This is a genomic window from Acutalibacter sp. LFL-21, assembly GCF_025630755.1.
GTDB lineage: Bacteria > Bacillota > Clostridia > Oscillospirales > Acutalibacteraceae > Acutalibacter > Acutalibacter stercoravium.
Window position 1 is genome coordinate 168,151 of record NZ_JAOTNT010000004.1, and the last position, 165,900, is coordinate 334,050.

145 protein-coding genes, 2 tRNA genes, 1 pseudogene and 1 other annotated feature (1 of these 149 only partly in view) are annotated in these 165,900 nt (G+C 59.2%); of the genes and pseudogenes, 45 read left to right on the forward strand and 103 right to left on the reverse strand.

Features of this window, described 5'->3' with window-relative positions; all coding sequences use genetic code 11:
• The 30 genes from fusA to ODJ80_RS06550 all read right to left on the reverse strand — a co-directional run.
• A protein-coding gene (gene fusA, locus ODJ80_RS06400) for an elongation factor G (protein ID WP_263041403.1) crosses the window boundary here: on the reverse strand, nt 1–31 show its 5' portion. 2,066 nt of this gene lie to the left of the window's left edge; 31 of the gene's 2,097 nt are visible here — the first part of the coding sequence; its start codon is at nt 29–31; its stop codon lies off the left edge, out of view.
• Between the two features lie 27 nt (nt 32–58).
• Nucleotides 59–529, reverse strand: a complete 471-nt coding sequence (rpsG, locus tag ODJ80_RS06405) for a 30S ribosomal protein S7 (RefSeq protein WP_178862518.1) — start codon at nt 527–529, stop codon at nt 59–61.
• A gap of 177 nt (nt 530–706) precedes the next feature.
• On the reverse strand, nt 707–1,129 hold the full coding sequence (rpsL, locus tag ODJ80_RS06410) for a 30S ribosomal protein S12 (RefSeq protein ID WP_178862516.1): 423 nt from the start codon (nt 1,127–1,129) through the stop codon (nt 707–709).
• A 251-nt stretch (nt 1,130–1,380) separates the two neighbouring features.
• Complete coding sequence (gene rpoC / locus ODJ80_RS06415) at nt 1,381–5,064, reverse strand: DNA-directed RNA polymerase subunit beta' (RefSeq protein ID WP_263041404.1); 3,684 nt, start codon at nt 5,062–5,064, stop codon at nt 1,381–1,383.
• Nucleotides 5,065–5,082: 18 nt separating this feature from the next.
• Complete coding sequence (gene rpoB, locus ODJ80_RS06420) at nt 5,083–8,772, reverse strand: DNA-directed RNA polymerase subunit beta (RefSeq protein ID WP_263041405.1); 3,690 nt, start codon at nt 8,770–8,772, stop codon at nt 5,083–5,085.
• A gap of 345 nt (nt 8,773–9,117) precedes the next feature.
• Nucleotides 9,118–9,579: an RrF2 family transcriptional regulator gene (locus ODJ80_RS06425; RefSeq protein WP_263041406.1), complete on the reverse strand. Its 462-nt coding sequence runs from the start codon at nt 9,577–9,579 to the stop codon at nt 9,118–9,120.
• 43 nt (nt 9,580–9,622) lie between these two features.
• Entirely contained in the window at nt 9,623–10,717 is a 1,095-nt protein-coding gene (rpoD, locus tag ODJ80_RS06430; protein WP_178862508.1) for an RNA polymerase sigma factor RpoD, read from the reverse strand.
• A 43-nt stretch (nt 10,718–10,760) separates the two neighbouring features.
• A complete protein-coding gene (gene dnaG / locus ODJ80_RS06435; RefSeq protein WP_263041407.1) occupies nt 10,761–12,521 on the reverse strand; it encodes a DNA primase in 1,761 nt (586 codons plus the stop codon).
• Between the two features lie 40 nt (nt 12,522–12,561).
• A complete protein-coding gene (locus ODJ80_RS06440) occupies nt 12,562–13,563 on the reverse strand; it encodes a deoxyguanosinetriphosphate triphosphohydrolase (RefSeq protein WP_263041408.1) in 1,002 nt (333 codons plus the stop codon).
• A gap of 149 nt (nt 13,564–13,712) precedes the next feature.
• The gene (locus ODJ80_RS06445) at nt 13,713–14,339 is read right to left on the reverse strand and encodes an IMPACT family protein (protein ID WP_263041409.1); all 627 of its coding nucleotides are present in this window, start codon (nt 14,337–14,339) and stop codon (nt 13,713–13,715) included.
• A gap of 111 nt (nt 14,340–14,450) precedes the next feature.
• On the reverse strand, nt 14,451–14,657 hold the full coding sequence (gene rpmE / locus ODJ80_RS06450; protein ID WP_177896127.1) for a 50S ribosomal protein L31: 207 nt from the start codon (nt 14,655–14,657) through the stop codon (nt 14,451–14,453).
• 123 nt (nt 14,658–14,780) lie between these two features.
• Complete coding sequence (locus ODJ80_RS06455; protein WP_263041410.1) at nt 14,781–15,659, reverse strand: M15 family metallopeptidase; 879 nt, start codon at nt 15,657–15,659, stop codon at nt 14,781–14,783.
• Nucleotides 15,660–15,811: 152 nt separating this feature from the next.
• Complete coding sequence (locus ODJ80_RS06460) at nt 15,812–17,629, reverse strand: serine hydrolase domain-containing protein (protein WP_263041411.1); 1,818 nt, start codon at nt 17,627–17,629, stop codon at nt 15,812–15,814.
• A 95-nt stretch (nt 17,630–17,724) separates the two neighbouring features.
• Nucleotides 17,725–19,137 carry an aminopeptidase gene (locus ODJ80_RS06465; RefSeq protein ID WP_263041412.1) on the reverse strand — a complete coding sequence of 471 codons (1,413 nt, stop codon included), beginning with the start codon at nt 19,135–19,137 and terminating at the stop codon, nt 17,725–17,727.
• 88 nt (nt 19,138–19,225) lie between these two features.
• On the reverse strand, nt 19,226–19,774 hold the full coding sequence (locus tag ODJ80_RS06470) for a hypothetical protein (protein WP_263041413.1): 549 nt from the start codon (nt 19,772–19,774) through the stop codon (nt 19,226–19,228).
• A gap of 15 nt (nt 19,775–19,789) precedes the next feature.
• Entirely contained in the window at nt 19,790–20,179 is a 390-nt protein-coding gene (locus ODJ80_RS06475) for a hypothetical protein (protein ID WP_263041414.1), read from the reverse strand.
• A 53-nt stretch (nt 20,180–20,232) separates the two neighbouring features.
• The gene (locus tag ODJ80_RS06480) at nt 20,233–20,772 is read right to left on the reverse strand and encodes a lytic transglycosylase domain-containing protein (protein WP_263041415.1); all 540 of its coding nucleotides are present in this window, start codon (nt 20,770–20,772) and stop codon (nt 20,233–20,235) included.
• A gap of 14 nt (nt 20,773–20,786) precedes the next feature.
• Entirely contained in the window at nt 20,787–22,412 is a 1,626-nt protein-coding gene (locus ODJ80_RS14085) for an L-threonylcarbamoyladenylate synthase (protein WP_317619875.1), read from the reverse strand.
• A 12-nt stretch (nt 22,413–22,424) separates the two neighbouring features.
• On the reverse strand, nt 22,425–23,498 hold the full coding sequence (gene prfA, locus ODJ80_RS06495) for a peptide chain release factor 1 (protein ID WP_263041416.1): 1,074 nt from the start codon (nt 23,496–23,498) through the stop codon (nt 22,425–22,427).
• A 51-nt stretch (nt 23,499–23,549) separates the two neighbouring features.
• Nucleotides 23,550–23,741, reverse strand: coding sequence for a DUF951 domain-containing protein (locus tag ODJ80_RS06500; RefSeq protein ID WP_263041417.1), 192 nt, complete (start codon nt 23,739–23,741; stop codon nt 23,550–23,552).
• Nucleotides 23,742–23,879: 138 nt separating this feature from the next.
• Nucleotides 23,880–25,313, reverse strand: coding sequence for a CdaR family protein (locus ODJ80_RS06505; protein ID WP_263041418.1), 1,434 nt, complete (start codon nt 25,311–25,313; stop codon nt 23,880–23,882).
• A 3-nt stretch (nt 25,314–25,316) separates the two neighbouring features.
• Nucleotides 25,317–26,222, reverse strand: a complete 906-nt coding sequence (gene cdaA, locus ODJ80_RS06510) for a diadenylate cyclase CdaA (RefSeq protein WP_263041419.1) — start codon at nt 26,220–26,222, stop codon at nt 25,317–25,319.
• A gap of 151 nt (nt 26,223–26,373) precedes the next feature.
• A complete protein-coding gene (locus ODJ80_RS06515; protein WP_263041420.1) occupies nt 26,374–27,558 on the reverse strand; it encodes an aminotransferase class V-fold PLP-dependent enzyme in 1,185 nt (394 codons plus the stop codon).
• Nucleotides 27,555–27,785 (reverse strand): DUF3343 domain-containing protein, encoded by a 231-nt coding sequence (locus tag ODJ80_RS06520; RefSeq protein WP_263041421.1) that lies wholly within the window; start codon nt 27,783–27,785, stop codon nt 27,555–27,557. Before ODJ80_RS06520 ends, ODJ80_RS06515 begins: the two co-directional genes overlap by 4 nt.
• 120 nt (nt 27,786–27,905) lie before the next feature.
• Nucleotides 27,906–29,069: a 2-C-methyl-D-erythritol 2,4-cyclodiphosphate synthase gene (gene ispF / locus ODJ80_RS06525; RefSeq protein ID WP_263041422.1), complete on the reverse strand. Its 1,164-nt coding sequence runs from the start codon at nt 29,067–29,069 to the stop codon at nt 27,906–27,908.
• A gap of 55 nt (nt 29,070–29,124) precedes the next feature.
• Nucleotides 29,125–30,030: an exonuclease domain-containing protein gene (locus ODJ80_RS06530; RefSeq protein WP_263041423.1), complete on the reverse strand. Its 906-nt coding sequence runs from the start codon at nt 30,028–30,030 to the stop codon at nt 29,125–29,127.
• Between the two features lie 268 nt (nt 30,031–30,298).
• Nucleotides 30,299–30,676: a heavy-metal-associated domain-containing protein gene (locus ODJ80_RS06535; protein WP_263041424.1), complete on the reverse strand. Its 378-nt coding sequence runs from the start codon at nt 30,674–30,676 to the stop codon at nt 30,299–30,301.
• A 206-nt stretch (nt 30,677–30,882) separates the two neighbouring features.
• Nucleotides 30,883–31,305, reverse strand: a complete 423-nt coding sequence (locus ODJ80_RS06540) for a flavodoxin (protein WP_263041425.1) — start codon at nt 31,303–31,305, stop codon at nt 30,883–30,885.
• A gap of 32 nt (nt 31,306–31,337) precedes the next feature.
• Nucleotides 31,338–31,910 carry a DUF3793 family protein gene (locus ODJ80_RS06545; protein ID WP_263041426.1) on the reverse strand — a complete coding sequence of 191 codons (573 nt, stop codon included), beginning with the start codon at nt 31,908–31,910 and terminating at the stop codon, nt 31,338–31,340.
• Nucleotides 31,892–32,179 carry a DUF2325 domain-containing protein gene (locus ODJ80_RS06550; protein WP_178862465.1) on the reverse strand — a complete coding sequence of 96 codons (288 nt, stop codon included), beginning with the start codon at nt 32,177–32,179 and terminating at the stop codon, nt 31,892–31,894. Before ODJ80_RS06550 ends, ODJ80_RS06545 begins: the two co-directional genes overlap by 19 nt.
• 386 nt (nt 32,180–32,565) lie before the next feature.
• Here ODJ80_RS06550 and ODJ80_RS06555 point away from each other — a divergent pair, with 386 nt between their 5' ends.
• Both ODJ80_RS06555 and ODJ80_RS06560 read left to right on the forward strand, forming a co-directional pair.
• The gene (locus ODJ80_RS06555) at nt 32,566–32,820 is read left to right on the forward strand and encodes a hypothetical protein (RefSeq protein ID WP_178862463.1); all 255 of its coding nucleotides are present in this window, start codon (nt 32,566–32,568) and stop codon (nt 32,818–32,820) included.
• 80 nt (nt 32,821–32,900) lie between these two features.
• Entirely contained in the window at nt 32,901–33,617 is a 717-nt protein-coding gene (locus tag ODJ80_RS06560; RefSeq protein ID WP_263041427.1) for a DUF2461 domain-containing protein, read from the forward strand.
• Nucleotides 33,618–33,914: 297 nt separating this feature from the next.
• Here ODJ80_RS06560 and ODJ80_RS06565 read toward each other — a convergent pair whose 3' ends face one another.
• The 16 genes from ODJ80_RS06565 to ODJ80_RS06640 all read right to left on the reverse strand — a co-directional run bounded on the left by ODJ80_RS06565 (nt 33,915) and on the right by ODJ80_RS06640 (nt 50,391).
• A complete protein-coding gene (locus ODJ80_RS06565; protein ID WP_263041428.1) occupies nt 33,915–35,201 on the reverse strand; it encodes a Gfo/Idh/MocA family protein in 1,287 nt (428 codons plus the stop codon).
• Nucleotides 35,202–35,358: 157 nt separating this feature from the next.
• Complete coding sequence (locus ODJ80_RS06570) at nt 35,359–37,890, reverse strand: AMP-binding protein (protein WP_263041429.1); 2,532 nt, start codon at nt 37,888–37,890, stop codon at nt 35,359–35,361.
• A gap of 121 nt (nt 37,891–38,011) precedes the next feature.
• Nucleotides 38,012–39,283 (reverse strand): phosphoribosylamine--glycine ligase, encoded by a 1,272-nt coding sequence (gene purD, locus ODJ80_RS06575; protein ID WP_263041430.1) that lies wholly within the window; start codon nt 39,281–39,283, stop codon nt 38,012–38,014.
• A 20-nt stretch (nt 39,284–39,303) separates the two neighbouring features.
• Nucleotides 39,304–39,753 carry an HAD family hydrolase gene (locus ODJ80_RS06580; RefSeq protein WP_178862451.1) on the reverse strand — a complete coding sequence of 150 codons (450 nt, stop codon included), beginning with the start codon at nt 39,751–39,753 and terminating at the stop codon, nt 39,304–39,306.
• 27 nt (nt 39,754–39,780) lie between these two features.
• Entirely contained in the window at nt 39,781–40,959 is a 1,179-nt protein-coding gene (locus ODJ80_RS06585) for a phosphoribosylaminoimidazolecarboxamide formyltransferase (protein ID WP_263041431.1), read from the reverse strand.
• A 24-nt stretch (nt 40,960–40,983) separates the two neighbouring features.
• On the reverse strand, nt 40,984–41,685 hold the full coding sequence (locus tag ODJ80_RS06590) for an IMP cyclohydrolase (RefSeq protein WP_263041432.1): 702 nt from the start codon (nt 41,683–41,685) through the stop codon (nt 40,984–40,986).
• Nucleotides 41,686–42,326: 641 nt separating this feature from the next.
• Complete coding sequence (gene purN / locus ODJ80_RS06595; RefSeq protein ID WP_263041433.1) at nt 42,327–42,953, reverse strand: phosphoribosylglycinamide formyltransferase; 627 nt, start codon at nt 42,951–42,953, stop codon at nt 42,327–42,329.
• On the reverse strand, nt 42,947–44,113 hold the full coding sequence (purM, locus tag ODJ80_RS06600) for a phosphoribosylformylglycinamidine cyclo-ligase (RefSeq protein ID WP_263041434.1): 1,167 nt from the start codon (nt 44,111–44,113) through the stop codon (nt 42,947–42,949). The genes purN and purM overlap by 7 nt, the downstream gene beginning before the upstream one ends.
• Nucleotides 44,114–44,150: 37 nt before the next feature.
• On the reverse strand, nt 44,151–45,380 hold the full coding sequence (locus ODJ80_RS06605) for an aminopeptidase (RefSeq protein WP_263041435.1): 1,230 nt from the start codon (nt 45,378–45,380) through the stop codon (nt 44,151–44,153).
• A 63-nt stretch (nt 45,381–45,443) separates the two neighbouring features.
• Nucleotides 45,444–45,944, reverse strand: coding sequence for a 5-(carboxyamino)imidazole ribonucleotide mutase (gene purE / locus ODJ80_RS06610; RefSeq protein WP_263041436.1), 501 nt, complete (start codon nt 45,942–45,944; stop codon nt 45,444–45,446).
• A 159-nt stretch (nt 45,945–46,103) separates the two neighbouring features.
• Complete coding sequence (locus ODJ80_RS06615) at nt 46,104–46,361, reverse strand: hypothetical protein (protein WP_263041437.1); 258 nt, start codon at nt 46,359–46,361, stop codon at nt 46,104–46,106.
• 162 nt (nt 46,362–46,523) lie between these two features.
• A complete protein-coding gene (locus tag ODJ80_RS06620; protein WP_263041438.1) occupies nt 46,524–47,453 on the reverse strand; it encodes an SPFH domain-containing protein in 930 nt (309 codons plus the stop codon).
• A gap of 3 nt (nt 47,454–47,456) precedes the next feature.
• Nucleotides 47,457–47,921 (reverse strand): NfeD family protein, encoded by a 465-nt coding sequence (locus ODJ80_RS06625; RefSeq protein ID WP_263041439.1) that lies wholly within the window; start codon nt 47,919–47,921, stop codon nt 47,457–47,459.
• A 185-nt stretch (nt 47,922–48,106) separates the two neighbouring features.
• Nucleotides 48,107–48,826, reverse strand: a complete 720-nt coding sequence (locus tag ODJ80_RS14090; RefSeq protein WP_317619876.1) for a hypothetical protein — start codon at nt 48,824–48,826, stop codon at nt 48,107–48,109.
• 105 nt (nt 48,827–48,931) lie between these two features.
• Complete coding sequence (gene prfB / locus ODJ80_RS06635; RefSeq protein ID WP_263041440.1) at nt 48,932–50,059, reverse strand: peptide chain release factor 2; 1,128 nt, start codon at nt 50,057–50,059, stop codon at nt 48,932–48,934.
• 140 nt (nt 50,060–50,199) lie between these two features.
• Nucleotides 50,200–50,391 carry a YlcI/YnfO family protein gene (locus ODJ80_RS06640; protein ID WP_263041441.1) on the reverse strand — a complete coding sequence of 64 codons (192 nt, stop codon included), beginning with the start codon at nt 50,389–50,391 and terminating at the stop codon, nt 50,200–50,202.
• A gap of 173 nt (nt 50,392–50,564) precedes the next feature.
• Here ODJ80_RS06640 and ODJ80_RS06645 point away from each other — a divergent pair, with 173 nt between their 5' ends.
• The 9 genes from ODJ80_RS06645 (at nt 50,565) to ODJ80_RS06685 (ending at nt 56,822) form a co-directional block, all read left to right on the forward strand.
• Nucleotides 50,565–50,786, forward strand: coding sequence for a helix-turn-helix transcriptional regulator (locus ODJ80_RS06645; protein ID WP_263041442.1), 222 nt, complete (start codon nt 50,565–50,567; stop codon nt 50,784–50,786).
• Nucleotides 50,787–51,004: 218 nt separating this feature from the next.
• Nucleotides 51,005–52,057 (forward strand): RING finger protein, encoded by a 1,053-nt coding sequence (locus ODJ80_RS06650; protein ID WP_263041443.1) that lies wholly within the window; start codon nt 51,005–51,007, stop codon nt 52,055–52,057.
• A 36-nt stretch (nt 52,058–52,093) separates the two neighbouring features.
• Nucleotides 52,094–52,969: a UTP--glucose-1-phosphate uridylyltransferase gene (locus ODJ80_RS06655; protein WP_263041444.1), complete on the forward strand. Its 876-nt coding sequence runs from the start codon at nt 52,094–52,096 to the stop codon at nt 52,967–52,969.
• 63 nt (nt 52,970–53,032) lie between these two features.
• Nucleotides 53,033–53,677, forward strand: coding sequence for a hypothetical protein (locus ODJ80_RS06660; protein ID WP_263041445.1), 645 nt, complete (start codon nt 53,033–53,035; stop codon nt 53,675–53,677).
• Between the two features lie 132 nt (nt 53,678–53,809).
• A complete protein-coding gene (gene rpsF / locus ODJ80_RS06665; RefSeq protein WP_317619877.1) occupies nt 53,810–54,199 on the forward strand; it encodes a 30S ribosomal protein S6 in 390 nt (129 codons plus the stop codon).
• A 27-nt stretch (nt 54,200–54,226) separates the two neighbouring features.
• Entirely contained in the window at nt 54,227–54,697 is a 471-nt protein-coding gene (locus ODJ80_RS06670; RefSeq protein WP_263041446.1) for a single-stranded DNA-binding protein, read from the forward strand.
• Between the two features lie 52 nt (nt 54,698–54,749).
• Complete coding sequence (rpsR, locus tag ODJ80_RS06675; RefSeq protein WP_263041447.1) at nt 54,750–54,998, forward strand: 30S ribosomal protein S18; 249 nt, start codon at nt 54,750–54,752, stop codon at nt 54,996–54,998.
• A gap of 559 nt (nt 54,999–55,557) precedes the next feature.
• On the forward strand, nt 55,558–56,358 hold the full coding sequence (locus ODJ80_RS06680; protein WP_263041448.1) for an amidohydrolase family protein: 801 nt from the start codon (nt 55,558–55,560) through the stop codon (nt 56,356–56,358).
• Between the two features lie 56 nt (nt 56,359–56,414).
• Nucleotides 56,415–56,822: a hypothetical protein gene (locus tag ODJ80_RS06685; RefSeq protein ID WP_263041449.1), complete on the forward strand. Its 408-nt coding sequence runs from the start codon at nt 56,415–56,417 to the stop codon at nt 56,820–56,822.
• 82 nt (nt 56,823–56,904) lie between these two features.
• Here the strand turns inward: ODJ80_RS06685 and ODJ80_RS06690 are convergent, their stop codons facing one another.
• The 9 genes from ODJ80_RS06690 to ODJ80_RS06730 all read right to left on the reverse strand — a co-directional run bounded on the left by ODJ80_RS06690 (nt 56,905) and on the right by ODJ80_RS06730 (nt 65,828).
• Entirely contained in the window at nt 56,905–57,393 is a 489-nt protein-coding gene (locus ODJ80_RS06690; protein WP_263041450.1) for a SprT-like domain-containing protein, read from the reverse strand.
• Between the two features lie 28 nt (nt 57,394–57,421).
• Nucleotides 57,422–58,456 carry a glucuronyl esterase domain-containing protein gene (locus tag ODJ80_RS06695; protein ID WP_263041451.1) on the reverse strand — a complete coding sequence of 345 codons (1,035 nt, stop codon included), beginning with the start codon at nt 58,454–58,456 and terminating at the stop codon, nt 57,422–57,424.
• Between the two features lie 262 nt (nt 58,457–58,718).
• Nucleotides 58,719–58,795 (reverse strand) — tRNA-Ile (locus ODJ80_RS06700).
• A 129-nt stretch (nt 58,796–58,924) separates the two neighbouring features.
• Nucleotides 58,925–59,557 carry a hypothetical protein gene (locus ODJ80_RS06705; protein ID WP_263041452.1) on the reverse strand — a complete coding sequence of 211 codons (633 nt, stop codon included), beginning with the start codon at nt 59,555–59,557 and terminating at the stop codon, nt 58,925–58,927.
• A gap of 45 nt (nt 59,558–59,602) precedes the next feature.
• A complete protein-coding gene (gene glf / locus ODJ80_RS06710) occupies nt 59,603–60,703 on the reverse strand; it encodes a UDP-galactopyranose mutase (RefSeq protein WP_263041453.1) in 1,101 nt (366 codons plus the stop codon).
• A gap of 780 nt (nt 60,704–61,483) precedes the next feature.
• On the reverse strand, nt 61,484–62,500 hold the full coding sequence (locus tag ODJ80_RS06715) for a glycosyltransferase family 2 protein (protein ID WP_263041454.1): 1,017 nt from the start codon (nt 62,498–62,500) through the stop codon (nt 61,484–61,486).
• Between the two features lie 45 nt (nt 62,501–62,545).
• Entirely contained in the window at nt 62,546–64,363 is a 1,818-nt protein-coding gene (locus tag ODJ80_RS06720) for an aryl-sulfate sulfotransferase (RefSeq protein ID WP_263041455.1), read from the reverse strand.
• Between the two features lie 320 nt (nt 64,364–64,683).
• Nucleotides 64,684–65,313, reverse strand: a complete 630-nt coding sequence (locus ODJ80_RS06725; protein ID WP_178864346.1) for a CpXC domain-containing protein — start codon at nt 65,311–65,313, stop codon at nt 64,684–64,686.
• A gap of 20 nt (nt 65,314–65,333) precedes the next feature.
• Nucleotides 65,334–65,828, reverse strand: a complete 495-nt coding sequence (locus ODJ80_RS06730; RefSeq protein ID WP_263041456.1) for a hypothetical protein — start codon at nt 65,826–65,828, stop codon at nt 65,334–65,336.
• A gap of 352 nt (nt 65,829–66,180) precedes the next feature.
• Here ODJ80_RS06730 and ODJ80_RS06735 point away from each other — a divergent pair, with 352 nt between their 5' ends.
• From ODJ80_RS06735 to spoVAE, 5 genes are all read left to right on the forward strand, one after another.
• Complete coding sequence (locus ODJ80_RS06735; RefSeq protein WP_263041457.1) at nt 66,181–66,399, forward strand: hypothetical protein; 219 nt, start codon at nt 66,181–66,183, stop codon at nt 66,397–66,399.
• Between the two features lie 17 nt (nt 66,400–66,416).
• Entirely contained in the window at nt 66,417–66,704 is a 288-nt protein-coding gene (locus ODJ80_RS06740) for a sigma factor-like helix-turn-helix DNA-binding protein (protein WP_263041458.1), read from the forward strand.
• A gap of 60 nt (nt 66,705–66,764) precedes the next feature.
• The gene (locus ODJ80_RS06745; protein ID WP_263041459.1) at nt 66,765–67,565 is read left to right on the forward strand and encodes an HAD-IIA family hydrolase; all 801 of its coding nucleotides are present in this window, start codon (nt 66,765–66,767) and stop codon (nt 67,563–67,565) included.
• 49 nt (nt 67,566–67,614) lie between these two features.
• Nucleotides 67,615–68,004: a DUF5301 domain-containing protein gene (locus ODJ80_RS06750; RefSeq protein ID WP_263041460.1), complete on the forward strand. Its 390-nt coding sequence runs from the start codon at nt 67,615–67,617 to the stop codon at nt 68,002–68,004.
• A gap of 116 nt (nt 68,005–68,120) precedes the next feature.
• Nucleotides 68,121–68,477, forward strand: a complete 357-nt coding sequence (spoVAE, locus tag ODJ80_RS06755; RefSeq protein ID WP_263041461.1) for a stage V sporulation protein AE — start codon at nt 68,121–68,123, stop codon at nt 68,475–68,477.
• Between the two features lie 651 nt (nt 68,478–69,128).
• On the opposite strand, the gene ODJ80_RS06760 is transcribed toward spoVAE, so the two are convergent.
• From ODJ80_RS06760 to ODJ80_RS06770, 3 genes are all read right to left on the reverse strand, one after another.
• Nucleotides 69,129–69,836: a YoaK family protein gene (locus ODJ80_RS06760; protein ID WP_178864349.1), complete on the reverse strand. Its 708-nt coding sequence runs from the start codon at nt 69,834–69,836 to the stop codon at nt 69,129–69,131.
• A 117-nt stretch (nt 69,837–69,953) separates the two neighbouring features.
• A complete protein-coding gene (locus ODJ80_RS06765) occupies nt 69,954–77,480 on the reverse strand; it encodes a phosphodiester glycosidase family protein (RefSeq protein ID WP_263041462.1) in 7,527 nt (2,508 codons plus the stop codon).
• A gap of 89 nt (nt 77,481–77,569) precedes the next feature.
• On the reverse strand, nt 77,570–78,769 hold the full coding sequence (locus ODJ80_RS06770; protein WP_263041463.1) for an S-layer homology domain-containing protein: 1,200 nt from the start codon (nt 78,767–78,769) through the stop codon (nt 77,570–77,572).
• A 343-nt stretch (nt 78,770–79,112) separates the two neighbouring features.
• On the opposite strand from ODJ80_RS06770, the gene ODJ80_RS06775 reads away from it, so the two are divergent.
• Nucleotides 79,113–80,186, forward strand: coding sequence for a M24 family metallopeptidase (locus ODJ80_RS06775; protein WP_263041464.1), 1,074 nt, complete (start codon nt 79,113–79,115; stop codon nt 80,184–80,186).
• Nucleotides 80,187–80,319: 133 nt separating this feature from the next.
• Here the strand turns inward: ODJ80_RS06775 and ODJ80_RS06780 are convergent, their stop codons facing one another.
• A complete protein-coding gene (locus tag ODJ80_RS06780) occupies nt 80,320–81,699 on the reverse strand; it encodes a radical SAM protein (protein ID WP_263041465.1) in 1,380 nt (459 codons plus the stop codon).
• A gap of 280 nt (nt 81,700–81,979) precedes the next feature.
• Between ODJ80_RS06780 and ODJ80_RS06785 the strand changes: the two genes are divergently transcribed.
• Nucleotides 81,980–82,570, forward strand: a complete 591-nt coding sequence (locus ODJ80_RS06785; protein WP_263041466.1) for a TetR/AcrR family transcriptional regulator — start codon at nt 81,980–81,982, stop codon at nt 82,568–82,570.
• 14 nt (nt 82,571–82,584) lie between these two features.
• On the opposite strand, the gene sigK is transcribed toward ODJ80_RS06785, so the two are convergent.
• Nucleotides 82,585–83,298 carry an RNA polymerase sporulation sigma factor SigK gene (gene sigK / locus ODJ80_RS06790; protein WP_263041467.1) on the reverse strand — a complete coding sequence of 238 codons (714 nt, stop codon included), beginning with the start codon at nt 83,296–83,298 and terminating at the stop codon, nt 82,585–82,587.
• A gap of 181 nt (nt 83,299–83,479) precedes the next feature.
• On the opposite strand from sigK, the gene pepF reads away from it, so the two are divergent.
• From pepF to ODJ80_RS06825, 7 genes are all read left to right on the forward strand, one after another.
• Complete coding sequence (pepF, locus tag ODJ80_RS06795; protein ID WP_263041468.1) at nt 83,480–85,279, forward strand: oligoendopeptidase F; 1,800 nt, start codon at nt 83,480–83,482, stop codon at nt 85,277–85,279.
• A gap of 211 nt (nt 85,280–85,490) precedes the next feature.
• On the forward strand, nt 85,491–87,407 hold the full coding sequence (locus ODJ80_RS06800; protein ID WP_263041469.1) for an ABC transporter substrate-binding protein: 1,917 nt from the start codon (nt 85,491–85,493) through the stop codon (nt 87,405–87,407).
• 113 nt (nt 87,408–87,520) lie between these two features.
• The gene (locus ODJ80_RS06805) at nt 87,521–88,513 is read left to right on the forward strand and encodes an ABC transporter permease (protein ID WP_178864714.1); all 993 of its coding nucleotides are present in this window, start codon (nt 87,521–87,523) and stop codon (nt 88,511–88,513) included.
• Nucleotides 88,514–88,529: 16 nt separating this feature from the next.
• Complete coding sequence (locus tag ODJ80_RS06810) at nt 88,530–90,344, forward strand: ABC transporter permease subunit (RefSeq protein ID WP_263041470.1); 1,815 nt, start codon at nt 88,530–88,532, stop codon at nt 90,342–90,344.
• A gap of 5 nt (nt 90,345–90,349) precedes the next feature.
• Complete coding sequence (locus ODJ80_RS06815; protein WP_263041471.1) at nt 90,350–91,345, forward strand: ABC transporter ATP-binding protein; 996 nt, start codon at nt 90,350–90,352, stop codon at nt 91,343–91,345.
• Entirely contained in the window at nt 91,335–92,402 is a 1,068-nt protein-coding gene (locus ODJ80_RS06820) for an ABC transporter ATP-binding protein (protein WP_442863901.1), read from the forward strand. The genes ODJ80_RS06815 and ODJ80_RS06820 overlap by 11 nt, the downstream gene beginning before the upstream one ends.
• 5 nt (nt 92,403–92,407) lie before the next feature.
• Entirely contained in the window at nt 92,408–92,614 is a 207-nt protein-coding gene (locus ODJ80_RS06825; RefSeq protein WP_263041472.1) for a hypothetical protein, read from the forward strand.
• A 144-nt stretch (nt 92,615–92,758) separates the two neighbouring features.
• Here ODJ80_RS06825 and ODJ80_RS06830 read toward each other — a convergent pair whose 3' ends face one another.
• The 7 genes from ODJ80_RS06830 to ODJ80_RS06860 all read right to left on the reverse strand — a co-directional run bounded on the left by ODJ80_RS06830 (nt 92,759) and on the right by ODJ80_RS06860 (nt 101,876).
• A complete protein-coding gene (locus ODJ80_RS06830; RefSeq protein ID WP_178864717.1) occupies nt 92,759–93,190 on the reverse strand; it encodes an ACT domain-containing protein in 432 nt (143 codons plus the stop codon).
• A gap of 221 nt (nt 93,191–93,411) precedes the next feature.
• Nucleotides 93,412–94,746 carry an MATE family efflux transporter gene (locus tag ODJ80_RS06835; protein WP_263041473.1) on the reverse strand — a complete coding sequence of 445 codons (1,335 nt, stop codon included), beginning with the start codon at nt 94,744–94,746 and terminating at the stop codon, nt 93,412–93,414.
• A 104-nt stretch (nt 94,747–94,850) separates the two neighbouring features.
• Nucleotides 94,851–96,152 (reverse strand): phenylacetate--CoA ligase family protein, encoded by a 1,302-nt coding sequence (locus tag ODJ80_RS06840; protein ID WP_263041474.1) that lies wholly within the window; start codon nt 96,150–96,152, stop codon nt 94,851–94,853.
• A gap of 92 nt (nt 96,153–96,244) precedes the next feature.
• Nucleotides 96,245–96,814: an indolepyruvate oxidoreductase subunit beta gene (locus tag ODJ80_RS06845; protein WP_263041475.1), complete on the reverse strand. Its 570-nt coding sequence runs from the start codon at nt 96,812–96,814 to the stop codon at nt 96,245–96,247.
• A gap of 465 nt (nt 96,815–97,279) precedes the next feature.
• A complete protein-coding gene (iorA, locus tag ODJ80_RS06850) occupies nt 97,280–99,004 on the reverse strand; it encodes an indolepyruvate ferredoxin oxidoreductase subunit alpha (RefSeq protein ID WP_263041476.1) in 1,725 nt (574 codons plus the stop codon).
• Between the two features lie 561 nt (nt 99,005–99,565).
• Nucleotides 99,566–100,888: a phenylacetate--CoA ligase family protein gene (locus ODJ80_RS06855; RefSeq protein WP_263041477.1), complete on the reverse strand. Its 1,323-nt coding sequence runs from the start codon at nt 100,886–100,888 to the stop codon at nt 99,566–99,568.
• 100 nt (nt 100,889–100,988) lie between these two features.
• Nucleotides 100,989–101,876, reverse strand: coding sequence for a pyridoxamine kinase (locus ODJ80_RS06860; RefSeq protein WP_263041478.1), 888 nt, complete (start codon nt 101,874–101,876; stop codon nt 100,989–100,991).
• A 288-nt stretch (nt 101,877–102,164) separates the two neighbouring features.
• Between ODJ80_RS06860 and ODJ80_RS06865 the strand changes: the two genes are divergently transcribed.
• From ODJ80_RS06865 to ODJ80_RS06880, 4 genes are all read left to right on the forward strand, one after another.
• Nucleotides 102,165–103,505: an S-layer homology domain-containing protein gene (locus tag ODJ80_RS06865; protein WP_263041479.1), complete on the forward strand. Its 1,341-nt coding sequence runs from the start codon at nt 102,165–102,167 to the stop codon at nt 103,503–103,505.
• A 367-nt stretch (nt 103,506–103,872) separates the two neighbouring features.
• Nucleotides 103,873–105,837 (forward strand): methionine--tRNA ligase, encoded by a 1,965-nt coding sequence (gene metG, locus ODJ80_RS06870; RefSeq protein WP_263041480.1) that lies wholly within the window; start codon nt 103,873–103,875, stop codon nt 105,835–105,837.
• A 567-nt stretch (nt 105,838–106,404) separates the two neighbouring features.
• Entirely contained in the window at nt 106,405–107,175 is a 771-nt protein-coding gene (locus ODJ80_RS06875; RefSeq protein WP_263041481.1) for a TatD family hydrolase, read from the forward strand.
• A gap of 35 nt (nt 107,176–107,210) precedes the next feature.
• A complete protein-coding gene (locus ODJ80_RS06880) occupies nt 107,211–107,837 on the forward strand; it encodes a TatD family nuclease-associated radical SAM protein (protein WP_263041482.1) in 627 nt (208 codons plus the stop codon).
• Between the two features lie 87 nt (nt 107,838–107,924).
• Here ODJ80_RS06880 and trpS read toward each other — a convergent pair whose 3' ends face one another.
• Entirely contained in the window at nt 107,925–108,929 is a 1,005-nt protein-coding gene (gene trpS / locus ODJ80_RS06885; protein WP_263041483.1) for a tryptophan--tRNA ligase, read from the reverse strand.
• 13 nt (nt 108,930–108,942) lie between these two features.
• Nucleotides 108,943–110,136, reverse strand: a complete 1,194-nt coding sequence (locus tag ODJ80_RS06890; RefSeq protein ID WP_263041484.1) for an aminotransferase-like domain-containing protein — start codon at nt 110,134–110,136, stop codon at nt 108,943–108,945.
• 73 nt (nt 110,137–110,209) lie between these two features.
• Nucleotides 110,210–110,440, reverse strand: a binding site (T-box leader).
• Between the two features lie 290 nt (nt 110,441–110,730).
• Here ODJ80_RS06890 and ODJ80_RS06895 point away from each other — a divergent pair.
• Complete coding sequence (locus ODJ80_RS06895) at nt 110,731–113,076, forward strand: PP2C family protein-serine/threonine phosphatase (RefSeq protein WP_263041485.1); 2,346 nt, start codon at nt 110,731–110,733, stop codon at nt 113,074–113,076.
• Nucleotides 113,077–113,138: 62 nt separating this feature from the next.
• On the opposite strand, the gene ODJ80_RS06900 is transcribed toward ODJ80_RS06895, so the two are convergent.
• The 7 genes from ODJ80_RS06900 to ODJ80_RS06930 are packed head-to-tail and all read right to left on the reverse strand — an operon-like array spanning nt 113,139 to nt 116,261.
• The gene (locus ODJ80_RS06900; protein ID WP_263041486.1) at nt 113,139–113,414 is read right to left on the reverse strand and encodes a phage holin; all 276 of its coding nucleotides are present in this window, start codon (nt 113,412–113,414) and stop codon (nt 113,139–113,141) included.
• Nucleotides 113,411–113,698, reverse strand: a complete 288-nt coding sequence (locus ODJ80_RS06905; RefSeq protein WP_263041487.1) for a hypothetical protein — start codon at nt 113,696–113,698, stop codon at nt 113,411–113,413. The genes ODJ80_RS06900 and ODJ80_RS06905 overlap by 4 nt, the downstream gene beginning before the upstream one ends.
• A complete protein-coding gene (locus ODJ80_RS06910; protein ID WP_263041488.1) occupies nt 113,695–115,134 on the reverse strand; it encodes a PBSX family phage terminase large subunit in 1,440 nt (479 codons plus the stop codon). Before ODJ80_RS06910 ends, ODJ80_RS06905 begins: the two co-directional genes overlap by 4 nt.
• Nucleotide 115,135: 1 nt before the next feature.
• Nucleotides 115,136–115,492, reverse strand: a complete 357-nt coding sequence (locus ODJ80_RS06915) for a DNA-packaging protein (protein WP_263041489.1) — start codon at nt 115,490–115,492, stop codon at nt 115,136–115,138.
• Complete coding sequence (locus ODJ80_RS06920) at nt 115,419–115,757, reverse strand: hypothetical protein (RefSeq protein ID WP_263041490.1); 339 nt, start codon at nt 115,755–115,757, stop codon at nt 115,419–115,421. The genes ODJ80_RS06915 and ODJ80_RS06920 overlap by 74 nt, the downstream gene beginning before the upstream one ends.
• Entirely contained in the window at nt 115,747–116,067 is a 321-nt protein-coding gene (locus ODJ80_RS06925; protein ID WP_263041491.1) for a hypothetical protein, read from the reverse strand. The genes ODJ80_RS06920 and ODJ80_RS06925 overlap by 11 nt, the downstream gene beginning before the upstream one ends.
• Nucleotides 116,064–116,261 (reverse strand): hypothetical protein, encoded by a 198-nt coding sequence (locus ODJ80_RS06930; RefSeq protein ID WP_263041492.1) that lies wholly within the window; start codon nt 116,259–116,261, stop codon nt 116,064–116,066. The genes ODJ80_RS06925 and ODJ80_RS06930 overlap by 4 nt, the downstream gene beginning before the upstream one ends.
• A 176-nt stretch (nt 116,262–116,437) precedes the next feature.
• Between ODJ80_RS06930 and ODJ80_RS06935 the strand changes: the two genes are divergently transcribed.
• The 3 genes from ODJ80_RS06935 (at nt 116,438) to gltA (ending at nt 119,600) form a co-directional block, all read left to right on the forward strand.
• Nucleotides 116,438–117,178: a S24 family peptidase gene (locus ODJ80_RS06935; protein WP_263041493.1), complete on the forward strand. Its 741-nt coding sequence runs from the start codon at nt 116,438–116,440 to the stop codon at nt 117,176–117,178.
• A 186-nt stretch (nt 117,179–117,364) separates the two neighbouring features.
• Entirely contained in the window at nt 117,365–118,207 is an 843-nt protein-coding gene (locus tag ODJ80_RS06940) for a sulfide/dihydroorotate dehydrogenase-like FAD/NAD-binding protein (RefSeq protein WP_263041494.1), read from the forward strand.
• A gap of 1 nt (nt 118,208) precedes the next feature.
• Nucleotides 118,209–119,600: an NADPH-dependent glutamate synthase gene (gene gltA, locus ODJ80_RS06945; protein WP_263041495.1), complete on the forward strand. Its 1,392-nt coding sequence runs from the start codon at nt 118,209–118,211 to the stop codon at nt 119,598–119,600.
• A 60-nt stretch (nt 119,601–119,660) separates the two neighbouring features.
• On the opposite strand, the gene ODJ80_RS06950 is transcribed toward gltA, so the two are convergent.
• Together ODJ80_RS06950 and ODJ80_RS06955 are read right to left on the reverse strand one after the other, a co-directional pair.
• Entirely contained in the window at nt 119,661–120,491 is an 831-nt protein-coding gene (locus tag ODJ80_RS06950) for a Cof-type HAD-IIB family hydrolase (protein WP_263041496.1), read from the reverse strand.
• Between the two features lie 116 nt (nt 120,492–120,607).
• Nucleotides 120,608–120,931: a DUF1540 domain-containing protein gene (locus tag ODJ80_RS06955; protein WP_263041497.1), complete on the reverse strand. Its 324-nt coding sequence runs from the start codon at nt 120,929–120,931 to the stop codon at nt 120,608–120,610.
• A 179-nt stretch (nt 120,932–121,110) separates the two neighbouring features.
• Here ODJ80_RS06955 and ODJ80_RS06960 point away from each other — a divergent pair, with 179 nt between their 5' ends.
• Complete coding sequence (locus ODJ80_RS06960) at nt 121,111–121,983, forward strand: serine hydrolase domain-containing protein (RefSeq protein WP_263041498.1); 873 nt, start codon at nt 121,111–121,113, stop codon at nt 121,981–121,983.
• A 71-nt stretch (nt 121,984–122,054) separates the two neighbouring features.
• Here ODJ80_RS06960 and ODJ80_RS06965 read toward each other — a convergent pair whose 3' ends face one another.
• From ODJ80_RS06965 to ODJ80_RS07005, 9 genes are all read right to left on the reverse strand, one after another.
• Nucleotides 122,055–122,693, reverse strand: a complete 639-nt coding sequence (locus ODJ80_RS06965; RefSeq protein ID WP_263041499.1) for an energy-coupled thiamine transporter ThiT — start codon at nt 122,691–122,693, stop codon at nt 122,055–122,057.
• A 374-nt stretch (nt 122,694–123,067) separates the two neighbouring features.
• Nucleotides 123,068–124,666, reverse strand: a complete 1,599-nt coding sequence (locus ODJ80_RS06970) for an O-antigen ligase family protein (protein ID WP_263041500.1) — start codon at nt 124,664–124,666, stop codon at nt 123,068–123,070.
• Complete coding sequence (locus ODJ80_RS06975; RefSeq protein ID WP_263041501.1) at nt 124,663–126,225, reverse strand: O-antigen ligase family protein; 1,563 nt, start codon at nt 126,223–126,225, stop codon at nt 124,663–124,665. The genes ODJ80_RS06970 and ODJ80_RS06975 overlap by 4 nt, the downstream gene beginning before the upstream one ends.
• A 235-nt stretch (nt 126,226–126,460) precedes the next feature.
• Nucleotides 126,461–127,888 (reverse strand): glycogen synthase GlgA, encoded by a 1,428-nt coding sequence (gene glgA / locus ODJ80_RS06980; protein ID WP_263041502.1) that lies wholly within the window; start codon nt 127,886–127,888, stop codon nt 126,461–126,463.
• Between the two features lie 102 nt (nt 127,889–127,990).
• Entirely contained in the window at nt 127,991–129,103 is a 1,113-nt protein-coding gene (gene glgD, locus ODJ80_RS06985) for a glucose-1-phosphate adenylyltransferase subunit GlgD (RefSeq protein WP_263041503.1), read from the reverse strand.
• Nucleotides 129,103–130,314: a glucose-1-phosphate adenylyltransferase gene (locus ODJ80_RS06990; RefSeq protein ID WP_263041504.1), complete on the reverse strand. Its 1,212-nt coding sequence runs from the start codon at nt 130,312–130,314 to the stop codon at nt 129,103–129,105. Before ODJ80_RS06990 ends, glgD begins: the two co-directional genes overlap by 1 nt.
• 102 nt (nt 130,315–130,416) lie before the next feature.
• Nucleotides 130,417–132,450, reverse strand: coding sequence for a 1,4-alpha-glucan branching protein GlgB (glgB, locus tag ODJ80_RS06995; protein WP_263041505.1), 2,034 nt, complete (start codon nt 132,448–132,450; stop codon nt 130,417–130,419).
• A gap of 436 nt (nt 132,451–132,886) precedes the next feature.
• The gene (ileS, locus tag ODJ80_RS07000) at nt 132,887–136,000 is read right to left on the reverse strand and encodes an isoleucine--tRNA ligase (protein ID WP_263041532.1); all 3,114 of its coding nucleotides are present in this window, start codon (nt 135,998–136,000) and stop codon (nt 132,887–132,889) included.
• A gap of 444 nt (nt 136,001–136,444) precedes the next feature.
• Nucleotides 136,445–136,690, reverse strand: a complete 246-nt coding sequence (locus ODJ80_RS07005; protein WP_263041535.1) for a hypothetical protein — start codon at nt 136,688–136,690, stop codon at nt 136,445–136,447.
• On the opposite strand from ODJ80_RS07005, the gene ODJ80_RS07010 reads away from it, so the two are divergent.
• The gene (locus ODJ80_RS07010; protein ID WP_263041533.1) at nt 136,578–137,126 is read left to right on the forward strand and encodes an MATE family efflux transporter; all 549 of its coding nucleotides are present in this window, start codon (nt 136,578–136,580) and stop codon (nt 137,124–137,126) included. The genes ODJ80_RS07005 and ODJ80_RS07010 overlap by 113 nt on opposite strands.
• On the opposite strand, the gene ODJ80_RS07015 is transcribed toward ODJ80_RS07010, so the two are convergent.
• Nucleotides 137,099–139,003 (reverse strand): glutaminase domain-containing protein, encoded by a 1,905-nt coding sequence (locus tag ODJ80_RS07015; protein WP_263041506.1) that lies wholly within the window; start codon nt 139,001–139,003, stop codon nt 137,099–137,101. The two genes, ODJ80_RS07010 and ODJ80_RS07015, sit on opposite strands and share 28 nt — an antisense overlap.
• Nucleotides 139,004–139,172: 169 nt before the next feature.
• Here ODJ80_RS07015 and ODJ80_RS07020 point away from each other — a divergent pair.
• A tRNA-Leu gene (locus ODJ80_RS07020) sits at nt 139,173–139,259 on the forward strand.
• A gap of 404 nt (nt 139,260–139,663) precedes the next feature.
• On the forward strand, nt 139,664–140,257 hold the full coding sequence (locus ODJ80_RS07025) for a hypothetical protein (protein WP_263041507.1): 594 nt from the start codon (nt 139,664–139,666) through the stop codon (nt 140,255–140,257).
• A 563-nt stretch (nt 140,258–140,820) separates the two neighbouring features.
• Here ODJ80_RS07025 and ODJ80_RS07030 read toward each other — a convergent pair.
• Both ODJ80_RS07030 and ODJ80_RS07035 read right to left on the reverse strand, forming a co-directional pair.
• Nucleotides 140,821–141,273, reverse strand: a complete 453-nt coding sequence (locus ODJ80_RS07030) for a flavodoxin family protein (protein WP_263041508.1) — start codon at nt 141,271–141,273, stop codon at nt 140,821–140,823.
• Nucleotides 141,274–141,288: 15 nt separating this feature from the next.
• The gene (locus ODJ80_RS07035) at nt 141,289–142,434 is read right to left on the reverse strand and encodes an iron-containing alcohol dehydrogenase (RefSeq protein ID WP_263041509.1); all 1,146 of its coding nucleotides are present in this window, start codon (nt 142,432–142,434) and stop codon (nt 141,289–141,291) included.
• A gap of 165 nt (nt 142,435–142,599) precedes the next feature.
• Here ODJ80_RS07035 and ODJ80_RS07040 point away from each other — a divergent pair, with 165 nt between their 5' ends.
• The gene (locus tag ODJ80_RS07040) at nt 142,600–142,998 is read left to right on the forward strand and encodes a MerR family transcriptional regulator (protein ID WP_263041534.1); all 399 of its coding nucleotides are present in this window, start codon (nt 142,600–142,602) and stop codon (nt 142,996–142,998) included.
• A 170-nt stretch (nt 142,999–143,168) separates the two neighbouring features.
• Here ODJ80_RS07040 and ODJ80_RS07045 read toward each other — a convergent pair whose 3' ends face one another.
• The 4 genes from ODJ80_RS07045 to ODJ80_RS07060 form a co-directional block, all read right to left on the reverse strand.
• Nucleotides 143,169–143,558 (reverse strand): DUF5071 domain-containing protein, encoded by a 390-nt coding sequence (locus ODJ80_RS07045; RefSeq protein ID WP_263041510.1) that lies wholly within the window; start codon nt 143,556–143,558, stop codon nt 143,169–143,171.
• 147 nt (nt 143,559–143,705) lie between these two features.
• A complete protein-coding gene (locus ODJ80_RS07050; RefSeq protein WP_263041511.1) occupies nt 143,706–144,164 on the reverse strand; it encodes a DUF5071 domain-containing protein in 459 nt (152 codons plus the stop codon).
• Nucleotides 144,161–144,922: an RHS repeat-associated core domain-containing protein gene (locus ODJ80_RS07055; RefSeq protein ID WP_263041512.1), complete on the reverse strand. Its 762-nt coding sequence runs from the start codon at nt 144,920–144,922 to the stop codon at nt 144,161–144,163. Before ODJ80_RS07055 ends, ODJ80_RS07050 begins: the two co-directional genes overlap by 4 nt.
• 293 nt (nt 144,923–145,215) lie before the next feature.
• A complete protein-coding gene (locus ODJ80_RS07060; RefSeq protein WP_263041513.1) occupies nt 145,216–148,056 on the reverse strand; it encodes an S-layer homology domain-containing protein in 2,841 nt (946 codons plus the stop codon).
• Nucleotides 148,057–148,450: 394 nt separating this feature from the next.
• Between ODJ80_RS07060 and ODJ80_RS07065 the strand changes: the two genes are divergently transcribed.
• A complete protein-coding gene (locus ODJ80_RS07065; protein WP_263041514.1) occupies nt 148,451–149,935 on the forward strand; it encodes an S-layer homology domain-containing protein in 1,485 nt (494 codons plus the stop codon).
• A gap of 234 nt (nt 149,936–150,169) precedes the next feature.
• Here ODJ80_RS07065 and ODJ80_RS07070 read toward each other — a convergent pair whose 3' ends face one another.
• Entirely contained in the window at nt 150,170–150,823 is a 654-nt protein-coding gene (locus ODJ80_RS07070; RefSeq protein WP_263041515.1) for a YitT family protein, read from the reverse strand.
• 76 nt (nt 150,824–150,899) lie between these two features.
• Between ODJ80_RS07070 and ODJ80_RS07075 the strand changes: the two genes are divergently transcribed.
• Nucleotides 150,900–151,721: a MerR family transcriptional regulator gene (locus ODJ80_RS07075; protein ID WP_178864043.1), complete on the forward strand. Its 822-nt coding sequence runs from the start codon at nt 150,900–150,902 to the stop codon at nt 151,719–151,721.
• A gap of 78 nt (nt 151,722–151,799) precedes the next feature.
• Here ODJ80_RS07075 and ODJ80_RS07080 read toward each other — a convergent pair whose 3' ends face one another.
• The 8 genes from ODJ80_RS07080 to ODJ80_RS07115 form a co-directional block, all read right to left on the reverse strand.
• The gene (locus ODJ80_RS07080) at nt 151,800–152,942 is read right to left on the reverse strand and encodes a glycerate kinase family protein (RefSeq protein ID WP_263041516.1); all 1,143 of its coding nucleotides are present in this window, start codon (nt 152,940–152,942) and stop codon (nt 151,800–151,802) included.
• A gap of 28 nt (nt 152,943–152,970) precedes the next feature.
• Nucleotides 152,971–154,323, reverse strand: a complete 1,353-nt coding sequence (locus tag ODJ80_RS07085; RefSeq protein WP_263041517.1) for an MATE family efflux transporter — start codon at nt 154,321–154,323, stop codon at nt 152,971–152,973.
• 185 nt (nt 154,324–154,508) lie between these two features.
• On the reverse strand, nt 154,509–155,654 hold the full coding sequence (gene dnaJ, locus ODJ80_RS07090; protein ID WP_263041518.1) for a molecular chaperone DnaJ: 1,146 nt from the start codon (nt 155,652–155,654) through the stop codon (nt 154,509–154,511).
• 153 nt (nt 155,655–155,807) lie between these two features.
• Nucleotides 155,808–157,649 carry a molecular chaperone DnaK gene (gene dnaK / locus ODJ80_RS07095; RefSeq protein WP_263041519.1) on the reverse strand — a complete coding sequence of 614 codons (1,842 nt, stop codon included), beginning with the start codon at nt 157,647–157,649 and terminating at the stop codon, nt 155,808–155,810.
• Nucleotides 157,650–157,724: 75 nt separating this feature from the next.
• The gene (gene grpE / locus ODJ80_RS07100; protein ID WP_263041520.1) at nt 157,725–158,276 is read right to left on the reverse strand and encodes a nucleotide exchange factor GrpE; all 552 of its coding nucleotides are present in this window, start codon (nt 158,274–158,276) and stop codon (nt 157,725–157,727) included.
• A gap of 50 nt (nt 158,277–158,326) precedes the next feature.
• Complete coding sequence (gene hrcA / locus ODJ80_RS07105) at nt 158,327–159,352, reverse strand: heat-inducible transcriptional repressor HrcA (protein ID WP_178864037.1); 1,026 nt, start codon at nt 159,350–159,352, stop codon at nt 158,327–158,329.
• Between the two features lie 176 nt (nt 159,353–159,528).
• Nucleotides 159,529–160,122 (reverse strand): pentapeptide repeat-containing protein, encoded by a 594-nt coding sequence (locus ODJ80_RS07110; RefSeq protein ID WP_263041521.1) that lies wholly within the window; start codon nt 160,120–160,122, stop codon nt 159,529–159,531.
• A 269-nt stretch (nt 160,123–160,391) separates the two neighbouring features.
• Nucleotides 160,392–161,945 (reverse strand): recombinase family protein, encoded by a 1,554-nt coding sequence (locus ODJ80_RS07115; protein ID WP_317619878.1) that lies wholly within the window; start codon nt 161,943–161,945, stop codon nt 160,392–160,394.
• Between the two features lie 77 nt (nt 161,946–162,022).
• Here ODJ80_RS07115 and ODJ80_RS07120 point away from each other — a divergent pair, with 77 nt between their 5' ends.
• From ODJ80_RS07120 to ODJ80_RS07140, 5 genes and pseudogenes are all read left to right on the forward strand, one after another.
• The gene (locus ODJ80_RS07120) at nt 162,023–162,241 is read left to right on the forward strand and encodes a hypothetical protein (RefSeq protein WP_002604486.1); all 219 of its coding nucleotides are present in this window, start codon (nt 162,023–162,025) and stop codon (nt 162,239–162,241) included.
• Nucleotides 162,242–162,369: 128 nt separating this feature from the next.
• Nucleotides 162,370–163,314 (forward strand): DUF6017 domain-containing protein, encoded by a 945-nt coding sequence (locus ODJ80_RS07125; RefSeq protein ID WP_002604485.1) that lies wholly within the window; start codon nt 162,370–162,372, stop codon nt 163,312–163,314.
• A 36-nt stretch (nt 163,315–163,350) separates the two neighbouring features.
• Nucleotides 163,351–163,824: a PcfB family protein gene (locus tag ODJ80_RS07130; protein ID WP_263041523.1), complete on the forward strand. Its 474-nt coding sequence runs from the start codon at nt 163,351–163,353 to the stop codon at nt 163,822–163,824.
• Nucleotides 163,821–164,120, forward strand: a pseudogene (locus ODJ80_RS07135) (hypothetical protein); the annotation flags it as partial. The gene ODJ80_RS07130 and the pseudogene ODJ80_RS07135, both read left to right, overlap by 4 nt.
• Before the next feature lie 32 nt (nt 164,121–164,152).
• A partial coding sequence (locus ODJ80_RS07140; RefSeq protein WP_263041524.1) for a recombinase family protein occupies nt 164,153–165,900 on the forward strand: 1,748 nt, incomplete at its 3' end.

A 165,900-nucleotide genomic window follows, 5' to 3' on the forward strand; every position in this document is an offset into this window, starting at 1 on the left:
TAGTAAGTTCCAGTGGTACCTGCCTGGCCATAGTTTCCTCCTTAAATACCTGCTTGCGTTACCATCTATAATGAGCAAAGGCCCGGTTGGCCTCGGCCATCTTGTGTGTATCCTCGCGCTTCTTGGCGGCGCCGCCGGCGCCGTTGCAGGCGTCCAGGATCTCGCCGGCCAGTCTTTCCTTCATGGTACGCTCGGAACGGTTTCTGGAGTAAGCGGTAAGCCAGCGCAGGCCCAGGGTCTGGCGGCGCTCAGGGCGCACCTCCATGGGCACCTGATAGGTGGAGCCGCCCACACGGCGGGCCTTGACCTCCAGGCTGGGCATCACGTTCTCCATGGCCTGCTCGAACACCTCCAGGGGCTCCTTGCCGGTCTTCTCCTGCACGATTTCAAAGGCACCGTACACAATCTTCTGGGCAACGCCCTTCTTGCCATCCAGCATGATGCTGTTGATCAGGCGGGTGACGAGCTTGGAATTATACATAGGATCGGGCAAAACATCGCGCTTTGCCACATTGCCTCTTCTTGGCATGATCTTCCCTCCTTCATAAAATGATATCATCGGTACTCGAAAGCACAAAAACTCCCGTTGGCCAATCCGGCAAATTACGGTCCCATGGGGATCAAAGTGTAATATGCCAATATTCCGCGGTTTTACGCGGTTCAGCCATACGATATTTTGCGATCAAGCGTGAAAGCAAGCGGATGCTTACTTCTTGCCGGCCTTGGGCCGCTTGGCGCCGTACTTGGAGCGGGCCTGCATGCGCTTGGCAACGCCCTGGGCGTCCAGGGTGCCGCGGATGATGTGATACCGCACACCGGGCAGGTCACGCACACGGCCGCCGCGGATCATAACCACGCTGTGCTCCTGCAGGTTGTGACCCACACCGGGGATGTAGGCCGTGACCTCAATGCCGTTGGACAACCGCACACGGGCAATCTTCCGCAGGGCGGAGTTGGGCTTCTTGGGGGTCTGGGTCTTCACAGTTGTGCACACACCGCGCTTCTGGGGGGAATCCTGGTCGATAGCGATTCGCTTCTTGGAGTTCCAGCCCTTGAGCAGGGCAGGCGCTTTGCTCTTCTTCTCAGCAACGGAACGGCCGTTGTTGATCAGCTGATTAAAGGTTGGCATATTGCACCTCCTCTTAAAAATATTTATGTGCTGGCGTTTTCGCCTTGGCACCAATCGTTTCGAGCGGGCGAAAAGGAAAGCGCCCCGGCTAAGCCGGAGCGCGGTTTTCCTAAACTTTTCACAGAAATTCCCGCCTCTCCCCCGCCTGTTTTGGCAAGGAAAAAGCCGGTTTCACCTGAAAACCGCTCGGTTTATTATTATAACACCAGGGTTTTAGGTCTGTCAAGTTTTTTCTCGATTTATGGGGCTTTTCAGGCGCCGGCCTGCTGGGGCTCTTCCAGCTCCGGCTCTTCCTCCGCGTCCTCCGTGGAGAGGTTCTCATCCTCCAGGTCCTCCTGGAAGAGGTCTTCCTCCTCGGGCTGGAAATCCTCTTCCCTCTCCTCCTCGTGGGTAGCGGGGGCAGGGCCTTCGTCATCCGGCCCATTCACAGACTGGATTTCCACATCGCTGTAGCACTTCATGCCCGTGCCGGCGGGAACCAGCTTGCCGATGATGACGTTCTCCTTCAGGCCGATCAGGTGGTCCACCTTGCCCTTGATGGCGGCATCCGTGAGAACACGGGTGGTCTCCTGGAAGGAGGCGGCGGACAGGAAGGAATCGGTGGCCAGAGAGGCCTTGGTGATGCCCAGCAGGATGGGGGTATAAGTGGCCTCGCGCAGCTCGGTCTCGCCGTTGGCGATGCGCTCCCGGATCTTCTCGTTGGCGGAAAGCACCTCGTTCTTGTCAGCCAGGGCGCTGACCAGCAGGCCCGTATCGCCGGCGTCATCCACCCGCACCTTGCGGAGCATCTGGCGGACGATGATCTCAATGTGCTTGTCATTGGTATCCACGCCCTGCATGCGGTACACACGCTGCACTTCTTGGATGAGGTAATCCTGGACCTCCTGGGTGCCGCTGATAGCCAGCACGTCATGGGGATTGACAGAGCCCTCTGTAATGCGCTTGCCGCGCTTGATATACTCGCCTTCCTTCACCGTCAGGCGGCTGCCGAAGGGGATGAGGTAAGAGCGGGAATCGCCGGTCTCCTCGTTGGTGACCACCACATGGCGGTTTTTCTTGATCTCCTGGAAGGAGACCTTGCCGTCGATCTCATTGATGATTGCCACATGCTTGGGACGGCGCGCCTCAAACAGCTCTTCCACGCGGGGAAGACCTTGGGTGATATCCTCCTCACTGGCAACGCCGCCTGTGTGGAAGGTACGCATGGTCAGCTGGGTGCCAGGCTCGCCGATAGACTGGGCGGCGATGATGCCCACGGCCTCGCCCACAGTGACGGGCTTGCCGTTGGCCAGGGACGCGCCATAGCACTTGCGGCACACGCCGTTCTTGGCGCGGCAGTTGAGCACCGAACGGATCTTGATGCGCTCTGTACCGCGGGAGACGATCAGGTCCGCGTCCTCATCACTCATCAGCTTATCTTTGGAGACGAGCACATTGCCGTTCTCGTCGCAGTAATCCTCCACCAGGTAACGGCCCACCAGGCGCTCCTTCAGGGACTCGATGGACTCGGGGCCGCTGGTGATCTCGAAGACCTCCAGGCCCTCGGTGGTGCCGCAGTCATCCTCCAAGATGATGACCTCCTGGGAGACATCCACCAGACGCCGGGTCAGGTAACCGGAGTCAGCGGTCCGCAGGGCGGTGTCGGCCAGGCCCTTCCGGGCGCCTCGGGAGGAGATGAAGTATTCCAGAATGTTCAGGCCCTCACGGTAGTTAGCCCGAATGGGGATTTCGATGGTCTTACCAGAGGTGTTGGCGATCAGGCCGCGCATACCGGCCAGCTGCCGGATCTGGGACATGGAGCCTCGGGCGCCGGAGTCGGCCATCATGTAGATGGGGTTGTACCGGTCCAGCCCTTTCTGCAGGGCGTCGGTCACGTCGCTGGTGGCCTTTTCCCAGGTGCGCAGCACCGCGTTGTAGCGCTCGGAATCGGACAGGAAGCCCTCGGCGTACTCGGCGCGGATCTCGTCGATCTCCTTGTCGGCAGCGGCCAGGATATCCTTTTTGGACTCAGGGATGGTGGCGTCGCACACGGCCACCGTGATGCCGCTGATGGTGGAGTACTTGTAGCCCTGGGCTTTAATCTCATCCAGCACCTCAGCGGTGTGCTCCGTGCCGTGGACCTTGATGCAGCGGTCGATGATCTGGCCCAGCTGCTTCTTGCCCACCAGGAAGTCCACTTCAAACTTCAGGGCGTCCTCGGGGGTGGAGCGGTCCACATAGCCCAGGTCCTGGGGGATGGGCCGGTTGAAGATCATGCGGCCCATGGTGGTCTCTACCAGGCCGCTGACCGGCGTGCCGTTGAAGTCCACCGTGCGGCGGACCTTGATCTTAGAGTGAAGTGTGATATCCTTAGCATCGTAGGCCATCATGGCCTCGTCCATGTTGCGGAACACCTTGCCCTCGCCCTTCTCCCCGTCCTTGTCCAGGGTCAGGTAGTAGGAACCCAGCACCATGTCCTGGGTGGGCACGGTGACGGGGCTGCCGTCGGCAGGCTTCAACAGGTTGTTGGCGGCCAGCATCAGGAAGCGGGCCTCGGCCTGGGCCTCGGCGCTCAGGGGCACATGCACGGCCATCTGGTCGCCGTCAAAGTCCGCGTTGTAGGCGGTGCACACCAGGGGGTGCAGCTTCAGGGCGCGGCCCTCCACCAGCACGGGCTCGAAGGCCTGAATGCCCAAACGGTGCAGGGTGGGCGCGCGGTTCAAGAGCACGGGGTGGTTTTTGATAACCACTTCCAGAGCGTCCCACACCTCGGGCTTGGCGCGCTCCACAGACTTGCGGGCGGCCTTGATGTTGCCCACGGCGCCGGTCTCCACCAGGCGCTTCATCACGAAGGGCTTGAACAGCTCCAGGGCCATCTCTTTGGGCAGGCCGCACTGATACATCTTCAGCTCGGGGCCCACCACGATAACGGAACGGCCGGAGTAGTCCACACGCTTGCCCAGCAGGTTCTGGCGGAAGCGGCCCTGCTTGCCCTTGAGCATGTCGCTCAAAGACTTCAAAGGCCGGTTGTTGGGGCCGGTGACAGGGCGGCCGCGGCGCCCGTTGTCGATCAAGGCGTCCACCGCCTCTTGGAGCATGCGCTTCTCATTGCGGACGATGATATCCGGGGCGCCCAGCTCCAGCAGGCGCTTTAAGCGGTTGTTCCGGTTGATGACCCGGCGGTACAGGTCGTTCAGGTCGCTGGTGGCAAAGCGGCCGCCGTCCAGCTGGACCATGGGGCGGATATCGGGGGGGCAAACGGGCACCGCGTCCAGGATCATCCACTCCGGGCGGTTGCCGGAGACCCGGAAAGCCTCTACCACTTCCAGGCGCTTGAGGATGCGCACCCGCTTTTGGCCGGAGGCGGTCTCCAGCTCTTCCTTCAGCTCCTGGCTGGTCTTTTCCACGTCGATGTCTTCCAGCAGCTTCTTGATGGCCTCGGCGCCCATGCCGGCCTCGAAATCGTCCTCGTATTTCTCCTTCAGGTCCCGGTACTCTTTCTCAGTGAGGGTCTGCATCTTTGACAGCTCGCGCACACTGCCGGGATCGGTGACGATATACATGGAGAAGTACAGAACCCGCTCCAACACCCGGGGAGAAAGGTCCAGGATCAGGCCCATGCGGGAGGGAATCCCCTTGAAGTACCAAATGTGGGACACGGGGGCCGCCAGTTCAATGTGGCCCATGCGCTCCCGGCGCACCTTGCTGCGGGTGACCTCCACGCCGCAGCGGTCACAGATCTTGCCCTTATAGCGGATGCGCTTATACTTGCCGCAATGGCACTCCCAATCCTTAATGGGCCCAAAGATGCGCTCGCAGAACAGGCCGTCCCGCTCGGGCTTCAGAGTGCGGTAGTTAATGGTCTCGGGCTTTTTTACCTCGCCATGGGACCATTCACGGATCTGGTCGGGAGAAGCAAGTCCGATCTTGATTGATTCAAACGTGTTAAACTCCATAAACTCTGTTCTCCCTTCTTAGAACTCGTCATCAGCGCTGTCTTCAAAGCTGTAATCGTCGTCGGTATAGCTGTCCTCCTCCAGCAGGGGCTCTCCATTCTCATCCTCCATGGAGTAGCCCTCCAGATCGTCGGCCACGTTCTGCTCGTCGAAATGCTGGAAGCCCATATCGTCATCTTCATCAAAGTTCTGCTTCAGGTCAATCTCCTGGTTGTCCTTATCCAGCACCTTCACATCCAGGCCCAGGGACTGCAGCTCCTTGATGAGCACCTTGAAGGACTCGGGGATGCCGGGCTTGGGGATGTTCTGGCCCTTGACGATGGCCTCATAGGTCTTGACACGGCCCACCACGTCATCGGACTTGACAGTGAGGATTTCCTGCAGGGTGTAGGCAGCGCCGTAGGCCTCCAGGGCCCACACTTCCATTTCGCCAAAGCGCTGGCCGCCGAACTGGGCCTTGCCGCCCAGGGGCTGCTGTGTGACCAAGGAGTAGGGACCGGTGGAGCGGGCATGGATCTTATCGTCCACCAGGTGGTGCAGCTTCAGGTAATACATGTAGCCCACGGTGACCGGGTTGTCGAAATACTCGCCGGTGCGGCCGTCGCGCAGCCAGAACTTTCCGTCCTCCGGCAGGCCGCCCATGCGGAAGCACTCCCGGATATCGGCCTCATGGGCGCCGTCAAAGACGGGGGTCATAATTTTCCAGCCAAGGGCCTTGGCTGCCATGCCCAGATGGACCTCCAGCACCTGCCCGATATTCATACGGGAGGGCACGCCCAGGGGGTTAAGCACGATATCCAAGGGGGTGCCGTCGGGCAGGAAGGGCATTTCCTCCTCCGGCAGGATGCGGGACACCACGCCCTTGTTGCCGTGGCGGCCGGCCATCTTGTCGCCCACGCTGATCTTCCGGCGCTGGGCAATGTAGCAGCGCACCACCTTATTGACGCCGGGGGACAGCTCATCGTGGCTGTTTTCCCGGGTAAAGACCTTCACATCCACCACCACGCCGTACTCGCCGTGGGGCACCCGCAGGGAGGTATCCCGGACCTCCCGGGCCTTTTCGCCGAAGATGGCCCGCAGCAGGCGCTCCTCAGCAGTCAGCTCGGTCTCGCCCTTGGGCGTGACCTTGCCCACCAGGATGTCGCCGGCACGGACATCGGCACCCACACGGATGATGCCCCGGTCATCCAGGTCCTTCAGAAGCTCTTCGTTCACATTGGGGATATCCCGGGTGATCTCCTCGGGCCCCAGCTTGGTGTCACGGGCCTCCATCTCGTACTCCTCAATGTGGATAGAGGTGTACATATCGTTGCGCACGATCTTCTCATTCAAGAGGACGGCGTCCTCATAGTTGTAGCCTTCCCAGGTCATAAAGCCGATAAGGGCGTTTTTGCCCAGGCTGATCTCGCCGTTCTTAATGGCGGGGCCGTCGGCAATGACGTCGCCCTCTTCCACCCGGTCGCCCACGCTGACCACAGGCACCTGGTTGATGCAGGTGCTCTGGTTGGAGCGCATGAACTTGATAATCTGGTAGTCATCAATATCGCCGTTATCCGAGGTAACCCGCACCAGGTCCGCGCTGACAGACTTTACCACGCCGCCCCGCTTGGCCAGCACGCACACGCCGGAGTCCACGCCCGCCTTGTACTCCATGCCGGTGCCCACAATGGGGCTTTCGGTGCGCAGCAGAGGCACAGCCTGTTTCTGCATGTTAGAGCCCATCAGGGCGCGGTTGGCGTCATCGTTTTCCAGGAAGGGGATCATAGCCGTGGCAACAGAGACCACCATGCGGGGACTGATATCCATGTAATCAGCCTGGGAGGCATTCACCTCCACGAACTCGTCACGATGGCGGCTCATCACCTTGCTGTGGACAAAACGGCCTTCCTCATCCAAGGGCTCGTTGGCCTGGGCCACAATGAACTGGTCCTCCATATCGGCGGTCATATAGACCACGTCCTTGGTGACAATGCCGGTCTCTTTGTCCACCCGGCGGTAGGGCGTCTCAATGAAGCCGTACTCGTTGATACGGGCAAAGGTGGCCAAGTAGGAGATCAGGCCGATGTTGGGGCCTTCCGGGGTCTCGATGGGGCACATGCGGCCATAGTGGGTATAATGTACGTCGCGGACCTCAAAACTGGCGCGGTCGCGGGACAGGCCGCCGGGACCCAGGGCGGAAAGGCGCCGCTTGTGGGTCAGCTCGGACAGGGGATTGTTCTGGTCCATGAACTGGGACAGGGGCGAAGAACCGAAGAACTCCTTCACCGCCGCCACCACCGGACGAATGTTGATCAGGCTGTGGGGGGTCAGGGTCTCCAGGTCCTGGGCCTGCAGGGTCATGCGTTCCCGGATGACACGCTCCAGGCGGGAGAAGCCGATGCGGAACTGGTTCTGCAGCAGCTCGCCCACAGAGCGGATGCGCCGGTTGCCCAGGTGGTCGATGTCATCCGTGGTGCCCAGGCCCACGGCCAGGCAGTTCATATAGTTGATGGAGGCAAAAATGTCATCCACCGTGATGTGGTTGGGGATCAGGTCGGCCTTGCGGGCGCGCAGGGCGTCCTTCAGCTCCTCCTCATCCTGGGCGGATTCCAGAATCTCAGAGAGCACACGATAGCACACGCGCTCGTTGATGCCGCACTCGGCCTTGGCGTCAAACCCCACATATTTCTGGATATCCACCATGCCGTTGGAGATGATCTTCACCTCTTTGTCGTTCACGGTGACCACGGCCACCATGACGCCGGCGTCATCCATGGCGTCCGCCATTTCCTTGGTGACAGTCTGGCCGGGCTCGCCCATCACTTCCCCCGTGGAGGGGTTGGCCACAGGCTGGGCCAGCACCTGGCCCACCAGGCGGCCCTCCAGGCGCAGTTTTTTGTTGTATTTATAGCGGCCCACGCGGGAGAGGTCGTACCGGCGGGGGTCGAAGAACAGGCCGTGGATATGGGCCTGCGCGCTCTCGATGGTGGGGGGCTCGCTGGGGCGCAGCTTGCGGTAAATCTCAAACAAGCCCTCTTCCATCGTCTTACAGGTGTCCTTTTCAATGGTGGCGCGCATGCGGTCATCGTCGCCAAAGAAGTCCAGAATTTCCTGGTCCGTGCCAAGGCCGAGGCAACGAATGAACACCGTGATGGGGATTTTGCGGTTCTTGTCGATGCGCACATAGAACACATCGTTTACGTCGTTTTCATATTCCAGCCAGGCGCCCCGGTTGGGGATGATGGTGGAGGAGAACAGCTCCTTGCCGGAGCGGTCATAATCCATTTTGTAGTACACGCCGGGAGAACGAACCAGCTGGGAGACAATGACGCGCTCGGCGCCATTGATGACAAAGGTGCCGCTTTCGGTCATCAGGGGGAAATCGCCCATAAAGACCTCGGACTCCTTGATCTCGCCGGTCTCCTTGTTCAGCAGGCGCGCGGTCACCCGAAGAGCGGCCGCATAGGTGGCGTCCCGCTCCTTGCACTCGGACACGCTGTAATTGGGCTTGTCATCAAGCTTGTAGTCCACAAAATCGAGAACAAGGTTGTTGTTGAAATCCGTGATGCCCGAGACATCCTGGAACACCTCTTTCAGCCCCTCGTGCAGGAACCACTCGTAAGAGTTCTTCTGGATCTCGATTAAGTTCGGCATTTTCAGGACTTCCTCGATCTTGCCGAAGCTCATTCGAGTATTCTTGCCCAATTGAACCGGTTTCACATTCACCATTTGGTTCAGCCACTCCAATCCTTTTAGTTTTGTATCACCCGCACACACAGGGCATCCGCCTTGTACCCCGGGGCGCGGCCCGACCTAGAGCAGAAGCATTTTCCACAAAAAAACACATTTTTCCCATTACACACTTGATTCTTACGAAACCTTGTGCTATACTTTACAAAAATGAGTTTGGGGTACTCCTACCCATGATGATGCAGTATATTAGTATAATGCAACCAAAATCTTTTGTCAAGTGGTTTTGGCGTTTTTTCCGCCCTTGCGGCGGATTTTTTCCTTTTTTGCCCCTCTTTCCTACCGGCACATAAAAAAAACACACCCGCGCCAGGGTGTGTTTTTTTATGTTGTTCCGGCTTGTGGCCCGCCGCCGCAGCCATCCTGCCTCTCCCCTTCCCCGCAGGCACAAGGGGACGCTTCACAGATCTGCGCGAAGGTGTAGGAGCCCAGCTCCCGCCGGACGTCCTCGGAAATCTTTTCGTATATCGTGTGCAGGCGGCAGTGTTCCCGCCCGCAGCTGTATTCCTCCTTTTGGCAGCGGCTGAGCATGTAGGGGCCTTCCACCAGCTCGATGACCTGCCGCAGGGTAATGTCCTCGGGGGATTTGGCAAGGGTATATCCGCCCTTTGCTCCCTTAAAGGAGCAAACCATCCCCTCCCGCACCAGTTCCCGCAGGATTTTCAGGGCGAACCGCAGGGGAATCTGGGTCTCCTCTGAAATACTGCGGGCATCCCGGCGCTCCCTGTGCTTGGTCAAGTACTCTACGATGCGGACCGCGTAATCCGCCTCTAATGTCATTACCATAGAATCGCTTGCTCCTGTCCGTTCCCAATAGGGCCTGGGACACTCAATCCAAAAAGTCCTTCAGCTTCTTGCTGCGGCTGGGGTGGCGCAGCTTCCGCAGGGCCTTGGCCTCGATCTGGCGGATGCGCTCCCGGGTGACGTTGAACTCCTTGCCCACCTCTTCCAGGGTGCGGGAACGGCCGTCTTCCAGGCCAAAGCGCAGGCGCAGCACCTTCTCCTCCCGGGGGGTGAGGGAATCCAGCACGCTGCCCAGGGTCTCCTTCAGCAGGGTATGGGAGGCGGCGTCCGCCGGGGCGGGGGCGTCGTCATCGGGGATAAAGTCCCCCAGGTGGCTGTCCTCCTCCTCGCCGATGGGGGTCTCCAGGGAGACAGGCTCCTGGGCCACCCGCATGATCTCCCGCACCTTGTCCACGGGCATATCCAGCTCCTCGGCAATCTCCTCGGCGCTGGGCTCCCGGCCATTGGCGTGGAGCAGCTGAGAGGAAACCTTCTTCACCTTATTGATGGTCTCCACCATGTGGACAGGGATGCGGATGGTGCGGGCCTGGTCGGCAATGGCGCGGGTGATGGCCTGGCGGATCCACCAGGTGGCATAGGTGGAGAATTTGAAGCCCTTGGTATAATCGAATTTCTCCACAGCCTTGATCAGGCCCAGGTTGCCCTCCTGGATCAGGTCCAGGAACTGCATGCCGCGGCCCAGATAGCGCTTGGCAATGCTGACCACCAGCCGCAGGTTGGCCTCAGAAAGGCGCTTTTTAGCGGCCTCATCCCCATTGGTGATGCGCACCGCCAGGTCCACCTCCTCGTCGGGGGTCAGCAGCGGCACCCGGCCAATTTCCTTCAAATAGACCTTTACCGGGTCGTCAATGGAAACGCCGTCAGCGCCCACGCTGGGGTCCAGGTTGTCCAGGCCCTCTGCCTTGGCCAGCTCTTCGTCGTCGATGGTGATATCATCAAAGTCCTCTACGATCTCTACGCCCTGGGTCTCTAAGGTGTCATAGAATTTCTCAATCTGCTCCGGGTCGAAATCCAGTTCCCCCAAAGCGTCCAGGATCTCCTTGGTAGAGAGCTGGCCCTTGCTCTTCCCCAGCTCTAAAAGGTCCTTGATGACTGTTTTCTTATCCGGTTGTGCCGCCATGTCTCTAACCATTCCTTTCCTATTTCCAAACAAATGGGTTCCCTTATTTTCTGCGTTTCAGTTCTTCCAAATAGCGCCTCAGGTCCTCCTCTGAGGCATTTCGGATTGCGGCGGGATCGGCAAAGCCCCCCTCGTTCTCCAAGATGGAGCAGTAGCCCTCCACATCCTCCCAAGAGGGAGGCACCTCCCGGCGCTGGGCGAGGATCCGCGCCAGCTCGGAAAGCTCCTCCTGGGTCAGCTCTCCGGAGAGGTCGGAGAGGGTGGTTTCGCCCTGTTTAGTCTTGCCCAGCAAAAGAGCGTATACTCTGCGGTTCCACTGGGTGACGAATTTTTCCGGAGGAAGGCGTTCTTCCAGCTGCCGCGCCTTCTCCTGGTGGGCGAAAAGGTAGGCCAAGATACCTTCTTCCGCCAGGGCCGCCCGCATGTGCCGCTGCTTTTCCGGGTTGCCCACAGTGCGGGCTGCCGCCACCTGCTGCTGGGCCTTCAGCTGCTCCCTGCGGCGCTGCCGGTTGACCCCGGCAGCCGCCCGCTTGGCCGACGCCATAACGCTCTCCTTCCCCACGCCGGTCTCCTCCGCCAGCCTGCCGGCATAGAGGTCCAGCTCGATGGGGTCCCGCAGGGGCGCCAACACCTGGCTGACAGCCTCCTGGAGGTACTGCTTTTTCCCGTCCGCGGAGGAGAGGTCGTACTTTTCCTGCACTTTGGAGAGCCGGTACTCCGTGTCGTTGCCGCTTTGCTCAATCAGACGCTTGAAGCGCAGGGGGCCGTCCTGGGGGTCTGAGCGGAAGAACTCATCCGGGTCCTTATTCCCCGGCACCGTGACCACCCGCACCAACAGGCCCGCGTTTTTCAAGATGGGGATACCCCTCTGGGTAGCCCGCTGGCCCGCCTCGTCAGAATCATAGCAGATGACAGCCTCATCGGCGTAGCGGCGGATGATACGCGCCTGCTCCTCCGTGAGGGCAGTGCCCAGGGAGGCAATGGCATTGGTGAAGCCCGCCCGGTGCAGGGCGATGACATCCATGTAGCCCTCGGCCAGGATCAGCTGCCGGGAGCCGGAGTCCTTGGCGAAGTTCATAGCGAACAGGCCGCTGCTCTTGTGGTACACCGGGGTGTCGGATGTATTGATATACTTGGGCTTTTCATCGGTAAGGATGCGTCCGCCGAAGGCCACCACATTGCCCCGCAGGTCAAAAATGGGAAACATGACGCGGCCCCGGTAGCGGTCGTAAAGATAGCCTTTTTTGGAGAGCCGCACCATATCCGACTGCAAAAGCTCCTCCTGGGTGTAGCCCTTGGCCTTCAAGTGGTCTGTCAGGGCATAGCCGCCCTCCGGGGCGTAGCCCAGGCCAAAATGGCGGATCGTTTTCCCATCCAGCCCCCGGGCCTTGAAATAGTCCAGGCCGGGCTTTCCCTCTGGGGTGGAGAGGATGCCAAAGTAGAAGCGGCCGGCCTCCCGGTTGATCTCCAATATACGGGTGCGCAGCCGGGACATGGACAGGTCCGCCCCCTCTTCGGGCAGGGACAGGCCCGCCCGCTGGGCCAGAAACCGCACCGCCTCGGTAAAGTCCAGGTTCTCCACGCCCATGATAAACGCGATCACGTCCCCGCCCTTATTGCAGCCAAAGCAGAAAAAGGAGTTGTTCTCTGGATAAACACAGAAGGAGGGGGTTTTCTCGTTGTGGAAGGGGCACAGCCCCACCAGGTTCTTGCCCCGGCGCCGCAGGTTTACATAGGAGGCCGCTATATCCTCAATGCGGTTGCGGTCATTCAGCTCCCGGAGAAATTCCGGTGGAAACGGCATGGGCTGGCTCCCTCCTTTTCTGCAATGGTGTTTTTGGGGCTTACAGGCCCAAGTTCCAGGCCTTGGGGATGAACAGGTCCTGATAGCAGGCCACGGCGTAGTGGTCGGTCATGCCGGCCACATAGTCGCAGGATGCGGTCTCCACGCCCTCCTCCTCGGCGATGTGCTTCATGTAATCCGGCAGGTAATCCGGGTTCCGGAAGTGGTTGAACAGGCTGTGGATAATATGGGGCACCTTGCGCTCCTCCCGCTTGGCGTACTCGTTTAAGTACACCGCCTGGTACATGAAGTCGCTGAGTTCCTCATAGGCCCGGTACGTGACCTCATCCATAGCGATCTTCCCCTCGTGGCTGTTTTCCACCACCGAGCGGATGAGGGAGGTGATGCGCTGCGTTTTGGAGCTGCCCAGCACATCGGTGATGGACTGGGGGATATCCTCCTCCCGCAGGACGCCCGCCCGGATGGCATCGTCGATATCGTGGTTCATGTAGGCGATCTTGTCCGCCCAGCGGATGATGCGCCCCTCGGCAGTGTCGGCCTCCAGGCCGGTGGTGTGGCACAAAATGCCGTTGCGCACCTCGTAGGTGAGATTGAGCCCGCGGCCGTCTTTTTCCAGGCGCTCCACCACCCGCAGGCTTTGTTCGTAGTGGCGGAAGCCGTGGGGCAGCAAGGCGTTGAGCGCCCGCTCTCCCGCATGGCCAAAGGGAGTGTGCCCCAGGTCATGGGCCAGCGCCACCGCCTCTGTCAGGTCTTCATTCAGGCGCAGCGCCCGGGCAATGGTGCGGGCGATCTGAGAGACCTCTAAGGTGTGGGTCAGCCGGGTGCGGTAGTGGTCCCCTTCCGGGGAGAGAAACACCTGGGTCTTGTGCTTGAGACGGCGGAACGACTTACAGTGGATAATCCGGTCCCGGTCCCGCTGGTAGGGGGTGCGCATCTCACACTCTTCCTCAGGGCGCTGGCGGCCCCGCGTGTTGGACGAAAGCGCCGCCCAGGGCGCCAGCATCTCTCGTTCCATGGCTTGGGTCTGCTCACGAATGGTCATAGCCTGTCCCATCCTTTCACCAATTCCAATTCGGTTAGCTCACGTCCTTCTTTGCAAGGCTTCCCCTTCCTTGTATAGGGGTTCCTTACTGTCTTATACGCACTTTTCTGGGAAAATGCTTGCCCCTTTTGAAAAAATTTGAAAAACCTTCACTCCACCGCGAAGGGGAAGAACCGCCTGCCCGCCTCTTGAACGGAGCAGCGGCCGCTGGTGGCGTCGGCCAGCTTTCGCTCCAGAGCGGGCAGCTGTTCCGGCGCCAGGTGGAAGGACAGGCTCACCCGCTCTAAAAACTGGGTGTCATCCACCACACCGCCGCATTCGGGAACCAAGGCCGCCACCTTGCCGTACAGCGAGTAATCACAGGAGGCGGAAAGCAGCAGACACTCCCGCATCTGGATTTTCCCTGCGGCCGCCAAGGCGATGGAGGCGGTGTGGGAGTAAGCCCGGATAAGCCCGCCGCCCCCCAGAAGGATGCCGCCGAAGTAGCGGGTGGCCACCACAACAGCGTCCACCACGCCAGCCTTCCTCATGGTGTCCATCACCGGAAGGCCCGCGGTGCCCTGGGGCTCCCCGTCATCAGAGAAGCGGGCGGTGTTCCCCTCCCGCAGAATGTAGGCGAACACATTGTGGGAGGCGTCCCAATAGCGGGACTTTTTTTCCTGGATGAAACGAAGGGCCTCCTCCTCGGTCTTCACCGGACGGCAGGCGCCGATGAACCGGGACTTCTTTTCAATGAACTCATCCGAGGCCTCCCGTTCTACGGTGATGTATTCCACGGCGCTTCTCCCCCTTTCTCTAAAAATAAAGACAGGCGGCGCGAAACCGCACCGCCCATCCCCCGGGCACAAGGCCCGCTATTCCGTCCATGCCGCTTGGCACAGGAACACTTACTTGTCCTGCAGGCCGTAGCGCTTCTTGAACATATCCACGCGGCCGCTGGTATCCACCAGCTTCTGCTTGCCCGTAAAGAACGGGTGGCACTTGGAACATATTTCGACTTTGATGTCCTTCTTGGTAGACCGGGTGTGGATCACATTGCCGCAGGCGCAGGTGATGGTGGTCTCCTGGTAGTCGGGATGTATATTCTGCTTCATCTTCAGTTTCACCTCTTTACGGATGGGATATTTCAAATCAATCGCAAGATATTGTAGCACACATTCCCGGAAAATGCAAGAGGAAGTTTTTTCTTTGTGAAATTCCTGGGGCAGGGGCCTTTCTCACTGGCGGGCCAGGTAGGTGATGTACTCCTCCAGGCACAGGGAGCGCTGGGCCATGGCAGTGGCGTTCTCGCTGCCCACATAGCGCAGCACGGTCAAATTTCCCGTGCAGCCGGTGTAGTCCTCTTTATCCTCGGGATAACGGAACACAAAGCCATACTTCCCCATATTGCTCCGCAGCCAGGAGCAGGTGCGGGAATCGGGAAAGGTCTCCGGGTCCCCTTCCAGCTGGACGCACAGGCCGGTTTGCTGGTCGCACTCCCCGGCCATGGGCACAGTGAGGCGTGCCTGGGTGTTGGCCATAACGGTGGTCAGGCCCTCCTCTGTCATCAAGCGCTCTACCTCCGCTTGAAAGCGCTGCTCCTGTTCCCCATAGGAAACATACCCTTCCGTGAAAGTGAGGGCCAGTCCGTCGGCTTTCGCGGCCTCCACCAGCATCTGCAGGGCATTGGCCATGTGGGCCTCCACCTGCACCCCCTCCACCTCCACCGTGTCAGGGACATAAGAGGCATCTGCCGGGTTATCCCGGTTGATGACAAACAGGCTGATCTCATTGGAGTACACCGGCAAGCCCATTTCATCATAGGTTGTCAAATCCACCTGGCTGGCGGAAGACTCCGCCTGGGAAGAGGAGCTCTCTAAAAGCATTTCAGACTGGAAGTAAGGCACTATATAGAATGCCGCGAAAATTCCCAGGCCCACTGCGCCCACAAAGACGCCCAAAGCGAGCACCACACGCATTCCCCATTTGATACGGCGGACCTGCCGGGATTGGAGCTGCTTGTCCCGGGAAATAAAAAGGTTGCGCCCCGCAGGGCCTAAATCGACGCGGCGGTCCGTGCGGTGCAGAACCTGCCGCTTTCTGCTGTGCTTTGGCAAAAGGCTTCCCTCGCGATCTATACAAAACGGCTGCGCCCTTACGGGCGGCCGGATCACTTCATAATCCTGTAGGTTTCATTATATCACAGCCCCGCAAGAAAAAGAATGGGGCCGCGAAAAAAACCTGTTTTTTCTGTCACTCCTTCACCCCTTCACCCCTCTTCCCCAGGGGGCATCTCCCGGCGGCTTCCCCTGGCCCGGGGCTCCACGGCACGGCGGACTGTGTACTCCGCCAAGGTGGGGTCATGGCGCAGGGCCATCCGGCTCAGCCAACCCGCCGCGGCCTTGTTTTCCAGCAGGCCGGTATCCTGCAGAATGGCCTCAAAGCTGGGCACCTCGGAAAGGCGCAGCTCCACCTTTCCACCCGGGAAGAAAAACAGCTTCATCACCCGCGCGCTGGACTGCTCCAAAAACGGCAACAGCACCTTTAAAACCGTGTTGCCATCCTCATCCCGGGCAAAGCAGGCGCTGGCCGCCGCCAGATACCGCTCGCCGTTGGCCGCCACTTCGCAGGGCTGGCCCGTCCCCGCGAAATCCAGCAGGAGCTGGCTTTTCTCCTCCCCCTCCCCCACGGTCATGGTGAACTGGCCGTCCTCCAAGCCGAAGCGCAGGGAGCGGATGCCGGGGGTGAAATTGTTTTGCAGCAGCTGGGTGAACAGGGGCAGCAGCCGGGCGCCCTCTGGCTCCAGGCAGTACTCCTTGCCGTCCAGCAGGCGGCATTCCAGAGGGAGCCGACGCTCCGGGGAGCGAAAGGGGAACCGCTGCCTCTGCCGGCCGGGGGCCTCTTGGGGAGACGGGAAGGTGCTCTGAAGATTGCGGGCCTTGGCGCAGAAAGCCTTCAGCTCCCCATAGGCTTTCCGGTTGGGGGGAAGGGCGCCGCCGGGCTGGAACTCTTTGCCCTCGAAGAACTCCTCCACCAGGGAGATGGTGGTGGAAGTCTTGAACAGGCAGTCATTCCCGCCGGTGGTGACCACCACCATGTCCACGTCCGGCAGGACGATGATATTCTGCCCTAAAATGCCGTTGCACAGGTAGGAGCCGGGCCGCTTGCCCATCCACAGCTGGAAGCCGTAGCCCTGCTCCCCCATCTCGGGGGGAGTGGCCATCTGCGGGGAGCACATCTCCTCCAAGAATTCCCGGGGCACCAGGCGGCGGCCGTCCCATACGCCCTCCTGCAGAAAGAGCTGGCCCAGTTTGGCCATGTCCTCGGGGAACAGATAAAGCCCCCATCCCCCTTTCTCAACGCCTTGAGGGCTCTTTTCCCAGTGGAGCCGCCCCATGGAAAGGGGGGCAAAGAGCCGGGGCCGCAGAAATTCCGTCAAGCCCATGCCGGAGCGCTCCCGGACAATGCAGGAGAGCACATAGCTGTTCATGCTGTTGTAAGCGAACTTGGCGCCGGGCTCGAACCCCACGCCAGAGGAGAAGAAATCCCCCAGCCAGTCCTCGCTGGTGACGGCCCCGGCCTCGTTGAAGTTGACGCCGCTGCTCATGGTCAGCAGGTGCCGCACTGTGACAGCCTTCATCCGCCGGAAGGCCAAGGGGTTTGCCAAAGGAGAGAGCCTGCCAGGAAAGATATCGCAGATGTGCTCCTCCAAAGAGAGCTTCCCCTCCCCCACCAACATGCCAACTGCCAGGGCGGTAAGGCTTTTGCACATGGAGTGGGTTACATGCCACACATCCTCCCGGTAAGGGGCAAAGGAGCAGGAGCACACCACCTTTCCATGGCGGAGCACCATCAGGGTATGGGGGTTGATGGTGGGATGGACCTGGGCCCGGCGGAGAAATTCTAAAAGCTGGCGGGAGGAAAGCCCCTCCCGCTCTGGGCTGCTGCGGGGCAAGGGCATCCCTGTGTAACCCACCCCCCTGCCCCCAGCCCTCTGCGGCCGGAAGCGCACCCGCCCCACCTGTGGTTTGCGCTGAAACAGATCCGAGAGCACCTCTAGGGTGCGGCGCTGTGTGCGAAAGTCCATGTACCTTCCCCCTTTTTAAATAAAGAAATCAAACAGAATCTCAAAAAAGCAGAAAATGGGAAGCTGCCACCGCTTCCCATTCCCCTAAAACCAGCTTATTCCGCCAGGAAATAAGCCTTGAAAGCCTTGTAGGCCATATACACGTCCAGCTTGGAGACCACCTCGAAGGGGGAGTGCATGGACAGCACGGGCACACCCACGTCGATGACATCGGCGTTCAGGCGGGAGATATCCAGCGCCACGGTGCCGCCGCCGCCCTGGTCCACCTTGCCCAGCTCGCCAATCTGCCAGATAACACCGTTGTCGTCAAAGATCTTGCGCACCTGGGCCACAAACTCGGCGTTGGCATCGTTAGAGCCGCTCTTGCCCCGGGACCCGGTGTATTTGGCCACGCCCACGCCCCGGTTCAAATAGCAGGAATTGCCCGCCTCAAAGGCAGAGGCATAGGTGGGGTCATACGCGGCCGTCACGTCCGCGGAGAGACAGGTGGACTGGGAGAACACATGGTGTGCCATCCAGCCCTCGCCGCCGGCCAAATCCGTGACAAAGTAGTTTAAGAATTCGGAGCACAGGCCTGTGTTGCCCACGCTGCCGATCTCCTCCTTGTCCGCCAGCACGGTGACGGCGGTGTACTCCGGCACGCCGCAGTCGAAGATGGCCTCCAGGGCGGGGTAAGCGCACACCCGGTCATCGTGGCCGTAGGCGCCGATCATAGAGCGGTCGAAGCCGATATCCACAGCCTTGAAGGCAGGCACGAACTCGATCTCCGCGGAGATCAGGTCGCTCTCCACAATGCCATACTGCTGGTGCAGGATGTTCATAATGTTCAGCTTGAACTGCTGCTCCCCTTCCCCATCGGTAAGGGGCAGGCTGCCCACCAAAATGTTCAGGTCCTCGCCGTTGATGGCTTCCCCCAGGGTCTTGCCCATCTGGTCCTTGCCCAGGTGGGGCAGGATGTCGGTGATGGTGAACTGGGGATCGCCCTCTTTCTCGCCCACGTTGACGGTGATCTCGGTGCCGTCCTTGCGGACGATCTTGCCGTGCATGGACAGGGGGATGGCGGTCCACTGATATTTCTTGATGCCGCCGTAGTAGTGGGTCTTCAGCAGGGCCATCTCGCTGGATTCATACAGAGGGATGGGCTTCAGGTCGATGCGGGGGCTGTCGATGTGGGCCGCGGCAATGCGCACACCCCTCTTCACGCCCTTTTTGCCAATAACCGCCAGGCACAATGCCTTGCCCCGGTTGTTGTAGTACACCTTGTCCCCGGGCTGGTACATCTTCATGGGGCGCAGGGGCTCGAAGCCGGCGGCTTCGGCGGCCTGCACGGCCCAGGTGACGGTCTCCCGCTCGGTCTTGGCGGCGTTCATAAAGGCCTTGTAGCCCTCGGCGAACGCGTCCGCCTTCTCCAGCTCCCCGGCCCCCGCCTTGGCAGCGCCGTGGGTGCGGTCGTTGAGAAGCTCCTTGGCCAAAGCCTTGGGGTCCAGATTTTCAGTCTCACGAATCATTGTGATTACCTCCTGTTTTTCTTTATACTCAATATACTCGATCATTTGTTATCTACCTGTATGTTTTCGCTTCTTCCAGAGAGCGCTTTCACTCTGCTTGGGGAGAAGCAGCCCGTTTGAGCACTTCCACTCGGACGGCTTCCACTCCAATGTCTACAAGGGGCACAAGCCCTCTGTTCAAATAAACCACCTTTACCCGGTCGCCAGGCCGCAGGTCGTTCCAAGAGATGGCCTCTCCCTCATACAGCACGGGGGGTCTCTCCCAATCCGAGGGCTCCACCTCATAGTCTCCTTGAAAGGGGTCGTACTCTCCCGCCGCGTCCAGGCATTTTACAGAAAAGGCATCCCCCAGGGTGCCCAGGCCCGTCTCCTCGATCTCCCCGATTATTGTGCTCACATCGAACCAGAACAGGTTTTCATAGAGAGGAGGCTCTCCCTGCTCCAACCGGGAGTAATACTGAGAATAGTACTGCTCCATCAACTGAATGCGCTCGGAGCCGAACTCCTCCGTTTCCAAAGGAACAGAAGAGGGATTCTCAATGCGGCCCGCCTGGCGGCCCCATAAAAAGCCGCCCGTTCCCGCTCCCACCAGAAGCAGGAGAAACAGACACAGACCCAGCGCCCGTTTTTTCCTCACAGCGACCCCCTCCCCTCACAGCTCATGGTCCATTCCTCCCACATACAACACGTGGGAAAGCACTGTGGAACCTGGCTCTTGGGCCGTCTTGTCATAGACGATCTTCAGGGTGTGGCCCGGTTTCAGATCCGCAAAGGAGAGAGAAACTCCATGCCACCACAAGGGCACCCCCTCGGTAGAAAAGGAAAACTGCCCCTGGTGAGCCCCATCGTTGATAGGCGCGCCCTGCACCAGGAGGAAATCCCCCTGATAATCCACCACTGTGGCAACAAAGGCATCTGTCTTTGTCCAGGAAAGGGGTTTGGGAACGGTGGCTTTTCCCAGAAAAAATCCCCCTAAACTCACCCCAGCCAGCAGGATCAGACAGGCAAGACACTTTAAAAGGACTTTAACCGTCTTTTTCACGTCCATCCCCCCACCGTTACTCTACCATGAAATGGGAGAGAAAGCAATGGGGTTCAGGGGTAGAGCTTCTGATAAATTTGATAGGCCCGCTGGACCTTCTCCACATAGGCGTCTGTCTCCGGGTAGGGGATGGTGTGCAGGGTCTCCCCATCGTGGGAGTAATCCCCGCTCTCCAGCCACTGGCTCACATTGCCCATACCCGCGTTGTAAGCGGCCAAGGCCACCTCCAAGCTGCCGTACTGGTCCAGCAGCAGCCGCAGCAGGGCACACCCGCAGTGGATGTTGTCCTCCGGCTGGAACACGTCGGCTCCTCCATCTTCAGTGGGGTAGAGGGAGGCAATCCAGTCAAAGGTCTCCTGGGTCAGCTGCATCAGCCCCTTGGCACCGGCAGAGGAGACCGCCTGGGAATCAAAACCGCTCTCCGTCTTAATGATGGCGTAGACCAGGTCCGGGTCCAGCTCGAACTGGGCAGCCTCCCGCTCCACCAGGCCGGCATAGCGCTGGGGGTACAGGAATTTCATACCCGCCTCTACCAGCCGGGGACCGAAAAGCACTGCCCCCGCCGCCAGGAAAATGGCAAGCACGAGGGCCACGAGGCAACCTTTCTTCATAGGCTCGGGTTCTCCAATTCTTGTTCCAATTCCTCCAAGAAGGGGGCCAAGGCCGCCTTCATGTCCGTGCCGGGGCCGTTCTCCACCAGGAAGTCCGCCCGGCTGGCGTAAAATTCCGGAGAGGGCTGCGCTTCCAACCGGCGCAGGGCCGCCTCTGGGGTCAGACCATCCCGCCGCAGGATGCGGGCCAGCCGATCCTCCTTGGGGGCGTTCACGACCAACACGCGGGAACAGATGGAATCCAGCCCCGCTTCCAGCAGGGTGGGGGCGTCCAGGGCCAACTGCCTATAACCCTGGGCCTCCCCCTCCTCCAACAGCTTGCGCACATAGCGGAGAATCCGCGGGAAGGTGATCTCTCCCAGACGGGTGCGGGCCTCCTCTGAAGAAAAAGCGCGGCGGGCAAGCTCGGCCCGGTCCAGCATCCCATCCCGAAGCACCTGGGGCCCAAAGGCAGTGGAGAGCTCTGCCAAACAGGGGCCATCATAGACCAGGGGGCTGCGGGTGGCCTGGTCGCAGTCCACCACAAGCCAGCCCCTGTCCCGCAGCACCTGGGCCGCTGTGGACTTGCCGGCCCCTGTGGGGCCCGTCAGGCCCAGGATGTGCCGCCCCTTGGGGTTGATCACTTGAAAGGCCGCCGCCCGGATGAGCCGGTTATACACAGCCAGGCCCACCCCGCGCTTTCGCGGCATGGCGGCGTAAGCCTTCACAACCCCCGCCTCGTCCAAGCCGTGGAGGGCTTCAAAAAGCCGGTGGGCCTGGCTGGCGCTGTCATAGCGGCTTCCATAGGCCAGAGCGGGCACTTGCAGAAAGGGGGCATCCTCCTCAAAGCACAGGGCCCAGCCGTCCCCCCGCTGGTTGACGTACTCCACATACTCCTGTGGGGCGGCATCCACAATGACCACCTCCGCTTTGGGGGAGTAGTGCTTATACTTCATGCCAGGGGAAGCGGCCCTCTGCCCCGCCTTCATGCGGTGCAGTACCGCCGGGTCCACCTCCACCTCTCCCAGCACATTCCGCAGCTGGGAGAGCGTGACGCCGCCAGGCCGCAGGAGGCGGGGCACCGGAGTGGCCAAAGTCAGCACGGTGGACTCCACCCCCACGTCGCAGTCGCCGCCGTCTAAAAGGGCGTCCACCCGGCCGGTCAGGTCCTCCTGCACATGGTGGAAGGTGGTGGGGCTGGGCCGGCCGGACAGGTTGGCGGAAGGGGCCGCCAGGGGCACCTCCGCCGCGTCGATGACCGCCCGGGCCGTGGGATGGGAGGGGCAGCGCACCGCCACCGTATCCAGGCCGCCGCTGGTCTCCCGGGGGATGCGGTCCGACTTGGGCAGGATGATGGTAAGCGGGCCGGGCCAGAAGGCGGCGGCCAATTTTTTGGCGCTTTCCGGCACCTCTTGTACCAGGGGCGGCAGTTGGGCCGGGTCGCTGATGTGGACAATCAGAGGGTTATCCGAGGGGCGGCCCTTGGCCCGGTAAATCTTTTTCACGGCTTCTCCGTCCAGAGCGTTGGCAGCCAGGCCGTACACCGTCTCTGTGGGGATGGCTACCAGGCCGCCCCGCCGCAGGATGGCACCGGCTGCCTGGATATCGCCGGGGCAGCGGTCGCTTAAAACTAAGGTCTCCATTTTCATCCCTCCTTATGCCTGCTGGGCCTCTTCCAGCTGGGCGGCCCGGTCCGCTGCGACGAGGCTGTCGATGATCTCATCCAGGGAACCGCCCAGGATTTCCTCCAGCTTATAGAGCGTCAGGCCGATGCGGTGGTCTGTCACCCGGCCCTGGGGAAAGTTATAGGTGCGGATCCGCTCGGAGCGGTCGCCGGAGCCCACCTGGCTGCGGCGCTCCTGGGCCACCTGGGCGTCCGCTTTCTTTCGCTCCTGGTCCAGCAGGCGGGCCCGCAGCACTTTCAGGGCCTTGTCCTTGTTCTTGTACTGGCTGCGCTCATCCTGGCATTCCACCACCATGCCTGTGGGCAGGTGGGTAATCCGAATGGCAGAGGAGGTCTTGTTGATGTGCTGTCCTCCCGCACCGCTGGAGCGAAAGGTGTCAATCTGCAGGTCCTTGGGGTCGATATCCACCTCTACCTCTTCCGCCTCGGGCAAAACGGCCACCGTGGCGGCAGAGGTGTGAATGCGCCCCTGGGTCTCCGTCTCGGGGACTCTTTGTACCCGGTGGACGCCGCTTTCATACTTTAAACGAGAGTAGGCCCCCTCCCCATCAATGAGGAAGCTGACCTCTTTAAAGCCCCCCAGCTCCGTCTCGCTGAGGGAGACAATTTCTGTTTTCCATCCCTTCCCCTCCGCATAGGCCAAGTACATGCGGTACAGGTCATAGGCGAAAAGGGCTGCCTCTTCACCGCCCGTGCCGCCCCGGATCTCCACAATAACATTCTTCTCATCGTTGGGGTCCTTTGGCAGGAGCAAAAGCTTCAGCTCTTCTTCCAAGCGGGAGAGCTCTGCCCCCTTCTCCTTCAACTCCTGCTGGGCCATTTCCCGCAGCTCCCGGTCGGAGGACTCTTCCAGCAGCTCCTTGGCGCCATCGAAATCACGCTGGCACTGCCGCCAAGCCTGATAGGCCTCCACAATAGGGGCAAGTTCCTTGTGCTCCTTCATCAGGGCCGTATAAAGCTTCCGGTCCGCCGCGGTTTGGGGATCGTAGAGTTTCAGATTCAGTTCCTCGAAACGGTTTTCAAACACTTTCAGGTTCTCAAACATATACAACACAGCCTTTCCAATCGTAGTGGGGTTCTAAGCAGGGAAAGGCTGCTACTGCTCCTCTTGGGGACGCAGCACCTTTTTGATATTTTTCTCACATTTCAGGCGGGGAAGCATCACTTCCCGGCCGCAGCCGTTGCAGCGGATCTTAAAATCCATGCCCACCCGCAGCACGGTGAATTCCTGGCTGCCGCAAGGATGGGGCTTTTTCATGCGCAGCACGTCGCCCACACGGACGTCCATGGCACTCACCCTTTCTCCGAAAACAAGTCTGGAAACAAACTGGTTTATTATTATACACCCTCTGGCGGAAATTTGCAAAGAAAACAGCGCCCCAGGAAAAAAGTCCCGAAGCGCTGTTTATTCCTTTTCAGCGGGCTGTCAATCCTGCGGAGTGGCGGCTACCGCGTCCTCCTTGCTGCTCTGGCGGGCACCCGCATTGGCCACGCGCGCCGTGGCAGAAGTGGTGGCCTCTGAGATGGTGACTGAGATGGTGTAATCCCCCGTCACCCAGCAGGAATCCGCCTGCGTGCCTGTCACCGCCACAGTGGCTGGCACCTCCACCGTGCCGGTCTGATCCTGGAAGTTGGTCAAATCCACCAACACGGAGACATTGTCCCCCGTCAGGCGGGCCACCTGGGCCTCTGGCCCCAGCACCGTGACGGAAAGGGCCGTGGTGGCCTGCTCCACTTCCATGTCCGAGGTGGCGTTGACAATCTGCACATTGGCGTTGCTGACCGTGACGGTTTTTTCCGTATAGCCATTCAGGTTCACCGTCACTGTGGCGCTGGCCTGGGCGGAGATCTCGCCCGAGGACCCGATATTCCGCACCCCAGAGGGCAGGGTTATATTGGAAGTAAAGGTGTTGGTCCCGTTCACATCCAGCTGGGCAAAGTCGATGACCGTATCCAGCTGAATCTTATTGATGGAGGAGAGGGTCTCGCTGGACCCCGCTATGGTGATCTGCGACGGCTCAATCTGGATGCGGTCGCTGGAGAAGCCCGTAGGCTGGTGCACCGTGGCGGCCACCAGATCCACCGTCTTCACGGGAATGACGGGAATACTCACATCCACGGACTCCACATTCATAGTCAGGTACATGCCGGAAATGTCCAACAGCTCCTGGCCATTTTCATCGTAGAACGTCAGAGGGCAGGTAAAGCTGGCCTCTTCCCGCAGGGGGTCTTCCACCTGATAGTTCACCGCCACCCGGCTGATGCGGCTGACCGAGGACTCCGGCCCGGAAATGGTCACGTTGTCCGCAGAAAGGATGGGCGTGCCGGCGTAAAAGCCGCTGTCCGAACTGTACTGGATGTTGCTCTCAATCGGCAGGTTCACCTCAAGGGAACGGTCATATTCCACGGTGATCTCCTGAGGGGAGACCCCTGTGATCTCATAGCTTGCCAAGGAGTTGGACTTGACCGCTTGGACCTCCACTGTCATCTTCTGCAGGGTATTGCCCGTTACGGTGGTGGAGGAAGGGTTCAGGGTCACGCTGACCTCAAAATCGCTGGCGGTGAGGGAGGTGGTCAACAGGTTGTTGCCCAGCACCTGCAGGTCCACAGTCTCATCGGACATGTGAAACACCTGCAGGCCCTCCTCTTGGGCCGCGGCGGAATAGCGCACCTCTACGGGAACATTGGAAATGGTGACGCCCCGGTCGGAGCTGCTGGCAGACACCATAAACCAGGAAATCACCGCCACCACAAAGGAAAAAGCCAGCACAAACGTGTTGTGAAAGAAAATTTTGCCGATGGAAAAGCGATGCCGCTTCTCTCCGCCGGGCTCTGCCGGGCGTTTCTTTTGCTCACTCACCCGTCATTCCCCCCTTCTGGCCGTGCCGGACCCAAAGCCCAGCTTGCCCAAAATGCGCTTGCTGCCAGAGGCATCCTCGGGGGATCCGATCAACTCCCGCTCCAGAACCTCCCGCAGGGTGACCCGGTTGTAATTGCGCGTCAGCTTGCCCGCCATGGCAATGGAGATCTGGCCTGTCTCCTCTGAGACCACCACCACCACCGCGTCAGAGTTCTCGCTCATGCCCAGGGCAGCCCGGTGGCGGGTGCCCAGTTCGGCGCTGACATTCTCGTTGCTGGTCAGGGGCAAAATGCAGCCCGCAGCGTAAACCTGCCCCTCCCGGATAATCATGCCGCCATCATGGAGGGGGGCCTTGTTAAAGAAGATATTGGCGATGAGCTGGGCAGAGGGCGCGGCCTCCACCACAGTGCCGGTGGAGACGATCTCCCCCAGCTTGGTCTGGCGCTCAAAGACAATCAGCGCCCCCATGCGCAGCTGCTGCAGGATTTGCGTGGCGTCCACCACGCCCTCGATGGCCTTGCGCGTGGCAGCCTTGCCCTCTTCCTTGTCCTTCACGCCCACCGCGCTGGCCAGGGATTTTGCCACCTTGCTGTGGCCCACCTGCTCCAGGGCCTTGCGGATTTCCGGCTGGAACAGGATAACCACGATGACAATGCCCGAAGAGAGAAACGCCCGCAGGATGGCGTTGAGCATGAGCAAATCAAACTGGCTGGAGATGAGGAACAGCACCACCAGCAGGATGATGCCCTTGATGAGCTGGCCGGCGCGGGTCTCCCGCACCAGCTTGATGGCGCTGTACAGCAGCAATGTAACAATGGCTACATCCAAGGCGTCCTTCAACGTGAAATGGCGGGCCAGGTCCATAATCGTTCCCCAGGCCTGCGAAATATATTCCATGGCGGAAGCCACTGCCGTCACCCCTTTCTTCACAACTTCCATATTACGCGAAAAAGCCGCGGGCCTCTGTTCCCCGCGGCTTTTGCCAGGTACCAACAGTTTACCTTAGTCATTTTAGCATAAAAAAACGGCAAATAAAAGCCTTTTCTCAGATTCTCCAAAATTATTCCCCAGTCCCGTGGGCCCCGTGGGCCCCGTGGGACGCCTTCCGGCCCATGCGGGCCACTTGGACAGCCAGGGCGTCCAAATCCTCCCTTCTGGTAAACGCCGAAAGGGAAACCCGCACCGTGCCCGTCTCCAGGGTGCCGAACTTCTCGTGGGCCAGGGGCGCGCAGTGCAGCCCGCACCGCACGGCGATGCCTGCCTTGGCCAGGCGCTCTCCCACCGCCTCGCTGGATTGACCCCGCACATTGAAGGACAGCACAGGCACAAACCAGGGCGCTTCTGGGGAGGGAGTGTACAGCTCCACATGTTCCATGCGGGCCAGACGGCTGTGCAGGTAGCGCAGCTTTTCCAGCTCCTCCCGGCACAGGCGCTTCGCCCCCCGGCGGCGGACAAACTCCATCCCCGCGGCAAGCCCCAGGATGCCCGGCACATTTAAGGTGCCGGGCTCGTAGCGCTCGGGGGGATCAGCAGGCATCTCCAGGCTGCGGGACTGGGTGCCCGTCCCCCCCTCCACCAGGGTGGCTAGGGGCTCTTCCGGCCGGCGGAGCACCAGCAGGCCCGTGCCCATGGGGCCGTACAGTCCCTTGTGCCCGGCGCAGCACAGGTAGTCGATGCCGCTCTCCTCCAGGCTGATGGGAACCAGCCCCGCCCCCTGGGCGGCGTCCACGCAGACCTTGGCCCCGTACTGGTGGGCCAAAGCGGCAATGCGCTCCACCGGCAGGCGGACGCCGAACACATTGGAGGCCATGGTACACACCACCAGCTTGGTCTTGGGGCCCAGGGCCTTGCGGAAGGCGTCCAGGGTGGCGTCGTTGTCTCCGGGGACGGTCCGGGCCAGGGTGCAGGTAATTCCCCGGGCCTTCAGGGCCTCTAAGGGCCGCATGACGGCGTTGTGCTCCAGGTCCGAGGCCACCACATGGTCCCCCGGCTTCAAGCACCCCTTGAGCACTACGTTCAGCGCCTGGGTGCAGCTGGGCTGGAAGGCCACACACTCCGGCCCCGCCGCCCCAAAAAAGTCCGCCGTCTGCTGCCGCACCCCATACAAAGCCTGCGTGGTGCGAAAGCACATGCCATAGCTGCTGCGGCCCGGGTTGGCGCCCTCCTCCACCATGGCCCGCTGCACCGCCTGGCGGACCCCCTGGGGTTTGGGATAGCTGGTGGCGCTGTTGTCCAAATAGATCATACCAGGTCCTCCTCATGTTCCATGCGCCGCAGGACCCGGACATGGTTTTCCAGCAGAATGCGCTCTGCCGCGTCCGCGCCCTGGGGGACGTAGATGCCGTAACCGCAGCCGGTTTCCTGCGTTTTGGGGATGCGCTCCACATAGCCCCGAATGCCGTGGCGGAACAGCAGCTCCCGGCCCTTCATGGCGTAGGTTACGGAGCTGACCACAAGCAAAGGCTTGCCCATTCGATCACCTCATTTGTCTTGCACGGATTTTTTCACTTATCCCATTCTATGCGGGGGCCCTCTGGCGGTGCACAGCAAAAAGGGCCTCCCCTTTTGGGAAGCCCTTTCCACAGCAGTGGTTCAGTTTTCCAGCAGGCACACGGCAGAAGCGGCCATGCCCTCTCCGCTGCCGGTGAAGCCCAGGCCCTCTTCCGTGGTGGCCTTCACGCTCACCTGGGAGAGGGACACCCCGCAGGCCTTGGCCAGGTTTTCCCGCATCTGGGAGATGAAGGGAGCTAGCTTGGGCCGCTGGGCAATGAGGGTGGCGTCTATGTTGCCGATGGAGAATCCCTTCTCCCCCAGCAGGGCGCAGACCCGCTCCAGCAGCACCAGGCTGTCCGCCCCCTCATAGGCAGGGTCCGTGTCCGGGAACAGCTTGCCGATGTCCCCCAGGGCCGCGGCCCCCAGCAGGGCGTCGGCAATGGCGTGGGCCAGCACGTCCGCGTCGGAGTGGCCCAGCAGCCCCTTCTCAAAGGGCACCTCCACCCCGCCCAGGATGAGCTTGCGCCCCTCCACCAGCTTATGCACATCGTAGCCGCTTCCCACACGCATGGCTTTTTCCCCCTTTCCAAGATAGGCCCGGGCGGCCTGGCGGTCCTCCGGGGTGGTGAGCTTGATGTTTCGATAGTCCCCGGGGGTGAGGCGCACCTGCCCCCCCGCCGCCTCGATGAGCTGGCAGTCATCCGTATAAGAGAGGCCCGCGGCCTGGGCCCTTCGGGCGGCGTAAAGGTACATCTCCCGCTCGAAGGCCTGGGGGGTCTGGATGGCCATGAGCCGCTCCCGGGGCGGGGTGGACTCCACAAAGCCTTCCCCGTCGGACAGCTTGCAGGTGTCCTTGCTGGGCACCGCCGCCGTGGCGGCCCCATAGGCGACGGCGTCCCGGCAGACGGCGCCGGCCAGCTCCGGGGTGACGAAGGGCCGTGCCCCATCGTGGATGAGCAGGTAATTGCGCTCTGGGGAAAGGGCGCTGACGCCGTTTAAGACGGAATCCTGACGCTCCCGGCCCCCGGCTACCACGGTGAAGGGCTTGTCCGTCATGTCCCGCAGCAGGCCTTCCACCCGGGGCCTGTCCTCCTCCCGGCAGACCACGCACAGCTCCCCCACCTCCGGGCAGGCGGCCAGGGCCAGAAAGGAGTACAGCAGCACCGGCCGGCCATTGAGATTCTCCAGCACCTTGGGGATGGCGCCCCCCATGCGGGTGGAATTCCCCGCCGCCACAATCACCGCGCCAAACTGGCCATCCATAGGCTCCAGCCTCCTTTTTCATTTGCTCCCATTATACACGGCCCCCGGCGGGCCGTCAATGGGCGGAGGGCTCCCCCTCCCCCAGCAGCCGGAGGAAGGCCCCTTGGGGCAGGATGGCGGGCCCGCCGTTTTTGCCCGGCAGGGGCTTGTCCCCAGGGGCGGGCACGGCCAGGAAATCTGTTTTTGCCGTGACCTCCTTCTCCACCCGGCCCCCGGCCCGGGCCACCCGGTCCGCGTTTTCCGGGGTGGCCAGACTGCCGGTGAGCACCACCCGCTTTTTGTAGAAGGGATGGCCGGGCACACCGGGATACCGGGGCTTTGGGGGCTTCTTTTTCTCGAACAGGCGCTGGAAGTCCTCCTCTGTGCCCCGGGAAAGGGCCAGGGCCCGCAGCTTCTCATAGCAACCGTAGGTGATGAGACAGTCCGCCAGGGCCCGGTGAGCCCCCTCGTAGGGCACCCCCAGGGCCGCCGCCACGTCCCCCAGCCGGTGGTGGGGCAAATCCGGCAGCAGCTTGCGGGAGATGGCCAGGTGGTCCAGAGTGTCGTTTTTCAGGGGGCAATTCAGGTACTTTTGGAAGGAGTCGTACAGAAACGCCGCGTCAAAGCCCACGTTGTGGCCCAACAGCAGGTCCTCCCCCAAAAAATCCCGCACCAGGGGCAGGGCTTCTATGGGCAGAGGCGCGCCCTCCAGCATCTCGTCGGTGATGCCCGTAAGGCCCTGGATAAAATCGTCCACATAGCCCTCGCGCCACTCCCCATCCCGCAGCACCTGGCGCCAAGGGGGCCGAATCAAAGTGGAGAACTCCCCCACCACCTGCCCGCCCCGCACCCGCAGGGCCGACACCTCGATCAGCCCGCAGCTCTCCGTGGACAGGCCGGTGGTCTCCGTATCCACCACAGTGTAGTCCCGGGGCAGGCAGATACGCCGCTCCCCCTGGCCGGGACGGCTTGGTTTTGCCATCTTCCCCCTCCTTCCGGCAGTTTTCTCTTATTGTACTCCCGACGCCTGTGGAAAGCAAGCGGGCAGGAAAAAGCGCCCCAGGCAAAGCCCAAGGGCGCTATTCATCCCCACCCCCCGCTATCCGGCTGAGGAGTCCATCCGTAGCCCACAGGCTCCCCTGGAAAGCTGAAAGGTTTCCTTCTCCGCAAAACGATGGCGATATTGCGCAACAGTTTCAAACGGGATGAGAAACGGCCCCGCTCTCCCCTGCGCCCAACAGGCAAGGGCCTTAGGCGGGCTCCACCGCCACAGGGCTGTATCCCAGCCTCCGCACCACCTGCTTCAGCTGCTGGTCGCTTACCGGAACCTTGGTGCGCACCAGGGCCGTCTTTTTTGCCAGGTCCACCTTGGCGTAAAATCCCTCTTGGCTGTTAAAGGCATTTTCGACGCGGCGGGCGCAGTTCTGGCAATGCATGCCCTCAATCCGCACCAGCCTGGCATAGCTGTAGTGGGAAGCGTCCCGGTCGGCGGGGCGAACCCGCTTTACCTCGTCGCCCCCCGCCCCACAGCATCCGCTTTTCAGCTTTTTTAAATAGCTGCGCACAGAAAAAACCACAATCATCAGCAACACAAGGCAGATGACCGCCGTTGGAAGGAACCCCTCCATAAAACCCCTCTTTCCCTTTTCAGGATTCAGCCCTCTAGTAGCTTTATCTAATTAGGATACACTAACGAAAGGACAATAAAAAGCGGTTAGAATTTCCTAACCGCTTTCTATTTTAACACACACCACCGGAAATGTCAATCATTGGGAACAGGAAAGAGCGCAACCTGTTTTGCAGGCGGCCCTCCCCTTCTCATATAGCCTGGAAATCAGGCGAGGGCCTTGCCCAAAGCTTGGCAGGCGGCTTCCGCCTCGTCATCTGGGGCCTCGTTGCAGATGACCCCTTCGCTGACCAAGTTGGCGCCATCGCCCCGGCAGGTCTCCTCCCAGGTACGCATCCATTCGCCGTCGCCCCAGCCGTAGGAACCGAACAGGCCGATCTTCTTCCCCGGCAGTTTGGCCTCGCAGGCGGAGAACATGGGCTCGAACTCCGACTCCTCCAACTGCTCTGCCCCCATGGAGGGGCAGCCGAACGCGATGGCGTCGTAGCCGTCCATCTGGTCCGGGCCGAACTCGGCCGCCGTCAGCAGGACAGCCTCTGCCCCAGCCTCCTTGGCTCCGGCGGCCACCATGGCTGCCATGCTCTCCGTGTTGCCTGTACCACTCCAATAGACTACCGCGATTTTGCTCATGGGAATAACTTCCTTTCCATATTTTTCTATTTTCAGGCGGCCACTGTCAGCTGCCACACAGAGCGCCCCTGGGCCCACAACCGGGCATAGACCTTCCGGCACTTCTGGATGCGGGCAAAGCGCTTTTGAGCTTCCAGCTCGTTGCAATAGACCTTCCAGCATCCCGCGCACTTACAGTTTTGGCCCCGGTTCCGGATGAAACCCTCCACATCGCCCAGTGGATAGCCTAGAAACAGGCCGATCTCATGGGGGAAGCCCCCCTGTTCTTCCAACCGCTGGCACAGCCGGGAAAGGGCATCTTCTGCCCGGGTGCTCCCATAGCCGTAGCGGGCCAGAAGCTTCCCCACCCCGGGGCAATCCAGGTCGGCCTGCAGCTGGGAGGGCCTGTAAAGATAGAGCAGCGCCCGGCCCGCCTGACATCGCAAAGGCAGCAGCCGCAGGCCCTTTTGCGCCAGGGAGCGGTCCCACCCAGCGGTTTGAGCCCGCCAATCCGGGTCCTCCAAGGGGAGGCAGAATAAACTGGCAGTTTTTAGGCCCGCCAGGGTGGCGGCGCCCTGCTCGATGAGATACCGCTCCAACACGGCGCTCAGGAGGCGGCGGCCCACTGGCTCAGGGCCGCCCGCAGGGCTGTGGCGCTGCTGGTGTGCACCCGGGCCACAGGGACCTGGTTCCTGCGGGCCTCTTGGGTGACACTGATGACCATTTTGTGGGAAACCGTGCTGATGAACAGGATCAACAAATCGGGACTTCCCAGCTTCCTCTTCAGGGACCCGCTCTCCTTGGTAAAAACCTTGGCCTTGCAGCCGTGCTGGCGGCAGATGTCTTCATACTGGCCGGCCATGCGTTCGTTTCCTCCTACGATGACAACACTCATGGGTTCCTCCTTCTATAAAAACAGGGATGCTCCTCTACTCCGCCCGCTCTGCCGGGGCGCCCCGGGCAGGGCTGCCGCCTTTGCCCCGGCCCCCGCCGCAGGCAGGTCCTCATTTAGGTTAGTTTAAACTAACACACTGGGGAGAAAAAAGCGCTTTTCAGCGCAAGTGGGGTGAACTCTCCTTGAGATTAGTCTTAACTAACTAATCCTATTTTACAGGATTGCCCTCCCCCCGTCAAGAGTTTTTTTCAAATTTTTCCGGCACAGCCCGTTTTTTCAAAAAAACACCCTGCTGGCCGGCCGCTTTCTTGTGTTTAAGGGCGAAAGGTGGTATACTAAAGACAATCCCTTTTGGGGAAATCCGGCAAAGAAACGAGGTCGTTTCCATGAACTGCTATTATATCATCGGCCTGCGGGTGGACCACCGCCACGCCAACGCCCTGAACCTGCAAAAGACCCTCACTGAGTACGGCTGCAACATCAAGCTGCGGGTGGGCCTGCATGAGACCGGCGAGGACTTCTGCTCTGACGACGGGGTCATCATGCTCCAGGCCTGCGGGGACCAGGCCACCATCGACAAGATGGCAGCGGCCTTCAACGCCCTGGAGGGCGTCAGCGCCAAGGTGATGGATTTGAACTGAGGCACCGCACAAAAGCACATCCAGAAGGCCCGCGCCAGAGAGAACGCGCGGGCCTTCTTTGGCACAGGAAAGGAAACTGTATGGACACGCCATTTTCCCAAAAGACCCTGGACTTTCTCTTTGAGAACCGCCTGCACGACAGCAAGGAGTGGTTCTCCCAGCACAAGCCCGACTATCAGGCCCTGGTGCGGGACCCCCTGCGCCAGCTGGTGGTGGACCTGACCCCCACCATGCTGGAGCTGGACCCGGAGTTCATCACCGAGCCAAAGCCCAACAAGACCATCTGCCGCATCCGGCGGGACACCCGCTTTACCAAGGACCCCTCCCTCTTCCGGGACCACATGTGGATCATCTTCAAGCGGGGCGGGCGAATGCACGGCACCGACCATCCTGGGATGTACTTTGAGATCAACCAGGAGGGCTTCTCCTATGGGTGCGGGTTCTACCACGCCTCCACCGCCTACATGAACAATCTGCGCAGCCGCATCCTGGCCGGGGACCCGGCTTTTGACGCGGCCCAGCAGGCCTATTTGGGGCAAACCATCTTCCACATGGAGGGGGATTGCTTCAAGCGGCCCCGGTATGGGGCCCGGGCCCCCGAAGAACAGCTTTGGCTGGAGCGGCGGAACATCAGCTTTGAGGCGGACAGCCACGACTTTCCCCTGCTGTTCTCCCAAGAGCTGCCCCACCGGCTGGCCCAGGACCTGCGGCTGCTGTTCCCCGTGTACCGCTTTCTGGAGAGCGTGGCGGAGGAGACCTTGCGCCAGGAGACGGAACGGGAACTGAGGCAGAGGTAAAACGAAAAAGGACACCGAAGCCCGAGCGCTCAGGTGTCCTTTTTTAGTAGGGGCCGTCCATTCGACGCACCGCCTTTCGCTTTACTTTTGAAGAAAGCCGCTCAGCACAGGGGTATCATCCCTTCACATCACAAAGGAAAAACCGGTTTTTATTATCTAAATTATACCATTTTGAAAAGAATTCGTAAACATTTCTCCATGAAATTACAAAGTTTTCCGTGTTAAATTTTGTTTACAAATGGTAACAAAAGTGCCCCCCGGCTGCTGCCGGAGGGCACGAAACTTTATTGTGTGAGATCAGGTGCGGGCGCGGAACTCTTCCAGGTCCACCACTTGGCCCCCGTGCAGACGGCTCTCCTCCGCCGCCAGGGCGATGAAGTGGCTCTCCATGCTGTGCTCTAGGGTGGTGGTGCGGTCGTTGGGCTGAGAGCCTGTGAGGAGCATCTCCAAAAAGTCCTTCACGATGCCGCTGTCGCCGCCGCCGTGGCCCTTCAAATCGCTGGAGAGCTTTCCCACGTCGATGGTTTCCTCCCCCTTGCCGAACTCCCGCACCCGGATGAGGTTGGACTTCATGTCCGCCTCGATCTCCCCCTTGGTGCCCATGGCCTTGAAAGTCCGGTAGCAGTCCTCAGTGAAGGCGCACATGGTGAAGCTGATGGTGGAGCCATCCTCCATGAGCAGATTGGTCTGCTGGTGGTCCACCACGTCGTTGTCGCAATGGTAGACGCACCGGCCGTAGGGGCCCTCCCGCAGGGCCTGATAGGTGCTCTCCTGGGTGGCCTCTAAGCTGAGCACCCCGGCCAGCCAGCTGGTGCCCTGCAAACAGCCCGTTTTGGGGCTGGTGACGTAGATCTTCTCCGCGTCGAAGGGGCAGGTCTCCTTGGCCTTGCAGCCGTCCAGGCAGCGCAGGGACGCCCCCTCCGGGGCGCGTTCCGGCCGGAACAGGGTGTTGCTGCCGATGGAGGACACGGACTTGCACGGCTTGCCCACCAGCCAGGTGAGGATGTCCATATCGTGGCAGGACTTTTGCAGAATCATGGGGCTGGTCTGCTGGGAGTTGCGCCAGTTGCCCCGCACGAAGGAGTGGGCCTGGTGCCAATAGCCCACGTTCTCGTTGGCGCAGATGGAGACCACGTCCCCGATGCGGCCGCTGGCGATCAGGTCCTTCAGGGTGTTGTAGAACACGGTGTACCGCAGCACATGACAGACCACCACCTTGCCCGGGCACTCCTCAGAGACCTCTAAGATCTCCTTGCACTTGGCAAGCTCCGGGGAGATGGGCTTTTCCAGCAGGACGTTGTAGCCCTTTCGCAGGGCGGGGATAGCGTGGCCCACATGCTGCCGGTCCATGGTGGAGACCACCATCACGTCGGCCAGTTTGGGATTTTCCAGCATCTCTTCAGCGCTGGAAAAGCAGTTCTCCTCCGGGATATCGTAGAGCCTGCGGGCCTTTTCCACCTTGCGGGGGTCCAGGTCTGCCACGGCCACCACTTTCATCTGGCCGGGGAACAGCTGTTGCATGGAGGCGTAGGTGCTGCCCCGGTCGCCGAACCCGGCGATAGCGAAGGTTATGGGTGCGTTCATAGGAGACTTCCTCTCTTCATTCGATTTTCTTCTGTCCATTCTATTCCAAGGAAATGAGCGGGAAAGCGCGTGGCCGCGCAGGACAAGCCGCCTTCTTGCGTTCCGCAAGGGCGGAAGTTCTGCGCGGCCACGCGCCTTTAAACCACTACGCAGGGCATTACGCTGTCTCGATGGAGGCGGCCTTCTGCAGCTTCAGCATCTCTACGGCGTCTTCCCGCATTTTGTATTTCAAAATCTTGCCCGCGGCGTTCATGGGGAACTCTTTGACAAAGGTGACGTACCGGGGCACCTTGTGCTTGGCCATGTGGTCCCGCACATAGGTCTTGATCTCCTCTTCCGAAGAGGTCTCCCCCTCCTTCAGGATGACCACGGCCATGATCTCCTCGCCGTACTGCTCGTCGGGCACGCCGATGACCTGCACGTCCCGGACCTTGGGATGGGTGTAGATGAAGTCCTCGATCTCCTTGGGGTAGATGTTCTCGCCGCCCCGGATAATCATGTCCTTGATGCGGCCGGTGATCTTGAAGTTACCCTCGGGGGTGCGGCGGGCCAAGTCGCCGGTGTGGAGCCAGCCGTCCTGGTCGATGGCGGCGGCGGTGGCCTCAGGCATCTTGTAGTAGCCCTTCATGATGTTGTAGCCCCGGGCACAGAACTCGCCGTCCACCTCGTCGGGCAGGTCCTCGCCGGTCTCCGGGTCCACGATCTTGCACTCCACGCCGAACATGGCGCCGCCCACGGTGTTGACCCGCACATCCAAAGAGTCAGTGGTCTTGGACATGGTGCAGCCAGGGGAGGCTTCCGTCTGGCCATAGGTAATGCAGATCTCCGGCATGTGCATCTTCTCCACCACGTCCTGCATCACCTTCACCGGGCAGGGAGACCCAGCCATGATGCCCGTGCGCATGTGGGAGAAGTCGGTCTTTTCAAAATCCGGGTGTTCCAGCATGGCGATGAACATGGTGGGCACCCCGTGGAAAGCGGTGATCTTTTCCTGGTTGATGCAGTGCAGGCCCTTCCGGGGGGAGAACGCGGTGATGGGACACATGGTGGTGCCGTGGGTCATGGCGGCGGTCATGGCCAGCACCATGCCGAAGCAGTGGAACATGGGCACCTGGATCATCAGCTTGTCGGCGGTGGAGAGGTCCATGCAGTCGCCGATGGCCTTGCCGTTGTTCACCACGTTGTAGTGGGTGAGCATGACCCCCTTGGGGAAGCCCGTGGTGCCGGAGGTGTACTGCATGTTGCACACGTCGTCCCGGCGGATCTGGCGGCGGCGGTTCTCCACCTCTGTGGGGGGCACGGAGTCGCCCAGGCCCATGGCGTGCTCCCAGGTGTAGCAGCCCTTCTGGCGGCTGTCGATGGTGATGACATTGCGCAGCACCGGCAGCCGCTTGGAGTGGAGCTTGCCGGGCAGGCTGTCCTGGAGCTCGGGGCACAGCTCTTGGATGATGCCCACATAGTCCGAATCCTTGAAGCCGTCGATCATCACCAGGGTGTGGGTGTCGGACTGGCGCAGCAGGTACTCGGCCTCGTGGATCTTATAGGCGGTGTTCACCGTCACCAGCACCGCGCCGATTTTGGTGGTGGCCCAGAAGGTGATGTACCACTGGGGCACGTTGGTGGCCCAAATAGCCACATGGTCCCCCTTCTTCACCCCCATGGCGATGAGGGCCCGGGCAAACTGGTCCACGTCGTCCCGGAACTCCGAATAGGTGCGGGTGTAATCCAGCTCGGTGTACTTAAAGCAGGGCTGGTCGGGGAACTCCTTGACCATGCGGTCCAGCACATCGGGGAAGGTGGCGTCGATGAGGGTCTCCTTGGGCCAGACATACTTGCCTGTATGGCTGTGATTGTCCTGCAGCTCCCCTTCCTTCATGGAGAGGGTGGCGAAATAGTCGTGCATATAGTTGGCAAACTGGGGGAACACCACGCCGGCGTCGGAGAGCTCCTGGGCCCAGCGCTTCACCCATTCCAGGGAGATGTACCCGTCATAGCCGATATCCACCAGGGCGTCCAGCATCTGGGGGATGGGCAGGTCGCCCTCGCCCATCATGCGGTACTGGGGACGGCCTTCCACCATAACGCTGTCCTTGACATGGACATATTTGATAAGGCTGCCCAAATGGGCCACGGTCTCTTTGGGGGACTCCCCGGCGTAGCGGTAGGGGTGGTGCATGTCCCACAGGGCCGCCACAGAGGGCATGTTCACCTTATCCAGCAGGGCGCGCAGGCGCTTGGTGTCGGCGTACACGCCGTTGGTCTCCACCAGCAGGCACACGCCGAAGCCCTGGGCGATGGTGCCCAGCAGCTTTAGCGCCTCTGCCACAAAGGCGTCATCCACCTCTCCCTCGGGCTGGGGGTAGCGGTCGCCCAGCACCCGGATGTAGGGGGTGCCCAGCTTCTTGGCCAGCACGATGTACTGGGTGATCTCGGAGATATTCTTATCAAAGTCCTCTTTATATTTCAGGCCGCAGCCAGAGGCCAGGCAGGGGATCTCCAGTCCTAGGGACCGCAGCTTTTCTAAAGTCTTAGGCAGTCGCTCGTCCGTAAAGGGGCGGGCGTTAACAGCGAAAATGTCCTCTCCCAGGCCGCGGATCTCAATGCCGCCAAAGCCCAGGTCTTTCGCCATGGAGTAGATGTCCACCCAGGAGTAATCTGGGCAGGCCAGAGTTGAAAAACTGATCTTCATGGAGAATCCACCTCTTCTTTTTTAGTGTATACCTGCCTATTATAGTACGAACCCCCTGCGCTAGGCAAGGGGTCCGGTGCAATTTTCTTCGCTTATTCCTGCATTTTTCTGCAAAAAGGCCTTATTTCCGGTGGGTGCGTCCGATGTCCTTACGGTACATAGCGCCCTCGAAGGAGATGGCCTCCACCCCGGCGTAAGCCCGGGAAAGGGCCTGTTCCAGGGTGTCTCCCAGGGCGGTGACGCCCAGCACCCGGCCGCCGTTTGTCAGGAACTTGCCGTCCTCCAGCTTGGTGCCGGCGTGGTACACGGTGACGCCTTCGGCCTGGCCGTTTGCATCCAGCCCGTGGATCTCAATGCCCTTGGGGTAGCTGCCGGGGTAGCCGCCGCTGGCCATCACCACGCAGGCGCAGGCCCGCTCATCCCACTGAATATCCACTTCCGCCAGGCGCTCCTGGGCCACGGCCTGGACAATCTGGGCGAAATCCGTCTTCAAGCGGGGCAGCACCACCTGGGTTTCCGGGTCGCCGAAACGGGAGTTGTACTCGATGACCTTGGGGCCTTCCGGGGTGAGCATCAGGCCAAAGTACAGGCAGCCCTTAAAGGGGCGTCCCTCGGCGCTCATGGCCTGCACGGTGGGCAGGAAGATGGTCTCCATGCACTGCTGGGCCACTTCATCGGTGTAGAAGGGGTTGGGGCTGATGGTACCCATGCCGCCGGTATTGGGGCCCTTGTCCCCGTCGTAGGCGCGCTTGTGGTCCATGGAGGACACCATGGGCTTGAGGGTCTTGCCGTCGGTGAAGGCCAGCACGGACACCTCCGGGCCGGTGAGGAATTCCTCCACCACTACATGGGCGCCGCTTTCCCCGAAAATCTTGTCCTCCATGATGGAGTGCAGGGCAGCCTTGGCCTCCTCCTCATTCTGGGCGATGATGACCCCCTTGCCCAGGGCCAGGCCGTCGGCCTTGATAACAGCAGGGTACTTTCCCTGAGCTCTGATGTACTCCAGGGCGGCGGCGGGGTCGGCAAAGACCTCATACCCCGCGGTGGGGATGCGGTACTTCTTCATCAGGTTTTTGGAAAACACCTTGCTGGCCTCGATCTGGGCGGCGGCGGCGTTGGGCCCAAAGCAGGGGATGCCCGCGGCCTCGATAAAGTCCACCATGCCCGCGGCCAGAGGGTCGTCCGGGGCCACGAACACCAAATCCACCTGTTTCTCCTTAGCCAGGGCCAGCATGCCCTCCTTGTCCATGGCGTTCACGGGAAGGCACTCCGCATCCCGGCTGATGCCCCCGTTGCCCGGGGCGCAGTACAGGGCCTCTACCAGGGGGCTCTCCTTCAGCTTGCGGACGATAGCGTGCTCCCGCCCGCCGCTGCCGATCACTAATATCTTCATTGGGTCTCATCCTTTCTCCATTACAACAGATGCCACACAGCCGTCAAGGTGGGGCAGGCAAAGTCCGCGCCCCCGTCCTTCCCGTGAACCTGAATGGTGCGCCAGCCAGCGGCCTTGGCGCCGGCCAGCTCCTGGGAATCGCCGCTGACCAGCCAAATCATGCCGGGAAAATGGGCGGCAAGCTCCGCCCGGCGGTACAAGCCCTCCCCGTGGTTTCCTGCCAGCTCCACCCGGCCGGAAACCACCCGGCCAGGGAAGAAGCGCTCCAGGTGCAGCTTGGGCAGCAGCTCTGTCAGGCGGGGGAAGCTCTCCGCCAGCATGTAGTTCTGATAGCCCTTATAGGCGCACAGGGCCAAGGTGGCGGCAGCGTCGGGATAGACACGGTACTGGCCGGGGTCCAACGGGTTGGGAGACGGGGCGCCGGGCTCCGCCAAGGTGCCCAGGAACCCCCAAAAAATCGCCTTGCGCATGGGCTTCGCCCCCTTCCTCCTGTAGGCTCAGTGGTGGAACAGCCGGATGCCCGTGAAGGCCATAGCGATGCCGTACTTATCGCAGGTCTCGATGACGTTGTCGTCCCGGATGGAGCCGCCGGGCTGGGCGATGAACTCCACGCCGGACTTGTGGGCCCGCTCGATGTTGTCCCCAAAGGGGAAGAAGGCATCACTGCCCAGGGCCACGCCGGTCATGCCGGAGAGCCACTCCCGGCGCTCCTCCCGGGTGAACTCCTCGGGTTTCTGGGTGAAGAACTGCTGCCAGGCGCCGTCCCGGAGCACATCCATGCACTCGTCGCCGATGTAGACGTCGATCGTGTTGTCCCGGTCAGCCCGGCGGATGCCCGGCTTAAAGGGCAGGTTCAGCACTTTGGGGCACTGGCGCAGGTACCAGTTGTCGGCCTTGTTGCCCGCCAGGCGGGTGCAGTGGACGCGGCTCTGCTGGCCGGCCCCCACGCCGATGGCTTGGCCGTTTTTCACATAGCACACAGAGTTGGACTGGGTGTACTTCAGGGTGATGAGAGAGACAATCAAATCCCGCTTGGCCTCGGGGGTGAGAGTCTTGTTCTGGGTGGGCAGGTTTTGCAGCAGGCTTTCGTCGATTTTCAGCTCATTGCGGCCCTGCTCGAAGGTGACGCCGAACACGTCCTTGTGCTCGATGGGGGCGGGCTTGTACTCGGGGTCAATCTGCACCACATTGTAGCCGCCCTTGCGCTTCTCCTTCAGGATGGCCAGGGCCTCGTCGGTGTAGCCGGGGGCGATGACGCCGTCGGACACCTCCCGCTTTAAGAGCAGGGCAGTCTCCTTGTCGCACACGTCGGAGAGGGCGGCCCAGTCCCCGTAGGAGGACATGCGGTCGGCGCCCCGGGCGGCGGCGTAGGCGGAAGCTAAGGGGGAGAGCTCCAGATCGTCCACAAAGTAGATTCTCTTTAAGGTATCGGACAGGGGCACATACACCGCCGCCCCCGCGGGACTGACGTGCTTAAAGCTGGCGGCGGCGGGCAGGCCGGTGGCCTCTTTCAGCTCCTTCACCAGCTGCCAGCTGTTCAACGCGTCCAGAAAGTTGATATACCCGGGCTTGCCGTTCAAAACGGTGACGGGCAGCTCCGCGCCATCCTTCATAAAGATGCGGGAGGGCTTTTGATTGGGGTTGCAGCCGTACTTCAGGGCCAATTCGTTTGCCATGTTCCTCTCATCCTTTCCGAAAAATCACTGGTTCTTATTGACGATGCGGGTCTCCGCTTTACCGGTCTCCAGGTTGATAAAGCGGGTGAACAGAGAGACCTTGTTGTCTTCGTTTAAGTTCTCCCACAGGCTGGCGGTGAAGGCGTCGATATCCCCTTCGATGGAGACAGGGGTGGGCTCCCCTTCGTAGGAGGGGATGGGGTCGCCGTCCTGCTTATAGGTGTGGATAAAGTGGCCCAGGCCCGGCTGGCCCGGGTACTCGAAGGTCTGGCGCAGGCAGCCGGTACCGGCCTCGTCGGCGGCCTTGAGGATAGACAGCTTATAGCTGCCGTCGGGGCTTAAAAGCCCGGAGATGCGGGGGGTCCAGTTGGGGCCGTCGGGCTCGAATTCCCGGGTGCGCAGGGCCTGCTCGAAGGGGAGGCCCTTTTCCAGAAAGTCCCGGATGGTGTCGGTCTGGTCGCCGTTGGTGATGATAAGCCCCCGGCCCATCTGCCGCACCGGGTGGTAGATGATGAGGCTGGGGTCCTCCATTTTGGCGGGGTCGGCGGCTTCGGTGCGGATGCCGTCGGGCTCCTCCACAAAGACGCGGTTGCGGCTGTTGACGCTGCGGCCCATGATGAAGTAGGCGATGACGGCGTTTTTCCCATCGGCGCTCTGGCCGATGACGATGCCCCGGCCGGGGTAGCTGTTGCCCGCCAGGTCCTGCTTGATATCCACTGGTTTCATGGTGATGCTCCTCTCTAAAAATGAGCTGTTTCTTCCGAAATGTGCAACGCTGAAGGCGCGCGGGTGGTCCCGCAGAACAGGCCTCCTTCTTGCCTGCGGCAAGGGCGGGTCCCTCCACACAAGTTGGGTAGAGACAAGTAAAAGTTTTGCCAGCTTTTTCAAAAGCTGTGGGGGTGCGGGGGCAAAGCCCCTGCGGCCTTTTTCGCATCAGCAAGCGCAGGAAAGATACGAAAAACATCCCAGTGGGATGTTTTTCTAAGAGTCTCCGCTTCCGCTCCGGTCGGTCCTGGACGCGTGCCACTGGCACGCAGGACCCCTCGCCGGGGGCGCTGGTGCCCAGTGGGCACCGTTCAGCGCCGACCGAGCCGGCAGGCGAGACTTCTTAACGCCGTCCTCGACGGCGGGAGACTATCTCCTATCCTGCCTGAGATCTCCCCAAAGCGTGTGAAACGAGCGGCGGGGGATCTCAACCGCCTGCCTCCGCAACCGGGCCTCGCCCTATCGCCCGTTGGGCGCATGCGGGCGCCGCCCTGCCTTTCTTTTTACGGCTGCGCCGGTTTAAGGACAAGGTCGTGGGATTTCATCCCACACCCTGACAAACTTTTTGAAAAAAGTTTGATCAAAAACTTTACTTGTCTCTCTTATTCCGCGATGTGCACCACGCCGTCCTCCACGGACAGCTTGCCCTGGCAGAACAGGGACACCGCCTGGGGCAGCAAAATCCACTCGGCTTCCTCCATCACCCGGCGCTGGAGGATCTCCGGGGTGTCCCCCTCCTTTACCTCCACCGCCTTTTGCAGGATGATGGGCCCGCCGTCGCAGACCTCGTTGACAAAGTGGACCGTGGCCCCGGTGACCTTGACCCCGCGGGCCAAGGCTGCCTCGTGGACATGGAGCCCATAATAGCCCTTGCCCCCAAAGGCGGGCAGCAGGGCCGGATGCACGTTGATAATGCGGTTGCGGAAGGCCTCCACAAAGTTGTCCCCGGTGATGGTGAGAAAGCCCGCCAGCACCACCAAATCCACCTGGCGCTCCTTCAGGGCGTCGATGAGGGCCTGGCTGTAGGCGTCCACGTCCGGGTAATCCTTCCGCCGCAGGGTGACGGCCTCGATGCCGGCCTTTTTCGCCCGCTCCAGGGCGTAGGCGTCCGGGCGGCTGGCGATGACCACCCGCAGCCGGCCGTTTTTGATCTGTCCGGCAGCTTGGGCGTCGATGAGCTTCTGCAGGTTGGTGCCCCCGCCGGACACCAGCACGCCGATGTTCAGCACAGCACGACCCCCTCGTCCCCTTCCACCACTTCGCCCAGGAGGACGGCTTCCTCCCCGGCGGCGGCAAAGGCGTCCAGGGCGGACTGGGCGGTCTCTTTGGAGACGGCCACGCACAGCCCAATGCCCATGTTGAAGGTGTTGAACATGTCCCGCTCCGGGATATCCCCGGCCTTCTGGATGAGCTGGAAGATGGGCAGCACCGGCACCTTAGCCTTTTCCACTTTGGCGGTGAGGCCCGGCTTCATCATGCGGGGGATGTTCTCGTAGAACCCGCCGCCGGTGATGTGGGAGACCGCCTTGATATCCGCAGCTTCCATGGCCGCCAGCAGGGGCTTGACGTAAATGCGGGTAGGGGTGAGCAGGGTCTCCCCCAGGGTGGCGCCCAACTCGTCGTAGTAGGTGTTTACAATGGCCTGGTCCTGGGCGAACATTTTGGCCACAGAGGCGGTCAAGTTCATGGCGGCTCCCACCAGGCCGTCACCGCCCACGTTAGGCATATCCATGGCGCCGATGCCAAAGACCTTGCGCACCAAGGAGAACCCGTTGGAGTGCACGCCGGAGGACTTCACACCCAACAGCACGTCCCCGGCCTGCAGGTGGGAGCCGTCCACAATCTTCTTCTTGTCCACAATGCCCACGGTGAAGCCCGCCAGATCGTAATCGTCGGGAGCCATCATGCCGGGGTGTTCGGCGGTCTCCCCGCCGATGAGGGCGCAGCCGGACTGAACGCAGCCTTCCGCCACGCCGGCTACGATCTGGGCGATCTTCTCCGGAAAGTTCTTCCCACAGGCGATGTAGTCCAAAAAGAACAGGGGCTTAGCGCCGCAGCACACCACGTCGTTGACGCACATGGCCACGGCGTCGATACCGATGGTGTCGTGCTTATCCAGCAGCATGGCGATTTTCAGCTTGGTGCCCACACCGTCGGTGCCGGAGACCAGCACCGGCTCCTCCATGCCGGAAAGGTCCGGAGCGAACAGGCCGCCGAACCCGCCGATGCCGGAGACCACGCCGGGAATGACCGTGCGCTTGACGTGCTGCTTCATCAGCTCTACCGATTGATACCCGGCGGTCACGTCCACGCCCGCGGCTTTATAGCTGTCGCTGTAACTGTTCAGATGGCCGGTTTCCGATGCGGCCAGCTTGTTTTCCTCGGTCATAGGGAAAATCCTCCTTCTCTTTTGTCGGAAAGGCGCCTTACAGGGCCCAGTTCCCGTTGGTGAATACCGGCACGGCGCGGCCGTCCCGGGTGTAGCCGGTGATGTTCAGTGTCTCACAGCCGATCATAAAATCCACATGGATGATAGAATCGTTGATGCCCTTGGCTTTCAGCTCCTCACCGCTCATGGTGTCAAAACCGGGGATAACCTCATTAAAGCCGCGGCCCAGGGCCACATGGCAGGCGGCGTTTTCATCAAACAGGGTGTTGTAATACAGAATGCCCTGCTGGGAGATGGGGGACTCCACCGGCACCAAAGCCAGCTCGCCCAGCATGGCGGCGCCTTCGTCCATGGCCACCATGCGCTCTAACAGGGCCTGGCCCTGCTCCGCCTGGCAGGAGACCACCCGCCCGTTTGCAAAAGTGATGGAGAACTTGTCGATCAGGTTGCCCTGGTAGGACAGGGGCAAAGTGGACACCAGCGTCCCCTCGCAGCGGCCCCGCATGGGGGAGGTGAACACCTCTTCCGTGGGCATGTTGGGGTCAAAGAAGGTGCCGTCGGGCAGCGTGTCCCCGCCGCCGTGCCACTGCGCCCCTGGGATGAGCCAGCACGTAAAGTCCGTGCCGTTGGGCGCCTGGTAGTGGAGGTAGTCCAAATCCAGGGCGTTGAGCTTCTCGCAGTGAGATTTCAGCTTGGCGTCGTGGGCTTCCCACTCTGCCATGGGGTCGTTGTCCTCGGTGACGCGCACGGTCTCCAAAATGGCCTGCCACAGCTTCTCCACCGCGGCGCTGGTGCGCTCCCCGGGGAAGACCTTCTTGGCCCATTTTTTGGAGGGCACCGCGATGATGCACCACTGGTACTTGTTATCCAGGGCGTCGTGATAGGACTTGAGGGCCATGCCCCGGGCGGCGCCGGACTTCTGCATTTTCTCCACGTTGACGCCCTTGAGGCCGTCCGGGTCCGCGGAGGAAATGTGGATCATAGCGGGCAGGGTGTCCACATAATGCTGCATGCGGGCCTTTTCCCACTCTGCCACCTGGGAGAGCTGGGAAAGGCTCTCATGGCGGTACTTCAGCTTGGTGCAGGCCTGGTCCTCCCAGCGCAGCTCCACCCACTTGGCGCCGGCCCGGTAGGCCTCCTCAGCCACCATCTGGGCGAACTCGTGCTGTTCTACCTGGGCGTAGATGACACAGCCCTGGCCCTTCTTTACATTGGCCCCCCGGCGCACAGCCAGCTGGGCGTATTTGCGCAGGACCGTTTTTTTCATAAGCGTTCCCCTTTCCCGCCCCGCAGAGAAAGGGGGCGAATCCAAAGCATGTGCAGTGCCGCTTTACAGGGCGGCCACTTTCTCCTGCAGGGCGGCGTTTTTCTTGGCCACGCCCTGGGCCATTTCCTCTTTCATCTGGGCCAGCTGGGCCGCCAGCCCCTCGTCGGAGAGGGCCAGCATCTGGCAGGCCAGGATGGCGGCGTTGTCGGCCCCGTCGATGGCCACGGTGGCCACGGGAATGCCCGAGGGCATCTGCACGGTGGCAAGCAAAGCGTCCAGGCCATCCAGCGTGGAGGACTTCACCGGAATGCCGATTACCGGCAAGGTGGTATGGGCCGCCAGCACACCGGCCAGGTGGGCCGCTTTCCCCGCCGCGGCAATGATGACGCCAAAGCCGTTATCCCTGGCGGTTTTAGAGAACTCCGCCGCCGCGTCCGGCGTCCGGTGGGCAGACATGACCCGCACTTCCACCGGGATGCCAAAGCCCTTCAGCCGCTTGACGGCCGGGGCCACGGTGGGGAAGTCGCTGTCGCTGCCCATAATGACTGCTACCTTTTTGCTCATTCGTGAACTCATCCTTTCCAAAAACAAACGGGCCCCACTGCTCCGTGGTGCCATTCAGGAAAAGTATACACTGAATTTACAAAAAGCGCAAGGTTTCCACCCCCATCCCCTGAAAAAAGAAAAGGGCAGGCCCATGGCCTGTCCTCTCTTTTTGGCCCCTTATCCCAGGGGCAGCAGGGGCGCTTCCTCCTCCGGGGCGGGTTTTTCCTCTCCAAACCCCGGCAGCGGGGTGATTGGAAGGGGCTCTGGCGTGGGGGCATCCGGCCCCGGCAGCATAATGCCGGGATCTATTCTGATCTCCCCCTCCCCCACCGGGCCCTTCTGCCCCGCCGCCGGGCCGGCGCCCAGGCACAGGGGCAGGGCAAAGGCGGCGGCGCACAGCAGGACTCCCTTCCAGGCGGCACCTTTCTTTTTCACTGCACTCCCCTCCTAATTCCCGGCGCAAAGCGCGCCCATTCTCTTACAGTTTTTAGTATAGCACTAAAACTGAGCGCGATGTTTCTCTTTGAGAACGCCGGTCCAAAAAAAGAAAAGGGGAGGCGCCCGAGCGCTCTCCCCCTTCTGACAGGATTCCTCTTTTTACCCTTTTTCTGCTGGGGGGACATCGGTCATCAGCTCCTTGACAGAGGTGGCAAGGCCCGCCAGGCTCTGGATATTGGAGGGAATGATGATCTTTGTGGCTTTGCCATCGGCGGCCTTCTCAAAGGCCTCCAGGCTCTTGATGGCAATGACCCCATCCGAGGGGTTGGCTTCGTTCATCAGCTTGATGGCGTCGGCCACAGCCTTCTGCACGGTGAGCACCGCCTCAGCCTCGCCCTGAGCCTCTCGGATCTTGGTCTCCTTGATGGCCTCCGCCTTCAGCACGGCGGACTCCTTCTGGCCCTCGGCGATGAGGATGGCGCTGCGCTTTTCACCCTCGGCGTCCAGGATTTTGGCCCGGCGCTCCCGCTCGGCCTTCATCTGCTTCTCCATGGAGTCCTGGATCTCCTTGGGAGGCACAATATTCTTCAGCTCCACCCGGTTGACCTTGATGCCCCAGGCGTCGGTGGCCTCGTCCAGCACCACCCGGATTTTGGAGTTGATTACGTCCCGGGAGGTAAGGGTGTGGTCCAGCTCCATCTCGCCGATGATGTTCCGCAGGGTGGTGGCGGTCAAATTCTCAATGGCGGAAATGGGGTTCTCCACGCCGTAGGCATAGAGCTTGGGGTCTGTGATCTGGAAATAGACCACTGTGTCGATCTGCATGGTGACATTGTCCTTGGTGATGACCGGCTGGGGCGGGAAGTCGATGACCTGCTCCTTCAGGCTGACCTTTTTGGCGATCCGGTCCAAAAACGGGATCTTCACATGCAGGCCGGTGCCCCAGCTGGCATGGAAGGCGCCCAGGCGCTCCACCACAAAGGCGTGAGCCTGGGGGACGATCTTAATGTTGGCCACGATGACGGCCAGCACGAACACGATGAGCACCACCACAATAAACAGGGTGCCAAACACAGCGGGATCAAACATGTTTTACCTCTCCTTCTCCTCTTGGGCGGGGGCGGCCTCCGGCGTGACCAGCAGCTTGACCCCCTCGATGGCGTGGACCCGTACCCGGGTGCCGGCGGGGATTTTCCCCTCGGGCTGCACGGAACGGGCGGACCAGCTGTTCCCCATCACAGAGACGCGGCCCGTAGCCCGCACATTGTCAACATCTTGGGTAACCAGGCCCGCGGCCCCCACCACCCGGTCTGCGTTGGTGCGCTCCCGGCGGCGGTTCAGCAGCCGCTTAGAAAGGGGCCGGGTCAGGGCCAGGGCGATGGCGGACACCGCCAGGAACACCGCCGCCTGCAGCCACAGCTGGCCGCCCAGCAGGCTGACGATGAGGGCAGCCAGGCCCCCCGGCACAAACCACACCGAGACAAGGCTTGGCACAGCAGCCTCCACCACAGCGGCCAGGATCATAACGCCCAGCCAAAAAATGCCCATCGTGTTCATCCAAGAGCCCCCTTTCCCGGCCCCGCCCACTCCCTCGGCCATACATGCGGGGCTTTGGCTTTACTATACACGAACTCGGGCAAAAAAGCAAGGGATGGCCCGGGGGATTTCGAGGAATTTTACCAATTTTTGCCAAAAGTTTTTCCCTCCAGTCCCCGGTGCCCTGCCCGCAGTGGGAAAACCGCTTAGACCCGCAGGCCCAGGAAAGTGAGGTTTACCTCGCCATTGGAAGCGGACAGTGAGCCGGAGTAGGTCAGGGAGAAAGTGGTGGCGCTGGGCGCCTGAATGATGAAATGGGCCGACCCCACCGCGCTGGACCCGTTGGCTGTGGTGGCGAAGTAAATCCCTTCATTTAGGTGGGGAGTCCCATTGTAGCTGGGGGTTATTTGGATATAGCCCGGTTGCACCAGGGTGGCGGAGACCTTGCAGCTGACCAAGTACCGGCCCGCTGCCAGGGCGACAGCCTGGCTGCCCGCCTGGGCGATGGCCCCTGTGGGGTCTGTTGCGCCGGGGAAAAGGTCCACAGGCTGCCCCGGTGTGAACTGGGCCTGATAATTAAAAAAAGAGGCGGCGCTGTCCGCCGGGACCGTTCCCGTGGCCCCTGTGGGGCCTACGGGTCCGGCGGCCCCCGGCGCTCCCGTTGCCCCCGTAGGACCAACAGGGCCGGGTACCCCAGTGGGGCCTGTGGGCCCGCGCTCTCCTGCGGGGCCAGGCTCCCCAGCGGGCCCCGTAGCCCCGGAAGGGCCCTGCGGGCCGGTGATGCCGGTGGGGCCTTGCGGGCCTGTGGACCCGGTGGGGCCCGCAGGGCCTCGCTCTCCCGCGGGGCCGGGGGGACCTTGGGCTCCCGTGGGGCCGGGGGGACCAGGGCAACAGCACCGCCCATAGTAATAGATGTGGTCGCTCATAGGCACACTCCCCTTTCCCCCTCAGTATATGGGCGGCAGGGCTGGGAAGTGACAAAAAAACAGCCCTCCCAAGGGAAGGCTGCTTCTGTCTGAACTTTTCCGGGCTTATTCGATATTCTCCCCCAGGGTGCCCTGGCTCTGGGCGGTGAGGTAGGCGTTGATAAAGCCGTCCAGGTCGCCGTCCATCACAGCGTTGACATTGCCCGTCTCATACCCGGTGCGGTGGTCCTTGACCATGGTGTAGGGCATGAACACATAGGAGCGAATCTGGCTGCCCCAAGTGATCTCCTTCTGCTCGCCCTTGATGTCGGAGATCTTCTCCAGGTTTTCCCGCTCTTTGATCTCCACCAGCTTGGCCACCAGCATTTTCATGGCCACTTCCCGGTTCTGGTACTGACTGCGCTCCACCTGGCAGGAGACGGTGATGCCCGTGGGAATGTGGATCAGGCGCACGGCGGAAGAGGTCTTATTGACCTTCTGGCCACCCGCGCCGCTGGCCCGGTAGACCTCCATTTTGATGTCCTCCGGGGGGATCTCCACGGTGTTGTCCAACTCCATTTCAGGCATGACCTCCAGGGAGCTGAAGGAGGTGTGGCGGCGGCCCGCGGCGTCAAAGGGAGAGACACGCACCAAGCGGTGTACGCCCGCCTCGCTCTTCAAATAGCCATAGGCATTCTCGCCTTCCACCATGATGGAGGCGCTCTTCAGGCCGGCCTCGTCCCCATCCAGGTAATCCAGGGTGGTGACTTTAAAGCCGTGGCGCTCCGCCCAGCGGTTGTACATGCGGAACAGCATCTCGGCCCAGTCCTGGGCCTCGGTGCCGCCGGAACCCGCGTGGAAGGTCAAAATGGCGTTGTTCTTATCGTACTCGCCGGTGAGCAGGGTGGACAGCTTCATAGAGGCGATCTCGCCGGTGATGGCCTCGATCTCCTCCTTGGCCTCATCCACCAGGGAGAGGTCCTCGGCCTCGTCCCCCATTTCGATGAGGGCCATGCAGTCCCCGGCACGGTCCACCAGCTTTTGATAGGCCTGGTCCTTATCCTTTAAGGAGGCCATGCGCTGGGTGACCTTCTGGGCCTGCTCCATATTGTCCCAGAAGCCGGGCTCGGCGGACTTATGCTCCAGCATTTCCACCTCTTCCCGCAGCTTTTCCAGGCCCAGGGCCTGGCCCAGGTCCTCCAGGGCTTTTTCCTGCTCTTCCAGCTGACGTTTCAGTTCTTCAAATTGCAGCATAGATGACGGACAACCTTTCCAAAAATCCATAGTTACAGATATTATACCCGGGAAGCCCCCTCCCTGTCAAGCGCAGCTCCTGTGCCGCCGCGCTGGGAATATCCGGCCAGAAAAACAGCCGCTCCTTGGGGCGGCTGATCTCATTCTTCCTGCTGTTCCTCCAAATTTTCTAAAGCCACGCGGACGGCTTCCACCACAAAGGCGGAAAAGGTGCAATCTGTGTCTCGAATGGCTGTTTCCACCTGCTCGATCACTTCATTGGGAAAACGGACGGATTTATTGGTGCTGGTGGGGGCTTTTGGAATACGGTTGGGGATACGAAATTCTCTCACGCCCTCATACACCAGCCTTTCCAGATTCTTCCCAATTATTGTAACGCAGGATGCATGAAAAGTCTGCATTACATTGTGCATGACATGGATGTAATGCAAATAAGAAACGCAAAACCGTGGGATTGCATTGCTGGACGGGGTGTGCTAATCTGGCAATAAAGGGAGGGAACAAAATGACACCTGCAACCAAAGAGGAGCTGCGCCAGCGGCTGCGGGAAAACCTGCGGAAATTCCGGGGCGAAGAGGGGTACTCTCAAGAGGAGGTGGCCCAGCTTTTGGGCGTCAGCCGCCCCACCTACACCTACTACGAAACCGGCCACACCACCCCCAGCATTGAGGATCTGTACCTGCTCTCCCAGCTGTATGGCCGCGCGATGAAGGATTTCCTTCAATAATCCCTCTCAACCCCTCTCGAAAACGCCCGGGCGGCCCCGGGCGCTTTTTCTTTTCCCCTTTTGGGCGTCCGGCGCCCGCACCCCGGCGCGCTTTTGAAGAATCCGTAAAACTTGTTAACAGAGTGAAAATTCCGCCAGTTCTCGTTGCGCTTTTCAGAAGAATCGTGTAAAATAAGAAAAAACACTGAAATTCTCATTTATGGAAAGGACCACTCAAGATGGACTATACAGGGATAAAGTGCCCCGTGTGCGGGGTACCCTTCCGCTCTGGGGACGACATCGTCGTCTGCCCAGAGTGCGGGGCTCCGTACCATCGGGCGTGTTATCAGGAAAAGGGCCAGTGCATTTTTGAGGAGCTGCACAAGGCGGGCAAGGCCTGGGAGCCGCCCGCCCCACCCAAAGCCCCCGACCCCAGCGCGGAGATCAAGGACCGGGAGTGCCCTGTGTGCGGCACCCTGAACGCTCACAGCGCCCTATTCTGCAGTGTGTGCGGGGCCTCTCTCACGGGGGAACCGCGGCAGTACAACAACACCAACCCCGGCCGGGGCCAGGGCGCAGCCCCTTATGGCCAGGCCTATCAGAACCAGGGCACGCCCCCTCCTTTTACGGGTTACGGCGGCACAGTGCCCCCCTTCTCGTTTGACCCCATGGGCGGCGTCTCCCCTGCGGAGGTGCTGGACACCGGCGTCACCTTTGGGGACGCCTCTAAGCTGGTGAAGCAGAACACCGCCTATTATATGCCCGTGTTCCGCCACATAAAGCACACGGGCAAAAACAAGTTCAACTTTACGGCGTTTCTCTTCTCCGGCCCCTGGATGCTCTTCCGCAAGCAGTACAAATATGGAACACTGGTCACGGTGCTGATGTTTGCCCTGTACACGGCGTTTCAATGCTCCCTTTACCTGGGGGCCTATCCAGTCTTAGTGGATCTGATGGGGCAGATCGGGATGGATTCCACCCAGATGATGTACCCCACCAACGCCCAATACATGGCTATGGCGCAGCTTGCCTCTCCCACCCAGATGCTGCTGATGTGCCTGCCTCTGCTGCTTGCCGGCGCCATGCTGATTGTCATGGTCATTGTGGGCTTTCGGGCCAACAAAATGTATATGCGCCACTGCATCCGTACGGCACAGGCGGTGAAGGCCGCCGGGAACGACGGGGACCCAAACAACACCCTGGACGCCAAGGGCGGTGTAAACGCCCCCCTTGCCATTTGCCTGGGGGTGTGCTACCTGATTATTTTAAACCTTCCCCTGTGGCTGCTTTAACCCCCAGAGGAAGCCTGAAAGAAGGAGGAGAGCGATATGAAAAAGGTACGCAAGGCGGTGATCCCCGCGGCGGGGCTGGGCACCCGGGTGCTGCCCGCCACCAAAGTGATGCCCAAGGAAATGCTCCCCATTGTGGACAAGCCCGCCATCCAATACATTGTGGAAGAGGCTGCCGCGGCTGGGATTGAGGACATCCTCATCATCACCAACCGGGGCAAGGGCCTATTGGAGGACCACTTTGACCGCGCCCCCGAGCTGGAGCGCCGCCTGGCGGGGGACCCCGCCAAAGAGGCCATTTTAGACCAGGTTGTAAGCATCTCCAAGCTGGCCAACATCTTCTATGTGCGGCAGAAGGAGACCAAGGGCCTGGGCCATGCCATCGGCTGCGCCCGGGAGTTTGTAGGGGATGAGCCCTTTGCCGTGCTCTACGGGGACGACGTCATCCTGGGGGAGGACCCGGCCTGCGGCCAGCTCATCCGGGCGTGGGAGGAATTCGGCCTGGGCGTGGTAGGGGTAAAAGAAGTCTCCCCAGAGGCCATTCGCAAGTACTCCTCCCTGAAAGTGGAGCCTATCCGGGAGAACTATTTTCGCTGCACCGATATGGTGGAGAAGCCCCAACCGGGGCAGGAATTCTCCCTTTACTCCATTTTGGGGCGGTGCGTGCTGCCCCCGGAGATCTTTGACATTCTGGACAGGACTCCTCCCGGGGCGGGAGGCGAGATCCAGCTGACCGACGCCATGAAAGCCCTGGCCCGCCGTGACGGCATGGTAGCCGTAGACTTCACCGGTACCCGCTATGACATGGGCAACAAGCTGGGCATTATGCAGGCCAGCGTGGAGGTGGCCCTGCAGCATCCGGAGATCGGCGAGGACTTCCGGGCCTATTTGAAAGAGCTGTGCAAGACCCTGTAACCCTTTGCCCCCCAGAGAAGGCAAGCCCCTCTGGGGGCAATTGTTTTGGAAGGAGCGTTTGCCATGGGCGCCATTTACTTTCCCAGCTGCAACTTTACCAAGGCCAGCCCCAAGGCGGCCCGGCGGCTGCGGTCCTATTTAAAAGAAAAGATGCCGGTGGCGGGCTGCTGCCGGGTGGACAACACCCCCTATCCCGCCGGGGACAAAGCCCTGTACTTCTGCCAGGCCTGCCGGGAGACTTTGGAACAAAAGCCAGGCAACCAGCTCATCCCGGAGAACCTGTTTGTATGGCTGCTGGAGCAGGCGGATTTCCCCTGGCCCGACTACCGCGGGCTGACGGTAAACGTGCAGGACTGCTGGCGGGACCGCCGCCATCCGGAGGTTTTCGACGCGGCACGGGGATGCCTTGCCAAGATGGGCGTGAAGGTGCTGGAGCTGGAGGAGAACCGGGAAAAGTCTGTGTTCTGCGGGAATCTCCATTTCGAACCCCAAACCCCGGAGAACGCGGCCCTGGCGGCCAGCCGCCCCGGCGTGCCCTTGTATGAATTCCCGCAGGAGGAACAAAAGCGGCTGATGGCGGAGCAGGCCGCCAAACTGACCGCCCCGCTCGCGGCAACTTACTGCAACCGGTGCACCTCTGGCCTGCTGCTGGGCGGTGCGCGCGCTGTGCACCTGATGGAGCTGTGCATGGGCGCGTATGAGGGGTAAAAAAAAGCCGGTATTCGCAGAATTTCCTTGACTTTTCAAAGATCTATGATATAATATTTCCCGTTGACTTTCAATCCTTGCTCCGGGACAAAACAGCCCGGGGCCAAAAGACCAAAAGGAGGTGCAATACAAATGGCAGAGGGAATGAACTTGTACGAGACCGTTATCGTCACTTCCGCCAAGCTGGGGGAAGAGGGCAGCGCGGAGCTCGTAAACCGGTTCAAGGCTCTCATCGAAGAGCACGGTACTGTTGAAGGTGTTGACGATTGGGGGAAGCGCCGCTTCGCCTATCCCATCCAGAAGCAGACCGAGGGCTACTACACTCTGATTAATTTCCAGAGCAGCCCGGAGTTTACCGCCGAGCTGGACCGCCGCTATCAGATTACTGACGGCATTCTGCGGACCATCATCATCAAGCGGGACCCCCGGCATGTGAATGCCCAGAAGGCCCAGAAGACCGAAGAGAAGAACATCGACGTGGAAGCCATCGCCGCCGAGGCAGTGGAAAGCTCCGCAGAGTAATCTAGTGAAAGCGAGTACCTTGAGATCATGCTGAATGTTGCTGTTGTGATGGGCCGGCTTACGGCCGACCCGGAATTGAGACATACCGCCAGCGGCCTTTCTGTTACCTCTTTTACCCTTGCGGTGGACAGGAACTACTCTAAGGCCGGCACCGAGCGCCAAACCGATTGGATCGACGTGGTAGCATGGCGCCAGACGGCGGAATTTGTGTGCAAGTATTTCACAAAGGGCCAGATGATGGCGGTGAACGGCACCATCCAGACCCGGAGCTATGAGGACAAAAACGGCAACAAGCGCAAGGCTGTGGAGATTGTGGCAAACGATGTGAGCTTTACCGGCTCTAAACGGGACACGGCCTCCAGCGGGGAATATGGCCAAAGCTTTGACCGCCCCGCGCCCAGCCAGCCTGCTGCTTTTAACGAGCCTGCTCCCGCCTATTCCAGCGGCAGCACCGAGGATTTCGAGGAGATTTTGGGAGACGACGACCTGCCCTTTTAAGGAAATGTCCCCTCTCCCCCTTATTTGAAAAAGCAAAGGAGGCTTTTTGGCTATGGCAGATAGACCCGAAAGAGAAGTCCGCCGCGGACGCAAGGGCCGCAAGAAGGTCTGCAGCTTCTGCGTGGATCATATGGAGTATATCGACTATAAGGATGTGGCCAAGCTCCGCCGTTTCATCTCCGAGAGAGGCAAGATCCTCCCCCGGCGTGTCACCGGCACCTGCGCCCATCATCAGCGCGCCCTGACGGTCGCCATCAAGCGTGCCCGTCACCTGGCCCTGCTGCCCTATACTTCCGACTGATTTTGTGTCTCACCAAGAGACTTTCTGCTTTGGCGGAAAGTCTCTTTTCATTTGCCCAGTGCCTGGGCACTCAAGACGCGGTCCGTGACCGGACTGGACGAGCCGCGGCGCGTGGCCGCGCAGGACATGACGCGCACGGCGCTTAAAGGCGCCGGGGCTTTCTGAGGGCCGCTAACTGGAAAGCCCGCGCTTTGGCCGGGTGGAGACAAGTAAAGTTTTCGCTCAAGCCTTTTTCAAAAGGCTTGTGGGGTTTGGGGTGAAACCCCAAGACCTTCCGGGGTTGCAAGGGGCGCAAGCCCCTGCCTTCCCCTACTTCAAAAAAGGGGGACATACGTCCCCCCATTTTTGCTGACGCTTGGGAAGGCAGGACCTACGGTCCCGCACCCCCCTTAGGGCCGTGGAGCTCTGCTCCACACCTCGCAAGTTTTTTGAAAAAAAACTTGACTAAAAACTTTTACTTGTCTCCACCCAACTTTTGCGGAAGGACTCGCCCTTGGGTCACGCAAGAAGGCGGCTTGTCCCGCGCGGCCACGCGCCAGAAAGGAGATAACTTGATCGCATGAAATATTTTGATACGCACATCCACTTTTTCCCGGACAAGCTGGCGGGCAAAGCCCTGCCCAAGCTGCGGGAGATCAGCAAATGCGAAACCTATAGCGACGGCACCCGCTCTGGGACCGTACAAAACCTGGAGGACTGGGGCTGCGCCGGAGGAATGGCCCTGCACATCGCCACCACCGCCCACCAGCAGACCTCAGTGAACAACTTTGCCCAGGAATCCCAGCACGGCAATATCTACTGCTTTGGCAGCGTATACCCCTTCGCGGAGAACGCCCTGGAGGAGATGCGCCGCGTTAAGGGGATGGGCCTGTACGGCATTAAGCTGCACCCCGACTACCAGGAGTTCTTCATCGGGGATGAGGCCGCTCTGCCCATCTATGAGGAGGCGGAAAAGCTGGGGCTTCCCATTGCCTTCCACACCGGGCGGGACCCCCTCTCCCCCAACCTGGTCCACTGCCCCCCGGACGTGCTGGGGAAGATTGCGGATTTGTTCCCCCGGCTGACTATCATTGCCGCCCACATGGGGGGCATGGATATGCCCCAGGAAGCCGCCAAACACCTGGCGGGGAAGAAAAACGTGTACTTTGACACGGCCTTTGCCTCTCACTTTTTAAACGCCCAGGAGCTCTCTGAGCTGATCCACCTGCATGGGGTGGACAAAGTGCTCTTCGCCACTGACTGCCCCTGGAGCACCGTGCCCGCAGAAAAGGCCCTGCTGGAGGCGGCGGACCTGACGCCGGCCCAGCGGGAGCGCATCGCCTGCCGGAACGCGGAAGAGCTATTCGGCATCACAGTTTGACAATTCCGCGGAAACTGGGTACAATAAGGGAAAACGGCCCGGGAAAGGAGATTCCTATGAAAAAAGTCCTATGTGCCCTGCTGGCGGCGGCCAGTTTGGCTTTGTGCGCAGGCTGCTCCCGTCCGGACGCCCAGACGTTGGACCTGCTGCAGGGCTATGGCAACCAAACCAAGCTGCTCCACCTGAACGCCAGTTCCTCCCAGAAGGCGCAGCGCATTGAAGGCTTTTGCCAGGTGCTGGAGGACGCCGAGCCCCTGGATAAGGATTTCTCCCTGTTTGCCTACTACCCGGATTATTTCCTGCAGATCAATCAGGCCGGAAGCGGCACCGTGGGCGCGGTAGTGGATGTAAACGGGGATTACATCGACTTCTACTATCTGGGAGAGGATGTAGCAGAAGAGCCACAGCTGTACCGCTCCCACACCACCGCGGCGGACTTTAAAAAACTGGTTCACCAAAATTGAAGCATAAAAGATAACAGCGGAAAGCGTGAAAAAGGATTGCCGGTCAAAAAGCCAGCAATCCTTTTTTGCGCTTCGCAGTATTTCACTGTACCCGCTCCAACTTCCCGCCACAGGCACAGCGGTAACGCTCTGGGTGCTCCACGGCCTTAGACCTCCGGCGCCGGGGGATAACCCTCCCACAGCTTTGGCACCGCAGCAGGTATTTCACTTCCTCCCGCCGCAGGGGCACCCAAGATTCCTCCACCAGCGCCGTCCGCCGGATATCCACGCCCAAAGCCTGCCCCACCTTCTGGGCATAGGCTTTCCACCGTTTTCCGTGGTTTTGGCAGCCGTAACAGGTGTGGAGCAGCTCGTGGAGAAGGGTATTTCGCAGCAATTCCGGCTGGCCCAGCAGCCGGGCCGACACCTGGATGGTGAAGGCGCCCTTTTTTTGAATACAGCACCCAAGCCGCCGCTGGGCCCGGGAGTTGACCTCTACTTGAGGAGATATTTCCCGGGAAATGGGGACGCCCATCCCCCGCAGCTCCTCTGCCAGGGCGGCAAGCTGGGCATTCAATTCCTCCTGTGTCATAGCGGCGCTCCTCTCTCTGCGCAGGTCTTTAGGGCACGCTTTTTTGGGCCCGCAGGTAGGCCGCGAACAGCCGCCAATCTTCCCGGCTGAGGAAGTGCCCGCCCGGGCGAAGGTGGTACCCGATGCGCCCCTGATGATAGGCCTGCCCCACCTGGGGCGCCCCCTCCGGACAGACCAGCCCCGGCAGGCCCAGGGCCTCATAGGCGGAGGAGGCCGCTACGCAGGCCCGGAATTCAGCGGTGGGGTCCGCCCACAAGTCCTCCACGGCACTAGCCACATACAGCCGCCGGGGGACCATGAGGGACAGCAGGAAGTGCTGGTCAAAGGGAAGGTCCTCCGGCGCTGGGACTTTCTGGGAGAAGGGTGGGCAGAACCAGAAGGGGAACACCCGGCCGATATCCGCCCAGGTCTCCCCAGTCTTGCCCCGGTACAGGGCCGCCCCGGCGCAGCCGGAATCATTGGAGAACACCACCTGGAACTGGGGGTCCAGGGCGCCGGCCAGCAGGGCCGCTTTTCCCAGGCGGGAGTGCCCCGCCACCGCCAGCCAGTGCGGGTCCACCTCCGGCAGGGAGCCCAGGTACTGTCCCACCAGCCGGGCCGCCCAGGCCCACAGCATCAGCTTGCCGGGAGCGTCCAGACGGCTCCGGTCGATGGAGAGGGCCGCCCCCAGCTTGGACTGGAAGTCCCCATCGTCCGGGGACACGTCCTCGTAGCAGAAGGAGGCCACCGCCAGCCCCAGGTCGCACAGCTCCTCGGAGGGCAGGTAAAAATCCGGCACAGCGGGGGTGAAGTTCAGCAACACCACCCCCGGTACCGGCGCCTGGGCTTTGGGGCACATCACATGGAAGGGGAAGGTAAAGGAACCCTCCTTCCAGCGGGCCTCCGCCTCCATCCACCGGTGAACGGCCTTTCCTGCCAGGGCCCCCTCTTCCTGGCGCACCTCTCGAAACTCCAGCTGGTCCGGCAGGGGCAGCGGGCAGCCGTACTCCCATTTCCACAGCAGCTCCATGGCCTCTTCCCTGGAGGCGCCGGCGAAACAGGGCAAATTCTTGGGCACACTCACGCTTTTCAACTCTCCTTCCCAAAGATGACAGTTCGGCTTCATTATAGGAGCTTACAGCGAATTTGTAAAGCCGTTCATCCGTTTTGAAGCGGGCTTTTCCCTTTTTCTACCGGCAAAAATGATTCCCCTCTCGGGCTCGAGTCCCCGGCGCTCATTCATAAAACAAGCCAGCCCTCCCCGCAAGGAGTTCTCCTTCCACCGACATTTTTTGCTGTTTTCACAGCAAAAAAAGAACCACCGCACGCTGGGTGCGGTGGTTTGCTGGTGGACCATCAGGGACTCGAACCCCGGGCCGATCGGTTATGAGCCGACTGCTCTGACCAACTGAGCTAATGGTCCGCAGGGCCGTCCTTGTGGGACGGCGCTCATGCTTTTCTATGATAGCACATTTCCCAGCCATTTGCAAGAGGGAGAGCCTGTTGCTATCTATCTTACAGTATCATTTGCCAGCGAAAAAATTCCAACTCGTCAGTTCAACGGAATTTCCAAATCCACTCTCAAATCAGAAGTTCCCCAGGAAAGCTCTTTAGAGGGAACATATGTAATGCTAATACCATTAAAGTCATAATCCTCTACAAGATAACCGGTCTCATGGATTGCTTCCCAGGCTGATTGAATATCCTCGTTTGCTAGATTTTCCCTCATAGCCTTTATGGAATCCCGAAAAACAGCAAACAGTTTTGTTTCTTCATTCTCAACAGAAGCACTCATTGAAACAGAAAGGAAATCTTTCGCATTGGCAATCTCCAAACACAAATCATCAATATAGGCCAATGCTTTGGTTTGAATATTCCCTTTCTCAATTTTCTCTGCGGGGATGGTCACTTCTGCAATCGCATTGTAGGCAACAAAAAACTGGTCTACAACTTCATCCGATTCAAAATATTTAGGTTCAGAATCACTAGCTGGTATTTCCTCAGTTTGTGACAGATTTTCTTCAACCTCAGATTCTTCCTCCATGTATGTTTGCGTTTCTTTCCCTGCTTCCTCAGCAACGTTAGAAGAAGATATATCTAAAGAAGGTTGAATATTGCCCTTTCCACTGCATGCGGAAAGGGTAAAACATAATGATAGAATCAAAAGGAAACAAATTTTTTTCATATAATCTCCTCCATTTAGACCATTTCCACCGCTATCAAAATAGAATCAAGCCAGCTCTTGGGCGGCGGCGTCCAGGGCGGCGCGGAGGACCTGGTCCATGTTGTAGTAACGGTAGCTGCCCAGGCGGCCGCCGAAGAGCACCTCCGGCCGGGAGCGGGCCAACTCCTGATACCGGGCCAGCAAAGCCTGGTTCTTTTCGTCGTTGACGGGATAATAGGGCTCCTCCCCCGGCTGCCAGGGGGAGGGGTACTCCCAGGTGAGGACGGTTTTCTCCTGGGCGCCAAACTGGAAGTGCTTGTGCTCGATAACACGGGTGTAGGGCACCTCCCGGGCGGTGTAGTTCACCACGGCGCTGCCCTGGTAATTGGGGCAATCCCGCACCTGAGTCTCAAAACGGAGGGAACGGTATTCCAGGGGGCCGTAGCAATAGTGGAAGAACCCGTCGATGGTGCCGGTATACACAGTTTTCCAGGCGGCGTCCGGGTGGGCGGCGATAAATTCCTCATAGGGGGTGGAGAGGAGCACATCGCTGCCCGTAAGCAGCCGCTCCACCAAGGCGTCGTACCCCTCCAGGGGGATGCCCTGATGGGGGTCGGTGAAATAGTTGTTGTCAAAGGTAAAGCGCAGGGGCACCCGCTTTAGGATGAAGGGGGGCAGCTCTTTGCAGTCCCTTCCCCACTGCTTCTCTGTGTAGCCCTTGATGAGCTTTTGATAGATGTCGTCCCCCACCAGCTTCAGGGCCTGCTCCTCCAGGTTTTGGGGCTCATCAATGGCGTGGCGGGCCGCCTGGCGCTGGATTTCCGCCTGGGCCTGGGCGGGGGTTTGGATGTTCCACAGTTTGGAGAAGGTGTTCATGTTGAAGGGAAGGTTATACAGCTCATCGCGGTAGATGGCCACGGGGGAGTTGACAAAATGGTTGAACCGGACAAACCGGTTCACATACTCCCACACGCCCTCATCGGAGGTGTGGAAGATGTGAGCCCCGTACCGGTGCACCTGGATGCCCTCCACCACCTCACAGTGGGCATTGCCCGCGATGTGGGGCCGCCGGTCAATGACCAGGCACCGCTTTCCCGCGGCGGTCATCTGCTGGGCAAAAGCCGCGCCGTAGAGGCCCGCCCCCACAATCAAATAATCGTATTTCATTCTAGCACTTCCTTTCCCCCGGTACCTGGGTCCGTGGCCGTCTTCCTGCCCGCTCTTCGCAAGGAGCGCCCCCTCTACTTGAGATGAAAAAATGGACGAATCATCAAAAAAGTCAGGTTTTATGCGGGTTCTATGATTTGACCATGTGGACGAATCATACAGGTGTCTTGACCATTTCCCGTAGTGATTCGCCCATGTGGGCAAGTCATAAAAATGGCTTATTTCCTGGGTTTTCGGGGTGATTCGTCCATTTCCCTCTCTCAAGCCGTCCGTGGCCGGACTGGACAAGCCGCCTTCTTGCGTTCCGCAAGGGCGGGTCCCTCCGCTCAAGTTGGGTGGAGACAAGTAAAAGTTTCGTCCACCTTTTCAAAGGTGGCAGGGTGTGGGACAGCGTCCCACGGCCCTAAGGGGGTGCGGGACCGTAGGTCCTGCCTTCCCATACTCCCAAAAAAGGGGGGACGGATGTCTCCCTCTGGGGGTGCCACCGCGACCGGGCCTCGCCCTATGCGCTGCGCGGTCTCGCCTGCCGGCTCGGTCAGCGCTGAACGGTGCCCACCGGGCACCAGCGCCGTGCGGGCGCTGCCCTGCTTTTCTTCCACCGGCTGCGCCGGTTAAGGCCGTGGAGCGCTGCTCCACACCTCGCAAGTTTTTTGAAAAAAACTTGACTAAAAACTTTTACTTGTCCCTACTTTTCCCAAGCGCGGGCTTTTGGGCTAGCGTCTCTCAGCCAGCTCCGGCGCCTTTAAGCGCCGTTCGCGTCTTGTCCCGCGCGGCCACGCGCTAGTTGAAGCCGAATATTTTTTGGCTTAGGCGGTAAACGGCCAAGGTGAAACGCTGGGCCGCCGCGTTCTGGGCCCCCAGCACCCGTCCGAACATCCGGCGGGAAAGCAGGGCATAGTGGCGGGGATAGTCCCGCTCCATGTCCTGCCAAAAGCGGCGCTCCATCTCTAAATGCTCCGGCGTGCCAGAGCGGTATAACAGCACACAGGAAACGGTGGTGACAATCTCCAAATAATTCAGCAAATACCGGCGTAGGCGCTGGTTCTCCACCTGGTCCAGGTCCACCTGCTGGAACATGAGCCAGTTCACCTTCAACTGCTGGTTGATCCGGCGGATCATCACCGCCTCCTGCACAGACTGGTCCTCCCGGCCGATGAAGTAGTGGTAGAACACCCGGTCCACATAGTACAGGGTTTTCACCCGGGTCATGGGCACATAGACGAACAGGTTGTCCACATAAAAGGTGTGAAGGGGCAGGTCCAAGCCGCAGTCCCGCAGCACCTGGGTGCGGTAGATCACCGAATGCATCAGCAGGTAATGCCCCTTGGGGAAATTGCCCACATCCTCCCAATGCAGAACCCGGTCTTTCGGGATAGCGCGGGGATAGCGCATCACCTTTTTGTGCCTGGCTCCCACCTTGTCGTACACAAAATCGCTGACCACCATATCCACCAGTTGGTTGGTCTGCTTGAAGCGGCGCAGCAGCTTCAACAGGTCCTTTAGGACCTGGGGGTCCACCCAGTCGTCGCTGTCCACCACTTTGAAATAGAGGCCTGTGGCATTCTCCAAGCCCTTCATCACGGCTCCGCCGTGGCCGGCGTTCTCCTGATGGATGGCCCGGACGATGGCGGGGTATCTCTCCTGGTACTCATCCGCGATGGCGGCGGTGTTGTCCTTAGAGCCGTCATCCACGATCAAGATCTCGATTTCCTCCCCGCCGGGGAGCAGGGTTTCGATGCAGTGGCGCATATACTCTTGGGAATTGTAACAGGGCACCGTTACAGAAAGCAGTTTCACAGTGGTTCGCTCCTTTCTGGATTGTGACATACAAGATCAAAACTGTTACTGCTGGAGAAACCAGTAGCCCTCAAAGTCATCCTTCATCACCCGGTAACCGTTGGCGGTACAAGTATACTTGTATTGACGGATAAGGCTGCCCTGCTGGTCGTACTCCTCGAAGCACTGGTGTACGCCGTTGTTAACCGTGTAACTGTCCCCCCGCCATTGGGCATTAGAGACCAGGCTGGAGTAGGGCAGGTCGAAGGAATCCACCAGGGTGAAGGTCCCGGCGTTCTCATCCACCAGGTAGTAATAGACGTGGGAGTCCACCCCGTCCTCCATGTTGGCGGTGCCCACATCCTCCGGCACTTCCACTTGGAAGTCATCCCGGCTGGACATGGCGTAGTAGTTGTTGTCGTAGACCCGCAGGTAGAGCTGGCCCTCCTCCGGGGCTTCAAAGCCCAGGGCCTCAACCTCTTCGCTGGACATAAGCTCCACGTCGTGCTGGCCGTACTGGTAGGAGAAATCCCCCTGGGCCTCCAGGCTGTACTGGGCAAAGTCCGTGCCCTCCCAGAAATCGGGGTTGCCGGCCATCCACACGATCTGGGGCTCCTCCCCCAGGGCGCACTTGATGATGGTGGAGGTCTCTCGGGAGCTGACGATGATGGAGTTGTCGCTCTCGTCATACTGGAGGGAGTTCAAATGGAGCCAGTCCCATTCCCCCTCGCTCCACAGGCCGAAGGGGTCGGTGGCCTGCACCGGGCGGGTGTTCTCAAAATAGCTTTGGAACACCTGGGTGAAGTCCACAATGTGGGCGACCTCGCCGCTCTCCAGGTCGATTTGGAGCACCTGGTCCTCCACGGTTTCCCCCTCTAAATCGGTGGCCAAGGCCAGGATGGTGCCCTCGGGGCCCCAGTTGATGTCGTGGTGAAGCTCGTATGTACCCAGGTCGTAAACCTGGGTGACCTGGCCAAAGCGGTTGAGCCGGGCCACTTTGGTGCTTCCCACACAGGTGATGAGGCTGCCGTCATCATCCCACAGGAAGCGGTCAGAGTGATAGCCCTCCAGCACCATCTCATAGCGCATGACGCCGTCGTTGTCATAGAAGAAGGTGTAGCCGTACTGGCCGCCGATGCCCATGGCGTAGTACAGGCCGTTGGAGAGCTCTTGCGCACTGTCGCCGTCCACGGTTTCCAGGGTTACATCGTAGCCAGAGGTGGGTTCGGGCATGTCGATGGTGAAGGAAGCGGACTGGGTTTGGGCGCCCTGGCGGTTATAGGCGGTGAGGGTGACGGTGTTCTCCTGCCCGGGCACCAGGCCAATAAGCAGGAACTCCTGCACCCGGCTGAAGCCATCCTCCCCGGCGTTGTTGGCCCAGGCGGTGTAATCGGCGATAGATTCATCCTCTACCGAGACGGTGTACTGAACCTTGGTGGGGTTGTTGGTGCCAAAGTACAGGTACAGTCCGTTGGAGCCGGTGCCAAAGGGGTTCAGGATTGCCAGGGGAGATTCCAGGGTGTAATTTTCCTCCTGGGTAAGCTGTAACAGCGTGTAGGCCAGGCGGTCCTGGACTTCCTCATCGTAGTAAGTAAAGCCTTCCTCCTCGTACTCATCCGGGACAATCTGGGTGATCTCAATGCTGGCTTCCACAGGGCCGGTGTAAACCGTGACCTGCTGCGAGGCCTCCCGGTCGGCTACATCGCCTGTGGAGATGCTCCAATCCTCCCGGGTGGAAATCTCCGACTGGATAAAGGAGCTGGCCACGCCCCTGGCGATAAAATAGGCTGCCAGCGCCAGCACGGCCAGGCCCGCGATCACGCAGGAGAGGATAATTACCTTTTTCTTGGTACTGTGAGATTTGGAAGAACTGTGAGACTTCAAGCGGGACCAATCCTTTCATAAATGAAGTGGCACCAAAGGGAACCCGGCACAGCGGGACGCCCATTGGCCTTTGGCTAGGCCAGGGATCGCCTATCCTCTTTATTATAGTATTTTCACAGCGCTTGTCCAGAAAAAATTTGTAAATTTCCCCACGGGGGAAACCTTATTTTTTATGGCGCGGCTGTCCGCTTTAGTATATCCGGTCTGGCTTTCCCCAGGCTAAAGGAAACCGATTCCCCTGGGAATTGGGACGAAATTTGCCGAAGTCTTCCGCCGCAGAAGAGGGAGGGCCCACGCGGACCCTCCCTCTGCAGTTTCCATCAAATATTCTGGTACTCCTCCAACAGCTGGCGGGCCAGCTTGGCATTGACCGTGACAAAGCCTTGGGGGTCCACAAAATCCAGAGAGCGCAGCACCTCTTGGGACTGGCGGTATACCTCCAGCTTAGTGGAATGGTACACAGGCTCTGGCTTGCGGGGCAGGAAAATGGCAAACTCCATCTCCTCCCCATTGATTCGGCTGAAATAGGCGTGCAGCCGCTCCACCCGGTATGTGCGCTGGATGATTGTGCACAGGGCGTTCTTCACCAGCTCCACAGCCACGTCATCAAAGCCCGCGTCGAGAATGAGGATCTTCTCCTTCAGCTCTGCCAAATTTTTTACCCGGCGCTTGGTAAAGGACTGCACCTCTGGGGTGGGTTCCATAGAGGCGGCTTCCCCCCCGGGAGCTACACACACCACATACCCTGCCTCGGGGTCGGTATACAAAAAGGAATGGGCCATTGCCGCAAAATAGTTGCAGCGGTTGCAGCGCCAATCAAACAGCGTTTCATCCAAAATGCGGCGCTTGAGCTCTGGGTTTTCCTTGGCGTTGATGCTGGCGTAAAGCCGGTACTTTTGCGGCTCTCCGCACTGGGGGCAGATAATATCCTTGACGATCTCTGTTGACATTCCCTTGCTCCCTCCCGCGCTCAGCCTTCAAAGGGCAGGTCCGTGCCCTCCTCTGCGGGAGCCTGGGAAGCCTGCTGGGGGGCAGGTCCTTCCGCAGGGGCGCCAGCGTCCGTGGAAGGCGCGGGCTGCTGGGCAGGGGAAGCCGTCTCACCAGGTGCGGGGGCCTCCGCAGGGGCAGTGGGGTCCTCGTCAAAGACCTGCACATCCTCCAAGGTCACCTCTTCCCTGGCCTCCTCCTGGCTGCCATAAAACTTTTCCAGCTGGTCCAGGGCACTGTCCAAGGCGCGCTCGATCTGGTCCAAAGAAGCGCAGTGCCCTTCCGTGACAGGGTTCTCCTTGTCGCGCAGGCTGTGATAGTAATAGCGGCCCAAGGCCAGATACTCCTTTTCCGCCGCTTTCTCCTGGCAGCGGATTACCGCACGGATGCGGTTGAGCTGGGCTGCCCTGCGGTTCTTTTCTCCCAAATAGCTGGCCGCTTCTCCCACGGCCCTGCCAATGCTCTTCAAAAATTCCATAACGATGCCACCTTTCCGCCTGCGGAGCGCGATTCACGCAAAGGGCCAACCGCCCCCTGCGCAGCCCGCAGCGCTGGTTTGCCGGGGAGGCCCCGCCGCGCCCGCAGCACAAGCCAAACCCCGCCTGTTGTGCATATTATACCCCATCTCTGGGAAAATGACCAGACCTTTCCCAAAATTCTATGGAGGGGCCAGAAAAAAGTTCTGGAAAACGCTTGCGCTTTTCCCCTGTTTCTGATACAGTATGGGGCACGATAGAACAAATGTTCTATTTCGATTAAAAAACACAGCGCCTGCCCCTTTGCCGCAAGGAAGGGAGGCCTGCTGCAGGAGAGGAAAGGAGCGGGATAAGATGGACTTTATGAAGTGGAGCCAGTCCTATTGGGAGGAGGCTGCCCGCGTGCAGGAACGGATGGACCTGCTGCGTCAGGAGCCAGAGACGCAGGACCGCCAGGCTGCCCGCAGCCGCAGAAGGCGGTTGGCCCTGTTGTATGAGATGTACCTGGAATGCCGCCAAACCGCCCGGCTTTTAGAGCACCGGGCCAAGCAGGAACGGAGGGGGCAGCGGTGAAAAGGAGAATTCTAAACTTGGACGAGCTCCGGCACGAGCTGGCCGCGGCCCAGACCGGGGGCGCCACCAACCGGAGGATGCTGGACGCGGCGGGCCGGGTGCTGTGGGAGGTGATCCGGCACGAGCTGACCTCCCGGCAGTATGAATGCGTCACATTGTGCATGGTCTATGGGCTGACCCTGAAACAGGCCGGAGAGAAGCTGGGTATCAACCCAACCACGGTTTGGCGGCACCTGCAGCGGGCCCGCAAGCGCCTGGAAATGGCCGTGCGCTACGCCGGGTTGGCCAGCCTGCTGGAAGAGTAAGAGAGGACGTTGCAGCGGGGCGGAAAAGCTGGTATAATCGGCTGGAAAGGAAGTGGCGCCATGGCCCTTACAAGAGAACAGCGGGAAAGGCTCTCTCGGGTGCGGATGTTCGTGCTGGATATGGACGGCACCATCTACTTGGGGGAACGGCTTTTTCCTTTTACAGTGGGATTTTTGCAGAAGGTGCGGAACACTGGCCGGGACTTCTGCTTTTTCACCAACAACAGCTCGAAAAACCGGGAGGCCTATTTGGAAAAGCTCTCCCGCATGGGCATTCCGGTCCCGCCGGAAAAAATGCTCATCTCCAACGGGGTGATCTTGGAGTGGCTGAAGGAGCGCCATCCAGGGGCCCGATGCTGGGTGGTGGGCACCCCCTTCCTGCAGGAGGATTTCCGCAAAGCCGGGTTTACCCCCGATGACCCGGAGGCGGACCTGGTCATCCTGGGGTTCGACACCACCCTCACCTATGAAAAGCTGCGGGTGGCCTGCGACCTGATCCGGGCGGGACGGCCGGTGTACGGGGTCAACCCGGACTGGAACTGCCCGGTGGAAGGGGGCTTCATCCCGGACTGCGGCTCCATCGCCGCTCTTGTAAAGGCCTCCACCGGGGTACAGTGCGAGTTTTTCGGCAAGCCCTCCCCTCACACTTTGGGATACATGCTGGCGCAGACCGGCTGCCAGCCCCAAGAGCTGGCGGTGGTGGGAGACCGGCTGTACACGGACATTGCCGTGGCTACGGGGACAGAGGTTACCTCCATCTTGGTGATGAGCGGCGAGACCACCCCGGAGCTGCTGGCCCAGAGCGAGATACAGCCCACCCTGGTGGTGCGGGACTTGGAAGAACTGGGAGAGCTGCTGTAACCCCTCTCCCCTAAGCGCGCCGGGTCCCCGGCGGGAAAGGAGCACATTTATGAAAAAGAGCATTGCAGGCCTTCTGCTGGCAGCGGGCCTGTGCCTGATGCTGACAGGCTGCCAGGGGGAGGCCATCGCCCTGCCCCTGGCGGGAGAGGTGGAGGCTATCCAAGGGGAAAATCTGGCGGGAGAGCCTGTGGCCCTGACGGAGGCGGAGGATATCGCCGCGGTGATGGAGGTCCTCTCCACCGGGCGGAGCACCGGCCGGGAGTCCGTGCAGGACGCCCCTTTGACAGAGCCCTACGGCAGCCTTACGCTGGAAAACCAAGGGGGCGAGACGCTGCTCTACTACTACGAAGAGCGGGGCGCCACCTTAGTGGAACAGCCCTACACCGGCATTTTCCGGCTGGAAGGCAGCCTGGAGGACCTGCTGGCACAGCTGGCATGAGACACACGAGCAAGGCGGGCCATCTCTTGAGGGAGCGGCCCGCCCTTTTCTTTTCCTTACACAGGGCATAATCTGTGCTGGGGACGGGCACACTGGGGAGAGAAGGGGGAAACAGTATGGAGTATCTCAACGCCTTTTGGGTGGGCGGGCTGATCTGCGTTATTGGACAGCTGCTCATCGACTTGACCAAGCTGACCCCGGCCCGCATTATGGTGCTGTTTGTCACTAGCGGCGTGGCCTTGGGCGCTTTGGGGCTGTACGCCCCTTTGGTGGAGTTCGCGGGCTGCGGGGCCACCGTGCCCTTGACCGGCTTTGGCTGGGCTCTGTCCGAGGGGGTGCGCAGGGCAGTGGCGGAGGAGGGTTTTCTGGGGGTGTTCACTGGCGGCCTCACCGCCGGGGCCGCCGGGACAGCTGCCGCCACTTTCTTCGGCCTGCTGGCCGCCCTGGTGGCCAAGCCCCGCGACAAATCCTAGGCGCAGTGCCTGCGCTCTCAAGCCGCCTTCTTGCGTTCCGCAAGGGCGGGTCCCTCCGCGTAAGTTGGGTGGAAACAAGTAAAACTTTATCCATGACCGGACGGGACAAGCCGCGGTCCTGGTCCCCGGTGGGGACCGTTTAGGACTGACCGAGGCGGCAGCCGAGACCGCCGCTTTAAGGCGGCGGGGCTTGTTGAGAGCAGCTAGCTCACAAGCCCGCGCTTAGATCAGGTGGAGACAAGAAAAAATTTGTCCGTGGCCGGACCAGCGCAGTGCCTGCGCTCTCAAGCCGCCTTCTTGCGTGACCCAAGGGCGGGTCCCTCCGCGTAAGTTGAGTGGAAACAAGTAAAACTTTATCCATGACCGGACGGGACAAGCCGCGGTCCTGGTCCCCGGTGGGACGTAGCGACCCCGCGCTTGGGTTTGGGAGAGACAAGTAAAGTCTTCGCTGTACGTCCGCCCTTTGGCGGAAGCGACGGCGGTGTTTCACAGCTCAGTGTCTCCGCGCCCTTGCCTCGCCCAAAGCATGTGCAACGAGCGGCGGGGGATCTCAACCATAAAGACCGGCAAAAGCCCATCCCTTTCAAAAATCCAGCCACGAAAAAAGACGTCGGGACAGCGGCCCGGCGTCTTTTTTGCGCGTTATCCCCTTCAATGGCCCGCGGGCTTGCGGGAAAGCTGGTCCTTTTCGTCGGTCAGGTCCGCGTGGACCAGGCGCACCAGCACCACCCCCAGGGGGATCAGGTTGAGCCAAATGGCCTTGGCGGAGAGCAGTGTGCCCGCAAAGGCGGAAGCCGCGCCCCCCAAAAAGAAGCACCCAAGCATCCCCAGGAAGAACAGGGCCCGGCGCAGGCCCTCCCGGTCGCCTTTGCGCACCGCCTTGGCAAAACCAATGCCCACCTGCCGCAGCTGGTTGGTACAGAAGGTGGTGGCCATAGGGATGCCCTCCGCCTGGCGGAAGGTGTTGTACTGCATAGAGGCGATGAAATTCACCAGCACCTGCACCAAGTGGTGGGGCCAAGACAAGGGGATGAACCCAACCGCAAACAGCACCAGGCATTCAAAGGCCACCAAGTAGGTATCCCACCGGAGGAAGCCCAAACGCCGCACCGGCGAGGGCAGGATCTCCGATAGGAAAGCCCCGGCCAGGTAAGCCGAAATCGGGATGAGGTAATAGGCCCCCTCTCCCCAGCGGCCTTGGCCAAAGGCAATCGCCATCAGCACCACATTGGCGGTTTGGGCGTTGCAAAACACCCCGCCCCGCAAGGTGAAGGTGTAGGCCCCCATCATCCCGGCGCTGAGGGTAAGCAGGGCGAACACGCTGCGGCGCTCGCAAACCAAATATTTCTTTTCTGCCATAGTCATCCCCCATTTCATTCTATAGAGGGATGATACCATGTTTTTTAACGGGATGCAACCAATCCCAAAGGGAAAGGCTCCCTTGCGGGAGCCTTTCCTGTGTGCGCTATGTTCTTTTTATTTGGCCACGTTCTGGTCGAAGTTTGCCATGATGCTGGCCGCCTGGGCACGGATGGTGCTGCCCTTGGGGTCGATGGTGCCATTCTCATGGCCGTTGATCAGGCCCTTGCCACTGGCCCAGCTCAGGGCGGTTTCCGCCCAGCTGCTGATGGAACCAGCGTCCGGGAACCGGGTCAGGTCCCCAGTAGCCGTCAAGTCATACCCCTTGAAGCGGGCGTACTTGTACAGCATCACAGCGAACTGCTCACGGGTCACGTTACTGTCGGGGTCGTACAAATTGCCGCCGATGCCCGCCACGATGTCGTTCTGGGCGGCCCAGGTGATAGCGTCCACAGCCCAGTGGCCAGAGGTCACATCGGTAAAGGTGGAGTCGCCGGTCACAGCGGGCTTGCCTTCCAGATTGTAGAACAACTGGGCAGCCATAGCCCGGTCCAGCAGCATGCCAGGCTCAAAGGTGGTCTCGCTGGTGCCTGCCATGATGCCATTCTCGTACACATAGGCCACGGCGTCATAGAACCAGTCGTCCCCTTCCGTCACGTCCGTGAAGGGCCAGGTGGGCTCTTCCGGCTCGGAGGGTGTGCCGCCGGGAGTTACCGGCGGGTCGGCGGGCTCGGCTTGCAGGGCGCCTTCCACATCGAACAGCTCTTCCTCAAAGGTGGTGTACCGTTTGCCGTGGATGGTCCAGCCGTACTCCGATTTGGGCAGCGGGGTCTTGTTGATATCCGCCGGGGTGTAGATGCAGGTGACGGTGCCCTCCTCGGAGGTAAAGGCAATCTCCGCCTGTCTGGAATCGTTCACCACGGTGAACTGGGAGAAATGGGGCGTGGTGAAGGTGAGAACCTGTCCCTCGATCTTGTCCGGCTTGATGTAGGTCCCGTCCTCATGGAGGATGTAGGTGTGATTATCCAGCGTAATCCCCGCGGGCACTACCAGGGAGACTTGGACGGGGGCTTTTTCCTGGAACTGCTCATTATCCAGCGCATTCCCCAGAATGGGTTTCGCCCCGTCAGCGGGCTTCATTTGGCCTTCCTCCAAAACATAGATGTCGTAATAGGGCGTGATATCCACCTTATAAATGGGATTCTCGGCGCCCGGATCGTATTCCACCACATCCAGTTTCTGGTAGATCTCTACATACAGGCTCTCCCCTACTTCCTCCACTTTTTCTTGGAATTCCTGCGCTTCCCGGATCACCTTGTCAAGGAAAGAACCGGCGATAGAGCCCCAAATGTCAACAAACCGGTTGTTTTCCGATTTCGCAGCATCCTGAACGGCTGCTTTTTCCTCCTCTGTCAGCTCCGCCGAGATGGAAGCCTGTGTTGCGCCGTCCTCCCGCTTAACTGACGTAGCTGTTACATTGACATCCACAGTGTAGGTCACACCGGACAGCGTGATAGTAGACACAGCTTCTTCCCCGTAGATTTTCGCGGAAGTTGACTGGCCGTTACCGGTCAACTCTAGGGTAACCGGCTGACTCTTTGTTGGCACAAAGCCGCTTACAAGAATCGTCATCCCATCAAAGCTGTAAGTGAGGTCGGCACCCTCCCCGCCATCCAGGTATACCTGGGGATAGGCAATGGTAAAGGTGCAGGTTTTGGCAGAATCCGCCACCACATAGTTTGGATTCTTACTGGCAGCGGCAACTTCGTACGTCCCAGGCTCGGTAACCGTGGGCACGGAAAACTCCACTGTATCCCCCTCTACCACTTCCTTACTGGAAGCTGTGGGGGCCAAGGGCCGGCCGGTGTAGGTCAATTCCGTATCCGACCAGTTCAAAGCTGTGATGGGCTTAGGGATGATTGTGTAGCTGGCAGAAGCCCCCTCCGGCAGGGCGTAATTCCTGTTATCCAAGGAGACCGCCGCTGCTGTATAGGTGCCTGCGTCCTTTTCACTGCCACCGCTGACAGTCACCTGAACCGCATCATCTCCCAGCAAGCCGGTGGCAGTAGCCGTCACGTTCGAGGGCTGCCCATCGTAGACACGATCCTCCATACCGTTCCATTCCAGGCCCACCGGAATGGGAGAGACCGTGAGCCGGTACTGGCCGGTTACGTCCTCTTTCTTCGCTGTGATGACCGCGGAACCCGCGCCCACAATGGTGACTTCTCCTGTGGAGGGGTTGACCGTTGCCACTGTCTTATCGCTGGAAGAGTAGGTAAAGCCCTCGGTGCTGTCATCCATGCGGGCGGCATTGGTGAATGGCTCATCCCCATAAGCACAGGTGATTGCTCCGCCCTGCTCAAAGCTGAGGGGGCCTCCCTCCACCTCGACAGTGACAATGTCTGAATTCTTGGTGGAATAATAGTCCTGGCCGTCCACCGTGGCAAAGGGCCGGATGCGGAACTGATACGTTCCCTGGGCCAGCCCGGTCACTGTGTATTCCCGCTTGTCCACAATGCCCAGCCGGGTCCATGTGCCGCCAATGTTCTGGTAGACAATGTAGTGGGTGGCCCCCAGGGAGGGCTCCCAGGAAAGGTGGACGCTGTTGGTAGTGGTGGTGTAGGAGAAGTCCTCCTCAGTCACATTGGTCGGGACGATCTGGAAGGTCAAGGTGGCGGTGCCGTAGATGGGGCCATCTGAATAGCCTCTCACCTCTACGGTGGCAGTGCCAACATCTACGTTGTTGCGCCAGTAGGGCATGAAGTCCCCGTAGGTGGACTGGCCGAAATATTTCTTGCCGGTCTCCGGGTCCTTCACCGTGACGGCGGGCTTTTTCGCCTCGCCGGTGTAGAAGCCGTACTTGTATGCCAGGGAGATGTCCATGTCCTCAATGCTCTTGGCTTGGAACCCGCAAGTATGATAGGAATAGGTCTTCATATCAAAGACCTGGCGGGTGCAGACATGGTTCTCGTCGTACTCGTGGCCCTGGCGCTTTGTCTCGGAAGAGAGGAAGATTGTGTTGCAGTCGTGGCACCAGCAGGCCAACCTGCCGTCCTCCCAGCACTGGGCGGTATCAATGGTCTCGGATTCGTGAATCAGGCCGTCCTCGCCGGGATGATAGAGTTCGTCGCCCACAGCGAACACGCCGCTGGGCGTGGGGTCCGAGTCGCTCTCTGGCTTATGGCCCACCATCAGTTTGCCGGTGTTGAGATAGATTTGGCCTTCATCCCCCGCTGGGGTGGTGTAGTTGGCAAATCCCGTATAGTTCGCGCTGCTGATTGTATAGCCGCACGCGTCACACACCAGGCGGGAGGCGCCATCCCAGGTATAGGCGTGGGCATGGCCGCCGTTGTCCTTTGTTTTGGTAAAGCTGTCGATCTGCTCCGGGCTGCCACTGTTATAGTCATACACTTGGATGGTCAAGGTATCTGCCGTGGTGGACAGGGTCGTGTACAAAGCCTGATAGTCATTGGTCGCCTTGGCAAAATGGAACTCAGGCGTGTTGGTCACACCATAGCTCTTCTCCCCCAGGCTGCCGCAGATGAAGTATGTGATGCCCTTTTCCTCGTCCACCGCGCCGTTGTACAGGGGCTGTGTGCGGGCATAGGAATGGTCGTGGCCAGAGAGCACCACGTCGATGCCGGCCTCTTGCGCGGCCTGGGCAATGGCCTGCTGGGTGGAGGCGTCCATCCCGGCAACCGTGTTGGTGTAATAGGCAGGCTGATGGGTGACTAAAATCTTCCAGCTGGCATGGGAGGCCTGGGCATCGGCAACAAGCCACTCCAACGCCTTCTCATAGCCCGCTGTCCCGCCGTTGATGGCGATGGAGGCGAAATAGACATTTCCATATTCCGCAGAAGTATAGTCCGGATTCTCCTGGTGGTACAGGAGAGTCCCAATGGGCAGGCCGCCCTCCAGCTCGTGGTTTCCCAAGCTGAAGAACCGGTCCGTATCCAGCTTTTCCAACATGGAAAGGGTGCTGTCCCAATAGGCGTAGTTGCCGCCTGAGTCCACAAGGTCCCCGGTTTGGACGGTCAGGTCCAAGCCCTCTACACCCACTTGTTCCAAGATCCCGCTCAGGTTCTGGTTGTTGCTTTCCTGCAGGTCTCCCAGTACCAAGGCTTGGATGCCAGTGTTTTCATAGCCGGTGGTAAAGCTCCTTACGGCGGACCAATGGGTCCCGTCGCCCACCCGGTAATAGTAGGTCGTGCCGGGGGCCAGGCCCTCGGCCGTCACGCCGCAGGCGTTGGCTGCGGCGTTGTCGCTGAAGCCGGTAAGCTGGCAGGTACCGGGAATGGGCTCTGCCCCTTCCACCGCTTCCTCCTCTTCCGCCAGCTGCAGCAGCGCCTTGCCATCCGCATACAACGGGTTTGACAGCCAGCTCACATTCAGGCTGTCCGCATCGTCCGAGGCATTGCGCCACACATGGGTGGGGGCGCCATCCTCCCTCCCCTGGGGCGTGTACACGGTGGCCTGGTAGCTTCCGGAAACATGGTTTTCCCCATCCTGGGCATAGACGGTCAGGGAGACCACACCGCTGCCAGGAATATACCGCACCTGGCCATTGCTGTCTGAGGTGCCGATCCTCGTACCATCAGCCAGGTAAAGATCCACGCCGGGGGCCGGGCTGCCTGTAGAGGAATCGGTGATGGTAAAGACAAAGGAATCCTCCAGCCCCGCCACCAAGGTCCCGGAAGACACCGTATAGGGCGCGGAGACGGGAATCTCTACCACCGGGCCGCCGAAGGTTGGGAGAAGCCCTTCCTGGGCAGAGGCAAATGTGACCACACCCTTGGTCAGGCGGCCGCTGAACGTGGTGCCAGGCACCACACTGGAGGGCACCGTAAAGGCCAGGGTGGCCATGGGGCCGCTGGAAACGCTGCCTTCCACCTTAAAGGAAACCGTACTGGTAACACTATCGTAGCGGGCCTCTTCCGCGATAGTACAGCCCGCAGGGACCGACAGCTCGAAGCTGTCCTTATAGGCCTTGTTGATGAAGACAGACGCTTCCAGGGAAGTGACATCCGCGCTGGCAGGGGTGAAGTCCAGGTGGATATCCTGCCCCAGCACAGCGGTCCCTTCCCGGGCGGTTACGGACACTGGGGCCGCTGGGGCCTGGGGGTCCGTGATATTGATATTGTAGCTCTGGCTGGCCTGGTTGCCCGCAATATCTGTGACCAGCAGGCGGATGGTGTGCTGGCCCTGGCTCAACACCAGTTTATCCGCCCGGATAATTCCCGAATGATCGACAAAAGCCCCCTCTGCCCCCTCTTCGATTCGCAATCCATCCACATACAGCAGGACATTGTCGAAATTGATGCCTGTGTTGAACAGGCTTGTCTCGGTGCTGTCCTGGAAATCCGCACTGAAAGCCAAGGTGTTGGTATCGAAAGTTTGCCCGTCTGTCAAAGGGCTTTCATTCACAGTAACATTGGTAATTTCAGGGGGCACCACATCCTGGTTGGTGCTGCCGTAGATAAAGGTCAGATCATCGAAATAGAGCGAGCCGTAACACTCGGACTTGTCTATCTTGGTGCCGTCGGCGGAGGTCCATCCCACGCCGCTGGTCGCGTAACTGAGCACCATCAGCCGGATACTCATGCCGGCGGGGATCTTCACAGGTGTAATCAGATTTTCAAGGTTAGCTTCATAGTAATGCCAGGCGTTGTCCGCCTGTTTATGCAGCCCTGTCTCGTCATTGAGATCCTCTTTCGTGAAATCAATTTGAGAGGAAGCGCCAGCTCCATCCGTGTACCGAAGGCGCAGCCACAAACTGGGCGTCCCCTCTGGAATATACACCCACAGGCCAATCTTATTGGGGTTCCCCTCCAGCACAAGGTCTTCCGAAAGGCCAAAACACACGCCGTCGGTCTGGTTGTTGTTCTGGGTGAAGTCGTAATCCATACGCATGGAATAGCTGCCTGAGTGGACAGGCGCCCCCTCTGCCAGGCTGACGATCTCTGCGTTGCCCACTTTGGGCTGGGTGGGCCCGTTGCGGTTGGTGTAGGAAAGGCAGTAAGCATCCGCGCCCTGGGTGGCGGCACTCACGGCAGCCGCATCGGTGGTATAATTCCCGTTCTCATCAAAAACGCCCACCACGTCGCCCAAGCCATGCTGGGTGGTGCCGGTGACGATCTTCCAATTCGGTTTCTCGAAATCCATGGCAATGATGGGCTCTTTGCCTACTTCCAGCTGCACTGTGGCGGTCACAGCTTGGTCGTGCACGGAGGTCACCGTTGCCGTACCTGTGATAGACTCTGTCTCGGAAGCCTGGAACAGGTTTCCTGAAAAAGAGCCCATCTCTTCATCGGAAAGGGTCCATTGGAAATCCCCGTCCTTATAGTTCACGTTCCGGCCCTGGTAACGCACCTGCAGGCCCAGGTCGGAGGTATCCCCAAAGCCCACATTGACCTTTTCCGAAGAGAAGAGAAGCTGGTCCGGGGCAGCGATGGTGATAGTGGCCTCCCCCACGGTCTCACCGGCGCTCTGCAGGGACACCGTGACTTCCCCCAGGGAGCCGTTGGAGGTGAACACGCCCGTGCTGCCGCCGATGGAGCCGTAGGCGGAATCCACTGACCAGCTGGCATTTTCCGGCAAAGGCGCCGGCGCGCCGGAGGGGTCGGCGCCCACCGCTGTAAACTGCACGGTGGAGCCGGGGGTGTAGACCTCGTTGACCGGGGTGATGACCGCGTGGTCAAACTCTCCGGTTGCCTTTACATCGGAGACGATGAAAATGGAGGAGCTGACCTGGCGCTCCTGGCCGTCGGAGGGGTTGTTCCGGGTGATGACCTGGCTGTCGCCCTCCCGCCGGGAGACAAAGGTGGAGGAGCCGCTGCCATCCAAGAGCAGCGCCGTTTGGCAGCCCCGGGCCTTCATCATCTGTGCCACCTCATACTGGGTGTACCCGCAGGAGACAGGGTACCGCTGGCCATAGCACACCATGGAGACCACTGTCCCATCCGCTTTGATACCGATGGCGGTATAGGTCACATTCCGTCCCCCTTTTGAGACGTTGACCTCCCCCTCCTTCACCAGCAGGGTCCCGCCGCCCACGGCATAGGCCAGTCCCTGGGTATCGGCGCTGTTGGAGATAACGGCTTTACCCTCCTCCGTAATGCCGAAATAGTACCGGCCATTGACCGGGTTATAGGATTTCCCGTCGATAATCAGGGCGCCTGTCGGCTGCCCGGTGGCCATATTATAGTAGTCCGCGTTAAGGGCCGCCACAATGGTGGAATCGGCGTACTGTTCCGCGCGGGTGAAATAGGCCTGGGCGTCCTTCACCTGGTCGGAGACGGTCTGCATCCGCCAGTTGATGGTCTGGTTCTCCAGGATGTTCTCCATGCCGGAATAGCCCGCCATGATCTTGGCCTGACTCAGGTCCACCTCGCAGAAATAGTCGATGTTCTGGTTGGTGCCGTCCTTGACGTTGGTGTAGGTCACATACTCCGTCACGCCGGGGGCCAGGTCATAGGCGGTCTCAGAGACGTACTGGCGCGTCTGGCCCTCTTCCCCCACAAAAAGCTCTTTGCCCGGGGAGAAGCCCTGGGAGGTCTGGGCGGCAAAGGCTGTTAAGGGCAGCCCCTGTACAAGGAGCGCCGCCGCCAGCAAAAAGGCTGCCGCTTTTTTCAATGGGTGCTTCATATTCGTTCCTCCTGGATAGAAAGAAAGGGCGGCGGCATACTGCCGCCGCCCTCGGGTATTTTAGGGGTTAGTGGTTAAATAAGTCTTTGTCAAATAACTTCTTCGCTGGTTAAAGCGCCACCAACAATTTCTTCACTGCTAACAGGATTCTGCTCTTCAGTATCTCCCACACTATACCACTCGTCGCTATCCGCGTCGTAAACGTATTCCTTATCATCAATCGTGATGTATTCTTGTTCCTCGAGCTCATCGAGAGTCAAATACTCATCCGGGTCGGTGACAGAAACATACTCTTCCTTTTCATCATCCCATTTATACTCGGTACCGTTTACCGTAATAGTAGGACGAACAATTTCGGGATCGGGATCGGGATCAGGAGAGCCGCCGCCAGTGGTAGGAGCGGTAATGGTGATCTCAGAATCGGGGGCCACAGCCTGGCCGTTGGCAGTGGTGCCGGTAACGCCTTCCTTGGCGGCAATGGTGGTGCCCACAGGGGCGTCTGTGACAGCCACGTTGTTCTCCAGGGCGATGACTTCCGCACCACCGGTGGCGCCCGCCAGGGACACGGTGGCGCCCTCTTTGGCGACGACCACGGTGATGGGCTCGTCCGCGGTGATGGACACGTTGTCCGCCAGCACCAGCACAATCCCGGTGCCGTCCACGTTCTGGGCGCCCTCTTCCACGGCGTACGTGACAATGGCCTGGTTCAGCCGAGCCATAACGCTGGCGCGGTTGATGTCGCTCAAAGGCTCCACAGAGCCATCACCCATGCCGGAGATAAAGCCGCGGTTGGCCAGGGCGTTGATGTAGCCCACAGCCCAGGAAGAAGCCTCGGCGGAATCGTTGAACTTCACATCGGAAGTTTCCTCCCGCTCGATGCCCATGGCCTGGGCGAACATGGTGAAGAACATCTCACGGGAGAGGGTGGTCTCGGGCTCCATGATGGTGTCGCTCATACCGGCCATGATGCCGGCGCCCACGCACTTGGCGATGTGGCCGGCGTACCAGGCGTCCTCGGGGATATCGGTGAAGCCGCTGATATCCGCCTCATCGGTAATCTGGAGCAGCTGGGAGAACACGGCAGCCGCCTGAGCGCGATTCATCTCCCCCTCGGGGTCGAAATCGTTGTTGCCCACGCCGGAAACCACGCCGGCATCGCTCCACCGGTCGATCGCTGCTTCCGCCCAATGGCCCTGAGCGTCATCGAACTCCACCGCCATTGCGGAGACGGGGATGAACGCCAGAATCAAGCACAGGCTCAACAGAACTGCGACAAATCTTCGTTTCATCGTTCATTTCCTCCTTTTTGCATACAGGGCGTTTGTTCCGTTGTCCTCACAACGGAACAAAGGGGTATACCCCTTTGTAGCCCAAATTATTTGTATGGCTTTATCATAGCACAGTCTTTTGGCTTTGTCCACTGAGTTGCCGCCGTTTTTACAAAAAATTTTCAAAGATTAAAGATATTTAAAACTTTTTTCTGAATTTTTCTTTGCCATGGCTGTACCCCTCAGCTGCTGGCCGCTTTCACAACGCGCGGCGCCTTGATCCGGCCTCCGGGCCACAAACCGCTTGCAAAGCGCCGGGTAACCGTGCTAGAATTTAAAAAAGCCTATCGGGAGGGAAACGGAAATGGAAACGGAACGCATTGACCGGGTGCGGCGCGCCATGGAGGCCCGGGGACTGGCGCAGATGATCGTCTGCGACCCCCAAAGCATTGACTATTTGACTGGGGTGTATGTGGAGCCCTTTGAGCGGCTGTTCGCCCTCTGCCTGCGGGCTGACGGCAGCCACGTTTTCTTTTTAAACAAGCTCTTCTCTGTGCCAGAGACGCCCATCGAGAAGGTCTGGTTCACCGACACCGATGATTCCATCGGCATGCTCGCTCAACGGATTCAGGCCGGAGAGCCCTTGGGCATTGACAAGGAGTGGCCTGCCCGGTTCCTGCTGCCCCTGATGGAGCGGCTGCCCGGCACCCCCTGCCAGCTTGCCAGCGACTGTGTGGACAGCGTGCGGGCCCGGAAGGACGCAGCCGAGCAGGAGCTGATGCGGATGAATTCCCGCCTAAACGACGAAGCTATGACCCGGGCCGCGGCCTACATCCGGGAGGGGATGACCGAGGCGCAGGTAGCGGACTTCCTGCTGGCCCAGTACAAGGAACTGGGCTGCCAGGACGTGTCCTTCCCGCCCATTGTATCCTTCGGCGCCAACGCCGCCGACCCCCACCACATGCCGGACGGTACCATCTTGCGGGAGGGCGACTGCATTGTGCTGGATATCGGCGGCAAAAAGGATGGGTACTGCTCAGACATGACCCGCACCTATTTCTGTAAGCGGGTTTCGGACAAGCACGCGGCAATCCACGACTTAGTGCGCAGGGCCAACGAAGCCGCCGAGGCCCTGGTGCGCCCCGGCGTACCTCTGTGCCAGCTGGATAAGGCTGCCCGGGATGTGATTGCCCAGGCGGGTTACGGGGAGTACTTCACCCACCGGCTAGGCCATTTCATCGGCCGCACGGACCATGAACAGGGGGACGTGAGCAGCGCCAACACTGCCCTGGCCCAGGAGGGCATGGTCTTTTCCATCGAGCCGGGTGTCTACCTGCCTGGCGAGATGGGCGTTCGGGTGGAGGACCTGGTGCTGGTCACTGCCAATGGCTGTGAAGTGCTCAACCGGGTGGATAAGCGTTGCCAGCTGATTGGCTGAAGGCAGCCGGGCACATAATAAGGAGAGAGCAGCGTCAACCGCGTCAACCGCTGTCCTCTCCTTTTTCTTTTTGCCGGCTTTCCGCTCTCTGGGGTTCTTCCAGGCTCGGGGGAGCTTCTAAATCACGGGGGCGTCACTGTTCCTTTTGATGCACGCACCCCTTGCACTTGGGGGAGCAGCTCCACAGCCTGCCGGCGGTGGGAATCCAGTTCTCCGCGTAGGGCTGGCACTTCTTCGTCAGGTTTTCCACGGGCTCGGGGGACTGCATGTCCGTGGACCTGGCCCCGCTCTTTTCCACCATCTCCTGGAGCTTGCCCGGGTTCTCCAGCATGGGGCAGGGGCGGAACATGTTCTCGTTAAAGGGCTGGCCGTCGTGATAGGCCATGAACAGCGGGGACTTGAGAGCCTCCAGCAGCGTCTTGTCATAGACGCTGGAATCGGAGTAGTGGATAAAAGCACAGGGCTCCATGTCCCCGTTGGCGTTGATGTGGATGTACCGCCGTCCCCCGGCGATGCACCCGCCCACATACTCCCCGTCGTTTTGGAAGTCGATGGTGAAGATGGGCTTAGTGCCCCGATAGGCGCGGATGCGGCTGTACATCTTCTCCCGCTGCTCCGGAGAGGGCAGCAGCTGGGTGACGGCGTCGTTGCCCACGGGCATGTAGTGGAAGAACCAGGCGAACTTGGCCCCGTCCGCGATGAGGGAATCGAAAAATTCCTCGGAGCTCAGGGAGTCGATATTCTGGCTGGTATAGCAGCAGGAGACGCCAAAGGGCAGCTTCTTGCTTTGCAGCAGCCGCATGGTTTTCACCACCGCCTGATAGGTTCCGTGGCCCCGGCGGCCGTCCGTGGCCTCTTCAAAGCCCTCGATGCTGATGGCGGGGACGAAATTTTTCACCCGCAGCATGCCGTCGGCAAGGTCCCCGTCAATGAGGGTGCCGTTGGTAAAGGCCAGAAACATGCAGTCGGGATGGGCCTGGCACAGCTTCAGGATATCGGCCTTGCGGACCATGGGCTCGCCGCCGGAAAAGATGTAGAGGAAGGTTCCCAGCTCCGTACCTTGGCGGACAATGTTATCCAGGGTTTCGTAGCTCATGTTCAGCTTGTTGCCGTAGTCCGCCGCCCAGCAGCCGGTGCAGTGGAGGTTGCAGGCGGAGGTGGGGTCCATCAAAATGGCCCAGGGAATGTTGCAGCCGTGTTCTGCCATGGCCTTTTCCTGGCGGGCAAAGCCGATCAGGTTTACGTTGACAATGAAATTTTGGAAAAAGGTTTTCCGCACCCCAGCGTCCAGGTCGGTCCACAGGCTTTTAATCAGCCGGTACCAGTTGTTGTCCGGGTTGTCGATGACCTTGTGAAACGCCGCCCGCTGGCTGGGGAACAGGTTGTCCTTGTCGAATTTGTCCGCCCAGCTGAGCAGGTTGGGCAAGGCCTTGTCCGGGTCCTCGTCCAGATAGTGGAGGATCTGCTTGGCTACAAAGGATTTCATGTTTTCCGGGAGGGTTTTTTCGCTCATATCCAGCAATTTCTTCCTTTCTTTCATGGGTTTCAGAGACCAGAGCGGAGGACCCGCAGCACCTTCGGGGAGAGGCCAGGCAAACCGCAATACAATCTCTAAAGATGTAGAATAATCGCATTATTTGACTTTTACCACACCTGTATACTATAATACTCCATGCTCTCTTCGCAAGGGGCAGTTTTCTATTGGAATGTGGAATATACCACACCGCCGCGCAAGCCACGCCAAAAAGCCGCACTTTTTAAAAAGGTTGTTTCCAACCTGGGAGGGAAAGACTATGGAAGAAAAAGAAAAAAAGCCGGACCGCCGGGTGCTAAAGACAAAAAAGGCCATTCGCAACGCCCTGGCACAGCTGCTGGCAGAAAAGGAACTGGAGGAAATCACCGTAAAGGAGGTAGCGGACACGGCGGACATCAACCGCAAAACATTTTACAATTACTATGCCGGCGTCCACCAGGTCATTGATGAAATCGAAAACGAGATCATCTCCACATTCGATCAGGCTATTCGGGAGGTTGACGCCCGCAGGGACATAAAAAACCCCTACACATTTTTTGAGAAGATCACTGCCATTCTCAATCAGGACTTGGATTTTTACAGCCATTTGTTCCGCATGCGCGGGAATTTGAGCCTATCCTACAAGATCACCACGCTGCTGAAAACGAAAATACTGAAGTCCTTCCTCCAGGAACATTCCTGCGACCCGCAGGAGGCGGAGATCTTTGTGGAGTACGCTGTGTGGGGAATGATGGCCGTGTATGAAAGCTGGTTCAACTCCCAGCGGAGCACGCCTTTGGAAGAGATCTCTCAAAAGCTGAGCGTGGTGTGCGTATATGGCCTGGCCGGGCTGCTGCGGGAGGACTCCTGACACGCCGGGGCGGATTACGTACTGTCCCGGCCCCCGAGGGGGGCGGCGGCCTCAAAAGCGCGGCGCAGCTTTTGCAGGGCCCGCTTCTCAATGCGGGAAACATAGCTGCGCGAGATGCCAAGGCGCTGGGCCACCACCCTCTGCGGCTGCGGGCGGCATCCCTCTAGGCCATAGCGCAGGCAGATGATCGTTCTTTCCCGCGGGGTGAGCACGGAGCGCACCAAGCCGTAAAGCCGTTCGCTTTTCATCCGTGTGTCAATTTCCTCGATAATGGTGTCATCCACCGCCATAGTGTCCAGAATTGTGAGGGTGTTTCCGTCCTGGTCCGTGTCGATGGGTTCATTGAGAGAGAGATCCTGGGCGGACTTTTTCCCGCTGCGGAAGAACATGAGGATCTCGTTCTCGATACACCGGGAGGCGTAACTGGAAAGCCGTATCCCTTTACTGCTGTCGAAACTGTCAATGGCCTTGATGAGGCCAATCGTGCCAATAGAGATCAGGTCCTCCTGGTCATCCTGCCGCGCATAATATTTTTTGATGATGTGGGCAACCAGGCGCAGGTTGTGCTCGATGAGCTTCTGCCGGGCCGCCTGGCTGCCCTGGGCCATCTCCTCCAGACAGCGCTTTTCCTGGGCGGCGGACAGGGCCCGGGGAAAAGTGCCGCCGCCTGTGACATGGAGGAATAAATAGAGGATCTGGGAGAAAAAATCGAAAAGCTGGAGGAGCATAAAACCACTTCCCTTCTGGAATCTCTGCTGCATTTTTATGTGGGAATGCACCGCAGCGTGCCAGTACACCCAGAAAAAAGCGCTCCTCCCCCTTCTGTTTTTCCCCGCATTGTGCTATACTGGTTGCCGCTGCTATATGACAGCTGGAAATGCAGAACACATTGAAAAGGAGTGTTTTATTATGAGTGAGACTAAGATTCCTGCCCGCAGCGAACTGGACCCCCAGTTCACTTGGGCCACCACCGACCTGTTCCCCAGTGACGGGGCCTGGGAGGCTGTGATCCCGGAAATCCAAAAACTGATTGAACAGCTGAAAGCCTGCCAGGGCACCCTGGGCCGCAGCGCCCAGGATCTGCTGGCCTATTTGAAGCTGGGGGACCAGTTCACCTTGAAGGCCGAGCCCTTCGCATGCTACGCCATGTACCAGAGGGACCAGGACACCCGGGATCCCCGGGCCCAGAAGATGAACGGCCAGATGATGAACCTGCTCATCCAGGCTGAGGAGGCCACCGCCTTTGCCACCCCGGAGATTTTGGAGATCCCCCAGGAGGCCATGGACCGGTTTTATCAGGAGGAGCCCGGGCTGGAGCACTACCGCCTGGCCCTCACCCGCATCCGCCGGCAGAAGGACCACACCCTCTCCCCCCGGGAGGAGGCCTTGCTTGCCTCGGCAGGGAAGATCGGCCAGTCCCCCAGCACCATCTACAACCTGCTCAACGACGCCGACCTGTCCTTCCCCGACGCAGTGGACCAAGAGGGCAACAAGCACCCTGTCACCCAGGGCACCTATATCCCCCTGGTGCAATCCGCTGACCGTACCCTGCGGGAATCTGCTTTCCGCAATTTCTACAGCTCCTTCGGCCAGTTCCGCAACACCTTTGCCGCAGCCCTGGAGGGCCAGATGAAGCAGCTGCAGTTCTTTGCCGACGCGCGAAACTACCCCTCTGCCCTGCACGCCGCTTTGGACAAGACCGAGGTTCCGGTAGAGATTTATCACAATCTGATCGCTGCCGTGCGGGAAAGCTTCCCCACTATGCACCGGTATATCCGCCTGCGCAAGAAGATGCTGGGCGTGGAGAAGCTGCACTATTACGATATCTACACCCCCATTGTGGCGGACCAGGACGAAACCATCCCCTTTGAAGAGGCCAAGAAGATGGCCTTGGAGTCCCTGGCACCTCTGGGGGAGGACTACCTCTCCATGCTGAAAGAGGGCTTTGCGAACCGGTGGATCGACGTGTACGAGAACCAGGGCAAGCGCTCTGGCGCCTACTCCTCTGGGGTGTACAGCTGCCATCCCTTCGTGCTGCTCAACTACACCGACACCCTGAACGACGTGTTTACCCTGGTGCATGAGATGGGCCACGCCCTGCACTCCTACCTCTCTGCTAAGAACCAATCTGTCACCTACGCGGACTACGTCATCTTTGTGGCAGAGGTGGCCTCCACCTGCAATGAGTCCCTGCTGATGCAGCACCTGCTGGCCTCTACCCAGGACAAGAAGCGCCGGGCCTATCTCATCAATTACTTCTTGGAACAGTTCCGCACCACCCTGTACCGCCAGACCATGTTTGCTGAGTTCGAGCTGTGGTGCAGCCAGCAGGTGCAGCAGGGCAACCCTCTCACCGCGGAGGCCCTGTGCCAGAAGTATGGCGACCTGAACCGGGAGTACTATGGAGAGGACATCGAGCCCGACCCGGAGATTGCCCTGGAATGGGCACGCATCCCCCACTTCTATATGAACTTCTATGTGTATCAGTACGCCACTGGATTCTCCGCGGCCATCGCCCTGTCCCAGCGCATCTTGAAGGAAGGCCAGCCCGCCGTGCAGGATTACCTGCGCTTTCTTTCCGGCGGCTGCTCTACCGACCCGGTCTCTCTGCTGAAAAACGCGGGGGTGGACATGGCCTCTCCCCAGCCGGTGCGCGACGCTTTAAAGCTCTTTGGCAGCCTGGTGGAAGAAATGGAAGAGATGGCCTGAAAATTGAGACAGATTTTTCTATTTTGCAATTTTCTTTAACAGAAATCGCAAAAGCACTTGACCTTTGCTACAGGATTTGATAGGATAAATAGGCTTTCGTATTTGTCTATCATGGAACGACATTTCACGGCTTTAACCCTTTAAAGCGACTGGTTTTGTCCTTCATGGTGAGACAGAAAATCTATCACATCGAGGAAGGAAGGAAAGCGCAGTGAAAACCAAAAAGTTCTTGTCCCTGCTGCTGGCAGGGGCCCTGGCTTTGTCTGTGGCAGCCTGCGGACAGCAGCAGGCTGTCACCAACCAGGAGACCTCTTCAGACGTTTCTACAACGTCTGAAGCGAGCTCAGATCTGAGCTCCTCCGCCGAGACCGGCGAGCGGCCCACCGAGCCCAGCGGCCAGCTGGTTATCGGCTCTGTCACCCAGGTCATCAACGAGTTCTACGACACTGGGTTCTCTACCAGCGAGACCAACTACAACATGTACGATCTGATCCACGGCACCATGGACTCCGTGGTGTACACCAAAGAAGGCGAGTTCCAGTACAACGACACCGTTGTGGCCTCTCACGAGGAAACTGAGAACGAGGACGGCACCAAGACCTACACCGTGACCATCAACGACGGCCTGGTGTGGAGCGACGGCACCCCCCTCACCGCCAAGGACTACGTCTTCGCAGTGCTGCTGGAGAACAGCGACGAGATGGCCGGCGTGGACGGCTACCCCTGCAACGGCGGCTACTCCTATGTAGGCTATGATGAGTGGCTGGCCGGCACCGCCGACACCTTCGCCGGCGTGCATCTGGTGGACGACATGACCTACTCCCTGACCGTGAAGGCCGAGGAGCTGCCCTACCACTATGACATCATGTACGCCAGCCTCCGTCCCCGGCCCCTGCATGTGATCGCCCCTGAGTGCGACGTGGAGGACACCGAGAACGGCGCCACCATCACTGGCGAATTCACCACCGAGCTGCTTCAGGAAACCATCAACAACCCCGAAACCGGCTACCGGTACAATCCCAAGGTCACCTGCGGCCCCTACCTGTTCGAGAGCTTCGATGAGGCCAGCCAGCAGGCAACCCTGAAGGTGAACCCCGAGTTCGCCGGCGACTACCGCGGCGTGAAGCCCATGATCGAGACCCTGATCATCAAGACTGTGGTTTCCGACACCATGATGAACGAGCTGGAAAGCGGTTCTGTGGACCTGCTGTACAGCTGCTCCGGCGGCGAGACCATCAACGCCGGCCTGGACCTGGTGGAAGAGGGCACTGCCGCCGACTCCACCTACATGCGCAACGGTTACGGCCAGCTGCAGTTTGACTGCAGCGTGTTCCCCACCAACTCTGAGAAGGTGCGCCAGGCCATTGCTTACTGCCTGGACCGCAACGAGTTCGCCCGCCAGTACACCGGCGGTTACGGCTCTGTGGTGCACTCCTTCTACGGCCTGGCCCAGTGGGAGTACGCCGAGTCTGTGGACTGGATCAACGAGAACCTGAACACCTATGACATGAATGTGGACGCCGCAATTACGCTGCTGGAAGAGGATGGCTGGACCCTGAACGCGGACGGCACCCCCTACTCTGGCACTGGCACCCGCTACAAGGACGTGGACGGCGAGCTGAAGCCCCTGACCATCACCTGGTGCAACTCTGAGGGCAACCCTGTTTCCGAGCTGCTGGCCACCATGCTGCCCGAGAACATGGCTGCCGCTGGCATGGAGCTGCAGCCCACCACCACCGACTTCGCCACCCTGCAGAACGCCATTCTGCACTCTGCTGACACGCAGTACAACATGTACAACCTGGCCACCGGCTTTGCCACTGCCAACTCTCCCTGGTACTACTTCTCCAGCGACGAGGCTTGGATGGGCAACTACAATAAAAACTGGATTGCCGACCAGGAGCTGAACGACGCTGTGGTGCCCATGAAGAGCATCCCCTATGATGACCATGACGGCTGGCTGGAAGCCTGGCAGAACTTCATCAAGGTCTGGAACGAGAAGCTGCCCAACATCCCGCTGTACTCTGACGAGTACTACGACTTCTACTCCCCCCGCGTGCAGGGCTGGGAGAACACTGCCACCTGGGGCTGGCAGAACGCGGTTCTGGATGCTTGGGTCACCGAGTAAGTGAAAAGCGAACGCGCATAAGCAAATAGTCCTGTAGAGAGCCCGGCGGGCCCCTTTGCTGGGGTTCGCCGGCTCTTTTAAAACAGAAATTATCGAGAAATGGGGGGATTCAAGTGGGAAAAGGCAGATATCTGCTGAAGAGATTTATCTATATTGTGTTCGTTTTCTTCATCATTTCCATCTTGATGTTCTTTATCTATAAAATTATGCCCGGCGACCCCGTGACCATGATGCTGGGCGACGCAAAGGCCAACATGAAGCCTGACGCCTATCAACGGCTGTACGATCAAACTCGGGAAAACCTGGGCCTGAACGGCCCCCTGATCGTCCAGTACATCCGGTGGATCGGCAATATGCTCACCGGGAACTTTGGCTATTCCACCCAGTATAAGAAGGATGTCATCGACATGATCGGCACCCCGATGCTGAACACTGTGATGCTCAACCTGGTCTCTATGCTGGTCACCTTCCTCATTGCTGTACCCCTTGGCATTGCCACCGCAGTGCGCAAGAACGGCGTCTTCGACAAGACCATCCAGGTGGTCACCATTATTGGCTACAGCCTGCCCAGCTTCATCATTGCCCTGCTGGCCATTTTCGCCTTCGCGGTGAAGATCCCAATTTTCCCCATCAGCGGCGTGCGCACAGCTGGATTTGAAGGCAACGCCCTGCAAACGGCCCTGGATACCCTGTGGCACATGTCCCTGCCGGTGATCGTCATGTCCATTTCGGGCATTGGCAGCATCACCCGGTATGTGCGGGCCGCCATGATCGACGTGCTGCGCATGGATTACATCAAGACTGCCCGGGCCAAGGGCCTGCGGGAAAAAGTGGTTATCTATGTCCACGCTTTCCGCAACGCCCTGATCCCCGTGGTGACCATTGCCACCGCCTGGGTGGTATCCCTGTTTGGCGGCTCCATCGTCATTGAGAACGTGTTCCTGTGGCCCGGCCTTGGCCAAACGCTGATCAACGGTCTGATGCAGCGGGACTTCTCTGTGGTGCTGACCATGCAGATGTTCTATGTGGTGCTTTCCCTGACGGGCAACGTGATTATGGACATTGCTTACACCATTGCGGACCCCAGAGTCCGGCTGGAAAACTGAGAAAGGAGGGAACCCAATGGCAAAGAAAAAACTTTTCGGCAGCCGCAAATCCACGGCTGCGGCAGCTGCGCAGCGCATGGTGCTGGGCGGCCTTCCCCAGGAGGAAGAAGAGTTGATGCAAAGCCCTGTGCGCATGGTGGTACAGAGCTTTCTGCACGACAAGGTGGCCATGACGGGCCTTGTCCTGTTCCTGGTAATTTTCCTGTGCTGTATCGTCCTTCCCTTCTTTTACCCCATTGAACTGCACTATCAGGATGTGACCCAGTCCAATGTGGCGCCGGGCTTCGGCATGCTGAAGGTGCCCAGCCAGCTGCAGGGCAACGCCAAGATGATTTCCGCTGGCAGCACCTTCTCCGTAGCTATCGACGAGAACGGAAATGTGTACGAGTGGGGCACCTTCCCCACAGAGAAGCTGAAGAACATCCCCTCCTCTTCGGAGATGGGCAAGCTGACCCAGATCTCCGCCGGCCTGGACCATGTGCTGGCCGTAAACGAAGAGGGCAAGATCTTCACTTGGGGCAACGACCGCATGGGCCTGGCCAATGTGCCCGTGGAGCTGGAAGCGGCCCCCCAGCCCATCAAGCAGATTTCCGCCGGTTACCAGATCTCTCTGGTCCTGACGGAAAGCGGGCGCCTGTATAACTGGGGCAGCGCCTATCTGATGAACATTTCCGTCCCCAGCGAGGTACAGGGCAACATTGCCAAATTTGATGACAACACCAACATTGTCATGGCCTTGACCAACGACGGCGAAGTGGTGCCCCTTTCCAACAAGGCCTCTTCCTTCACCAATGTGCCTGAAGACATTCAGGGGGACGTGGTGGACATTGCCCTGACCGACGAGAGCGCCGCCGCCCTCACCAGCGACGGGCGGGTGCACACCTGGGGCAACAACGTAAACCACTCCATGGACGTGCCCGAGGACATCCAGGGCCGGGTGACAGCCCTCTCTGCGGGGCGCTACCACTACACCGCCATTTTGGATGACGGCACGGTGGCCTCTTGGGGGGACAACACCTTTGGCCAGGACCAGGCCCCCCATCTGAACGGCAAAGCCGCCTCTGTTTCCGCTGGATACTACAGCAGCTACGCGATTATGGAGGACGGCAGCGCCAAGGGCTGGGGCCTGGACGGCTACCTGATGGGCACCGACAATCTGGGCCGCGATGTGTTCCGCCGCCTGATTGTGGGCGGGCGCATGACCATGACCGTGGGCGCCATCGCCGTGATTATCTCCACCTTTATCGGCGTGATTGTGGGCGGCGTCTCTGGATATAAAGGCGGCAAGCTGGACAACCTGCTGATGCGCTTGACGGAGATCGTCTCCTCTGTCCCCTTCCTTCCCTTCTGTATCATTCTTTCCAGCATTTTGGGGAATTCCATCTCTGAGATGCAGCGGATTATCCTCATCATGTTCATTCTGGGCCTGCTCTCCTGGCCGGGCATTGCCCGGCTGGTGCGCGGCAGCGTGCTGGCAGAGCGGGAGCAGGAGTTTGTCACTGCAGCCAAAGCCCTGGGCGTGAAGGAATTTGGCATCATTTTCCGGCACATCCTGCCCAACATCATCACAGTCATCATTGTCAACGCCACCCTGGACTTTGCCACCTGCATGCTGACAGAGTCTTCCCTGTCCTTTATTGGGTTTGGCGTGGCAGAGCCCAACGCCACCTGGGGCAACATGCTCAACGGCGCCCAGAACGGGCAGGTCATTGAGAACTACTGGTGGCGGTGGGTGTTCCCGTCCATCGCGCTGGGCATCTGCACCATCAGCATCAACTGCGTGGGCGACGGCCTGCGTGATGCCATCGACCCCAAATCGAAAGAGAGGTGAGCGCTGTGAGCTTATTGGAAGTGAAGAACCTACACACCTATTTTAAGACCAAGAAGGGCATCGTCAAGGCTGTTAACGACGTGACCTATTCCCTGGACGCCGGAAAAACCCTGGGCATTGTGGGGGAATCCGGCTCTGGCAAAAGCGTTTCCGCCATGAGCATCATCAAGCTGCTGGACGGAAACGGCTATATTGAAAGCGGAAGCATCACCTTTGACGGCAAGGACATTTTGCAGTGCACGGACAAAGAGATGTACCACATCCGGGGCAATGAGATCTCTGTAATTTTCCAGGAGCCCATGACCTCTCTGAACCCGGTGTTCACCGTGGAGCGGCAGATTGGCGAGACCCTGCAGATCCACCAGAACATGACCAAAAAGGAAGCCAGGAAGAAGGCTGTGGACCTGCTGGCCGATGTGAAGATCCCCAACCCAGAGCGGGTTGCCAAGCAGTATCCGTTCCAGCTCTCCGGCGGCATGCGCCAGCGTGTGATGATCGCCATGGCGCTGGCCTGCAAGCCCAAGCTGCTGATCGCGGACGAACCCACCACCGCCCTGGATGTGACCATCCAGGCTCAGATTCTGAAGCTGATGAACGACTTGAAGGCCCAGATGGGCACCTCGATCCTGTTCATCACCCACGACCTGGGGGTCATCCACGAGATGGCCGACGAGGTGGCCGTGATGTACTGCGGGCAAATTGTGGAAAAGGCGCCGGCGCGGACCATCTTCCACGACGGCACCTACTCCCACCCCTACACCGAGGGCCTGATGACCTCGATTCCCCAGCTGAACACCCCAAAGGGGGAAAAGCTGGACGCGATTCCCGGCTCTGTACCCAACCCCCTGTACCTGCCCCAGGGCTGCAAATTCGGCCCCCGGTGCAAGTACTGCACCAAGCGCTGCGAGGAGGCGGAGCCTCCCCTGCAGGAGGTGGAGCCCGGCCATGTGGTACGTTGTTTCTATGCGGAAAAGGCGGTGAGAAAAGAACATGGCGAATGAGATGAAAACACAGGCAACCGTGGAACGGGACGCCGCCCAGCCCGTGGTGGATGGGAAGAAGGTGCTTCTGCGCCTGCGGGATGTAAAGCAGTACTTTCCTGTAAAGAAAACCAAGCTGCGGGAAAAACAGCGCTATGTGCGGGCCAACGACGGCATCTCCCTGGATATCTTCGAGGGAGAGACCCTGGGCCTGGTGGGCGAGTCCGGCTGCGGCAAGTCCACCCTGGGACGGACCATTTTACAGCTGTACCCCCAAAGCCACGGGGACATTCTGTTTTACAAGGACGGGAAGGCCATCGACTTAAAGAAGCTCTCCTATGAGGAGATGCGGGTGCTGCGCAAGGACCTGCAGCTGATTTTCCAGGACCCCTACTCCTCCCTGAACCCTCGGATGACCGTGGGGCAGATTATTGGAGAGGGGCTGACCTCCCATGGGATCTTCAAGCGGGGAGACCCGGCCATGAAGGAGTACATCATGAAGGTGATGGAGGACTGCGGGCTTGCCAGCTACATGTTCAACCGGTATCCCCACCAGTTCTCCGGCGGCCAGCGCCAGCGCATTGGCATTGCCCGCAGCCTTGCCCTCTCCCCCAAGTTTGTGGTGTGTGACGAGGCCGTCTCCGCTCTGGATGTTTCCATCCAGTCCCAGATCTTAAACCTGCTCTCTGAGCTGCGCGAAAAGGCGGGTTTGACCTATCTGTTCATCACCCACGACTTAAGCGTGGTAAAGTACATCAGCGACCGCATCTGTGTGATGTACCTGGGCAACATGGTGGAGTTGGCGGAATCGGAAGATCTGTTTGCCCACACCTATCATCCCTATACCGAGGCTTTGCTCTCTGCCATTCCCACCACGGAAGAGGACAATGGCGGGCGGGAGCGCATCCTGCTGGAGGGGGATATCCCCAGCCCTGTAAACCCGCCCAGCGGCTGCAAATTCCACACCCGGTGCCGCTATTGCCAAGAAAAGTGCAAGAATGAGGTCCCCGAGTGGAGAGACATGGGCAACCACCACTATGTGGCCTGCCACTTCCCGCTGGATTCAAAGAAGGGTTGACGCCTATGTTCTTTCGCAAAAAGGTCAACCGGCTGGTGGATATTAAGAAAGCGGAGGAACGCTTTCAAAAAGACGTGGAGAAAACGCCCTTGGAAAAGAAGGACCGGCTTGCCATGATTCTGGCGGCGCTGATCGTCTTTGTGCCAGCGTTCCTGCTGGTGCTGGCAGTTTTCGGCCTGATCTTGTATTTCTTCTTCTTCCGGTTTCTGTAATATTGACACACGCTTTCCTTTTGTAGAAAGGCCCCCAGCAGTTTTGCTGGGGGCCTTTCTTGCGCCTGTCGGGGCTTTCCTCCGAAAAAGGGGAGGTGCTGCGTATGCGCAGCACCTCCCCTCCCCAAATAGAGCTATGGGCAATTACATTTTATAGATGGCCTCGGGAGACAGAATCTCAAAGCCGTTGGCGTGCAGGGCCTCGGCGGCCTTCTGGCCGTTGTCCAGCCGGATGATGACGAAGGCCTTGCCCTTATCCCGGCTGATGAAAGCGTACATGTACTCCACATCAAAGCCCTCGTTGGAGAGCAGCCGCACCGCCTTGGAGAAGGCGCCGGGCTTGTCGTCAATGCCCACCGCGATCACCTTGGTGAGGGTGACGGTCATGCCGTGGGCCTTCAGGGCCTCCACGGCCTCCTTGGGCTTGTCCACGATGACACGCAGGATGCCGAAGTCCCGGGTGTCCGCCACGGAAATGGCGCGGATGTCGATGTTGGCCTCTGCCAGCACCTCGGTGACCTCCGCCATGCGGCCGGGCTTGTTCTCGATAAACACAGAAAGCTGTTGGATCTGCATACAGTCACGTCCTCTCCTGAAGATAGCCCCCTGGCGGGGCAATTATTTCTAGTTCTATTATAGCAGAGGAAACCACGTTTGTCGATACGGGTTTTCCGCGCAGGCCCCAGGTTTTTCCCCCGCGCCGCTTACAACTCCCCTGCCCCCAGGCTGGAAGAACCCTTACGGGGACAGGCCCGGAAGCAGGAAGTTCTCTTTTCCAACACACAGCGTTCCCCGCTTTACTTCGCCCTCCTCCAGCGGCCGGTGCGGTACTCGAAAAAGCTGATGAGGTAGTTCACCAGCCAGCCTACGGGCACAGCCATCCACACGAACTGGATGCCGAACCGGGGGGCCAGGGTCACTGCCAGCACCACCCGCAGGCCCAGGTTCACCAGATTCGCCACGGTAAAGAGGGGCATGTCCCCGGCGCCCCGCAGCACGCCGTCGGAGATCATCTTCAAGCCGATGAGCACATAGAACCAGCCCATGAACCGGGTGCAGGCCATACCCGTCTCAAAGGCCACCGCAGAGCCCCCGTCCTCCATGAACAGGGAGATCAGCGGCCGGGCCAGCAGCTGCACCACCAGGCAGAGCGCCGCCGCGATGGCGAACACGATGCCGTAGCTGGCCCGGTAGCCGGCCTTGACCCGCTCTGGCTGGCCCGCGCCCAGATTTTGGGCCGTGTAAGAGGAGATGGCGTTGCCCATGGCGCTCATGGGCACGATGCACACGCTCTCGATGCGCATGGCCGCCGAGTAGCCCGCCAGCATTTGAGAGCCGAAGCTGTTCACCACGGACTGGACCAGCATCATGCCGATGGACACGGTGGACTGCTGCAAAATGGAGGGCAGGGCCACCTTCGCCATGTTTTTCAGCTCTGCCACATCGAAAAGGCGGCCGGAAAGGCTGCCCGGATAGGCTCTCAGCTCCTTCAAAAAAATGCAGAAGGACAGCACCGCGGAAATGCCCTGGGCGATGAGGGTAGCCCAGGCCGCCCCCGCCACGCCCATTTGCAGAGGGCCCACCATGTAGATATCCAGGGCCACGTTGAGCACGGAGGAGAAAATGAGCAGGTACAGGGGGATGCGGGACCGCCCCAGGGCGTTGAACATGGAGGACAGCACGTTGTACATGAACAGGAAGGGCAGGCCCAAGAAGTAGATGTTCAAGTAAGTGGTGGCGTCGTCCAAAATGTTTTCCGGGGTGCGCAGCAGCACCATGATCTGGCGGCTGAGAGAGAGCCCCACCCCGCCCAGCAGGAGGCTGATGCCGAGGAAGGAAAGCAGCGCCGTAGAGACCGAACGCTTCATGCGGGCATACTCCCGGCTTCCAAAGGTCCGGCTGGTGATAACCGAAGCCCCCACTCCCCCGCCGATGGCGATAGAGATGAACACGTTGGTCAGGGAGTAAGAGGCGCCCACTGCCGCCAGAGCGTCCTCTCCCACCAGGCGGCCCACAATGGCGGAGTCCCCCATGGTGTACACCTGCTGGAAGAAGTTGCCCAGCATCATGGGCAGCGCAAAAACCAACAGCGCCGCGGCGGGACGTTTGCGTATCAGGTATTCTTTTTCCATTCCTTGCGTTCCTTCCCAGCCCCTGCACGGCGCAGGGTCTTATTGATTCTTTGAGAGCAACCGTATCATTATACCTGAGAAGAAGGCTTCCGTCAAACAGGGGCTCACAGCTTGCGCCGGTCGATAACGCGCTTGGCCTTGCCCTCGCTGCGCTCGATGGACTTGGGCTCTAAGAGGGTGATCTTAGCGGCGATGTTCAAGGTGGAGTGGAGGGCATCCGCAATGGTGCGCTCCACCCGCTCCAGGCTGCGGACCGTGTCGGAGAACATGCTTTCGTTCATCTCCACCTGCACTTCCAGGGTGTCCAGGTTGTTCTTTCGGTCCACGATCATGCGGTAGTTGGGGTCCATGCCCAAATCCAGCAGCACGCTCTCGATCTGGGAGGGGAACACATTGATGCCCCGGATGATGAGCATGTCATCGGTGCGGCCCTTGGGCTTGGTCATCCGCACGGTGGTGCGGCCGCAGGCGCATCTCTCATGGGTGAGGGAGCAGATATCCCGGGTGCGGTAGCGGATGAGGGGCAGGGCCTCTTTGCCGATGCAGGTGAACACCAGCTCCCCTTCTTCCCCATCGGGCAGCTGTTCGCCGGTGACGGGGTCGATGATCTCCGGGTAGAAGAAGTCCTCTTGGACGTGCATGCCCGCCTGTTCCTCGCACTCGCAGGAGACGCCGGGGCCCGCGATCTCCGAAAGGCCGTAGATGTCGAAAGCCCGGATGGCCAGGGCCTTTTCAATCTCCCGGCGCATCTCCTCGGTCCAGGGCTCCGCACCGAAGATGCCAATGCGCAGCCGCAGGCTCTTGGGGTCGATGCCCTTTTCCCGCACTGTCTCGCCGATGTACATGGCATAGCTGGGGGTGCAGGCCAGGATGTCGGAGCCGTAATCCTGCAGAATCTGCACCTGGCGGCTGGTGTTGCCGGAGGAGACGGGGATGACGGTGGCGCCCATCTTCTCGGCGCCGTCGTGCAGCCCCAGGCCGCCGGTGAACAGGCCGTAGCCATAAGAGACGTGGATAAAGTCCTCGTGGGTGCCGCCGCAGCCCACAATGGCCCGTGCCGCGCTGCGGGCCCAGATATCCAGGTCGTTCTGGGTGTAGGCCACCACGGTCTGCTTGCCCGTGGTGCCCGAAGAGGCGTGAACCCGGGCCAGGTCATCCCGGGGGACGGCGATCAGGCCGAAGGGATAGGTGTCCCGCAGGTCCTGCTTGGTGGTGAAGGGCAGCTTGGTAAGGTCATCGATGGAGCGGATATCCTCGGGCTTCAGGCCCATCTCGTCGAACCGCTTTTTGTACAGGGGCACATGGTCATAGCAGCGCTTAACCATCTCCGCCAGCCGCTGGGACTGGATCTCCCGCAGGGTCTCCCGGGAGGCGCACTCAATTTCGGGCTCATAATAGTTTGGCATAGGTGAACTGTTCCTTTCTCTGCTGTATTTCACTCCGGGGAAAGCCCCGGCGGCTTTTACAAAAAAGGCAGGCTTGCGCCTGCCCGGCAGCTTTAGGCCTGCCAGCCCAATTCAAAAGCCTTCCTGTTCATTTCCAAGAACTTGGGCGGAACGCAGCGCTCCACAGCGGAGAGCCACGCCTCCTTTTCCCCGCCCAGGCGCTGTGCCATGGCGCCGATGAGCACCACGTTGACCGCCTTCTGGGAGCCAGCCTCTTCCGCCAGTTTCAGGGCGTCCACCGCCAGGACGTTGACGCCCTTTTCCTCCATTTCAGAGAGCAGGCCCTGGGGATACTCTTTTTCCCCGGTAACCACGGGCATGGGGTCGATCTTCTGGGTGCTGGTGACCACAGTGCCCCCCTCTTTCAGATAGGGAAGGAACCGGGCGGCTTCCAGCTGCTCGAAGGCCAGGACGATATCAGCCTCGCCTGTTTCGATGATGGGGGAATAGACCTTGTCCCCATAGCGGACATAGGTGACGACGGAGCCGCCCCGCTGGCTCATGCCGTGGACCTCGCTGACCTTTACGTCATAGCCCTGGTCCATCATGGCGTCGCCCAAAATGCGGCTGGCAAGCAGGGTGCCCTGCCCGCCCACGCCGACGATCATAACGCTTTTGTTCATAAATATCACCTTCGGTGTTGAAATGGTAGTTTGAAAAAGAGTGACCGCGAAGCGGCGTGAAAGTTCTTTAGGCGGGTTTCTTTCAAGAAAACCGCGACCTTATCAAAGCAAAGCGAAGCTTTGCAAAAAGAGCGCAGGGCCACCTGCCGCATGGCACGAAGTGCATAGACCAAGGCCCGGACGACCTGCACAAGTTCGGCCCCGGGCAACAGGGGACATCCGGGAATTTTCTGTGCCAATGAGAGGGTCTTCTGCAAACCATCCGCTTCCGGGGCTATCTGCTGCGCAGCGTGCGCCCCGTTCGCTGGTTTTCTTTCTCCGGCTGCGCCGGGTAAGACCTTGGGGTTTCACCCCTTCTCACTTGCCAGTTCGGTCAGCGCAGGACGTTTGCCACTGGCAAACTGCGCCCCTGAAAAACTTTTTGAAAAAAGTTTTATCAAAAACTTTTACGCGCCTTCGGCGTTTTTAGCCGATGGCCCCCTTGGGGCACAGGCCCTTACACACGCCGCAGCCCACGCATTGGGTGCCGTCGATGACAGCCTTGCCCTCCCGGTAGCTGATGGCCGGGCAGCCGATGCCCAAGCAGGCCTTGCAGCCGATGCACTTGTCCTGGTCCACAGAAAGGGGCGGGTTGTACTTGACGTATTTCAGCAGGGCGCAGGGGCGGCGGCTGATGATCACCGAGGGCTCCTCGGCGGCCAGCTCCTCCTTCAGCACCCGGGTGACTTCCTTCAGATCATAGGGGTCCACCACGGCGACGCGGTGGATGCCGATGGCGTGGCACAGGGCTTCCAGGTCCACGGCGGTGGCGGGCTCGCCCTTGATGTTGTAGCCGGTGGTGGGGTTTTGCTGGTGGCCGGTCATGCCGGTGATGGAGTTGTCCAGCACGATGACCACGGAGTTGGAACGGTTATAGGCGATGTCGATGAGGCTGGTGATGCCGGAGTGGGCAAAGGTGGAGTCGCCGATAACCGCCACGCTCTTTTTCTCCCCTTCCGCTCCCCGGGCTTTGTTGTAGCCGTGGAGGGCGGACACGGAGGCGCCCATACAGATACAGGAATCCATGGCGCCCAGGGGAGCGCTGGCCCCCAGAGTATAGCAGCCGATGTCTCCGCTGACGTAGACCTTCTCCCGCTTTAAGGCGTAGAACACGCCCCGGTGGGGACATCCGCAGCACATGACCGGCGGCCGCACAGGAATCTCCGCCTCCAGGGAGAGGGACCTCTCCTCCTCCCCTGTGAGGAGCTTCTTGATGAGCTTCTGAGAGAACTCTCCGCAGCGGGGGAACAGCGCCTTGCCGGTGACTTCCACCCCCAGGGCCTTGCAATGGGTCTCGATGAAGTCGTCCAACTCCTCCACCACATAGACCTTCTCGCACTTGGCGGCAAAGTCCCGGATGAGCTGTTCGGGAAGGGGCCACACCAGGCCCAGCTTCAAGTAGTTGACTGTGTCCCCCATGGCCTCTTTCACATACTGGTAGGGGGTGCCCGCGGCGATGACGCCGATCTTCGCGCCGTTGTCCTCGATTTTATTCAAAGAAGTGGTCTCCGCATAGGCCACCAGCGTGCGGGTGCGGGCCTCCACCTTCTCGTGCTTGGGCCGGGCAAAGGCGGGCAGCATGACGTTTTTGGCGGGGTCCTTTTTATACTCCTTCAAGGGCAGCTCTTTCCGCTCCCCATCCTCCACGATGGAGCGGGAATGGGCGATGCGGGTGGTCAGCCGCAGGATGACCGGGGTGTCGAACTGCTCGGAGAGCTCGTAGGCCAGCTTGGTAAAGTCCCGGCATTCCTTGGAGTCGGCGGGCTCCACCATGGGGACCTTGGCGGCCCGGGCATAGTTGCGGGAGTCCTGCTCGTTCTGGGAGGAGTGCATGCCGGGGTCGTCGGCCACGGCCAGCACCATGCCGCCGTTTACGCCGATATAGCTCATGGTGAACAGGGGGTCGGCCGCCACGTTCAGGCCCACATGCTTCATGGCGCAGAAGGACCGGGCCCCGCCGATGGAGGCGCCGCAGGCGGTCTCGGTGGCCACCTTTTCATTGGGGGCCCACTCGCAGTAGATTTCGGGGTATTTCACAGCGGCCTCGGTGATCTCGGTGCTGGGGGTGCCGGGATAGGCGGACACCACCCGCACACCGGCCTCATACAGGCCGCGGGCAACGGCTTCGTTGCCCAGGTAGAGATGTTTCATGAAAGATCTTCCTCTCCAGTAGATACTATAAAAATGGAATACATCCGCGAAGCGGCATGAAAGTTTCGTCCACCTTTTCAAAGGTGGTGGGGGTGCGGGGGCAAAGCCCCTGCGGCCTTTTTAGCGTAAGCAAGCGCAGGAAAGGGAGCAAAAACAATCCGGTGGATTGTTTTTGCTGGGAGGTCTCGGCTGCCGCCTCGGTCAGCGCTGAACGGTGCCCACTGGGCACCAGCGCCCCTCGCCGGGCAGTTCTCCCGGGCGAATCTCCGATTCGCAGAGGCCTTCCACAAGCCAGCCTGAAACCCGCTCCAAGCGCCCGCTGCCCTTTGGCGGAAGCGACAGCGGTGTTTCAACCGCAGGGCTGGGCGGTGTTTCAAAGCGCAGTGCCTCCGCTCCCGCTCCCGGGGCTACCGCCCGTTGGGCGTATGCGCCCCGCTCGCTGCACTTTTCCATCGGCTGCGCCGGGTAAGGTCAAGGTCGTGGAGCGCTGCTCCACACCTCGCAAACTTTTGAAAAAGTTTGATCAAAACTTTTACGCCGCTTCGCGGTTTGGCTCTGCTTTTATTCTTCCGGCTGATTGCGCAGGTCCAGCACCCGCTTGGCCTTGCCCTGGAAGCGCTCCAGGCTCTTGGGGGACACCAGGGTCACCTTGGTCTCCAGCCCCAGCACGCTCTTCAACCGGTCGTGGATCTTATGCTGCAGGGACTGCAGTTCTCCAAAACTTTCCAATAGGGAGCCGTCGATAAGTTCCACCTTGACCTCCAGGGTATCCAGGTAGTTCTTCTTGCGCACCACCAGCTGGTAGTGGGGCCCCACGTTCTCCATGCCCACCAGCACGCTCTCGATCTGGCTGGGGAACACGTTGACCCCCTTGATGATGAGCATATCGTCGGTGCGGCCCATCACCTTTTCCATGCGCACATGGGTGCGGCCGCAGGCGCAGGGCTCGTAATTCAGGCGGGTGATGTCCTTGGTGCGGTAGCGCAGCACCGGCATGCCCTGGCGGGTCAGGGTGGTGACCACCAGCTCGCCGGCCTCGCCGGGGGCCTTCTGCTCCAGGGTGTCCTGGTCGATAATCTCCGGCAGGAAGGCGTCCTCGGCAAAGTGGAGGCCGCAGCGGAGATGGCACTCTCCAGAGACGCCCGGGCCGGTGAGCTCCGTCATGCCGTAGTTATCCGTGACGGTGACGCCCAGGTTCTCCTCGATGCGCTGGCGCATTTCCTCGGTGCAGCCCTCGCTTCCCAAAATGCCGTACTTCAAGCTGGAATAGGCCTCCTTGGGATAGGGACTCTCCCGGACCAGCTCCCCCAGGTACAAGGCATAGCTGGGAGTGGCCACCAGGCCGGTGACGCCGAAATCCCGCAGCATCATCAGCTGCTTCTGGGAATTGCCCGAGGAGGCCGGAATGACCGTGGCGCCCACCTTCTCCAGGCCAAAGTGCAGGCCCAGAGCGCCGGTGAACAGGCCGTAGCCAAAGGAGATCTGGATGATATCCTCGTCTGTGACGCCTGAGGCCGTGACAATGCGGGCCACGAAATCCGACCAGTTCTCAATGTCCTCTTTGGTATAAGCCCCCACCGTGGGCTTGCCCGTGGTGCCCGAAGAGGCGTGGATGCGGACGATGTCCTTCATGGGAACAGCCAGCATGCCGAAGGGGTAGTTGTCCCGGATGTCATCCTTGGTGGTGAAGGGGATGTACTGCACATCCGACAGGACCTTGATCTTGTCCCCGCTGGTGATGCCCGCCGCCCCCAGGCGCTCGTGGTAAAAGGGCACGTTATTGTAGCAGTAATCCACCATGCGGCGCAGGCGCTCCAGCTGGAGCGCTTCGATATCCGGGCGCCTCATGGTCTCGATGTCTTTTTGGAAAAACCTTGCTTCCATGGCCTTGCAAACCTTCTTTCCAGGCTGCAGCCCCTTGCTGAAAGGAGTTTTCTTCCCGCAGCTTCAAGCTGGTAAATCGAGAAAGCAGCCTTAGCTCATTTTACCGTAAATCCGCAGGATTTGCAATAGTTTTTCGACACGCTTCCATTTTTTCCCCCAGCCAGGGCAGGTGGCACTCGAATTTAGGGCCAAAGCGGTGATCCGCGCACTTTTCGTGAGTGGTTTCGATGGTGCGCCAGGTAAACTCGGTGGCGGTTTCGCAAGCGGCGTTCAGGGACATGCCGTTCAAAAGCCCGCCCAGCAAAGCGGAGGCGAACAGATCCCCGGTGCCGTGGTAGAACCCCTCGATGCGGTCGGTGAGATACAGCTCTGCCTCGCCGGTGGCGGCGTCGTAACAGGCGGTGCCCAGACTGCCCTCCTTCAGCCACACCCCTGTAAGGACAGCCATACGGGGCCCCAGGGCGCACAGCCCTTTCAGGATGCCCTCGATCTGCTGCCGGGTGTAAGGGCCCGGGTCGTACTCCCGCTCCAGCAGGTGATGGGCCTCTGTCATGTTGGGCACCACAATATCCGCCCTGCCGCACAAGCGGGCCATGCCGCTGGCCATTTCAGGGGTGTAAGTTTTGTAGAGCTTTCCCCCGTCCCCCATCACCGGGTCCACCATGATGAGGGTGTTTTCCTCCCGGAACCAGTCGAAGATCTGCTCCACCAGGCCGATCTGCCCGGCGCTGCCCAAAAAGCCGCTGTAAAGGGACTGGAACCGGCAGCCAATCCCCTTCCAGTGCTCCGCCATGGGCAGCAGGTCATCGGTCAGGTCCCGGTAGGTGAAGCCGGTAAAGCCGCCGGTATGGGTGGACAGCACCGCTGTGGGCAGCACGCTGGTCTCCACCCCGCAGCAGGAGAGCACCGGCAGGGCCACGGTTAAGGAACACTTGCCCACCCCGGAGATATCGTGGATGGCAAGGCAGCTCATCTCTTTATATTCCATTGGATATCACGCTTTCTAAAAGGATTGTTGGCTGGGATTAGTGTAGTACAGTTGGCGGGGAATGTCAAACCCGCCAAAGCATTGAACAGCGGGGCCTCCGGCGGCTCTTCCCTCTGACAAGCCGACTCGGCAAACAAAACAAAAAAACGTTTTATTTTCTCCAAAAAATATTTGAAACCATGCGCAACCAAAGAGAGTTTTATGGTATTCTTATAGGTGAAAGGACAGGGAGAAGCCCTGTTCCCCCTGGGGCGGAAGGACCCCGTTTGCAAAGGAGGTAAGAAACGTATGAAAAAGAAAGCCTTGAAACAAATCGTCAGCCTGCTGCTGGGTGTGCTGCTTCTGCTGGGGTGCGCCCTGCCCGCGGGGGCCTTGACCCTGGACCTGGAAAAAACCTACACCGACGTGAAACGGACGGACTGGTTTTACAACGACGTGTACTGGGCCACCATCACGGGAACTATGAGCGGCACGGGCGCCGCCTTTGAGCCAAACGCCCCCATGACCCGGGCCATGCTGGTGACCACCCTGTACAACCGGGCGTCCCCCACGGAGCTGGATTTCAAGAGCAGCCGCTTCCAGGACGTAGAGGCGGATGTATGGTACACCGCTCCCATTGAGTGGGCGGCAAGCCGGGGCATTGTCAGCGGCACGGGCCAGGGAGGCTTCACCTTTGACACCCCCACCCTGGAGACCTTCTCCCCTGCCGCCCCTGTCACCCGGCAGGACGCGGCGGTGATCCTGTACCAATACGCCCAGCTGCTGGGCGCGGACACGGAAACCACCACCTATCCGCTGAACAGCTTCCCGGACGGGTGGGACACCTCCCTTTACGCCCGTGACGCTATGGCATGGGCCGTTGCCCAGGGAATTTTCAAGGGCAGCGATGGGAAGCTCCTGCCGGGGGAGCCATTGACCCGTGCCCAGGCGGCTGCGGTACTCCACAAATTTGCCAATGAGCTCTATTCGCAGGACATGGATGAGACCGCGCTGGGAGAGGCCCCTGTCCACCCGGTGCCGGACGCGGGATACCTGTTGGGAGACATCATCTACCGCTACCGCATCCCAGAGGTGGAGCTGCCCGGTGTGGACACCGCCCAGATGAACCAGGAGATTCAAAATGCCTACGGGCAGCTGTACGAGGACGCCATTGCCAGCATGGAGCAGGGGATTGCCCCCATGGTGGACGAGATCGGCTACTTCTGGAACGTGCGGAAATACGGGGACAAGATCCTCTCCCTGGTGACCTGGGAGCGCTCTAACGAGACGAATTACCGCTTCCGAGTGTGGAACATCAGCATGGAGACAGGCCAGCAGTGGAACACCGGCGAAGCGGTGCTGGAGCTTTCTGAGGACTCTTTAGAGGGCTACGAGTTGGCCGCCCAAGAAGCCTTGGACGCCGCCTTTGACAAGTGGTTGGAGTTCCGAGGCCTGACGGACGAGGGGCTGGTGGAAGAGCTGCGCCAACAGACCCTCTCCCCGGAGAATCTCTCCCTGGAGGGCGTGCCGCTGTTCTTCGGCACGGACGGCCAGCTGTGGATGGCCGGGTGCGTCTGGCACGACCTGGACTCCCAGCGGCGGTTTGTGTGCCTGCCCCTGGGGGACCTCGCCCGGTTTTGGGACCGCTAAGCGCGCCGGGCATCCGCGCGGCGAAAATAAAGGGGAACATAGATTTTTAAGTAGAGAGAAGGCAGAGAGGGCCGCTGGGAAACCGGCGGCCCTTTTTCTGCCAAAACAAGGGATTTACAAACCCCGCAGAAAATGGTAAACTAATTAGTAATTATCGGCTTTTGGATGAAACCGGCCGGAAAGGATGGCGCATCACGATGAAGGGCTATAATGACAAGCGGCGCAAGCTGTTCATCCGCATCACGGCAACAGTGCTGGCCGTGCTGATGGTGGCCACGGTGTTCTCTGTGCTGCTGTTCCGGTAAGAGAGCGTTCGTTTTGGTTCAATGAATTTTCGCCGCCCCGGCGGCATGGAGGGTAATTTAGAATGAGCAACAAGGGAAAGTATTATCTCACAACAGCCATTGCCTACACGTCCGGCAAGCCCCACATCGGCAACGTGTACGAGATTGTGCTGGCGGACGCCATCGCCCGCTTTAAGCGCATGGAGGGCTATGACGTGTTCTTTCAGACCGGCACCGACGAGCACGGCCAGAAAAACGAGCTGAAGGCCGAAGCCGAGGGCGTGACCCCCAAGGAGTTCGTGGACAAAGTGGCGGCCATCATCAAGGAGCAGTTCGATTTGATGAACGTGTCCTACGACCACTTCATCCGCACCACCGACGATTACCACGAGAAAGAGGTGCAGAAGATCTTCAAGTACCTCTACGACAAGGGGGATATCTACAAGGGCGCTTACGAAGGCCTGTACTGCACCCCCTGCGAGAGCTTCTGGACTGAGAGCCAGCTCATCGACGGCAAGTGCCCCGACTGCGGCCGGGAGGTCCACCCCGCCAAGGAGGAGGCCTATTTCTTCAAGATGAGCAAGTACGCCCCCCGGCTGATTGAGTATATCAACCAGCACCCGGAGTTCATCCAGCCCGTGGCCCGGAAGAACGAGATGATGAACAACTTCCTGCTGCCCGGTTTGCAGGATTTGTGCGTCTCCCGCACCAGCTTTAAATGGGGCATCCCGGTGGAGTTCGACCCCAAGCACGTGGTGTACGTCTGGCTGGACGCGCTGACCAACTACATCACCGGCATCGGCTACCACTGCGGCGGGGAGTCAACCGAGCAATTTGGGAAACTGTGGCCCGCAGACCTGCACCTAATCGGCAAGGACATCATCCGGTTCCACACCATCTACTGGCCCATCTTCCTGATGGCCCTGGATCTGCCCCTGCCCAAGCAGGTGTTCGGCCACCCCTGGCTGCTGATGAACGGGGGCAAGATGAGCAAATCTAAGGGGAATATCATTTACGCCGACGACCTGGTGAACATGTTCGGCGTGGACGCGGTGCGGTACTTCCTCTTGCACGAGATGCCCTATGACAACGACGGCAACCTGACCTGGGAGCTGGTGTGCGAGCGGACCAACTCTGACCTGGCCAACGTGCTGGGCAACCTGGTGAACCGCACTGTCTCCATGAGCAACAAGTACTTTGGCGGCGTTGTGACCGGCACCGGCGTCACCGAGGCCGTGGACCAGGACCTGAAGGCTGTGGCCGCCGCCTGCCGGGACAAGGTGGCGGAAAAGATGGCCAGCCTGCGGGTGGCCGACGCCATCACGGAGATCTTCGCCCTGTTTAAGCGCTGCAACAAGTATATCGACGAGACCATGCCCTGGGCCCTGGCCAAGGACGAGGAAAAGAAACCCCGGCTGGCCCAGGTGCTCTACAACCTGGTGGACTGCATCACTTTGGGGGCCAGCCTGCTGAAGGCCTTTATGCCGGAGACGGCAGAGAAGATCCTGGCCCAGCTCAACGCCCAAGCACGGGATTGGGAGGATTTGGATAAGACCGGCCTGTACCCCAGCGGCGGCAAAGTGACGGACAAGCCGGAAATCCTCTTTGCCCGGCTGGACGTGGACGAGGTGATGGAAAAGGTCACCGCCATGGAGGAGGCTGCCGCCAAAGCCCAGCTGCCCGCCATCGAGGTGGAGCCCCAGCTGGAGGAAAAGGTGGACTTTGACACCTTCTGCAAGTGCGATTTCCGGGCCGTGAAGGTGAAGGCCTGCGAGGCGGTAAAGAAGAGCCAGAAGCTGCTGCGGTTCACCCTGGACGACGGCACCGGCGTGGACCGGCAGATCCTCTCGGGCATCCACAAGTGGTACGAGCCGGAGGACCTGATCGGCAAGACGCTGGTGGCCATTGTGAACCTGCCCCCCCGGAAGATGATGGGCCTGGAGAGCTGCGGCATGCTGATCTCCGCGGTTCACACGGAAAGGGGCGAGGAGGCCCTGCACCTGCTGATGGTGGACGACTCCATCCCTGCCGGGGCCAAGCTGTGCTAAGTCCGTGACCGGACGGGACAAGACGCGGGACGGACGCTTAGGCGTCCGGGAACAGTGGGCGCCGTCAGCTTCCGGACGCGGAATATAGCCCGCGTGTTCTGCGGGAAAACGTTTCCGGCACGGGCGGGTGGAACGAGCCGCCGCGCGGCATGGCGGCTTCAAGTCCGTGACCGGACGGGACAGGACGCGGGACGGACGCTTGGGCGTCCGGGAATGGCGGGCACTGTCAGCTTCCGGACGCGGAATATAGCCCGCGTGTTCTGCGGGAAAAGTTTTCCGGCACAGGCGGGCAGAGCGAGCCGCCGCACGGCATGGTGGCTTCAAGTCCGTGACCGGACGGGACAAGACGCGGGACGGGCGCTTGGGCGCCCGGGAACAGCGGGCACCGTCAGCTTCCGGACGCGGAATATAGCCCGCGTGTTCTGCGGGAAAACTTTTCCGGCACAGGTGGGCAAAGCGAGCCGCCGCGACTTGCTCTCCGCAGAAGCGCGGAACATTTGCCACGGGTAAACTGTACCCCTAAAACCTTTCCGCCGCGCGGTATGGCGGCTTCAACGAGGTGATTTTTTGCGCAATATTTTCGATTCTCACGCCCACTATAACAGCCGCCAGTTCGACAGCGACCGGGAACAGCTGCTGGGCTGGACCCTGCAGGAAAAAGGAGTGGTGGGCATTGTGAACATGGGCTCGGATTTGGAGAGCTGCTACGCCACCCTGGAGCTGACCCGCCGGTACGACTATATCTGGGGCGGGGTGGGCATCCATCCGGAGGACGCCCTGGACCTGCCGGAGGACTGGCTGGGGCAAATCCAGGAGATGCTGAAAGAGCCCAAGATTGTGGCGGTGGGCGAAATCGGCCTGGACTATCACTGGCTGGACGCCTGCCCCAAGGACCGGCAGCAGGAGGTGTTCGCCACCCAGCTGGAGCTGGCCCGAGAGCTGGCTTTGCCCGTGGCCGTCCATGACCGGGAGGCCCACGCCGACACGTTGGAATTCCTCAAAAAGTACAAGCCTGCCGGGGTGGTGCACTGCTTCTCTGGCAGCTGGGAGACCGCCCGGGAGATTTTAGACCTGGGTATGTACATCGGCCTAGGTGGCGTGGTCACCTTTAAAAATGCCAGGCACGCGGTGGAAGTGGCTAGAAACATCCCCCTGGAGCGGCTTGTGCTGGAGACCGACGCCCCTTACATGGCGCCTGTCCCCTATCGGGGCAAGCGGAACGACTCCTCCCTCATTGCCTTTGTGGCGGAAAAAATTGGGGAGCTGCGGGGTATGGAGGCCCAGGCGGTGCTGGACGTCACCGCGGAAAACACCCGGCGGCTGTTCAACCTGGGGTAACGGACGGGGCTTCTCCCCGGAAAGGAAGTAATGACATGGAACAGAACAAGTACGGCGCTCCGGTGGCCTACGAGTACGGCAGGAACCTGTATATCAATGTGACAAACCAGTGCTGCAATGCCTGTGACTTCTGCCTGCGGCAGAACAGCCCCGGCAGCCTGTACGCGGACAACCTCTGGTATCAGGGGGGCGAACCCACTAAGGAGGAAATGTGGGAGGACTTGGAGCGCCGGGACCTGAACCGCTATAACGAGGTGGTGTTCTGCGGCTACGGCGAACCCGCCTGCCGGTGGGATGACATGATGTGGCTGTGCCGGAAGATCAAAGAGAAGGGCTCTCACTTTATCCGCATCAATACCAACGGCCTGGCCAACCTTATCACGGGCCGGAATGTGGCCGAGGAGATGGACGGCCTGGTGGACGCGGTCTCCGTCAGCCTGAACGCCAGCGACGCGGAAAAGTATGAGGCCATCTGCCACAGCCAATTTGGGCTGGATGCTTTCCCCGCTATTTTGAAATTTACGGCGGGGGCGGTGTTCAACGTGCCCCATGTGCGCATGACGGTGGTGAGCACCATGCCCAAGGAGGAGATCGACGCCTGCAAACAGGTGTGCGAGCGCCTGGGGGCGGATTTCTTCGTGCGGGAATACATCGAAAAGTGAAAGGAGCCCCGCAGGGCCCCTTTCCGGGAGACAAAAAGGGAGACGCCGGCTGGCGCCTCCCTTTTCTATGCTGTGGGGAGCCGCTGGTTACAGCGGCAGATACCCCACTTTTTTCATCACTTTCTGAAGGGTCTTGCGGGCGATGCGCTCCGCTTTGGGGGCGTTGTCCCGGTAACACTGCTCCAGGTAAGCCTTGTCCCCCGCCAGCTGGCGGAACCGTTCTTGGATGGGGCGCAGCTCTTCAATGACGGCCTCGGCCACGGCGGGCTTGAAATCCCCATAGCCCTTGCCGGAAAACTCCGCCTCGATCTCCTCCATGCTCTTGCCGGTGATGGTGGAGTAAATGGCCATCAGGTTGCTGACGCCGGGCTTGTTCTCCAGGTCGTAGCGGACCAGGGCCTCCGAGTCGGTGACGGCCCGCTTGAACTTGCGCAGGACGGTGTCTGGGTCGTCCAGCACGGTAATGAAAGAGTTGACGTTCTCATCGGACTTGGACATCTTCTTGGTGGGGTCTTGCAGGGACATGACGCGGGCGCCGTGCTTGGGGATGATGGGTTCCGGCACGGTAAAGGTGGGGCTGTACAGGCCATTGAAGCGCTCGGCGATGTTGCGGGTCAGCTCCAGGTGCTGTTTCTGGTCCGCGCCCACGGGGACGTAGTCCGCCTGGTACAGCAGGATGTCCGCGGCCATCAGGCAGGGATAGGTGAACAGGCCGGCGTTGATGTTGTCCGCGTGTTTTTGGGATTTATCCTTGAACTGGGTCATGCGGGAGAGCTCCCCAAACTGGGTGTAGCAGTTCAAAATCCAGGCCAGCTGGGAGTGCTCCGGCACCTGGCTCTGGATGAAAAAGATGCTCTTCTCCAGGTCGATGCCCATGGCCAGCAGCATGGCGTAGCCATCCAGCACGTTTTTCCGCAGGGCTGCGGGCTCCTGCCGGACGGTGATGGCGTGCAGGTCCGCCAGGCCGTAAACGCACTCGTACGCATCCTGCAGGCCCACGAAATTCTTCAGGGCCCCCAGGTAGTTGCCCAGGGTGAAGGTGCCCGTGGGCTGGATTAGGCTGAGGACCCGTTTTTTCTGCTGTGTTTCCATTGTGATTCTCTCCTTACTTGGTCATTTCTTCATAGGTCTCCGCCAAGAGCCGGATCCCCTCTGTCAGCTGCTCGTCCGTGGGGGTGGAGAAGTTGACGCGGAAGGACTGGCAGGGCTCGCTCTCGTCGGTGAGGAACGCGGTGCCCGGCACCACGCACACCTTGTGCTCTGTGGCCTTCTTGACAAACTCCAGCATATCCACCCCATCGGGCAGGGTGCACCAGGCGAACAAGCCGCCCTCAAAGTGGCTCCAGGTGATGCCCAGGGGCTGGAAGTACCGCTCCATGGCCTCCAGCAGGATGGAGCTCTTCCGGCGGTAGATAGCCCGCAGGTTTTCCAGGTGGGCCTCATAGTCATACTCGGTCATAATGCGGTGGCAGACGATCTGGGCCCACATGTTGGAGTGGACGTCCTCGCCCTGCTTGCACACCACCATCTTTTGCAGGACCTCCTTGGGGCCGATGGCATAGCCCACCCGCATGCCGGGGGAGATCACCTTGGAGAAGGAACCGGCGTAGACCACCACGCCCTCGGTATCTAAGGACTTGATGGAGGGCACGTCCTCCCCGGCAAAGCGCAAATCCCCGTAGGGGTTGTCCTCCAAGATGATGACGTTGTGCTCCCGGCACAGCTCATAGACTTTCTTGCGTTTCTCCAGGCTCATGGTGATGCCGGAGGGGTTTTGGAAGTTGGGGATGGTGTACAGGTATTTCACATTCTTTTCCCTGTTCAGGGCCTCTTCCAGCTTCTGGGTGTCGATGCCGTCTTCCTCCATAGGGATGCCCACCAGCTTGGCCCGGTAGGAGCGGAAGGTATTCAAAGAACCGATGAAGCTGGGGGCCTCGCACAGGACGGTGTCCCCTTCGTTCAACAGGGTCTTGGTCAGCAGGTCCATCACCTGCTGGGCGCCGCTGGTGATGAGGATATCGTCATTCTGGGTGCCCACATGGTGCTTCTGCTCCATATAGGAGAGCAGGTGCTGGCGCAGGGGGGTATACCCCTCTGTGACGCCGTACTGCAGGGCGTCGATGGGGGTGTTCTGCAGCAGCTCCTGGGAAATCTTCTGCACAGCCTCATAGGGGAAGGCGTCCGGGGCGGGGTTGCCCGCGGACAGGGGGATGACGCTGGGGTCGGAGGAGTTTTTCAAAATCTCCCGGATGGCGGAGGGTTTAAGGCTCTTCACACGCTCTGAAAACTGATATTCCATGCTTGCTCCACTCACTTTCTTCATTTTTGGGATTGCGGCAACAAAAAAAGCCCCCTCCCGCCTTGCTTCCAAGGATTGGGACAGGACTTTGCCTGCGGTGCCACCCACATTTGGCAAAGGGGGTTCCCCCTTGCCCACTCTTTTCCTTAACGCGGAACACGTCGGGCCATACAGGGGCACAAAGCCCGTTCCAGCCCGCCCTCACGGGGTCCATTGGCGCCGGGCCGCCTGCCGCTTTCCACCAAACGCGGCTCTCTGAACAAGGCGGTTCCCTGCGTTACTTGTTCCCGCTCTGCGGTTTCTCCACAAATTTTCTCTATTATACTCCCCTTGGGAGCAAAAGTCAAACGGAAGATCCCTTTGCCGAAACAGGAACTAAATTTACATAAGACGTTGCCATAATCTTTTTTGCACAAAACTTCGCCACCAGCCTCCCCCAAGGGCCCGCAAGCTCTGAAAACCCGCCGTCTCTTTAGAAAAGTGACAGAAACGCCCTTCCTGGAAGCGACAGGAAAATTTCCTGAGAAAGGGTATAATCCTTTCACAAGCCGCATAGTCGGTTTCCATAATTTTATCAATGAGGCGGTGTTTTTGGTGGAAGAGACGAGAGTACGGAAAATTTGGCTGCGGGCCCAGGAGGTGCTGGATTCGCCCTATACCCGCAAGGCCCTGATCCTTGCTGGCAGCTTTGCAGGCAGCCTGCTTTGCTCCCGTGGGCTGGTATTTGGAAAATATGCCCCCTTTGGCGTGGCGGCGGCAGCCAGCGTTCCCCGGGGCGGTATGTGGGCCGCGGTGCTGGGCGCGTTTTTGGGGTATCTCATGCCCTCTCCGGCGTATATTCCCATACGCTACGCGGCAGCGCTGCTGGCTGCAGCTGCCATCCGCTGGGCCCTGTCCGAGCTGAAAGGCGTAACCGCCCACCCACTGTTCGCTCCGGCTGTGACCCTGCTGCCCTTGCTCCTCACAGGGATGACAATGGTGCTTTTAAACGGCTCTCTCTCCTACACAGCCGCGCTGTATGTGGCAGAGTCCTTCTTAGGAGCGGGATGCGCCTACTTTTTGCGGCGGACAAGCAACCTTCTTTTAGGGCTTACGGGCGATGGCCGGGGACGTTCCAGCGGCCTCTATGAAAGCGGTGATGTGGCAGCGGCGACGGTTACTGCCGGGGTGGTGGCCCTTTCCTTTTCCAGCGTCACCTTTGGGGGCGTGTCCCTGGGGCGTATTCTGATGGTGCTGATGGTGCTCACCTGCGCCCGCTTGGGGGGCATTGGCGGAGGGGCGGTGGCTGGCATCACCGCCGGGGCCATTCAGGGCCTCTCCACAGCGGGGCTCTCTTACCTCTCCGGGGCCTACGGCCTGGGCGGCCTGATGGCCGGGGTGTTCTCCCCCATGGGGAAGGTAGCCGGCGCTGTGGCGTTCATCCTCTCTCACGGCATCGCCTCCATGCAGGTGGGGGCGGAGTCTCAGGAGACCATCCTGCGAGGAGCCATTGAGGTGGGGGCCGCCACCATTCTCTACATGGCCCTGCCTCGCAGCCAGCGGCTCTCTCAGCTGTTCGGCGTGCGGAAGGACACCCTCAGCGGCGGGGCCCTGCGGGGGAACATTGTCATGCGGCTGCGCCATACGGCGGAAGCCCTTTCCCAAGTGCACACCTCTGTGGAGGAGATCTCCCAAAAACTTTCGGCTGTTTGTGCCCCCAGCCTGCAGGGCGTCTACGACCGCGCAGTGGAAGCGGTGTGCGCGGGTTGCAGCGCCAGAGGGGCCTGCTGGCGCAAGCACCGGGAGGAGACACTGGAGAACTTCTCCCAGCTCACCTCTTGCTTAAAGGAGAAAGGCCGGGTTGACACCCTGGACTTTACCAAGGAGTTCTCTGACCGGTGCGGCCGGATGGGCGAAATGCGGGATGAGATCAACAAAAGCTATGGGAGGTATCTGCTGAAGGAGGCCGCCCAGCTGCGGGCCGCCCAGGTGCGTGAGGTGGTGGAGGACCACTTCCAGACCACTGCCGATATTTTGGAGGAGATGGCCGGGGAGTTCTCCCAATACCAGAGCTTTGACGAGGAGGCCGCTGCCCGGGTGGCGGACATTCTGCGGGAGAACGGCATCGAGCCACTGGAAGTGTGCTGCCGCCTGGACCGCTTCGGCCGGATGACCATTGAAGCAGAGGTGGGCCGGGAGCACCAGCGGCGGATGAACCGCGCTCAGTTCACCCGGGAGATCAGCGCCGCCTGCGGCCGGGTGTTCTCGCCCCCCTGCATCAGCAATGGGGAGGAGTCCTGCCGGCTGCAGATGTGCCAGCGCCCAGCCTATGAGGTGGCCCGGGGCTTCTCTCAGTACAGCGCCAAAAACGGGGCCTTCTGCGGGGACTGCGCCAGCGTTTTTGCGGATGGCTGCGGGCGGCTCGTCGCAGTGCTCAGCGACGGCATGGGCACCGGGGGCCGGGCTGCGGTGGACGGGGCCATGACCTGTGCTATGGCGGAGAGCCTGCTGAAAGCGGGCATCGGGTTCGACCCCATGCTGCAAACCGTGAATTCCGCCTTGATCGCCAAAAGCGGCGATGAGTCCCTGGCCACCCTGGACATCGCCTGCATTGACCTATTCACCGGCAAAGGAGAGTTTCGCAAGGCAGGGGCAGCCTGCAGCCTGCTGCGCAGGGGCCGCCGGGTAGAGGTGGTAGAGGCCTCCAGCGTGCCGGTGGGCATCATGCCGCAGGTGGAATTTGCCGCCTACAGCCGGGAGCTCGCCCCGGGGGACGTGGTGGTGCTGCTCTCTGACGGAGTGACCGCCTGCGGCCAGGAATGGCTGGAGGACCTGGTGCTCCACTGGGACGAGGAGGAAAACCCCAACCTGCTGGCCCAGCGCATCACCGGCGAAGCCCGTAAGCGCCGCAGCGACGGCCACGAGGATGACATCACCGCCCTGGTGCTGGTGCTGAAATGACCGCACAAAAAAGGACATCCAAGCCAAGGCTGGATGTCCTTTTCTGCTGGCGCCCTTAGGGCTTATCCCCTTTTGGGGTCCTCATAGGTCAGAGCCTGGCCGCTGTCCCCCAGCCCGGCGGTGGTGGGGTCGGTTACGGCGGTCCACACGCTCACAAGGATGGACACCACAATAACCGGGTTGAGGACTGCCCGGTACAGGGCGCCCCCCAGTGCGGCCCAGGAGGTCATGTCCTCCCACTGCAGGCCCAGGCCCACCAAAATGGGGCTGAGCACCGCCGCCGCTGCCTGGGCCCAGAACACCGGGTTTTTCAAACGCACCCTCCAGTTGATTTTCATACCCTTCCTCCTTGTCTTTGTTCCAATAAGGAGAGGCGGTTCTCGCACCGGCACAGCCGTTGGTCCTGGCCATCCATGCGCTGGGAGAGCCGCCTCTCCGTCTTTTCCTCCCGGCTGCGGGCCCGTTCATCCTCCTGCTCCAGTTTGTCCAACCGTACCAGGACGTGCTCTAAAATGGCGGAGAGCCGGGAAATGGTGTCGTTGAGCTTGACGATGGGCCCGGCCACCGCTGCCACCAGCCCCGCCACCACAGAGAGGGCTGTTACTACAGTCCACTCGTTCACAGGGCCGCCCTCCTTCCCACAGACACAAAGGGAGAGGCTCCCCCATCCCCCTGGGCGGGGGCGGAGCGGCCGCGGGTGTAGTAGGCGATGCCCAAGCTCATCACACAGTCATCATGAGCCCCCTCCTGGGCCTCTGGGCGGCCGTTCTCGTTGCGCACAAAGGTGAGCATCTCGTTCAAGGTGTCCCGGTCATTGAGCCACTCCAGGTGCTCCCGCACCACCTCCACCAGCCCGGCGATGACCAGCGGACGGGTGACGCTGCTGGTCTTGAAGCCGTAGCTCTGGCGGATGCGGTGGGTGAAGCTGTCCTCTGCCTGGCGCACATACTGGCGGGGATAGCGCAGCCGCTCCAGCTCCCGGATGGGATAGCTGGAGAAATTGGCCTCAATGGAGACCAGCGCCGTGTGGTAGTGCTTCCCCAGGCAATAGAGCTGCTTGGCGAAGAGATCCTCGTCCATCTGCCCCCGGATGGTGCACACCTGCTGGCCGGTGATGTGGTCGATGACCTGTCCCACGTTGAAGTCCGAGCCCTCCCCGGCGGTGTCCGCGCCAATGACGTAAGCGCCCCCTGGGGCGGGCTCTTGGTAGATCTGGATGGGGCCCGTGTCCATCTCCACCCAGCGGATAGTGCTGTCATCAATTAAAACCTCGTTGGCCTCGGGGCTGTACCAGGTGGCAAAGGTGAATTCCCCCCGCTTCACCGGCCCGGTGAGCTGGGAAAACCGCTCCGACACCTTTTGGGCGTCGAAGATGGTCTGGCCCAGCACGCCCCACTCTCCCAGGCAGTACACAGAGTAGTAATAGGGGTCCGTGTCCTTATAGCCCTCCAGGGTGCGCTTGTAGTCCTCGTCCAGGAACTGGTTGTCCTTATAGGTGGATTTCAGTACCAGCGCCCGGGGATCTTTCCTGTCGAAAAACCGCAGTTTTAACCAGTGGAGCACCGACACCGGGTTGAAGGTGAGCACCATCTGCTTGTGGGCGCCCTTGCCCCGCAGGCGCACGTCCAGCTGGTTGAAGTCCTCCTCCAGGATCTCGGAGGCCTCCTCGATCCAGATGTCCGTCAGTTCCCCTTTGGGGAAGGTGATGGACTTGAGCTTCTCCGTGTCATCCAGCCCCTTGAAGATGACACTGTTTCCGTTGGCGCAGCTGATGCGCAGGTCGGAGTCCTTGCAGGAGAACAGCTCCGACAGCCCCCATTTGGAGATCACCTGGCGGAACAGGGCGTAGGTGGAGTCCCGGTTGGTGGCCGCCACCGCCCGCACCACCAGGATGTTGCACAGGGGCAGCGTCAGCAGCCGGTACAAAAACCGCTGCACCGCGAACACGCTTTTCCCACTGCCCGCCCCGCCGTATAGGATTAGGTAGCGGTGGGTGTTGTCCGTCAAATAGGGGCGGAACAGGGGGTTAAAGGCCCCCCGCGGAATGGTCACTTGCATATCAAGCCTCCTCTCCTTCCACCCGCACGGTGATAGGGCCCAGGTCCCGGCCGGCTTTTTCCCCGTAGCCAAAGGCAGTTTGCAGCAGAAACCGGGCTCCTGAAGCCGTCTCCTTCCGGTAAGCAGCCTGCAGGGTCTCCTCCTCCACCAGGGAGCAGGCCCGGCGCAGAGCCTCCCCCAAGGGGGCTTCCTGCTGCTGGGAGACGAATTTTTCGAACGCTTCCCTGCTGGAAAAGCCCAGCGCCAAAGCTAAACCTGTCAACGTGGGGCAGCGCTCCCGTCCCTCACACTCCCGCAGGTATTCCTCTGTAATCCGTTCTACCCCTCGCGGGCTTTTGAGGCGGCGTTGGCTCCCCATGGGCCTCACCCCCCTTCCGCAGGCAGTCCGTCCCTCCCCTGGGGCCCAGCAGGCGGGCATACTCCCGCTTTAGCGCCTGAAGTTCCCGCTGCTGGCCGGGGGTGGGGTTCTGCTCCTGGATGAGGCGGTGCATCTCTCCCGCCACAAGCCGCCGCAGGTGGATCCGAAAGGGACATTCCTCCCGCTGGCAGCCCGCCTCTCTCCCCCTTCTCCCGAAGTCCGGGCAAGTTCCAGGGTAGGGGCATTGTTTTACATTACAATCCATGGCATTCTCCTTTCCTCTTCCGGGGGGCAAAGCAGAGGGCGCATACCCGGCTGTAAGCGTAGCGGGCCTTTCCCACCGTCCACCGGTTTCCCAGCTCCGCTACAATCCGCTTCCAAGGGATGGGGGCGCCATACTCCATCACCTTACGGGCGATGAGCCGCGCTTTTGGGTCGGGCAGGCGGCGGGCCAGCTCCTCCGCCTCCCGCAGCAGGCCGCACAGCCTTTGGGCCTCTTCCCTCTCTCCCCGGCGCTCCAGCTGGAACCGCTCCTGCCGCAGGGCGGGAAGCTGCTCAAACTCTTCCCGTGTCATGGAAGGCGCGCCGCCCGGCGCTGCAACACATGAGCAGTTACACGCAAGTCATCCCGGATCTCCATAAGCTGGCCCACCCGCTGCCAAAGATCCGATTCCCGCCGGAGTCTGGCTTCCTCCCGCAGCTGATCCAACCGCCTGTTCAAGCGCCCCACCTCCTCCAGGTACTCCTGGGCCATACGGTCATAATCCATTTTCGCCCTCTCCTTCCCAACCGATTTTCTTGGAGGCCTCATACTCTTTTGAGCCTCTATTTCCAGTTTATTACTCTTATGAGTAGTTGTCAAGAGCATTTTACTCTTATGAGTAATTTTTGCTTGACATTTCCTCTTTTCTAAGATATTCTTAGAGCAGGAAAGCGGGTGACCCTATGACATTTTTAGAAAAGTTAGATTTCTTTTTACAGCGTGAGCACCTGAACCGCCGGGGCCTTTCTCAGAAAACCGGCATTCCTTACACCACCATTGACAACTGGTACAACCGGGGCTATGAGGGGCTGCGCCTTTCCACTGCCGGAAGGCTGGCGGAATTTTTCGGCACCACCACAGATTTCCTTCTGCGGGACGATTTAACCGACCCGGACTATGGCAAGGCGCTGGGATTTCAGGTGGACTTTGGCGAAATGGAACGGGTGCGCAAGTACCGGGCGCTGGATGTGTACGGCAAGCAGGCTGTGGACGCCGTGCTGGAAGCGGAGTACCAGCGGATGACCCGCGTGGCCCAGCGGGAGCAGAAGGGATGGGTCACCTATATCAACCTCTACGATTTGGCCGTCTCCGCCGGTACCGGTGAACCTTTGGGAGACACCTATTACACCACGCGGGTGGAGCTTCCCACAGAAAAGGTGCCGGAAAACGCCCACTGCTGCCTGCGGGTCAGCGGAGACAGCATGGAGCCTGCTTACAAGGATGGGGACATTGTGTTCGTTCAGCGCTTGGAAAATGGCCGCCTGCGGAAAGGGGAAGTGGGGATCTTCTCCTTAAACGGCGAGGGATACATCAAGCAGCTGGGCCAGCGGCAGCTGCTCTCTTTCAATCCCAAATATCCGCCCATCCCCATCGGCCCCTATGACCGCCTGGAGTGCCAGGGCAGGGTTTTAAGCAAGCTGTAGCCCGCTGCGCGCCAGCTGCTGTAAACCCTGGGGAAACCAGCTGGATGCAAATTGGAAGCAGTGGAAATTCGGAAAGCGGTTGATTTCAACCGCTTTTTCCACTATAATAGACAACAGTATGCAGGAAGGTCCCTCTCAAGCTGCCTTTCGGGAAGTGGGTCTCCTGCCGCAAAGGAGTTTTGACCTATGTACCGAATTGTAAAAAAAGAGGTGCTCAACCCCACCGTGACCCGGATGGACATTGAGGCGCCTCTCATTGCCAAAAAGGCGGAGCCGGGGCAGTTCATCATCCTGCGGGTGGACGAAAAGGGCGAACGTATCCCCCTGACTGTGGCGGACTTCGACCGGGAGCGCGGCACCGTGACCATTATTTTCCAGATCGTGGGCGCCACCACGGAAAAGCTGAACCACCTGGAGGAGGGCGGCTGCCTACAGGACTTTGTGGGCCCCCTGGGCCGCCCCTCGGAAACAGAGGGCCTGAAAAAGGTGGCCGTCATCGGCGGCGGCGTGGGCTGCGCCATCGCTTACCCGGTGGCGAAAAAGCTCCACCAGCAGGGCGCGGAGGTCCACTCCATCGTAGGCTTCCGGAACAAGGACCTGGTCATCCTGGAGGAGGAGTTCCGGGCGGTCAGCAGCAAGTTTGTGATGATGACGGACGACGGCTCCTACGGCGAAAAGGGCCTGGTGACCAACGCCCTGGAAAAGCTCATCGCCGAGGGCGAAACCTATGATGAGGTCATCGCCATTGGGCCCCTGGTGATGATGAAGTTTGTGGTGAAGCTGACCAAGGAGCACAACATCAAAACCGTGGTGAGCATGAACCCCATTATGATTGACGGCACGGGCATGTGCGGCGGCTGCCGCCTGACCGTGGGCGGCAAGACCAAATTCGCCTGCGTGGACGGCCCGGACTTCGACGGCTTTGAGGTGGACTTTGACGAGGCCATGGCCCGGGGCACCATGTACCGGGAGTTTGAGCGCCACGCCTATGAGGAGACCTGCAACCTGTTCCAGAAGGAGGTGAAGTGAGATGCCCAACATGTCTTTGAAGAAAAACGAGATGCCCTCCCAGGCGCCGGACGTGCGCAACAAGAACTTTTTAGAGGTGGCCTTGGGCTACACAGAGGAGCAGGCCCTGGACGAGGCCCAGCGCTGCCTGCACTGCAAGAACAAGCCCTGTGTGGCCGGATGTCCCGTGGGCATCCACATCCCCGACTTTATCGCCAAGGTGGCAGAGGGGGATTTTGAGGGTGCCTATCAGATCATCACACAATCCAGCTCCCTGCCCGCCGTGTGCGGCCGGGTGTGCCCCCAGGAGACCCAGTGCGAGCAAAAGTGCGTGCGGGGCATCAAGGGGGAGCCGGTGGGCATCGGCCGCCTGGAGCGGTTCGTGGCCGACTGGCACAACAAGAACGTCTGCGAGGCGCCCCGCAAGCCCGCCCCTAACGGGCACAAGGTGGCGGTGATTGGCTCCGGCCCCTCAGGGCTGACCTGCGCCGGGGACCTGGCCAAGAAAGGCTACGCCGTCACCGTGTTCGAGGCTCTGCACACCGCCGGCGGCGTGCTGGTGTACGGCATCCCGGAGTTCCGGCTGCCCAAGGACATTGTGCAGAAGGAGATCGACGGCCTGAAAGCTCTCGGCGTGGACGTGCAGACCAACATGGTCATCGGCCGGGTGCTCTCCATTGACGAGCTGCTGGAGCAGGGCTATGAGGCGGTGTTCATCGGCTCCGGCGCGGGGCTGCCCCGGTTCATGAACATCCCCGGTGAGAACCTGAAGGGGGTCTACTCCGCCAACGAGTTTTTGACCCGTGTCAACTTGATGAAGGCCTATCAGCCCGGCAGCGACACCCCCATCGAACACGCTAAGCGTGTAGCGGTGGTGGGCGGCGGCAACGTGGCTATGGACGCCGCCCGGTGCGCCAAGCGCCTGGGGGCCGAGGAAGTGTTCATCGTCTACCGCCGCTCTGAAAAGGAGCTGCCCGCCCGGGCCGAGGAAGTGGAGCACGCCAAGGAAGAGGGCATTGTGTTCCACCTGCTGAACAACCCCACCCAGATTCTAGGGGACGAAAACGGCAATGTGAAGGGCATGGAGTGCATCCGTATGGAGCTGGGCGAGCCCGACGCCTCGGGCCGGCGGCGGCCTGTGGAGGTCCCCGGCAGCGAGTTCACCCTGGACGTGGACTGCGTCATCATGGCCATCGGCACCTCCCCCAACCCGCTGATCAAGTCCACCACCCAGGGCTTGGAGACCCAGAAGTGGGGCGGCATCATCGTCAATGAGGAGACGGGCCTCACCAGCCGGGAAGGCGTGTACGCCGGCGGCGACGCCGTCACAGGCGCTGCCACGGTGATTTTGGCCATGGGCGCCGGCAAGACCGCTGCCACCGCCATCGACGAGTACATCCAGAGCAAGGCGTAAAAAGGATATAGGAAAAGGACCGGGAGAACTCCCGGTCCTTTTGATTTCTTCTATGGCATTTTAAGCGAACGCAAACCGCTCTATAGCCTGGGCCAAGCCGTCCTCCGTGTGGGGGCCGGTGAGATACTTGGCCGCGGCTTTGGCTTCCTCCGAGCCGTCCCCCATGCAGACAGACACCCCGGCATACCGGAGCATGGTTACGTCGTTGCCATTGTCTCCCAAGGCCATAACGCCCGCCTGAGGGATGCCCAGGCGTCCCGCTAACGCCTGTAAGGCCGCTCCCTTGTCCGCACCGGCGGCGTTGATCTCCAAGTTGTCCGGGATGGAGGAGGTGACCGTCAGCCCTCCCAGCCCCTCCAAGCGCTGCCACAGCTCCTGGCGCATGGCCTCGCTGGGGATGTAGGGCAGGTTGATTTTTTCCGGCTGGAGGCCCGTTGCCCCCAGCGCCTCCCCCAATTCCTCCTCCAGGCGGTAGTCCTTGGTGAGGAAGTGCAGCTTACTCTCTGGGATGCCGAAGTGCGCCACCGCCCGCTCCGGGTCGCCCCGGCGGGTGATGGCCCGGCCGCCGTCGTAATACTCCACGAAGATGTCATATTCCGAAAGCAGGGCCTGGACCTGCCGGGCCTTCTCGTTGGGGATGAGGCACTGCCACACCGCCTGGCCGGTCTCCAAGTCGTAGACACCGGCACCGTTGGCGGTGATGGCGTACCGCACCCCGGGCAAAGAGGTGATTTCCTGTGGGAGGAAATCCTTCATCCGGCCGGAAGCCGGCACCAGCACCATTCCCCGGCGGGCCGCCTCCCGAAGGGCCCGCTGGTTGGCTTCTGAAATGAATTGATGCCTGACCAGGGTGGTGCCATCCAGGTCAAAGGCAATCAGCCGGACATCCATGCTTCCACTCTCCTTTTGCTTTTGGCGCTATTATACCACGGTGCTATCTGCCCTGGCAAGCGCCCCTGATAGAAAAAGCGGCCTGGAAGCCCAGACCGCCTTTCCCCGCGCCCTTCTTACTTATTCTGGAAGGTGCGGCATTCCGTGCCGCTTTTGGAGGTCACGTCCCCGCAGCCGCAGCCCACGCAGACGCACTGGGCATCGCAGCGCTGGTTGCTGTTGTAGGAGCAGCTCTTTACATGGCAGCGGATGTCCGTCTCCACACTGGGGTTCTGGCCCATGGCGTTCTGGGCAGAGCCAGCGCGGCGCTCCTCGAAGGAGGCGCAGCAGGTCTGGCTGCACTCCTGGGCAGCAGGGCCGTCCACCTGAATGCCCATCAGGCAGCACTGGTGGTTTTGGTTATGCTGGCAGCTCTCCACCTGACATTCCAAACGGTTCATACAAGGCACCTCGTTTTCCCTGTGATTTCACAGAACGCTTTCACGTTCCGCCTGCTTTATCTTTCCCCAGCATAGGAATTTTATGAGGGGCTTTTCAAAAAAAGATTGCCCCTGGACTTTTTAAAGGGAGATTAGTATAATGAAAATAACCTCTTGAAAAACAGGAAGGAGCATTGTGTATGGATCTGGAAAATTTCGGAAAGAAAGCAGAGCCGCTGCGCTGCCTGGGCGTGAAGGTCAGCCAGCACGGAGTTGTGATAGCCCACAAGGTCTGGGATGAGGAGTGCCGCCGGAACGTGTATTCCGCCAGCAAAAGCGTCACCTCCTGTGCGGTGGGGTTTGCCATCCAGGAGGGGCTGCTCTCCCTGGAGGAGCGGCTGGTGGACGCCTTTCCCCAGGACCTGCCGGAAACCGTGGGGGAAAACCTGGAGAAGGCCACCGTGCGGGACCTGCTGACCATGTGCCTGGGCCAGGACCACGGAGAGCTGATGGGCGCCCAGCGGCCTCTCTATCAGGAGAAGGACTGGGTGAAGCTTTCCCTCTCCCTGCCCTTTGCCTACCAGCCGGGCAGCCGCTTTGTTTACAACAATGTGGGGCCCTATCTGGCAGGCGTGCTGGTGCAGCGCCGGGCCGGCTGTGACCTGGTCTCTTACCTGACGCCCCGGCTGTTCGACCACCTGGGCATCACCCGCCCCACCTGGGAGGTGGACCCCCAGGGCTACACCTTTGGGGCGGGCGGCCTGTTCTTCACCCTTTCCGAGCTGCACACCTTTGGGCAGTTCTACCTGCAAAACGGCCTGTGGAACGGCCGGCAGCTCCTCTCCCCCGCCTGGGTGAAGGAGAGCACCACCAAGCAGGTGGAAAACGGCCAGCAGGGCTACGGCTACCTGTTCTGGGGCGGGCCCCAGGGTACCTTCCGGGCGGACGGCAAGTACGGCCAGCTGTCCATCCTGTGCCGGGACAAGGACGCGGTCATCACCGTGGTGGCGGAGTGCCGGGATGTCCCCTCCCTGATGGACGCCATTTTCGACGAACTGTATCCCCAGCTGTAAGGCGCCGGGGCCTTTCTGACAAAGGAAAAGCCTTCCCTTTTCGGGAAGGCTTTTTTGTTGGAACGCAAGCGTCAGGCGCTCTTCTCCGGGGCTTTGTCCAGGATCTGTTTACCGGCAAACTGCACCAGCAGGAAGCCCACCACACAGGTAAGGATAATTTCGGGGATCATGTAAGAGCCATTATACACCAGAGAGTAGACCACCGCCAAGGCTGTTCCAGACAGGTTGCCCAGGGCAGGGAAGAATGTGGCGATAAATCCCTGCATATCAGCCGTCTCATTGAAGGAAGCCCACAGCACCCAGCCGCTGAGGAACGAGCAGAAGTAGCGCAGCATCATGGAGACAAAGCTGCCCAGGGTAAAGGCCGCCGCGTCGTTCTTGATCTTGCCCCGGAACATCCCGGCCAAGCCCAATACGGTAAATGCCAGGATATAGTCCAGGAAAATAGAGCCCACCACCATCATGGCAGAAATGCCCTTGAGGGCGTCCAGGCCGAAGAGCAGCTGCAGCACGCTAAATACCAGGCCGGCGCTCAGGCCCCACTTCAAGCCGCAGCGATAGCTAAAGAACATCACCGGCAGCATGGAGCACAGGGTGATGGCGCCTCCATAAGGCAGCTCGAAAGGCTTGACAAAGCCCAGAGCCGTACCCATCGCGATCATAACGCCCGCCAGCACCAGGTTAAAGGTTCGTTTGGAAACAGTGTTCATGTTCATTCTTCCTCTCACATTGGATTCTCCTAAAAAAGGAAGCCCTGGGCCCCTGTGGAGGACAGGCAAAAAAACAGCCGCTCGGAGAAGAACCGAGCGGCGAAGGGACATTTCAAGCAGAGGTTTCTGCCACTGGGCCGCGCAAAAGGGCGCCGCCCTGTGAATGAAATGCTCCCTACGCCGGTATTATCCGGATCAGGTTCCTGCCCCAAAGGGCAAAGGGTTTAAGCTCGAAGCTCCTCTCAGCCGCCTGAAAGCGGGCACCCCTTCTTCCATTTTTCGACCCTTATTGTAGCGCAGGCGGCAGGATTTGTCAAATAGTGCGGGCGGCCAGAAGTGCAAAAAAGGGGCCGGGTTTTAAGCCCGCCCCTTTTTCACAGAGAGGTTTTCTTGCTTCGCCGCTTCAAAATCGTAAGATCACACAGATAAGCTGCCGCAATGGCAAAATACACGGTAACGTTGGGACGGCGCAGCACATTGCCAGAGATCTGGGCGGCAATGGCGGCCAGCAGGAAGGTCATGCCCACCGCCCCCATCTCCATGGTGAGGAACCGCTTGACCCCGCCCCCAAAAGAACACAGGCCCCGCACTGGCAGGCGGCGGCCCTTCCCCTGCTGCTCCCTCCAGGCTGCGGACACATCTTGGAAAAAGGCCTTGAAGATCATCCCCACAAACAGGGCAAGGAACAGCATATACAGGGTGAAGCCAATGTACCCACAGAAGTAAAACACCGCGGGAAAATCGTTCTCCAAGTCGTAGTTAGAGCCGTTATAAATCATGTCGCTGTACTCGAAGCCAAAAAGGTGGGTGACAAAATCTTTCTCTTCCCACATCAGCTTGGCGTACATGGATTTGCGCACCCGGGAGTCCGAGAGGATGGAGGGCTCGGAGGTGTAATCGTAGGCGTCCATCACGTTGTAGACGCCGAAGCGCTCGTACAGGTTTTCAAACACGGGGCCGTAGACCTCCGGGTCGGTGTAAACCCCCATCAAGCTGTCCCGCAGGCGCTGAAGGCGCACCTCGTCCCCCACGGCGCTTCCACCGCCGGAACCGGACTGCTCCAGCTCTTCTTTGATGGCCTCCAGCTCTTCCTGATCGGCGCCGGTGTTTTTCAGGCTTTCCTCCACACGCTGCTGATAGTTGCTCAGCGCGTAAGCAGACTGGCTCTCACGCTGCTGCATGGGGGCATACTGCCGGAAGGTCACCACCAAAACCAGCACGGCCAGCAGGGGCAGCACATAGCGCAGGCTCTTCTTCTGGAAGTTGAGCGCGAACAGGAAGATAAACGCCCCTGCTACAATGAAGATGGAGTAAAACGTGAATTTGGTGCCGGTGACGAACATCAGCCCAAAGGAGAGCACGAGGGAGAGCAGAAACAGGGGGTACTTGCCGCTCTTCCAGGAGAAGAAAAGGGACAAGGGCGCTACCAGCACGATGATGGCGCTTTGGGCGTTGGCCACGCCAAACCAGCCCATCACTCCCAAGTACAGCGTGTCATAGGTGTAGACAGGGTGCCCTGTCAGCCAGGGCAGGGCGGTGAAGAGGATGATCTCCCCCAAGTTGATGGCAAAGGCCGCGCAAACGGACTTTCCCAACCCCTTCCCCTTCTTGAAGAAAGTGACAAAGGACAGGGCAAAGATGGGGAAGTTCATAATGCGCAGGAAATTTGCCGTGTCCGCCACCATGGACTGATACCCAATGCGGTAACAGTTGGCCATGTGCGCCACCCAAAACAGCCCCATGACGCCATAGAAGAGGAAATAGACCCGCTTTCTATCGCTGACAAGGAAGCCCAGCAGGGCCACAGCCATCAACAGCAAAAAACGCATGGCGGTGGAGAGAGAATTGCTCCCCATCTCCCCCAGAAAGTAGGAGAGCACGTCCAGCAGGGGCTGAATGACAATAATGGCCCCCACAATCCAAGGCAGCTTTCCCACAATGGCTTCTTTCATCGTTTGATACATTTTCTTCATACCGTTCCCCCTTGGCTCCTGCCCATTCTCAAGTTCCCTCCACGGGAACGCCCGCCGCGCAGCCGTTCCACAAATCCCCTTGTCTCCACAGCCCGGGCCGTGCCCACTGTGGGGTGCAGATATACATATAGCAACGCCGCCGCCACCGAGCCGTACACAGTCACGCTGGGCTTGCGCAGCACCTGCCCGGAAAACTGGGCCCCGCCCAGCATCAGGGCGAACATCATGGCGGGCACACCCAACTCTACACAGAGCACCCGCTTCCAGTCCAGTGCCAGGCCCTTCAGGCAGATGAGGAAGAAGTACAGGGCAAAGGCCCCGTACAGCCCCACCCCCACATAGCCGTAATAATACAGCAGGGCCGGAAAGTCATTTTCCGGGTCGTAGATGTGGCTCCCCACATGGCATTGGGCATATTCCACGCCCACCAGCTTGGTGAGGAAATCCTGATCCTGCCAGACCATCTCCATGGCGGTCAGCTTTTTCACACGGGTGTTGTAGAGGGTTTGGGGGTCGGTGGCATACTCATACTGCTCCATCACCCTCTCCAGGCCAAACTCCTCAATCAGGTCCTCCAGCAGGGTGGCCCCATACAAGCCCGGCTGGCCGTAGACCTGGGTGTACACCTGTGTGATCTTATCCAAGACCTCCGTGGGAATCTCCTCCCCTGGGGTATAGACAAAGCCCTTGTCCTCCCCCATGATGGCGTCGGCCTTTTCCTGATAAATGGAATAGGAATCCGCCGTGAGGGCCTGGCGCTCCGCCATGGGAGACACGCCCCGAAACAGGACCAGGGCCGCCAAGGCCACTGCCAAGGGGATGCAGAACAGCAGCTGCTGCCGGCGCAACACCAGCAGCGCCAGAAACGCGCAGCAGATCAGGATGGCTCCGTAATAGGTCAGCCGTGTACCGGTGAAGTACAAAAGCCCAAAGCCTAAAAGGCAGCACAGGCAGAACTTCCACAGCCGGCGGCTGCGCAGGCCCCACAACAGCAGGGGCGGCACCAGCAGGGTGAGAATGGAGCTTTGGGAATTGGCCACCCCAAACCAGCCCAAAATGCCAATGGCTACGCCCCGGTCCGGATAATCATAGGTGTAAACCGGCTGGCCCACCCCATAGGACAGAGCAATGACAAGAAGTATGATGCCAAAATTCAACGCCAGCATGCCCACAACCCGGTAATCCAGGTCCCTGCGCTGGCGGAAAAAAGTGACGAAAGAAAGGGTCCACAGGGGAAACTGCACCAGCTTTAAGAACTCTGCCGCATCCCCCACCGGGTCCTGATATCCCAAGCGCAGGGAATTGAGCATGTGCAGCACCCAGAAGCCGCCCACCACGCCATAGGCGAGATAGTAGGCCCGGCGGTTCTCTGTAATGGCAAAGCCGTACAGGCACACAGCGAACAACAGCACCGTGCGCAGGGCGGTGGTCACCCAGGTAGCTTCTGCCTGGCCCATAAAATAGGAGAGCACATCCAGCAGGGGCTGCACTGCCAGCAAGGCAGCCATCACCTCCCCCACGGGGGCGGATGCTCGTGTTTTCCAAGAGGATTCTATCATGGCAAAGGGTTCCTTTGTTATGTCAAGTGTTTGGAATGTATTATAACACGAAAAGCCTTTCGGCACAACAGAAAGTGACCGGCCCCGACAGCTTTGAAGCGCGCTTTTCCCCGGAATTCCGGCATTTTTCAGGCATCTTACAAGTTTCTTTCGCTTTTTCCCCTCTTCTCCAAAAGGAAAAGCCCTCCGGAGAAACCGGAGAGCCTTCCTTGAAGATTGGTTAGGAGAACAAATATCAGCCCTTTAAGATCTGCTTATACAGGCGGATATACTCGTTAGCTGACCTGCCCCAGCTGTTGTCACAGCCCATGGCGCGGTCCACCAGCACGCTCCAGCCCTCTTTGTCGGAGTTGTAGGCGTAAATGGCCCGGTGCAGGGAATGGAGCATGTCGCCGGTGTTGTAGGTTTTGAAAGTGAAGCCATTGCCCTGGCCGTCGCCGCTGTCGGTGATGGAATCTTTCAGGCCGCCGGTCTCGCGGACCACAGGAATAGTCCCATAGCGCAGGGCGATCATCTGGGAGAGGCCGCAGGGCTCGGACTTGCTGGGCATCAGGAAAATATCCGCACCGGCATAGATTTTCCGAGAGAGCTCGGGCACAAAGCCCAGGCACATGACAAAGCGGCCGGGATACTTTTCCTGCATCCATTTGAAGTAATTTTCGTACTCCAGGTCACCGCTGCCCAACACCACAAACTGGGCGTTGGAATACTCCATCACGTTGTCGATGCCCTCTTTCACCAGATCCAGGCCCTTATGGGACACCAGCCGGGTAACCATGCCCACCAAGGGCAGGTCAGGGTTCTGCTCGATGCACAGCCGCTCCTGCAGCTTCTGCTTGTTCACAGCTTTGTTCGCCTTATCCTCCCGAGAGTAGTGAGCATAGATATTGGGGTCCGCGGAAGGATCGTAATTGACGGTGTCAATGCCGTTCAAAATGCCGGAGAGCTTCCAGCTGCGCTCCCGCAGGATGGGGTCCAGTTTGTGAGAGAACCAAGGGTCCAGGATCTCCTGGGCATAGGTGGGGCTCACGGTGGAAACCCAATTGGCACACTCAATGGCACCCTTCATCAAGTTTACATCCTTGTTGAATTCCAGCAGGGAACTTTCATAGTTGGGAATGCCGAACACATCCTCCAAGATTTCCTTGCCATACTGGCCCTGATACTGGATGTTGTGGATGGTAAACAGGGTCTTGATGCCGGAGTACCACTCGTTGTTGGCGTAGAACAGACGGTAGTAAACAGGCACCAGGGCGGTTTGCCAATCGTTGGTGTGGATGACGTCGGGCTTAAAGTCGATATAGGGCAGCATCTCCAGGATGGCCCGGGAGAAGAAGGCAAAGCGCTCTGCGTCGTCAAAGTGGCCGTAAATGCCCTGGCGCTTGAAGTAATACTGGTTGTCAATGAGGTAGTAGATGACGTTGTTGATCTTTGCCTCGAAGATTCCGCAGTACTGGCGCCGCCAAGCCACCGGCACACTGATGCTGGTGACAAAGCGCATCTGGTCCCGCAGCTCTTGAGAGATGCCGTCATACAGGGGCACCACCACCCGGCAGCCAATCAGCCGGGAGCGCAGCGCCTGGGGCAGAGAGCCCGCTACATCTGCCAAACCGCCAGTAGCGGAAAAGGGCAGGGCCTCGCTGGCACAGAATAAAACTTTCATTTGGTTACCATAGCCTTTCCGCTCACAAAATCCCGTTTCCCGGGCACCGCCGGGAGCCCCGCCGTGAGCCGCGCGGGGGGAAGATGGGACGGGCGCGCTCGGTTACACCTTGCTGCCCTTGGCCACGAATACTGGGTAGGTCTGGTAGCCCATCAGCGTGCGGTTGGGATCGAACACAGTGTCCTTATCGGCCACTACATAATCCAGCCGGCTGTTTTCGCCAATGACAGCGTCCTGCATAATCACGCAGTTGCGCAGCTTGGCGCCTTTATGAACCTGCACGCCCCGGAAGAGCACGCAGTTCTCCACCTCGCCCTCAATCAGGCAGCCATCGGCGATAATGGAATTCGTAACCTGAGATCCCAGGCCGTAACGGGCAGGCATATCGTCCCGAACCTTGGTGTAGATGGGGCGGCTGGCCTCAAACAGCTGGGTGCGCACCTTGGGCTCCATCAGGGCCATATTGGCCTTGAAATAGCTGCCCAGGGAGGAGATGGAGTAAGCGGCGCCGGTGAACTCATAGCCACAGACCCGCATATCCGGCAGGTTGCGCTGGAGCAGGTCCCGGTCGAAGTCATACAGGTTGCGGCCCATGCACTCCTCCACCATGGCCATCAGCCGCTTGCGGCCGATGAGGCACATGCCCATGCCAAAGTTGCAGTCGGTATCGCTGCCCCGCTTGACCACCATATCCCGGATAAAGCCCTCAGGGTCCACTGTGTAAACCACGTTCTTATCCGTATCGGGGGAAACGCCGTGACGGTAGACAATGGTGATGTCCGCCTCCTTGGCGGTGTGCAGGGCAAACACCTCTTTATAGTCGATGTTGGCCACCGTGTCGCAGTCGGAGAGGAGCACATACTCCTCTTTGGAATTGCGCAAAAACCGCATGATGGAGGCCAGGGAGCTGATCTTCCCCTCTGTGCGCATGGTCTCTGCGCCAAAGGGGGGCAGCAGGTACAGGCCCTCCCGCTTGCGGGAAAGGTCCCAGAACTTGCCAGAGCCCAAGTGGTCCATCAGGGATTGGTAATTCTGCTCGGTGATGACGCCCACCTTGTTGATTCCGGAGTTCACCATGTTGGACAAGGGGAAGTCCACCAGGCGGTAGCGCCCGCCGTAGGGGATGGAAGCCATCACCCGGTTCTGGGTCAGCTCACGCACCCGCTCTTCGTGTACATAGGCAAACAGAATGCCGATTACATCGTTGCCGCGCATCACTTCTCCACCTCCTCAGCATCAATCATAGCCTTGGGGGGCACCACGGTATCGGGAGCCAGCGTGCAGCCCGGGCCAATGACGGCCACGCCCCAGTCTTCTTTATTTTCCATATCCTCGGGCCGCTGGCCCACCACAGAGTTGGCGCCCACCACAGAGTTTTCGGCCACGATGGCGTACTGAACTGTGGCGCCCTCTTCAATACGGGAGCCGGGCATGATGATGGAATCCCGCACCACCGCGCCGGGAGCTACATAGACGCCCGCGAACAGCACAGAGAAATCCACCGTGCCATAGACATTGCAGCCCTCTGCCGCCAGGGAGTTCTGAATGGTTGCGCCCTTGGCCACATAGTGGGGCGGCATGACCGGGTTGCGGGAGTAAATGCGCCACTCGGGATCGTTCAAATCCAGGGGGATATTGGGGTCCAGCAGGTCCATATTGGACTCCCACAGGCTCTCAATGGTTCCCACGTCTTTCCAGTAGCCCTCAAACCGGTAGGCGAACATGCTCTCGCCGGCGTTCAGCATGGCGGGCAGCACGTTTTTGCCGAAGTCGTTCTGGCTCTTGGGATCGTTCTCGTCCTCCTCCAGGTACTTGCGAAGCTTTTCCCAGGTGAAGACGTAAATGCCCATGGATGCCTTGTTGCTCTTGGGCTTTTTGGGCTTCTCGTCGAACTCGTAGATAGAGCCGTCCTCGTTGGTATTCAAGATGCCAAACCGAGAGGCCTCCGCCATGGGCACCTCGTACACGGCGATGGTGCAGGCGGCGTTTTTCTCCTTGTGGAAATTGAGCATTTTGGAATAATCCATTTTATAGATGTGGTCGCCAGAGAGAACCACCACGTAGTCGGGATTATACCGCTCGATAAAGGGGATATTCTGATAAATGGCGTTGGCAGTGCCCTTGTACCAGTCGGTCTTTTTCTGCTTCTGGTAGGGGGGCAGCACATGCACGCCTGCATTGTTGCTGTCCAGGTCCCAGGGCTGGCCGTTGCCGATGTAGTCGTTGAGCTCCAGGGGCTGATACTGGGTGAGCACACCCACAGTCTCGATGCCGGAGTTTACGCAGTTGGAAAGCGGGAAATCAATGATGCGGTATTTCCCGCCGAAGGGCACCGCGGGCTTGGCGAGGTTTCTCGTCAGAACGCCCAGACGGCTGCCTTGGCCGCCGGCAAGCAGCATGGCCACGACTTCTTGTTTGGGTAACATTTTAGCGTCCTCCTAATCTTCAATGATATTGCAAAAAGCTGCGGCCTTCCCGAAGAGTCTTCGCGAAAGGGGAAAGCAGAGGCTTTTTTAACGGGATACAGTTTAAGGGGTGGGCTCCCCTGCTTTCTTGGCCCGCGAGCGGGCGGCTGGCTTTTTGGCGGCTGGCTTTTTGGCCGCCGGCTTTTTCGCGGCGGTGCGCCGCACCCGCTTGGGGGTCTTCTTCACGCACTCCAGGAAGAACACGGAGCAGCCTGGCAGCGTCAGGGAAACACTCTGGTCACAGCCGTGCATGGGCACATCCTGGGTCTTGATGGCGGTGCCGTTGGTCACGCCGCCGCCGCCGAACTCTTCCGCGTCGGAAGTGAACACCTCTGCCCAGGTGCCCCGAATGGGCACGCCGATGCAGTAGTTCTCCCGCTGGACGGGAACGAAGTTGCACACGGCCACCAGCTCCCGCCCGTCCTTGGCCTTGCGGCGGAAGGCGATGACGCTCTGCTGGTAGTCGTCGTTGGAAATCCATTCAAAGCCCTCCCAGGAGAAATCGATCTCCCACAGCTCGGGACGGCTGAGATAGAACTGGTTCACCGCCCGGAAGAAGGCCTGGGCCTGCTGGTGCTCGGGGTATTGGAGCAGGCCCCACTCCAGTTCTTTTTCGTAATTCCACTCGTTTTTCTGGGCAAATTCCGTGCCCATAAACTGGAGCTTCTTGCCCGGGTGGGCCATCATATAGCTGACAAAAGCCCGCATCTGGTCGGCTTTCATCTTGTCGTCGCCGGGCATCTTATTGATGAGGGAACCCTTTCCATAGACCACCTCGTCGTGGGAGATGGGCAGGATGAAGTTCTCGGAAAAAGCGTAGAAGAAAGAGAAGGTGAGGGCGTCGTGATTGCCGCTGCGGAACAGGGGGTCCATGGACATATAGCGGAGCATGTCGTTCATCCAGCCCATGTTCCACTTGTAGTTAAAGCCCAAGCCCCCCACATAAGTGGGCTTGCTCACCAGAGGCCAGGAGGTGGACTCCTCTGCGATCATCATGCAGTGGGGCGCCTCGGCAAAGGCGGCCTCGTTCAGCGCCTGCAGGAAAGACACCGCCTCGTAATTTTCCTTGCCGCCGTCCTTGTTGGCCACCCACTCGCCGTCCCGGCGGTTGTAGTCTAGATACAGCATAGAGGCCACCGCGTCCACCCGCAGGCCGTCGATGTGGTATTCCTTAAGCCAGTACACCGCGCTGGACATCAAGAAGCTCTGCACCTCGGGCTTGCCGTAATCGAAGACCAGAGTGCCCCACTCCTTGTGCTCCCCCTTGCGGGGGTCCTCATACTCGTAGCAAGGGGTCCCGTCGAAGAAGGCCAGGCCCGCCGCGTCCCGGGGGAAATGGGCGGGAACCCAGTCCATAATGACGCCGATGCCCTCCTGGTGGCAGCGGTCCACAAAGCGCATAAAGTCCCGGGGCTGGCCATAGCGGGAGGTGGGGGCAAAATAGCCGATGACCTGATAGCCCCAAGAACCATCGTAAGGGTACTCGGTCAGGGGCATGAACTCAATGTGGGTGAAGCCCATGTCCTTCACATAGGGGATGAGCTCGTCCCCCAGCTTGTCGTAGGAAAAGACGCTGCCGTCCTTATACTTCCTCCAAGAGCCCGCATGGACCTCATAGATGTTCACCGGCTGCTCATAATGGGGATGCTCCGTCTTGTGCCGGAGCCAGTCATCATCGTGCCAGTCATAGCCGCTCAACTCCACCCAGCGGGAGGCCGTGCCGGGCCGGGTCTCTGAGTGGCGGGCAAAGGGATCCGCTTTATAGGTATCCTTGCCCTGGGCGGTTTTGATATAGAACTTATACAGCTCAAAGGGCTGGAAGACGAAATCGGTATAGCCCTCCCACACTGCGTCGTCGATCTTTTTCAAGGGATACTTGGCCTTATCCCAATTGCAGAAATTGCCCACCAGGGAGACCTCCCTGGCATGGGGGGCCCACACCCGGGCCACCATGCACTCCCGGCCCAGATGGGTGGTCTTGTGCAGGCCCAGATATTCATACGCCCGCCGGTTGGTCCCGTTGCGGAACAAGTAGAGCGGCAGGTTATCCGGCTGATTGGCGCCGTCCTTTTTTGGAAGCTGAGTTTCACGTCCCATTATCTGAACGCTCCTTTTCTCCGGGTAAACGGTTTCTTTGTAGTTATCATAGCATAATCCAGAAAAATTTCAAGAGGTTTTTAGTAATACCTTTTAATTCTTTGTAAAATATTTTGCAATCTTTGTAATTCATAACTAAATGTCACCAGGATTTTCTGTGTAAGACAACATTTCTGCATGTTTGAGCGCCCTTTTTTTCCGTTTTCCCAATCTATATGGGCCTGTCCCCCACCTTATGAAAACCGCGGCAGCAAGCCGGCACGCTCTCCCTGGAAACCCACCGCAGCGCGGAGCTGCCATCCCCTCCCCTTCCGCCCATCAGCGGCGGACCCCGGGCCCCTTCCCCGCCTTCTTCCGCCCGGCTCAGAACCATTGAAAAAAGGAGGAGGGCCGCCCCATGGTGGGTAGGCCCTCCTCCTTGCTTTTCTTTTTTGCGTTACACCCTCTTCACGCCAAAGGTGACGGTTTCACCGTTGACGTCCTGCTGGGCGGTGTATCCTTCCAAGATGTCGAAATGGCAGGCTTCTCCCAGCACGTCGTGCAAGATGGACTGCTGGTTTTCCCGCAGGACCTGGGCAACCTTCTCGCTGCCCTGGCAGTAGACCTCAATGTGGTCGGTGACATTGAAACCGGCTTCTTTCCGCATGGTTTGCAGCTTGCTGGTGATCTCCCGCACAAAGCCCTCGTCGATGAGCGCCTGGGTCAGGGTGGTGTCCAGCACCACGGTCAGGCCCCGGTCGGAAACGGAAGTGTAGCCCTCCTTCTGGGCGGTCTCGATGAGCAGCTCCTCGGCAGTGAGGTCCACCTCCCCGCCAGGCAGGGGCAGCTTCAGCAAGCCGGTGGTGTCCAGCTCTTTCTTGGCGGCGGCGCCGTCCAGCTCCTGCAAGGCCTGGCGCACTTCGTTCAGCCGTTTGCCCAGCTTCTTGCCCAGCAGCTTCAGCTGGGGCTTGAAGGTGTAGTCGGTGAACTGGGACATGTCCGTGAGGAAGACCAGCTCCTTCACGTTCAGCTCCTGCTTGATGATCTCGGTGTACAGCTCCCCAAGGCCCTGGTCCGCGTCGGTGTAAAGGGCCTGGAGGGGCTGGCGGTTCTTCAAGCTGGACAGGTTCCGGGCGGCACGTCCCTGGGTGACAATGCGCAGCACCTCATCCATATCCGCCTCCAGCTGCTTGTCCACCCAGGCCCCCTCATAGGCGGGGTACAGGCACAGGTGGACGCTCTCCGGGGCGGACTTGTCCACGGAGCACACCAGGTTGCGGTAGATCTCCTCGCTCATAAAGGGCACCATGGGGGCCGCCATCTTGGCGGTGTCCACCAGGGCGGTGTACAGGGTCATAAAGGCGGCAGTGCGGTCGCCGCTCTCCGCCTGGGCCCAGAACCGGGACCGGCTGCGGCGCACATACCAGTTGCTCATCTCGTCCACAAAGTCCTGCAGGGCCCGGGCGGCCTCCGGCACCTTGTAGGCGGAGAGGTTCTCGTCCACGGCCTTCACGGTGGTGTTCAGCCGGGAGAGCAGCCACTTGTCCATCACGGTGAGCTGGCAGTCCTCCAGCTTGCGCTGGGTGGGGTCGAAGCCCACGATATTGGCGTACATCACAAAGAAGGCGTAGGTATTCCACAGGGTGGAGAAGAACTTCTTCTGCCCCTCGATGACGGCCTTCTCGTGGAAGCGGCTGGGCAGCCAGGGGGCGGAGTTGGTGTAGAAATACCAGCGCAGGGGGTCCGCGCCGAACTTTTTCAGGGCCTCCATGGGGTCCACGGCGTTGCCCTTGGACTTGGACATCTTCTGGCCGTTCTCGTCCTGCACCAGGCCCTGGACCAGCACGTTCTTAAAGGGGGCCTTGTCAAACAGCAGGGTGGAGATGGCCAGCAGGCTGTAGAACCAGCCGCGGGTCTGGTCCACGGCCTCGGAGATGAAGTCCGCGGGGAACTGGCTCTCAAAGAGCTCTTGGTTCTCGAAGGGGTAGTGGTGCTGGGCAAAGGGCATGGAGCCGGAGTCGAACCAGCAGTCGATGACCTCGGGCACACGGTGCATCTGCTTGCCGCAGTGGGGGCAAGTAATGGTGACCTGGTCCACATAGGGCCGGTGGAGCTCGATGTCGTCGGGGCAGTTCCCGGACATCTCCTTCAGCTCCGCAATGCTGCCAATGGCGTGGCGGTGGCCGCACTCACACTCCCAGATGTTCAGGGGTGTGCCCCAGTAGCGGTTGCGGCTGACGGCCCAGTCCTGGACGTTCTCCAGCCAGTCGCCAAAGCGGCCCTTGCCGATGCTCTCCGGGTACCACTGGACGGTGTTGTTGTTCTTGATGAGCTGGTCCTTCACGTCGGTCATCTTGATGTACCAAGACTCCCGGGCGTAGTAGATGAGGGGGGTGTCGCAGCGCCAGCAAAAGGGGTAGCTGTGCTCGAACTTGGGGGCGGAGAACAGCAGGCCCCGCTCATCCAAATCCTTCAGGATTTCCTTGTCGGCGTCCTTGCAGAACAGGCCGGGCCACTTGGTTTCACTGGTCATCTGGCCCTTGCCGTCCACCAACTGCACCAGGGGCAGGCCGTACTTGCGGCCCACCTTGGCGTCGTCCTCACCAAAGGCCGGCGCGATGTGCACCACGCCGGTGCCGTCTGTCAGGGTGACGTAGTCGTCGCACACCACGTACCAGCACTTCTCCTTGGGGCTGACAAAATCGAACAGGGGCTCGTACTCCTTGCCCTCCAGGTCGGCGCCCTTGAAGGTCTCCAGGACGGTGTACTCCCCCTCGCCCAGGACGGTGTCGCACAGGGCGGCGGCCAAATAGTAGGTCTCCCCCTTGCTCTCCACCTTCACATAGTCCTCGGCGGCGTTGACGCACAGCGCCACGTTGGAGGGCAGTGTCCAGGGGGTGGTGGTCCAGGCCAGGATGAAGGCGTCCTCGCCCTTGACCCGGAACTTGGCAATGGCGGAGCGCTCCTTCACATCCTTGTAGCCCTGGGCCACCTCGTGGGAGGAAAGGGGCGTGCCGCAGCGGGGGCAGTAAGGCACGATCTTGAAACCCTTGTACAGCAGGCCCTTGTCCCAGATCTGCTTGAGGGCCCACCACTCGCTTTCGATAAAGCTGTTGTCATAGGTGACGTAGGGGTGCTCCATGTCGGCCCAGAAGCCCACGTCCTTGGAGAAATCCTCCCACATGCCCTTGTACTTCCACACGCTCTCCTTGCACTTTTCAATGAAGGGGGCGATGCCATAGGCCTCGATCTGGTCCTTGCCGTTGATGTGCAGCAGCTTTTCCACTTCCAGCTCCACGGGCAGGCCGTGGGTGTCCCAGCCGGCCTTGCGGGGGACCATCTCCCCCTTCATGGTGTGGAAACGGGGGAACAGGTCCTTGAAGGACCGGGTCTGCAAATGGCCGATGTGGGGCTTGCCGTTGGCGGTGGGGGGGCCGTCGTAAAAGACGTAGGAGGGGTGGCCCTCCCGCTCCTCCACGCTCTTTTCAAAAATGCGGTTCTCTTCCCAGAACTTTGCCGTTTCCTGCTCCCGCTCCACGAAGTTCAGGTTCGTGGAGACTTCCTTGTACATGCTCATGGCAGCCATCCTTTCTCTGGTCTGTGTCCACCGGAATCGACTGAAGGAAAGAAAAAGCCTTCGCCCCGCGCAAACGGGACGAAGGCTTGGCTTCGCTGTAACCACCCATTCCGGCATATCCAACAATACGCGCCCCGGTAACGGCGGGGGACCGGCGTTGCTTACTGGGGCGCTCCCCGCCAAGGGGAACCGCCTGTTGGGCCCGCGGCTCGGGAGGGATGCGGAATGCGTTTCGCGCGCCGACTCGCACCAACCGCCGGCTCTCTGGGGCGCCCTGCGCCGCCGCCTGTCTCCTTCATGGCCTTTGCTTCCAAAATATCGCAAATATTCTATCACGCCCCGAGGCTAAAGTCAAGGGCGGGACCCTGTATTTCCTCTTGACAAGCGGCCAACGCAATCGTGTATAATTTTTTGAAGAGAAAGAAAACGAGAGGAGCTTTATCGAGAGATGGACACCCTAAAAAGAAGAAGGGCCAAAAGCCTGGACATGACCCAGGGCAGCCCCATCCGGCTGCTGGTGCTGTTCGCCATCCCCATGCTCATCGGCAGCGTATTCCAGCAGATGTACAACATGACGGACACTGTGGTGGTGGGCCGGTTTGTCAGTGTGGAGGCATTGGCCGCCATAGGGGCCACGGGCTCCACCACCTCCCTGTTGATGATGCTGGGCCAGGGCCTGACCAACGCCGTCTCGGTGGTAATCGCCCAGGCGGAGGGCGCCGGCCGCCGTGCTGGACGAGGCCGTGGCCATGATCCGCACCGAGGCCTGTTTCTTCTGGGCCCTGGGGGCCATTTGGGCCGTGAACTCCGCCCTGCGGGGCATGGGCCTGGTAAAAGCCGCCCTGGTGTCCAGCGTGGTGGAGCTGGTTTGCAAGATCGGGGTCTCCATCCTGCTGCCCCTGTCCATCGGCTCCCTGGGCATCTGGTTTGCGGCCCCATCCGGCTGGGTGCTAGGGCTGATCCCCTCGGTATTCTATCTGTCCCGCTGGTTCAGCCGCCACGGAAAAGGGGGCGCATAAGGCCCCGGCGCGAAAAGCCGCCCGTTCCCCCAGGGGGAGCGGGCGGCTTTTGCCTTGTAACAGTTTGGAAAAATTATCTCTGGAAATTGCCCTGGCCGTAGAGCAGCTGGATGAACAGGCCGCCCTGCACGGTGCGGTTCTGGAACTCCCGGTGCTTGGCCTGCCAGGCGTCCTCCGTTTCAAACCAATCCCCCAGGGGGATGCGGTTGGGCATGTTGTCATAGGCGTCCCACAGGTGGGAGACCATGGTCTCGAAGTCCTTCTTGTCTTTCATCATAGAGGCCACCCACACCAGCCAATCGGACTTGGTGTAGCCCGCACGGTTGTCCAGGGGCATGCCGTAGGGGTTCAGGCGGGTCAGATAGGATTCCAGCTCCTTGTCCCAGGTGCTCTCCGGGAAAATGCGCAGGCCCAGCAGCCTGTCCCACACGGCGTTGTACTTCATGCTGAAGGTGCCGGGCTGGTCGAAAGCAAGACGGTAGGTGCCGTCACCCTCAGCGGCCTTTTCCACCCAAACTTGGGCCATGGAGCGGGCCTCTTCCATCCACTCCTCGCCCTGGGCCTCTTCCCCACGGCGCTTCAGCAGCAGGCCGTAGGCCGCCACCCCCAGGATGGCCTTGATGGACAGGTTGCAGTTGTGGGCCAGGTGTCCGGCGAAGTCATCGGTGCACAGCTGGTTCTCCGGGTCCAGACCGTTGCCCCGCAGGTAGTTGGCCCAGGTGGTCAGCAAGTCCCAAGACTCGTTGGCGAAGCCCATGTCCCCGCTGGCCACAGTGGCGGCGGCGGTCATCAAGAGCATGTTGCCGCACTCCTCCACCGGCATCTGGTCCTTGGGGTCGGTGCCGTTGGAATACACCTGCCCGTTGAGAAGAGGGAACTGGCCGGCGTCGTGGGGGGCAAAGTCAAAGGGCCACTCCGGGCTGGCGGCATAGCGGGTCAGGGGGCGCATCATGCCAAAGACCAGCTGGGGGCAGTACCGCAGGAACAGGGGGATGGAGGGGTAGCTCACATCCGCTGTGGCGGCGCAGCCGTTGGAGAAGCACTCCTTAGAGATAAACAGCAGTTTCCCCTCCGGGTCCTCGCAGAGGGTGTGGGCACCGATCACCTGGCGGTAGGCGGTGAGCAGCAGCTCGGCGTACTGTCCGCCGCCCGCCTCTGTGGCCTCCGCCTCTAACTGGCGAGAGAATTCCTCGCACCGGCGGTCGATCTCCTGGTACTCCGCGAAGGAGAGCTCCAGCAGGCCGGAGAGAGTTTCCCGTTCCTTTTTCCAGTAGGGCTCCAAGTTCTGGCCAAAGTACTGGATGGCGAACACCTCGTCGTAGGCCAGGGCGAAGAGGACCTCTTTGCCCTCTTCCAGGGGGATCTGAGCCTGGATGGCGGTGCGGCCGTTCTCTTCCCGCACAGAGGTGGTGCCAGCGGGCTCCACGGCCAAATAGAGGCGGCCCCAGTCGATGCGCACATCGTCGCCAGAGCGGTTTAAAGGCTGTTGGACACCGCTGCTCAGCGTGACGGCCTCATAGCCCTTCCCCACGGCCTCGCCGGACTCCACGGGGCACTGGCCGGCGTAGTCCAGGCAGAGGGCCTCATCCGCCAGCAGGGTGGCGGAACAGGCAGGCAGCGGGCGGCCATGACGGCCCTGGGCTTTCAGGGACACATAGGTCACCGGCCGGGCCAAGACTTTCAAATCGTCCAGCAGAAGGGGGGATGTGAATTTCACCGTCAGGGCGGCCTCTGGGCTCTCCATCACATAGGTGGTGGAGCAGGCCTTCACCTCCACAGAACGCATCCGCATGGGGAGGGCGTCTGTCTTGCCCAAAAAGCCGTACTCCCTCTTCCCCACTTGCAGCAGGCCGCAGAGGGGCTGGGAGGCGCCGGTCCAATGGCAGGTGGGCGTGCGGTTGGGCACATCATCCATGGACCAGAGATTGAAATAGGGGGTATGTGTCACCAAGGGCACAGCGGGATAGCGAAGTTTCATAGTTATACAACACCTCGAAAAAAAGTTTCGCCCCCATGATAGCAGGAACCCGCTCAAAAAGAAAGAGGGTTTCGAAAAATTTTCTTTCTTTCCTTTTAGATTTTTCCGCGAAAAGGCCTTGCTTTTTTTTCGCGCAGGCAGTATAATGATATCTGCTTTTCCAAGCCATGCCGGTGTGATGGAATTGGCAGACGTAGTGGACTCAAAATCCACCGGTGGCGACACCGTGCCGGTTCGAGTCCGGCCACCGGCACCAGCGGCAAGCTGCCGCTCCCAAGCCGCGCACCTCACGTTGTGGGGTGCGTTTTCTTTTTTTGCTGCGCTTGTAGCGGGTAGCTATTTTGTCATCTCTGCCAGGTCCGCACCCCGGGCAAGCCGCGAACTTCACCTTTGTGGAGTGCGTTCCTTTTTTGCCCGCGTTTCCCATTGGCGGCTATTCTGCCTCCTTAACCCCGGCTGAGCCTGGCTCTGCCGGCAGCAAGCGGTTTCCCATGTTTTTGAGCTGGTATGGGTGGGACCGTTCTTTTCCCACAGCGAGGTATTGGCGCTAAAACCCGGGTTTCTTGCCGCAGTGCAAACCCTTGGTGGAAAAGCCGCTCTTGATAAAAGCAGCGCTATCTTTACACCTATCATGTAAAAATTAGAGGGAGGGAAAAGCAGATGTTTCAAACCGCACCGGGAGTGACCATCCCCTTTCCAGAGAAAATCCAAGAACAATTTCAAGTTTATGAAGGGCAGTTGATTCGCGCCAATATCAGCTTTGAAAAACTGAGGCCCATACTTACTGAATTTTATCAAAGCCTGCCTGAGCCCTTGTTTTTTGTGCTGCAAATGCCCCTCTCTATACAAGAAGAACGACAACTTGGGTGTGACGAAATTCTGCATCAAGAGGTATGCTATCTTGACGGGCAGACGCGGGAGCAAATGGACTCCATCTTTCGTTCCTATGGACAGATCTTGTTGGAAGACGGGATGTCCCAATTCGCAATTGCATCCCATGCCAGTCATGAGGAAGTATTCATTCAAAAGTACAAACTGGCGGATTTCTATTCTCCGTCGCCGCGCCGTTTCATCCCCCTCCTACAGCGTTATGGGCTTACGGAAACCAGCCATCTTTTCACGGTATGGGATACTTTTTCACAAGAGACCCCCGGTGAGTGCAGGCGTATTGCACGGGAAGAGTTGGACGTCTATGCCATAGCGGAGCGGCTAAAGGAGAAAGGCTTGTACCGAGCAAAAATCATAGAAGATTGATCAAGGTACCTTGTGGACAACGCCCCTTAAGGTGAGCCCGGATGCAGAGATTGCGGAGGGACTTACCGCAAATGATTTGAACAATAGTGAGATTGAGCCGTGGATTCAAGGGCAAGACCTTATAGAATAACAGAGAAAGACTATTATTCCCTTTATCACTCACGGGGGAAATGGCTTTTCCCAGGCAATCCAGCAGTTTGCAGCCTGGCGCCGCCATAATCAAGGACGGCCCCTCCATTTCCCGTAAGAGTGTGCCTGACGCACGGGCGGACGTTACGGAATAGGTCGCAGGGCCGAGCCTGTCAGACACTTGCCCTTGCAGGCAATAAATGGCTTGCAGGGTAAAAAATAGGGAAGCGCTGGAGCGCTCCCCTATGCGGCAGATTCCCCAATTGTGCTGCTGTCCACCCAGGCGTAGAGGCGGGGGTGAATCCTTGAGAAGAGAGCGCCTGTGCGGTTCCTCCCTATTGGTTATTACTGCAAGCAGCCAAAGAAAGAACCAGAGCGGAAGAAAGAAGGATTGCTGCTATTCTGTTTATGTTTAAGGGCTCCTTTTCTAAAAGTTAATCAATTCTCTTACCCATCTGATAGGCTTCCTCCATGGCGGGATTGCCCTGAATATCGCCTAGCTGCCAGGCGCCCGCACCATAGATGACTCCCATTTCCTTTGCTCCAGGCAGACATTCCAAGTAACCGCGCAACCCGTCAATCGTTCGTTCCATGGCGGCCTTTCCAGCGGCAGCGGTGGCGATGAGATAAAACTCTTTGTTTTCCAGCCCCGGCTTTTGAGCGCCACCCAAGGTTCGGTCAATCATAGTTTTCATCTGGGCGCACATGGTATAGAAATAGACGGGAGTTGCCAGTACAATCACATCGGCGGCCCGCATCTTTTCCAAGAGCTGAGCCATATCGTCCTGCTTTACGCAACGGCCGGTTTGTTTGCAGGCATAGCAGGCGGAACAATATTCAATGTTCAGCTGGGCCAGGGCCATGACAAGGCTTAATATTTTTTTCATAAGAGCACCTCCTTCTTATAAGCACTCGCAGAGGATCTCGTGAATTTCCTCTCTGCTCAATTCACGGGGATTGCACTTGATGATGTTGCAGGTTTCCGCCACTTTCCGAAGAATGTCCGGAGTGATCTCCACCTTGGACTGCAGCTGCCCCATTTTGACAGGCAGGCCGCACTCCTGGATAAAGGCGGTCAGGGCCTCCAGTCCTTCTTCCGCCGTATCCTGGTCAAAGACTTCTTTAGCAAAACGGGCGAATTTTTTGGGGGCGTCTTTCAAAATGTGCCGGTAATAGGCGGGATGGATGACAGCCAGGCCCTGGCCGTGGTTGCAGTCAGTATAGGCCCCCAGCTGGTGTTCGATCTGGTGGGCCTGGAAGTCGGTAAGACGGCCCACTTTGAGAATACCATTCTCTGCCATAGCGGAATCCCACATGAGATTGCTGCGAGCCTGCATATCATCAATGTTTACAAGCAACCGGCGCATGTTCACCACTGTGTTTTTCATAATGGCCAAGGCAACGTCATCGGACGCATTGTCTTGGTCGGAGTTGCCAAAGTAGGTCTCCATAGCATGACTTAGGGTGTCGAAGGCGCCGGAGAGCACCTGGATGGGCGGGACCGTGGAGGTATAGGCGGGGTCGAGAATGGCGAAGGAGGCGCAACTGCCCACAATGGGGCCTTTCCACAGCTTCTCCTCATAGGTGATGACCGCGCCGCTGTTCATCTCCGCGCCGGTTCCCGAGGCGGTAACCACCGCACCCATGGGGATGCCTGCTGTGGGGAATTTGCCCTGCTGGTACTCCATCTGCCAGATGTCCTCCTCCAGCATAGCTTGGGCAGAGATGACTTTACAGCAGTCAATGACGCTGCCGCCGCCCACGGCCAAAATAAAGTCTACCTGGCGTTCCCGCGCCAGCTTTGCCCCCTCCTGGACCTTGGCGTAGGTGGGGTTGGGCATAATGCCGGGAAAGTCCACCACCTCTTTGCCTGCGGCGGCCAGCAGGCCCTTTAGTTCATCGTAAACGCCGCTGCGCTTTACAGAGCCGCCGCCATAGGCCAGCATGGCCGTCTTTCCCACCCTGGGGAGTTCCTGCCCCAGAGCATCCGCCGCAACACCCCCTCCAAAGTAAACTTTCGTGGGATAAGAATAGGTAAATTTGTTCATAGTGATTTTCTCCTTTTCAGTTTGCATCACAAATGGTTTTCTGCTATAATCAGGTAGTTTCCACCGCTTGTTACTATCGATTATAATTTCCGGTTGCTACAACCGGTCAAGGTTTTTTTCAAAAAAGTTCTTGAATTTTTTGTGAAGAAGGGGAATGCATCCATGATGTACACCATGATGCAGGTATGCAAGGAGACGGACATGACCTATCAGGCGTTGAAATTTTATTGCAACGAGGGCTTGGTGCCCAACGTGAAACGGGATAAAAACAACCGGCGGGTGTTTGATGAGCGGGATGTGAAGTGGATTAAGGATCTTGTTTGTCTGAAAAAATGCGGCATGAGCATTCAGGAAATGAAAGAATATCTGGAACTGTGTTTGCAGGGAGAGTCCTCTATCCCCCAGAGAAAAGAAATGCTGGCCGAAAAGCAAAAGGCGCTGCGCGCAACCATCCAAGAGTTGGAGGACAGCGTGGCCTACATCGACTGGAAGCAAAACTTCTACGATGAGGTGCTTTCTGGCAAGCGCCCTTATGTGAGCAATCTCATCCGAGCTGAGGAATAACACAGGAGTCATAGGGAAAAAGGGATGCCCTCTTGGAAGAAGGCAACAAACAAAGCCCTTTCTGCCAGAATACTGACAGAAAGGGCTTTGTCATATCAAGTTTTTGGTACTGGCGCTTCATTCAGTGCCTGGCTAAGTTGGACGCCCAAATTCTCCGCTAGAAACCACGCTCAAGCATGTTTCACCATCTTTAGGTTTTCCATCCACACCTTATTTTTCAACGCTTTCGCGCAGGTATACGCCTCCTGCCAGTGCCGACTATAAAAAGCATTTCTCTTCTCATATTCCTTCAAGCGCTCTACAATGCAAAAAGCCCCCGGCCAGTTCAAGTCCTGTATCCACATGAACAGCTCAAACAAGTAGGGAAATAATTCCAAGTCCTCCTTTTCAGAAATAATAAGGGCGCAGTTGTCCCACACATTTTTATTGTTTTTATCATCACATGGCTGCAAAAAAACATTAAAGGCTTTGACCTGTCGGGCAAGCCGCAATCCCTCCGCTTGCTCTTCCTCGCTTCTATTCCAGTCCAACAGCTCCATGATGTAATCAATATCCACCATTTTTTATCATCCTTCCCACTTGAGAACAACGGATTTAACCGCTTGTGTCCATTTCGAGCTTGAGCCGGCATCAATCCAATCCTGCATCGTTCCACCAACTGGCCACACACCCACATGATTGGGCTTGTCCTGCATCACATTGGTTTTCTACCAGTTTCCCCAATTATGATAGTGTTGCTTCAGCAGTACCGTGACATCATCAGGCAGCAGCGGAACAAGCTCCCGATTATCCAGCAGCTCGGATAAATAATCCTGCCACATCGAACCTTCATGCCTATCCATTTTCTTTGACTGGATAACCGCATCTTCAAAAGGCTTCTTTAATTTCTCTCCTGAGAGCGTTTTCAGCCTCTCAGCAATAGTCACCGCACCAGGCCAATTCAGATCTTGCAGCCATTGTAACAACTCCGTTAAGTATGGCTCTAGCTGTGTGTCTGTTTTTTCTGAAAGGATCGCCGCACATTGTTCCCAAACAGAGGGTTCTGCGGGGGGTTGAATAAGTAGCGAGAGATCTTTCACTTTCCGCGCTAATTCTTTTCCTTGTGCCTGGATTGCAGAAGGTGCCTTCCAATTCAACATTTGATAGACCATGGCAATATCAGTCAATCTATTTCACCTCCCCACTTGATGACAACCGATTTTATTGCACGAGTCCATACCGATGAAGAGCCTGCATTATGCCAATCCTCTAGAGTGCCTCCTACGGGAAACACACTAACGTGGTTCACGCCATCTCTTACAGCATATACAATTCCCGTTGCGTTTATTTCATCAATCGTAGTCCTTGCCGCACCCAGTTTTGGTATTGTAGAGAACGACAAACCCGTACCTGTTGTTGATGCCAATTTTACATCACGACTACTTGGTGTCAAATTACCGGGATTTATCCCACCATACCTATAGATGTAGACCGTATTGTCCCTTTCTTTAGGGATAACCTGTTCTTTGGCTTTTTCCTGATAATCCGTTTTAGGTTTCGCAGAGAATGACTCAACGGAATTATTCCATCCTTCCTGGATTACAGGAAGAGCCACAGCAGTAACTATTGCAGTCACAGCGGTTACTACGGCAAGACCAAGCAGTACAAGAAGATCATCCACAAGCGCGAAATGTCCAGTCGGGTCGCTATAACAGACCGGATTGTTCCCACAGTAGGCAAACATATTGTAGCCAAGCAGGCCATCGCCTGTGGAGGTAAAGCTGTCCGCGTTGATAAAACGGGAGACCACAGGGTCATAGTAGCGGCTTTGCAGGTAGTAGAAACCCGTCTCGGTATCGTAGTAGTACCCGCGGTACCGCAGAGGGTTGATCTCTGCCAAGCTGCCGCTGGAGGAAATGAGCTTGCCCCAGGCGTCATCTTCCATTCTATTATATCGTCTCTTATTCCAAAAGGCCAGTAGTAAGAGGAGGAAAGCGCCGTGATTTTTCATCTTTGATTTATCCCTTGCGCTGCGGCCTTGGAGGCCCCTGTGGAGGAGCCAAAGATAAAAAAGCAAGAGAGCGCGGAGCGAACCAGCACTCCCCTGTTTTCCAGTGGTATTCCTGATAGAGCAGCAATACATTGGCGGGCGCAACGCCAAAGGCTTCCGGAAAGCTGCCGGAACACAGCAAAAATGGCTCCCTTGCGGGAGCCATTCCTGTGTGTGCTATGTTCTTTTTATTTGGCCACGTTCTGGTAGAAGTTTGCCATAATGCTGGCCGCCTGGGCACGGATAGTGCTGCCCTTGGGGTCGATGGTGCCGTTCTCATGGCCGTTGATCAGGCTCTTGCCGTTGGCCCAGCTCATGGCAGTCTCCGCCCAGCTGCTGATGGAAGCAGCGTCCGGGAACTGGGTCAAATCGCCAGCAGCCGTCAGGTCGTAGCCCTTGAAGCGGGCGTACTTGTACAGCATCACAGCGAACTGCTCACGGGTCACGTTGCTGTCAGGATCGTACAGACCGCCGCCAATGCCCGCCACCACACTGTTCTGGGCGGCCCAGGTGATAGCGTCCACGGCCCAATGGCCAGAGGTCACGTCGGTAAAGGTAGAATCGCCGGTCACAGTGGGCTTGCCTTCCAGGTTGTAGAACAACTGGGCAGCCATAGCCCGGTCCAGCAGCATGCCAGGCTCAAAGGTGGTCTCGCCGGTGCCGGCCATGATGCCGTTCTCGTATACATAGGCCACGGCGTCATAGAACCAGTCGTCCCCTTCCGTCACGTCCGTGAAGGGCCAGGTGGGCTCTTCCGGCTCGGAGGGTGTGCCGCCGCCGGGGGTGGAGGGTGTACCAACTTCGCCTGTCACGGGGTTCCAAACCAAATTCCCAACCAAATAATCACTGATGTTGTTCTCATACGTACCGCCAGAGATGGAGAGGTCCACGCCGTTCACATCTGTTGTTCCATCCTGTTGCTTTGCCACGGAGACGGAACCAGCAAAGGTGCCGCCGGAAATGGAAGCAGATTGTCCATCCCCGTTGCCTTTAGAATTTTCAATATACAGAGACTTCTCTTCCCCGATATCTCCATCAGTCATCGTAAAGGTGCCGCCAATAGCGGAAGAGGTACTGTTATCCAGATTGATGCCACCCCAAAGGTTGCCGCTGGTGGTCAGGCCGTTGACGGTCAAATTCGAGCCCAGCGAGGTAACGCCATAGGTAGAACAGTTCTTGACTTCCACGTTTTCCAAAGTCACAGTCGTGCGGTTGTTTTCACTACCATTAGCTGTGAAAACATTGATGCCGGAACGAGGCGCACTCCCAGTAGTCGAACTGACTTCCCCTGTGACACCACCATCAATGGTTAAATCCCGGATAATGACATTTGCGCCATCCATTACATTGATGACATGATATTCACCACGAGTATCCCCACTGTTCAGAACATAATGCTCCCCCGCAGTGATGGTCTTGCCGTTGCCGTCCAACGTGATGTCTTTTGTGATATTGACAGCTCCTTGGCCGGAAGAAATGCCTGTTTCAGGCGCATCCAAGGTAAAATCTTTTACCAGCCGAATAGTATCGCCGTCATTGGCCGCGGAAATAGCGGCTGCCAAATCCGTATAGGTTACGGCAGTGGTTTCGTTGATTGCGACAATCTCAGATTCATCATTCTGATCTTTTTCATTGAAGATTGTGCCAGTTGCACCAGCATCTGAAGAGTCATCTATGTTTCCACTGACAGTAGAATCACCCAGAATTGCTGTAGAACCTTCACTGGTATTGCTTACATTGCCATTGATAGTTGTATCACGAATGGTCAAGCCAGTCTTGCTCTGGTTTGTCACATTACCGCTTACGGTAGTGTTGGAGATGGTCAGAGAAGTGTTTCCGCCATCTTGCGTGGTTGTGCTTGTGGTCAGATTGGAAACCTTGACAACGTCTCCGCTAATTTCTGCTCCTTCCGTTCCATCCACCGTGACAGTGATTGCCAAATCATCATATCCCATGGAATTGTCACTCATGTTTTTGTCGGAGACCACAATGGCAGGTTTCGTTCCCTCGTCTTCGGCAGTGTTGGTAACCACGGCATCGCCAGAGATATGAACATTAACATTTCCCACATAACCGCTGCTAGCTTTACCGACAACAATAGCACCCTGGGTGCCACCACTGCCGCCTGCAATGAGGTCCGAGTCATCTCCTACCGTAGTACCGATAATTTGTCCACCGGTAATGTTCAACTCGCCAGCACAAATACGAATTGCTTGTCCGCCGGAAATGGTACCGCCGGAAATATTTGAAATACCTACCGCAGGCAAGTAAAGCGCACAGCCGTCATCTGTTTCAGAGTTCACATTATCTCTGCCATGAATCGTTCCACCTTCAATATCCAGCGTAAAGCCCGCAAACTGGCCGCTGCTGGCATTGGTTCCAATGGCCATACTGGCAGTGATTTCTGCATCACCTGAAATGGTAACCAACATCAAATCGTTTCTTGTCTCCGTTCCGCTTGCGTTTAACCCTGTCCCAGGAACACCAGCCCCCTGGATATACATACCATAAGCATCGCTCTCCAGGGTACCACCTCGGATTTCGCAAACAACCTCTTTATTGTTAGCGAAAGAGTCCTTGGTTACAGCATTTACAACGCAATATCCCCATTTGGAATTATCAGTAGTTTCCCCAACAACAGCTTGTGTTGAAGTGGCCTCTATCTTGCCAGACTCCATGATGAATGTGCCATTGTTCAAAATGCCTCTAGCGTTGTCCACAGAAAGCGAACCAACCCCACCAGAGGAGCTATCCCGCAGGGTTAGCGAAGCGCCTTCATCAATGCGGAACAGATAAGCCAAAGCGTCCGCATTGCTCACAAGATCCCCGGAATTTGAAATTGTAAATCCGTTCAAATCCAACGTAAGGCTTCCCGTTACCTCATAGCTAGAGCTCAGCTCCACATTCTCCGTAAGCGTGATCACGCCATCAACGGGTGTTGGTAACTCTGTTGACTCCGCACTGGCCGCAACAGGGACCATTGCCAGCACGAGAACCAATGCCAGCAACACGGACATGAGTTTTTTCATCTGTGTTTCCTCCTTTGCGCATCACATAGATAGATCCTGTTGGGTTCCCAACAGGAGAAGGGGCATGCCCCTTCTTTGAATTTCTTGTCTGGATTATAACACATAATTTTATTTATGTCTATTTTTGCAAGTAAAAAATCCGGACTGTTTTTCGCCAAACCAGCCAATTCCCTCTAGGAACCTGCCGCGGGCATGGAAAAGCCTCCGGATGGGTGTTCTCACACTTACGCAGGATTTCGTGGCGCGCAGGAACGCCTCACCCACGGGGCGCCCTCTCCCCTTTCACAAAACATGGACAAATTCCCGCCAAACCAATTGACAATTCCATGCACTGTGCAGTATTCTTTTCTTATGCGGCGGAAAAGAATTCCGATCTACCGAGGAGGGATATTGTATGAGGAAAAAGCACTGCCGCCTGGCAGCCCTGCTATTAGCGGTACTCCTGTGCCTGACGGCCCTGCCGGTGAGCGCCAGCGCCGCTGGGGACGCCATGAGCCTGGATCAAGTTAAGGCACTGATGAACGCGGAGCCGCTCTACCCCCAAAAAACGGGCTACGTGGAGCTGGACCGGATGCTGGAAGAACTGGTGGCCCCTTACAGAGGGAAAGATACCTACACCACCCTGAAGGGCCTGTACGAATGGACTGTAAACAACATCGACTACAGCTGGAACGGGTACTCGCAGAACTACGCCCCGGCCTACGACTGCTTCACGCTGACCTACGACTTGACCTATGAGACCGGCCTTCCCCAGGCCTATCCCATCGACATGATCTATCGTGCCTATCACATGCTGACAGCCCGCACCGGCGTGTGCTACGACTGGGGCATCCTTTTCGCGGTGATGGCCCGGTATGTGGGGGTGGAGAGCTACGTTCACACGGGCATCCTGCGCATCGGCACCTGGACGGGCCACCACGGCTGGACCGAGCTGCGGCTGGGCGGGAAGAACTACATCTTCGACGGCCAGCAGGACTGGCGCTCCAAAGGGATTTACGGCTACATCCTCTACGACCATTTTGGCATCTCCATGGACAACGCTTGGCGCTACCAGCAGGAGACATCCGCCAATGGCCCCCGGGACGCCAGCATGCTCCCCGTGGACGCGCCCCGGGTGCGTGTTGCCAATGTGACGGTGATCCCTTCCCGCTCTGGGCAGGTGGAGGGCGGCGGCACGTGTGTGGGGGGCGAAGAGACCACCCTCTCCTCTGCGGGCGACCTGCCCGTGGTGGGGTGGTACTCTCCCAACAGGGTGCTCCTCAGCCAGGAGCCATCCTACACCTTGACCCCCACAGGCGACACCCGCATCTATGCGCTGTTTGAGGGGGACCGCTTTGTGGATCTGCGGGGAGACGCTTGGTATTTGGAGGACGTGATGCAGGCAGCCGATCTGGGAATCGTCTCTGGCGTATCGGAGGCCTTCTTCGAGCCCTCTGGCACGATGGACCGGGCCATGTTCGCCACCGTGCTGTACAAGGCGGCAGGCGGAGAAGATGCCTCGCCGGAGTCTCTGCCCTTTGAGGACATCCGCCCTGAGGACTGGTACGCGGAAGCCGTGAGCTGGGCCTATGACAACGGAGTGGTTCAGGGCATTTCCGACACGGAGTTTGCCCCTCAGTCCCGTGTCACCCGTGAGCAGGCCGCCACCATGATGATCCAATACCTAGAAAGCCAAGGGGTGTTCTCCGAAGCGGAAGAACCGGATTTCACCGATGCGGACCAAATCAGCGCCTATGCGCGAGCGCCCCTGGCCAAGGCACAGGACCTGGGCATTCTTGCCGGCTACACAGACGGCACCGTGGGCCCTCAAAACACCCTCACCCGTGCCGAAGGTGTAACACTGCTGATGAACATGCTCTCCTGCTTGGAGGCAGCGTAAGCGATACAGCAAATAGAAAGAGGGGCCTTATGGCAGAGAAGCATAAAGAAGTATTGTAAAAATACTGACCTATGCCAAGTAAACGGGAAATAAGAAAGCTCTATGTGAATGGGTGAACCATTTGCATAGAATTTGCATCTTTGTGAAATAAAGCCGGCCTAGGCTTCTACGGAAATAACCAAGCGCCCCTGTCCATCACAGACAGGGGCGCTTGGTTATTTTATATGGAGGGATTTACACGCCTTCCCCACACTGCTTAGAACAGGGCGGCTGAAAAGCTGTCACTTTGTCGATGAGGAAGGAAGACAGCGTAACAGTAACCAGGGAAAAGGCGATACGGGTGATTGGAATGTATGAAAGGGAGAGCAGCAGCACCGTCAGGTCGGTGAAGAGGTAGGCAAAGGAAAGCCGCCACCGAGTTACCTTGGAGATCACCAAGGCGAGGGCGTCATCCCCGCCGGAAGAGCCTCCCTGCCGCACAATAAGCCCCACGCCCACACCCACGAACAAGCCGCCCAGCACGGACGCTGCCAGGGGATGATCGGACAGATCCGGCAGCATGGGCGGGAATTGTTCCCAGAGCTTGTAGAACAGGGACACACAGGCTGTGGACAGCACAGAGGTGCGGATAAAGGAAAACCCCAGGTATTTGAAGGCCAGCAGATAGCAGGCCACGTCCAGCACAGGGGTGATGTAAGCCGGGGAAAAGCCCAGCCAATGCTCCACCAGCAGCATGGCGCCAATGACGCCCCCTTCTGTGATACCGGTCCGCTGGTGGATATTGTGAATTCCAAAGGTGGCTATGGCAGCCCCAAGAACAATGAAACACAGGCTTTTCCAGGTGAGCCCTTCCAAAAGTTTGGATTTTATTCGGGAGAAAAATGGCACAGTAACGCCTCCTTGCAAAATTCCCTTGCTAAGGCTATAATAAGGGATATAGTAACTATATTGTCAAGGGGTTTTTATGGACGAGCTTTTTTCCATTGGGGAACTGTCCCATTATCAAAACATCTCCAAGCAGACACTGATCTTCTATGATAAAACGGGGCTGTTTAAGCCCGCTTATGTGGACCCCCAGAACGGCTACCGTTATTACAGCGCTGCCCAACTGGATGAACTGGACACCATTCTTATCCTGAAAAAAAGCGGCCTTTCCCTGCAAAAAATCCGGGAACTGCTGGAACACTACACCACCAAGAGCAGCCTTTCCACCTTGCGGCAGCAGCTCTCTGTCATCGACGGACAGATGCGGGAGCTGCGGCATATCCGCGGCAGGCTGGCCCAGCGGTGCGACCTATTGGAGGAAGCCCAGCTCCACCGGGACGAGGCAGTGGCCCTGGAGGAAGCGCCTTTGCGGTACATTCTCTACCGGCCGGTGCAGTCCCCCGGCTCCCTGCGGGAGGTGAGCATCTCCACCAAGCAATGCTTCGCTGAGGCATTCCAGCGTGGGGTACCCATCTTTTTTCAAAGCGGGGTCATCGTGCCCCGGGAGAACATTTTGAGCCAGCGGTATACCCAGGCCTCCACCGCCTTTTTAACCACCGACCGGACGGACCGGGCCCAAAACCTGCGCCAGCTCCCTCCCGGAAAGTGCGTGTCCACCTATCATGTGGGGGACTACCCTTCCATCGGCCGCTCCTACGAACGCCTGCTGGATTATTGCAGGAAACACAGGCTGCGGCTGATTTCGGATTCCTACGAATTCTGCGTCAACGACTACATCACCACCCAAGTTGAAAGCGAATATATCACGAAGATCCTGTTTTATATCCAGCCGCTCCGCTGACAGGAGGGTTGTCCCCCGTCAGGGGGACATAAAAAAGCCGCCCTTGGGCGGCTTTTTTCATCCTATACGGGGATAGCCTTATACGTTCCCCGGCCGGAGGGCCAGGGTGCGGGCGATGTTCTCCATAGCCAGGGCCAGGTTCTCCCGGGCGTGGTGGCGGCTCTCGGAGAAGGGCTGGGCCGCCCGGTTGACGCTGAACACGGCGGAAAGCCCCTGGTCGTACATGGGCTCAAACCCGGGGCCTATCTGCCCCACCACGGCGATCACCGGCACGCCGGCCCGTTTGGCACGGCCGCATACCCCGGAGACCACCTTGCCCCGCAGGCTTTGAAAGTCAATCTTCCCCTCCCCGGTGAACACCAGGTCCGCGGAGGGAAGGCGCTTATCAAAGCCCAGGGTGTCCAGCACCACGTCGATGCCCATGCGCAGCCGGGCCCCGCAGAAGGCCGCCATGCCGAAGCCCAAGCCCCCCGCTGCCCCGGCCCCGGGCATCTGGGACAGGTCCCGCCCCAGGCACCGGCCGGCCACCTGGCCCAGATGGCGCAGCCCTTGGTCCAGGCGCTCTACCATGGGATCATCCGCGCCCTTTTGGGGGGCGAACACATAGGCTGCCCCATTCTCCCCATACAGGGGGTTGTCAATGTCGCACATGGCCACCAGCTCCACCCCCTCCAGGGCCTTGGCCACGGGGGTGCAGTCCAGGGCGGCAATCTCCTGCAAAGTGCCGCCGGTGGGCAGGAACTCCGTGCCGTCCTGCCGGGTGAACTTGGCCCCCAGAGCCGCGGCAGCGCCCACGCCTCCATCGTTGGTGCAGCTGCCCCCCAGGCCCAGGATGACTTTCCGCCGCCCCCGGCGAATCGCGTCTAAAATCAGCTCTCCTACGCCGTAGGTGGTGGCCCGCTCCGGGTCCAGGCGGCCCTCCGCCAGAGGGAGACCGGCGCAGGCGGCCATCTCGAGGACAGCGGTTTCCCCATCAGGAAGGAGGCCGTAAAAGCCCCGTACCTGCTCTCCGAAGGGCCCAGTGACGGGGAGTTCCACCCGCTCTCCCCCAGCCGCGGCCAAAAAGGCCTCTACACTGCCCTCTCCCCCATCGGCCACGGGCAGGCTGGTGATGTCCGCCTCTGGGAAAACGAGGTGGAGCTGCTCCGCCATGGTCTCACACACCTGGCGGGAGGTCAAAGTGCCTTTGAAGGAATCGGGCACCAAAAGGATTTGCTTCATGGGCACATTCTCCTTTCAGGAAAGACGGTCACAGCTTCAGCTTCGTCCAATTGCCCTTGCGGAACCGGAAGAAGGTGAGCAGGAACCGCACCAGCTGATCCAGGGCGGTGCCCAGCCATGCGCCCATCAAGCCCAGGCCGATGGGGTAGCACAGCAGCCAGCTGGCACCGGGACGGATAAACGTGACGCTGATGAAGGAGACCAGCGCTGTAAACTTGGTGTCTCCCGCACCGCGCAGGCAGCCGAACTGCACCACCTGTTCAATCTGCATAAACAGCACTACGCTGAGAATGCGCATAATCATGGCGCCGTAATCCAGGATGACGGGGTCGTTGGAGTAGAGGAGGAAAATCTCTTTGCCAAAGAAAAAGTAGATAAAGCCCATCACACAGGCGCAGCACAGGCCCAGCCGCTGGCACACGCTGCCGTAGATCTTGGCCATGTCCGGCCGCTGGCGTCCCAGGCTTTGACCGATAAGGGTGATAGCCGCCACGGAGAGGCCATCTCCGAAGGAGAAGGACATGCTCATCATATTGCTGCCGATCTGGTGGGCAGCCAGCTCTGTGGTGCCCAGACGGGCCACTGTCATGGAGAACAGCAAAAAGCCGATGCGCAGGCACACCTGTTCCACCAAAGAGCTGGACCACACGTTGCCGATGGACTTCACGCTCTGCCGCTCTGGCAGCCACCCCTTAACCGAGCGCAGGTTGATAAAGCTGTCCTTCCGCAGGACAGAGGCGATGCTCAGGGCACAGGCGCACACCGTGCCCAGCACGGTGGCGATGGCAGCGCCCCGCACCCCCAGCTCTGGAAAGCCCAGGTTGCCGCCGATGAGCAGGTAGTTGAAGATGACATTGACCACATTGGAGATCAGGTTGGTGACCATGGCAATGCGGGTGTTCCCCGCCCCCCGCTGGGCGGCGTTCAGCACCAGGCTGACGGTGTTGAACACCTGGCCTCCCATGATGATCTGCAAATACTCCACCGCATATTCGTGGGTGTCTGGCTGAGAGCCCACCAGCCGCACTATGGGGCCGGCAAAGGCAACGAATACGGCGCTGGTGAGGGCCGTCATTCCCAAAGTGATGAGCAGGCACATGCGCACCACCCGGTTGGCGCTTTCCCGGTCTCCGGCGCCTTTGCGGCGGGCCACAATGGCCGAAACAGCCACGTTCAGCGAAAGGAAGAGGGCCAGGCCCAGCATCTTGGGCTGGATGGTCAGCCCCACAGCAGCAATGGCATAGGACCCCATGGTCCCCACCATGATCGTATCCACCATGCCGGCCAGGTTGACAAAAAAGGACTCCAGCACAGAGGGCCAGGCCACCGCAAGAGTGGTCTTTAAAATCTCCCGGCTAGGAGGGATGTCCCCCATCTCCATGCCTTTGCAGACCTTTGCGGGATTGATAAATCGCACCGTTCTCCACTCCTCAAAATAGTTGATATTGCAACAATTGTACCATGTTCTGCCTAGGTTTGCAAGGCAGCGGCACATTTTTTATTGAAAAAAGAGGAAAAACCGCACAAAGCAAAGGGCCCCGGCAAATTGCCGGGGCCCTTTGGGCCTCATTCTCCAAACAGATCTTTCAGCTTTCCAAAAAAGCTTCTGCGCTTTTGATAATTCTTCTCATCGCTGGCTTTGTCCAGCTCACCAAGGAGTTCCTTTTGGCGCTTAGAAAGGTTCCGAGGCACCTCTACTGTGACCTGGACGTATTGGTCCCCCCGCATCCGGGTATTCAGCCCCTGGATGCCCTTGCCCTTCAGGCGGAACACATCGCCCGGCTGGGTGCCCTCATGGACGTGGTAGCTGACCTTGCCGTCCAGGGTGGGCACCTCCACGTCAGCGCCCAAGGCAGCCTGGGTGAAGGTGATGGGCATTTCGCACCAGACATCGTTGCCGCGGCGCTCGAAAATGGGGTGCGGCCGCACGGAGATATACACATGCAGATCCCCGGCAGGCCCACCGTTCGATCCCGCGTTGCCATGGCCCCCCACATTTAAAATCTGCTCGTCATCAATACCCGCCGGCACTGTGATTTCCAGGCTTTTCCGGCGGCGGACCTTGCCTTTGCCTCCGCAGGTTTTGCAGGGGGTTTCCACCACCTTGCCCGTGCCGCCGCAGCGGTCACAGGTCTGGGTGGACTGCACTACGCCGAAAGGCGTGCGCTGGCTGATGCGCACCTGCCCTGTGCCGTGGCAGTGCTCACAGGTCTTGGGGCTGGTGCCTGCCGCAGCGCCGGTGCCATGGCAGTCGGCGCAGTCCTCAATCTGAGAGTAAGTGACGGTCTTCTTGCAGCCTTTGGCGGCCTCTTCAAAGGAGATGGCGATGTTGGCCTGCACATCACTGCCCCGCCGGGGGGCATTGGGGTTCTGACGGCGCCCGCCGCCAAAGCCACCGCCGAAGAAGCTGTCGAAGATATCGGTAAAATCGAAGCCCGCGCCTTGGAAGGGGTTTCCTCCCGCCGCGCCGCCGCCGAAATTGGGGTCCACCCCCGCGTGGCCGAATTGATCGTAGCGCGCCCGCTTCTCCTGGTCGGAGAGAACCTCGTAGGCCTCGTTGACCTCTTTGAACTTGGACTCCGCATCCTTGTCCCCGGGGTTCAGGTCCGGGTGATACTTTTTAGCCAGCTTCCGGTATGCCTTTTTGATCTCGTCCTCGCTGGCCCCCTTGGCCACGCCCAGAACCTCGTAGTAATCCCGTTTATCCGCCATGTTCCATCACTCCCAAACAGCAGGCTCGCTGCTTTTCTCACGCAAAATTCGCAAAATTTCCAGGGGCCCTTCCAGCCCCAACACCCAAAGACGCGAGGACGGTCTCCCGCCCCCGCATCCTTGGCCGGTCATGCCTTGGAAAAAGCCAAGGCCTTAGTCAACTTCCTTGTAGTCGGCGTCGTAGACATTGCCGTCGCCGCCGTTATCTCCGGGGTTGCCGCCCTGATAGGGAGGCTGCTGGCCAGGCTGGCCGCCCTGGGGCGCCTGCTGCTGGTACAGCTTCTCGCTGGCAGCGTAAACAGCCTTCTGCAGTTCGTCCATGCCGGCCTTGATCTGCTCCACAGTGCCATTCTTCAAGGTCTCCCGCAGGGCCGCCACTTTGGTGTTGATCTCGTTCTTATCGGAATCCTGCATCTTATCGCCGCTGTCGGAAACCAACTTCTCAGCGGTGTAGCACAGGTTCTCGGCGTTGTTCTTGGTGTCCACTTCCTCACGGCGCTTCTTGTCCTGCTCGGCAAACTGCTCGGCGTCCTTCACAGCGCGGTCGATGTCCTCCTTGCTCATGTTGGAGCTGGAGGAGATGGTGATGTGCTGCTCCTTGCCGGTGCCCAGGTCCTTAGCGGACACGTTCACGATACCGTTGGCGTCGATGTCGAAAGTGACCTCGATCTGAGGGATGCCCCGGGGAGCGGGAGCGATGCCATCCAGCTTGAACAGGCCCAGCTGCTTGTTGTCCCGGGCAAACTCACGCTCGCCCTGGAGGACGTTGACCTCCACCTGGGTCTGGCCGTCAGCGGCAGTGGAGAAGATCTGGCTCTTCTTAGTGGGGATGGTGGTGTTGCGGTCGATGATCTTGGTCATCACGCCGCCCATGGTCTCCACGCCCAGGGACAGGGGGGTGACGTCCAGCAGCAGCAGGCCCTGGACCTCGCCGCCCAGCACGCCGGCCTGGATGGCGGCGCCGATGGCCACGCACTCGTCGGGGTTGATGCCCTTAAAGGGCTCTTTGCCGATAAAGTTCTTCACAGCCTCCTGCACGGCGGGGATACGGCTGGAGCCGCCCACCAGCAGCACCTTGCTGATCTCGCCGATGGACAGGCCGGAATCGCTCAATGCCTGACGCACGGGGCCCATGGTCTTTTCCACCAGGTCGGCGGTGAGCTCGTTGAACTTGGCGCGGGAAAGGGTCATATCCAAGTGCTTGGGGCCGGTGGCGTCGGCGGTGATGAAGGGCAGGTTGATGGCTGCGCTGGTCACGCCGGAAAGCTCGATCTTAGCCTTCTCGGCGGCCTCTTTAATGCGCTGCATGGCCATCTTGTCGCCGGAGAGGTCAATGCCCTGCTCGGCCTTAAAGCTGTTCAGAATCCAGTCCATGATCCGCTGGTCGAAGTCATCGCCGCCCAAGCGGTTGTTACCGGCGGTGGCCAGCACTTCCTGCACGCCGTCGCCCATCTCGATGATGGACACGTCGAAGGTGCCGCCGCCCAGGTCGTAGACCATGACCTTTTGGTCGTTGTCCTTATCCACGCCGTAGGACAGGGCCGCGGCGGTGGGCTCGTTGATGATGCGCTTTACATCCAGGCCGGCGATCTTGCCGGCGTCCTTGGTGGCCTGGCGCTGGGCGTCCGTGAAGTAAGCGGGCACGGTGATGACCGCACTGGTGACAGGCTCGCCCAGGTAGGCCTCGGCATCGGCCTTCAGCTTCTGCAGGACCATTGCGGAGATCTCCTGGGGGGTGTAGCTTTTGCCGTCGATGGTGACCTTGTAGTTAGAGCCCATCTCCCGCTTGATGGAGGAGACGGTGCGCTCCGGGTTGGTGATGGCCTGGCGCTTTGCCACCTGGCCCACCATGCGCTCGCCGGTCTTGGAGAAAGCCACCACAGAGGGGGTGGTGCGGGCGCCTTCCGCGTTAGGGATAACAACGGGCTCGCCGCCCTCGATGACAGCCACACAGGAGTTTGTAGTACCCAAATCAATGCCGATTGTCTTTGCCATAATAAACTACCTTCCTTTGTTCTCTAAAATATCGTTACAGGATTTCGTATATGTCAATGTGTTGGACTTGCGCTGTTAGTTGGCCACCTGGACCATGGCGTGGCGGACCACCCGGTCCCCCAGCTTATAGCCTTTCTGATACACGGCGGCGATGACGTTCTCCCCCAAGGACTCATCCTCGATGTGGGCCACGGCGTTGTGCAGGTTGGGGTCGAAAGCCTCTCCCACTTTTCCCATCTCCGTGAGGCCCAGCTTTTCAAAGCAGGCCTGAATCTGGTGCTCGATCATCTCCACACCCTTTTTCATGTCCTCGGCGGAGGCATTCTCCTGGCCCAGGGCCCGCTCGATGTTGTCGGCGATGGGGAGCAGCTCCTTTACGGTATCGCTGACCGCATTGTTGTAGATGGCGCTTTTCTCGTTAGCAGTGCGCTTGCGGAAGTTGTCATATTCCGCAAGCACCCGCAGGTGCTGCTGTTTGTGCTCTTCAAACTCTTTTTGAAGCTTTTGCAGTTCGGTCTCCTCCGGAGGGCATTCCTTTTTTTCAGCCTCCTCCGGCTGGGACGCTTCTGCTTTCTGCTCCTGGGTCTCCGGCGTCTGCTCCGGCTCTTTCTTCTTATCCTTTGCCATGTTCCCGGCTCCCTTCTATAATCTCTATGGATTCAGCGGCCCGGCCGCTGTCATTCATCCTTCATCAAAACAGTGAGCTGCTGCCCCACCTGGGCGGCAACGTATTGCAGGACGGAAGTCACCCGGGGGTAGTCCATCCGAACAGGCCCCAGAACCGCCAGAGCCCCCGCATCCTGCCCGTCCACCAGATAGCGGCTGACAGCCAGAGACGTCTTATCCAGCTCTGGCCGGCCCAGCTCCCTGCCAATGCGTGTGACCACATGCCCCGGACGCTGCCGCAGCAGCAGAACCAGGTCCTCCCGGCGCTCCAGCAAATCCATCACCCGGCGGGCACCCCCGTGCTCCAGCTCGGGGTAGAACAGCAGGTTCATCTGGCCGCCCAGGAACACCTCGGTGCCCATGGTATCCCGCGCCACTTCCAGAAGGGCCCGCATGGGCGCCCCCATCAGGACGTACATCTGCCCCAGGCTGACCCCAATGCCCTGCAGCAGGGCCGGAGTGATATCGGCCACCGCCTTGCCGGCCAGTTTGCCGTTGAACACCCGGAAGAACACCCGCAGGATATCGTTGGTCAAATCGAAGTCACAGTGAAACACCCGGTTCTTCATGGTGCCGGCGGAGCTCATCAGGATAAGCATGGCCGTGCGCCGGCTGGTCTGGACAAACTGCACTGCCTTTACCCGGGCGGCATCCCCGCTGGGGGTGGTGGCGATTCCCACGCACCGGGTCACCCCCGAAAGCAGCCGGGAGGCCCGGCCCAGCAGTTTCTCCGGATCGTAAGAGCCGGAGAGAAGCATGGAGTCAAAAGCGCGCCGCTCCTCTTCCTTCAGCTCGGGAACCTTCATCAGGTGGTCCACATATTCCCGATACCCTTTCTGAGAGGGGATCCGCCCGGCCGAGGTGTGGGGCTGCTCTAAAAGGCCCAGCTCGATCAGGCCGGCCATCTCATTGCGCACCGTGGCCGAGGAAACGCCCACTTCGTCCGCGATGGCCTTGCTCCCCACGGGCTCGCCGCTTTTGATATACCCGGCGACCACGGAGGACAGGATGCGCTCCTTTCGTGGCGTAAGCTCCATGCCTTTCACCTCCGCTGGTTGTTTTAGCACTCTTTTACTTCGAGTGCTAATCCATGCTTATACTGTACCACCTAGGTCAGCAAAAGTCAAGGAGCTTTTTGTAAATTGTTTATGAATGGCCCCAAAGGGAAAAACAGCAGAAAAAAAGCCGCCCACAGGCGGCGTTTCCAACGGGGTTATAATTCTTCGATGACCACTCCCAAGGCAGAGAGCAGGTTTACGGCCTCTGGCAATGAAAAGCGGGCCCCCTTGACACGGTTGCTTTCCAAGGAGAAAAAATACTCCTCCGCGCCACGAAAGTCCGCCCCGGACAAGTCGTTCTGGGCAAAGGAGGTTCCCCCCAAGCGGCACTCCTGAAAGCTGGCCCCCTCCAGATGGCAGCCGTCGAACACACTGCCGGACAAGTCCGTCCGGGAGAAGTTGAAGCTCTTCAGGTCCAAGCCAAAGAACACACAATGGCGCAGGGAGCAGCCGCTCAGGCTGTCGAAGGGCAAAAAGCCCATCTCCCTCTTGCGCTCGTCCAGCAGGGCGGACCAATCCACCCCGGAAAGGGCGCAGTTCTCAAAATCGCAAGAGAACATCTGGCAGCCCCGCAGCTTGGGGGCCGCCACCTTGCAGTCCACAAAACGGCAGCCGGAAAACCGGCAGTTCACCAGGGAAAGCTCTGTAAAACGGCAGCTTTGGAACAGGCAGTCCTCCAGCAGCAGGCCAGAGAGCTCTTCCCCTGCCAGCTCCAGTTTAGAAAAGACCTCTCCGCAATATTCTTTCATAACGGCACCTCCCGGAGGGGCAAGGGCCCTGCCCTTCTGAGTTCTCACACGCTTTCTCACCGCCGGCGCCCGTTGTTGGCACAAGGCCGTTCCCGCAGCACAAGAAAAGCGGCAAGGCCCAGGCCCTGCCGCCATGTGGAGCTACTGGTCAGAATCGAACTGACAACCGGTGGTTGTCCATAAGTGTGGTTTATCTCTCATATCTTCCCCACAAAACATGGGCCCCGGCTTTCCGCCAGGGCCTATGTTCATTTCTGTATTTTCTCTCATTATCCCAACATCGCACCCAGGTCAATACAGCCTACAAATTTGTAGTGAATTTCCACCAGTTGACTTTTAGAGCCGTCTTCGTCCACTTTTTTCTCGTGGACAACAATTTTCTCAATCAGCTCGTTGAGAATGTAGGGCGTGAGCTCCTGAATGTCAGTATACTTCTGAATCAGGGGAACAAACTGCTCAACATTGTCCTGAACCTCCTGGGTGTGGGCTAGCTGCGCAATAAGTTGGTCGCGTTTCTTCTTCAGCGATTCCTGCTCCTTCTCATACCCGGGGGCCATGGCCTGGTATCGGGCTTCGCTAATCTTGCCCAAGGCTTGATCCTCGTATAGTTTAGCAAGGATTTTATCCAGCTCTTCCACACGTTTCTCTGTCTTTTTCAGTTCCCTCCGAGCTCGGGCCGTTTCATCCTTTTCCTTTTCCAGCTTAGCGGAAAGCAGCATTTCCATGTATCGGGAAGACGCTAACTTTGCCACATGCGCGTTGCGGCGGATGTCCTCCAGCACCAGTCGGTTCAGTGTCTGCCAGCCAATGGCATGGGAGGTACACCTCTGCTTGCCGTAATTCTTGTACACCCAGCAGGAAAAGCCCGTATATTTTCCCTTCTTATTGTCGTAGCTGGCGTTGAGAGAAGAACCGCACCCAGCGCACTTTACCAGGCCGACAAAGGGCTGCACGTGGCCGCTGCTGTTCTCCCGGCGCCGGGCCTTCATCATCTGGTGAACGGTGTCCCAGAGCTCCTGGCTCACCAAGGGCTCGTGGGTGTGCTCCACCACGATCCAGTCCGATTCCTCGGTGGCTACCCGGTGCTTATCGAAGAACCCCTTTGTCTTGGTTTTACCAAAGGTCAGCTTCCCCAAATAGACCGGGTTGTTCAAGATGGCCCGCACCGAGGTGGCGTGCCAGTCAAAAGGCTTGCGCCAGTAGTCACTGTGCTTGTAATAGTCCGGATTGTTCTGGTTAAAATAAGCCTGTGGATTGAGAATGTTCCGCTCCCGGAGTATCTTGGTCATCCGCACATATCCAATCCCGTCCGCGAACATTCGGAAAATCTCCTTCACCACCTCCGCAGCTTCCGGATCCACGATAAGGTGGTGGCGGTCTTTGGGATCTTTCTGATAGCCATACGGTGCACGCGAACCAAGGAACATCCCGTTTTTGGCTCTTGCCCGATGGGCCGCCTTTGTCTTTTCTGAGGCTTGGCGCGCATAGAGGGAGTTAATCACGTTAGTAAAGGGAAGGACAAGGTTGTTCAGCCCCTCGCTGGAGTCAATGTTCTCCGCCAGGGAGAGGAAGCGAACGCCTTTCTCCTCAAAGTAGTGCTCAATGTAGAGGCCCATCTGGGCGTACTCCCGGCCAAACCGGGAGAGATCTTTGACAATCACTGTGTTGACCTTGCCCCCTTCTATGTCGCCAATCATCCGTTGAAACGCAGGCCGGTTAAATAATGAGGTGTGATAGCGATAGCGGCAAAAAGCTAATAAAATCAATGGTTTTGCGGACAGCGGATAGACAGGGAATGTGTTAAAAACTGAATACGCACACAAACGGCGTTACCTTAACCCCTTTGGGGGAGAAAGTAACGCCGTTTTTTTATGCCCGCAGGAAAGGAGGTGCAGCCGGAATGTATTTCACAAAGGGCAAGCAGCGGGCGTTTGAATTGCTCATGCAGCAGAAGCCGGGATTTGACCGCTATCAATCCGGTTGTGCCGGAGATGATGAAGATTGCGGCACTTGCCGTTTCTACCGCCCCGGGTGGAAATATGAGTTTTGCGTTTTCAAAGAGTGTCCCTATTGCCCCGGCAAAAGGACGCGGAAAACGCACGCCAGCATGGACAAATAGACGGGCAAAAGCCCTTGTGCCATGCGGCTTTGCAGACGCGAAAACGGCAAAGGGCATATTGCAATACCAAAACAGCCGAAAACGGCTTTCTAATTGTCCACGCATACCAAGAGAGGAAGTGAGGAAATATGGCAGTTTTCAGAGTGGAGCGAAATACGGGATATACCGTTATGAGCAACCACCACTTGCGAAACAAGGAATTGTCCTTAAAGGCAAAGGGCTTGTTGTCGCAAATGCTTTCGCTGCCCGAAGATTGGGATTATACCCTTGCGGGCTTATCCCATATCAACCGGGAGAAGATCGACGCAATCCGCGAAGCGGTAAAGGAACTCGAAAAAGCCGGATATATCGTGCGCAGCCGGGAGCGCGACGAAAAGGGACGCTTGCGGGGCGCAGATTACGTCATATACGAGCAGCCGCAGCCGCGAGAGCCGGAAGCAGCTACCAGCGGCGGACAGCCGCCTATATTGGATTTACCTACATTGGAAAATCCAACATTGGATAATCCAACGTTGGAAAAACCTACGCAGGAAAAACCTACGTTGGAAAATCCAACGCAATTAAATAAAGATATATTAAGTAAAGAACAATCAATTACTGATTTATCAAGTACCGATTCCATTCCTTTCCATTCCCTAAACCCCTTGCCCTTTGCGCATGGCGAAGCGGCTACGCCGCCGGAAAGGAAAAGAACGGAAGCGAAAAGCAATAGCGCAGTAGAGATTTACAGGGAGATTATCAAGGACAATATCGAATACGACCATCTCATTCAAAACTGCAAAATTGACAAAGACCGTTTGGACGAGATTGTTGACCTTATGCTGGAAACCGTCTGCACAGCCCGAAAGACAATCCGTATTGCCGGGGACGACTACCCCGCCGAATTGGTGAAATCCAAGTTTTTGAAGCTGAACAGCAGCCATATTGAGTTTGTTTTGGATTGCATGAGGGAGAACACAACCAAAGTGCGCAACATCAAGCAGTATCTAAAAGCGGTGCTGTTCAACGCGCCGAGTACCATTGACAGCTACTATACCGCCCTTGTCAATCACGACTTATACGGCGGCGAATGAGCATAGCCGCACTTTACCGGGAAAGGAGTTGATACCTTGCAGGAGGAAGTAACCCAAAAAACGATTGCCCTATACGTCAAAGTGGGAAAAGGCGCGGCGCGGCTTACCGAACAGGCGTTACAGAAAGCAATCCAAAAGTTTTTGGAGCAGAAAAGCAAACCCGCGCATGGGAAACAGACCATGCGGCAGCTTATGAAGCAGAACGCGGGTGTTTCCAACATCGAGATCACCGACAGCAATATTAAAGCCTTTGAGAGTACGGCGAAGAAATACAACATAGATTTTTCGCTAAAAAAGGTTAAGGGCGAGCAGACCCGTTACCTTGTGTTTTTCAAAGGCCGGGACGCGGACGTTATGACCGCAGCGTTTCAAGAGTTTTCCGCAAAGAAGCTGAACCGGGAGAAAAATCCCTCTATCCGCAAAGCCCTTGCCGCTGCAAAGGACAAGGCGAAGCAGCTTAACGCCGCCCGCGACAAGGTAAAGAAAATGGACAGGGGGCGCGAGATATGAAGCAGATCAACTACAAAAAGCTGATACTTCCGAATATCCCCTATGTGTTCTTTGTCTATCTCTTTGATAAAGTCGGACAGGCGGTGCGGCTTGCCCCCGGCGCGGATATTTCTGCAAAGATACTGAATATCACACAAGGATTTTCCGCAGCCTTTGAAAACGCCTTGCCGAGCGTTTACCCGTTGGATTTGCTTGTCGGCATTGTCGGTGCGGTGATTATCCGCTTGATAGTCTATGTCAAAGGGAAAAACGCGAAGAAATACCGCAAGGGCGCGGAGTACGGCTCTGCCCGATGGAGTGCATAATTTTAAGTGTAAAGGACACCTATATGGACGCACAGGAGGTTATGCACATGACTGATTATAGCAAAATCACCGCCCTTTACTCCCGCCTTTCCGTGGGCGACGAGGACAGGGACGGCGGCGAGAGCAACAGTATACAAAACCAAAAAATCTTTTTGGAGAACTATGCCAGAGGGCAGCACTTAACCAATATCCGGCACTACATTGACGACGACGAGAGCGGCAGATTTTTTGACCGTTCTGCCTACTCCCGCATGATGGACGATGTGGAGAACGGAAAAATCGGTGTCTGCATTATGAAAGACCTGACGCGCTGGGGGCGCGACTATCTCCAAGTCGGCAACGCTATGGAGATATTCAGACGGAACAATGTGCGCTTTATCGCGGTCAACAACGGGATAGACAGCGAGAAGCCCGACACATTGGAGTTTGCGCCCTTTATCAACATCATGTCGGAGTGGTACGCAAAGGACATCAGCAAGAAAGTGAAAACGGGCATTAAGACGAAGGGCATGAGTGGAAAGCCGATTGCCACCGAAGCCCCCTATGGCTATGTCAAATCCCCGGACAACAAGGATTTTTGGATTATCGACGAGGAAGCCGCCGGAGTTGTCCGTTTGATTTTTCGCCTGTTTCTGGACGGGAAAAACCGAAACCAAATCGCCGTATATCTCACGCAGGCGCAAATCCCAACGCCCACATTCTACATGAAAGAGCGCGGGCGGGGAACCTGTAAAAACAGGGCGCTCAATGAGGCCAACCGCTATAAGTGGAACAAAGCCACCTTGACCCATATCCTCACGCGGCAGGAGTATTGCGGTGATGTTGTCAACTTCAAGACCACAAAGCATTTCCGCGACAAGCGGAACCACTATGTAGACCGGAGCCAATGGCAGATAACCGAAAATGTGCATGAGCCGATTATTGACCGCACCGACTTTGAAACCGTACAGCGGATTTTGGAAAATGCGCCCGTCAAACGCCCCAACGGGGACGGGGAAATCCACCCTTTGTCGGGCTTGCTTTTCTGTAAGGATTGCGGCGCGAAAATGCACATTCGCATAGATTATCGGAATGGCGGCAAGCGTCATGTTGCCTATTGCAGCGAGTACCACAAGGGAAAAGCCAAAAACCCCAAATGCAATTCCCCGCACATCATTGACGCGGATTTGCTCATGCAGACCATCGCGGAAGTGCTGAAGAAAATCGAGGACTATTCTATCAGCAACTGGGCGGAATTTGAAGCCTTAGTGAAAAAGAACCTTGCCATGCAGCAGACCGACAAGACCAAGAAACAGCAGAAGCGTATCCCGCAAATCACGACGCGCCTTGAACAGATTGACAAGGTGCTGAACAAGCTCTATGAGGACAACGCCCTCGGCACGATCCCGCAAGACCGCTATGAGCAAATGTCGCAGAAGTATTCAGAAGAATACTATGCGCTGAAAGCGGAGCTTGCCGAGCTGCAAGAGCAGCTATCCGCTTTTGAGAACGCGGGCGGACGGGCGCAGAAGTTTTTGAAGCTGACGGAACGCTACGCTGCCTTTACCGACCTGACCCCCGCCATTCTCAACGAGTTTATCAGCCGGATTGAAGTGCATGAGCGCGACAAGAAAAGGGCAAAACAAGCCATTCAGCACATCGGGATATATTTCAACTATATCGGCAGATTTGAGAACGAAGTGACACAGCTTGCAGAGCCTACGGAGCAGGAAGTCCGGCAAATGCGGGAGGAAATCGAAGAAGCCAAAAAGGAAAAGAGCCGCGCCTACCA

Bases quoted from the DNA above. Each gene is read 5' to 3' on its own strand.
- ODJ80_RS06865 (WP_263041479.1), top strand. From the start codon at position 102,165: ATGAAAAAGAAAGCCTTGAAACAAATCGTCAGCCTGCTGCTGGGTGTG.
- ODJ80_RS06440 (WP_263041408.1), bottom strand. From the start codon at position 13,563: ATGACCATTCGTGAGCAGACCCAAGCCATGGAACGAGAGATGCTGGCG.
- ODJ80_RS06570 (WP_263041429.1), bottom strand. From the start codon at position 37,890: ATGAAGATCAGTTTTTCAACTCTGGCCTGCCCAGATTACTCCTGGGTG.
- ODJ80_RS07120 (WP_002604486.1), top strand. From the start codon at position 162,023: ATGTATTTCACAAAGGGCAAGCAGCGGGCGTTTGAATTGCTCATGCAG.
- ODJ80_RS07035 (WP_263041509.1), bottom strand. From the start codon at position 142,434: ATGAACAAATTTACCTATTCTTATCCCACGAAAGTTTACTTTGGAGGG.
- ODJ80_RS06765 (WP_263041462.1), bottom strand. From the start codon at position 77,480: ATGAAGCACCCATTGAAAAAAGCGGCAGCCTTTTTGCTGGCGGCGGCG.
- ODJ80_RS07060 (WP_263041513.1), bottom strand. From the start codon at position 148,056: ATGAAAAAACTCATGTCCGTGTTGCTGGCATTGGTTCTCGTGCTGGCA.
- ispF (WP_263041422.1), bottom strand. From the start codon at position 29,069: ATGGATGGCCAGTTTGGCGCGGTGATTGTGGCGGCGGGGAATTCCACC.
- ODJ80_RS06685 (WP_263041449.1), top strand. From the start codon at position 56,415: ATGAAAAAAGTCCTATGTGCCCTGCTGGCGGCGGCCAGTTTGGCTTTG.
- ODJ80_RS06825 (WP_263041472.1), top strand. From the start codon at position 92,408: ATGTTCTTTCGCAAAAAGGTCAACCGGCTGGTGGATATTAAGAAAGCG.
- ODJ80_RS06650 (WP_263041443.1), top strand. From the start codon at position 51,005: ATGGACTATACAGGGATAAAGTGCCCCGTGTGCGGGGTACCCTTCCGC.
- pepF (WP_263041468.1), top strand. From the start codon at position 83,480: ATGAGTGAGACTAAGATTCCTGCCCGCAGCGAACTGGACCCCCAGTTC.
- ODJ80_RS06735 (WP_263041457.1), top strand. From the start codon at position 66,181: ATGGACTTTATGAAGTGGAGCCAGTCCTATTGGGAGGAGGCTGCCCGC.
- ODJ80_RS06990 (WP_263041504.1), bottom strand. From the start codon at position 130,314: ATGTTACCCAAACAAGAAGTCGTGGCCATGCTGCTTGCCGGCGGCCAA.
- ODJ80_RS06465 (WP_263041412.1), bottom strand. From the start codon at position 19,137: ATGATTCGTGAGACTGAAAATCTGGACCCCAAGGCTTTGGCCAAGGAG.
- ODJ80_RS06975 (WP_263041501.1), bottom strand. From the start codon at position 126,225: ATGATAGAATCCTCTTGGAAAACACGAGCATCCGCCCCCGTGGGGGAG.
- ODJ80_RS06810 (WP_263041470.1), top strand. From the start codon at position 88,530: ATGGCAAAGAAAAAACTTTTCGGCAGCCGCAAATCCACGGCTGCGGCA.
- ODJ80_RS06890 (WP_263041484.1), bottom strand. From the start codon at position 110,136: ATGGAATATCAGTTTTCAGAGCGTGTGAAGAGCCTTAAACCCTCCGCC.
- ODJ80_RS06935 (WP_263041493.1), top strand. From the start codon at position 116,438: ATGACATTTTTAGAAAAGTTAGATTTCTTTTTACAGCGTGAGCACCTG.
- iorA (WP_263041476.1), bottom strand. From the start codon at position 99,004: ATGAAACATCTCTACCTGGGCAACGAAGCCGTTGCCCGCGGCCTGTAT.
- ODJ80_RS06500 (WP_263041417.1), bottom strand. From the start codon at position 23,741: ATGGACGTCCGTGTGGGCGACGTGCTGCGCATGAAAAAGCCCCATCCT.
- ODJ80_RS14090 (WP_317619876.1), bottom strand. From the start codon at position 48,826: ATGAGCGACCACATCTATTACTATGGGCGGTGCTGTTGCCCTGGTCCC.
- ODJ80_RS06820 (WP_442863901.1), top strand. From the start codon at position 91,335: ATGGCGAATGAGATGAAAACACAGGCAACCGTGGAACGGGACGCCGCC.
- trpS (WP_263041483.1), bottom strand. From the start codon at position 108,929: ATGGAAACACAGCAGAAAAAACGGGTCCTCAGCCTAATCCAGCCCACG.
- purD (WP_263041430.1), bottom strand. From the start codon at position 39,283: ATGAAGATATTAGTGATCGGCAGCGGCGGGCGGGAGCACGCTATCGTC.
- ODJ80_RS06925 (WP_263041491.1), bottom strand. From the start codon at position 116,067: ATGACACGGGAAGAGTTTGAGCAGCTTCCCGCCCTGCGGCAGGAGCGG.
- ODJ80_RS06530 (WP_263041423.1), bottom strand. From the start codon at position 30,030: ATGGCAAAACCAAGCCGTCCCGGCCAGGGGGAGCGGCGTATCTGCCTG.
- hrcA (WP_178864037.1), bottom strand. From the start codon at position 159,352: ATGGAGCTTACGCCACGAAAGGAGCGCATCCTGTCCTCCGTGGTCGCC.
- ODJ80_RS06535 (WP_263041424.1), bottom strand. From the start codon at position 30,676: ATGGAGGGGTTCCTTCCAACGGCGGTCATCTGCCTTGTGTTGCTGATG.
- ileS (WP_263041532.1), bottom strand. From the start codon at position 136,000: ATGTACAAGGAAGTCTCCACGAACCTGAACTTCGTGGAGCGGGAGCAG.
- ODJ80_RS06645 (WP_263041442.1), top strand. From the start codon at position 50,565: ATGACACCTGCAACCAAAGAGGAGCTGCGCCAGCGGCTGCGGGAAAAC.
- ODJ80_RS06970 (WP_263041500.1), bottom strand. From the start codon at position 124,666: ATGAAGAAAATGTATCAAACGATGAAAGAAGCCATTGTGGGAAAGCTG.
- ODJ80_RS06780 (WP_263041465.1), bottom strand. From the start codon at position 81,699: ATGAGCGAAAAAACCCTCCCGGAAAACATGAAATCCTTTGTAGCCAAG.
- metG (WP_263041480.1), top strand. From the start codon at position 103,873: ATGAGCAACAAGGGAAAGTATTATCTCACAACAGCCATTGCCTACACG.
- ODJ80_RS07015 (WP_263041506.1), bottom strand. From the start codon at position 139,003: ATGAAACTTCGCTATCCCGCTGTGCCCTTGGTGACACATACCCCCTAT.
- ODJ80_RS06425 (WP_263041406.1), bottom strand. From the start codon at position 9,579: ATGGTAATGACATTAGAGGCGGATTACGCGGTCCGCATCGTAGAGTAC.
- ODJ80_RS07040 (WP_263041534.1), top strand. From the start codon at position 142,600: ATGTACACCATGATGCAGGTATGCAAGGAGACGGACATGACCTATCAG.
- ODJ80_RS06750 (WP_263041460.1), top strand. From the start codon at position 67,615: ATGAAAAAGAGCATTGCAGGCCTTCTGCTGGCAGCGGGCCTGTGCCTG.
- ODJ80_RS07080 (WP_263041516.1), bottom strand. From the start codon at position 152,942: ATGAAGCAAATCCTTTTGGTGCCCGATTCCTTCAAAGGCACTTTGACC.
- ODJ80_RS07125 (WP_002604485.1), top strand. From the start codon at position 162,370: ATGGCAGTTTTCAGAGTGGAGCGAAATACGGGATATACCGTTATGAGC.
- glf (WP_263041453.1), bottom strand. From the start codon at position 60,703: ATGAAATACGATTATTTGATTGTGGGGGCGGGCCTCTACGGCGCGGCT.
- ODJ80_RS07085 (WP_263041517.1), bottom strand. From the start codon at position 154,323: ATGGAGATGGGGGACATCCCTCCTAGCCGGGAGATTTTAAAGACCACT.
- grpE (WP_263041520.1), bottom strand. From the start codon at position 158,276: ATGGCAAAGGATAAGAAGAAAGAGCCGGAGCAGACGCCGGAGACCCAG.
- ODJ80_RS07065 (WP_263041514.1), top strand. From the start codon at position 148,451: ATGAGGAAAAAGCACTGCCGCCTGGCAGCCCTGCTATTAGCGGTACTC.
- sigK (WP_263041467.1), bottom strand. From the start codon at position 83,298: ATGCTCCTCCAGCTTTTCGATTTTTTCTCCCAGATCCTCTATTTATTC.
- purE (WP_263041436.1), bottom strand. From the start codon at position 45,944: ATGAGCAAAAAGGTAGCAGTCATTATGGGCAGCGACAGCGACTTCCCC.
- ODJ80_RS07010 (WP_263041533.1), top strand. From the start codon at position 136,578: ATGACGGACACTGTGGTGGTGGGCCGGTTTGTCAGTGTGGAGGCATTG.
- ODJ80_RS06830 (WP_178864717.1), bottom strand. From the start codon at position 93,190: ATGCAGATCCAACAGCTTTCTGTGTTTATCGAGAACAAGCCCGGCCGC.
- rpsR (WP_263041447.1), top strand. From the start codon at position 54,750: ATGGCAGATAGACCCGAAAGAGAAGTCCGCCGCGGACGCAAGGGCCGC.
- ODJ80_RS06605 (WP_263041435.1), bottom strand. From the start codon at position 45,380: ATGAAAAAAACGGTCCTGCGCAAATACGCCCAGCTGGCTGTGCGCCGG.
- ODJ80_RS07025 (WP_263041507.1), top strand. From the start codon at position 139,664: ATGTTTCAAACCGCACCGGGAGTGACCATCCCCTTTCCAGAGAAAATC.
- ODJ80_RS06555 (WP_178862463.1), top strand. From the start codon at position 32,566: ATGAACTGCTATTATATCATCGGCCTGCGGGTGGACCACCGCCACGCC.
- ODJ80_RS06835 (WP_263041473.1), bottom strand. From the start codon at position 94,746: ATGGAAAAAGAATACCTGATACGCAAACGTCCCGCCGCGGCGCTGTTG.
- ODJ80_RS06670 (WP_263041446.1), top strand. From the start codon at position 54,227: ATGCTGAATGTTGCTGTTGTGATGGGCCGGCTTACGGCCGACCCGGAA.
- ODJ80_RS06725 (WP_178864346.1), bottom strand. From the start codon at position 65,313: ATGTCAACAGAGATCGTCAAGGATATTATCTGCCCCCAGTGCGGAGAG.
- ODJ80_RS06880 (WP_263041482.1), top strand. From the start codon at position 107,211: ATGGAACAGAACAAGTACGGCGCTCCGGTGGCCTACGAGTACGGCAGG.
- rpsF (WP_317619877.1), top strand. From the start codon at position 53,810: ATGGCAGAGGGAATGAACTTGTACGAGACCGTTATCGTCACTTCCGCC.
- ODJ80_RS06760 (WP_178864349.1), bottom strand. From the start codon at position 69,836: ATGGCAGAAAAGAAATATTTGGTTTGCGAGCGCCGCAGCGTGTTCGCC.
- ODJ80_RS06910 (WP_263041488.1), bottom strand. From the start codon at position 115,134: ATGCAAGTGACCATTCCGCGGGGGGCCTTTAACCCCCTGTTCCGCCCC.
- ODJ80_RS06620 (WP_263041438.1), bottom strand. From the start codon at position 47,453: ATGTTTGATCCCGCTGTGTTTGGCACCCTGTTTATTGTGGTGGTGCTC.
- ODJ80_RS06625 (WP_263041439.1), bottom strand. From the start codon at position 47,921: ATGAACACGATGGGCATTTTTTGGCTGGGCGTTATGATCCTGGCCGCT.
- dnaJ (WP_263041518.1), bottom strand. From the start codon at position 155,654: ATGGCGGATAAACGGGATTACTACGAGGTTCTGGGCGTGGCCAAGGGG.
- ODJ80_RS07110 (WP_263041521.1), bottom strand. From the start codon at position 160,122: ATGAAAGAATATTGCGGAGAGGTCTTTTCTAAACTGGAGCTGGCAGGG.
- rpoC (WP_263041404.1), bottom strand. From the start codon at position 5,064: ATGGAGTTTAACACGTTTGAATCAATCAAGATCGGACTTGCTTCTCCC.
- ODJ80_RS07045 (WP_263041510.1), bottom strand. From the start codon at position 143,558: ATGGTGGATATTGATTACATCATGGAGCTGTTGGACTGGAATAGAAGC.
- ODJ80_RS06965 (WP_263041499.1), bottom strand. From the start codon at position 122,693: ATGAACACTGTTTCCAAACGAACCTTTAACCTGGTGCTGGCGGGCGTT.
- rpsG (WP_178862518.1), bottom strand. From the start codon at position 529: ATGCCAAGAAGAGGCAATGTGGCAAAGCGCGATGTTTTGCCCGATCCT.
- dnaG (WP_263041407.1), bottom strand. From the start codon at position 12,521: ATGCCGTTTCCACCGGAATTTCTCCGGGAGCTGAATGACCGCAACCGC.
- prfA (WP_263041416.1), bottom strand. From the start codon at position 23,498: ATGTTTGAGAACCTGAAAGTGTTTGAAAACCGTTTCGAGGAACTGAAT.
- ODJ80_RS06565 (WP_263041428.1), bottom strand. From the start codon at position 35,201: ATGAACGCACCCATAACCTTCGCTATCGCCGGGTTCGGCGACCGGGGC.
- ODJ80_RS06520 (WP_263041421.1), bottom strand. From the start codon at position 27,785: ATGGGCAAGCCTTTGCTTGTGGTCAGCTCCGTAACCTACGCCATGAAG.
- ODJ80_RS06585 (WP_263041431.1), bottom strand. From the start codon at position 40,959: ATGGCAAACGAATTGGCCCTGAAGTACGGCTGCAACCCCAATCAAAAG.
- ODJ80_RS06590 (WP_263041432.1), bottom strand. From the start codon at position 41,685: ATGAAACCAGTGGATATCAAGCAGGACCTGGCGGGCAACAGCTACCCC.
- dnaK (WP_263041519.1), bottom strand. From the start codon at position 157,649: ATGGCAAAGACAATCGGCATTGATTTGGGTACTACAAACTCCTGTGTG.
- rpoB (WP_263041405.1), bottom strand. From the start codon at position 8,772: ATGGTGAATGTGAAACCGGTTCAATTGGGCAAGAATACTCGAATGAGC.
- rpoD (WP_178862508.1), bottom strand. From the start codon at position 10,717: ATGGCGGCACAACCGGATAAGAAAACAGTCATCAAGGACCTTTTAGAG.
- ODJ80_RS06855 (WP_263041477.1), bottom strand. From the start codon at position 100,888: ATGGAAGCAAGGTTTTTCCAAAAAGACATCGAGACCATGAGGCGCCCG.
- ODJ80_RS06915 (WP_263041489.1), bottom strand. From the start codon at position 115,492: ATGGGGAGCCAACGCCGCCTCAAAAGCCCGCGAGGGGTAGAACGGATT.
- ODJ80_RS06860 (WP_263041478.1), bottom strand. From the start codon at position 101,876: ATGGAATATAAAGAGATGAGCTGCCTTGCCATCCACGATATCTCCGGG.
- ODJ80_RS06540 (WP_263041425.1), bottom strand. From the start codon at position 31,305: ATGAGCAAAATCGCGGTAGTCTATTGGAGTGGTACAGGCAACACGGAG.
- ODJ80_RS14085 (WP_317619875.1), bottom strand. From the start codon at position 22,412: ATGGAGACCTTAGTTTTAAGCGACCGCTGCCCCGGCGATATCCAGGCA.
- ODJ80_RS06840 (WP_263041474.1), bottom strand. From the start codon at position 96,152: ATGCCAAACTATTATGAGCCCGAAATTGAGTGCGCCTCCCGGGAGACC.
- ODJ80_RS06950 (WP_263041496.1), bottom strand. From the start codon at position 120,491: ATGGATGTCCGGCTGATTGCCTTTGACCTGGATGGCACCACCCTGGTC.
- glgB (WP_263041505.1), bottom strand. From the start codon at position 132,450: ATGGGACGTGAAACTCAGCTTCCAAAAAAGGACGGCGCCAATCAGCCG.
- ODJ80_RS06930 (WP_263041492.1), bottom strand. From the start codon at position 116,261: ATGGATTATGACCGTATGGCCCAGGAGTACCTGGAGGAGGTGGGGCGC.
- ODJ80_RS06580 (WP_178862451.1), bottom strand. From the start codon at position 39,753: ATGCGCAAGGCGATTTTTTGGGGGTTCCTGGGCACCTTGGCGGAGCCC.
- ODJ80_RS06845 (WP_263041475.1), bottom strand. From the start codon at position 96,814: ATGAACAAAAGCGTTATGATCGTCGGCGTGGGCGGGCAGGGCACCCTG.
- ODJ80_RS06550 (WP_178862465.1), bottom strand. From the start codon at position 32,179: ATGAGTGTTGTCATCGTAGGAGGAAACGAACGCATGGCCGGCCAGTAT.
- ODJ80_RS06920 (WP_263041490.1), bottom strand. From the start codon at position 115,757: ATGGATTGTAATGTAAAACAATGCCCCTACCCTGGAACTTGCCCGGAC.
- ODJ80_RS06785 (WP_263041466.1), top strand. From the start codon at position 81,980: ATGGAAGAAAAAGAAAAAAAGCCGGACCGCCGGGTGCTAAAGACAAAA.
- rpmE (WP_177896127.1), bottom strand. From the start codon at position 14,657: ATGAAGCAGAATATACATCCCGACTACCAGGAGACCACCATCACCTGC.
- ODJ80_RS06940 (WP_263041494.1), top strand. From the start codon at position 117,365: ATGTACCGAATTGTAAAAAAAGAGGTGCTCAACCCCACCGTGACCCGG.
- ODJ80_RS06460 (WP_263041411.1), bottom strand. From the start codon at position 17,629: ATGGACTTTCGCACACAGCGCCGCACCCTAGAGGTGCTCTCGGATCTG.
- ODJ80_RS06775 (WP_263041464.1), top strand. From the start codon at position 79,113: ATGGAAACGGAACGCATTGACCGGGTGCGGCGCGCCATGGAGGCCCGG.
- spoVAE (WP_263041461.1), top strand. From the start codon at position 68,121: ATGGAGTATCTCAACGCCTTTTGGGTGGGCGGGCTGATCTGCGTTATT.
- glgD (WP_263041503.1), bottom strand. From the start codon at position 129,103: ATGCGCGGCAACGATGTAATCGGCATTCTGTTTGCCTATGTACACGAA.
- gltA (WP_263041495.1), top strand. From the start codon at position 118,209: ATGCCCAACATGTCTTTGAAGAAAAACGAGATGCCCTCCCAGGCGCCG.
- ODJ80_RS06680 (WP_263041448.1), top strand. From the start codon at position 55,558: ATGAAATATTTTGATACGCACATCCACTTTTTCCCGGACAAGCTGGCG.
- ODJ80_RS06955 (WP_263041497.1), bottom strand. From the start codon at position 120,931: ATGAACCGTTTGGAATGTCAGGTGGAGAGCTGCCAGCATAACCAAAAC.
- ODJ80_RS07075 (WP_178864043.1), top strand. From the start codon at position 150,900: ATGGACGAGCTTTTTTCCATTGGGGAACTGTCCCATTATCAAAACATC.
- ODJ80_RS06690 (WP_263041450.1), bottom strand. From the start codon at position 57,393: ATGACACAGGAGGAATTGAATGCCCAGCTTGCCGCCCTGGCAGAGGAG.
- prfB (WP_263041440.1), bottom strand. From the start codon at position 50,059: ATGCTGCAATTTGAAGAACTGAAACGTCAGCTGGAAGAGCAGGAAAAA.
- ODJ80_RS06960 (WP_263041498.1), top strand. From the start codon at position 121,111: ATGGATCTGGAAAATTTCGGAAAGAAAGCAGAGCCGCTGCGCTGCCTG.
- purM (WP_263041434.1), bottom strand. From the start codon at position 44,113: ATGACCGAGGAAAACAAGCTGGCCGCATCGGAAACCGGCCATCTGAAC.
- rpsL (WP_178862516.1), bottom strand. From the start codon at position 1,129: ATGCCAACCTTTAATCAGCTGATCAACAACGGCCGTTCCGTTGCTGAG.
- ODJ80_RS06770 (WP_263041463.1), bottom strand. From the start codon at position 78,769: ATGAAACGAAGATTTGTCGCAGTTCTGTTGAGCCTGTGCTTGATTCTG.
- glgA (WP_263041502.1), bottom strand. From the start codon at position 127,888: ATGAAAGTTTTATTCTGTGCCAGCGAGGCCCTGCCCTTTTCCGCTACT.
- ODJ80_RS07055 (WP_263041512.1), bottom strand. From the start codon at position 144,922: ATGGAAGATGACGCCTGGGGCAAGCTCATTTCCTCCAGCGGCAGCTTG.
- ODJ80_RS06660 (WP_263041445.1), top strand. From the start codon at position 53,033: ATGGGCGCCATTTACTTTCCCAGCTGCAACTTTACCAAGGCCAGCCCC.
- ODJ80_RS06515 (WP_263041420.1), bottom strand. From the start codon at position 27,558: ATGATCTATTTGGACAACAGCGCCACCAGCTATCCCAAACCCCAGGGG.
- ODJ80_RS06560 (WP_263041427.1), top strand. From the start codon at position 32,901: ATGGACACGCCATTTTCCCAAAAGACCCTGGACTTTCTCTTTGAGAAC.
- ODJ80_RS06705 (WP_263041452.1), bottom strand. From the start codon at position 59,557: ATGAAAAAAATTTGTTTCCTTTTGATTCTATCATTATGTTTTACCCTT.
- ODJ80_RS07030 (WP_263041508.1), bottom strand. From the start codon at position 141,273: ATGAAAAAAATATTAAGCCTTGTCATGGCCCTGGCCCAGCTGAACATT.
- ODJ80_RS06745 (WP_263041459.1), top strand. From the start codon at position 66,765: ATGGCCCTTACAAGAGAACAGCGGGAAAGGCTCTCTCGGGTGCGGATG.
- ODJ80_RS06900 (WP_263041486.1), bottom strand. From the start codon at position 113,414: ATGAAAATCAACTGGAGGGTGCGTTTGAAAAACCCGGTGTTCTGGGCC.
- ODJ80_RS06655 (WP_263041444.1), top strand. From the start codon at position 52,094: ATGAAAAAGGTACGCAAGGCGGTGATCCCCGCGGCGGGGCTGGGCACC.
- ODJ80_RS06730 (WP_263041456.1), bottom strand. From the start codon at position 65,828: ATGGAATTTTTGAAGAGCATTGGCAGGGCCGTGGGAGAAGCGGCCAGC.